Here is a 230,686-nt window from a genome sequence, read left to right as displayed (position 1 = left end):
TCGTGCCGGTCGGCCTGGACCCGCAGGATGCGCCCGATCCGCTCGGTGCGCCGCGCGCCCGGGTCCCACACCGTGTCTCCTCTCTCGATCGTGCCCGAATAGATCCGCAGATACGTCAGCCGCCCGGTGCCCGCCGCACTCACCTTGAACGCCAGCGCGGAGAACGGCAGTTGTGGATCGGCCGCCCGCTCCTGCTCACCGCCGTCGTACGTCCCCCGTACCGGCGGCACGTCCGACGGCGAGGGCAGATACGCCACCACGGCGTCCAGCAGCGGCTCGATGCCGCGGTTGCGGTAGGCCGAGCCGCACAGCACGACCAGACCGTCCCCGGTGCGCGTGAGGTCGCGCAACGCCACGCCCAACGTCTCGGCGGAGACGGTGGATTCGGCGTAGAACTCCTCCAGGGCGACCGGGTGCAGCTCCGCCACCGCTTCCTCCAGCAGCCGCCGGCGTCGCAGCGCCTCCTCCAACAGACCGTCCGGTACCGGGAGTTCGGCCGGCGTGTCGTTGCCGTCGGTCCACACCAGGGCGCGCAGCCGCAGCAGATCGACGACTCCGGTGAACCCGCCCTCCGTGCCGATCGGCAACTGCACCACCAGCGGCGCCGGATGGAGCCGTTCGCGGATGGACGCGACGGCCGTGTCGAGGTCGGCGCCCGCGCGGTCCAGCTTGTTGACGAAGGCGATGCGCGGCACGCCGTAGCGGTCGGCCTGGCGCCACACCGACTCGCTCTGCGGCTCCACGCCCGCGACCGCGTCGAAGACCGCGATCGCGCCGTCGAGGACACGCAGCGAACGCTCCACCTCGTCGGCGAAGTCGACATGGCCCGGGGTGTCGATCAGGTTGACGCGGTGACCGGCCCAGGCGCAGGTGACGGCCGCGGCGAAGATGGTGATCCCACGGTCGCGCTCCTGGGGGTCGAAGTCGGTGACGGTCGTGCCGTCGTGGACCTCACCGCGCTTGTGGGTCGTCCCGGTGAGGTAGAGGAACCGCTCGGTGACGGTGGTCTTGCCGGCGTCGACGTGGGCGAGGATGCCCAGGTTGCGGACGGCGGAGAGCGGGGTGGTGGGAGGGCGTTCGGTGCGCACGGCCCGTGGCCTTTCGAGAGTGATTCCGTGCAGGGCGGCGCGATTCCCGTACGAGGGCGAGCAGTTGACGTCGTGTCAGATCGCTGTCACGTCACGGGTGTCCGGTACCGGCCGCGCGGCGGGCACCGGAGGGACGAGGACAGGAGGATCACGGCGGTGTGGTCACGCACGGCGGGCTCCCCTCACTCGTCAACGGATGTGGCGAGTGTAGGGAAGCCCGGGGTGGTGGGGCACCGGATTTTCCGGTGGACGGGTCAGGAGCAGGTGGGTACGCCGTCGAGCCAGGCCGGTCCCTGGATGTAGATGTTGGTCACCCAGGCCTTGTAGTCGGGCAGGTAGGACCAGGCGTCGTTGGTGTAGCCGTCGGAGGTGACGAGCTCCGCGTGCTTCTGGCACTCGACGCGGACGGAGGTCGGGCCGGGGAACGCGTAGACGCGACCCGCGCTGACGGAGGGTGCCGTCTTCGTCCAGACGCCGGTGCCCCAGGTCCGGAAGACATGCCCGGTCACCGCACCGGTGTTGACGCGGACGGCCCCGAAGTAGTCGGGGCTCAGGCGGACATCACTGACCATCAGACGCGTGCCGGACTGCTTGGCCTCGACCATCTTGCCCGCGCCGAGGTAGATCGCGATGTGGTGCAGGTCCGCGGAGTCGCCGTAGGCGAGCAGGTCGCCGGGAAGCAGCGGGGCGAGGCCCTGCGCGGCGGTGAAGCGGGCGGCGGCGCGGGTCGTGTAGTACTGCTGGCTCGCGTCGCCGTTGAGGATGTCGGAGCCGGCGGCCTGCGCGTAGGCGTAGCGGACGAGGCCCGAGCAGTCGAAGCCGAGCCGCTCGGGGTCGTGTTCGCTGGCCGGGTCGGTGGGGTCGACCTGGCCGTAGGTGGCGCCGGGCTGCGCGCCGTGGCCGCCGCCCCACGTGTACCAGGTGCCCGCGTCGACCTGGGCGCAGGCCGCGGCGATCGCGCTCTGCGCGGCGGCCGAGGCGCCCGGTGCGAGGACCCCGCAACTGCTCGCCGCCGGTGCGGCCGGGGCCGCGACGGCCGCGGGTGCCCAGAGGAGGAGGGCGAAGAGCCCGATGAGTGTGCCGATGATTCCGGTCCGCCGGAGCATGCCGGGACCCCCGTCTGCTGTGGTCCGAAGTGGTCGGGCACCAGCCTGCCGACCCCGGCCCCGGCGGGTCGAGGACCCGGCGTCACCCCACCCCGAGAGGCAACGGGAAACCCTCGGGAAACCCGCTCCCACCAGGGGAGTTCGGCTCCGCGCGGTCAGGGCTTCGCGCACCCGGTGGTGAAGGACACGGGCAGTCCCGGCAGCAGCGTCCCGCGCGCCTCGGGGCCGATCGCCGTGCGCAGCCGGCAGATCCGGGTGAGCTGCGCGCCGAGGTCGAGGTCCCACAGCCGCACGGTCCCGTCGTTGCTGCTGCTGGCGAGGGTCCGGCCGTCGGGCGCGAACGCGACGCCCCACACCGCGTTCGTGTGCCCGGTGAGCGTGGCCCACGGCCGCCGCCCGGACACATCCCAGAGCCGTACCGTACGGTCGCTGCCGCTGCTCGCGAGGAGCCGGCCGTCCGGCGAGAAGGCGAGGCCGCGCACGGATCCGGTGTGGCCGGTGAGGGAGGACTCGAAGCGGCGGTGGCGGACGTCCCACAGGCGGACGGTGCCGTCGTTGCTGCTGCTCGCCAGGGTCCGCCCGTCGGGGCTGAAGGCCACGCCCCGGACGGCACCGGTGTGGCCGCTGAGGGTGGCGAGCGGGCGGTGGGTCGCCGTGTCCCACAGACGGACGGTCAGGTCGTCGCCGGCGCTGGCGAGGACGCGGCCGTCCGGGCTGTACGTGACATCGTTGGCAGAGTCCGAGTGGCCTTTGAGGACGGCGAGTTGACGGTGGCTCGCGAGGTCCCACACGCGGACCGTGCGGTCGGCGCCCGCGGAGGCGAGGGAGCGGCCGTCGGGCGCGAACGCGACGGAGAAGACGTCCCCGGTGTGGCCGGTGAGGGTCGCCAGCGCGCGGTGCGTGCGGACGTCCCACAGCCGGATCGTGCCGTCCGAGCCCGCCGAGGCGAGGGTGCGACCGCCCGGGGCGAACGCCACCGAGAAGACGCTCTCGCGGTGACCCGTGAACGTCGTCACGACCCGGTGCCGGGCCACGTCCCACAGCCGTACGGTGTGGTCCGCGTCGGCGGTCGCCAGGAGGGTCCCGTCCGGGCTGTAGACGGCCTGCGATACCTCGGTGAACGGACGGGCGCTCAGCACCGGGCCGCGCAGGTCCCACAGGACCACCGACTGGTCGAAGCCGCCGGTGGCCAGGGTCGTCCCGGTGGAGTCCACGGCGACGGACATCACATAGTCGGTGTGCCCGGCGAGGATCGCGGCCGGCCGGCCGGTGCGCACGTCCCACAGCCGGGTCGTGCCGTCGCCGCCCGCGCTGACGACCGTGGTGCCGTCGGGTGTGTAGGCGACCGCGTTGACGTCGTCGCTGTGTCCGGTCAGGGTCGCCGTGGCCCGGTGCGTGGCCAGGTCCCACAGGCGTACGGTCCGGTCGACGCCCCCGGAGGCCACGCTCCGCCCGTCCGGCCCGAACGCCACCCCGAGCACTTCGTCGGTGTGCCCCCTGAGCACGGCGAGGGCGCGGCCCCGGTCGGTGTCCCACAGCCGTACGGTCCGGTCGGCGCCGCCCGTGGCCAGGGTCCGTCCGTCCGGGGCGTAGGCCAGCGAGTTGACCCGGCCGGTGTGTCCGACGAGCCGCACCACGGAGGGGTGGCCCGCGCCGAGGTCCCACAGTCGGACCGTTCCGTCCTCGCCGGCGACCGCGAGGGTACGGCCGCGGGGGTCGAAGGCGAGCGTGCGCGCGCCCGCGGTGCTCGCGGGCAGCAGGGTCCGCAGCCTGTGGTCGGCGGTGCCCCAGATCCGTACCGGCCCGTCCGAGGACGTCGCCGCGACGGTGGCGCCGTCGGGGCTGAAGCCGACCGAGCGGACCCGTCCGGGGAGGCTGAGCGTGGCGGTGGTGCGGTGGTCGGCGGTGCGGCGCAGTTGTACGGTGCCGTACGCGTCGGCCGTCGCGAGGAGGCTGCCGTCGGGGGCGAAGGCGACCGCGTTGACCGGCCCGTGCCGGCCGGCGAGGCGGGCGGAGAAGGCCTGGGCCTGGGTGCTGAGGAGGGCGCCGCGCGCCTCGGGGGTGCGGTCGGCGCGGTAGGCCTCCTCGGCGAGCAGCATCGAGGCCTCGGGCTGGCTGCCGGCCAGCGAGGTGGACTGCACGGCGAGGGCCTGGGAGCGGGCGGCGCGCTCCTGGTCGAGGGCGCCGGCGCGCTGCTGCAACGCGAGGCCGCCGGCCGTCACGGCCAGGCCGAGGAGGACGGCTAGGGTCGCGAACAGGGCCTGGCGCAACCGGATCTGACGTCTCGCCAGATGTCGGCGCGTGTCCTCTTCGGCCTGGCTGGCCCGGAGGAAGGCCTCCTCGCGGGGGCCGAGGCGGGCGCGGCCGTCGAGTTCGTCGGCCCAGGAGCGGACCGTGTCGAGGCGGGTGCCGCGGTAGAGGGCGGACGGGTCGCGGTGCTCGCGCTCCCATTCGGCGGCGGCGTGGGCGAGTTGCTGGTGGATGAGGAGTCCGGCGCGGTCGGCGTGGATCCAGTCGCGCAGCCGGGGCCAGGCGTGCAGCAGGGCCTCGTGGGTGATCTCGACGGTGTCGCTGTCCACGGTGATCAGCCGGGCCCGGACGAAGACGTCGAGGGCGGCCGACGCGGCGTCCGCGTCGGCGAGTTGTTCCATCAGGGCGCTGCGCCCGGCGCGGCGGCGGGTCGCGACGGTCCCCTCGTCGGACACGTGCACGAGCCGGGACAGGACGCGCCGGATGGTCTTCTGCTCGGCCGGGTACAGCTGGGCGAACACGGTCTCGGCGGTGCGGGCGACGGCGCCCTGGATGCCGCCGGTGCGTTCGTACCCGGCCACGGTGAGGGTGGTGTTCTCGCGTTGCTGCCAGGTGGCGAGGAGGGCGTGGGAGACGAGGGGCAGGGCGCCGGACGGGGTGTCGTCGGGGGTGGCGGCGGGGTGGGCGGTGCCGGGCTCGTCGCGCAGTCCGGCGTCGCGCAGCAGGAGGGGGACCAGGCCGGGTTCGAGGGTGACGCCGGCGAGTTCGGCGGGGCGGGTGATGGATTCCCGCAGTTCGGCCACGGACATGGGGAGCAGGACGAACAGTCCGTCGGTGAACACCGGGGCGAGTTCCGGGAGTTCGAGGCAGCGGCCGGTGAAGTCGGCGCGGACGCCGAGCACGACGACGGCGGGGTCCGGGCCGGTGGACAGCGACCGCAGGACCCGGACGAAGGCGCGTCTCTCGCTCTCGTCGGAGCAGAGGGTGAACAGTTCCTCGAACTGGTCGACCAGCAGCACCGGCAGGACCGGGGGCGGGCGGCGGCCGTCGGGGCCGGGCGGGGCACCTTCCGAGCGGGTGCGGACCGCTTCCAGCAGGGCCTCGGGGCGGTCGGCCACCTGCCGCGCGGTGAGGTCGAGATCGCTGCCGAGGACCTTCGCCGTACGTTCGAGGAGTTCGTCCAGCGGATGGGCGGTGGGGGTGACGGCGACCACCGGCCAGCGCTCGGCGCCGGGCATCGGGAAGCCGCCGGGGCGCCGTAACGCGGGGATGAGACCGGCGTTCAGGAGCGAGGACTTGCCGGCGCCGGACGGGGCGACCAGTAACAGCGGTCCGCCGCCGACGCGTTGGAAGACCCGCTCGACGAGCGCGGCCGTGGCCCGCTCCCGGCCGAAGAACCAGGCCGCGTCCCGCGGGGTGAACGCCGCCAGTCCGCGATACGGACAGGCGGGCTCGGTGCCGTCGGCGGCGGGTCCCCCGGCGCGCTCCGCCGGGCCGGCTTCGCGCACCAGCTTGAGCAACTCGCCCTCGGCGCCCAGGATGTGGTCGCACTGGCGGGCCACGTCGAGGGTCGCCCGCTTGACGCCGGTCTCGATCTTGCTGAGATAGCCCTTGCTGTAGTGCGTCCGGCGCGCCAGGTCGGCCAGCGACAGTCCGCGCTCCCGGCGCAGCCGTCTGAGCTGCGCCGGAAAGGTCGACGTGACCTGCGCGGTGCTCTCCGGCTGGTCGGACCGGTCGGTTGCCGCGTGCTGGTACTGCTGGTCCCCCAAGGCGTCCCCCCTGGCACTGCCTGCCCGCATCGTGAGACGGCGGATGCCCAGGCTACTGCGGGGGTCCGACAGGGGGCCAAGCGATTCACCCGGAGTGGCGAAAAACGGGACTGCCGGGACCGTCGTGGGCCGGTCCCGGCAGTGCTCCCCCGCGGTGAGGAGTCCCGCTACGGGCGGTTGAGGACGATGGAGTTGATGGGGGTGAAGTTGCGGAGGAGGCCGTTGTTCTCGGCGATCGTGTCGGTGCAGTTCGTACCGTTGTAGCCGTTGCACAGGCTCACGGACGCGCCGCCGTACTGGTTGTTCAGGATCCAGTGCTGGCCGACCTGGTTGCTGAGGTTGTGGGCGCCGTAGCTGTAGTACACGTCGGTCGGGTGCGGGTTGTCCTTCGGGACCACGCCCTCGCCGTAGATGCAGACCGCCCCGGACGGGCAGCCGTCCCAGGGGACCGTGCCGGCGGGCTTCGCCTGGGCTGCCCCGCTCATCGCCACCAGTGCGGTGGCCGCGGTGGCGAATACGGCGGCGGCGCTGAACATCTTGCGCATGTTTCCCCCTAATGGGTCTCCTGCGGTGTCGCAGGCCGTGCTCGGTGCTGTCGGAAATCAGCCTGACCCGAGGGACTCCCGGGGTCGACGGGTTTCCTGTTGCCCGTCCGGGGGACGACCGGGAAACCCGGTCCGAGCAGGGGTGTTGTACGGCGGAGGTCAACCGGCGCGGCGCTCGTTCGGCCGCCGCGGGCTCAGTCCCAGCCGCTTCGGCGCGTACTTGTCCAGCCAGGTCAGCAGCCCGTTCAGGATCAGGGTCGTCACCACCAGGACGATCAGTCCGGCGAACTCGGTCACGGCGTCGAGGTTCATGGCCGAGGTGAACAGTTCGTGGCCGACGCCTTCGGAGGAGGCGATGAACTCGCCGCCGATGACGCCGAGGATCGCCGGCGGGCCGCCGGTCCTGAGGGCGGCGAAGAAGGGGGCGGCAAGGGTGGGGATCGTGACGTGGCCGAGGACGTGACGGCGGCGGCCGCCCATCACCTGGACGATCTCGACGAGTTCGCGTTCGCGCGGGCGCAGCCCGAGACAGACGTTGCAGAAGACGACGAACGGCACGCCCGTCACGGCGATGTTGATCTTCGACCAGGGGCCGATGCCGAAGAACAGCGGGAAGAGCGGGGCGAGGGCGATCTTGGGGATGCCGTTGACGGCGGCCACCAGGACGCCACTGCGCGAAGACGGCGATCGAGTCGGGGTTCGGCAGGGGCAGGGAGGTCCCGGTGCCGGTCAGCAGCCCGGAGCGCGGGTCCACGGCGAACACGTCGACCGTGCTGCTCGCCTCGTTGGCGACCAGCAGCCAGCGCCCGCTCGGGTGCACGGTGAAGCTCCAGGGCTTCAGTCCTCCGCCGGGGACGCGCTGGAGAAGGGAGAGCAGCCCGGTGCGCCGCTCGGTCTCGTACACAACGAGGGTGTTCTCACCGCGACTTGAGACGTGGACGAAGCGGCCGTCGCGACTGATGGCCAGTTCGGCGCCGCTCTTGGTGCCGGTGAAGTCGGGCGAGTCGATCGCGAGGCTCCGACGGTGCGCCGATTCGCCCGATCTGCCGTCCCGGTCGAGGAGTTGGAGCTCCGCCGTCAGCTCGGTCAGCAGATACGCCTTCCGTCCGTCGGGGTGGAAGACGAGTCGGCGCGGGCCCGCGCCTGCGTCGGTGACGTAGGCGCCGGGTCCGCCCTCGCCCGGGGACAGCGCACCCGTCGTACCGTCGAAGCCGTAGACGAAGACGCGGTCGGCGCCGAAGTCCGCGACCAGGGCGTGGCGGCGGCCCGGGACCACGACGATCTCGTGCGGGTGCGGGCCCAACTGCCGTGGCCTGGGCCCCGATCCGGTGTCCACCACGACCGACACCGGTGCACCGAGGGTGCCGTCCCGGTGGATCGGGAGGGAAACGGCGAGCCCCGCCTCGAAGTTGGCGACCAGCAGCGTGCCCGAGGGCCGGTCGACGCGGAGGTGGAAGAGGCCGCCGCCGGCCGTGTCTCCGGCGTCCGTGCCGACCTGACCGGTCCGCGTCAGCGCGCCGGTCGAGCGGTCGACGGCGAGGACGGTGACGATTCCGCCGTTGAGCCGGCTGCCGACGTAGAGGACCGGGCGGTCCGGATGTGCCGTCACCCAGCCCGAACTCACCTGTGCCATCAGCCCGATGGACGTCAGGGTTCCGTGGACGGGGGCGAACCGGACGCCGTGGACCTGCCCGCCGTTCCAGGTGCCGACGTGGAGAAGATCGGGTCTCGCCCGTGGTGCGGCTTCGGCGCTCCGGCGGCTGGCGGCACGGTGGCCGCCATGGCACCCAACATCGTTCTGCGGGACACAGTCCCTGTGAACTCGACCATGGACAGCGACAGTTGTCCCGATGTGCCGCAGCGTCCACAGCGCGTACGAAGCTGTGCGTGCGGGCCGCGCAACCTGAGCCTTCACGAACAAATGACCCAACTGGGCTACTGCTCGGGCGAGTTGGGGCGGGCGAGGCCGAGGTCGTAGGCCAGGATCACCGCCTGGATGCGGTCGCGGGCGCCGACCTTCGCCAGGACGCGGCCGACGTGGGTCTTCACCGTGGACTCGGAGAGGAAGAGGCGTTCGGCGATCTCGCCGTTGGTCCAGCCTCTGCCCATGGCGACGAGGATCTCGCGTTCGCGTTCGGTGAGGGAGCGGATGCGGGGGTCGTCCGTCGCGGGCACCGCCTCGGGGCCTTCCGGTGAGAGTTTCGGCAGATGCTGGGCGTAGGCGTCCAGCAGCCGGCGGGTGAGGGCGGGGGCGATGACCGCGTCGCCGGAGGCCACCGCGCGGATGCCGGCGAGGAGTTCCTCGGGGTGGGCGTCCTTGAGGAGGAAGCCGCTGGCTCCCGCGCGCAGTGCCTCGTGGGCGTACTCGTCGAGGTCGAAGGTGGTCAGGATGAGGACGCGGGAGCGGTCGCCTGCCGCGACGACCCGGCGGGTGGCCTCGATGCCGTCCATGCCGGGCATGCGTACGTCCATCAGGATCACGTCGGGACGCAGTTCGGCCGCCATCCGGACCGCCTCGCCGCCGTGCCCGGCCTCGCCGACCACCTCGGTGTCGGGGTTGGCCTCCAACAGCATGCGGAAGCCCAGGCGTTGGAGGGGCTGGTCGTCCACGATGAGCACGGTCGTCATGCCGCTCCCCCGATCGCGTCGAGCGGGGTGAGGTCGAGGGTGGCCCGTACCGTCCAGCCACCGCCGGGAGCGGGGCCCGCGGTGACGGTGCCGTCGTAGAGGGCCGCGCGTTCTCTCATGCCGGCGAGTCCGTGTCCTTCGTCGTGGCTCGGTGCGGGTCCGGTGGCGGTGCCGGCCGGGCCGGTGTCGTGGCAGTCGATGCGCACCCGTGCGTCCTCGACGTTCACCGCCAGTTCGACGCGGGTGTCGTGGCCCGCGTGCTTGAGGGCGTTGGTGAGGGCCTCCTGCACGATGCGGTACACGGTCAGTTGGACCCCGCGGTCCAGGGCGGCCTGGTCGCCGCCGGTGCGGTAGACGACCTGGGGACCGGCCGCGCGGATCCGGGCGCAGAGGGCGTCGAGGTCGGCGATGCCGGGTTGCGGGCTGAGTTCGGGGGCGTCGGGTGTGGCGCTCTGCACCCTCAACACGCCCAGCATGCGGCGGAGTTCACCGAGCGCCTGGCGGCCGGTGTCGCCGATGAGGAGCAGGGCCTGCTTGCCGCGTTCGGGGGCGAGGTCGGTGGCGTAGGCGCCGCCGTCGGCGAGGGTGATGATGACGGAGAGGTTGTGGCCGATGATGTCGTGCATCTCCCGTGCCACGCGGGTGCGTTCGGCGGCGGCGGCCAGTCTGCTGCGCTGGTCGCGCTCGATCTCCAGCCGGGCCGCGCGGTCGCGCAGCACGGCGAGCTGGGCGCGCCGGATGCGGACGACGAAGCCGAGCGCGACGGCCGCGGTGATGGTGCTGAACAGGACGAACAGCGCGTCCAGGACCGGCACTTGGGACGGCAGCCGCAGCGCGAACAGGCCCAGGGCGGCGAGGGAGACCGCACAGGCGACGGGCAGGCGGCGCAACTGCCCGTGCAGGACCAGGCTGTAGAGGGAGATCAGCAGGGCGACGTCGGCGCGCAGCCAGACCCCCAGCCCCGCCTGGACGAAGAACACGGCGGCGATCAGCGCGAAGGCCAGGGTCGGCCTGCGGCGCCGCAGCAGCAGCGGCAGCACCAGTCCGGCCTGGAGGGCGACGGTCGCCGGCCAGGGCAGATGGATGAAGCTGTTGTCGAAGCCGCGCCGTCGGCCGTCGTCGTCGTCCAGCATGTCCGGCAGACAGAACACCAGCACGATGAGGACGACGAGGGCGGTGTCCAGCACCCACGGACGTCTCCGGTCGCCCTGTTTGATCCGCCGGCCGAACCGGGACAGGCCGCCGGCCACGGGGTGACTCCACGGGAGGTCCGTCTCCGCGAACAGCACGTGGGCGGGGTCGTCGAGGCTCATCGGTGTCACTGGTCCGGGTTCATGGAGGTCACCTGTTCATTGTGGGCCGGGTGCGCGACGTTCGGGCGTCGGACACCCGGCCCTGCCGGCCTCAGGCGTCCGTCCGCACCAGCCGGTACGCCGCCCCGGCCAGCGCGAGCGCCGTCCAGCCGAGGAAGACCAGGAGTCCGGCGCCGGGCGAGAGGGTCGTCGCGTCGTGGGTCAGCGCGAACATCGCCTGGCCCGCGTTGCTCGGCAGATAGGGGCTGATGTCGTCCTGCCAGGAGCTGGGCAGCAGCGTGATCAGGCCCGGCACCAGCATGAACGTGGCGACCAGGACCGAGATGCCGCCGGCGACCGAGCGCAGCAGCGCGCCCAGCGCGGTGCCGATCACACCGACCAGACCGAGGTAGAGACCGGCGCCGAGCAGGCTGCGGACGACTCCGGAGTGGGAGAACGCGAGGGCCGCGGGCGTGCCGGAGACGATGCCGCCGACGATCGGGAACGCGACGAACACCCCGACGAGGGAGACACCGAGCGCGACCACGCCGAACACCAGGGCCTTGGACCACAGCACCGGCAGACGGCGCGGTACGGCGGCCAGCGTGGAGCGGATCATGCCGGTCGAGTACTCGCCGGCGGTGACCAGGACACCCAGCACACCGAGCGCGAGCTGCGCGAAGTTCGTGCCGAACAGGGAGATGTCGAGCGCGGTGGAGTTGGCGTCGTCGGGCCTCAAGTTCCCTCCGTCGTAGGAGGACTTGTAGTGCGCGGCGGCGATCAGGCCGAACGCGATCAGGAACAGCAGGCCCAGGCCCAGGGTGATCCAGGTGGAGCGCAGGGACCACAGCTTGGCCCACTCGGAGCGCAGCACGCGGCGCCCGGTGACCTTGTACGGCGGACGGGCCGGTTTCACCGGCGCGGGTGCGGCGCTGTCGGTCGCGGTGATGGTGCTCACGCGGCCCTCCCGGGGGTCTCGACGGTGGTGGAGCCGTGGTACTCGACGGCGTCCCGGGTCAGATCCATGAACGCCTGCTCCAACGAGACGGTGCGCGCGCTGAGTTCGAAGAGCGGGATGCCGTGCTCGGCGGCCTTGCGGCCGATGGCCCGCGCGCTCACCCCGGTGACGTGCAGTTCCTCGGAGCCGACCTCGCCGGTGATCTCGACGCCGGGACCGGCGAGGACCTCGCGCAGTTTGGCCGGCTGCTCGGAGGCGACGGTGACGGTGTCGCCGCCCGCGTGCCGGACCAGGTCCTGAACGGTGGTGTCGGCCAGCAGCCGCCCCCGTCCGACGATGATCAAGTGGTCGGCGACCAGGGCCATTTCACTCATCAGGTGCGAGGAGACGAAGACGGTACGACCGTCCGCGGCGAGCCCGGTCAGCAGGTTGCGGATCCACAGCACGCCTTCGGGGTCGAGGCCGTTGACGGGTTCGTCGAGCATGACGGTCGCCGGGTCGCCGAGGAGCGCGGCGGCGATGCCGAGCCGCTGCCCCATGCCGAGGGAGAAGGCCCCGGCACGCTTCTTGGCCACGCTCTGGAGCCCGGTCAGTTCGATGACCTCGTCGACGCGGCGGCGCGGGATGCCGTGCGTGTGGGCCTGTGCCATCAGGTGGTCGAACGCGGAGCGGCCCGGGTGGATCGACTTGGCCTCCAGGAGCGCGCCGACCTCCTGGAGCGGGGCACCGTGGCCGGCGTAGGGCTTGCCGTTGACCGTGACGGTGCCGCTGGTGGGCGCGTCCAGGCCGACGATCATGCGCATCGTGGTGGACTTCCCGGCGCCGTTGGGGCCCAGGAAGCCGGTGACCGTGCCGGGCCGGACGACGAAGTCCAGCCGGTCGACCGCCGTCTTCTCGCCGTACCGCTTAGTCAGTTGATGTGCCTCGATCATCGGTTTCCCTCACGCTCACGTGCCGCCGCCCCCACTGGGCTTTTCCACCGGCAACGCTAGGAGCCGGAGGGGCTCGAACCCGTCGTACCGAGGGGCCGTTGCGGGGGCGGGCGTAGTACCGAGGTACCACTGCGTGCCGTGCGCCGCGCACGTGTGTTGTGTACGTTCCCACTCCATTCGCGCGAAGAATGCGCCCACCAACTGCGGGAAATACAACCGACACACATATTTACAGCGCCTGTTACCTCTCCTACTGTGAACGTTCTCAGAACCAACCCGCATGCGCATGTCAGTCGACCCAAGGAGGTCGGGTACCCCGTGAAAATCCCGGGCCGCATAGTGAAGGCCGCCTTGCTGCTGGCCGCAGTCGCCCTGCCGGCGGCGATGCTCACCCCCACCGACGCCGCCGCCGCGAACTCGCTCACCATGCTCGGCGCCGACGTCTCGTCCGCACAGCGCGCGATCGATCTCGGCGCCAAGTACTACGACTCCAGCGGGACCGCCAAGGACCCGCTGGACATCCTCAAGGGCGCCGGCGTCAACTACGTCCGCCTGCGGATCTGGAACAACCCCGCCAGCGGCTACAACAACAAGGCGAAGGTGCTGGCCTACGCGAAGCAGGTCAAGGCCAAGGGTCTCAAGCTGCTGATCGACTTCCACTACTCGGACACCTGGGCCGACCCGGGCAAGCAGTACAAGCCCGCGGCCTGGTCGAGCCACGGCATCAGCGCGCTCCAGACCGACGTCTACAACTACACCTACGACGTCTGCAACAGCCTCAAGTCCCAGGGCACCACCCCGGACAGCGTGCAGATCGGCAACGAGATCAACGTCGGCATGCTGTGGGACGACGGCAAGGTCGTCAACAACAGCTTCACCAACCTCGGTCTGCTGCTGAAGTCGGGCTACAACGCGACGAAGGCGTGCAACAGCTCCACCCAGGTGATCATCCACACGGCCGACGCGGACAGCGACTCCAACGCCCGGTGGTTCTACGACGGCATCAAGGCGCAGGGCGTCAACTGGGACATCACCGGGCTGTCGTACTACTGCATGTGGCACGGCACGCTGGCCAACATGGGCAGCGTCGTCTCGGACATGAAGTCGCGCTACGGCAAGGACGTCATCATCGCGGAGACGGCCTATCCGTTCACCTCGTCCGACGCGGACAGTACGGCGAACTCGGTGACGTCGGGGTGCTCGGGCTATGCGCTGACCTGGGCGGGCCAGGGCGCGGAGTTCACCGCCGTGCAGAACACGGCGCGCAGTGCGGGGGCGATCGGGGTCTTCTACTGGGAGCCGACCTGGTACGCGGTCACCGGCAACGGCTGGGACCCGGCCAACATCGCCACCAGCGGGGACGGTTGGGACAACATGGCGATCTTCAACTGGACCGGACAGGTGAACCCGAATGTGAAGTGGACGCCGTAGAAGAGTAGTTCCACGGGTTACGAGCGGCGCCGCCTTCTTCTCAGGGCGGTGCCGCGTTCCGTGTTCACGGCTGAATCACTGCTGATGGTCCGTCAAGGTTCTGTATACGGCCGCGGACTTGGGGTTGGAGCGGCAGCGCCAGACGCCGTGGGGACAGTAGTCGCTGATGGTCTGGTAGAGCGGGCGTTGGCCGGCCATCCAGGTGAGCATGCCGCGCATGTAGGCGGGGTTGTCGCCGTTCTCGTACAGGCCCCACTCGGGGTAGGCGACGGGTTTGCGGTGGGCGCGGGCGAAGTCGGCCTGGGCCAACAGGCCGTAGGGCTCGGTCAGTTGGCCGGTGAAGGACAGACCACGGGGCGCGTCGTAGGCGTCCATGCCGATGACGTCGACGTAGCGGTCGCCGGGGTAGCAGTCGGTCCAGGGGATCGCGTCGCGGCCGCGGTTGGGGGTGAAGTCGAAGCGGAAGCGCTGCCCGGGGACGGAGCGCATCGCGGTGACGATGCGCGTCCAGTACCGCTTCCAGGACTCCGGGTCGGGGGCGCAGCGGTGAGTGTAGGTGGTGCCGTTCATCTCCCAGCCGAGGACGATCTCGGTGTCGGGGACGCCGAGTTGGACCAGCCTTTGGGCGAGGACGCGGAAGTGGTCGTCGTAGCGTCCGTTCGCCCCCTCCCCCAGTTCGGCGCGGACCACGGAGTCGGGCAGGTGGTCCTCGTTGCGGTCCAGCATCGGCACGTTGAGCACGAGCAGCCGGTCCTGCTCCTTGTTGCGCCAGTCGGCCCACACGGCGAGGTCCTCGGAGGCGCCCTCGATGTCGCTCCAGTTGTCGCCGGCCAGATACGCGTGCCCGACCCGGGGTTCGGGCCGCCCCAGCCAGGCCCCGAACCCCGCGACCCGCCGCACGGCGTCGGCACCGTAGCCGACGTAGGCGCCGTAGGCCGTCGGCGGGCCGGGCCGGGGTGCGGTGGCCGCCTGCACGGGCGGGGGCGGGGACTCGACACCGGGTACGCAGGCGGGCCCGGCCAGCAGGACGAGCGCGAGGGCGACGGTGAACAGGGCCGACAGGTTGCGGCGCGTCCCGTGCGGGGGCACGGCTCTCCTTTTTCGTGGGTGCGGGGGCGACAGGGGCGGTGGGCTTCGCGGGGTGCGGTGGGCGTGACGTGCGGGGTTCGCGGAGTGCGGGGTTCGTGGTGTGCGGTGTGCGGGCGGCTTCGGCGGGGGCGGTGGGTGTTTGCGGGGTACGGGGGCGGCGGCGGATACCGCGCGGCAGCGGGGGCCGGGATGTGCGGGCTGCTCCCGGCGCCCGAGCAACGTATCAGCGCGGGGCGGAAGATGATGACGTAGCGCGCTATTGGGGATATGACCGGCGGGTGACACAGAGCGCCCGGCAGCGCGGGCCCGGAACCGCAGCGCCTGTTCCCGCCCACGCTCGGCCCGCACCCTGGCGACAGCACCGCACGCCTGGCACCGCCCCCACCCAGCGCGAGACCGCGAACCCGAACGGTACGAGGCTGCGCGACGCGGGCGCAGGGCCCGCTCGTCCTTCCGCCCGCGGACCCGTATCGCGTCCACGCGAAAGGACTGCGCGCCGGTGCGAAAGACGGCGGCGGGTGGCCTTGGAAGAGTCGGGGGCATGAACGCGGAACTGGTGAAGAACGTGGTGCTCGTGCACGGCGGGTTCGTGGACGGGTCCGGGTGGCGGGAGGTGTACCGGCTGCTGACGGGCGACGGGTTCCGGGTGCGCGTCGTACAGAATCCCGCCCTGTCCCTCGCGGGCGATGTCGCGGCGGTCGAGCGGACGCTGGACGCGCTGGACGGGCCGGCGATCCTCGTCGGGCACTCCTACGGCGGGGCCGTCATCACGGAGGCCGGCCATCACGAACGGGTCGCCGGTCTCGTGTACGTCGCGGCGTTCGCGCCCGACAAGGGCGAGTCCGTGAACGCGTTGATCGCCGACCCCGAGCCGGGCGCGCCGGTGCCGCCGATCCTGCCTCCGGTCGACGGGTTCCTGTTCCTCGACCGGGAGAAGTTCCACGCGTCCTTCGCCGCCGATCTCCCGTCCGCGGAGGCCGAGTTCATGGCCGACTCGCAGGTGGCGTGGGGGCTCGACGCGCTCGGCGGTGCGATCGGTGAACCGGCCTGGCGGCACAGGCCGAGCTGGTATCCGGTGGCGACCGACGACCGGATGATCCCGCCTCCCGCACAGCGGGCCATGGCCCGGCGGGCGGGCTGCACGGTCACCGGCACCGACGCCGGTCACTGCGTGTAAGTGTCCCGGCCGGACGCGGTGGCCCACCTCGTCCGGCCGGCCGCGGCCGACGCCGTCGACCTCTCCGACGTCTGACCTCCTCTGACCTCTGACGTCCGCGGCGGCTCCCGTCAACCGCTGCACCCCTCTCCCTCCCCCAACTCCCCGCCTACACTGGGCAAGCAACGAAGGATCAGCATGACGACCCCTCATATCCAGACCGTCCGCGGCCCCGTGGCCGTGAGCGACCTCGGTTCCGTCCTGATGCACGAGCACGTCTTCGTCGTCAGTGAGGAATTCCGGCAGAGCCTCCCGGAGTCCTGGGACGAGGCCGAGCGCGTCGCCGACGCCGTCTCCCGGCTGAAGGCCCTCGCCGCGACCGGTGTCTCCACGCTCGTCGACCCGACCGTCATCGGCCTCGGCCGCAACGTGGCGCGGGTCGCCGAGGTGAACGCGCAGGTCGACCTCAACATCGTTGCGGCGACCGGCGTTTACACGCTCGCCGACATCCCGGACTTCTTCCGCTACCACGGCCCGGGCACCCTGCTCGGCGGCCCCGAGGGCATGACCGACCTGTTCGTCCGCGAACTCACCGAGGGCATCGCCGACACCGGCATCAGGGCCGCGTTCCTGAAGTGCGCGATCGAGGGCGAACTCACCCCCGGCGTGGAGCGTGTGATGCGTGCCGTGGCGCAGGCACATGTGCGGACCGGCGCGCCGATCACCGTGCACACAAATCCCTTCGCCCGTACGGGACTTGTCGCACAGGAGGTGCTGCGCGGCGAGGGCGTGGATCTCGGCGCCGTGGTGATCGGGCACAGCGGCGACACCGCCGACCTGGACTATCTGCACGAGCTCATCGACAACGGCAGTTACGTCGGCATGGACCGCTTCGGGCTGGACGTGCTGCTGCCCGAGGACCAGCGGGTGGCGACCGTCGCGGCACTCGCGCGCGAGGGCTTCGCCGAGCGGATGGTCCTGTCGCACGACGCGCCCTGCCACATCGACTGGTTCCCGCCGGGCGTACGGGAGCAGATCGCCCCGAACTGGCACCACCTCCACCTGCACGAGCAGGTGCTCCCGGCCCTGCGCGCCGCCGGAGTCACCGAGGATCAGATCACGACCATGCTGGTCGACAACCCGCGGCGCTACTTCACCCCGGTCAACTCCTAGGAACCGCCCCGGGCTTCGCGCGGAGAGATGCCGAACTCCGCGCGGAACGCGGTGGCGAAGGAGGCGTGGCTGCCGAAGCCGCTGGCGTGGGCGATCTCCGCGATCGAGTACGTGGTCCAACCCTCGCTCGCCAGACAGGTCCTGGCGACGTTCAGCCGTTCGCGGCGGATCAGGTCGCGCGAGGTGGTGCCGGCGGCCTGGAGCACCTGCTGGACGTAGCGCGCGGACCAGCCGAGCGCCCGCGCGATGCCGAGGACGTCCAGGTCGCGGTCGCAGGCGTGCTCGCGGACGTAGCGCCTGATCGCGGCCTCGACGGTCGCCCGCTGTCCGGTGGGCGCCGAGTCGGTACCGCCCTCCGCCGCGAGGCACACCAGGTCGAGGAGCCGGTCGCAGGCGATGTCGAAGGTCGTCTCGGAGAGGTGCTCGCGCTCCTCGTGCAGGGTGGTGGTCAACTGCCGTACGACACGGCCGAGTCCGCGGTCACCGTCGAGGAGGTGCGGTCCCCGGGCCGCGAGCGCGCTGCGCGCCGCGAGGTGCCGGCCGGACACGATCAGGGAGATGCTGCGGAGGCCCGGTCCGTGCGCGAACCTCAGCGGCCGGTCGATGTCGCACAGCGCCATGACGCCGGGCCCGATCTCGCCGGACGCCACGCCCTGCTCCACCCAGGCCGATCCGGAGAGCGGGACGAGGAGTTCGTGGGTGCCCCGGGGGTCGGTGCGGATGTGCCGGGCGTCCCGGTCGACCACTTCCTCTCCGCCGGAGCACAGCGCGAGACTGTACGTCTTCGACCGCTGCCACTCCAGGTGCCCGACCCAGGGTGCGCGGCGGTCCGGCACCGTGATGCAGCTCGCGCCGTGGAGGCCGGTGAAGACCTCGTCCCAGGCGCTCGCGGAGGAGACGGTCAGAGCTTGGCTCCAGGAAGACACATCTCATCCTATCCACCCGAATCCGGCGATGCTCATGACAGACGGGCGCACCCTTTCCCCACTCCTGTGATCGAGTTCACGCCAATCGGGGCGAACTTTTGGACCGGTCCCGCATCGTGTACGCGTTGGAAGCACCCCGTCCGGAAGCGAGTTCTCCCTTGTCCGTGTCACGACGTTTTCGCGCCCCTGTGGTCCTCCCCGCCGACCCGTCCTGTTCCGTCCTGCGCGACGCCGTGGTCGACGTCGGCCCGGACGGCCGGATCACCCACTGCGGTACGGCCGCCACCGCTCCCCCGCTCCCGGCGGGCGTCCGGGTCACCTCGCTGTCCGGCATCCTCGCTCCCGGCCTGGTCAACACCCACGCGCACACCCCGATGACCCTCCTGCGGGGCCTCGGCGGCGACCTCCCGCTGTCGGCCTGGCTCCAGGACGCCGTCTGGCCCGCCGAAGGCCGCATGCGCCCCCGAGACGCCCACACGGGCATGCTGCTCGGCTGCGTCGAGATGCTGCGCTACGGCGTGACGACCAGCGCCGAGATGTACGCGCACGCCGAGCAGGTGGCCGACGCGGCGCTGGAGGCGGGCAGCCGGGTGCTGATCGCGCCCGCCTACTTCGACCGGCCCGGCGACGACTGGCGCACCGATCTCGCGGCCATCGGCAAGTGGATCGACGCGGACGGCCTGCGCTTCGGGCCGGGTGAGCGTGTCGAACTCTGCTACGGACCGCACTCCGCCTACACCCTGCCGCCGGAGGCACTGCGCGCCACGGCGGAGGAGGCGGCCCAGCGCGGCGCCCTGGTGCACATCCATGTCGCGGAGACCCTCGCCGAGGACGTCGCACAACGGGAGTCGCACGGTTCGGTTCCCCAACTGCTCCAGGAGACCGGGCTGTTGGACGGACGGCTGCTCGCGGCGCATGCCGTGCATCTCTCCGACGACGACATCCGGCTGCTGGCCCGGGCGGGTGCCGGTGTCGCGCACTGCCCGGGCTCCAACGCCAAACTCGCCTCCGGGACCGCCCGCCTGGCCGCGCTGCGCGCCGCGTCCGTCCCGGTGGGTCTGGGCACCGACGGGCCCGCGAGCAACGACGATCTCGACCTGTGGGAGGAGGCCCGCCTCGCGATGATGTTCTGCCGGCTCGCGACGGCCGACGCGATGGCCCTCACGGCCGCGGACGCCTTCCTCATGGCGACCTCGGCCGGAGCGGCGGCCCTGGGCCGGACCGACATCGGCTCGCTGCGCCCGGGCAGTTGGGCCGACCTGGTCCATCTCTCCGTGGACGGACCGCACTTCGCGACAGGGCTCGACGTCGAGGACGGCCGGCTGCTCGCCAACCTCATGTGGGCGGCCGGTTCCCGCGCGGTCCAGGACGTCTGGGTCGCGGGCGAGGCCGTCGTCGTGGCCGGTGAGACGGTCACGGTGGACCGCGTCGCCGCCCAGCACGCCGCCGCCGAGGCGGCCGCCCGTATCGCGTGAACCGACCTCGGACGTCGCGACCGTTCCCGTTTCCGCCCACCTCCACGGGAGGCGTCATGGCATCGGCATCCCTCACCCCGCCGGCTCTCATCGGACGATCGGCCGAACTGGCCGTTCTCGACGGGCACTTCGACACCGCCCGGGCACGAGGAGCCGGGCTGATGCTGACCGGGGAGGCCGGGGTGGGCAAGACCGCGCTGCTGGACGCCGCGGCGCTGCGCACGTCCGAGGCGGGCTTCCGGGTGCTGCGGATCTCCGGCTGCCCGTTCCAACGGGGCGTCGGCTTCTCGGCGTTGAACCAACTGCTGCACCCCCTGGCCGAGGAGATCCCCGCGCTGCCCGCACGGCAGGCGGCGACCCTCCAGGCGGTCCGCGGGCTGTCCGAGGAGCAGCCCTCGGAGCTGCTCGGCATCGCGAACGCCGTGCAGGCCCTGCTGACGCGGACCGCCACCGGGACCGGTCCGCTCGCGCTGCTCGTCGACGACGTGGCCTGGGTGGACCGGCCCAGCGCCACGGTTCTGGGCACCCTCGCCCGCTCCCCGCACACCGGCCCGATCGCCCTGCTGGGCGCGTCGCGGACCGGCGACGAGTCCCTGCTGAGCAATATCGGGATACCCGAGTACGAGGTCCGGCCGCTGGACGACGTCTCGGCGAACGAACTGGTGGCGGACCGGTTCCCCGCGATGGCGGCCAGGGTCCGCCGGCGGCTGGTCGCGGAGGCCCGGGGCAACCCCCTCGCCCTGCTCGAACTCCCGGTCCCGCTCAACGACTTGCAGCAGACGGAGCGGGGCGCCCTGCCCGCCGTACTGCCGTTGACGGAGCGCCTCAAGGGCATCTTCTCCACCCGGGTCGCCGCGCTCCCGGCCGCGACCCGCAAGCTGCTGCTGCTCGCCGTGCTGGAGGGCTCGGGTGAACTGCACATCCTCCAGCGGGCCTTGGGCGGACCGGGCAGTCTGGCCGGGCTGTCCCCCGCCGAGCGGGCCGGGCTCGTCCAGGTCGACGGGGTCACCGGCAGGCTGGAGTTCCGGCATCCGCTGACCCGTTCCGCGGTGCTGGACCTGTCGACCAGCGAGGAACGCCGGTCGGCGCACCGGGCGCTCGCCGCAGAACTCCCCGAGGGCTCCGAGCACCGGGCCCGGCACCTCGCCGACGCGGCCGTCGGCCTCGACGACCATGTGGCCGCCCTGTTGCACGAGGTGGCCTACAGCACCCTGCGGCGCGGTGACGCCGTCGGCGCCATCACGACCCTGCTGCGCGCCTCGGAGTTGAGCGGCACGGGCACCGCCAAGGCCCGGCGGCTGGCGGAGGCGGCCTGTCTCGGCGCCAACATCACCGGCGATCTGCGCAACGTCCGCGCGCTGCTGGACAACGCCGGCGACGCCGACCCGTCCGGCATGGACTCCCTCGCCGCCGCCACCGCCGCGGCCAGTCAACTCCTCAACGGCGAGGGCGATGTGGACACCGCGCACCGGCTGCTCGTCGGCGCCATCGACACCCATGTGTGGCCCGAGGACGGCGAGACGGTCGAGGACGTCTTCCGCGAGGCCCTCAACACCCTTCTCATGGTGTGCTTCTACGGCGGCCGACCGGAACTGTGGCACTCCTTCGAGGACCTCGTGGAGCGGCGGCGTCCACCCGCCTCGCGGCGCCTGCTGCCGGTGATCATGGGCACCTTCGGCGATCCGGCGTACGGCGCGCTGCCCTTCCTCGACCGGCTCGACCGCCTCGTCCTGGGCCTGCACCAACAGAGCGATCCCGTACGGGTCTTCGGCGTCGCGCTCTCCGCCTCGTACACCGACCGCCTCCCGGGCTGCCGGGGCGCGCTGCGCCGGGTCGTGGACGACGGCCGCGACGGCGGGGCCGTGGCCCTGGCCATCCAGGCGCAGTTCCTGCTGGCCAACGACGCCTACGCGGGCGGCCAGTGGGACGACGTGCTGGAGATGACCGAGGAGGGCCTCGGCTGGTGCGAGACGCACGACTATCGGCTGACGGCGTCAACAGGCCACTTCCAGCGGGGACTTGTGGCCGCCGCGCGCGGCGACGGCACCACCGCGCGGGGGATCGCGGACCGGCTGGTGTCCTGGGGCAATCCGCGCGGGCTGGGCGCGCTGCGGGTCTACGCCTCGCACATCCGGGCGCTGTCGGCGCTCGGCGGCGGGGACTTCGACACCGCCCACCGCCTGCTGCGGGCCATCGGTACGCCCGGCGAGGTGCCCCGGTTCATGCCGCACGCGCTGTGGCTCCTGCTGGACTTCACCGAGGCCGCGGTCCACACCGACCACCGCGAGGAGGCGGCCGCGCACGTGGCGGCGGTCCGCGGGACCGGCATCCCGTCGATCTCGCCCCGGCTGGCGATGGTGACGGACGCCGCCGAGGCGATGGCGAGCCCGGACTCGATCGAGCACGACCTCTTCGAGGCGGCGATCGCCACGCCGGGTGCCGAGCGCTGGCCGTTCGACTGGGCGCGGATCTGTCTGGCCTACGGCGAACGACTGCGCCGCGCGAAAGCGGGCGGCGCGGCGCGGGTGCACCTGGACGCGGCGCTCGGCACGTTCGAGCGCCTCGGCGCCGCCCCGTGGAGTGCGCGGGCGGCGGACGAACTGCGGGCGAGCGGCATCCCCGTCAAGCCCCTCAGGCCCGTCGCGCGCGACGGCCGGGACCGGCCCGCGCTGCTGACCCCGCAGGAGCGGGTGGCGGCCCAACTGGCCGCCACCGGGCTGACGAACAAGCAGATCGCCGCCCGGCTCTTCCTGTCCCCGCGCACGGTGGCGGCCCATCTCCGCAGTGTCTTCCGGAAGTTGAACGTCACCTCGCGGGGCGGCCTGCGCGACGCGCTGACCGGCCCGCTGCCGTGAGACCGCCCGCTCAGTCCGCGTCGGGCGCGAGGTGCCAGGTCCAGTTGGGGCGTTCGTAGGCCACCTCGAAGCCGAGGCGGAGCATGTTGTGCAGCGAGCTGTTGTGGGTGCCGGGCCGCTCGGCGCCGGTCTCGGCGACGAGGAAGCGGCACCCCGACTCCCGTGCGGTACGCGCCCGGGCGGCGAGCAGCGCGGTCTGTCCGCCGCGCGCACGCGCATGGGGCAGTACGGCGCCGGCGAACATCTGCGCCGTGTCGCCGCGCACGAGCATGGTGCCGGTGCCGACCAACTCCCCGTCCAGCCAGGCGCCGTAGGGATGCCAGCCCGGCCGGGTCACGGTCGCGGCGCCCATCTCGGCGTAGGGCTCGACCGGCATGCCGAAGGCCCGCATCATCACCGTGCCCCATTCCAGGGCGTGTTGGGCCTCCAGCGGGGCGACGGTGATGCCGTCGGGCTTCGTGTCCAGGGCGTCGGCGCGGGCGACGGCCTCCTCGGTCGCGCAGACGAGTTTCACCCAGGACGAGTCCTGGACGATGCCCTCCCGTGCGCAGATCTCCGGCCAGTCCTCGGGCAGGAACGCGGGCGCGATCTGGAAGACGGCCTGCGGGGTGCGCGCCGCCCGGTAGAAGTCGCAGACCTCTTGGACGAGTCGGGCGGTGACGGGCTCGGTGACACCGAAGCCGAGGGCCTTGCTCCAGAAGCGGGTGAGGTCCTCGCACATGGACAGCACCACGCCCCCGCCGATCCGGGTGGCGGTCATGCCCAGCGCGGTACGGACGGTCTCGGGGGTCTCCGTCTGGAAGCGGTAGAGGGCCTCCGCCTCGGACTGTTCGGCGACGGACGGTGGAACGACGGTCGTCATGGGTTTCTGTTTCCCTCTCGGGTTCGTCAGGAGGCGACGCGGACAGCCCGCCTGTGAACAGGCGGGCTGAAGCGGGGAGTTGACGTCATGGGGTCGATGGTCAGGCCTGGTGGTCCGCGGCCTGCTTGATCAGTTCCGCCACGGTGGCGGGCTGGGAGACGTAGACGGCGTGGCTGCCCGCGGCCTCGGCCACGGTGGCGCCGGCGCGCTCGGCCATCTGGTGCTGGACCGGCGGCGGGATCATGTGGTCGTCGGTCGCGACGAGGTAGAAGCTGGGCTTGGTCCGCCAGGCCGGCTCGGTGATCGTCCCACCGAGCGCGTCCAGGCCCCACGGGACCTGCGCGTCGGCCAGGAACGCGGCGTCCTCGGCCGGCAGGTCGCCCGCGAAGGCCGCGTGGAACTTGTCCCGGTCCAGGAAGAGGAAGCCGTCGACCGGCGGCAGGATCGGCGGCACGGGCGCGCCGGGCGCCGGGTCGGCGACGAGGGTGCCGACCGACTCGTCCTTGTCCGGGGCGAAGGCCGCGATGTAGGCGAGCGCGGCGACCTTGTCGTGGCGTCCGGCCTCGGTGATCACGGCACCGCCGTAGGAGTGGCCGACGAGGACCGCCGGGCCGTCCAGCGCGTCGAGGGCGCGGTGGGTGGCGGCGACGTCGCCTTCGAGGGACAGGGTCGGGTTCTGCACGACGCTGACACGGAAACCGTCCTGGGTGAGCAGGCGGTGCACGGACTGCCAGCCGGAACCGTCGACGAATCCGCCATGTACGAGAACGATGTTCTTGACGGCGCTCATGCCGTTGCTCCTTGGTTGGGTCGGAAACGTTGTGTCGGAAACCCTCCGGACGACTCCACGCTAGAGCGGACCGCACGGCCGGGCTTCGACCAAATGACCTAGTTGCCGGTACGGCCTACTCGCCGGCGCGGTCCTCGACGAACGCGGTCACGGCCTTCGCGAAGGCCTCCGGCTCCTCCAGGTGCCCGAAGTGCCCGCTGTCCTCCAGGACCACCAGCTCGGAACCGGGGATCAGTTCGTGCAGCTCCTCGGCCCAGCGCACCCCGCAGATGACGTCGTGGCGGCCGACGAGGACGAGGGTCGGCACGGTGAGCGAGCCGAGGGCGGCGCGGTCGTCGATGACGTCCGGGGTGAGGTCCTCGTCGAGGCCGGAGATGTACGTGGCGGTCACCGCGGCCCGCGCGGGCCCGAACTCCGCCTCCCGGCCCCAGAAGTCGGCGAAGTACGCGGGGAAGATCCCCCTCGCGACGGCGGTCATCTGCGCGTCGTCGGAGATGGTCGGGATGCTCCGGAACGCCTCGACGACCTCGGGGAGCCCCGGATTGTCCGCGTGCCGGGCGGCGAACTCCTGCACCAGACGCGTCGCCTCGGCGCCGTGCTCGGGGCCGGTCACCGGGGCGCTCTCGTAGAGGATCACGCCGGCGACGCGGTCGGGGTGGTGGAGGGCGTGGTACTGGGCGACGAAACCGCCGTGCGAGTGCCCGAGGAGGTGCACCTCGGGGGCACCGAGGTGCTCGATCAGCGCCGTGAGGAAGCGGCTGTGGCGGGCCCGGGTGTAGCCGTGCGGGTGGGCGGGCAGCCGGCCGGAGGCGCCGGTGCCGACGGGCTCCGGGTAGACGACCGTGAGCTGCTCCTCCAGCGTGAGCATGCGGAGGTACTCCCAGAAGATGCCCGGTCCGCCGGAGTGCGCGATGCACACGGGTCCGCTGCCGTGGACGTGGTAGCTCTGCGTGATCCCGTCGATCTCGACGGTGTGGGTCCCGGTGGCGAGCGGGTCGGTCGAGGCGCTGCTGGTCATGGGCTCTCCCTGTTCGGCATACGGCGATGGCACGGACAGGACGCGGGAGAAGGGGCGAAGTTCGAAACGGGTCGCGTGACGCCGGTCACACCAGGGGGGAGTGCGGGACGGACACCGGCCGGGGATGGACGAGCCGCAGCCGGTGCACCCGCCCGACGCCGTCCAGACTCATCAGCCAGGCCACGGCGGGCGGACAGTGGTCGGGGTCGTCGGCGGGGTTGGTGATGTCCATCTCCCAGACGACGAGCGATGCTCCCGCCACGGCGTGCGCGAGATGCTGCCGTACGCCGGCCTCCAGGTCGCACTCCATCGCGCGCACCAACAGGCCCTGGTCGCCCACCGGTTGGTTCCCCCGCACCAGTGCGGCCTCGGGCGACCAGCGCTCGGTGAGCAGCTTGCCGAAGTGTCCGTTCTCGGCGGCCTCCAGCGTCTCGCGCGCCTCGGCACGGCTGGCGCGGGTGCGCCGTCCGACATCGCCGTGCGGGGCGTCGGCCGTGGCGGCGAGGGCCTGCGCGAGCTTGGCCCGCCCCTGGCTGAGCCGACTGCGGACGGTGCCGACCGGGACCCCGCAGGCCTCGGCGATCCGCTCGTAGGACGTGACGCCGACGCTGAAGTGCCGCAGCACGAGCGGCAGTCGCAGCGCGGGGGACAGTTCGTCGACGGCCGCCCAGATCCGTCCCGCAGGGCGTGCCGCTCCAGCCACCGCTCCGGACCGGACTCCGTGGCGGTCACGTGCAGATCGTCGAGGGGCCGGAGGTCGACGGACGCCCGCAGCAGCGAACGGGCGTGATTGCGCACGATCATCCGCAACCAAGCTCCTACGGCCTCCGGGTCCCGCACGTCACCCACGCGCCGGAGCGCGGTCAGCGCCGCGTCCTGGACGACGTCGTCGACATCGGGCCCCGGCCCCAGCACACTCACCGCGACCGCCCGCATCCCGGCCCGGTGCCGCTCCAGCAGCAGCCCCAGGGAGGCGATGTCCCCGGCCTGCGCGGCCAGGGTGAGCGTCGCGTCCTCGACACGCGTGATCTCACCCATGTTCCGGCTGCCCATGCTGCCCCTCCGGCGTCCCAGTCGTCCGTACGACCGTAATGGGCGCGTGGCGTGACGTCACATCGCCTGGGCGGGCGGCCCCGTCGTCCCCCGCACCTCAAGGCGCGGCACCGAAAGCACCGTCTCCGCCGCCCGGCCCGGGTCCGCCATCCGCTCGACGAGGAGGTGGGCGGCGCGGCGGCCGAGGTCGTGGCTGGCGTTGTCGACGGTGGTGAGCCAGAGGTGTCGCAGGCGCGCCAGGTAGGTGTTGTCGTAGCCGACGAGGGAGAGGTCGCGGGGGACCTGGAGGCCCGATTCCTCGGCCGCCGACAGGGCGCCGACGCACGCGATGTCGTTGAAGGCGAAGACGGCCGTGGGACGCCGCGGGGCGGCGAGCAGACGGACCATGGCGCGGTAGCCGCCCTCCTCGGTCAGGTCGCCCTGTTCGACCGTCGTGAGGTCGGTCAGGCCGTGCTCCTCCATGACCGACTCGAAGGCGGTGCGGCGCAGTTCGCCGACCACGCCCTGTCCGGCGATGTGGGCGATGCGGCGGTGGCCGAGGTCGATGAGGTGCTCGGTGGCGAGGCGCGCGCCGTGCGAGTCGTCGCCGGCCACGACGTCGACGTGCGGCAGCACCGGCTCGCGGGCGCCCGCGACCACGGTGGGGATGTGGGTCGCGGCGGCGCGCAGTTCGTCCGTGGCGGGCAGGGTGCCGACCGCGATCAGGCCGTCGACCCGCAGTTCGGTGAAGGTGCGGGTGAGGTCCTCGCCGAGGCGCCGGCCCAGGCGGCCGTCGGCCAGCAGCATGTGCAGACCGCTGTCGTGGAGGCGGGAGCCCAGACCGTCGAGGAGCTCCACGAACCAGGGGTTGCGCAGGTCGTTCAGCAGCACGCCGACCGAGCGGGTGCGGCGCTCGCTGAGGCTGCGGGCGGCGGCGTTCGGCCGGTAGCCGAGTTCCTCCACTGCGGCCAGCACGGCCTGCCGCTTCTCCGGTCGCACCTGCTCGGAGCCGCGCAGCACCAGGGAGACCAGGGATTTCGACACACCAGCGCGTTCGGCGACATCACGGATGGTCGGCGCTCTCATGGTTGGACCGTTCCATGCCGTCGCGGCGCCTGTCAAAGACATGGGCAGGTATTGACATAAGGACGAACGGGTTCCAGGGTGGCTGGGACAGCGTATGGACCGGTCCAAAGAAGGGCAGTCATGGTGACCTCGCTCGGTGTTGCCGTCGTGGGCTTCGGATGGATGGGGCGCGTGCACACGCAGGCGTACGCCCGTGTCCCGCACCACTTTCCGCAGCTGACCCTGCGGCCGCAGCTGGTGACGGTCGCCGAGGAGGTGCCGGGGCGGGCCGAGCAGGCCGCCGAGCAGTTCGGCTTCGCCTCCACCACCCGTGACTGGCGCGAGGTGGTCGCCGACCCGCGCGTGCGGGCGGTGAGCATCACGGCGCCGAACTTCCTGCACCGCGAGATCGGTGTCGCGATGGCCGAGGCCGGCAAGCACATCTGGATCGAGAAGCCGGTGGGCCTGTCGACGGCGGACGCCTCCGCCGTGTCCGACGCAGTCGCCAAGGCCGGCGTCCAGGGGGCGGTCGGCTTCAACTACCGCAACGCGCCCGCCGTGGAGGCCGCCCGCGACCTGATCGCCTCCGGCGAGCTGGGCACGGTCACCCATATCCGCGTCCGCCTCTTCAGCGACTACGCGGCCCACCCGGACGGCGCCCTGACCTGGCGCTACGAGCTGGAGCGCGGCGGCCACGGAGTCCTCGGCGACCTCGCCTCGCACGGCGCCGACCTCGCCCGTTACCTCCTCGGCGACATCACGTCCCTGGCCGCCGACACCGCGATCTTCCTGCCGCAGCGGGCCCGCCCCACCGGCGCGACCGCGGGCCACGCGCTCGCCACCGGGGGCGAGTTGGGCCCGGTCGAGAACGAGGACTACGTCAACTGCCTGCTGCGGTTCGCGTCCGGCGCCCGGGGTGTCCTGGAGGCCTGCCGGGTCTCGGTCGGCGAGCAGAACAACTACGGCTTCGAGGTGCACGGCACCAAGGGCGCGGTGTTCTGGGACTTCCGCCGGATGAACGAACTGGCGGTCAGCCGCGGCACGACGTACCAGGACCAGCCCGTCACCACGGTGTATGTCGGCCCGGGCGACGGGGAGTTCGGCGCGTTCCAGCCGGGCGCGGCGAACGCGATGGGCTACGACGACCTCAAGGTCATCGAGGCCTACCGCTTCCTGCGATCGATCGCCGAGGGCGTACCGCACGGCGCCACCCTCCCGGACGCGGTGCGCAGCGCGGCGGTGCTGGACGCGATGGTGCGTTCCGTGGAGAGCGGCGGCTGGGCGAGCCCGGCGTGAGCGACACCTGGACCGGTCCGGCGTGAAGCGCTCCTGAGCCGGTCGGGCGCAATGTCCGCCCGGGCCGGCCGACGTGAGCAACAACCTGGTCCGGTCCGGCGTGGTGTCGGCCCGGGCCGACCGGCGTGAAGCGCACTCGCACCGACCCGGCCTGAGCGGCACCTGGACCGGTCCGGCGTGAAGGCCGCCTGCGCCGACCCGGCGCCCGGGGCGCACGCGCCCGCCGGCCTGCGCGCCCCCGCACTGAGCCACCGGCGCGATCTCGCGCCCACCCGCCGGACTCGACTACCGTTCACGCTCGGGAGTCACTCGCCTACTCTGTGGTGACCGGTTGGCGGACGGGTATGGGGGCGGCATGGGACACGGCTTCGGACAGCGGCGGGGCGGTCAACTCCCCGTGGAGTTGACCAGCTTCGTCGGACGTACCGGCGAACTCGCGGTGCTGCACGCCGAGTTGGCGCGCTCGCGGCTGGTCACGCTGGTCGGTCCGGGCGGTGTCGGCAAGAGCCGTACGGCACTGCGGGCGGCCCGCGCGGTCGCCGACCGGTTCGCCGACGGGGTGCGGCTGGTGGAGCTGTCGGCCCTGCACGACCCGGAGTTGGTGCCGCCGATGCTCGCGGGCGTGCTGGAGCTGCCCGAGCAGTCCGGCATGACGCCCTTGGACGCGATCGTGGAACATCTGCGCGGCCGGCGGATGTTGATCGTCCTCGACACCTGTGAGCACCTGGTCGACGCGTGCGCGATGCTCTGCGACATCCTGCTGCGCGAGGCCCCGGGGCTGAGCGTGCTCGCCACCAGCAGGCAGCCGCTGGACGTGCCCGGTGAGCGCTGCCTGCCGATCGCCCCGCTGCCCCGCGCCGACGCCGTCGACCTGTTCGTGCAGCGCGCCGCCGCCGTCACCGGCGGGCCCGCGCTCGACGGCACCGACCGGGAGAGCACCCTCGCCCTCGTCGACCGCCTGGACGGCATCCCGCTCGCGCTCGAACTCGCGGCCGTACGCCTGCGGGCCGTACCCCTCGCGGAACTCGTCGCCCGGCTGGACCGCCACTGCGAGGTCCTGACCGGCGGCCGGCGCACGGCACTCACCCGCCACCAGACCCTGCGCGCGGCCATCGACTGGTCCTACGACCTGTGCACACCCCAGGAGCAACTCCTGTGGGCACGGCTGTCGGTGTTCGCCGGTTCCTTCGAACTGTCCGCGGCCGAGCAGGTGTGCGCGGACGCCGGACTCGACGGCGAGCAGGCCGTCGAGGCGCTCATCGGGCTCGTCGACAAGTCGGTCGTCCAGCGCATCGGGGAGGACGGCAACCGCTACCGGCTGCTGGACACGATCCGCGAGTACGGCGCCGCGCGGCTGGCCGGTTCCGAGGACGAAGAGGCCGTACGGCGACGGCACTTCGCCCACTACGAGCAACTCGTGGACCGCTTCTGGAACGGTCTGATGGGCCGGTCCCAGGTCCGGCTGCACCACGCCGTGCGCGCGGAGATCGCCGATGTGCGGGCCGCGTTGAAGTACGGCTGCGCGACCGAGGGACGGGCGGGCGACGCGCTGTGGCTGGCGACGCGGCTCGGGGCGTACTGGCGGGCGGCGGGGACGCTGTCCGAGGGCCGGTACTGGATCGACAAGGGGCTCGCTCTCGCCCCGCAGGACTCCGCGGCGCGGGCCTGGGGGCTGTTCATGACCGGGGTGTTCGGGATCTGGACGGCCGATCTGGAGACGGCCCTTGACCGGTTCCCGCAGGCGCGGGAGGTGGCGCGGCGGGTCGGCGAGAGCCGCGTGGAGCTGTTCAGCGAGGGCTACTTGGGCGCGCTGGCGGTGCTCGGCGGGGCCGTGGAGGAGGGGTCCGCGGCCCTCGAAGGGGTTCGCGGGCGGATGATCGCGGCGGACGACGCGCTGGGCATCGGCGTCGTCCACTACGAAGGGGCCCTGCTGTACGCGGCGTTGGGCTACACCGACCGGGCGCTGGAGTGGTGCGAGACCGGGCTGGCGTATCTGGAGGGCCGGGGCGAGCGCCAGTTGTACGGCTCCACGCTCACCGTGCAGGGCGTCATCCTGTGGCTCGTCGGGCGGCCCGAGGAGAGCGCGACGGCGTTGCGCCGGGGGCTGGAGGCGGCGAGCGAGATCGGTGAGGTGCTGGTGGCGGCGCTCGCGTCCCTGGGGCTGGCCTGGCACGCGGCCGGGCAGGGCCGGTACGTCAGGGCGTGCTGGCTGCTGGGGTACGCGGAGCACGCGCGCCGGCTGGGCGGCGACCCGGTCGGCATGCTGCCCCGGCTGCTGGAGGAACAGGAGGCCCAACAACGGGCGGTGCGGGCCGCGTTGGGCGACGGACCGTACGAGCGATGGCGGGAGGCCGGAGCCCGGATGTCGGGCCGTGAACTCCTGGACGCCGTACGGGCCGACGCGGACGAACCGCCCGGCCTCCCCGCGGCCCGCCCCGCCCCCACGGACACCCGCCCCGCCGACCCGCTCACCCGCCGCGAGCGGGAGGTCGCCGCGCTCGTCACGCAGGGCCTGTCCAACCGGGAGATCGCGGAACGGCTCGTCATCTCCAAGCGCACCGTGGACGCCCATGTCGAGCACATCCTCGCCAAGTTGGGCATCACCTCCCGTACCGAGATCCTGGCCGCGGCCCAGCCCGAGGGCACCAAGTAGGCGTAGGTACCGGGTACCTACGTACTCCCCCGGACCCCGCGCCGACGCCTACGTGCACCCATATCGCCACCGATCTACGGGAGTTCACGCCCTCCGCACCCGCCCGGTACCCCAGGCTGTTCCCACCGCCAGGGGAACGGAACGTCCCGGGTGCCGGCAGTGTTGGTCAACCCCACGGCTGTCATGGCAAGGCACCTGTGACCGCACCTCCCCTGGCGGTACTCGCACGGGGCTGCCCCTGTCGGCGGGGGCAGCCCTCGCGCCAGCGCGGTCGGCTCGACGCGGTACGGCCTACCAGGAGATGGCGTCCTGGGGATCGTCCAGCCAGTAGGTGGTGCGCAGCGAACTGTCGATGTACACGCCCTTGGCGGGCAGCGGGACCTTGACGCCCGAGCCCACGAAGTCGAGGGCGCGGTTCTGGAAGATCACCGAGAGCGTCTTCGCGGTGTAGCCGTCCGAGCCCTCGGCACTGGAGAGGCTGACACCCGCGTAGCCCGACTGTCCGGGGCGAAGGGTAGTGACCGCCTGCGGCTGGGAGTCCTCGACGACCGGGGGGACGACCTGAGCGTCCGTGAAGCGGAGGGCCGGGTAGCCGTACAGGTGGCAGGTCTTGGAGCCGGTGTTCTTCACGGTCAGCAGCAGGTGGTTCACCGGACGGGTCACGGTCTGCGCGGTGACCTTGGTGTTGGCACCGGTGCAGGTGGTGCTGCCCGCCTTCGCGGCGGTGGCGGCCGAGCCGGTCCCGGAGGCGGCCAGGGCGAGCGCGGCGGCCGCGGCGAGGGTCGCGGTGAGAAGTGTCGTACGGCGGCGGAAGATGCTGTCGGACATGATCGGGTTCCCCTGGGTGCGGTGGTGGAAGGCGAGCCACCGGGTCGTGGTGGGTCGCGCTGTCGAACAACCGCAGCTTGCGGGGAGATCCGTCCCGGCGGCCACAACAGCCGGGGGTTACGGGAAGCTGGAACACTCACATAGGGGTTGACCTGCGGGAACGTACCGTCCCTGGAACGTGCGGACGGGACGGGCACCGGCCCTTGGAACGGTCCGGCCGGTGCCAGTGCCGCACGCTCAGCAGTAGAGGTTGCTGCCGGGGCTGACGCCGAGGATGGAGGTGAAGCGGTTGTAGGCGTCGACGCGGCTCTGGACCTGCGCGGGGTTGCGTCCGTCGCATTCGAGGGAGCCGTTGATGGAGCGGATGGTCTGGCCGAAGCCGGCGCCGTTGACCATGGCGTTGTGCGGGGTCATCGTGCCCGGACCGGACTGGGTGTTCCAGTACCAGAGGCCGGTCTTCCAGGCGACGGCCGAGTCGTTCTGCACCAGCCAGGGGTTGTTGAGCAGATCGATGCCCAACGCGTCACCGGCGGCCTTGTAGTTGAAGTTCCAGCTGAGCTGTATCGGGCCGCGCCCGTAGTAGGCGGCCTGACCCGCCGGGCAGCCGTACGACTGGCTCCAGTCGCAGTACGTCGGGTAGTTGGCGGTGTTCTGCTCGACGATGTACACCAACCCCCCTGTCTCGTGGCTGACGTTGGCGAGGAAGGCGGCGGCCTCCTGCTTCTTCGTGGTGTCGCTGCCGGTGGTCGAGAACCCCGGGTAGGCGCTGAGGGCGGCGGTGAGACCGCTGTAGGAGTAGAACGAGTTCCGGCTCGGGAACATCTGGTTGAACTGCGCCTCGCTGACGACGAAGGTGCCGACCGGCGTGGTCGAGCCGCCGTCACAGGCGTACGGCTCCCAGAACCAGGTGCTGATGACCGGGTCGTAGCCCGGGTTGTCGTGCTCGGCGATGTACGCCTTGCCGTCGGTGTAGCGGACGATGTTGCCGGTGACGTACGACTGGCCGGCCACCCAGTTGGGATAGCTGGAGCAGGAGGCGGCGGACGCGCCGGCGGCGGGGAGGACCACGGGCGTAAGGCTACCGAGGACGAGTGCGGTCAGTACTGCGGCGATGCGGCGTCTCGACACAGGGTTCAACTCCTCTGCGGAGCACGGCCGTACCCCGCCGAGGGCAGGGCGAAGCGGAGCCTCTGTGCGCACGGGCCGGTCGGACCGGTCACGGCGTGGGGGGCGGCCGTGGTGGGGGGATGACGTCCCTCACTGAACCGCATTGGTCTGTACCAGTCAAGGGTATAGACCAGTCAACCTCACGCCCGGGCCGCCGAGTTACGACCGGCCCGTGCCGCGTCGCCCCGCGTCACCTGCGCAGGGTCGTCACCGCCAGCCCCGGGGCGACGGCGATCTCGGCCTGCGTGAATCGTTCGGTGACCCACTGCTTGCGCGAGAAGAGGCGGGTCTGGTCCGAGAAGTGGGGCGAGGCCGGGTTCGCGGACTCGCCGTAGGTGAGGAGGGTGTGGGCGCGGGGCCCGTCCCGGGTCAGTTCGACGGTCATCAGGAAGCTGCTGCCGAAGGCTCCGGCGGTCGGGGTGCCGGTGCCCGAGTCGGGGCCCGCCTCCACGACGTCGAAGCAGCCCGCGTCGCAGCCGGGCAGCGGGATGCCTGCCCACTTCTGTACGGCACCGAGTGCGACGTCGACCGGGAGGTCACGGGCCGCGAAGTCCTGGACGGCGTCGGCCAGGGCGTGTTGGACGCGGATGTCGTCGCCGTTGAATCCCCTTGGTGTGGTGAGGGGTTGGGCGGGGTCGTAGGGGACGCGGCGCCAGGTGTCGGGCGGGCCGCCGTCGAGGAGGCGGTCGTAGAACGTGCTCCAGAGCACGATGCCCCGGCTGGTGGTGTCGGCGCGGGTGTCCCAGCGGGCGAGGGTGGTGCAGGCCTGCGTGACGTCGACCTGTGTGCCGTCCGTGGCCGTGAGGCTCGGGTGGGCGCGGCACATCGCGACGATGTCGTCGCGTCCCGTCTCGGCCGACATGACGCGGTTGCCGAACATCGACGCGCGCAGGGTCGCCTCGGTGAAGCCCGGGACGCCCAACCCGTCCGTGCCGTCCCGGCGTTCGGCGATCATCCGGAGCCCGAGCTGGGACCGCCCGTCGAGGTGGGGATCGGTGTCGTACACGCCCGGCAGACCCGTGATCGGCGCCTCCGGATTGACGTACTGGGGGCCGTTGTTGGAGTTGGCGACGTAGTCGGTGCGGGTCGACTCGGGCTGGTGGGAGGGTCCGTAGAGGCCGGGCACGAGCGCGTCGGGGTCACTCCCCCAGACGCAGGCCGACGTCGAACCGTCCAGAGCGGTGGGCCCCTCGTCGTTCGGGACGGTGCAGTGGGCGAGTTGTGCGTCGGTGAGGTGCGGGACGGCCGAGGAGTCGGTGAAGTACGTGCCGCCACCGGTGTCGGCCGCGAGGGTGTAGGTCCAGGGGATGCCCTGGAACGTGTCCTGGGCGGCGCGGAGTCGACCGATGTTCCGCGCCTTGCCCATGGCCAGCCAGGTGTTCATGGAGCGCAGGTTGCCGGTGTTGGCGTCCCGGATCGCGTAGGCGGTCGTCGTGGTCCAGCCGGAGGACAGGACGGGTCCGAAGCGCGAGGAGTACAGGGTCCGGTCGACGGTCGACAGCTTGCCGTCCGCGCCCCGGACGGTGACCTGGACCGTACGGCGGTCCATCGGTACGGTCCTGCCGTCGAGCACGTAGCTGGTCGGGTCGCCGGGCGCGAGCTTCAGCGCGTAGACGGAGGCGTGCTCGGCGTCGGTCGCGGTGTGCGTCCAGGCGAGGGTGCGGTTGTGGCCGATCTCGACCAACGGGGTGCCGTAGAGGCCGGCGCCGGACACGTCCAGGGTGCCGGGGATCGTCAACTGCACCTGGTAGAAGCGGAAGTGGCCGACGGCCCAGGGCAGATGCGGGTTGGCGAGGACCATCGCGTTGCCGGTACGGGTGGCGTCCCGGCCGAGGGCCCAGCCGTTGCTCCCGAAGCCCGGGACGACGGCCTTCGCGGACGGCACGCCGGACCCGGTGACGGTCGTAGAGCCGGTTGCGGTGCCGGTCGTAGCGCGGGATGTGGTACCGGTCGTAGTGCCGTATGCGGTGCCGGAGTCAGCGGCGGCCGTCGGGGGCTTCGCGGCGCCGATGTCCGGGACCAGCGGGACCGTCGCGGTCACCCGGGCGACGTCGTAGACCACGCTCCACAGGTCGAGCGCGGTGATCGGCCGCACCCAGGGCTTGCCCTTGCAGGTCGGGTCCGGCAGGTGGTCGACGCCGGTGTCCCGGAGATAGCGGTTGTACCCGGCGGCGTATCCCTCGACCATCCGGCGCAGCTCCGCCGTCGGCCCCAACGGCGCCTTCCGCGCGAGCAGTTGACGGACGGTGCCCGCGCGCAGTTGCCCGCCGTAGTAGGTGTCGCCGGCGAGGTTGGAGCCCTGGACCTCGCCCTCGCCGGACTGTCCGTCGGCCCCGAAGAACCGGGACCGCTCCCCCCTCAAGGTCACCACGTGGTCGGCGAGTTCACACAGGTTGTCCTGCGCGAACGCGTATCCGTAGCCGTATCCGAGCCCGTCGAAGTCCTGGGCCAGGATGTGCGGTACGCCGTACTCGGTCCTGCTGATCCGGACCGAGTGCCCGCCCCCGGTCAGCGTCTCACCGCCCGGTCCCGTCGCTGCGGACGAGGACGCGGGAAGCAGCGCGAGCGTGGCCGAGGTCAGGCAGAGGACGGCCGTCACCGCCGCCAACCGGCTTGCCAAGGAACGTCTGTGACGCTTCGTCAGTTCTCTGGGTTCACCCATGGCCGCCACCTTGCAGGCAGGACGGCGAGAGCGTCATCGGGCCTCCGGCGGATATCCGGGCGACGTGTCAGCCTCGGGATGTACGCCTTGAGACGCTGTCGGCCGGCTACGGCTCGCGGAGCGCTCTCGCATACGCTGCGACCGTACGACGAGCCCCCGGAGGCGATGGCCCTGATCACCCTCGATCTGCACCCCTACTTCCGCAGCGACCGCGACATCGACACCGCCCTGCGGCAGACCCTCTTCAAGGCCGCCGCCACCGGGGTCGACGTCGTCCAGATCATCCCGGGCAAGGGGACGGGCCGGCTGAAGAAGCGGGTGCTGGCCGTGCTCGCGCAGAAGCACATCAGGAAGCTCTACGCCCGGGTGGAGCAGGATCCGGCCAACGCGGGCCGGATCCTGGTCCACCTTCGCTGACGTCGCCGGTAGGGACCGCGTCAGAACGCCGACAGTCCGTTCGGGGTGCTGTTGCCGGTGGGGCCGTCGTAGCCCGGTACCGCGGTGCAGAGGTAGTCGCCGTCGCAGGTGCCGTTCGAGCCGTCGGTCACGTCGTTGAGGCCCGTCGCCGGGGCGGAGTAGAGGCGGGACGCGTCGGGGAAGGCCTCCGGGTCGCCGGCGAGCGCGATCACTCCCGCGACGTACGGCGGCCCGAGGGGGTGCGTGCGGGGCAGCCCGTCACGGCTGCTCCGCCCACGCCCCCTCGGGCCGGTTCTGCTTCAACTGGCAATTGCCCGCTGATTGTTGATCTTCGGCTACTGACCGAAGCCGTAGGAGAAGAGGTGGTCGGTGCCCGTCGAGCCCGTCACCGGGAGGGTGATCGACGCGACCTGCTTGGACCGGTCCAGGGGAACCTTCGTGGCGAAGACATAGGTCTTCACGTTGTCCCGGCCTCCGCTCCCGGTGTTCCGGTAGGCGGTGGTGGCGGCCGTCGTGGTGCCCGGAAGCGGGCTGCGGGCACCGCCGTTGAGGGTCCAGTCCGGGAAGGCGACCGTCGCCTGTGCGGTGCTGCCGTCGGTGTAGGTGACGGTCACCGTGCCCGAGACCCCGCTGCCGTCGGTCGGCGCGTTGGTCGCCGTGCCGAGCAGGCCCAGCGACGTGCCCGACGTGCCGGCCGGTATCGAGATGGTCTGGCCGGCCATCTCCAGGTTGTCCAACTGTCCGGAGGACACCGTCGGCCAGGTGTACGTGACGCCGTCGACCGTGAGGGGCGAACCGCTCGTGACGCCCGCCGCCGACAGCGCGTTCTGCGAGAAGGCCCAACCGCCGCCGTCGAAGCCGCCCGAGAAGGTGGCGCCGTCGGCATAGACACCTTCGTTCGTGGCGTACGGCCACAGCGCGCCGGCCTTGGCCACGGCCACCCGGAGGGTCGCCCCGGCCAGTGCCGCACCGGTGCTGTGGTCGGTCAGCGCGAACGTGACCGGGAACAGCCCCTCGTCCGCGCCCGCCGTCACCCGGATCTTCGCCTCGGCACTGCCCGAAGCGGGCACCGTCAGGGAGCCGGACACCGTGTCCGGCGTGACGCCGGCGGGGGCCGTCGCCTTCCAATCGACCGTGACCGCCGCGCTGTTGAGGTTGGTCAGGTCGAGCGTGCTGTCACCGGCCGTGCCCGGCTGGAGCACCAGGCCGTTTGAAGGACCGGTCGCGGCCAGTACCCGGCCGCCGCCCGTGGTGTCCGACGGCGGTGCCGCCGACGGGTCGGACGCCCAGGAGGTGTTGGGCTGCGTACCGAGCGTGAAGTCGATCGTGCCCGCGCCCTGGAACTTCTGGTACGTCAGCCAAGGGGCGTTCCACGCCTTGGCGTTGACGGCGAGCGACTGCACGTACGGCGCGTCGGGCGCGGCCTGTGGCGCGTTGATCCGCACCGTCTTTCCGCTGCCGAAGGTCACCTTGGCCGCCGGGAACACCGGGCTGCCGAGCGCCAGGGTGTCGGTGCCCGGGGTCTCCGGGTACATGCCGAGCTCGGACCAGACGTACCAGGAACTCATCGCGCCGAGGTCGTCGTTGCCGAACGAGCCGACCGGAGCGTTGAAGTACAGCTTCTGCTGCGCCTCGCGGACGGCCGCCTGTGTCTTCCATGGCTGCCCCGTGTAGTCGTACTCCCAAGGGATCTCCACACTGGGCTCGTTGCTCAGGTCGGCGTCGGTGCTGCCGGGGGCGGTGATGTCGTCGAGCAGGCTGTCCAGGTAGGACGAGTACGCCTGGGCGCCGCCGCGGGCCTGGATGAGCTGGCGCAGGTTGAAGGGGACCATGGGCGTGTACTGGGCGGAGGTGCCCTCCACGAACCCGTTGGAGGTGCCGGGGGTGAAGCCGCCGACGAACTGGCCGTCCTTGTTCCTGCCCTGCATGTAGCCGGTCTGCGGGTTGAAGACGTTCATCCAGTCCTGGGCGCGGGTGGCGAACTTCTCGTAGACGGACGTCTTTCCGAGCGACTTCGCGAAGGCGGCGATGGCGTAGTCGGCGGAGTCGTACTCGAGTTGGGTGGAGACGGGACCGTAGAAGTTGCAGCAGTTGTAGTCGTTCTCGTCCAGCGGGAGGTAGCCCTTCGCGTCCCGGACCGCCTCGCCCGGGCGGTCGTTGTTGGGGACTGTGGCCTCGTGCTGGAGGGCCGCGAGGGCCTTGGCCGTGTCGAAGCCGGTCGCGCCGAAGGCGTACGCGTCGGCGATGATGCCGGCGGCCGGGTCACCGACCATGACATAGCTCTCGCCGTTGTTCGAGGCCCACTTGGGCAACAGGCCCGTCTGGTCGTAGCCGTTGAGCATCGAGGTGACGACGTCGGTGGCGACCTTGGGTTCGACCATCGCCATGAGCTGGGTCTGGGAGCGGTAGGTGTCCCAGCCCGAGTAGGTGGCGTACTGGGCCTGTTGGCCCTTGGCCAGTGTGTGGACCTGGTTGTCCATGCCCATGTACTGGCCGTTGTCGTCGGAGAAGACGTTCGGGTGCAGCAGCGCGTGGTAGAGCGCGGTGTAGAACTGCGTCTGCCGGTCGGCCGATCCGCCGCCCACCTGGATCTTGTTCAGTACGGTGTTCCAGGCGTCGTGGTTGGCCTTCTCGACCGTGCCGAGGTTCCAGTTCTTGATCTCGGTGGCGAGGTTGTTCGCCGCGCCCGCGTCGCTGGTGTAGGAGACGCCGACCTTCGCGCTCACTTTGGGGTTCGTGGTGGTGTCGAAGCTGAGGTACATGCCGTTGGCGCCGGTGGTCGGGGGTTGGGCGGCGGACGTCGCCGTCGACGAACGGGAGGCCTTCGTCCTGGCCCCGCTCCCGTGGATCGTCGGGGCCGGTTTCGCCGGGACGGTGAAGTGCTTCTCCTTCAGCGGCGCCGACTCGGTTGCCCGCGGGGCGAGTTGGACCTTGCCCGCCTTCAGCGAGGTCGCGTCGGGGGTGATGGCGGAGCCGACCCAGGTGCCGCTCGCGGTGAACGGCCGGTCGAACTTGACGTCGAAGTGCAGGGTGTATCTGTTGCTCGCGCCGCAGAAGTGACCGCTGTCGACCGCGCCGATGATCTCCTTGTCGTTCACCACCTGGACGCGGGTGCCGTCGATCTGGGTGGCGCCACCGCTCAACTTGAAGAGCAGGTTGGCCTGTTGACCCGTGGGGAAGGTGAAGGTGCCGAGGCCGGCGCGGGTGGTGTCGGTCAGTTCGGTCTTCACGCCGTTCGCGTCGGTGACCTTGTACTGCCCGATGCCGGCCTGCTCGTCGGCGTGGCCGAAACCGACGGATGTACTACCGAGATCGCCCGACAGCGAACCGGTCACCGGCAGGATCGGCAGGTCGCCCGCGACGGGACAGCCGGGTCCCGAGACATGGGTGAGGCTGAACCCGGAGAGCTTGGTGTCGCCGTACTCGTAACCGCCGCCGTCGGGACGGTCGGGCGTCGTGTCGGGACCCCACTGCACCATTCCGGCCGGCATGTCGGGGCCGGGGAAGGTGTCCACGGCGCCGGAGGTGCCGATGAGCGGATTGACGAGGGACGCGGGGTCGGTCACCAGTGGCGGCGTCGCGGTGCTCGCGGCCTGGGCACTGCCGATCGCCGTGAGCGGAAGGGCGGCCAGGCCCAACACGCAGAGCACGGCGAGGCGTTGACGGAATCTGTCGGAGAACCTGCCGGGGAACTTGTCAGCAAATCCGTCAGGGAATCTGTCGGGGACTCTGTTTCGGTCGCGTAGCGCGGCTGGACGTCGGGGTCTCACCATCGTTGCCTCCGCAGCGGTTCGTGCTTCGCACATCAGGTGGCGGCACACCGGAGAACACCGGCACACCGGCGACAGGCAACAGTTCCTGGTCGCTCCCACGGCCTGACAACGTTGCCATGCACGAGTGTCGAGTGAAACGCGTGCGCGGACGGTGTGTCAACGAGGCCAACGGGACTTTCTGGGGGCGGAGTTCGGGGGTGGGTGGGATTGGTGCGGGGACCTCGGGGGTGGAGGGTGCAGTTGTGCGGGGGCGTGTGGCGGGGGTGGCCTGGGGTTTGGGGGTCGGGGGTGGGCCGGGGTTCAAGTGCCTTAGGGGTGCAGGGCGTTGGGCATCGGCGGCCCGGGGTTCACGTGTTGTCGACGGACGGGCGCGCACAACAACGGGGCTGGGGGCGAGTGCCACGGCTGGGAGCGGGGGCAGTTCGTGACCCGGCGGGCGGGTCCGGCAGCCTCGGCCCCTCTGGCGGGATGGACACATCCGGCGCAGCCGAGTCGTCCGGCGCAGCCCGCAGCTCTGACCCGTCGGCCGGGTTCGGTGGCTCCGGCGAGTCCGGCGCATCCGACCTCGATCGCCCCCATCGGCGCGGCCCCGCCATGGACTACTACGCCGGCACCGGCACCGAGATGGGCCAGGGCGCGATCTCCGCGGCCAGGGCCACGCTGGCGCAGATGCAGTCCGTCGACTCCGGTTACACCTACGCCAACCTCGGCATCACGCCGATGATCGGCAAGAACGACGACGGCTCCACCTTCACCCTGGCGGATGCCCAGACCGTGGAGAACTTCGCCGCGCAGAACAGTGTCGGCCGACTCGCGTTCTGGGCGATCACCCGCGACCAGGCGTGCGGCGGAAGCGCCAACTCCCTTCCCACGTGCAGTCAGATCAGCCAGAACAGCCTCGCGTTCACCGACGCGTTCGTGCCCTACGAGGGCAGCTCGGGAGGCGGAGGCACCGGCACCGACTTCTCGCTGGCGCTGTCGCCGGGCTCGGCCTCGGTCGTGCAGGGCGGTTCGGCGACCGCGGCCGTCTCCACCGCCGTCACCTCCGGCAGCGCCGAGTCCGTCGGCCTCGCCGCCTCCGGCGCACCGTCCGGCCTCAGCGTCTCCTTCAGCCCCAACTCCGTTAACTCCGGCGGCAGTTCGACCTTGACGGCGACGGTCGGTTCGTCGGTCGCCGCCGGTACCTACCCGATCACCGTCACCGGCACCGCCGCGAGCGGCAGCCACAGCACGACGTACACCCTCACGGTCACCACCACTGGCGGCGGAGGCGGCGGGGGCGCACTGACCAACGCGGGCTTCGAGACCGGCAGTTCGAGCCCCTGGACCTGCACGGGCGGCAGCGCGGTGGTCTCCACCCCGGTGCACAGCGGCAGCCACAGCCTCCAGGTCACCCCGAGCGCCGGCGGCACCGGCGAGTGCGACCAGAACGTCACCCTGTCCCCCAACACCGCCTACACGCTGACCGCCTGGGTGCAGGGACCGTACGCCTACATCGGAGTGACCGGTGGCGCCTCCGCCAACACCTGGTCGAACAGCGCGAGTTGGAACCAGCTCAAGGTGAGCTTCACCACCGGCGGCAGCGGAGCGGTCACCGTCTACGTCCATGGCTGGTACGGCCAGTCCAACGTCGTCGCCGACGACTTCACCCTCGGCTGAGGTCACGGACCACGGACCGCGCACACCGGAGGCAGCGCGGAAAGATCCGGCGCAATCGGTCACAGCACAGCCCCGGAACGCAAGAAACCCCACACGAAGTGGGGTCTCAACCGGTAATCGAAACCGGTACTGGTGTCCGAGGGGGGACTTGAACCCCCACGCCCGTTAAAGGGCACTAGCACCTCAAGCTAGCGCGTCTGCCATTCCGCCACCCGGACCAGGTGTCTGCCGCCTGGCCGGGGGTGTTCCCCGCGGCGACATGGACAACAATACCAAGCTTTCGGAGTGCCTTTCACCTGCATATCCGCCCCCACGGAGCGCCGGATTGCGGCGTTTACTCCCGCTCCGCGAGCAGCAGCGTCCGCAGCGCCCGTACGAGTGACGCCGCCGTTTCCTCGTCCAGCGGGGCGAGGAAACGGCGCTCCGCCGCACGGCGGGCCTTCTCGCCCTGGCGCAGGCAGTCCCGGCCCGCCGCCGTCAGGTCGACGATGTTCTTCCGGCGGTCCTGCGGACTGCGGCGCCGCTCCACCAGCCCGTGGTCCTCCAGGCCGTCGATCAGCGACACCATCGTGGTGCGGTCGACCCCCAGCCGCCCGGCCGCCTCGACCTGCGACAAGGGCTCGCCCGCCGAGAGCACCACCAGGACGGCCAACTCGTGACCGTCCACGCCCTGCGGCGCCAACGCCTCGGCCGAGGCCCTGGCCAGTCCGGCCTGAGCGTGCTTGAGGAGATAGCCGAGCCGGGACTCCAGGGGCACGGGCTGCTGATCGTCGACCATCCGTCGACTGTATCCCCACTGAATCCCCGATCTGATCGTCAGCGTATCTGATGATTTACTAGACTGACGGTCATGACAGCCACCGTAGACATGCCCACTGTTCGTTTCGGGATCAAGACCACCCCCATGCATGTGTCGTACGAGGACATCCGGCGGGTCTGGCTGGAAGCGGACGCCGTGCCGGAGATCACGGACGCCTGGCTGTGGGACCACCTGCTGCCGGTCGCCGGACCGAAGGACGGACAGATACACGAGGGCTGGACACTGCTCGGCGCACTCGCCGCGCAGACGGAGCGGCTGCGGCTCGGCCTCCTCGTCACCAGCAATCGCGTCCGCCCGCCGGCCCTGCTCGGCAAGATGGCGGCCACGGTGGACGTGATCTCCGGCGGACGCCTCGTCCTCGGGCTGGGGGTCGGCGGCACGCATCAGCCGCCGGGAGCCGGGGGCGGCGAGGGCGCGAATCCGGCGATCGCCGAATACCAGGCGTACGGCCTCACCCTCGTCCCGCCGGGCGAGGGCCTCGCCCGGCTCGCGGAGACCGTCGAGATCCTCCGGCGCATGTGGACGCGGAACGTCTTCGACTTCGAGGGCCGGCACTACCGGCTGCTCGGCACACGCTGCGAGCCCAAGCCGGTGCAGCGGCCCGGTCCCCCGCTGCTCATCGGCGGCTGGGGCACCCGGCTGCTGCGGCTGGTCGCCGAGCACGCCGACATCTGGAACGTTCCAGGGCCGCCGCACAACACCGTCGAGTACGTCGCCGAGCGCGCCCGCGTCCTTGACGCGCACTGCGGCGACCTGGGACGCGCTCCGGGCACGATCACTCGATCGGTGCAGGTCCTGGTGTCGTACGACCATCCGGCGGCGACTCGCGAGACGGTCCGCCGACTCGTCGACGCCGGGATGAACCACATCGTGCTGAGTCTGCCGCGCCCGTATCCGCAGGGCGTGGCCCGCTGGCTCGCCGACGAGATCATCGCCGGGCGGTACTGGACGAATCCGAGCACCGCCCGGCCACCGGTCACGGCATGAGCTGGTACTCCGGGAAGTTGCCCGGCAGCCGCTCCCCCACCGGCCCGTGCGTCACCGCGCGGACGAGGAGTTCGCCACCGACGAAGGCACCGCGCCAGGACGCGCCGAACCCGCCGAACAGTTCGTCGCGGTCGCCGCGGGAGCGTGGCGCGCCGTGGCCGACCTTGAACGCGCGGATCTGCGGTGCCAGCCGATCATAGGTCGCGCGGTCGTCGGTGGAGAGGGTGGCGACCAGCGCGCCGTTGGACGCGTTCATCGCCGCCAGCAGCTCCGCCTCCGTGTCGACCAGGACGATGGTGTCGACCGGGCCGAACGGTTCCGCGTGGTGCAGCGGGGACGACGGCGGCGGGTTGAGGAGCGTGACGGGGCGGACGTACGCCGAAGTGTCCTGCCCGGGAAGGAAGTTGTCCTCGGACAGCTTGCCGCGATGCAGCGGTACGGCGCCCCGGTCGATCGCCTCGGCCACCTGGTCATGAAGTTCCTTGGCCTTGGCCGCGTTGATCACCGGGCCGAAGTCCAGTACGGGGTAGGGGTCTTGGGCTTGCTGGACCGCAAGAGGGTGGCCGACGCGGAGAGTTCGGACCGCGGGGAGGTAGGCGGCGAGGAAATCGTCGAACAGCTCGCGCTGGACGACGAAGCGCGGGTACGCCGTGCAGCGCTGTTTGCCGTAGTCGAAGAGTTTGGGGACGACCGCGGTGAGCGCGTCCCAGTCCGTGTGGTTCCAGATGCCCCAGGTGTTGAGTCCTTCCTGCTCCAGGATGTGGCGCTTGCCGAGGTCCGCCACGGCCGTGGCCACGGCCGCTCCGGTGTCGCGGCCCCCGACGAAGGAGACGCAGCCGATCTCGGGGGCGCGGACCAGCGCCTCCGACAGTTCGCTGCCGCTGCCGCTGACGAGGGTGACGGGAATTCCCTCGCGCGCGGCGAGCGCCGCGGCCAGGGTGAGGCAGGCGACACCGCCGTCGGTCGGGGTCTTGGCGATGACCGCGTTGCCCGCCAACGCCTGGACCAGCAGGGCGTGGACGAGCACGCTCATCGGGTAGTTCCAGCTCGCGATGTTGGACACCGGGCCGTCCAGCGGGGTGCGGCGGGCGAGCATCGGCTCGATGCCGTCGACGTACCAGCGGACGCCGTCGATGGACCGGTCCACGTCCGCCTGCGCGAGCCGCCAGGGCTTGCCGATCTCCCAGACCAGCAGCAGCGCGAGGAGTTCGCGGTGTTCGGTGAGGGCGTCCAGCGTGGCGGCGACACGGGCCCGCCGTTCGTGGAGCGGGACGTGACGCCAGGCGCGGTGCTGGTCGAGGGAGGCGCGTACGGCCTGGTGGGCTGTGGACCGGTCCAGGCGGGGCGGACCGGCGATGGGGCTGCCGTCGACGGGGGTGGTGGCGGGCAGGGCCCGGCCGTCCCGCTGCCAGGCGGCGTTCCAGAGGTTGAGGACGCGGTCGTCCTGGAACGCCTCGGGCGCGACGGCGAGACAACGCCGCCACGCGTCATTCCAGGACGTGCCCGCTTTGAGGGTTGATGCCATGCTTCTGCTCCGCTCTCGGTGCACAGTCGGGGCGGGGTGAGGCAGGAACTGTCGTACGGATGGGGCTAGTTGCAGACGGACCTAGTTGCGCTCCAGTCGGTCCAGCACCAGCCGGGCGGTCTCCGTCGGCGTCCGTCCGACCCCGACTCCTACGGCCTCCAGCGCCTCCCGCTTCGCCGCCGCCGTGCCGGAGGAGCCGGACACGATGGCGCCCGCGTGGCCCATCGTTCGGCCCTCGGGTGCGGTGAAGCCGGCGATGTAGCCGACGACGGGTTTGCTGACGTGGTCGCGGATGTACGCGGCTGCCCGTTCCTCCGCGTCGCCGCCGATCTCCCCGATGAGGACGACGAGTTCGGTGTCGGGGTCGTCCTGGAACGCGGCGAGGCAGTCGATGTGGCTCGTCCCGACGACGGGGTCCCCGCCGATGCCGACGCAGGTGGAGAAGCCGATGTCCCGTAGTTCGTACATGAGTTGATAGGTGAGCGTGCCCGACTTGGACACCAGACCGATGCGGCCCGGCTTGGTGATGTCGGCGGGGATGATGCCCGCGTTCGCCTGGCCGGGGGTGATCAGGCCGGGGCAGTTGGGGCCGATGATCCGGGTGCCCTTCGAGCGCGCGTGGGCGGTGAAGGCGACCGAGTCGTGGACGGGGATGCCTTCGGTGATGACGACCGCGAGGCCGATGCCCGCGTCGGCGGCCTCGATCACGGCCGTCTTGGCGAAGGCGGGCGGCACGAACACGACGGTGACATCGGCTCCCGTCGACCGCATACCGTCGGCGACCGACCCGAAGACGGGGACGGCACGGTCGTCGAAGTCGACGGTGCGGCCGGCCTTGCGCGGGTTGACGCCGCCGACGATGTCCGTGCCGGCCGCGAGCATCCGGCGGGTGTGCCGCATGCCCTCGCCGCCGGTCATGCCCTGGACGAGGACCTTGCTCTCCTTGGTGAGGTAGATCGCCATGTCCCGGCTCCTTAGCGTGCGTCGGCGAGGTCGGCGGCGCGGCGGGCGGCGCCGTCCATGGTGGTGGCCTGCTGAACCAGCGGATGCGCGTACCCGTCGAGGACGGCCCGGCCGCGGGCCGCGTTGTTGCCGTCGAGGCGGACGACCAGCGGTTTGGTCAACTCCACTGATTCCAGGGCCCGTACGATGCCGTCGGCCACCGCGTCGCACGCGGTGATCCCGCCGAAGACGTTGACGAACACCGACTTCACGGCCGGGTCGGAGAGGATGACGGACAGCCCGTCGGCCATGATCTGGGCGGATGCCCCGCCGCCGATGTCGAGGAAGTTGGCGGGGCGGGCGCCGCAGCCGGCGACCACGTCGAGCGTCGACATGACCAGGCCTGCGCCGTTGCCGATGATGCCGACCTCGCCGTCGAGCTTGACGTAGTTGAGCCCCTTCGCGGCGGCCGCGGCCTCCAGCGGATCGTCGTGCGCCACCCCCTCCGAGCCCCAACGGGCCTGTCGGAAGCGGGCGTTGTCGTCAAGGGTGACCTTGCCGTCGAGGGCGATGATCTGTCCCTGCCGGGTGCGCACCAGCGGGTTGACCTCGACGAGGACGGCATCCTCGCGGACCAGTACCTCCCACAGCCTTACGAGGACGTCGACGGCCTGCGGCGGCAGTCCGGCCGCCTCGGCGATCTCGCCCGCCTTCGCCGAGGTGACACCCACGGCCGGGTCGATGTGTATACGGGCGACCGCATCCGGTCGACGGGCGGCGATCTCCTCGATCTCCGTACCGCCCTCGGCGGACGCGATCGCGAGGAAGCGGCCCGCCGCGCGGTCGAGGACGTAGGAGACGTAGTACTCGCTCTCGATGTCGACGGGTTGGGCCACCATCACGGTGCCGACCGCGTGGCCCTTGATGTCCATGCCGAGGATCTGGCGTGCGGTCAGCTCGGCGGCGGCCGGGTCCGCGGCGAACTTCACTCCCCCCGCCTTACCGCGCCCGCCAGTCTTGACCTGCGCCTTCACCACTGCCCGTCCGCCCAGTCTGCGGGCGATCTCGCGTGCCTCCTTGGACGAGGCGGTGACCTCGGCCCGGGGCACCAAGATGCCGTGTTCCTCGAAGAGTTCCCTTGCCTGGTGCTCGTACAGGTCCATCTCGGCTCCTGTTCCTGAAAGTGCCGCACGCCCCCTGGACACCACCCACCGGATGCGGGATAACAAGTTTCATACAGTATTCGTCGACTGTATGCAATGTACCGCGAGAGCATTCCCACCCCCTACGAAGGGACAGGACTCCGCCATGCCCGACGACACCCAGGACGTGATTTCCGGTGGTCATCTCGTCGCCAAAGCCCTGAAGGCCGAGGGGGTCGACCGCATCTACACCCTGTGCGGCGGCCACATCATCGACATCTACGACGGCTGCGTCGACGAGGGCATAGAAGTCGTCGACGTACGCCACGAGCAGGTGGCAGCCCACGCGGCGGACGGTTACGCACGTATCACCGGCAGGCCCGGGTGCGCGGTCGTCACCGCGGGTCCCGGTACGACCGACGCCGTCACCGGTGTCGCCAACGCCTTCCGCGCGGAGTCTCCGATGCTGCTGATCGGCGGCCAAGGGGCCCTCACCCAGCACAAGATGGGGTCCCTCCAGGACCTGCCGCACGTCGACATGATGACGCCGATCACCAAGTTCGCGGCGACCGTCCCGGACACGGCACGCGCCGCCGACATGGTGTCGATGGCGTTCCGCGAGTGCTACCACGGCGCCCCCGGCCCCTCCTTCCTGGAGATTCCGCGCGATGTCCTCGACGCCAAGGTGCCGGTGAGCAAGGCACGGGTGCCGCAACCCGGCGCCTACCGCGCCTCGACCCGCTCGGCCGGCGACCCCGAGGCGATCGAGAAGCTCGCCGACCTGCTCGTGCACGCCGAGAAGCCGGCGATCCTGTTGGGCAGCCAGGTGTGGACAACTCGCGGTACCGAGGCGGCCATTGACCTCGTCCGCACCCTCAACATCCCCGCCTACATGAACGGCGCGGGACGCGGCACCCTCCCGCCCGGCGACCCGCACCACTTCCAGCTCTCGCGCCGGTACGCCTTCTCCCACGCCGACGTCATCGTCATCGTCGGCACGCCCTTCGACTTCCGCATGGGCTACGGCAAGCGACTCTCCCCCGACGCGACCGTCGTGCAGATCGACCTCGACTACCGCACCGTCGGCAAGAACCGCGACATCGACCTCGGCATCGTCGGGGACGCGGGACTCGTCCTGAAGTCGGTCACCGAGGCCGCTTCCGGACGCCTCAACGGCGGTGCGTCCAGGCGCAAGGAGTGGCTCGACGAGCTGCGCGCCGTCGAACAGGCCGCGATCGAGAAGCGGTTGCCGAGTCTGCGGTCGGACGCCGCGCCGATCCACCCGTACCGCCTGGTCGGCGAGATCAACGAGTTCCTCACCGAGGACTCGATCTACATCGGCGACGGCGGCGACATCGTCACCTTCTCCGGGCAGGTCGTACAGCCCAAGTCGCCGGGCCACTGGATGGATCCGGGCCCGCTGGGCACCCTCGGCGTCGGCATCCCCTTCGTCCTCGCGGCGAAGCAGGCGCGGCCGGACAAGGAGGTCGTCGCGCTGTTCGGCGACGGCGCGTTCTCCCTCACCGGCTGGGACTTCGAGACCCTCGTCCGCTACGACCTCCCCTTCGTAGGCATCGTCGGCAACAACTCCTCGATGAACCAGATCCGTTACGGCCAGGCCGCCAAGTACGGCACGGAGCGTGAGCGGGTCGGCAACACCCTCGGCGACGTCCACTACGACAAGTTCGCCCAGATGCTGGGCGGTTACGGCGAGGAGGTCCGCGATCCCGCCGACATCGGCCCGGCGCTGCGACGCGCCCGCGAGTCGGGCAAGCCGTCGCTGATCAACGTCTGGGTCGACCCGGACGCGTACGCCCCCGGAACCATGAACCAGACGATGTACAAGTGAGGTGAACGGCCATGACCGCCAGGGCACTTGAAGGCATCCGCGTCCTCGACATGACGCACGTCCAGTCCGGCCCCTCCGCCACCCAGCTCCTCGCCTGGCTCGGCGCCGACGTCGTCAAGCTGGAGGCGCCGACCGGCGACATCACACGCAAGCAGCTGCGCGACCTCCCGGACGTCGACTCCCTCTACTTCACGATGCTCAACTGCAACAAGCGCAGCATCACCCTCAACACCAAGACCGAGCGCGGCAAGGAGATCCTGACCGAGCTGATCCGGCGCTCCGACGTCATGGTCGAGAACTTCGGGCCGGGCGCGGTCGACCGTATGGGGTTCACCTGGGATCGCGTACAGGAGATCAATCCCCGCATCGTGTATGCGTCCATCAAGGGCTTCGGCGACGGCCCGTACACCAACTTCAAGGCGTACGAGGTCGTCGCGCAGGCGATGGGCGGGTCGATGTCGACCACCGGCTTCGAGGACGGGCCGCCGCTGGCCACGGGCGCTCAGATCGGCGACTCGGGCACAGGGGTGCATACAGTAGCCGGGATACTGGCGGCACTCTTCCAGCGGGAGAGCACCGGCCGCGGCCAGCGGGTCAACGTGGCCATGCAGCACGCCGTGCTGAACCTGTGCCGGGTGAAGCTGCGCGACCAGCAGCGCCTGGCGCACGGGCCGCTCGCCGAGTACCCGAACGACGATTTCGGCGACGAGGTGCCCCGCTCGGGCAACGCGTCCGGCGGCGGCCAGCCCGGCTGGGCGGTCAAGTGCGCGCCGGGCGGCCCCAACGACTACGTCTACGTCATCGTGCAGCCCGTCGGCTGGCGCCCGCTCACCGAGCTGATCGGCCGGCCCGAGCTGGCCGAGGACCCCGAGTGGGCGACGCCGGAGGCTCGGCTCCCGCAGCTCGCCAAGATGTTCCAGCTGATCGAGGAGTGGTCGTCCACCCTGCCCAAGTGGGAGGTGCTGGAGAAGCTCAACGCCCACAACATCCCGTGCGGACCGATCCTGTCGACCAGGGAGATCATCGAGGACGAGTCCCTGGTCGCCAACGAGATGGTCGTGACGGTGCCGCACCCCGAGCGCGGCGAGTTCGTCACCGTCGGCAGCCCGCTGAAACTCTCCGACTCCCCCGTGGACGTGACCAGTTCACCGCTGCTCGGCGAGCACAACGAAGAGGTCTACATCGGCGAACTCGGTCTCGGCGACGAAGAGTTGCGCCTCCTCAAGTCGAGCGGGGTGATCTGACGTGATGACAGAGGACCGGGTCCTGAGGGTGCGCGCACTGCTCGACTCCGTGCGGACCGAGGGGCGGTTCGCGCTGACCGCGCCCGAGGGCAAGGTGATCGCCGACGCGTACGGGATCGCCGTACCGGGCGAGGAGTTGGCGACGGACGTCGACGAGGCCGTGGCGTACGCGGCACGGTTCGGCGGGCCCGTGGTGATGAAGATCGTCTCCCCCCACATCCTGCACAAGACCGACGCGGGCGGCGTGATCGTCGGGGTGGAGGGCGCGGCGGATGTACGGGCCGCGTTCCACAAGATCGTCGACAACGCCCGGGCGTACGACGCCGAGGCCCGCATCGACGGCGTCCAGGTACAGGAGTTGCTGCCGCGGGGGCAGGAGGTCATCGTCGGCGCGGTCACCGACCCGACGTTCGGGAAGGTGGTCGCGTTCGGGCTCGGCGGCGTGTTGGTCGAGGTACTGAAGGACGTGACGTTCCGGCTCGCGCCGGTCAGCCCCGACGAGGCGTTGTCGATGCTGGACTCGATCCGGGCGGCGGAGATCCTGCGCGGGGTGCGCGGCGCACCGGCCGTCGACCGGTGGGCGATCGCGGAGCAGATCCGCCGGGTGTCCCAACTGGTCGCGGACTTTCCGGAGATCGCCGAGGTGGACCTCAACCCGGTGATCGCGACTCCGGACGGCGCGGTCGCGGCCGACATCCGCGTCATCCTCGCCGAGTCGCGGCCGGTACCCCGTCGACGGTATACACGCGACGAGATCCTGAGGACCATGCGCCGCCTGATGGAGCCGACCTCGGTCGCCGTGATCGGCGCGTCCAACGAGCAGGGCAAGATCGGCAATTCGGTGATGCGCAACCTCGTCGACGGCGGCTTCGCCGGCGAGATCCACCCGGTGAACCCCCGGGCCGATGACATCCTCGGCCGCAAGGCGTACAAGAGTGTCACGGACGTTCCCGGTGAGGTGGATGTGGCCGTCTTCGCCATTCCCGCCAAGTTCGTGGCAGGGGCGCTGGAGGAGGTGGGTCGCAAGAACATCCCCAACGCCGTCCTCATCCCCTCCGGGTTCGCGGAGACCGGCGAGGTCCAACTCCAGGAGGAGATAGTCGAGATCGCCGAGCGTCACGGCGTCCGTCTCCTCGGACCGAACATCTACGGCTACTACTCGACCTGGCAGGACCTGTGCGCCACGTTCTGCACGCCGTACGACGTGAAGGGCGGGGTGGCGCTGACCTCACAGTCCGGTGGCATCGGCATGGCCATCCTGGGGTTCGCGCGGACCACGAAGACGGGGGTGTCGGCGATCGTCGGGCTCGGCAACAAGTCGGACCTGGACGAGGACGACCTGCTGACCTGGTTCGGCGAGGACCCGCACACCGAGTGCATCGCGATGCACCTGGAGGATCTCAAGGACGGGCGCGCGTTCGTCGAGGCGGCCCGAAAGACCGTGCCCCGTAAGCCGGTTGTGGTGCTGAAGGCGGGCCGTACGGCGGCGGGCGCGAAGGCCGCCGGTTCGCACACGGGCGCGCTGGCCGGCGACGACGCCGTGTACGAGGACATCCTCAAGCAGGCCGGGGTCATCCGCGCCCCCGGGCTCAACGACATGCTGGAGTACGCGCGTGGACTGCCGGTGCTGCCAACTCCCCGAGGCGACAACATAGTTATCATCACCGGCGCGGGCGGCAGTGGCGTGCTGCTCTCCGACGCGGTGACCGACAACGGTCTTTCCCTGATGGAGATTCCGCCGGATCTCGACGCGTCCTTCAGGGAGTTCATCCCGCCCTTCGGGGCCGCGGGCAACCCGGTCGACATCACCGGGGGCGAGCCGCCGTCGACGTACGAGGCGACGATCCGGCTCGGTCTGGAGGATCCGCGCATCCACGCGCTGGTCCTCGGCTACTGGCACACGACCGTCACTCCCCCGATGGTCTTCGCGGAGCTCACCGCGCGCGTGGTCGCCGAGTTCAAGCAACGCGGCATCGAGAAGCCGGTGGTGGCGTCGCTCGCGGGTGACGTGGAGGTCGAGGAGGCCTGCCAGTACCTGTACGAGCGCGGGGTCGTGGCGTACCCGTACACGACCGAGAAGCCGGTGGCGGTGCTGGGCGCGAAGTACCGATGGGCGCGCGCGGCAGGGCTGTTGGGCGGTGGTTCATGACGTGAGCCGACGCGGGGCCGGCCGACAGTGCGGTCGGTCGGCCCCGGGGACCCGTGCGCACACGAAAGGCATTGGACAGGGGGCGCTGGCCAGAACTTTCGACGCAAGGGGCACTGAGCGATGGCAACAACGGACTACCAAACGTCTGTCCCCTACTGGGAGGTGACGGACCGTCACGGCCGTGTGTACCGCATCGGTGAATCCGATGTCGACATCATGGGCCGGACGCGCAAGTGGATGGTCGTCCTGCCCTGGGTGGGCATGATGGGCATCAGCTCCGCCGAGTACGCGTTCACGTCGGCGGAGGACACGCTCCACGACGCGCATCTGTGGAGCAGTGGGCACATCTTCTGGCTGATGGGCGTCTGGGTGTTCTTCCAGGCGGCCGTGGCCTTCCCCGCCGGGCAGTTGCGCGAGAGCGGCAGACTGCCCGCCCGTACGGCCATGTTGCTCGGCGCGCTCGGCACACTGCTGGGCTATCTGGCGCTGGCGTTCGCGCCGAACGTGTTCGTCGCGCACCTGGGATTCGGTATGTGCAGCGGTATCGGCGCCGGTCTTGTGTATGCGACCTGCGTGAACATGGTCGGCAAGTGGTATCCGGAGCGCAAGGGCGGCAAGACGGGCTTCGTGAACGGCGGATTCGCCTACGGGTCCGTGCCGTTCGTGTTCCTGTTCACCTCGGTGCTGGACCTGGGCAACTACAAGGTCCTGTTCAGTCTGGTCGGTGTCGGACTGTGTCTGGTGGTGGCCTCGGCGGGCTGGTTCTTCCGTGATCCGCCGAAGAACTGGTGGCCCGCGCACGTCGATCCGCTGAAGGCGGCCCAAGACCCCAGAATCCGGCGGGCGTTGGAGAAGAACCCGCCGGCGGTCAAGCAGTACACACCCAAGGAGGCCGCCCGTACCCCCGTGCTCTGGATGATGTGGTTCTGTCTGCTGTGCACGGCCGGCATCAACATCTTCGGCATCGCCTTCCAGGTGCCGTTCGGCAAGGACATGGGCTTCGCCGGCGGGATCGTGGCCACGGCGATGTCCCTGAAGGCGATCGTGAACGGCACCGGGCGCGGGGTCATCGGCTGGATCTCCGACCGCTACGGCCGCCGCCACACGCTGATCATCGTGTGTCTCGTGCTCGGCACCGCGCAGTTCGGGGTGCTGGTCTCGGGCCAGATGGGCAGCATGCCGTTCTTCCTGTTCTGCTCCATGGTCTCGGGTTTCGGCGGCGGGGCGATCTTCCCGCTGTTCGCGGCCATGACGGCCGACTACTTCGGTGAGAACAACAACGCCAGCAACTACGGGATGGTCTACAGCTCGAAGCTGATCTCGGGGCTCGTCGGCTCGGGTCTGGGCGCGGTCGTCGTCGGTGAGTGGGACTACCACGGCGCGTTCGTCCTGGCCGGTTCGGTGGGCCTGGCCTCCGCGGTGCTGGCGCTCTTCCTCAAGGCTCCGGGCAGGCCCAGTGCCCGGCGTATCGCCCCCAACCCGCACCCGCTCGGCGAGGAGATGGCGTGACATGACCGCAGATCCCATCACCACGAACGAATCCGGCGCCGCGAACCGTCCCTACCGTGAAGTGACCGACGCCAACGGCCGCGTCTACCGCGTCGGCGAGACCGACCGCGACATCCTCGGCCACTCGCGCAAGATCATGATCTATCTGCCGTGGATCGCCATGATGGCGATCAGTGTCTTCGAGTACGCGTACGGCTCCGCGGAGGACACGCTGTCCAGCGCGCACGGCTGGACGCACAGCAACACCTTCTGGATCCTGAGCATTTGGGTCTTCTTCCAGGCCGGCATCGCCTTCCCGGCGGGCTGGATGCGGGAGAGGGGCATCCTGTCGGCCCGCAAGGCGATGTACATCGGCTCGGTGCTCTGCGTGATCGGTTTCCTCGCGCTGTCCCACCTGGACGACGTGTGGCTGGCGATCGTCGGCTTCGGCGTTATCGGCGGTGTCGGCGCCGGTCTGGTCTACGCGACCTGCATCAACATGGTCGGCAAGTGGTTCCCCGAACGGCGGGGCGCCCGCACCGGGTTCGTCAACGGCGGCTTCGCGTACGGCTCGCTGCCGTTCATCTTCATCTTCAACTACGCCTTCGACACCGGGAATTACCACCGGGTGCTGGATCTGATCGGCTGTTACATCCTGATCGTGGTGTTCGGGTGCGCGTTCTTCTTCAAGGACCCGCCGAAGAACTGGTGGCCCGCGGACATCGACCCGCTGACCTACGGCGGCAACGACAAGAGCGCGACGAGCCTCGCCAAGAACCCGCCCGCCGTACGGCAGTTCACCCCGAAGGAGGCCATCCGCACCGGCATGCTGCCGCTGATGTGGCTGTCGATCGTGCTGACCGCCGGGGTGTCGATCTTCGGGATCTCCTTCCAGGTCGACTTCGCCAAGGACGTGGGCTTCGGCCCGCTGGTGGCGGCCTCGTCGATGGGCGTCATGGCCGTCATCAACGGCGTCGGCCGCGCGGTGGTGGGCTGGCTGTCCGACCTGTGGGGCCGCAAACTCACCCTGGTCTTCGTCATCCTGGTGCTGGGCCTCGCCCAGTTCGGGGTGATCTTCGCCGGGCATCTGCGCAGCGAGTGGCTGTTCCTGTTCTTCGCCTTCCTCTCCGGCTTCGGCGGCGGCGCCTTCTACCCGATGTTCGCCGCCCTGACCCCGGACTACTTCGGCGAGAACTTCAACGCCACCAACTACGGCCTGGTGTACAGCGGAAAGCTGATCAGCGGCCTGTTCGGCGGCGGCCTCGGCTCGATGGTGGTGGCGGCCTGGGGCTACAACGGCGCGTACGCACTGGCCGGCGGTGTCTCGATGGTGGCGGCGGCGATCGCGTTGCTGCTGCGCCAACCGGGGCGCGGGGACAGGGAGTTGTCCCCCGTTCCTCAACCACAGCCCGCGACCTGACAGTTCGCCCCACGGCACCGGGGCGGACATCCCTGGACCTACCCGATGGCCCTCCCCGACGCGGGAGGGCCATCGCCCGGCTCAGGACTTCTCGCGCTCGTGGTACGACCGCCTGGTGTGCTCGGTGTGTTCACGCATCAGCAGGCCGGCGCGCAGTTCGTCGCGGGCCGCGATCGCGTCGATCAGGTGCCGGTGCTCGATCCAGGACGACAGGCCGCGCTGACGGGCCACCGGCGTGTAGTACCAGCGGACCCGGCGGTCGACCTGTGCGGCGAGTTCGGCGAGGACGGCGTTGCCGGCCAGCTCCATGACCTTCGCGTGGAAGCGGGCGTTCATCGCGACGGCGGCGTCCACGTCGTCGGCGTCGACGGCGCGCTCACCCTCGGCGCACAGCTCCTCCAGGACCGCGATCCCGGCGCTGCCCGCGGTGGCGGCGGCGAGCCGGGCGGCCTCGGCCTCCAACAGCGTGCGTACGGTGAGGAGTTGGTCGGCCTCCTCCTCCGTCGGCTCGTGCACGAACGCGCCCTGGGCGGGCCGCAGATCGACCCAGCCCTCGGTGTTGAGCCGCTGCAAGGCCTCCCGCACCGGCTGCCGGGACACTCCGAGGTGCCCGGCCAGTTCGCTCTCGACGAGATGCTGACCGGGCCGCAGCGCGCGCGTGGTGATGAGTTCGAGCAGCGCCTCGTAGACACGGTCGCGCAGCGGGCCCGGGCGTTCGAGCTTGGGCACCGCCCCCTGCGGCAGTCCTGCGGACAACATCGCGGTCCCCTCCTGGGCAGCACCGGCATTTTGCACACAGCGGACAGTAGACAGTAGTCAGTGGCCGTACGACCAAGTATCGATTGTCTTTCGTCTACAGTCTACGGCGCACAGTGGCCAGGGGGTGCGGGAGTCGGCCTCGTCACATCCGACGGCGCGGCCGAGGGTGTGCGCAGGTCACGGGCACCGGACGACCTGGCCGGCGTAGGAGAGGTTCCCGCCGAAGCCGAACAGCAGGACCGGGTCGCCGGTGCGGACGGCGCCCTGTTCGACGAGTTTCGAGAAGGCGAGGGGGATGCTGGCGGCCGAGGTGTTGCCCGATTGGATGACGTCGCGGGCGACGACCGCGTTGACGGCGCCGATCTTCTCGGCGAGGGGCTCGATGATGCGCAGGTTCGCCTGGTGGAGGACGACACCGGCCAGGTCGGCGGGGGTGAGACCGGCCTTCTCGCAGGCCTTGCGGGCGATGGGCGGGAGCTGGGTGGTGGCCCAGCGGTAGACGCTCTGGCCCTCCTGCGCGAACCGCGGGGGCGTGCCTTCGATCCGTACCGCGTGCCCCATCTCGGGCACGGAGCCCCACAGCACCGGTCCGATGCCGGGTTCGTCGGCGGCCTCGACGACGGCGGCCCCCGCTCCGTCGCCGACGAGGACACAGGTCGTACGGTCGCTCCAGTCGGTGACCTCGGACATCTTGTCGGCGCCGATGACCAGGGCGCGTACGGCCGCTCCCGCGCGGACGGCGTGGTCGGCGGTGGCCAGGGCGTGGGTGAAGCCGGCGCACACGACGTTGATGTCCATGGCGGCGGGCGACGGGATGCCGAGGCGGGCGGCGACGCGGGCGGCCATGTTCGGGGAGCGGTCGATGGCCGTGGAGGTGGCGACGAGGACCAGGTCGATGTCCCCGGGCGTCAGGCCCGCGGCGGCGAGGGCCTTGGCGGCGGCGTGCGCGGCCAGCTCGTCGACGGGTTCGTCGGGTCCGGCGATGTGGCGGGTCTTGATGCCGACCCGGGAGGTGATCCACTCGTGGCTGGTGTCGACCATGCCCGCCAGGTCCTCGTTGGTGAGTACCTTGGCGGGCTGGTAGTGGCCGACGGCGGCGATCCGCGTGCCGTTCATTGGGTGGTCCCCCTCGTTGCCTTGGGTAGCGGGATCAACCAGTCTTGCCAGTGACTCGCGGGTACGGCGGCAGGTGATGCCACAGGAAACAGCCGTCCGGGTTGTCGGCTTCCGTCATCCGTCCTGCGGTCGACGGTATGCACCGAACATTCAGCCGGTGAACAGCTGCTTCGCCTTGAGGATCAGTTCGTACAGGCCGTACACCAGTGGCGCGCCCACCCAGAGCCAGGCGAACGCGATCAGTGGCCGTCGGTCAGGCGGACTCTGACTGCTGTCGTTCGACATCGGAGGCCTCCCTCTGGGCGGGGATGTGGTGGCGGGCGTCGACGGGCCGGACGAGTTCGTTGGCGACGAACCCGATGACGAGCAGCCCGATCATGATGAGGAAGGAGGTGTCGTAGAGGGAGGCGCCGTGTTTGCCGGCGTCCTTCTGGTGGTCGGCGATCCAGTTCACGATCAGCGGGCCGAGGACACCGGCCAGGGACCAGGCGGTGAGCAGCCGGCCGTGGATCGCGCCGACCTGGTAGGTCCCGAAGAGGTCCTTCAGGTAGGCGGGCACGGTCGCGAATCCGCCGCCGTAGAAGGAGAGGATCACCAGGGCGCACAGGATGAACAGCGGTTTCGAGGAGTCGCCGAACAGCGCGATGAGCGCGTACATGACCGCGCCGACGCCGAGGTAGACGCGGTAGATGTTCTTGCGGCCGATCAGGTCGGAGGTCGACGACCAGCCGATACGGCCCGCCATGTTGGCCGCGGAGAGCAGCGCGACGAAGCCGGCGGCGGCCGACACCGTGACCGGTGTGGAGGTGTCGGCGAAGAAGTCCGTGATCATCGGGGCGGCCTTCTCCAGGATGCCGATACCCGCGGTCACGTTCATGCACAGGACGACCCAGAGGCACCAGAACTGCGGTGTGCGTACGGCGCTGTTGGCGGAGACCTGCACGCCGGACAGGACGCCGGTCGTGCTCGGCGTGTGGGTCGCGTCCTTGAGGTCCTCGGTGCGTGGCACCCGGACGAGCAGCACGCCGAGTGTCATGAATACCGCATACGAAAGACCGAGTACGAGGAACGATTGCGCGATGCCGGTGTTGTCGGAGCCGAAGGACTTCAGCATCTGGGCCGTCCACGGGGAGGCGATGAGCGCGCCGCCGCCGAAGCCCATGATGGCGATGCCGGTGGCCATGCCGGGCCGGTCCGGGAACCACTTGATCAGGGTCGAGACCGGTGAGATGTAGCCGATGCCGAGGCCGATCCCGCCGACGAAGCCGTAGCCGAGGACGATCAGCCAGAACTGCTTCGTCTCCGCTCCGAGCGCGGAGATCAGGAACCCGGAGGAGAAGCAGACGAGGGCGACGGTCATCGCCCAGCGCGGGCCGTTGCGTTCGACGAGGGTGCCGCCGAACGCGGCCGACAGGCCGAGCATGACGATCGCGAGCTGGAAGGGCAGCGCGCTCTGCGTGCCGCTGAGGTTCAGTGAGGATTCGAGCGGCGGCTTGAAGACGCTCCAGGCGTAGGCCTGGCCGATGGAGAGGTGCACCGAGAGGGCGGCGGGCGGAACCAGCCAACGGCTCCACGCCGGGGGTGCGACTGGGGGACTCATGATCCCGGACGGTAGGGAGTGGCAAGGGAGTTGAGAAGGCGGCGCGTCGACCGTATGCGATGAGCGGTATGCAGAGTGCGCCGAACGGTCGGCGCGGGGTTCCGGCGCCGGTGCCCCGCCGCCCTCCGCTGTTTCGTGGCGGGTGAGCCGGGCCGGGCTCGGTGTCGGTGACCAAGTGCCGTACGGGAAAGGCGTGTTGGCGGAAACAGGCCCGGATCCCGCGGCTTCAGACGGATCCGGGCGCGCTGACGCCGACCGTTCCCGGCGGCGCCGTGCCGCCCCCGCCGGAGGTGTGGGTCCAACTGGCCAGGATGTCAAGGGCTTCGGCGGAGGGTGAGGCGGGTTCGGGGGTGAGGACGGTGAGGTTCTGGTCGGGGTCGCCCTCGACGGCCAGGACGACATAGTCGAGGGTGAGGTCGCCGACCAGCGGGTGGTGGAGGCGTTTGGTGCCGGTGGTGTGGGCGAGGACGTCGTGGTCGGCCCACATACGGCGGAAGACCTCGCTGTGCACGGACAACTCCCCGATCAGTTCGGTGAGTTGAGGATCGTCGGGATGGCGTCCGGCGTACAGGTGCAGGGTGGCCACGCAGTCACCTGCGGCCGTCTCCCAGTAGTCGGCGTACAGGGCGCGGGCGGCCTCGTCGAGGAAGACGTAGCGGGCGAAGTTGCGCTCGCGGTGGGGCCGGTCCTGGAAGTCGGTGAAGAGGGCGTATCCGAGCCGGTTGGCGGCCAGGACGTCCATGCGTCGCCCCAGGACGATCGCGGGAGCGGCGAGTGAGTCCAGCGCCCGGTACACGACCGGGCGCACCCGCTGTGGGCTGAGCGGTCGGCCGCGGCGGGAGCGGGCCGTGGTGGGCTGGGCCAGGTCGAAGAGGTGGGCGCGTTCGGTCTCGTCGAGCCGCAGGGCGCGAGCGACGGCCTCCAGTACGGCGTCGGAGACGCCCTGGGTCCGGCCGCGTTCCAGGCGGACGTAGTAGTCGACGCTCACGCCGGCGAGCTGGGCGACCTCCTCGCGGCGCAGCCCCGGGACCCGGCGGACGCCCGGGTGCGGGGCGAGTCCGGCCTGCTCGGGGGTGACGCGGGCCCGGCGGGTGCGCAGGAACTCGCGGATCTCGGTGCTGCGGTCCATGAATCCACCGTACGGCCGACCCGACCCCTGGGCCGCGCGGAAAGGGGTACTGCCGGACCCCCGGTGGAGGGGTGCCCGTTATGGCGGCCCGGACGGGGTCGGCGGGTGGTTGCCTGAATTACGGGCCCACCGCACCGCATGTCCAGCCCACCGCACCGCATGTCCAGCCCACCGCACCGCATGTCCAGCCCAGAGAAATCGCTTGTCCAGCTCAGAGAACAGGACACCCCCCATGAGTTCCCCGACCGCATCGAAACTGACCGGCACCGTCGCGCTCGTCACCGGCGCGAGCAGCGGTATCGGCGCCGCCACCGCCCGCCGACTGGCCGAGCACGGCGCGTCCGTCACCCTCGTGGCCCGCCGCAAGGACCGGCTGGACGAGCTCGCCGCCGAGATCGAGAAGGCGGGCGGCACCGCGCTGGCGGTGGGAGCCGACATCACCGACCGCGCCCAGGCCGAGGCCGCCGTCCAGCGGTCCGTCGAGCGCTTCGGACGACTGGACACCCTCGTCAACAACGCCGGCCTGATGCTCCTGGGCCCGGTCGTCGGCGCGGATGCCGAGGAGTGGGACCGGATGATCGCCGTCAACATCCGGGGCCTGCTCCACACCACCCACGCCGCCCTCCCGCATCTGATCGAGGCGGCCGACGAGGGTCCGCGACGGGTCGCCGACATCGTCAACATCAGCTCGATCGCCGGCCGCGTGGCGTGGAACGGGTACGGCGTCTACAACCTCACCAAGTTCGGCGTGAACGGGTTCACCGAGTCCCTGCGCCAGGAGGTCACACGGCGGCACGTCCGCGTCGGCGTCCTCGAACCGGGCGGTGTGGACACCGAGTTGGGCTCGCACAACGACCACAAGCCCGCGGTCCGCGAAGCGATCGGCGCCTTCTACGAGCAGACCGAGGTCCTCGCCCCCGACGACATCGCCGACGGTGTCGCCTACATGGTCACCCGGCCCCGCCACGCCTCCGTCGGCGAGCTGTGGATCATGCCCACCGACCAGGCCTGACCCCTCCCCCTCACCCTCACCCCGACCCGGTCACCCGCCGGGACACCACACGGCATCGCCGCACATCACCGGGTGCTTGATCACGGCACCTGAAAGGAACCCGTCATGAGCAAGGTCATTCTCGTCACCGGCGCCGGACGCGGTCTGGGCACGGACATCGTCCGCGAGGCCCTCGCCGCCGGTCACCAGGTCGTCGCCACCGGCCGCCGCCCCGATCAGGTCGAGCAGGCGCTGGGCGGACCTCAGGACAATCTGCTGGTCACCAAGCTGGACGTCACCAGCCCGGAGGACGCCGAGGCCGCCGCGCAGGCCGCCGTCGACCGCTTCGGCCGCATCGACGTCCTCGTCAACAACGCCGGCAACTTCTTCGCCGGATACTTCGAAGAGATCACTCCCGACCAGATGCGCCAGCAGTTCGAGACCAACCTCTTCGGCCCGATGAACGTCACCCGCGCGGTGCTGCCCGTCCTGCGCAGGCAGCGTGCCGGGCACGTCATCACGCTCTCCTCCTCCGCCGGCCTGATCGGCCAGGAGTTCTGCGTCGCGTACGCCGCCTCCAAGTTCGGCGTGGAGGGCTGGATGGAGTCGCTGCGCTACGACGTCGAGCCCTACGGCATCCACACCACGGTCGTGGAACCCGGCTTCTTCCGCACCGAACTCCTCGTGGACGCCTCCACCACCTGGCCCGAGCCGACCATCGACGACTACGCCGAGCGCACCGCGGCCACCGTCGCGGCCTGGAAGAGCATGAACGGCCAGCAGACCGGCGACCCCACCAAGCTCGCCCGCGCCCTGCTGGCCATCGCCGACCAGGAGAAGCCGCTGCTGCGCTTCGTCGCCGGGGCCGACGCCATCGAGGGCGTCGAGGCGAAGGCCAGGGAACTCCTCGCCCAGGCCCAGGAATCCCGCCACCTCGGCAGCGACCTGGCGTACGACGACACCGACGGCTGAACACCGCCCACGCAAGAGACGCAGAAGACACAGAAGACACAGGAGGCCCAGGAGACACACATCTGGCGGGCCTCGCCCGCCCGATGGCCGCTGAGCGTCAGTTACACCTGTATGCAGTCTCCGCTCAGATATGCAGTCTCTGCTCAGACCCTTGCCGACCCATCTTCCATACTGTAGACAATATTTCGTCGACACTGTTCGGCAGCCGCATGTGGGATCCGCATATGGCATCCACGCTCGGCAACCCTCTCGCAGCCACCTCCGCGGTACTCCCTCGACCGAACGGAGAGTCTCCGGTGAAAGTCGCAGTTCTCGGCGCCGGTGCGATCGGCGCCTATGTCGGTGCCTCGCTCCACCGTGCGGGCGCCGATGTGCATCTCGTCGCCCGTGGACCGCATCTCGCGGCCATGAGGCAGCACGGCGTCCACGTACTCAGCCCGCGCGGCGACTTCACCGCCCGCGCCCATGCCACCGACGACCCGGCCGAGATCGGCCCGGTCGACTTCGTCCTCCTCGGTCTGAAGGCCAACTCGTACGCGGCGTGCGGGCCGTTGATCGAGCCCCTGCTGCACGACACCACGGCGGTCGTGGCCGCCCAGAACGGCATCCCCTGGTGGTACTTCCACGCGCACGGCGGCCCCTACGACGGGCAGCGCATCGAGAGTGTGGATCCGGACGGCGCCGTCAGTGCGGTGCTCGCGCCCGAACGGGCCGTCGGCTGTGTCGTCTACGCGGCAACCGAGCTGGCGGGACCGGGAGTTGTCCGCCATCTCGAAGGCACCCGGTTCTCGATCGGGGAGCCCGACCGGAGCGTCTCGACACGGTGTCTTGCGCTGAGCGAGGCCATGCGGGCGGGCGGCTTGAAGTGCCCGGTGGAGCCGGATCTGCGCAATGACATCTGGCTCAAGCTGCTCGGCAACATCTCCTTCAACCCGATCAGCGCGCTGGCCCGCGCGACGATGCGGCAGATGTGTCTGCACGGCGGCACCCGCAAGGTCATCGAGATCATGATGACCGAGACGCTGTCCGTCGCCGAGGCCCTGGGCTGCGAGGTCGGTGTCTCCATCGAGCGTCGGCTCGCGGGCGCGGAACGTGTCGGCGACCACCGCACCTCGACCCTCCAGGATCTGGAGCGCGGCAAGCCGCTCGAACTCGACGTACTCCTCGCGGCGGTGGTCGAGTTGGCGGAGATCACCGGCGTGGACGTGCCCACCCTGCGCACCGTGCACGCCATCTCCGACCTGCTCGCGCTGAGAAGTGCTGCGTGAGGGGTGCCGCATGAGAGATGCGGCATGAGGAGTGCCGCATGAGGAGTGCCGTGCGAGTCGCCGTACGAACAGACGCGGGCGGGCCGCCGGCTCACTCCGCACGTGCAGGACAATGAAGACGTGAGGGGCACCTCCGCAGCAAGGGCCGTTTCGGCTGCCAGTACGTACAGAACCGGGGCTGATCAGGACATGGGACGAGTCACGGAACGACGCAAGGTGATCCGGATCCGGGACGGCGCGGTCTCCAGCCGACCGGACACGCTCGTCGCCGAGGAACCCCTGGAGATCCGGCTCAACGGCAAGCCGCTCGCGATCACCATGCGCACGCCCGGCGACGACTTCGCGCTCGCGGCCGGGTTCCTGGTCAGCGAGGGTGTACTGGCGAACGCATACGATCTGCAGAACATCGTGTACTGCGCGGGGGCGACAGTGGACGGTTCGAACTCGTACAACGTGGTGGACGTACGGACCTCCCCGGACGTGGTGATGCCGGACATCACGTTGGAGCGGAACGTGTATACGACGTCCTCGTGCGGTCTGTGCGGCAAGGCGAGCCTGGACGCGGTCCGTACGACGGCACGCTGGCCCATCGCCGACACTCCCCGGGTCCGTGTCGAACCCGCGCTCCTCGCGAGCCTCCCCGACCGGCTGCGCGCGGCCCAGCGGGTCTTCGACCGGACCGGGGGTCTGCACGCGGCGGCCCTGTTCAGCGAGGAGGGCGAGCTGCTGGACATACGGGAGGACGTGGGCCGGCACAACGCGGTCGACAAGCTGGTCGGCCGGGCCCTGCAGAACGGTGACCTGCCGCTGTCCCGGGTGATCCTGCTGGTGTCGGGCCGGGCCTCCTTCGAGCTGGCGCAGAAGGCCGTGATGGCGGGCATCCCGCTGCTGGCGGCGGTGTCGGCGCCCTCGTCGCTGGCCGTGGACCTCGCGGCGGAGACGGGTCTGACCCTGGTGGGCTTCCTGCGGGGCAGCAACATGAACGTGTACGCGGGCGAGGACCGTGTCGCCCTGCGGGCCGCGGCCGCCCAGGGCTGAGCGCCCGTCCCGCGTCACGGCGGCGGGGCCCCGGCCGGCGGGGAGCGCCCCCTGCGCCGCAGGGGCCCCGCCTCAGTCGTGCGACCCCGCGAAGACCGTCCCCTGCCTGAGCCCGGCGGGCCCTGCGATCCGGTGCACGGGCCTCGGCCTTGAACGCCCTGCGAAACCGTGCCTGCGCCTCAGTGCTGAGCGCCCTGCAAGACCCATGCCCCCACGTCAGTCGTGCTGACCCCGGCAAGACTCGCGCCTCAGAGCCGCTCTGCGAGCCCCGCGAAGACCGCTCCCCGACCCATCTGCGCGCGCCCCAACGAGGATCGCGCCCCACCTCACCCCCGCTCCCCCTGCGCAGTCCCCACGAACGCCGCGATCAAAGGTGACCGCCGAGCCGCCTCCCAGGCCAGGATCACCTCGTCGGGTTCGGCGTCGGGGACGGGGACGTAGGTGATGTCGGGGCGGGAGTACTGCTCGGCGACGGAGACGGGGACGAGGGTGATGCCCGCGCCGGAGGCCACCGCCTCGAACTTCTCCTCGATGCTGCGGATCGGTACGTCGTCCGGGCCGGGGTCGGCGTACCGCAGCCAGGTCTCGCCGGCGAGGTCGGCCAGCGCGAGGTCCTGCTTGCCGGCGAGGCGGTGGTCGGCGGGCAGCATCGCCACCCGGGCCTCGGTGAACAGGGGCAGCAGCGTGAGGCCCTGCTCGCGGATCGGGCGGCGCAGATAGGCGAGGTCGACGGTGCCGTCGAGGATGAGTTGCTCCTGGTCGTCCCATTCGACCCGGCGGGCCTTGACCTCGATGCCGGGGTGGGCGGCGCCGTAGGCACGCAGGGTGTGGGTGATCACGACGCCCGCGCGGAAGCCGACGACGAGGCGGTGCGGGCCGCGCGCGGACCGTTGCACCCGGCGGCGCGTGGCGTTCGCCGAGGCGAGCAACGCGTGCCCGTCGTCAAGGAGTTGGTGACCGGCCGGGGTCAACGTCACGCCGTGGCTGTCGCGTTCGAAGAGTGTGGCGTCCAAGTCCTTTTCCAGGGCCCGGATCTGACGGCTCAACACCGGCTGCGCGATGTGCAGTTGTTCGGCCGCGCGACCGAAGTGCAGCAGTTCGGCCACCGCCACGAAGTAGCGGACCTTCCGCAGGTCGAGGTCCATAACCGTCACCCTTCCGTCCCGCCGTCGGCGATGCCTTCAGGGTATCGCCATCGCCGAAAGAGGTCTTGGACGGCGAGGTGGTGGCGGACGCAGGCTGGATCGCGTGACAGCGATGAAGGACACGACAGCAGGGCGAAAGGGGCAGGTCATGGCAGTGCGAGGACAGCGGGTCGTCGTCATCGGCGGTACGGCGGGAATCGGGCTGGCGGTCGCGGAGGCAGCCGCACGGGAGGGCGCCCGCGTGGTGGTCGCCTCGCGTCGGCAGGCGAGCGTGGACGCGGCGTTGAAACGGCTCCCGGAGGACGCCGAGGGACGGGTGCTCGACGCGAGCGACGAGGAGGCGGTACGGGACTTCTTCGCGGGGCTCGGCGGCTACGACCACCTGGTCTACACGGCGGGTGAGGCGCTGTTGATGGAGAGCCTCGCCGAGTCCGACCTCGGGCGGGCCCGCGCCTTCCTGGACACCCGGTTGTGGGGTGCGTACACCGCCGTGAAGTACGGCGCTCCGTCGATCCGGGAGGGCGGTTCCGTGGTCCTGACCACGGGTACCGCCGGACGCAGGCCGCTGCCGGGCACGACCGTCGCCGCGGCGCTGTGCGGGGCGATGGAGTCGCTGACCCGGGCGCTGGCCCTGGAGTTGGCCCCGCTGCGGGTCAACGTGGTCGCCCCGGGTGTGGTCCGCACCGAACTGTGGCGGGAGATCGGGGAGGAGAACCGGGACGGACTGTTCGAGTCCGTCGCCGGGTCGCTGCCGGTCGGCCGGATCGGCGAGCCGGAGGACATCGCCGAGGCGTATCTGTATCTGATGCGCGGCGGCTACAGCACCGGTTCGACGGTGGTCGTGGACGGCGGCACGGTCCTCGTCTGACCGCTCCGCCGCCCGAGTCGGACACCCGGCGCGAAGCCCGCCTCGGGCGCCTGGCGTGAAACCCGGCCCAGCCTCCGGGGGTGAAGTCCGCCTCAACCATCCGCGGGGACAAAAGCGTCGGAGCCACCCGGCGTGACCCGCGCCTCAGCCGTCCGGTACGAAGCCCGGCTCAACCGGGACGGCGTGAGCCCGCCTCAGTCACCCGACCCGAAGCGCACCTCCGCCGCCGTCACCACCGAGCCCAGTCGCGGGAAGTCGAGCCTGACCGACGCCTGGTGCTCGGCCGCGGTGAGTGCGCTCAGGGCGTCCTCGACGAAGACGAGTTGATAGCCGAGGTCGCCGGCGGCGCGGGCGGTGGACTCTACACCGAGGTTGGTGGCGATCCCGCCGAACACCAGGGTGTCGACGCCCCGTTCACGCAGGCGTTCGTCAAGTCCCGTGCCCTGGAAGCCGCCGATCGTCCGTTTCACGATCTCCACGTCCCCTTCCCGGAGCAGCCCGTCGGCGAGACCACTGCCGGCGGGCTGCTCGGCGATGCCGGGACGTTCGACCCGGATCAGCACGACGAGCGCGCCGACGGAGCGGAACCCCGCGGCCAACTCCTCGGCGACGGCGAGGACTTCGGTGCCCTTGTACGGTTCGAGCGGCAGCGCGACGATGCGGTCCATCAGGTCGACGAGGACCAGGGCGGTGCGCTCGGGGTCGAGGGCGAGCCGGGGTTCGGGAGTCTGCGGTGGGGTCATGACGGAACGTTAGCCGCCGTCAGCCCTCCGTACCGGAGATCCGGATCAACAGGCCCATGAACCGGTCCCGTTCGGCCGCCGACAGGGGAGCGAGGAGCTGCTCGTTGGCCTCGCGGGCCGCCTTCTCGCAGCGTTTCAGCAGCCGTGCGCCCTCGGTCGTGAGCGACACCGCGTTCTTGCGGCGGTCCTTCGGGTCCGGCTCCCGTACGACCAGGTGCGCGGCCTGGAGGTCGTTGAGGACGCCTACCAGGTCCTTGGGATCAAGCCCGACGCCACGGCCGAGGTCGGCCTGTGCGACGGGCGCGAGGTCGCGGACGGCGGAGAGCACCACGTGGTGCCACATCTTCAGTCCTTCGGCGGCCAGGGCATCGGCGACGAGGGCCCGGCCGCGGGCGGCGGCCCGGCCGAGGAGCCAGCTGGGGAGGGAGCGGATCGCGGCGAGGGGTGCGGGGTGCGGTGCTTCGGCCATGCGGACAGCCTAGCGAAAAGTCATTGGACTTCCCAACGAAACCGTGAATACCATGGGGACTCCCAACGATTCCCGACACTCCCCATCTCCCCCTTCCCTCCATCTCCCCTCTCCCTGGTTCCCCTCTCCCTGGTTCCCACCTGCTACCACCACTCCCTGGAGGTGCGATGCGTCGCGTCCGGTACGAGTCCACCGGCGGCCCGCTGTTCCTGGAGGAGACCCCCGTCCCCGCACCGGGCCCCGGCGAACTCCTCGTCCGTACCGAGGCGATCGGGGTCACTCTGCCCGTCGTCCGCAAGGTCACCGAGGCGGCCGAGCCGATCCCGCTCGGTGGCGAGATCGCGGGCGAGGTGGCCGCCGTAGGACAGGGGGTGACCCGCTTCCGGGTGGGCGAGCGGGTGACCGGGCTCTGCTTCGGGCACGGGTACGCCGACTTCGCCGTCCTGCACGAGGCCATGGCCTCCTCTGTACCCGACGCCGCCTCGGCCGTCGACGCGGTCGCGCTCGTCCGCAGCGGACTGGTGGCTCTGGGCGCCCTGGACGCGGCCCGCCCCGAACCGGGCGAGGCCGCGCTGATCACGGCCGCGGCGAGCGGAGTCGGCCATCTCGCCGTGCAGTTGGCGAAGACGCGCGGCGCGGGACGGGTCGTGGGCGCGGTCTCCGATCCGGCGAAGACGGACTTCGTGCGCGCGCTGGGCGCCGACGAGGTGATCGCCTACGGCAGCCCGGGCTGCCCGCACCGGCCGGACTGGGGCGACCCCGTCGACTACGTACTGGACGCGGTGGGCGGCGAGTTGCTGACCCCGGCTGTGGCGGCGCTCGTCCCGGGCGGGCGGCTCGTGGCGTACAGCTCGGGCGGCGGGACGATCCAGGCGTACGACCTCCTCGTGGGCGCCAAGTCCGTGATCGGGTTCCAGATGGCGCGGATCGCGCGCGGGCAGCCGGAGTTGTACGAACGGTGGCGGCGGGAGCTGTGGCGGCTGTTCGCGGAGGGCACGCTGAAACCGGCCGTGCACGGGGAGTTCGGGCTGGCGGACGCGGCGAAGGCGCACGAGGTGATCGAGTCGCGGAGCAATCTCGGCAAGGTCGTCCTGCGACCCTGACAAGTCCCGCCGGCCCTGACACTCCGTCACCGTCGCTGCACGCTTCTTGTGAGGCACGGGAGGCCCCAACTAACGTCTGTGACGCGCCCGTTGGACGTGGGATGTCCGAATGTCCGGATTAATGAAGGGCAGGTCGCTCCATGCCGTCAAGGCTTCGCACACGTCTGAGATCCACCTTCACCGCAGCACTCACCCTGGCCGCACTGCTCATGCTCCCGAGCCCGGCGCACGCCACCGCCCCAACCGCGTCCGCCTCCACCGCCACCTCGACAGCCCAAACCACCACCCGCACACCCGAGTTCGACCAGCGGGTCCTCTTCAAGGCTCCCCAGGACGCGGGGTACGCCTGCTTCCGTATCCCGGCCGTCGTGAGGACCAGGGACGGCACCCTGCTCGCGTTCGCCGAGGGCCGGATCCTCAACTGCGGTGACGCCGGGGACATCGACATCGTCGTCAAGCGCTCCACGGACGAGGGCCTCACCTGGAGCCCGTTGCAGGTCGTCAACCACGGCGACGGCGACACCCACGGCAACCCGGCGCCCATCGTGGACCGTCGGACGGGCCGCATCCTGCTCGCCGAGACGTACAACACTGGCCGTACGGACGGCGCCGGTTGCTCCGTCCCCTGCGACCGCACCCCCCACCTCCAGTACAGCGACGACGACGGTCTCACCTGGTCGCAGCCGCGTGACCTGAGCAACGAGATCCGGCCCCCGAACTGGAACTCCTGGTACGCCACCGGCCCCGTGCACGGCATCCAGCTGACCCGCGGCAAGCACCGGGGCCGGCTCGTGTTCGGGGTCAACACCGAGACCTGGGAGGGCGAGCGAAGCGAGATGGGGGTCCCCCCGGCCGGAGGCTGGGGGAGGGTCACCGCGAACAACGCGGCGCTGATCGTGAGCGACGACGGCGGCGACCACTGGAAGGTCGGCGCCACCGACTCGTACCCGATCGCGGCCGACGGGACCTGGCGGCAGAAGCCGTCCGAGGTGACGCTCACCGAGCGTACCGACGGTTCGGTCCTGGTGAGCGGCCGTGAGCAGGACGGCACCGACCTCGGGCATCGCACCCAGGCGGTCAGCCGCGACGGCGGCGACAGTTTCACCGCGCCCTTCCGCGACCTGCCCGACCTGTACACGCCGCAGGTCCAGTGCTCGACGCTCGGCGTCAACTCCCGCATCCTGCTGGCCTGCGACGCCGACCCGGACCGCCGCCGGACGATGATGATCCGTTCCTCCTACGACGGCGGCCGCACCTGGGACAGCGTGGACCGCGGCACGGTCGTGACGAAGGACTGGTCGGGCTACTCCGACATGGCCCGGATCGACGGGGACACGGTGGGACTGCTCTACGAGGGCGGCGCCGTGACCGCGACCGACGAGATCCGCTTCGCCCGCTTCAACGAGGCCTGGCTGCAACCGCGTCGGGGCCCGGACCCGACGACCACCGACCTCGCCCCGGGCGCCAGGCGCGCGGTCGTGCTCGGCGGCGCCCAGGAGACGGACGGCGTGTCCGGCGGCGCCCTCTCCTTCGACGGTGTCGACGACGCCGTACGCCTGCCGTACAGCGACCGACTGCCGCTGGGGACAAAGGACTTCACGGTGTCCCTCTGGTTCCGGTATACGGCGACGACGGGTGATCAGCCGTTCCTGTGGATGGGCGGGGTCGGCACCACCCAGCCGCAGGTCTGGCTGCGCGGCGAGCCCGCGGGCAATCACGTCCGGGCGCTGATCACCACGCGGGTCGGCGCGACGACCGTCCACACCACCTCGGTGGTCACCGCCGGCGCCTACAACGACGGCCAGTGGCACCGGGCCGTACTGCGGCGCGGCGGTGGGCAGTTGAGCCTGTCCGTGGACGGTACGGCGGTGAGCACGGCGGACATCGTGGGCTCCGTCAGCCGCAACTCGCCGTTCGGCGTGCACATCGGCCAACGCATGGACAGCATGCAGTACTTGACCGGGTCGATCGACGACGTCCGAGTCTGGGAACGCCTGTTGACGGACGACGAGCTGGCCGCGCCGGAGCCCGCCACCGCCGGGACCGTCCTGTGGCTGCCCATGGACCGGGTGCGCGCCGGCCACTAACGTCCCGGGCGTGCCCGAGGACCGACGAGCACGACGGCGGAGGGGAGCCGGGGTCGGCCTGCTGCTGACCCTGGTTCTCGCGGCCGTGCTGCTCACCGCCCTCCCGAAGGACCACGACCGGGAGGGCGTCGGCGCGTGCACGGCCACCGCGGTGCGCTCCTGGTCGCCGGACACGCGGCTCACCGACTCCTTTGCCGCGTACGGCGACGACGCGTCCCGCGCCGACGACTGGACCGGCGGCGACGGCACCCACTCGGTGCGGCTGCCGGACGGGCGGGTGCTGTGGCTGTTCTCCGACACCTATCTCGGCCAGGTGCACGGCCCGCCCAACCCGGTCGGCGAGTCGTACGCCTGGCGCGACACCACCGCGCCGCTGGTGCGGAACTCGGCGGTGGTGATGCGCGACGGACGCCCCCAACTCACGCTCCCCTCACCGCTGTTCCCCGATCCCGCCCCGAACGAGTGGCGTTGGCCGGTCGCGGCCCGCGTAGAGCCCCGCTCCCCCGGTTCGGCCGAGTCGGTCGTACGGGTGCTGCTGTGGACGCGGACGGCCGGACCGTACCCGTGGATCTACGGTGTGCCGACCGCGACCGAGGTGGCCACGCTGTCGTTGCCGGAGCTGCGGGTGGAGTCGATCGTGAAGGTCTTCGACCAGCGGCTCGTCCAAGACCCGTCCCGGCGGGTGCAGTTCGGGACGACGGCGATCGCGGTGGGCGGCTGGACGTACGTCTTCGGCGGGAACGACGCGCAGGCCGCGGCCCGGCCGACCTCCTCGGCGTATGTGGCGCGGGTGCCGGAGGGGCGGCTCGGGGAGCCGGGTGCCTGGGAGTACTGGGACGGCTCGGCTTGGACGGCTCGGGCAGGCCCGCGGGCGGTGCTCGGGGACGGTCGACGCACCGGCGTGGGGAGCGCGTTCTCGGTGGTGCGGCACGGGAGGACGTACGTCCTGTTCACGATGGCGGCGGGCAGCCGGGGGCTGACCACCGTGACCTCGTACTGGGCCTGTTCGCCCGTCGGGCCGTGGCACGGGCCGACCCGGGGCTTCAGTCCGCCGCTGCCGCCGGGGCAGGTCGCCGCGTACAACCCGCAGACCCATCCCGCGCTCGGCGACGGCGGCCGGATCGTGCTGAGCTACGACGTCAACTGGCTGGACGCGACGGCCACTTCGGCCGCCTGGAACCTCAGCCGGAACGTGTCGCTGTACCGACCGCGGTTCGTGACCCTGAGGTTGGGCCCGCCGTCCCGATGACCTCGGGCTGCGGATCGCGGGCGCGGCGCTTGGCGATGACCGCGCACACCATCAGCTGCATCTGGTGGAAGAGCATCAGCGGCAGCACCGCGAGGGAGGCGTGGGCGCCGAACAGGACGCTGGCCATGGGCAGTCCGGAGGCGAGGGACTTCTTCGAGCCGGCGAACTGGATGGCGATCCGGTCCTCCCGGTCGAAACGCAGCGCCTTGCCGCCGTACCAGGTCAGGGTGAGCATCACGGCGAGGATGACGGCCTCGACGGCGAGCAGTGCGCCGAGGCGGGCCGCGCTGACCTGGTGCCAGATGCCCTGGACCATGCCCTCGCTGAACGCGGTGTAGACGACGAGGAGGATCGAGGCGCGGTCGACGTAGCCGAGGATCTTCTTGTGCCGGGTGATGAGACCGCCGACCCAGCGCCGCAGCACCTGCCCGGCCAGGAACGGCACCAGGAGTTGCAGCACGATCTTGACGACGGAGTCGGCGGAGAAGCCGCCCGCGTTGCCGCCGAGGAGGGCGGCGGCGAGCAGCGGGGTGATGACGATGCCGGCGAGGGAGGAGAAGGAGCCGGCGCAGATCGCGGCGGGCACGTTGCCGCGCGCGATCGAGGTGAACGCGATCGACGACTGGACGGTCGACGGGACGAGGGTGAGGAACAGCAGCCCCTGGTAGAGGGGGTGGGTCAGGAGCACCGGGACGAGGCCCCGGGCGGCCAGGCCCAGCAGCGGGAAGACGAGGAAGGTGCAGGCCAGGACGGTGGTGTGCAGCCGCCAGTGCTTGAGCCCGTCCAGTGCCTCGCGAGTCGAGAGGCGGGCGCCGTAGAGGAAGAAGAGGAAGGCGATCGCCGCCGTGGAGGCGCCGGAGGCGACGTCGGCGCCCGCGCCTCTGGCGGGGAGGAGTGCGGCGACGCCCACCGTCCCGAGGAGCAGCAGGATGTAGGGGTCGATCGGCATCCGACTCGGCCATCGCAGGCGTTTCACTGTGCTCCACTACTTCGCTGTACGTCCGGTCCGTCGTCCGGCGCGGACTCGTGCCCTCCCCATCTTGCTCCCCCGCTTCTTGATCGGGAATCCGTCATACCGCTCTGACTGTCATCACGTTTCGTGATGACCGGATACGGTGTATGCCATGGTGTATGCCATGTACGACCTCTCTCACCTGCGGACCTTTCTCGCGGTGTCCCAGACGCTGAGTTTCACGCAGGCCGCCCGGCGGCTCGGGCTGCGCCAGTCCACGGTGAGCCAGCATGTGCGGCGGCTGGAGGACGCGACGGGACGGCACCTGTTCACCCGGGACACGCACTCGGTGGAGCTGACGGAGGACGGCGAGGCGATGCTCGGGTTCGCGCGCCGCATCCTGGAGGTGCAGGAGCAGGCGTCGGCGTTCTTCACCGGCACCCGGTTGCGCGGCCGGCTGCGCTTCGGCGCGTCCGAGGACTTCGTCCTGACCCGGCTGCCGGAGATCCTGGAGGGCTTCCGCTACGACCATCCCGAGGTCGACCTGGAGCTGACGGTCGAGCTGTCCGGCACGCTGCACGAGCAACTGGCCGCCGGGAAGCTGGACCTGGTGCTGGCGAAGCGGCGGGCCGAGGATCCTCGGGGCGAACTGGTCTGGCACGACAAGCTGGTGTGGATCGGCGCGGAACGGCTCCGGCTGGACGCCGATCGCCCGGTGCCGTTGATCGTCTATCCACCGCCGGGGATCACCCGCGCCCTCGCCATGGAGGCGCTGGAGCGGCAGGGGCGGGCCTGGCGGATCGCCTGCACGAGCGGCAGCCTGAACGGGCTGATCGCCGCCGCCCGGGCGGGACTCGGGGTGATGGCGCACTCGAAGGGGCTGGTGCCGCCGGGACTTGTGCGGGTGCCGGAGCGGGCGGGGCTGCCGGAGCTGGGCGAGGTCGACTTCGTGCTGGTCCACGGGCGGCGGCGGGTTTCGGCGCAGGGGGCGGCGGACGCGCTGGCGGCGGCGATTCTGGCGGGTGGGGATCGGCTGCATCGGCGTGGTCCGTAGTTCCGGGATTTCCCTTGCGGAAAACACCGGCGGCGGCTTTTTCTCACAGCCCGGAAATAGCTGGTGAATCATGTGGGCGGCACCGGCATGAATACCGGCCGCGATGAATTCCTCGGCCGGCCGTAAAGAAATGCGCGACAGCGGGCGGCGCTGCCGGGAGCAGCGCCGCCCGTCATTCCGGCAGGCGGATCAGGTTCAGGAGAAGGAGAACTCTCCTCCGTAGTCGGTTTCGTGGTCGCGGTAGACGCTGCTGTAGTTGAGCCGGCTGGTGTCCACCACGCCGTCCTGGACCGAGAACTCGATCCAGACACCGGGTCCGTCGATGCGGACGTAGTCGCCCGCGGTGTCCAGTGCGCTCGTGCCGGAGTAGGAGATGTAGGTGTCGTCGAGCTCCGACTTGTAGGTGCTCAGGGTGGACGCGGCGGTGGTGTCGTCCGCGGCCTCGACCCAGGGTTCGATGGCGTCGAGGATCAACTGCTGCTGGTCGTCGGTGAGTTCGCCGGCCGCGATGCCTTCCTTGGTGTCGGGGAAGTCGCCGTCCTCGTCCGGGCCGAGCACCACGTCGGTGGTGGTGTCGGAGAGCTTGGCCTCCGTCAGCTCGTCGTCGGTCAGGCCTTCGAGCATCGACACCAGCCCGTCGTGCATCCCGGACAGGGGTGCGTAGGTGGTGCCGTCGTCGGTCCAGGTGGTGGGTTCGACGCCGGCGAAGTACGGGGTGGTCCCCACGACCTCGCCGTCCTTGTAGGTGAGGTTCACGGCCAACTGGTCGCCGCCGAAGTGCAGTTGCCAGGTGCCGGTGGTGCTCGGGGTGCCCAGGAAGGCGAGATAGTAGTTGCCGCTGCCGTAGCTGCTGTCGGTCTCGCCGAGGACGTCGTCGGCCGCCAGGATCTGGGAGATCTGGGAGTAGCCGCTGTCGTCGCCGGTGCCGGTGGCGGCCTCGACGACCGCCTTGGCCGCGGCGAGCTGGGTGTCGCTGAGGGAGCTGAGTTCGATGCCGACCCGGCAGGTCGCACCGCACGAGAGGTTCGACCAGGCGATGGCGTTTGCCTGGGTGAAGTCGAGAAGTACATCGGCCTGTTGGTCGTCGTCCAGGGTGTCCAGGAAGGTCGTGGCGGCGTCGACCACGTCCGAGACGTCCGTGCCCGTGCCGGTCGATCCCGTGGGCTTGGGCACGGGGGCGGACGCGGACGCGGGGCTGGAGGGGGACGTGGAGCCGGGGTCGGACGGGGAGGTCGATCCGGGGTTCGACGGGGAGGCGCTGCTGGTCGGATCGGACGGAGAGGAGGCGGCGTTGGCGTTGGCGTACAGCGCGCCGCCGAGCAGGGTCGTCGCTGCCGCCAGGGCCACGACCACCTTCCGGTGACGACCCAGCGACCGGCGATGAGAGTTTTTCGTCTTCAACTCAGTATTCCCTTCGGGGCACGCCGGAAGGACTTCCGAAGATTATTTCCAGAAGATCTTTCGGGAAATCCCCGCGGCATCGGTTTGGACGAGCCACATTCGATCGCCGAACACTGTGGTTCCCATCTCCGGGTGCTGGGTTTTGAGCATGATTTATCTTGAACTTACTTTGAGGGAGGGCGAGTTGAGGACGAGTTGAGGGGGAGCGTCCGGTACGTGAGTTGTTTGACCCGGCGCAGGAACGGGCTCGCCTCCACCTGTCGTACCCCGTCGAGCTGGCCCAGGGGTCCGCTGAGGTAGTCGTAGAGCCCCGCGGTGTCCTTCACGACGGCCGTCACGACGATGTTGGACGTGCCCGCCGTCGCCGACGCGTAGGCGATCTCGTCGTGGGTGGCCAGCGCCTCGCCGACCGAGTGCAGTGCCGCGGGGGTCGCCGTGATCCACAGGACGGCCGCACGCGGGTATCCGAACACCTCGGAGTCGTACTCGATGTCGATGTACACCGCTCCGGAGCCGATCAGCGCGGCGAGCCGGCGTTTGACGGCGGACTCGGAGCGGCCGGTGGCGCGCTGGAGTTCGGGGTATCCGGCGCGTCCGTCCCGTTCGAGTACGGCGATCAGGGCCTCGTCCTCGGGGTGGATGCGGGCGGGGCCCGACGGTGGCGCCGGTTCGGGGAGCAGGGCGGCGATCTGGTCGTCGGCGAGCACCTTGAAGCGGCGCAGCCAGCCCGTGGGGCCGCCGTAGAAGCGGTGGAGCATCTGGTGGGCGCGGATGTCCAGGACGCTGGGGGTGCGCGGGAGTTTGCCGAGCAGGAGGTCGTCGTAGTCGCCGGGGCTGCGCGGGCGGGTCAGGCAGATGATCTCGGTGCCGCCGGAGGCGAGGCCGATCCAGGCGGTGTCGGGGCGTCTGGCGAGGGCGTCGGCGATGGTGAGGGCGTTGTCGGGGGCGCAGCGCAGCCGGAGCATCCACTGGTCCTGGCCCAGGCGTTCGGCGTCCCGGATGGCGACGACGCGGAGGCCGGCCTCGGCGGTGAGGCGGCGGTAGCGGCGGGCGATGGTCTGGTCGGAGGCGCCGAGGACCGTGCCGAGGCGGCTGAAGGAGGCCCGGCCGTTGAGTTCCAGGGCGGTGAGCAGTTGCATGTCGAGCCGGTCGAGGGTGTCGGATTCCATCTCCAGCACGGCCGCTCCTGTCGGATTCCGGCGGTGCGATGACCGACACGGAGTTGATCGTCCGGTTGGTGCCCATCGTACGGAGAACTGCACAACCCGGACAGGGGAGTTGAGGGCATGCGTACATGGGGGCCGCTGACGGCGGTGTGCCTGGGCACGTTCATGTTGTTGCTGGATGTGACGATCGTGGTGGTCGCGCTGCCGGACGTGGCGCGGTCGTTGCACGCGTCGTTGAGTGATCTGCAGTGGGTGGTCGACGGGTACGCGCTGGCGTTGGCCGCGCTGCTGCTGGGGTTCGGGGCGGCGGCCGACATTCTGGGGCACCGGCGGGTGCATGTGGTGGGCGTGGTGCTGTTCGCGGTGGCGTCGCTCGCGTGCGGGCTCGCGGACGGGCCGGGCGCGCTGGTGGCCGCGCGGGCCGTGCAGGGGGTGGGGGCGGCGGCGATGTTCGCCACGACGCTGCCGCTGCTGGCCTCGGTGTATCAGGGGCGGCGGCGGTCGGTGGCGCTCGGGGTGTGGGGCGCGGTCAGCGGCGGTGCCGCGGCGGTCGGGCCGGTGCTGGGCGGGGCACTCACCGAGGGGCCGGGCTGGCGGTGGATCTTCTTCGTGAACCTGCCGGTGAGCGTGGCCGCGGTGTGGATGACGCTGCGGGTGGTGCCGGAGTCGAGGGGGACGCGCGGGATGCGTATCGACTGGCTCGGGACGGTGGCGTTCGCGGGGTTCGCGGGCGGGGTGACATACGCGGTGGTGCGGGCCGGTGAGGACGGCTGGGGTGCGACGCCCACCCTCGTCTCCTTCGTGGTCGCGGCACTCGCGCTGGTCTGTTTCGTGCTGGTGGAACGGCGGGTGGCGCATCCGCTGCTGGATATGGCGCTGCTGCGCAAGCCTGCCTTCGTGGGGGTGATGGCGGGGGCGCTCGCCTTCAACGGGGTGGCGTTCGGCGGGATGCCGTATCTGTCGATCTGGCTCCAGACGGTGCTGGGGATGAGCCCGGTGCGCGGTGGGCTGACGCTGCTGCCGCTGACGGGGGCGGCGGTCGTGGTGTCGGTGCTCGCCGGGAAGCTGCTGCACGGGGTGCCGGCGCGGCTGACCATCGGCGGCGGGCTGCTGCTGATCGGTACGGGCTGTTTCTGTCAGGCCGTCCTGGGCGCCGGTTCGGACTGGACGACGCTGGTGCCGGGGCTCGTCCTGGTCGGTGTCGGTACGGGGCTGGTGGCGCCGGGGATCGCCGGGGCGGCCCTCGCGGCGGTGCCGGCGGAGCGGGCGGGCATGGCGGGCGGCGCGGTCAACACCGTGCGGCAGTTGGGGTTCGCGCTCGGCGTCGCCGTGTCCGGGACCGTCCTCACCTCGCGGATGCGGGACACCCTCCCGCACGACGCGGCGCACACGCTCGCGGGCGGCGGGGCCGGGGCGCTGCGCGGGACGTTCTCCGAACACGCACTGCGGGCCGCGTTCGCCTCGGGGCTCGACGCGGCGCTCGTGACGGCCGGCCTCGTCGGGACGGTGGCGGGCGCGCTGGTGCTCGCCCTGGTCAGGGCGCGTAGCGCGGAGCGGACGAGTGGCACGGCGGGAGTGACGGAATCCGCCCCGCGGACGCTGAGCGGGGAGGAGACGGCGTCGCACGGGTGACGTCCGGCGACCGGGACGCGGGGGGTAATCGGGTCGTACAGATTCAGTGGAGATTACGGGGCCGAAACCTACGGAACCGTAAGGATTTCTGTCCGACCCTTCCCCTTGTGAGGGCATTTTCCGCCGCTGACCAGCGCGGACGTGAGGATCGCTCGTTTTCGCGCCCCCTCCCGCCCTTCCGTCCGGTGGGGTAGCTTTCACGGCGCCGTCAGGGGAGTGCCGACAGGAGCGGGGAGCGGGGTTTGCGCGAGTTCAACAACCCTCCGTTGGCGTTGGCACCGCCGGTGGGCGGTCTGGCCGACGTCGTGTTCGAGCGTGCCCGGAACGACCCCCTCCATGTCTCCCTCGGCCGCAAGGACGAGCAGGGCGAGTGGCGGGACGTGACCGCCGCCGAGTTCCGCGACGAGGTCCTCGCGCTCGCCAAGGGCCTGCTCGCGCAGGGCGTCCGCTTCGGCGACCGGGTCGCGATCATGTCCCGCACCCGCTACGAGTGGACGCTGTTCGACTTCGCGCTGTGGACGATCGGCGCCCAGGTGGTGCCGGTCTATCCCACGTCGTCGGCCGAGCAGTGCTTCTGGATGCTGCACGACGCGCAGGTCTCGGCGGCCATGGTCGAGCACGAGGACCACGCGATGACCATCGCCACCGTCATCGACCGGCTTCCCGCGCTGCACCAACTGTGGCAGTTGGACACGGGCGCCGTGCAGGAGTTGTACGACGCGGGCGCGCACATCGAGGACGAGGTGGTGCACCGGCACCGCCAGGCCGTCACCCCGGACTCGACCGCGACGATCATCTACACGTCGGGCACCACCGGACGCCCCAAGGGCTGTGTCATCTCGCACGGCAACTTCATGTACGAGGCGGACACGGTCATCGACCGCTGGGAGTCCGTCTTCCACTCGAAGAAGGGCGACGAGGCGGCGACCCTGCTGTTCCTGCCGCTGGCGCACGTCTTCGGGCGGATGGTGCAGGTCGCGGCGATCCGCGGCGGGGTGCGTTTCGGCCACCAGCCGCAGCTCAACGCCGCCGCGCTGCTGCCCGACCTGGTCGCGTTCCGGCCGACGTTCATCCTGGCCGTGCCGTACATCTTCGAGAAGGTCTTCAACGCGGCCCGCCGCAAGGCCGAGAAGGACGGCAAGGCCGGGCCGTTCGAGAAGGCCGTCGAGATCGCGGTGAAGTACGCGGACGCGGTCGAGGAGAAGGCCTGGGGCATCGGCCCCGGCCCGTCCGCCGGGCTGCGGATGCAGCACCAGCTCTTCGACAAACTCGTCTACTCCAAGGTGCGGGCCGCGATGGGCGGCCGGATCCGCAACGCCATGTCCGGCGGGTCGGCCATGGATCGCCGCCTCGGACTGTTCTTCGCCGGGGCGGGCGTGCAGATCTACGAGGGCTACGGCCTCACCGAGTCGACGGCCGCCGCGACCGCCAACCCGCCCGGGCGCACCCGCTACGGCACGGTCGGCCAGGCCGTCCCGGGGGTCACCGTGCACATCGCGGACGACGGTGAGATCTGGCTGAACGGCCCCAACGTCTTCCAGGGTTATCTCAACAACCAGAAGGCGACCGACGAGACCCTGCACGACGGCTGGCTCGCCACCGGTGACCTGGGCTCCCTCGACGAGGACGGCTATCTGACCATCACCGGGCGCAAGAAGGAGATCCTGGTGACCTCCGGCGGCAAGAGCGTCGCGCCCGGGCTCCTGGAGGAGCGGGTGCGGGACCATCCGCTGGTCTCGCAGTGCATCGTCGTCGGCAACGACCGCCCCTACATCGCGGCGCTCGTCACCCTCGACCACGAGGCCGTCGAGCACTGGCTCACCATGCGCGGCAAGCCGCAGATGTCCCCGGCCCAGTTGGTGCGGGACTCCGACCTGGAGGCCGAGGTGCGGCGCGCGGTGGTGGCCGCCAACACCCTGGTCTCACAGGCCGAGTCGATCCGCACCTTCCGGATACTGGCCCAGCCGTTCACCGAGGAACACGGTCTGCTGACCCCGTCCCTGAAGCTGAAGCGCAAGGCCATCGAGAACACGTACGCGAACGAGGTCGAGGCGCTGTACCGGGCCTGAACCCCCCTTCCCCCAACCGATGTCGACCCCTAACCGATGTCGACGCGGAGGATCTTGTCGGAGCCGTCCGCCTGGTTGCCGTTGTTGTCGCAGTTGGTGGTCGAGAGCCACAACTGGTCGGCACCCGGGACCTTGGTGACCGTGCGCAGACGTCCGTACGTTCCGACGTAGTACGCCGTCGGGGTGCCGACGCTCTCGTTGTCGCCGTTGATCGGGACCCGCCACAGGCGTTCGCCGCGCAGGGATGCCATGTAGACGACGTTGCGGACGATCGCGATTCCGCTGGGCGAGGCCTCGTTGACGTTCCAGGTGGCCTTCGGGTTGGTCATGCCGGCGACGCTGCACGTCCCTTCGCAGGTGGGCCAGCCGTAGTTGGCGCCCGGTTTGATGAGGTTGAGTTCGTCCTTGGAGCTGTTGCCGAACTCCGCTTCCCACAGGCGGCCGTTGCGGTCGAAGGCGAGGCCCTGCGGGTTGCGATGGCCGTACGAGTAGACGTAGTTGCCGAACGGGTTGCCGGGGGCCGCCTTGCCGTCCGTCGTCATGCGCAGGATCTTGCCGTTGAGGGAGGTCTTGTCCTGGGCGAGGTCGGGCGTCTGGGCCTCGCCGGTGGAGACGTAGAGGTAGCCGTCGGGGCCGAAGGCGAGGCGGCCGCCGTTGTGGTAGCGGTTCTTCTTGATGCCCTGGAGGAGGACCGTGTAGCCGGTGAGGGTGGTGCCGTTGTACGTCATGCGGACGACGCGGTTGCCCTCGGACGCGGTGTGCATGAAGTAGACGTAGTGGTTCGTGGCCCACTTCGGGTCGACCGCGACGCCGAGCAGACCGCCCTCGCCGTTGGTGGTGACGGCGTTGGGCACGGTGCCGACCTGGGTCCGGGTGCCGTCCTTGGTCGTCTTCCAGACCCGGAAGTCGTCCCGCTCGGTGACGAGGGCGCTCTGGCCGTCGGGCATCCAGTAGGTGCCCCACGGGATGGTCCAGCCGGTGGAGAGGGTGGCGACGGACGACGGGACTCCGCCGTCGGTCGCGCAGGCCTTCGTGCTGAAGGTGACGGTGTTGCTCTGCTCGGAGAGGTTGCCGGCCGCGTCCCGGGCCACGACGTTCAGCGTGTACGGGCTGTCGCAGGCCAGGCCGGTAAGGGTGGTCGAGGTGCCGGTGGTGACCGTCTTGTAGACGGTGTCCCCGCTGCGGATGTCGTATGCGATAACCGATCGGTCGTCGGTGGACGCGCCCCAGGCGAGGTCGACCGTATTCGATGTGATGTCGGCGGTCGACAAAGTACCGGGCCGGGTGGGCGGGGTGGTGTCGGAGCTGGGTTTCGTCGTGCAGTCGACCACCGGGCTGGCGGGCGAGGTGTTTCCGGCCGCGTCCCGGGCGATGACGGTGAGGTCGTAGGTGGTGTTCGGGGTGAGCCCGGTGAGGGCCTTGCCGGTCGAACTCCCGGGCGCCTCACCGATCTTGTTGCCGTGCTCGTAGAGGTCGTACGCCGTGACGCCCACGTTGTCGGTCGACGCGCCCCAGGTCAGTGTGAGGCCGTCCTCGCCGATGTCCGAGCAACTGGGCTGCCCGGGACGGGTGGGGGCCTGTGCGTCGGTCGCGGTGCCGACGCTGATCCGGTCGAGGTTGGGGCCGCCGTTCGCGGTGGTCGCGGTCGCCCGGATCCTGTCGGTGCCGGCCGTCAGCGGGACGTTCACGGTCTTCGTCGCCCAGGTGTTCCAGTCGGCGGTGGCCGGGAAGGAGACGGCGGACGCGACGACCGTACCGTTGACGGAGATGTCCAACGGGCGGTCCACAGCGGTGCCGTTGGCGTATCGAAGGGCGACCGACGCGGTGCCGGCGGCGGTGGCGCTCACCGTGAACTCCACATACGAGCCGGTGACGTTGGTGTAGTCGACGAAGCCCGTGCCCGTGTAGCCGGTGTGGTTGGTGGCCACGGTGCCCTGGACGACGGTGGCGTCCTCGGCCTGGTAGTCGGTGGTCGCCGCCTGCGCGGCGGGGCCGGCGAGACCGGCGAGCGGCACGGCGAGGGCCAGGCTGAGGGCGAGGGAGACGGCCGGGGAGAGGCGCCGTGTGCCCCGGCCCCGCGCCGGTGTTCTGCCGCGTGTCATGAGTGCCCCCTCAGGGTGGTGTTGACCGGGTTCACACGGATCAGGCGGGTCTCGCCCGGCCGTAGCGTCGCGCTGTACGAGTCCGCGATCGTGCCCTTGTGGGAGCCGGACCAGAGGTCGGTGACGTCGCCTGAGCCGGTGAAGCCGACCTGCGACCAGTTCACGGAGATCGTCGCACTGCCGGACGTACCGGTGTTGAACAGCGCGACCACATAGGCGCCGCTGCTCTCGCGCTTGCTCCAGACCTGCTTCACGCCGCTGTTCACCACGCGTTTCGCGGCGACGCCGTCCTGATCGACGCCGATGAGACGGTCGTTGGTGAGCATCGCCTTGTCGACGGGGTCGAGGTGGGTGACGTCGGTGCCGAGCAGCAGGGGTGATCCCGCCATCGCCCACAGGGTGAAGTGCGCGCGCCGCTGGTCGGCCGTCAGACCCACCTGGTCGCCGTTGCCCACCTCCAGCGAGTCCAGGTCGTTCCAGCCGCCCGGCCCGGCGTACGGCTGCCAGGACGCGGCGGTGTTGAAGCGCGCGGAGACGTGCGACCAGTCGGTGAGCGGATAGCCGCTGCCGTTGGCGCCGGGTCCGCAGTAGCACTCGACGTCGCCCTGGGTGCGCCAACTGTTCGCGTACTGACGCCAGGTGGCGGCGTCCGCGATCGGAAGGTTGTTGGAGAGCGCGAAGTTGACGGGCCGTCCGCTCGCCCGCAGCGCCTTGTCCCAGGCCTGGACGTCGGAGATGTCGGCGCTGCCCACGCCGTCGATCTTCAGGTAGTCGACGCCCCACGAAGCGAACTGTTTCGCCCACGAGTTGACGAACTCCTGCGCGCCCGGCTTCCCGTAGTCGATGTAGTACATGTTCTTGCAGTTGTAGTTCTTCTCGGTCCTGGTCGTGTCCGCGATGTCCTTCGCGTGGTACGAGGTGCCCTCGATCGGCGTGTTCGCGGTGACCGCGTTCTTGGCGATGCCCGGCGTGACGTAGAAGCCGAACTTGAGTCCCTTGGAGTGGATGTAGTCGGCCAACGCCTTGATCCCGGAAGGGAACTTGGCCGTGTCGACGGCCCAACGGCCGTAGGAGTCCACGGTGAAGCCGCCCGCGTCGCACTTCTGCCAGAAGTCGTCGAGGTTGACGTACACGAAGCCGTGGTCCTTGAGGCCGCTCGCCACCAGGGCGTCGGCCTGGGCCTTGATCTTGGCCTCGGTGGGGGTGCGGCGGACGTAGCTCCAACTGCTCCAGCCCATGGCCGGCCGGGCGGACTGGCCGTTGTCGGAGGCCGCGGCCGGGGTCGGGCCGCTCAGGAGGGGAAGCGCGGAGGCGGCCAGCAGCCCGGCGAGCGCCGCCACGAACGGTCTGGGTCCGATGTGTGTCATGACGATCCTCCGGGGGTCGCGTAGGAGGTGCCGATCCAGGCCTCGTCGATCCGCAGCCGCTTGTAGCGGGTGGTGTCGGTGGCGGCGGCCCAGGTGGAGTCGACTTCGAGGCGGACGTAGCGAGCTCCGGCGGCGGTGAGGTCAATGCCCTGGATTCCGCGCCGACTTGGGAGCTCGCCGGTCTTGACCGCGCTCCCCCAGGTGGTGCCGTCGCTGCTCAGGAACACCTTGTACGCCTTGATCCGCGCCGACTGCTCGGTGTCGGAGCGGGCGTAGGCCACGGAGTCCTCGCGCTGGTTGAGGCCGATGTACTGCACCTTCTTCGAACTGCCCAGGTCGAAGGTGAGGTTGACGGGCAGCGTCTTGTTGTTGTCCCAGTAGGTGAGGTAACTCCCGTCCCCCGCGGCCGAACCCGCGTGTCCGCTCGCCGAGGCGCTCGCGCTCACGGTGACGCCGGACAGGATGCCCTGGCGGCCGACGGCCGTGACCTTGAAGACGGTGTCGTACGGGTCCCAGCCGCCGAGGCCGCTGAGCGTGAGCACTCCGCCGGACTGGGACCACGAAATTGCCGCTCCGGTACGGAGGTTGGTGACGGAGGCGATGCGGTAGCCGTTGTCGCGGATGCGCAGGGTGCTGGTACTGGGCGGGGTCAGAACGTGGATGTACTGGAGGTTCGGGTCGCTGCGGTTGATCGTGGTGACGCCGTGGGCGCCGTCGTTCCAGAAGCCGGGTTTGAGGCCGCCGTACATGTAGCCGCCGCCCTCGGTGCCGTGCAGGGACTCCCAGATGGGGTCGAGGTAGGAGTTCGCGAAGGTGTTGAAGGCGGCCTGGTTGGCCGGGAACTTGCCGTTGACCTGGGCGGTCTCCGCCATCAGCGCCTTCACCGAGGAACCGGCGTTGGTGACCAGCCGGCCGAGGGTGAGGGCCCGGTCCACGGCCGGGTCGGAGCCGTCGTACCACCAGGCGCCGGTCGACGGGAGCTTGAAGTCGGCTTCCGTCAGGCGGGGTTGTGCGGTGTATACAGCCTGCGGGTAATCGTATGCGGGCGACATTCCCGTCTTCTGCTCGTTGCTGATCATGTCCATGATCGGGGTGTCTTCGTTGTTGTTGCTGAGCGTGTAGTTCGGACGCTTCTGGTAGATCTGCTGGTAGAGGTCGTGGCTCTCCCAGTACGCGTTGTCGTTGTCGATCCAGAAGCCGCCGAGGTCGGGGTAACGGTCCATGACCTCGAAGAAGTTGTCGTAGCTGAACTGCCCGAAGCCGTCGCGGGTGGTCAGGTCGACGCTCTGGCCCTTGTACGCGGAGTAGGCGGCCGAGTCGAGCCACTCGTGACCGCCGTCGGCGTGCCACTGGGGGTCGTCGGTCATGTAGAGGATGACCTTCATGCCCTTCGCCTTCGCGGCGGTGATCAGCTCACCGACGAAGTCCCGCTTGGTGGAGCAGGAGCCGGGGATCTTCGAGGGCCAGGGGCGGGCGTAGCCCAGGCGGCTGTGGAAGGTCGCCAGTACGAGGTATTGCGTATGCAGTTTCTGCGCCTCGTTCACCCAGTAGTCGGGGGTCCAGCCGCCATTGGTGACGTCACTCTCCCAGGTACTGCAACTCGTGTGGCCGGGCGCGGTACGCAGGCCCCAGTGCAGGAAGAGGCCGCCGACGGAGCCTCGGAGGAAGGCCTGGCGGGGGTTCTCCAGGTCCAGGGGGCGTGCGGCGGCACCGGGCGAGCGGGTGTTCGTGGGCGCGCAGTTCTCGCTGGAGCCGGTGCTCGACACGCGCGGCGCACCGGCGCCGCTCACGCAGTAGCCGTTCACGTCCTGGAAGCCCAGGTCGTAGGGCGAGCCGGTGCCGCGCTGGGCGGTGAAGCCGGTGAACCGGATGCCGCTCGCCGCGTTGGCGACGACCGCCGGTCGGCCGTCGTTCGCCGCGAACTTCACTGCGCTGTCGGTGAATTGGACGTTGTCGGCGTTGTGCAGATACCAGCCGTAGGCCGGCCGGGTGCCGATGGCCTTCGGGTTGTAGTCCTTGGGGTCGTTGCCCGGCACGCCGGTGGACATGGTGCCGTTGCCACCGGGGACCGTGATGTCGACGTTCGTGAACGTGATCCCGCTGATCCGGTGACCGGTCTCGCCCCACAGAGTCGGGCTGAAGGAGGGGCTGGTGCCGGTGGCCGTGATGTTGTCGTAGGTGACATCACTGATCGAACCGACGCCCGGACTGTTGCCGCAGCGCTTTCGGGTGCCGATCTTCTCCATGATCGGCGAGTGGACGCCGGTCATGGTGATGTCTCGGTAGTGGACGTCGGAGATCTTCGCGCCGTCCATGGAGACCATGCCGAGGCCGGACTTGTCGGCGCCCTCGATCCGGATCTTCTGGAACTGGTAGTCCGAGAAGTCGCCACAGGTCTCGGAGCCGAACATCAGGGCGTTGCAGCACTTGGCCGACAGATACGAATCGCTCACCCGGACATGGCCGTTGGGGAGTTTGGCGCCGAGTGCGTAGTCGCTCTTGAAGACGAGCGCGTCGTCGTTGGCCTTGATGCTGGCATCGGTGACGGTGACGTTCGTCGTCGAGATGATGTTCCAGCCGTCGCGGTCGCTCGCGGTGTCGATGGTCAGACGGTCCGAGGTGACGTTCGTGCAGCCGTTGATCAGCGCGGCGAAGTGGCCGCCCCGGCGCAGGGTGAGTCCGTCGCCGATCCGGAGTCCGTCGCAGCGTGTCAGCGAGAGGATCTTGTCGGCCTCGCCGGACTTGGGGTTGCCGGTGATCAGGTTGCCGAGCCCGTCGATGACTCCGCCGCCGACGAAGCCGATGTTCGTGAGCCGGTCGCCGTAGATCATCGCGTTGTGGAAGTGGCTGTGGCCGTAGTCCTGGTACTGGTCGTACGGGTTGGCCTCGGGGGCGTCGTAGGTGTCCGCGGACGAGCCCTGGATCGTGGCGCCGGTGTCGACCTGGAGCGTCACGTTGCTCTTCATGTGGATGGTGTTCTTGGACTTGTAGGTGCCGACGGGGAAGCGGACCGTGCCGCCGCCGGCCGAACTGGCCGCCGTGATGGCCTTGTTGACGGCCGGGGTGTCGTTGGCGGAACCGTCGCCCTTGGCGCCGTAGTCGCGTACGTCGTACACGGCGGCGTGCGGTGCGGGAGGTGCCGCGGCGAGGGCCGAGGGGTGGGCGAGGCCGAGGACGACGGCGAACGCGAAGAACACGCTCGCCGCCCAACTGCGTTCGTACATGGGTGGTTTCAGGCGGGACTTCATGCGGGACTTCGTGGGGGGTTTCACGGAACGGGCTCCTCACACGAGTTGGTAGCCGCGGAGATCGGTGAGCAGGAGGTAGGTGTTCTGAAGGGACCCGGAGGTGTCGCCGAGGGAGCGGTAGATGCCCCACTTGGGGCGCACGCGGTCGGCGAGGAAGGTGTCGACGCCGGTCCGCGACTTGTCGATCACGGTCGTGGAGCCGGACTTGAGGATCCAGCGGACCGAACCGGCCGTGCCGTCGCCGACCTTGATCTGGAAGTCGACGTCGGTCCAGCGGTCGTGCAGCGGATCGAGGTCGGTGCGGCCGACCAGGACACCGGCGATCGGCAGGTTCAACTCGATGGTCTGCACGCCGTTCACACGCCGCAGGGACTGCACGACGATCGGCGAGGTCCCGCTGCCGGGCTGCTTCATCTGCATGATGTGCGTGAAGGTCGTGGTCGCCTTCAGGGAGCTGGGGATGTACATCGAGTACGTGATCCGCCAGGTCTGCCCCTGGGTCCACTTGAGGTAGCTGCTGCTGCCGGTGCGCAGACCGGTGACCTCCTGGCGCTGCCGGTCGGTCGACGTGTCGCGGTCGACCGTATGGATGTTGAAGCGCCAGTTGTCTCCGGTGGCGTAGATGTGCGGGTGCCCGGCTGGGTGCGAGTCGGCGCGGTCGTCCTCGACGGTCTCGAAGGCTCCGAGGCCGTCGCCGGTCGCGGTCGGCGCCCACTTCTGCTGCCAGGAAGCCGCGTACGCGGGGGTGACGGCCGACAGGCCGACCGCCGCGCCGGCGGCTCCGCCGAGAGCGGCTCCGAGAACCGCCCTTCTGGACGCGCTCATGACACTAATCACCTCGCAGCTGTTCGTTCATGATCAGGAAGGCGCCCAGGCCGTGGAAGTCGTTCACGGCCCTGGTGCGGGCGGCGTAGTACGCGTAGTCGCCGACGTTCGTGCCGACGGAGATGTCGGTGAGGTCGGTGCGACCGTCGGATCCGACCGAGAGCTTCGCGAGGACGCCCTCGTAGCCGCGCCGGGCGACGTCGGCGAAGTGCCGGTCCAGGTAGCCCTGTTGGGCGCCGCGTGAGAGGGCGTAGGTGAACATGCTGGAGCAGGAGGTCTCGGTCCAGTTGTCGCTGCGGGCGCCCTTGTCCATGACCTGGAACCAGCGGCCGGTCGCCGGGTCCTGGTACTTCTCCAGTCCGGCCGCCAACCGGCGGAAGACGGCGAGGAGTTGGGGCCGTCGCGGGTGGTCGGCGGGGAGTGCGTCGAGGACGTTCGTGATGGCCATCGCGTACCAGCCGACCGCCCTGCACCAGTGTTCCGGCGCGAGTCCGGTGCCCGGATCGGCCCAGCTCGCGGTGCGCGACTCGTCGTAGGCGTGCTTCAACAGGCCGTTCGCGACCTGGAGATGACTGCCGTAGACGTAGAGTTGCTTGGACGCCTCGTCGTTCGTGTACGCGCTGTCGCCGAACTCCTTGCCGTACTCGACGAGGAACGGGTTCACCATGTAGACGCCGTCCGCCCAGAGTTGATGGGCGCGGCTGCTGCTGTCGGCGTGCCAGAAGCCGCCGTCGCTCGTGCGCGGGTAGGTGTCGAGGCGGTCGCGGATCTTCTTGGCGGCCTTGCGGTAGCGGTCCTGGCCGGTCTCGTGGTGCAGGATCACCAGGAGGCGGCCGGCCTGCATGCTGTCGAGGCTGTCGAAGGACTGGGCGATGGAGCCGTCGCTCTTCACGAAACGGTCGACGTAGCTCTTGATGTAGGTCAGGTAGCGGGCGTCGTGGGTGCGCTGGTAGGTGAGGTACTGGCCGTAGAGGTAGAGGCCGACCGGGTACGACCAGCCGCCGATGGTGCTCGGTGTGTAGCGGGCCGTCGTGGAGTCGACCACGGCCGCGGACCAGTCGGGCGCGGCGGCCGGGCGGCTCGTCGCCGGCGCCGTCGCGAGCGGTGGGGCCGCTCCGGTCAGGGTGGCCGTGGCGGCGGTGAGGGCCACCGCGGTCAAGGCTGTTCGGAGGCGTCGGCGTCTCATGTTCCTCCCTTTCGGGCTCGGTCGGTTCGGGCGGACCGTGCGGGTTCGCGGGCTCCGGCTCGGGCCCGGTGCGCGGGACCGCCGCGTCGGCCGTCCCCGCTATTGACCGACCGATCAGTCGGTCGGAACGAGGAAGCACCTGCCCGGTGTCGCCGGTCCGTTCGGTGTGCGGGCCCGTGGTCAGCGAGGCCTTCACCACACCTTTTCATCCGATGTTTCCTGCATACGATGTGCCGTCCACAAGATCCCGGACAGCACCCTGCTCGTGTGCGCATACCTGCTCTCCTGAGGGGTGGGGGGTCTCAGAGCACAGACAGGAGCGGGTGTTCACATGGGCGTATCGCGTTCACGGACACGTCCCGCGGCGTGATTCAGGGTTGCGGCATGACGGTCCGCGGTCAATGGTCCGGACCGAATAAGGTCGGATGCATTTCTCGCCGATCTTCGACCGACGGCACCTGTCCGCCGATCGGTCCGGCCGGATCTCGCGGTCAGGAATGCGGCGCGGCCCGTGATCGTTGACGATGTGAGTACCAACCGACGACTGAAGGATCGAGAGCTCGTGAGCAGCAAGGTCCCCCCGATCATCCTCAACAACGGTGTCGAGATGCCCCAGCTGGGCTTCGGCGTCTGGCAGGTGCCGGACGACGAGGCGGAGCGGGCGGTGGCCACCGCGCTCGAGGCCGGGTACCGCAGCATCGACACCGCTGCGATCTACGGCAACGAAGAGGGCACCGGAAAGGCCATCGCCGCGTCCGGCGTCCCGCGCGAGGACCTCTTCGTCACCACCAAGCTCTGGAACGCCGACCAGGGGTACGACGCCACCCTGCGCGCGTTCGACGTGTCGCTGGCGAAGCTCGGCCTGGAGTACCTGGATCTGTATCTGATCCACTGGCCCACCCCGGCCCGGGACAAGTACGTCGACAGCTACAAGGCGTTCGAGAAGCTGCACGCGGACGGCCGCGTGCGCGCCATCGGCGTCTCCAACTTCGAGCCCGACCACCTGGCCCGGCTGATCGCGGAGACCTCGGTCATCCCGGCGGTCGACCAGATCGAGCTGCACCCGCAGCTCCAGCAGCGGGCGGGGCGCGAGTACCAGGCGGAGCAGGGCATCGCGACCGAGGCCTGGTCGCCGCTCGGCTCGGGCAAGGGCCTCCTGGAGGTCCCGGCGATCGTCGCCATCGCCCAGAAGCACGGCCGCACCCCGGCCCAGGTGGTGCTGCGCTGGCACATCCAGCTCGGCAACGTGGTGATCCCCAAGTCCGTGACGCCGTCGCGGATCAAGGAGAACATCGAGGTCTTCGACTTCAGCCTGGACACCGAGGACCTCGCGGCGATCAGCGCGCTGAACGAGGACCGCCGGCTGGGTCCCGACCCGTCGACGTTCAACGCGGCCTGAATCCAGGGCACTTGGCCCGAACCCCAGGTAGAGCGAGCGCCCCGGAGCCTTGTGGCTCCGGGGCGCGTCGTTTTCCCGTCCTCGCGGCCCACTTGGTTCGTACCAGGGTCTTGACGCGGGCATGCTGACGGGGCACCTTGTTGCGCACCCGGTAAGGAAACTTTCCTAACAGAAGGGTCCCCCACAGTGCGCATGCGAACACTGACCCTCGCCGCGGCCTCAGGCGCCGCCCTCCTCGCCGCCGGAGTGCTCCCCGCGAGTGCCTCCGGCGCCACCCCCAAGTCGGCTCAGGAGGGCACGGTCAGCGCGGCCAGCCTGCTCTCCAAGGTGACGTCCTGCTCGCAGATATCGAACGGCAAGTACCGCACCGACGACGAGACTTCGGCCACGATCCCGGTCTGCGGCAAGAACGGCGCCGTCTTCTGGAAGGCCGACCTGGACATCGACTGCGACGGCCAGCGCACCTCGAAGTGCAACGAGAACGCCGACCCGTGGTACCAGGACGACACCGCGTTCCACCAGTCCAACGGCCAGCCCCTGAAGGCGGATTCACTGCCCTACATCGTGGTGCCCAGCTCCAGCAGCATCTGGAAGTACTCCAGCTACGGCATCAAGGGCGGCGGTGTGGTCGCCGTCATCTACAACAACAAGGTCGAGTACGCGGTCGTCGGCGACACCGGCCCCACCAACATCATCGGCGAGGCCTCCTACGCCACCGCCAGCGCCCTCGGCATCGACCCCGACCCGGCGACCGGCGGCGCCGACTCCGGCGTGACGTACATCCTGTTCAAGAACTCGACGGTCTCCCCCATCGAGAGCCACAGCGCGGCGGTCTCGCTGGGCGACCAGCTCGCGAAGCAGTTCCTGCAGAACAACTGACGCCTTCCGTAAGGGAGTTGGCCCGTTGTCGCGACTGATCGCGGCAACGGGCCTTTCCTGTCGGCGAGTTGCGCGGCTACGTCAGTTGGGCTGTCCGATCGGTCGTACGACGACGGTGTTGATGTCGACGCCGGCGGGCTGCCTGATCGACCACAGGATCGTGTCGGCGATCTGGTCGGCGGTGAGGAGATGACCGGCCGGCAGACTGCCGTTGCCGTCCCAGAACGGGGTCTCCACCCGGCCCGGGGCGACCAGGGTCACCCCGATGCCGAACTCCGTGACCTGGCGCCGGGTGTTCTCGGCGAGACCGGTCATCGCCCACTTGGTCGCGCCGTAGATGTTCCCCGGCGTGTGCACGAAGCCGGCGACGCTGCCGATCAGCACGATCCGGCCGTGTGTCTGCTTCAGCGCGTCGACGGACGCCCGGATGAGCAGGGCGGGACCGAGGACGTTGGTCAGCACCATCTCGGTCCACCCCTCCGGGTCGCCGTCGGCCACCGCGTCGTGGGTGGCGACCCCGGCGTTGGCGACGACCGCGTCCAGCCGCCCGAACCGTTTGAGTGTCGTCTCCACGGCGGCCTGCACCTCGACGTACTCGGCGGCACTGCCGGGGATCGTCAACAGGCCCTCGGGGTGGCCAAGTTGGGCGGAGAAGGCGAACAGCCGCTGCTCGCTGCGGCCGGTGACGGCCACCCGGCCCCCGGCACCGAGGAGTTGGCGGGCGACGGCGGCGCCGATCCCGCTGCCGCCGCCGGTTATGAGCGCGACGTGAGAGTTGTCGTTCATGATGATGGGCCCCCGTGGGTCGGTGAACTCCGCACAATTGGAGGTGCAGTTCATCATCTCGAGCACTCTCGAAGTCAAGCCGCCGAGATCACAGGCCCTTGTCGCCCGTCCGCACCGCCCTGTGCACGGTGTGCGCGGCGAGCACGAACACATCGGCGCGCCGGTGCACACTCGCCGCGTCGTCGGGGTCGACGAGCCGGTCGAGGGTGGCCCGGTCGTCGGCGTCCAGGGCCTCGCCGTAGATGTCACGGACGCGGGTCAGCCAGGTCGCGACATAGGCGCGGACGCGGTCCGGGGCCGGAGCGGGCAGGTCGAGGAGGAAGCTGCGGCTGCCGGTGTGCTTCAGGCCGGCCGAGGTCAGGAGGGCGGGCCAGTCCTCGGTCTCGGTGACGGCGCCGGGGAGGTCGGCGCGCATCTGCGCGAACCACTCGGCCTCGATCGCGTCGATCCGCGCCTCGAGGCCCGGGCGGCCGATACCGAAGTCGCGCGGCAGGAACCGGTACGGCAGTCCGCCCTCCATGATGGCGAGGGTGCCGCCGGGCGCGAGCCGCTCCGCGAACGCGGCGAGACCGGCGCGCTGGTCACCGAGGTGGTGCAGGCTGCGGCTGGCCCACAGCAGGTCGGCCGGGTACTCCAACTCGGCCAGCACCTCGGGCAGTTCACCGGCCAGCGTGCCGAACCGGTCACCGAAGCCCTGTCGGTCGGCACGGGCGCGGGCCCGCTCCAGGAGCGGCCGGGAACCGTCCACCGCGACGACCCGGGCACCCGGGAACGTCTCCGCGAACAGACAGGCGACCACACCGGGCCCGCTGCCCACGTCGACGATCAGCCCCGGATCGGTCCGCTCCTTCGCGAGCCACGCCATCGCCCGCTCGTACAGCGGCGCGAACAGCTCCGCCTGGGTCTCCAGCAGCGGGCCCATGACGGCCCAGTCGATGTCGGTGTGGTCGTGGTGGTGGGCGGGCTTCCCGTCGTGATGAGTGTGCTTCGCATCGTGGTGGGCGTGCTTCTCGTCGTGCTCGTGCGCCATGGTGGTCAGCCTCTCGTCCGCGTGCGGCCAGCCTGCGCCGACGCACCGTTCGACGGCCACTCACCTTGCCGAAGCGGCAAAAAATGAGGTGCGGCGAAGGGCGTCGGTCGCCGACCATGCCCGCATGGACGACGTGATGGTGGAACGCTTTCTCGAAGACGGGTTCGTGAAGATCGAGGACGCCTTCCCGCCGCGCGTCGCCGCGGACTGCGCGCGGCTGTTGTGGCGGGAGACGGGCTACGACGCGGAGGACCCCGGCACGTGGAAGGATCCCGTGGTGTGGGTGCCGGGCATGGGACAGGGCCCGTTCGCCGCGGCCGCCAACTCCCCCGCACTGCACGACGCGTTCGACCTCCTGGTCGGCGAGGGGCGCTGGGCGACCCGCTACGGCCTGGGCGCCTTCCCGCTGCGCTTCCCGCACGAGGACGAACCCGACGACGCGGGCTGGCACATCGACGGGAGCTACACCCCCGAGGGCGAGACCTGGCCGTTCGCCAATCTCCGCTCGCGGGACCGGGCGCTGTTGATGCTGTTCCTGTTCACCGAGGTGACCGAGGAGAACGCCCCGACCCGCATCCGCGTCGGCTCCCACCTCGATGTGCCGCCGCTCCTGGAGCCGTACGGCGAGGCGGGGGTGTCCGGTCTGGAGATCGGCCCTCACTTGGCCAAGGCCACCGCCCACCGCCCGCTCGCGTACGCCACCGGCAGCCCCGGTGACGTGTACCTGTGCCACCCCTTCCTGGTCCACGCGGCCCAGCCGAACCACGGCACGAGGCCCCGCTTCCTGGCGCAGCCGCCGCTGGATCCGGCGGTCCCGTTCGAGCTGGACCGCCCCGACGGCGACTACTCGGCGGTGGAGTTCGCGATCCGCCGGGGTCTGTCCGGCGAGGGCTGACCCCCACGCCCTCAAGGGGGCGCGGGGGCGCGGGAGGCGTATGCCATGTGCGATGCGGTATCCGATTACTGTCGGCGCTTTCTGTAGACGCCTTCTGGATCCGATCTACAGCGGCGGGTACGCGTTCGCCATCAGTTGCTGGAACTGTGCCGAGAACCAGTGCCCGGACAGCGGGGCGTTCGCCAAGGCACCCGACATGTTGTTGCCGTTGCGCGCGTTGCCCGTGTACGTCGGGTCGCACATGCGGTCGAAGCCCTTGCCCTCGTCGTTGGCGATGGCGGTGCTGGAGCCGTCGGACTCACCCGGCGGCTTCATCCACACGTAGGCGTCGATCCCGGTCGCGGGTGCGGCCTGCGGGCGCTCGCCCAGGCCGGCTCCGGACTGGTTGCACCAGTTGCCGACCTGGATACGACGGTCGTAGCGGCCACCGTCGACATACGTGTCCACACTGGTGGTCGCGCCCGGACCGGTGGGCCGGGCCGACCCGCCCCAGCCGTTCCTCGACGTGTCGATCAGCATGCCGATACCGGAGTTGAAGCCCACCGACACCAACTGGCTGCGGAACGCCTGGGCGTACGACAGCTCGTCGACGTAGCGGTTCCAGTCGACCCACTTGGACTGGCGCACGGAGACACCGTTCACGCTGTCGTTGATGGTGAAGTTGTTCTCCTTCAGGGCGCTGTAGTTGGCGGTGTTGGTGATGAAGCCGGCCACGTCGTTGACGGTCGCGCCCTCGGCGTTGGCGGCCTGGTAGAAGAGGTTCGCGGAGGGGGCGAAGTTGTCGTCCCAGCCGAGCCAGCCGTGGTGTCCGGCGTCGATGTAGTTGTAGACGTTGGGGATCGCGCCGAGCTTGTTCAGCGCGTAGCCGACGCCCTTCACGTAGTTGCCGTTGGCGAGCATCGTGTCGCACTGCGGGGTGGCGGTGGCCTTGCTGCCGGTGTTGGTCACGAGGTTGGGCAGCGAGTCGATCTCGATCGTGGTGACGATCCGCAGCGAGCTGTACTTGGTGTCGGCGAGGATCGCGGCGATCGGGTCGATGAACTCGGTCTCGTAGCGCCCGATTTCGGTCGGGCCGAGCTCTCCGTTCGAGGCGAGGGCCGCGCAGTCGCGTCCGGGCAGGTCGTAGACAACGAGTTGGACGACCTCCTGGCCGGTGCCCTTCTGGGCGAGCGCCGCGTCGAGGTGGGCACGCAGGCCCATCCCGCCGTTCACGCCGTTGATGGCGGCGATGCGGTCGAGCCAGACGCCGGTGGGCTGACTGGAGATCCGGCTGCCACCGGTCTCGGCGGCGGCCTTCGCGGACCACTCCGGGTTCACGTACACCTTGGCGCCCGCGTACGGGTTGTCGACCCGCGTACCGGGATCGGTGCCGCCACCGCCTCCCCCGCCGCTGCCGTCGTCGACGTTGCAGGTCACGCCGTCGAGGGTGAAGGTCGTCGGGAGCGCGTTGGTGCCGCTGTAGGAGGCGTTGAAGCCGAAGCTGACCGAACTCCCGGTCGCCAGGCTCCCGTTGTAGGTCTCGTTGGCCGCCGTGACGGCGGTCCCGCTCTGACTGATCTTCGCGTTCCAGCCGCTGGTGACCTTCTGATTGCCGGCGTACGACCACTTCACGGCCCAACTCGACTTGGCGGCCGAGTTGTTGGTGACCGTGACGGCGGCGGTGAAGCCGGTGTCCCACTGGTTCTGCACCTTGTAGTCGACGCTGCACGGGATAGCGGCGATGCCGACGTCCGCCGAGGGAGCGGCGGCGACCGCCGTCCCCGAGGCCCCGGCGACGAGCACCAAGGCAGCGAGCAACGCTGTTCTGGTACGGCTCATGAGTACGGGTTTCCTTGTCTGCTCAGGCAGTTGGATGCGGGTGCTGCGGTGTGCGCTGTTCGATGTGTGATGCGCGATGTGCGCAGTCGGTGTGCGGGGCGCCTATCCGTTGAGGGCGCGCAGATGGTCGCGCAGCCCGATGCCGTACGCCGTGGGCGTACCGGCGTAGTCGGAGATCAGTGACGGACCCGCGGAACAGTCCCAGGTGTTCCAGGTCCAGCCGAGATACGAGAGCCCGCGGTCGTCGAACCACTTCATGACCTGGTCGACGAAGGCGTGCGAGCAGGTGTTCTCGCCGATCTCCCCTGCCACCAGCGGCACTTGGGCCGCGACGGGGGCGAGTGTGGAGTTCCAGCAGCTCTCGCTCGCGCAGGTGTTGAAGTTGTACACGTGGTACGCGGCGACGAGATTGCCGGTCGGGTCGGTGGGCCTGTAGGCCAGCCACTGGCTCAGGTCGTTCGAGTAGGCGAGCCCGCCGGTAATAATCACGTTCGTGGCGCCGGTCGACCGTACGGCGTCGACGAGATCCTGCATACCGGCGACTTCGTACCCGATGCCGGGACAGGTGCCGCCGTCGCGCCAGCACTGCCACGCCTGGGTGGTCGTGGAGGTGGCACGGTCCGGATACGGCTCGTTGAACAGGTCGAACGCGACGGCCTGGTCGCCCTTGAAGGTGCTGGCGACCGAGGACCAGAACGACGGGGTGTACTGCGCGTCGGGCATCGGTTTCTGGCAGGTGGCGTGCACGTCGGAGCAGCCCGCCGAGTTGCCGGTGTACTGGCCGTAGGTCCAGTGCAGTTCGACGATCGGTGTCATGCCGTGCGCCTCGACCTTCGCCACCAGGTCCTTGACGGCGGCGATGTAGTTGGCGCCCGCGTACTCGGGCTTGATGTTCGAAAGGCCCAGCCAGCACTCCTCGTTGAGCGGAATGCGGACCACGTTCGCCTTCCAGTCGGCGATCGCCGCGACCGCCGCGTCGTCCACCGGACCGTCCCAGATGCCGTAGCCCTGCACGCACATGAACTCGCCGCCGGACCGATTGACGCCGAGCAGACGGCGGTTGGTGCCGCCGGCGTCCACGAGCTTGTTCCCGGAGACGTGCAGTGCGGGCGCGGTGCCGCTCGGCGGCGGTGAGGTCGGAGGCGGCGACGTCGGCGGTGTCGGCTCCGCATCGACGTTGCAGGTCGTGCCGTTGAGCTTGAACGCGGACGGTACGGCGTTGCTCCCCGACCAGGTGGCGAGGAATCCGGCGCTCACGCTCGCGCCGGTGCCGAGCGAGCCGTTCCAGCTCTCGTTGGCCGCGGTGACCGTGGTGGCGGACTGGGACCACTTGGCGTTCCAGCCCTGGGTGACCTTCTGGCCGCTGGCGAAGTCGAAGCTCAGGCTCCAACTGCTCACCGGAGCCGTGTTGTTGGTGATCTGCACTGCGCCTTGGAATCCGGTGTCCCACTGGCTGGTGACCGAGTACGTCACCGTGCACGCGGGGGTGGCACCGGACGCCGTGACCACCGGTACGACCATCGCCCCGACAAGGGCGGTCGCGCCGGCCACGGCTAAAAGGATTGAACGCGGGGGGTGTCGCATGAGCGACTCCTTGCAGTTCGGGCGCCTTCACGGACGCATCGACTGACGGAATCGCTCCCACTGGTGTCCAGGAAGGTAGCGCCAAGTGACGGTAAAGGACAGGGGAGTCACAGAGTTTCGCTGACTTTCCCTCAACCCACGCCTGTCGAATCTTTTCGACTGCGTAAGCACCTTGACGGCTCCCACCCCCGTCCTCACGATGGGAGCGCTCCCACTGGTTCAAGGCTTGTTGCTGCTCCGCCCCCACCCCTCCGAGCCGCAAGGAGGAACCAGCACATGCACCCCAGAAGGAGACGCCGTTTGACACGGCGACTGTGGACCGCTGTCGTGGCGGCCCTCGCACTTCCCGTCTCGATGCTCGCGACGGGTACAACTCCCGCTCAGGCGGCGACAGTTCAGTGCAGCGTGGACTACAAGACCAACGACTGGGGCTCCGGCTTCACCGCGGATCTGACCCTCACCAACCGGGGTACGGACGCGATCAACGGCTGGACCCTGACCTATGCCTACACGGGCAACCAGAAGCTCAGCAACGGCTGGAACGGCACCTGGTCGCAGTCCGGCAGCGCCGTCACGGTGACGAACGCGTCCTACAACGGGACGATCGCCGCGGGCGCCGCCGTCTCGACCGGCGCGCAGTTCGGCTACAGCGGTACGAACACCGCGCCCACCTCGTTCGCGATCAACGGCACCACCTGCGTCGGCGCGCATCAGCCGCCGATCACCGTGCTGACCAGCCCGAGCGCGGGCGCGATCTACACGCAGGGGGCCGCGGTCCCGCTCGCGGCGACCGCGGCGGCGGCCGACAACGCGACGATCGGCAAAGTCGAGTTCTACGACGACACCACACTGCTCGGCACGGACACGACCTCGCCGTACTCGCTCTCGACTTCCAGCTTGCCCGTGGGCAGTCATTCGCTGGTCGCGAAGGCGTACGACAGCCTGGGCGCCTCCGGTACGTCCACACCGGTCGGCATCACGGTCGCCTCGGGACCGGCGATCGTTGCCTCGCCGACCCAACTGGGTGTCCAGCAGGGGAAGTCGGGCACCTACGCGGTGTCGCTGTCCTCGCAACCGGCGTCGAACGTGACCGTGACGACAGCTCGCGCGAGCGGCAACACGGGGTTGTCGGTCACCGGCGGCGCGTCGCTCACCTTCACGCCGTCGAACTGGAACACCCCGCAGACGGTGACCCTCACAGCCGACGCGTCCGGTACCGGTTCGGCGTCCTTCGAGTCGACGGCGACGGGGTTCACCAAGGCGACGGTCACCGTGACGGAGCTGGCGGCGGCGAACGCGTACGACGCCCGCTTCCTGGATCTCTACGGGAAGATCACCAACCCGGCGAACGGCTACTTCTCACCCCAGGGTGTCCCCTACCACTCGGTGGAAACCTTGATCGTCGAGGCGCCGGACCAGGGGCACGAGACGACGTCGGAGGCGTACAGCTATCTGCTGTGGCTCCAGGCGATGTACGGCAAGGTGACGGGCGAGTGGTCGAAGTTCAACGGCGCCTGGGCTCTCATGGAGAAGTACATGATCCCGACCCACGCCGACCAGCCGACCAACTCCTTCTACAACGCCTCGAAGCCGGCGACGTACGCGCCCGAGCTGGACACCCCGAACGAGTATCCGGCGAAGCTCGACACCTCGGTGCCGGTGGGATCGGATCCGATCGCCGCTGAACTGAAGACCGCGTACGGTACGGACGATGTCTACGGTATGCACTGGCTGGAGGACGTCGACAACACCTACGGCTACGGCGACACGCCGGGCGGCGGGTGCGAGGCGGGGCCGACGGCGAGCGGGCCGTCGTACATCAACACCTTCCAGCGCGGACCGCAGGAGTCGGTCTGGGAGACGGTGCCGCAGCCGACCTGCGACGCCTTCAAGTACGGCGGAACGAACGGGTACTTGGATCTCTTCACCGGTGACTCCTCGTACGCCAAGCAGTGGAAGTACACCGATGCTCCGGACGCCGACGCGCGGGCCGTACAGGCCGCGTACTGGGCCGACGTGTGGGCCAAGGGGCAGGGCAAGGGCGGTGACGTCTCCACGACCGTCGGCAAGGCGGCCAAGATGGGCGACTATCTGCGCTACGCCATGTACGACAAGTACTTCAAGAAGATCGGCAACTGCGTCGGACCGTCCACCTGCCCGGCCGGGACCGGCAAGGACGCCTCGGACTATCTGCTGTCCTGGTACTACGCGTGGGGCGGCGCGAACGACACCAGCGCGGGCTGGGCGTGGCGCATCGGGTCCAGCCATGTGCACGGGGGCTACCAAAACCCCTTGGCCGCCTACGCGTTGAGCTCGTACGCCGATCTGAAGCCCAAGTCCACGACGGGCGCGGCGGATTGGGGTACCTCGCTGTCCCGGCAGTTGGAGTTCTACCGGTGGCTGCAGTCGAGCGAGGGTGCCATCGCCGGTGGGGCGACGAACAGTTGGCAGGGGCGGTACGCGAGCCCGCCGGCCGGGACGTCGACGTTCTACGGCATGTACTACGACCAGCAGCCCGTCTACCACGACCCGCCGTCCAACCAGTGGTTCGGCTTCCAGGCGTGGTCGATGGAGCGGGTGGCCGAGTACTACCAGCAGACGGGGAACGCGAGCGCGAAGGCGGTTCTCGACAAGTGGGTGGCGTGGGCGCTGTCCAAGACCACGGTCAATCCGGACGGCACGTATCTGATCCCCTCGACGCTGCAGTGGTCGGGGCAGCCCGACACCTGGAACGCGTCAAGTCCCGGTGCAAATACGGGACTTCATGTCACCGTCGCCGACTACACCAATGATGTGGGTGTGGCCGCCGCGTATGCCAAGACGTTGACGTACTACGCCGCGAAGTCCGGTTCCGCTGCGGCGAAGACGACGGCGAAGGCTCTGCTCGACGGTATGTGGGACCACTACCAGGACAGTCTGGGCATCGCTGTTCCGGAGACCCGCGCGGACTACAACCGGTTCGACGACAGTGTGTACGTGCCGAGTGGGTGGAGCGGAACGATGCCGAACGGGGACGCGGTCAACTCCGCTTCTACGTTCGCCTCGTTGAGGTCCTTCTACAAGAACGATCCGGCGTGGTCGAAGATCCAGAGCTATCTGGCGGGCGGGGCCGCGCCTGTCTTCACGTATCACCGGTTCTGGGCCCAGGCGGACATCGCCTTGGCCATGGGGTCGTACGCGGAGCTTCTCGAATAGCCCCCGCGAGGCGCTCCGTGGGTCGGGCGGATTTCTGGCTGCCGGTCCGTTGTGGCTGGTCGCGCAGTTCCCCGCGCCCCTGAAGGGGCGCTGCGGCCGCCCGAGTTCCCACGGAACCGCTTCGAAGCTCCGCGTGCGTGGCTCCGTCACCTGACGGCGGGGCCTACCCGCCGGGCGGCCCCCACCCGCACTGGGGGTCGCCCGGCACTCGTGCCTTGCTCCTCCCTCGGAGAGGAACCCACTGTGCGAAGAACCCGAATTCTCCTGGCCGTTCTGGCACTCGCGGCCGGCTTGCTTGCGGGCGCACCGTCCGCTCTCGCCGCCGACACCCCAAGCGTCGCTCTCGCGGCCGACACCTACACCTGGCACAACGCCCGGATCGACGGCGGCGGGTTCGTGCCCGGCATCGTCTTCAACCGGAAGGAGAAGAACCTCGCCTACGCCCGTACCGACATCGGCGGTGCCTACCGGTGGCAGGAGGCGACGAAGACGTGGACGCCGTTGCTGGACTCGGTCGGGTGGGACGAGTGGGGGCACACCGGGGTGGTGAGTCTCGCGTCCGACTCAGTCGATCCGAACAAGGTGTACGCGGCTGTCGGTACGTACACGAACAGTTGGGATCCCACGAACGGGGCCGTGCTCAGGTCGGGTGACCGGGGCGCGAGTTGGCAGAAGACCGATCTGCCGTTCAAGCTCGGCGGGAACATGCCGGGGCGCGGCATGGGCGAGCGGCTGGCCGTCGATCCCAACAAGGACAGCGTGCTGTATCTGGGCGCGCCCAGCGGCAAGGGGCTGTGGCGGTCCACGGACTCCGGGGTCACCTGGGCGCAGGTGACGAACTTCCCCAACGTCGGGAACTACGTGCAGGATCCGACCGACACGAGCGGCTACGGCAACGACAACCAGGGCATCGTGTGGGTCACCTTCGACGAGTCGACGGGGACGTCCGGCAGCGCGACGAAGACGATCTATGTCGGTGTCGCCGACCAGGCCAACGCCGTGTACCGGTCGACGGACGCGGGCGCGACCTGGAGCCGGGTGGCCGGGCAGCCGACCGGGTATCTGGCGCACAAGGGTGTACTGGATGCGGTCAACGGTTATCTGTACATCGCATACAGCGACAAGGGCGGGCCGTACGACGGCGGCAAGGGGCAGGTGTGGCGGTACGCGACCGCGACCGGCACATGGACGAACATCAGCCCGGTCGCGGAGGCCGACACCTACTACGGCTTCAGCGGGCTGACCGTCGACCGGCAGCATCCCGGGACCGTGATGGCGACGGCCTACAGCTCCTGGTGGCCGGACACGCAGATCTTCCGCTCCACGGACAGCGGCGGCACCTGGACGAAGTCCTGGGACTACACGTCGTATCCCAACCGGTCGAACCGCTACACGATCGACGTGTCCTCGTCGCCCTGGTTGACCTTCGGGGCGAATCCGTCGCCGCCCGAACAGGCCCCGAAACTCGGCTGGATGACCGAGTCGCTGGAGATCGACCCGTTCGACTCGAACCGCATGATGTACGGGACCGGAGCGACGCTGTACGGCACGGAGAACCTGACCAACTGGGACAGTGGCGGCCAGTTCACCGTGAAGCCGATGGTGCAGGGGCTGGAGGAGACGGCCGTCAACGACCTCGCCGCTCCCCCGTCCGGCGGGGCCCAACTCCTCAGCGCGCTCGGCGACATCGGCGGGTTCCGGCACACGGATCTGACCAAGGTCCCGTCGATGATGTTCACTTCGCCGAACTTCACGACGACCACGAGCCTCGACTTCGCGGAGACCAACCCGAACACGGTGGTGCGGGTCGGCAATGTGGACTCGGGGCCGCACATCGCGTTCTCGACGGACAACGGCGCCAACTGGTTCGCCGGGACCGACCCTTCGGGTGTGAGCGGTGGGGGGACTGTGGCCGCGGCGGCCGACGGGAGTCGGTTCGTGTGGAGTCCGGCCGGTGCCGGAGTGCAGTACACGACGGGCTTCGGCTCGTCCTGGTCGGCGGCCGGCGGTATCCCGGCGGGTGCGATCGTCGAGGCGGACCGGGTCGACGCGAAGACCTTCTACGGCTTCAAGTCGGGGAAGTTCTACGTCAGTTCGGACGGCGGGGCGACCTTCACGGCGTCGGCGGCGACCGGACTGCCCAGCGGTGACAGCGTGCGCTTCAAGGCCCTGCCCGGCGCGAAGGGGGACGTCTGGCTGGCGGGCGGAGCGAGCGACGGGGCGTACGGGCTGTGGCATTCCACAGACGGCGGCGCCGGCTTCACCAGGCTCGCGAACGTCGACCAGGCCGACACCATCGGCTTCGGCAAGGCGGCGACCGGTGCCTCGTACCAGACGCTCTACACCAGCGCGAAGATCGGCGGCGTACGCGGCATCTTCCGCTCGACCGACAAGGGCGCGAGCTGGACGCGGATCAACGACGGTGCGCACCAGTGGGGTTGGACCGGTGCGGCGATCACCGGGGACCCGCGGGTGTACGGCCGGGTGTATGTGTCGACCAACGGGCGTGGCGTCGTCTACGGCGACTCGTCCGACGCCGGTGACGGTGGGGGCGGGGGTGGAGGCGGTACCGATCCGACGCCGCCCACGGGTGCCTGCACGGTCACGTACAGAATCACGAACCAGTGGACCGGTGGCTTCCAGGCCGACGTGCAACTGACGAACACCGGCTCAACCGCCTGGAGCGGGTGGGCACTTGGCTGGTCCTTCGCGGACGGGCAGCAGATCGGCCAGTTGTGGAACGCCGACTGGACCCAGTCGGGTGCGGCGGTGACGGCGAAGAACGTGAGCTGGAACGGGACGGTGGCGGCGGGTTCGTCGGTGGGGTTCGGGTTCACGGGGAGCTGGTCGGGGGTGAACACGAAGCCTGGCGCGTTCAAGGTCGGCGATCAGAGCTGCACGGTGGCCTGAGCGGAGCGGGTGGCTGCGCGCACCACGGCGCGCAGCCACCTGTCTCAAGGGAGGTGCTGTCAGGGGGTGTAGACAGTCGGCCGCGGTGCGGACGGCATACCGTCGCCGATGTAGAAGCTCGGGTGGGGCGGTTGGTTGTATGCAGTGTTCTGCCAGGCCAGAGCCGTGCGGTACTGGGGGTCGTGGAGCAGGGTCGTGATCCTGGTCGTCGTCTCGTACGGGGTCGAGTAGATCCGTAGCGCCGTGTTGTCCGTGGTGGGCCAGACGGCCTCCTCGCGCCAGTCGCCGAGGATGTCGCCGGACAGGGTCGGGGTCGCCTTGGTGCTGTTGTTGGAGTGGACGCCGGAGGCGGTCAGCAGGCGGGTGTCGGCGGTCGTGCCGTATTTGACGATGTGGGTGGCGTCGAGGAGTTCGCGCACCGGGTCGCCGTCCCACCAGGACAGGAAGTTGGTGCTGGAGGGCTTGCGGGTCGACACCACCGTGCCCTTGGGGTCGCGGACACCGCTCTCCGACGCCGACCAGGACTCGGCGCCGGCGCTGCCCGCCCAGATGTCCCCGGAGACGCCCCGGCCGTTGTCGCCGTTGGCCGGTGTGGACCAGATGATCGCGCCGGTCCTCGCGTCGGCCATCCACGAGGACGGTTTCGAGGAGTCCTCGTCGACCTTGAACTCCTCCAGGCCCGGGCGGGACGGGTCGAGGTCGCCGACGTGCAGGGCGTCACCGTGGCCGTTCTTGGTGGTCCACAGCCCGGAGCCGTTGTCGTCGACGGCCATCGAGCCGTAGACGATCTCGTCCTTGCCGTCCGCGTCGACGTCCGCGATGGCCAACTGGTGGTTGCCCTGGGCGTCGTAGCCCTTGCCGGTGTTGGTCGAGGAGTTGGTGTCGAAGATCCAGCGGCGGGTGAAGGCGCCGCCGCGCCAGTCCCAGGCGGCGATCACCGTGCGCGTGTAGTAGCCGCGCGCCATGACCAGGGAGGGACGGGAGCCGTCCAGGTAGGCGGTGCCGGCGAGGAATCGGTCGACGCGGTTGCCGTACGAGTCGCCCCAGGAGGAGACCGTGCCGCGTGCGGGGACGTAGTCGACGGTGCCCATCGCCTTGCCGGACTGGCCGTTGAACATGGTCAGGTACTCGGGGCCGGACAGTACGTAGCCGCTCGAATTGCGGTAGTCCGCCGCCGAGTTGCCGATGACCGTGCCGGTTCCGTCGACCGTGCCGTCGGCCGTCTTCATGGCGACCTCGGCCTTGCCGTCGCCGTCGTAGTCGTAGACCTGGAACTGTGTGTAGTGCGCGCCGGAGCGGATGTTGCGGCCCAGGTCGACGCGCCACAGGCGGGTGCCGTCGAGGGTGATGCCGTCGAGGATCGTGTCGCCCGTGTAGCCGGACTGGGAGTTGTCCTTGGCGTTCGTGGGCTGCCACTTGAGGACGAAGTCGAGCCGGCCGTCGCCGTCGAGGTCGCCCACGGAGGCGTCGTTGGCCTCGTAGGTGTAGGCGACTCCGTCGGGGGTCGTGCCGCCGGCGGGCGGGGTGATCGGGACGTCCTTGTAGCCGGTGCGGAACTGGATCGCGTGGACGGAGTCGGCCTGTTCGACGCCGCCGACGATCGCGCGGACCGTGTAGTCGGCCTGGGCGGGCGCGCCGGCGTGGAAATAGTTCGTGGAGCCGGTGATCGGGGCCGAGTTGACCTTCGTACCGGCGCGGTAGACGTTGAAGGAGACGGTGTCGGGATCGGTGCCGAGCCAGCGCCAGCCGACCAGGTTGCCGGTGTCCGTGTGGACGCTGACGACGCCCCGGTCGAGGGCCTCGACCTGGCGGGCGGTGGCCGCCTCGGCGGTCCCGCCGGTGGTGAGTCCGGCGAGGACCAGGGCGGCGACGGTGGTGAGGGCGGAGAGTACGGCCCTTCGTCTGCGGGGGTGGTGGTGGGGCGGGTTCGCCGACGCGGTCGCGTGGGGGTGGGGGTGGGGATGCGGGTGGGTGTGCCGGTGGGTGTGCGGGTGCGGGTAGCTCACGTGACGTACCTCCTGGGAGGACGGACGGGTTCCGTGCCCTCAGTCGCCGCTGTCCCTGAGCAAGTTGCCGTATCTTTCGGCCAGTTCGGCCACGGTGTGTGCGATGCGGTCGCGCAGTTCGGGCGGTGACAGGACCTCGATGTCCGTGCCGAGGCGCAGGAACTCGCCGTGCGCGTGCTCGACGGACTCGATCGGGACGGACATCAGGGTCCAACCGTCCCGCTCCGTCCGGCCGTTGACGGGCACCGCCCGGGCGAGCGTCGCGCCGGGTGCCAGCCGGACCAGCGCCTCGCCCCGGTACAGGCGGTCGTGGAAGTCGCGTTGGTGGGCGGTCCAGTACGCGGCGAGGTCGAAGCCGTCCGGACGCGTGAACTCCTCGGCGGAGTCGGAGTCACAGTCGGAGGTGGTGAGTTCGAGGATCTGGTCGACGCGGAAGGTACGCGGCCCGGGACCGGCGACGACATACCAGCGGCCCGCCTTCAGGACGAGCCCGTACGGCTCCAGCCGGCGCCGCACGTCCGTCGGCTCCCGCCAGCGGCGGTACATGGCATACAGCACACGGTTGTTCCATACCGCGTCGGCGACTGTATGCAGGAACGGTGTCTCGTCGGCGTCCGCGTACCAGCCCGGCGCGTCCAGGTGGAACCGGCCGCTGATCCGGTCCGCGTGCTCACGAAGCTCGGCCGGCAGGGCGGCGCGCACCTTCAGCTGGGCCGCGGCGAGGAACGGGCCGAGGCCCAGCTCGGCGGCCGGTCCGGGCACGCCGGCGAGGAACAGGGCCTCGGCCTCGTCCGTGGTGAGGCCGGTCAGGCGGGTCCGGTAGCCGTCGAGCAGGCGGTACCCGCCGGCGTGCCCCGCGTCGCCGTACAGCGGGACACCTGCCGTGCTCAGTGCTTCGACGTCCCGGTAGACCGTGCGGACCGAGACCTCCAGTGCCTCGGCGAGCTGGGCCGCGGTCATCCGGCCGCGGGTCTGGAGCAGAAGCAGGATCGAGACGAGTCGGCTGGACTTCACTGACACAGGATGTCAGTGAAGTGGTCCTAGCGTCCTGCCATGCCCTTCAAGGAAAAGCTGCTGACCGTGCCACCGCCGATCGAGGTGGCCGGACGGCACATCAAGCGCTACCACGTCACCGCCGACCCCGCCGGGATCGCGCCGGAGGTGGAGGCGGCGGCGTACGCGATCCTGCCGAAGCTGCTGCCGGAACCGGACGGTACTCCGCAGGCCACCTTCATCGTCCTGCACCGGGGCGGTGACGACGGCGCCTATCTCAACGCGTACAGCTGGGTGTGGGACAACGTCCTGCACTTCCGGGGCGCTTCGGCGGGCCAGCCCGTGCTCGGTTGCCCGGACCTGGACCCGACTCACTTCGTCACTCCCGACCTGCCGTGGATCGGCTGTGTCTGGGAGCTGCCGCCGATCCTGCACGAACGGGACGCCTGGGTACGGCATCTGCTCGCGCCCGAAGTGCCGGACCTGGACGCCTACTTGGCCGACTCCCTGCCCGCCGGAACCACTGGCGACCGCTCATGAGCAGCCCGCGCGACTTCGACTTCCTCCACGGCGAGTGGAAGGTCGTGAACCGTCGTCTCACCGACTTCCTCCGGCCCGACAGCGGCTGGGAGGAGTTCGAGGGCGCCAACCGCTGCCGGCCGCTCTTCGACGGTGCCGCGAACGTCGACGAGATCGACATGCCCCGACTGGGGTCGAAGGGGCTGACCCTGCGGCTCTTCGACCGGGAGACCGAACAGTGGTCCCTGCACTGGTCGTCGAGCCGCAGCGGAAAGCTGTTCCCGCCGGTGAGAGGCCGGTTCGAGGGTGACCGGGGCGAGTTCTACGGCGACGACACGCACGACGGGAAGGAGGTGCGGGTGCGGTACGTGTGGTCGGTGTTCACGGGGACCGGCGCCCGTTGGGAGCAGGCGTTCTCGGTGGACGACGGGGAGACCTGGGTGACCAACTGGACGATGGACTTCACCCGGCCGGCTTCCGCAACGCCAGGAGAGTGAACTCCGGGTCGGGGCGCCGGACTTCCTGGTCCGGCAGGGTGCCCAGTCGCTCGGCGAAGCTCTCGCTCAGCGTTTCGCCGGGCGGTAGTTGGGTGAACCAGCCACGGCGCAGGTCCGCGATCGTGCTGCGGGGGCTGCGGCCCTGGCCGTGACCCCGGAAGCGGGTCGTACCGGCCGGGTGGAGGCCGAACTCGGCTGCGTACGCGCGGACTTGGTCGGGGCTGTCCTGCGCCGGGCGGCGTGGACGGGGCGCGAGGACGGCGTCGATGTCGCTGCCCACGTCGTGGGCGGCGGCCTTGTCGACGGTGGTGATGTACACGCCGCCGGGTCGCAGTACCCGCGCGCACTCCGCGATGATCGCCCTGACGACCTCGGGGCCCTCGGCCAGGTGCAGCAGCCACACGGTGGTGACCGCGTCGAACACGCCGTCGGGGAAGGGGAGTCGACGGCTGTCCGCGAGGAGTACGGCGCCCGGCAGCCGCGCCGCCGCCCTGCGGGCCATGGCCGGTGCGGCGTCGAGGCCCGTCACGCGCAGACCGGGGCGGGCGGCTGCCAGGCGGCGGGTGACGATGCCCGTGCCGCAGGCCACGTCCAGCAGGCCGTGGGCGTCCGGCGGGACGAAGCCGAGTACCGCTTCGGCGGCTGCGGCGGCACGGGGCTCGCCGCCGCGTGTCGCGTCGTAGGCGTCGGCTTCCTTGTCGTAGTCGAGCACGCGCTGTCGTCCGGTCCCTTCTCTACGGGTCTCTACGGGTCTCTCTCCGCGGGTCTCTACCGATCCGGTCAGGACGCGCCATGTCCCGGTGCCAAGTCCTCGACTCTGTGGGCGAGTTGGAAGTCCAGCTCGGTGATCGCGCCGCCGACGCTGTGGGTGTTCACGGTGAGGGAGACGGTGTTGTAGCCGAGGGCCAGGTCGGAGTGGTGGTCGAGTTCCTCCTGGACCTGGGCGATGTGGACGACCATCGCGGTGGCCGCGAAGTGGGAACCGAGCCGGTAGGAACGGGCGAGACGGTCGGCGTCGACGGACCAGCCCGGGAGTTCCGTGAGGCGGTCCTCGATCTCCTGCTGCGACAGCGGTGCGACGGGCATGGCCTCGCTCCTTACTCGGGATCGGACTTGGGTGGGGCTTCGGTCGGACTTCGACAGGGCTTCGGTCGGGTCCTCTTCAGCGTGCCACAGGCAGGTGGTCGCGTTCCTGGTCAGACGGGTGCCCGGAGATCAGCCCCGGACACATTCGGCGGCCAGGTCGTCGGCGAGGGCGGCGATCACAGCGCGGCCCTCGACCCTCCGCACCCAACTGTGCGGCAGGCCGTGGTCGCCGTATCGCGCGCCCAGGAGGTTGCCGCAGATGGAGCCGGTGGAGTCGCTGTCACCGGAGTGGTTGACGGCGAGGAGCAGGGCGCCCTTCACGTCGCTCGCGGCGAGCGCGCTGTACACGCCGATCGCGAGGGCTTCCTCCGCGACCCAGCCCGCGCCGAGCGACTCGACCTTCTCGGCGGTGGGCGAGCCTTCGGCGGCCAGGTCGAGGGCCTCGCGCAGGGCGGCCGAGGTCTCCTCGTGGGCGGGGTGGCGCTCCAGGAGTCGTAGCGCACGCAGGACGGAACCCTCCAGGGACTCCCCGGCGACGAGATGCGCGACGATCGCGGCGAGGGCGCCCGCCGCGTAGTAGCCGGTGGGGTGGCCGTGGGTGATCCGGGCGCCGCGAGCCGCCATCTCGAAGGCCCCCTCGGCCGTGTTGACCAGGCCGAAGGGGGCCGAGCGCATCACCGTGCCGCAGCCCTTGGAGTCGGGGTTCACGGGGCCGGGCGTGCCGTCGAGAACGAGCCACGGGTCGGGCGCGTGCATCTGGGCGACCCCGGAGAGGCAGGCGTTGCCGGGGGCGCGGCGGGCGTACAGCCAGGGCTCGGCGAGCAGGCCGCCCGGGACGCCGTCGCCCGATGCGGCACCCGCGCCCGCCCCAGCGCCCTCGCTCGCGACAGCGCCCTCGCCCGGCGCGGGTTCCGACTGCGTCCGGAGCCACCGCTCGTACGCGCGCCGCAGCAGCAGGGACCAGGCGCCGCCGATTCCCTTCGCCCGTTCGCGCGCCTGGGCCTGGATGAGGGCCTCGACGGTGAAGAGGGTCATCTGGGTGTCGTCGCTGATCAGACCCATCGCGCCGTGCGGGCCGGGCACGAACCCGGTGACCCCGCCCGGGCCGCGGGTCTCGCGGATGCGGTCGAGGGAGGTGAACTCGATCGGGTAGCCGAGGGCGTCGCCGACCGCGCCACCCAGGAGGCAGCCGCGGACCCTGGCCCGGTACATCGCGGTGGCTTCCGCCAGGGACTGCCGCCTGGCCTCCCCGGACGGGTTCCTCAACTCGTTCACGTGCGCGCTCCTTCGACTACGGTCGTGCGTATGACCATTGTCCCGACCCGCACCGACATCGCTGCCGCCGCCCCGGCCGGCCAGGGTGTCGGCCCGTTGCTGCGTGCCTGGCGGGAGCGGCGGCGGGTCAGCCAACTGGAGCTGGCGTTGCGGGCCGACTCCTCGGCGCGGCACATCAGCTTCGTCGAGACGGGGCGGTCCCGGCCGAGCGAGGAGATGGTGCTGCGCCTCGCCGAGCACCTGGACGTGCCCGTGCGCGAACGCAACTCCCTTCTGCTGGCGGCGGGTTACGCCCCGCACTATCCGGAGACCCCGCTGGACGACCCGGCGTTGGACGCGTTGCGCGAGGGTCTGGAGCGGCTGCTCCAGGGCTACGAGCCGTATCCGGCGCTGGTGGTCGACGCCGTGTACACCGTGGTCGCCGCGAACCGGGGCATCACCATGCTCCTGGACGGCGTACCGGAGTCCCTGCTCCAACCCCCGCTCAACGCCATGCGGTTGACGCTGCACCCCGAGGGCATGGCACCGCGCATCCGCAATCTGGGTGAATGGCGCGGGCATCTGCTCGCGCAGATGGAGCGGCAGATCGCCCTGCACCGGTCGGAGCCGCTGCGGGCGCTGTACGAGGAGGTCGCCGCGTACCCGGTGCCCGAGACGGTCGACCATGCCGAACCAGCCACACCCGTCCCGTACTTCGCGCTCCCGATGCGGATCGAGCACGACGGGCGGGTGCTGTCCTTCGTCTCCTCGATCTCCACGTTCAACACACCCATGGACGTCACGGTCTCGGAGTTGGCGATCGAGACGTTCCTGCCCGCCGACCCGGCGACGGCGAAGTACCTGAATTCGTTGGGAGGCTGACGGATGATCACCTCCGAACCGCTGAGCCCGATGGCCGGAACATGGCACACTGCCCCCAGACTTCGGCGCGTATGGGGAGGCGTGGCGTGAGTGAACGGCGGCCCGCGCCCACAGTGGGCCAAGTGGTGCTGGGCAGAAGGCTGCAGGAGTTGCGTGAGGCGGCCGGCATCAAGCGCGAGGAGGCCGCGCAGGTCCTTCGGGTGGCCCCGGCGACCGTACGGCGGATGGAGATGGCCGAGGTCGCGTTGAAAGTGCCGTATGTCCAGGTGCTGTTGACGACGTACGGCGTGCCCGAGGAGGAGACGGACGCGTTCGTCGCGCTCACCGAGGAGGCGAACCAGCCGGGTTGGTGGCAGCGGTTCCACGATGTGCTGCCGGAGTGGTTCAGCCTGTACGTGAGCCTGGAGGGCGCGGCCGGGCTGATCCGTTCGTACGAACCGCACTTCGTGCCCGGCCTGTTGCAGACCGAGGACTACGCGCGTGCCGTGCTGGAGGCCGGGACGATCGGGCAGAACGGTCCGGAGACCATCGAGCGGCATGTGTCGCTGCGGATGGCGCGGCAGGGGCTGCTGGAGCGCGACAATCCGCCGCACCTGTGGGTGATCATGGACGAGACGGTGCTGCGGCGTCCGGTGAGCATCCGCGGCGAGGTGATGCGCGAACAGCTCGACAGACTCCTGGAGTTCGGCGAGCGCGACCGGGTCACGCTCCAGGTCGCGGAGTTCGAGAGCGGCCCGCACCCGGGGACGTACGCGCCCTTCTCGCTGTTCCGTTTCACCGAACCGGAGCTGCCCGACATGGTGTTCACCGAGTATCTGACGGGCGCCCTGTATCTGGACTCCCGTGCGGAGGTGTCCGCGCATTTGGAGGTCCTCGACCACATGACGGCGCACGCCGCGTCCGCACAGCGCACCAAGAAGATCCTGCGGGACTGTCGCGAGACCTTCTGAGCACGGCCCCGCACAGCACGGTTCCCGGCACACAGACGACCCGAACTCCCGAGGAGACGACACCGCATGACCGGATCCGAAGCCGCGCCCACCCGTATCGACACCAGCCGGCCGCATCCGGCGCGGGTGTACGACTGGTGGCTCGGCGGCAAGGACAACTACCCGGTGGACGAGGAGCTGGCGCGCAAGATCCTCGCCTCGGACGGCACGGCGGTGCGCGGCGCGCGGGCCAACCGCCGGTTCATGCACCGGGCGACGCGGACCGCGGCCGAGGCCGGGATACGCCAGTTCCTGGACATCGGCACCGGCATCCCCACCGAGCCGAACCTGCACCAGGTGGCGCAGAGCGTCGCCCCGGACGCCAAGGTCGTGTACGCGGACAACGACCCGATCGTGCTGCGGCACGCGGAGGCGCTGCTGCACGGTTCGGCCGAGGGCAGCACCGAGTACGTGCACGCGGATGTCCGCGACCCCGACACGATTCTGCGGCTGGCCGGCGAGACCCTCGACTTCACGCAGCCGATCGCGCTGTCGCTGGTCGCGCTCACCCACTACCTGGGCGACGACCCCGACGGGGACGACGTGTACGGCCTGCTCAAGCGATACGTCGATGTCCTCGCTCCGCGCAGCTACCTGGTGCTGTCGCAGGTCACCCCGGACCTCATCCCCGAGGCCATCGCGAAGGCCGCCGAGCACTTCCGGCGCAGCGGCACCCCGTTCTACCCGCGCTCCCTGCCCGAGTTCTCGCGCTTCTTCGACGGCCTTGAACTGCTGGGCCCGGGTGTCATCTCCGTCTACGGCTGGCGGCCGGAGCCGGAGGACGTGGCCGCCCAGGCGGAGGGCGTCGTCCCGGTCTACGGCGGGGTCGCCCTCAAGCACTGACACCTACGTCCACGCGCACTGACCCGTACGCCCACGGGCCCTGACCCGTACGGCTGCCGTGAACGGGTGCGCTCCCCTGCCCCGCCCTAGGTTCGACACCACGGGCGAGCAAGGGAGCGCAGGTGACGGACACGCGGACACCGCCCGCCGAGCCGGGAGCGGCGCCGCTGCGGGCCGGACGGTTCTTCCGCCCGGGTACGACGGCGCCGGACCTGCACAGCATCGGGCCGGCGGGCGGCCGGGAGGCGGACGCCTTCTACCGGGACCGCTGGAGCCACGACAAGGTCGTGAACGGCATCATCACCTGGGAGACCCAGCAGACGGACTACCCGCCGGTAGGCCCGGACCGCCCCGCGTACGAGCTCCGCGGCCGCCCGCGCGGCGCCGCCTTCTCCTGGTACACCTACTCCCCCACACGCGTGCGCCACCCGTACATCCGGGGTGTGCCCCGACCGCATCGCCGGCTTCTCCCCCATCCCGGCGACGGCGGCGGTCGGCGACGCGCGCCGCCTTGGGGAGTCCGCGCTGCCCGACGAGTGCAGTGTCGGCCACCAGGACGGTCCCGGCACGGTCGGCGACGGGCCGTTCGGCCGGGACTCGGGACGGAAACTGCTGCCGATCGTGTCCGTGGAGAACTTCCACGCGCTGCGCGACCGGCAGACCGCGGACCACCCGGATCAGCCGGACCACGACGCGAAGGAGGCCTGATGCCCTCGGACGCTGTGCTGTACCAGGCGGCCGCGCTCTGCCTGACGTACCCCGACAACGACTTCCGCGCCCGGCTCCCCCTGCTGCGCGAAGCCGCCCCGCAGCTACGGGAGTTCGTCGACCACGCGGCCCTCACCCCGCCCCAGGACCTGGCCGCGCACTACGTCCAGGTCTTCGACTTCAAGAACCGGCACAGCCTGTACCTGAGTTGGTGGCACGACGGCGACACCCGTCGGCGCGGCATGTCCCTGGTCCGCTTCAAAGAGCTGTACCGCGCGCACGAGTTGGAGTTCACCGGCGAGGAACTTCCCGACTTCCTCCCCGCCGTCCTGGAGTTCACGTCCCGTACCGGCAACCTCGAACTCCTCACCGAGTACCGCGCCGCCCTGGACCAACTCCGGTCCCGGCTGGCCGACTTCGGCACGCCGTACGCCTCCGTCCTGGACGCCGTATGCGCCACGCTGCCGCCCGCACCCACCGAGGCCCGCCGATGATCTACGAGTCGACACTCCTCGACGTCGCCTCCCCCGCCTTCCGTTACGGCATCCTCTTCGTCCTCGCCGGCCATCTGGTGGGCCTGTTCGTCCCGAGTCATGGACGCGCTCGGCCGGCATCAGCGAGCACGTCTACCACCTGTTCTCCCTCTACGGCGGCACCGCGGCCGGTGTCCTCACGGTCGCCGGCATCGTCCTCCTGCTCTACCGCCGCCGTACGAACGCACCCGTGTTCCGGTCGGCCACGGTCAACGACAAGCTGATGTACGTCGTGCTTCTCGCGGCGATCGCGATGGGCATGGTGGCCAAGCTGACCCACGCCTCCGGCGACGGCTACAACTACCGCCGGTCCATCGCCCCGTGGGCCCGCGGCCTCCTCACCCTCCGGCCGGACACAGGGGTGATGGCGGGCGTGCCGGTGTTCCACCAGGTCCACGCCGTGATCGGCATGGTGCTGATCGCGCTGGTGCCGTACACCCGCCTGGTGCACATGTTCAGCGCGCCGGTGCAGTACCTGTTCCGTCCGTGCGTGGTGTACCGCAGCCGCGCCCCCAAGGGGCTGGGGCCGCGGCCGGAGCGGCGGGGGTGGGAGCGGACCGGGAGCTAGGCCGCACCTCCCTTGGCCTCGCGTTCGTCGTCGACGATCTCTGCGTCGACGACTCCTTCCTCCTCCTGGGGCGAGGTGTGTTCCGTGGCGGGCTCCGCCTGTTCGGCGGGTGTCTGCTGGGCGGCCTGGGCGTACATCGCCTGGCCCATGCGCTGGCTGACGGTGGCGAGTTTCTCCACGGCCGCACGCAACTCCGCGGTATCCGCCTCGTGTTCCAGCAGCGCCTTCACCTCCGCAGCGGCCGCCTCCACCTCCGGCCTGATGTCGACCGGCACGCGCTCCTCGTTCTCACGGATGAACTTCTCGGTCTGGTAGACGAGTTGCTCGGCCTGGTTGCGGGTCTCGGCCGTCTCCCGGCGCCGACGGTCCTCGTCCGCGTACTGCTCGGCCTCCCGCATCATGCGGTCGATGTCCTCCTTGCCGAGGGCCGAGCCGCCGGTGACGGTCATCTTCTGCTCGCGGGAGGTCGCCAGGTCCTTCGCGGAGACGTGCATGATCCCGTTGGCGTCGATGTCGAAGGCGACCTCGATCTGCGGGACCCCGCGCGGCGCGGGCGGCAGGCCGGTCAGGTCGAAGACGCCCAACTTCTTGTTGTACGCGGCGATTTCACGTTCGCCCTGGTAGACCTGGATGCCGACCGAGGGCTGGTTGTCGGTGGCGGTGGTGAAGATCTCCGAACGCCGCGTCGGGATGGTCGTGTTGCGTTCGATGAGCGTCGTCATGATGCCGCCCTTGGTCTCGATGCCCAGGGACAGCGGGGTGACGTCGAGGAGGAGGACGTCCTTGACGTCGCCGCGGATGACGCCGGCCTGGAGGGCGGCGCCGACCGCCACGACCTCGTCGGGGTTGACGCCCTTGTGCGGGTCCTTGCCGGTGAGTTCCTTGACGAGGTCGGTGACGGCCGGCATCCGGGTCGAGCCGCCGACGAGGATGACGTGGTCGACGGCGGCGAGTTTGATGCCCGCGTCCTTGACCGCCTGGTGGAAGGGGGTCTTGCAGCGGTCGAGGAGATCGGCGGTGAGTTCCTGGAAGGCGGCGCGGGTCAGCTTCTCGTCGAGGTGCAGCGGGCCTTCGGCGGAGGCGGTGATGTAGGGCAGGTTGATCGTCGTCTCGGAGGACGAGGACAGCTCGATCTTCGCCTTCTCGGCGCCCTCGCGCAGGCGTTGGAGCGCCATCTTGTCCTTGCCGAGGTCGATGCCGTACTGCCCCTTGAACTTCTTGGCCAGGTACTCCATGACCCGCTGGTCCCAGTCGTCGCCGCCGAGACGGGTGTCGCCGTTGGTGGCCTTGACCTCGATGACGCCGTCGCCGATCTCCAGGAGGGAGACGTCGAAGGTGCCGCCGCCGAGGTCGAAGACGAGGACGGTCTGCTCCTCGCCGCGGTCGAGGCCGTAGGCGAGGGCGGCGGCCGTCGGTTCGTTGATGATCCGCAGCACCTTGAGGCCCGCGATCTCCCCGGCCTCCTTGGTGGCCTGGCGCTGGGAGTCGTCGAAGTAGGCGGGGACGGTGATCACGGCGTCGGTGACGTCCTCGCCGAGATAGGCCTCCGCGTCGCGTTTCAGTTTCTGCAGCACGCGCGCGGACAACTCCTGGGCGCGGTACCGCGTTCCGTCGATGGCGCCCGTGTCCGGGAACCGCCACTCGGTCTCGCCCATGTGCCGTTTCACCGAGCGCGCGGTGCGCTCGATGTTCGTCACGGCCTGCCGTTTGGCGACCTCGCCGACGAGCACCTCGCCGTTCTTCGCGAAGGCCACGACCGAGGGCGTGGTCCTCGCGCCCTCGGCGTTGACCACCACTGTGGCCTCGCCGCCCTCCAACACCGCGACCACCGAGTTCGTGGTCCCGAGATCGATACCGACCGCACGTCCCATCGCCGTCCCCTTCCGCCAGGCGCTGCCCGATCTCCAGCTCAAAACTTGAGTGCGGGAATGTCAATGCCGCACCCGTTTTTCCGGGCGCGGCATCGAGAAGGAAGGGGGAGCGGGATCAGGCGGATTCGACCGTCAGCGTGATCGTCGTACCCGTGAGCGCCTGGCTGACCGGGCAGTTCTTCTTGGCGTCCTCGGCGGCGGCCGCGAAGCCGGCCGCGTCCAGGCCGGGGACCTCGCCGCGGACGGTGAGGTGGATGCCGGTGATGCCCTCGCCGGGCTGGAAGGTGACGTCGGCCTTGGTCTCCAGGCGGGTGGGCGGGGTGCCCGCGCCGGTCAGACCGTGCGACAGCGCCATCGAGAAGCAGCTCGAGTGGGCGGCGGCGATGAGTTCCTCGGGGCTGGTCTTGCCGTTGGCCTGCTCGGCGCGCGACGCCCACGTCACCGGCTGGACACCGATGCCTGACGAGTCGAAGGTGACCTCGCCGCTGCCCTTGATGAGTTCGCCTTCCCAGACGGTGTGTGCGGTGCGCGTGGTTGCCACGGTGTTTCCTTTCGAAGCGGATGTCTTTCGGAACCATCCGATCACATTCCGGTTCAGCTCACCCGGAAGACCGGCCCACGCGGGGTGAACGGCAGGCGAGCACCCTGTGGAATCAGATAGGCGTGCTCGCGCCGCACCCGCAACACGTCGCACCAGCCGTCGGTGATGACGAGGACGGGCGCCCCCGGCGGGAAGTCGTCGGCGCGGTGCAACAGGTCGATCCCGGGCTGAAGGACGGTGCCGCCGCGGCCGTGCACGCGTACCCGGCCCGCGATGTCGGTGACCGCGACATAGCCCGCGTCGTGCGGGGCCGCGTCGCAGAACACGACCCTGGCGGCCGGTACGTCACGGGCCTCGGCGTACGACGCGATCGCGCCCAGCGCCTTGCCGAGGAGGGCGCGGTCCATGGAGCCGGAGGTGTCGAGGACGACGCCGAAGGTGCAGCGGGGGATCTCCTCCGGCGGGAACCAGTGGCCGGCGCGCGGGATGTCGGGGGTGGAGGACTGGCGGCGCGAAGGGCGGGCGTACGACCGTACGGGCTCGCGGCGGGGCACGAACTCGTCGAACCAGCGGGCGAGTCGGGCGTCCCACGGCAGCGGTGGATGGCTGAGTGTGCGGATCTCCTCGACCAACCCGCCGGGCAGGAAGCCGCGTTGGTGCTGGTCGTGCAGGTCGAGGCCGTGGGCGAGGCCGCGCCGGTAGAACTCGTCGAGGTCCACGTAGTCGCGCGGGCTGCCGAGCGGGCCGCCGAGGATGTCGCCGACGCCCTTGCCGCGCAGGGTGGCCAGGCGGCGCATCCGGCGCAGGTCGCCGGCGATCCGGTCGTAGACCTCCTCGGCGGAGAGGTCCTTCAACTCCGGGTCGTAGAGCAGGCCTTCGGGCATCCGGCCGACGTCCATCTCGGACAGCCAGCCGTTGATGACGTAGTCGGCGGCGATGTTGAAGAGGAAGGGGTCGCGGACCCCGCAGCGGTCGCCGTGCCGCAGGGCGGCGTGCAGCATCTCGTGGGCGAGGACGAACCGCCATTCCTCGTCGTCGAGTTGGCGCAGCGGGTTGATGTAGATCTCGGCGACGGAGGTGTCTACGGCGGCGACGGAGATGCCGTGGGCGTGGGCGAGTTCGGCGTCGGCGACGAGGGTGATGCCGGCCGCGATGCCGCCGAGGAGCGGGTAGGAGGAGACGAACCAGCTCAACGCCCGTTCCCAGGGCTGGAGTCGGGTGGGGCCGCCGCGCATCGAGGCGCGTCGGCCGCCCGCCACGTCCATCGCCATGGCGACGGTGCGGGTGAGGGCGCCTGCGAAGTTGAGCTGCCAGTCGGGGGCCTTGCCGCCCTGCCAGGTGTCCCAGGGCACGAGCGACTGGTCCGCTTCGCCGCCCGCCGTACCGCAGCGTTCGTAGAGGGGCGGGATGCCGTCGCGGCGCCAGCGGGCGGCGAGTTGGTCCTCGTCGCCGCCGGGGTAGGCGGCGGGCAGGTCCTCGGGGGTGATGCCGATGGGGAAGCCGAGGAGGAAGCGGTTGACGACGGCGCAGCGGGCGGCGAGGGCGGGACCGTCGGGCTGGTCGCGTGGTTTCGCCGCGGCCGGGACATGGCCGAAGCCGAGGTGGATGATGCAGTGCGCGATCGCCCAGGCCCATTCTGCGGGTTCGGCCCGGCGGGTGGGGTGGACGTGCAGCACGCCGTTGGAGTCGACGCGGACGAGACCGGTGGCGGACGCGTGGGGGCAGTCCTCCTTGCGGCAGACGCTGAACCCAATGGCGGCGAGTGCGCGGTTGGCGCGCACCAGCCGCAGTCCCTCCGCGAAGGCCTCGGCTGCGGGATCCTTCTTCGGCTTCCCCTTGTCGCCCCGGGTGCGGCTCACTGCCGGGCCTCGACCAGCCGGGGCATGTCACGGGCCGCCTCGACCAGGAACCAGGCGGGCAGCAGTGGATTGCCGTCGGTGTCCGGGGCGATGACGCTCTGCGCGACCTCGACGGAGATCTCGGCGAGTTGCACGAGCAGCGACTTGGCGCGGTAGGCGGTCTGGAGTCCGTTGGCCGACAAGTGCTCCTTGCTGGCCGGGAGTTCCTTGACGAGCCGGCCCCGGAAGGACTCGGCGAGGTAGTACAACAGGTCGCGGTCGGCGGGGCGGTGCGGCCAGCGGGCGTCGCCCTTGATGATCGCCTCGATGCCGAAGCGGCTGCGCACGATCTTGACGTAGCCGCAGAACGCGACGGCGTGCGCGGGCGTCAGCGTGCCGTGCGCGATCACCTTCAGGGTGTCCTCGTCGAGGTCGGTCCCGAAGGAGCCCAGCGCGTCGGAGAGCATGTGCCAGGAGCGGGGTGTGGAGAAGGCTTCCTCGGTCTTCGGCGGCTTGGACCACAGGTGGTCGGGGCGGTCGGTGAGGTGGTCCAGGATCCAGGGGTGAATGCCGTTGGCGGCGGCCCAGTCGAGCCAGTCCTTGGGGGACGCCTCCAGGTGGACATGGGTGAGCCGGTTGATCAGCGCGGACGAGATCGGCCGGGCCAGCGCGTTGTCCGTAGCCCGGTTGCCGGCGCCGATCACGATGGAGCCCTTGGGCAGTTCGTAGTTGCCGATACGGCGGTCCAGGATCAGCGAGTAGAACGCCTTCTGCACATCCGGTGTGGCCGCGTTGAGTTCGTCGAGGAACAGGCAGTACGGCTCGTCCCGCGCGATCGCCTCCGGCGGGCAGAACACGGACCGTCCGTCCCGGATCTGCGGTACGCCGATCAGGTCCTCGGGCGCGAGCTGCGTACCGAGCAGACTCACGCACTCCAGGCCCAGCGACTCGGCGAACTCCCTTACCAGGGACGACTTTCCGATGCCGGGCGCACCCCAGATGAACACGGGCCGGACGGTCGCGAGTCCGAGCAGCAGCTCGGGTATACGGGCGGGCGTGACAGTGACCGCAGCCTGCAAAAGAGGCTCTCCTCAAGGGGGTTCGACAAGGGCGCGAACGCGCTCCGATGTCCCCAGTGTGTGCCTACGTCCCACTCGGCGCAGCCGATTTTCAGGCGGCGCGTTCCTCCGGCTCGGCCGGCAGCGGGACCTGAGGCCCGTTGCACTCGCGCAGCCAGCGCCGCAGGACCCGGTGCACCTGCTCCGCGCCGACGAGGTCGTCGCCGTCGTCGACCGGTGCGGAGAAGGTGTGCGGCGACAGCAGGAACGGCTTGCCCTGGGAGCCGCCGAGGCCGCCGTGGGAACCGATCTGCTCCTCGAAGGCGAGGACTTCGCCCTCTGCGGGGTCGTACCAGGAGTTGACCATGATGTCGGCGGTGTGCGGGAAGGAGTGGGTGCGCCGGACGGCGTCCGCGACGCCGGGGCCGAAGTCCGCCAACGGGCCCTGTTTGTCGTCGAGTTCGGCCACCGGCAGCTCCGCGCCGTGGGCGCCGAGGACGACTCCGCCGTGCTCCTCGCTGCGCACCAGGACGAAGCCGACGCCGGGGTGGTTGGCGAGGGTGGTGAGGAGGGCGGGGTGGCGGGCGTCGATCTCCTCCTTGGTCATGCGGTGCGGCACGTCGGGGAAGGAGACCAGGCCGAGGTTGCCGGAGGCCAGCACGATCGGCTCCGAGTGACGGCCGGAGTGAGCCTGCCGCTCGTCGCCGTCCTTGGCCGGCCTGCGCAGCGCGGCGCGGACGGCCGCGCGGGCCTCGGCGCCGCTGTGGGTGCGGCGGGCCCGGCGCGGCACGGGCAGCCCGCAGCCGGCCCGCACGAGGTCGCCGAGGGTGAGGCCGTAGCGGCCCTGGAAGGTCTCGCCGGGGCTCTGCCCGTGGTCGGAGAGGACGACGATGCGGTACGGCCGCGGGGCGTGCTCGGCGACGTTCTCGATCAACGCGAGGGAACGGTCCAGGCGTTGGAGGACCTTGGCGGCGTCGCGGCTGCGCGGGCCGGAGTGGTGGGCGACCTCGTCGTAGGCAACGAGGTCGGCGTAGACGGCGGTGCGGCCGCCGAGCATGTCACCCATGACCGCGGCGACGACGACGTCCCGTTCCACGACGGTCGCGAAGGCGCGGACGACGGGGTACAGGCCGCCGCGTTTGATCCGGGGGCGCTGCTTGGTGAGCCGGGAACGCGTCGACTGGCCGAGCTCGCGGCCGACCTCGGCGACGAAGGACATCGCGGTGCGGACGGCGTTGGCGGGGTCGGAGAAGTAGGCGAAGTAGCCCGCGCGGGAACGGTTCTCCCGGCCCCGGCGGCGGGTGGCGATGGACAGCACGAGGGCCTGTTCGTCGGCGCCGCCGCTGAACAGGTTGCCCCGGCTGGCGCCGTCCACGGTGAGGAGGCCGCCGTCGCCCGTGTACGCGACGGCGCGGTTCTGGAGTTCGACGGCGCTGGTCGGGCGGTTGCAGACCATCACCTCGCCGCTGTCCTTCTCGTACCAGCGGAACGCGGGGATGTCGTGGTTGGAGCCGTGCAGGATGCCGAGCTGGCTGGCGCCGGTCTGGCTGGACCAGTCGGTGCGCCAGGGGGTGAGGCGATGGGTGGGGCGGTCGCCGCCGAGGAGCTTGGCGACGGTCGGCATCAACCCCTTGGCCATGGCGTCGAGGAGGACGTCGTGGCCGACGCCGTCGAGTTGCAGGAAGACGGTGCCGGGCGAGGACGGGCCCGGCGGGAGAGCTCTGCGGCGGCGGTCGGCGAGGCGGTAGAGGCGGCGGCGGTAGGCGTCGTCGTCGCGCACGGCCAGGGCACCGCCGGTGGCGGAGGCGACGGCGGACATCACGGCGGCCACGACGACGGCGGTCTCGGGGGCGACCTGGCCGCGCAGCCCGCCGTCGGGATTGATGCGCAGGGCGATCAGCAGGAGCGACCCGTTGAGCACGAAGACGAGGAGGCCGAGGACGAGTGCGGGCACCAGCAGCAACAGCCGTACCAGCAGCGGCCAGACGAGGGCCGACAGCAGACCGAAGGCGCCGGCGCCGAGCGCGGCCGTGACCGCGATACGGGTGGCGCTGTCGCCGTCCGCCGACTGGAGCTGGAAGTCCGGCAGTATCCCGGCGAGCACCAGCATGGTGACCGTGGAGACGGCCCACACCGCGATGCTCCGCCCGACCTGACTGGCGAGCCGCCGCCAACGCCCTCCACGCACGCCCCGTACACCTCACGTCCCGGGCCCGTCGACCTGGCGGGCCTGTCCCCAGCCTGTCATACGGGACGCGGGGACCCCTGGGCTAGCGGCCGTCGTAGCCGGCCGTCGGCATCGACAGCCGCCGGTGCACACAGGCCTTGGCCTGGGCGTCGTACGACGGTTCCGCGCTGCCGACCGTCTCGATCCGCACCCCGCGTCGCGCGCACTCGTCGGTGAACTCCTCGACGGAGGACAGCGCGCTCTCCAGGACCCGGCGGCTGGGGGCGACGAACAGGTCGAGGCCGGGGCGGACGCCGTCCCACAGGGCGTTGTGGTCGGGGCGCAGGGCGCGTACGAGGAGTTCGCGGGCGATCACATAGCCGTGGTCGGCGGCCCAGCGGGCGCACATCGCGTGCTGGCTGCGGGAGTCGACCAGGAAGGGGTCCTCGTCCAACTCCTCCAGCGGCGTCAGGCTGGCGATCGCCGTGACCCGAAGCCGCGAGGGCATACCCGAGGCACCGCGTACCTGTCCCATGGCGTCCCCCTCACCTCCGGGTTTCGCCGCCGACCCTACTCCTGCCCGTAGGCTTCGGGGGAGTCGCGCGAAGGAGGCAAAGAAGGTGCCGGTGGAGATCACCTGGTGGGGTCACGCCACCTGCACGATCGAGGACTCGGACGTACGCGTCCTCACCGATCCCCTGTTCGCGCGCCGACTCGCACATCTACGACGCCGCCGGGGCGCCGTGCCGCCGCCCGAGGCCCGGCGCGCGGACCTGGCGCTCGTCTCCCATCTGCACGCCGACCACCTGCACCTTCCCTCGCTCGGCGCCCTCGCCCCGGGCACGCGCCTGCTCGTGCCCCGGGGCGCGCTCCGGGCGGTGCCCGGGCTGCGCCGGCTCCGGCAGCTGCGGATCGACGAGGTGTCCCCCGGCGACCGGACGATGGTCGGTGACCTGGTCGTACGGGCCGTTCCCGCGCGGCACGACGGGCGGCGGCTGCCGGTCGGACCGCACCGCTCCCCCGCACTGGGCTACGTCGTCGAGGGCGAGGCCCGGACCTACTTCGCCGGGGACACCGGGCTGTTCGACGACATGGCCAAGGAGGTCGGGCCGGTCGACGTGGCACTGCTGCCGGTGGGCGGCTGGGGTCCGTATCTCGGCGAGGGGCATCTGGACGCGGGGCGCGCGGCCCAGGCGCTGGCGCGGCTCTCGCCGCGCAGTGCGGTGCCGGTGCACTACGGCACGTACTGGCCGATCGGGATGGACGCGGTGCGCCCGCACGAATTCCACACGCCGGGCGAGGAGTTCGTGCGGATCGCGGCACAGCTCGCGCCCTCGGTGGCGGTGCACCGGCTGGGGCACGGGGAGAGCGTGCGTCCGGAGGTCGCCCGGTGAGCTGGATGGCGGAGGCGGTGTCCGCGACCGCCACGACGTCGCCCGAGTCGGCCCAACAGGCCATCGGCTACCCGACGTTGTTCCTGCTGGTGCTGTTCGGGGCGCTGGTGCCGGTGATTCCGACGGGGGCGCTGGTGAGTTCGGCGGCCGTGGTCGCGTTCCACCAGACGGCGCCGTTCGCGCTGGCGCTGGTGTTCGTGACGGCGTCGCTGGCCGCGTTCCTGGGTGACATGGCCCTGTACTGGCTGGGGCGGCGCGGGATGGGGTCGAAGAACGGCTCGCGCTGGCTGGAGGCGATCCGGTCGCGGGCGCCGGAGGACCGTCTTGAGCAGGCGCAGAAGAAGCTTGCCGATCATGGGGTGACGGTGCTGGTGCTGTCCCGGATGGTGCCGGCGGGGCGTATTCCGGTGATGCTGGCGTGTCTGATCGCCGAGTGGCCGATCCGCCGGTTCGCCCGCGGGAACGCGCCCGCGTGTCTGGCGTGGGCTGTGACGTACCAGTTGATCGGCATTCTCGGTGGGTCGCTGTTTCCGGAGCCGTGGGAGGGTGTGGTGGCGGCGGTTGTACTGACCGTTTTGATCAGTGTGGCGCCCAGTTTATGGAAGCGGGTTCGAGCTGCCGGGTGACGGTTCGTTGCGGGGTGCGGGTCCGTTGTGGCTGGTCGCGCAGTTGCCCGCGCCCCTAGGGGGTCTCGTCCAGCACTCTTGAAGCTCCCACCGGTAGATCCCACAGGTCCTGCCTCGCCAGGCCCGCCTGCTCCCAGGCCGTCCGCACCCGCGTCAGTGGTTCCAGGACCGGCTCCGCCGACAGGACGAACGTTCCCCAGTGCATCGGGGCCATCCGCCGCGCCCCCAGGTCCTGGGCCGCGCGCACCGCTTCCTCCGGGTCGCAGTGGACGTCCCTCAGCCACCAGCGCGGGTCGTAGGCGCCGATGGGGAGGAGGGCCAGGTCAATTCCCGGATAGCGGCGGCCGATTCGGGCGAACCAGTGGCCGTAGCCCGTGTCGCCCGCGAAGTAGACGCGCCGGCCGTCCGGTGCTGTCATCACCCAACCGCCCCACAGGGAACGGCAGGTGTCGGTGAGGCTGCGCTTGGACCAGTGGTGGGCGGGTACGAAGTCGAGCCGTACGCCGTCGAGTTGGGCCGCCTCCCACCAGTCCAGTTCGGTGACGCGGGTGAATCTGCGGCGCCGGAACCAGCTGCCGAGGCCGGCCGGCGCGAACACCGGGGTGTGGCGCGGGAGTCGGCGGAGGGTGGGGGCGTCGAGGTGGTCGTAGTGGTTGTGGCTGATGACGACGGCGTCGATCGGCGGGAGTGCTTCCCAGGCCACGCCCACGGGGGTGATCCGGGCCGGGGTGCCGAGGATGCGGCGGGACCAGACGGGGTCGGTGAGGATGGTCAGCCCGCCGATCCGCACCACCCAACTGGCGTGCCCTGCCCAGGTGACGGCGACGGTCAGGGAGTCGACCCGGGGCAACGGCTCGGGGGCGAAAGGGAGTCGGGGGATGTCGGTGAGGCCTTCGGGGCGGGGTCGTACGGAGCCCTCGCGGGCGAAGCGGGCGAGGGCTCCCAGGCCGGGCAGCGGGGCGGTGAGCCGGTCGTGGAAGGCGCGGGGCCACACGCGCCGTTCGCCTAGGGGGCGGGGCTCGGCGAGCGGCGGGGACGAGGGGGCGAACGGGGACGGGGAGACGGCCGTTTCGTGCGTGATCGCCGTGCCGGTTGTCGCCGTGCTTGTGGTGGTCGTACCGGTGGTGGGCGTGCCGGTGGTGGTCGACTCGGACTGCTGCGTCATCGAGGAGGCTCCCATCGCTGAGCGTCGTCGCGGAGATCGTCGAAGATCGACCTCAAGGACATCAACGCGCGTTGCACGTGTGGCAGTTCCAACGGCGCGGGTGACGTGAGGCATTCCGCGCGTTCCCTGTCGGTTCCGCCCAGCAGTGCCCCGGTGGACAGCCGGACCCGCAGCGCGCCCAGGTCGTCGCCGAAGCGGTGCCCTCCCGGGGCGGGCATGCCGAGCCGGGCGGTGAGGAACTCCTCCAGGTCCTGCGCGTCGCCCACCCCCTGCGGGGTGAGCGCGTGGCGCAACGGCCCGAGATCGACGTACAGATGACGTCCCGCCTGCGGCGGCCGGGAGAACGCGCCCGCTCCGGTGACGGCGGCGTGCGCGGCGGCGGCCACGCGCGCGTGCAGGCGTACGGCGCTGTCGCGGCGGGCGATGACGGGCGCGGGTTCGCCGAGCGCGTGGCCGGCCGCTGCGGCGACGGGGGCGGCGACGCGGGCGCCGAGTGCGGTGAGGACGTCGAGCACGCGCGCGTGGAGGGCGTTCCCGGCGTGGCCGGCGGGGAAGCGGGCGACGGCGGCGGGCCAGCCGGACGGGAGGAGCGCGCCGGCGAGGTCGGTGACGACGGTGACCTTGTCGGGCAGCATCTCGGCGGGGCTGAGCAGCATGGTGCCCCGGGGTGCGTGCAGGGTGTCGCGCCAGGTCTCGTCGCTGACCAGGTGCAGTCCCTCGCCGGCGGCGGCCTCGACGGTCTCGTGCATGACCTCGGGCGGTGCGACGGTGGCGGTCGGGTCGTCGGCGACGGACAGCACGAGCAGCCGCGGGTCACCGCCCTCGTTCCGGACCCGGCGCACGGTCTCCAGCAGGGCGTACGGATCGGGCACCCCGCCGCACTCGGCCGGGGTGCCCACATGGAACACGGGTCTGCCGAGCAGTCGGGCGTACGGCGCCCACCAGGCGGCGCAGGGTCGGGGCACCAGGACGTCACCGCCGAGGGCGGCGGTGAGCGCGACCAGCAGGGCGGGGGCGCCCGGGGCGGCGGCCACGCGGGAGAGGCCGGCGGGCAGGCCCCGGCGTTCGAAGTAGCCGCTCGCGGCGTCGAGCAGGGCGGGGGCGCCGCCGACGGGCTGTTCCTCGGTGCGGGACGCGGCGGCGGCGAGCACGGCGGCCAGTTCGGGCAGTACGGGCAGTACGTCGTCGGGGAACACCGGCCCGTACCGCACGGGCCCCTGGCCTACCGCGTCCGCCTGCCGCATGGTGCCTCCGCGCAGTCCCTGGTGCAGTGCCGTGCCGTGTCCCGATCGCGCGCTCAGTGTCCCGGCGTCCGCCTGCGCAGCCGGTACACGGCGCCACCGAGGGCACCGGCGATCAGTACACCACCGGCCACCAGAGCCGGAATGGAGTCGGTGAAGGTCCCGCCCTCCCCGGCCCGCACCCCGCGCTGGATCACGGCGACATCACCACAGGACTCCCCCCGGGGCTCCTGGCAAGGCGGCTGCTCACCCCCGCGCTCCACGCTGAAGGTCGCGCTCCACGGCCTGCCCTGTCCCCCGGGCGCCGCCGGACAGGTCCCGTCGACGGTCCACGCGGGATCCCGCCCGTCCCCCTGCCCGTCGGAGACGCGCGCGGTCCCCCGATAGGCGACTCCGGCGGCCCGTTCGTCGTTGCCGGGCACCTTCCGCAGTTCCACCGTCCCGTCGTCGAACCCCCGGGACGTGCCCTCGATGCGGTCGGGCGCGGTCCCCCCGAGCACCTCGCACGACACGTCCACGGTCACACTCCCACCCGCCTGAACGCTGCTCGGACTGACCGCGGCGCCCGATTCGACGGCCACAGCGGGCCCGCCGACACCGACCAGCGCGACAACAGACAGAGCAAGCGCGGTGCGACGCATGAGGGGCTCTCCTTCGACCAAGGACGACAACACCCCCATCGAAGCCCGGTCGGAGAAGACCCGCGCGCGGCGAGACCCGAGCGAGTGAACACGGCGAGCCGAGTCGCCCTCTGTCTTTCAGGGGCGCGAGGAACCGCGCGCCCAGCCCCCACCGACCGGCAGCCGACACACAGCCGCCGGATCTTTAGGCAGCATCCTCGAGAACCTGCTCCCGGATCCGCCGACAACACCGACTGATCAACCGGGACACATGCATCTGCGAGATCCCGAACCGCTCAGCGATCCGACTCTGCGTCATGTCCCCGAAGAACCGCAGATACAGAATCTCCCGCTCCCGCTGAGGCAGCGCGGCCAACCGGGGCTTCACAGCCTCCCGGTCGACCACGACATCCAACGCCGGATCAGCGGAACCCAGTACCTCCCCCAACACCCACCCGTCCCCACCGCCGGAGGCACCCGCGTCCAGGGACAGCGCGCTGAAACTCTCCAACGCCTCAAGCCCCACCCGCACCTCCTCCTCGGACAGCGCCGCCCGCACGGCGAGCTCCGCCACGGTGGCCCGCCGCCCCGGCACGGTCTGGGCGAGCTCCTGCCCGGCCACCCGCACCCGGTTCCGCAGATCCTGCACCCGCCGAGGGACGTGCACCGTCCACATGTGGTCCCGGAAGTGCCGTTTGATCTCGCCGGTGATCGTCGGCACGGCATAGCTCTCGAACGCGTTGCCCCGCTCGGGGTCGTACCGGTCGACGGCCTTGACCAGCCCGAGGGCGGCGACCTGGCGTAAGTCCTCGTTGTTCTCGCCCCGGTTGCGGAACCGCCCGGCGAGCCGGTCGGCCATGGGCAGCCAGGCCTCGACGATGCGTTCGCGGACGGTGTCGCGGCGCGGGCCGGGCGGCAGCGCGGCCAGGGTGCGGAACGCCTCGGCGGTGTCGGGGGCGTCATGGTGGGAATGGCGTGTGGTGCTCGTGCGAGTAGGCCCTGTAGGCATGGTGCGTCACAACTCCCTTGAGCATGCTCCGGGTTGGACGGTCACCGTCGGTGGGAACGCGTTTGCGGTCCAGCGCTGCACATTCGCCTGCCCCCGACCTCGGGGCACAAACCCGCGCCTCGGCCCACGAACCCGCACCGCTCAGTCCCGCTCGCGTGCCCCCTGCCGGGTACGGCCGGGGGCCACGAGGCGGCGCGGGTGGCGGCACAGGTACTCGCCCTCCAGCCGGGCCATCCGGTCGTTGTGGGCGCGCAGCGCGTCGTTCGAGCCGTACAGCAGGGTGTCGTGGCGCGTGCGGTGGATGGTCTCCAGCTCCTTCATGAGCTGGGCGTCGTCCAGGCGCGCAGGGTCGACTCCGGTCATGGTGTGCCCCGCTCGTCGAGTCTCACCGGTCCGGGGCCACCGGTCCTCGGACCACCGGCCCCGCATCCACTCTACGAACATTCGGGCCCCGCGGCCTCCGCACCGCACGGACCTACCGCGCGCGCTCCACCCGCCGCTCGTCCCACACCGGCTCGCTGGTCTCGCGGACCCTGCCGTCGGTGCCGAAGACCAGGTACCGGTCGAAGGAGCGCGCGAACCAGCGGTCGTGCGTGACGGAGAGCACCGTCCCGTCGAACGCCTCAAGGCCTTCCTGGAGGGCTTCCGCGGATTCCAGGTCGAGGTTGTCGGTGGGCTCGTCGAGGAGGAGCGCGGTGACTCCCTGGAGTTCCAGGAGCAGGATCTGGAAGCGGGCCTGCTGGCCGCCGGAGAGCCGGTCGAAGCTCTGCTCGGCCTGGCCGGTGAGCTCGTAGCGGCGCAGTCGGGACATGGCGGGTCCCTGGGCCTGCGCGTGCTCCTTCCACAGGATGTCGAGGAGGGTGCGGCCCTGGAGTTCGGGGTGGGCGTGGGTCTGCGCGAAGTGGCCGGCCACGACGCGCGCGCCGAGCTTCCACTCCCCCGTGTGCTTCACGTCGTCGCCGGCGAGGAGGCGCAGGAAGTGCGACTTGCCCGAGCCGTTCGAGCCGAGGACGGCGACGCGTTCGCCGTAGAAGACCTCCAGGTCGAAGGGTTTCATCAGGCCCGTCAGTTCAAGTCCCTTGCAGGTGACGGCCCTTACTCCGGTGCGGCCGCCCTTGATGCGCATGGTGATGTCCTGCTCGCGCGGCGGCTCGGGGGGCGGTCCCGCCTCCTCGAACTTGCGCAGGCGGGTCTGGGCCGCCGCGTAGCGGGACGCCAACTCGTGGGAGATGGAGGCCGCCTGACGGAGGTTCAGGACGAGCTTCTTCAGCTGGGCGTGCTTCTCGTCCCAGCGGCGGCGCAACTCCTCGAAGCGGGCGAAGCGTTCGCGCCGGGCCTCGTGGTAGGTGGCGAAGCCGGCGCCGTGCACCCAGGCGTCGGCGCCGGTCGGCGAGGGCTCCACGGAGACGATCTTCTCGGCGGCGCGGGCGAGGAGTTCACGGTCGTGGGAGACGAAGAGGACCGTCTTGCGGGTCTCCTTCAGCCGCTCCTCCAGCCAGCGCTTGCCGGGCACGTCGAGGTAGTTGTCCGGCTCGTCGAGCAGCAGCACCTCCTCGCTCCCGCGCAGCAGCGCCTCCAGCACGAGCCGCTTCTGCTCACCGCCGGAGAGGGTGCCGACCTGCCGGAACTGCGCCTTGTCGTACGGCACTCCGAGCGCGGCCATGGTGCACATGTCCCACAGCGTCTCGAACTCGTAGCCGTGCACCTCGGCCCAGTCGGACAGGGCCTGCGCGTAGGCGAGTTGGGCCGCCTCGTCGTCGACGGTCATGATGCCGTGCTCGGCCCGGTCGACCTCGGCCGCGACCTCACGGATCCGGGTCGGAGCGACCGACACGAGCAGGTCCCGTACGGTCGTCTCGTCGCGTACGGAGCCCACGAACTGACGCATCACACCCAGGCCGCCGCTCACGGTGACCGTGCCGCCGTGCGGCTTCAGCTCACCGGAGATCAGGCGCAGGAGAGTCGTCTTGCCGGCGCCGTTGGGCCCGACCAGGGCGACCACGGCTCCTTCGCCGACCCGGAAGGACACATCGCCGAGGAGCGGCCTCCCGTCGGGGAGGTAGTACTCGAGGTGTGCGGCTTCCAGATGTCCCATGACCACGCATTCTGTGGGGCGGCCTCGCGGCCGGGCAAACTCTTATTGTGCCCGTCAGGGCCTCGTTACGGCTTCTGGTCCTCGTCGAGCGGCTGTCCGGTCGGGCCGCCGTCGGTGTCCGGTCCGGCCGTCTCCACCAGGGCGCCCTCCCAGGACAGGGCCTTCCAGCCGTCGGCCGGGGAGCCGTCCAGGATCACGATGCCGGTGTTGTCGAGGGGGCGGGCGGCGGCGAAGGTCACGTCGATGTTGGCGGCGCGGGCGCAGGTCCACATGCGGATCGCGGCGCCGTGGCTGATCACGGCGACGGTGTCGGCGCCGCTCCTGGCGGCCTCGGCGATCACGCTGTCGTAGCGGGCGAGGGCCTCGGTGCCGCTCTCGCCGCCCGGCATCCGCAGCTCCGTGTCACCGGCGGCCCACGCGAACACGATCCGCATGTACTCGTGGCCGGGCTCGGAGTCGCCGGGCAGCATCTCCAGGTCACCGGCGGTGAGCTCGCGGATGCCGTCGCGGACGCGTACGTCGAGGCCGCGGGCGGCGGCCAACGGGGCCGCGGTCTGCTGGGTGCGGATCAGGGTGGAGGCGTAGAGGGCGTCGATGTCCTCGTCGGCGAGGGCCTCGGGGAGGGCGGCGGCCTGGCCGCGGCCCAGGTCGGTCAGGTCCGCGCCGGGGACGGCCGTGTCGAGGAGAAAGGCCACGTTGGCCGTCGTCTGGCCATGGCGTATGAGGAGCAGGCGCATACGGGGGTCCTTTGGTGAAACGGTCCGCCGACGGTCGAATCGGGTCGTCCGCGGTCGGGACGGAACGGCCGCCGATGGTCGAAACGGTTCGCCGACGGTCCGCCGGGCAGCAAACGGCCATTTCAGGGTACCCGGCACCGCATGAGCCCCGACGTCGACCTCACGGTCCCCCTGCCCGGCCGGCACGCCCTGCGCGACTGGCTGCTCTCCCTCGACAGCCGTCTCTTCGAGGCCGCGGCCGAACGGAGCTGGCCCGCCGGCGAGCCCGTGCTGCCCCGGCTGAGCCGGAGCGCCAACCACGGTGTGCTGTGGTTCGCGACGGCCGCCGCGGTGGCCGCGAGCCGTACTCCGCGCGCCCGCCGGGCCGCCGCCCGGGGCATCGCCTCGCTGAGCCTGGCCTCCTTCGCCATCAACACGATCGGCAAGCGGTCCGTGCGCCGCCACCGGCCGTCCCTGGACCCCGTCCCTCTCGTACGGCAGCTGAAGCGGCAGCCGATCACCACGTCGTTCCCGTCCGGTCACGCGGCGTCGGCGGCGGCCTTCGCGACCGGGGGGGCCCTGGAGTCGCCCGCCTGGGGTGCCGTGGTCGCCCCGGTCGCGTTCTCGGTCGCCCTGTCCCGTGTGTACACCGGTGTCCACTTCCCGAGCGATGTGCTGGCGGGCGCCGCCCTGGGCGCGTGCGCGGCGTTCGCGGTGCGCGGCATGGTGCCGACCCGGGGGCAGATCGTGCCGCCGGTCCGCGCCCGTGCCGAGGTCCCGGCGCTGGCGGACGGCGCGGGCCTGGTCATGGTGGTCAACGCGGCGTCGGGCACCTCGGACCGGGCGGTCGCGCTGATGGATCTCCTGCCCGGCGCGGAGCTCGTCGTCTGCGAACCGGCCGACATACGGCCCGAGTTGGAGAAGGCGGCGGCCCGCGCCCGGGTGCTCGGGGTGTGCGGCGGCGACGGCACGGTGAACGCGGCGGCCGAGGTCGCCCTGCGCCACGACCTGCCCCTCGCGGTCCTCCCGGGCGGCACCCTCAACCACTTCGCCTACGACCTCGGTGTGGAGGGCCCGCGTGATCTGAGCCGGGCGCTCCGGCAGGGCGACGCCGTCCGCGTGGACGTCGGCCGGTTCAGGTCCGGCGCCACCCGGGGCATCTTCCTCAACACCCTGAGCCTGGGCGTCTATCCGGAGCTGGTGCGCGAGCGGGAGCACTGGGCGCCCCGGATCGGCGGCTGGCCGGCCGGGGTGCTCGCGGCGCTGCGGGTGCTGCGCGCGGACCGGCATCCACTGGAGGCCGAACTCGGCGGCCGTACCCGCCCGTTGTGGCTGCTGTTCGCCGGCAACGGGACCTATCACCGGATGGGCGTCGCGTCCGGCCGCCGGGTGGACCTGGCGGACGGGCGGCTCGACATCCGGATCGTGCACGGCGGCCGCAGGCCCGCGCTGCGCCTGCTCGCCGCGGCCCTCGCGGGCCCGTTCACCCGCTCCCCCGTCCACGCGGCGGCCCAGGTGCACCGACTGCGGCTGAGCGGCCTCGCCCCCGGCACGCTGCTCGCCTACGACGGTGAAGTCACGGACGTGGCAGACGAGTTGACGCTGGAGGAGCAGCCCGAGGCGCTGACGGTGTATCGCCCCCTGACCGAGTCCCTGATCACCCGTCAGTCCACATCGTAAAACGCAGGTCTCATCATTCGACATGCGCGCGTACCGTTCCGTCTACGAGGAAGAAGACGCGAAGGGGTAGGTAGAGCCATGCCGAAACCACAGGAGACCGCCGTCTACACGCACGGGCACCACGAGTCCGTACTGCGTTCACACACCCAGCGAACCGCCGTCAACTCGGCCTCCTACCTGCTCGGTTCGCTGAAGCCGCACATGAAGATCCTGGACATCGGCTGCGGTCCCGGCACCATCACCGCCGACCTGGCGGCGCTGGTCCCGGACGGTTCCGTCACCGGGGTCGACCGCGAGCCGGGCATCCTGGACCAGGCCCGCGCCACCGCCGGGCAACGCGCCCTGACCAACGTCGACTTCGCGGTCGCCGACGTCCACGCCCTGGACTACCCGGACGACACGTTCTGCGTGGTCCACGCCCATCAGGTGCTCCAGCACGTGGGCGATCCGGTGCAGGCGCTGCGGGAGATGGTGCGGGTGACCAAGCCGGGCGGGTTCATCGCCGCCCGCGACGGGGACTACGCGGTGATGACCTGGTACCCGGAGGTGCCGGGGCTGGACGACTGGCTGGACCTGTACCGGCGGGTGGCCCGCGCCAACGGGGGCGAACCGGATGCCGGACGCCGTCTCAAATCGTGGGCGCTGCGGGCGGGGCTGAGCGACATCACGGCCACGTCGAGCACCTGGACGTTCCACACTCCGGACGAGCGGGCCTGGTGGAGCGGTCTGTGGGCGGACCGCACGGTCGCGTCCTCGTACGCGGCGGTCGCGACCGAGGGCGGCCACGCGACCCCCGAGGAGCTGCGCGCGATCGCCGACGCCTGGCGGGAGTGGGGGAAGCAGGAGGACGGCTGGTTCGCCGTGCTGCACGGCGAGATCCTGTGCCGCAAGGCCGTCTGAGTACGCCGGCAGCGCTGCCGGGCCGGAATCGTCCGAAAGGATCACCTCGGCCCGGCCGTCCCAACTAGGCTCGTCCGTATGGACATTCTGGGAGCCACGCTGCGTATCTGCGTCGACGACCTGGAGACCGCCGTCCCCTTCTACGAACGCCTCACGGGCGCCTCGGCGCTCCGGTTCGAGCGCGGCGGGGTGTCGGTGGCCGCGGTCGGCTTCTTCCTGCTGATGACCGGGCCCGCGGCGGAGTTGGAGGTGTTGCGCAAGGTCGCGGCGACGATCGCCGTCAAGGACGTCGACGAGGCGCACACGCTCCTCACCGACCTGGGCGCCCGCATCATCGCGGGCCCGCTGGCGACACCGGTGGGGCGCAATCTGATCGCGATGCATCCGGACGGTTCGGTCTACGAGTACGTGGACCGGCGGGGCTGACGGCCGGCCGCCGGTCCACGTCCCACCTCAACTCACCGCGTCTCAGGGCCTTCCGGCCGCATCCGGAAGTCGTAGCGGATGGGCAGTGGTTCGTCGGTGAGGCGGGCCCAGAGGCGGCCGATCGACTCGGCGCCCTCGCGCAGGTCGGCGACCTCGAAGCCGTCGGCGAAGACGGCCCAGGCGTCGTCGCGCCGCCCTTCCGCGAGCAGCAACTCGGCCTGGAGCAACTGAAATCGGCCACGTTCGCGGGTGGCGGGGTACAGCATCTCCCACACGGCGCGGGCGTCCGCCGCGCGCCGTACCCGCAGCAGTGCCTCGACGGCCTCGCGGCCGAGCGCGGCGGTGGCGGCGGTCCAGCGCTCCCCGGCGTCGCGCCGCTCGTGGCACAGGTCGGCGAAGGCCTCGTTGTACCGGTCGGCGGCCCGCTCGTGGTTGCCCGACTCCTGATCGGCCACGGCGAGACAGCGGAGCAACGGCCAGAGGGACGGGGCGAGTTCGAGGGCCCGCTCCCAACTGCGCACCGCCTGCGCCCGATCGCCGGCGTGCCACTGCGCTATGCCGAGGTGGTACTCGGTGAGCGGGGTGGCGGGCGCGGTCTCCAGCATGTCCCGCCAGTGCGGGGCGACCAGCGACTCGCCGGGCGGCCGGACCCGGCGCGGCTCGGGCAGGGCACCGCTGCGCAGCAGTTCCGCCCAGGGCGCCTGGGCCTCGCCGAGCGTGGACTCCTCGAAGGGTGTGCCGGGCAACTTCCAGTCCGTGCGCAGGACTTCGAGGGCTCCCCAGCCGGAGCCGGTGGCGAGGATCTCACCGGGTTCGGTGTCGGCGTGCGGCTTCCAGGCGACGTAGGCGGCGTCGAAATCGGCGCGGGGTAGGGCGACTTCGAGCCGCGCCTCAGCACCGTCCACGACGGTGGACCACTCCCCGTCCGCCCGGGCGTCGAGCGGGCCGTACGCCTCCAGCCAGGACACCTCGCTCTCCGGGTCGAGCCGTACGTGCTCCAACTGGGTGCGGGCCAGGCCCGCTTGGATCTCGCAGTAGCCGCCGGTGCCCGGCTCGGTGAGCCACTCCTGCCAGCGCCGGCCACCGCTGCCGTTGCCCCACACGAAGAGTTTGCGGCCCCGCAGCGCGTCGGTGGAGGTCTGCACGAGCCCGTGCCCGTCCGCGTCGAGCGCGGCGATCCAGCGGCGCCGTCCGTCCGGCATCTCGTAGAAGTAGTCTGCGGCGTAGGGGCTGTTGAGGGGATACGTCCGGTCCACTCCGTCGTACGACGGCACGGGCACCCGGCGCAGTCGCCGCTCGTACCCGAAGTGCCAGGCCTCCGACGCCGGTGCGAGGACCCGGCGTTCCTCCGGTACCGCGATGTTGGACCACCAGTAGGTGGGCGCCGGCTTCTCGTGGGGATTGCGGACGCGGACGCCGACGTAGAGGAAGTCGGAGCCGTCCGGGAGCCAGAGGTCGATCTGGAAGGGGAGGTCGCGGAGCCGTTCCCACTCCCACAGGCGGAGCATCTCACCGCCGTCGGGGGCCGGGACGCGGGCGGCGTGCAGGGGTGCGCAGGAGAGGGTGGTGTGGCCGGTGGCGCCGATGTTCCACTCGATGCCGCCGGAGAACCAGGCGCCGTTGAGGGCGAAGTTCGCGGGCTGCACCACCGGGTTGCGGTACAGGAGTTCACGGTCGGTGGGCTTGTGGACGAGGGAGGCGATGCGGCCGCCGAGGGCGGGGAGGACGGTGGCGCGCAGCCGGTCGTTCTCGATCACGAGGGCGTCGACCCGACGGGGTGCGCGCTGTCGGTCGTAGCCGTCCCGGACGCGGGTAGGCAGCAGGCTGCGGAGCGGTTCGTAGCCGACCTGGCGGGCCATGTCACGCGGGAGATCCTCCCGGTCCCGGCCGTCGATACGGTGTGTTTCGTCGAGGGGACGCAGTGGGGGCAGCGGGTTGTCCGGACCCAACTCGGCGGTGGGCAGGGTCAGTACCTCACGTCGGATCGTCGTCACGATCACCATGGAACCCGGCAACGGGTGCGGTGGCCAGGGGCGCCGCACGTCAGGATTCCGCAAAGGCGGAAGCACCGGGAAATTCCGCGTGCGGTGCGTCCGCGCCGACGTAGAGTCGGGCGATCGACGGCACGGAGCAAGGGGTGGAACGGCGGATGGGCGAGCAGCACACGTACCGGGTGATCGTCCGGGGCACCTGGGACGCGCTGACGGACGAGGCGCGGCAGCGGCTGCTGGGCGAGGCGGCGGAGCACGGGATGCTCAGCATGCGGTTCACCGAGGAGGGCTCGCTCAGTTACGAACCGTCGCCGCTCAAGCACTTCTCGTGGCGGTATGTGGTGGTGTCGGACGCGGCCGACGGCACGGAGATGGCGGCGGCGCTCGCGGAGGACCGCGCCGAGACCGCGCTGAAGGACCTCGGCTACGCCTTCCGCGACCTGAAGTCGACGGTGACGGACCTGGACACGATGAAGGTCAACCGGAAGTCCGCATCTCGGCGGTGATCGCCCAGCGCTCGTGGTCGCGCCAGGCGCCGTCGATGTAGATCATGTCCGGCGAGAAGCCTTCGAGCCGGAAACCGCAGGTGCGGGCGAGGGCGATCGAGGCGGCGTTGGTGGGCTGCACATTGATCTCCAGCCGGTGCAGCCGCATCGGCCCGAAGGCGTGCCCCACCACGAGGTTCATCCCCTCGCGCATCAGCCCGCGCCCGGCCGCGTGCGCGAAGGCGCCGTATCCGAGCGCGCCGCACTGGAAGCCGCCCTCGACGATGTTGTTGATGTTGATGAACCCGGCGATGCCCCCGCCGTCCATCTCGCACACCAGGAACCCGGCCTTGGTCGGATCCTGGATCAGCCGCCGCGCGTAGGCGGTGTACGCGTCCGCGCCGGCCGGCGGGAACAGCCACGGCTGGTGCAGATCCTTGCTCTCCCGGACCCTCGCGGTGAACTCGGCGGCGTCCGCGTAGGTGAAGGGGCGGATGCCCACGCGGGGGCCCTCGGCGAGATAGCGGGATGCGGTGTGCGGCATCCGGTCACCCTAGTGCCGGCTACCGGCGCCGTCGCATGAAATACCACCCGCACAGGGCGCCGATGACCGCCGTGCCGAGCAGTGCCATCCACAAGGGCATGGTGACCTCGGGGATCAGCAGACGGATCTTCGTGGCGCGGGTGTTCTCGAAGATGAAGATCAGGGCCAGGACGGCGAGCAGCAGAACGGAGATCCGGGCGGGGGTCAGCACGCGTTCCCGCCGGCCGGTCCCGCCGGCGCTCTCGGTGGTCTTCGGGCTCATGTGTCCAGGGTGAGCCCGAATCGGCCATCACGCACGGTGAGGCTCAGTCCGCGACGACCGGCAGCTCCAGCACGCCCGTGTCCTGCGGCGAGCTGACCACCGTGACCGGTTTGATCCCCCGGTTCCCGGTGTACGCGTCGTCGCTCGCCGCGATCACGAACCGCAGCCGGTGCCCCTGCGCGAACCGGTGCACGATCCCCGGCAGACCGACCGTGAAGCTCTTCGTGACGTCCGGCACGCGGACAGGGGCGACCAACCTGTGGACAAGGGTCTGGGTGCCGTCGGGCGCGAGGTCGTAGAGCTTGGCGAAGAGGACGAGCCTGTCGGCGGCGTCGCCGGAGTTCTGGGTGCGCCGCGCCTCCGGGGAGACGACCTTCAGCGTCGCCCTCGGGGCGCCCACGACGTCCGTCGCGCGGGTCAGGGGTGCGCCGGTCCAGCCGAGGCAGGTGCCACGGGTGTCGTACGGTGCCGGGTCCGCCAGGCCGGTCATCGCGCTCAGCGAGTTCTCCGAATGGCTCGTGGGAACAGGCCGGTTGACGTACTCACGGCTGCCCCGCGCCACCTTCGCCCGGTCGTCCACGAGCTTGCCGTCGCCGGAGAGGTACAGCTTCTCGTCCGGCGCGGGGAGTCGGCCCGCCGTTGCGTAGGCGCGGGCCGAGTCCTTGATCCAGTCGCGGTAGTACGCGAAGGCCGGTCCGGTGTCCACGTCCGTCCGTCCGCGCAGATAGCGGTCGAACCAGGCCGCGATCCGCCGCCCGACGTAGCTCGACGCCAAGTCGCCCCGGCCGAGGTCGAGTTCACCGGCGGTCGCCCCGCCACTGTGCCCCGACGACTGCCAGATCATCTTCGCCGTGGTCCCCCGCGCCGTCAGGGTCCTGTACGTCGCCGTCGCCTCGTCGAGGTTGAACAGGCTGTCGGCCTGCCCCTGGACCAGGAGCGTCGGCGCCGCGACCCGCTTCAGATACGAGACCGGTGAGACGCTGTGCGCGTACCCGAGCACGTCCGCCGTCACCTTCGCCGGATAGCTCCCCGAGTTCAGTGTGCGGATCAGGGCGCAGGCCTTGCTGACGAAGTGCACGCAGGCGAGCGAGTTGATCCGGGTCGGGTCGAGGCCCGGCACGGTCAGGGGCTGGGTCTCGCCCATGAGGTAGAAGCCGTTGGTCCACTGCCACTTGAAGACTCCGGGCACGCTCCCGCCGTTGTTGGGGGCGAGGGAGTACGCCAGGTCGTGCCAGGTGACCATGGGGACGAGCGCGTCCACCCGGTGGTCCACGGCGGCCGTCGCCAACTGGACGGCTCCGCCGTACGATCCGCCGATCATCCCGACCCGGGGGTTCCCCTTCGCGTCGAGGGTCACGAAGTCCGCTCTGGTCCCGTCGTCCGCGGCGCGGGTGCCCGCGAGGAAGTCGACCAGTCCCGACGCGGCCGCCGCGTCGATGTCCGGGTCGTCGAGCGAGATGAGACAGCCCGACTTCCCGAAGCCCAGCCCGGAGTAGACGAGTCCGACGTAGCCGCGCCGCGCGAAGGTCCTGCCGATGGCGTCCGTGGACCCGTCGGACTTGCTGCCGCCGAAGCCGTTGGTCGCCAGTACGGCGGGCGCCGGGTGGGCGCGGTCCACACCCGCGGGCCGGTACAGGTCGGCGTCGACCGCGCAGTCCCGGCCGCCCGCGGGGACGGTGAACCTCAGTGCGGTGACGGTGTACCGGTCCGTCGCGGCGGCACGGTCGGCGAGCGCGAACGGTGCGGAGAGGGTGAGCGGTGCGGTGAGCGCGAGAGCCAGCGCGGCACGGATTCCGGGCACACGACGGAACAAAAGGGGACCTCCACACTGAGGACAACCCGACGGAGAGCAAGGGGAGTTCGCCGGCAGCGGCACGACAGGCGGGCGGGGCGGCTACCGCAGCGCGGGCTCGTCCAGCGTCAACGTGCCCGCGTCCGCGTCCAGTTCGGCCGCCACGCCGAGCGGTATCGTCAACGCCCCCTCGCAGTGCCCGAACCCGAACTCCTCCACCACGGGCACCCCGAGCCCGCCGAGCCGGTCGAGCAGCACCGGGCGCAGTTTCTCGTACGGTCCGCAGCCGGCCCAGGAGCCGAGCGCGATCCCGGCGACGCCGTCCAGCCAGCCGGCGCGCAGGAGTTGGGTCAGCATCCGGTCGATGCGGTACGGCTGTTCGCCGACGTCCTCGATCAGCAGCAGCCCGCCGCGCGCACCGGCCCGCGCGTGCGGGGTGCCGAGGTCGGTGGCGAGCAGGGCCAGGCATCCGCCGAGGGTGACGCCCCGGGCCCGTCCCGGCACCAGCACCCCGCCCCCGGTCGGGACCGCCCGGATGGTCCGCACGGACTCCGGGTCGAAGAGGGTGGCCCTCAACTGCTCCTGTGCGCGGGTGCTCTTGACGAAGTCGGCGCCGGCCGCGGCGGGCCCGTACAGGGTGACCAGGCCGAGCCGGGTGGCGAAGGCCTGGTGCAGCACGGTCGGGTCGCTGAAGCCGACGAACACCTTCGGTCCGGCGGCGCGCATCGCCTCCCAGTCGAGGAGGTCGACGATGCGCTGCACGCCGTAGCCGCCGCGGGCGCACAGGACGGCGGCGACGGACGGGTCGCACCAGGCGTTCTGCAGATCGGCGGCGCGGTCGGTGTCCGTGCCCGCCAGATAGCCCAACTCGCCGTGCCGGTCGCGGACATGGGGTGCCACGACCGGGTCGAGGTCCCAGCCGCGCAGGATGTCGAGGCCCGCCTCCAGCCGTTCCTCGGACACCGGACCGCTGGGCGCGACCACGGCCACGCGGGCGCCGGGGGCGAGTCGGAACGGCCGGACGAGTGCGGTCACTTGGTGAGCTCCAGGGTGCGGATGCCGGGCGGTGCGAGGCCGAAGACCTGTGCGTACAGGGAGAGTTCGGCCTCCAGGGCGCGGATCACGGTGTCGGCGCGGCGGAATCCGTGGCCCTCGCCCTCGAACGCGAGGTAGGCGTGCGGCACTTGGCGTCCGCGCATCCGTTCCAGGAGGCGTTCGCACTGGACGGGCGGGCAGATCACGTCGGCGAGGCCCTGGAGGAGCAGGAAGGGCGCGGTGATGCGGTCGGCGTGCTCGACGGGTGAGCGCTCGGTGTACCGGGCCGGCACCTCGGCGAGGGGTCCGACCAGGGTCTCCAGGTAGCGCGACTCGAAGTCGTGGGTCTCGCCCGAGGCCCAGTTGGCCAGGTCGAGGACGGGGTACTTGATGGTTCCGCAGGCGTAGACGTCGGTCGTCACGAGGGACGCGGCGCTGGTCCAGCCGCCCGCGCTGCCGCCCCGGACGGCGAGCCGGGCGCGGTCGGCGGTGCCCTCGGCGGCGAGGGCGAGGGCGACGGCGGCGCAGTCCTCGACGTCGACGACACCCCACTGTTCGCGCAGCCGGTTGCGGTACTCCCGGCCGTGCCCCGTGGAGCCGCCGTAGTTGACCTCGGCGACGCCGATGCCGCGTGAGGTGAAGTAGGCGATCTCCAGGTCGAGGACGAGCGCGGCTCTGCTGGTGGGTCCGCCGTGCGCCCAGATGACGTACGGCGGGAGTTCGTCGCCCGGTGCGGCGCAACTCGGGCTGTGGGGCGGGTAGATGTGGGCGTGGATCTCGCGTCCGTCGGGGCCGGTGAAGGTGCGGATCTGGGGTTCCGGGTAGTGGGCGGGGTCCACGGGGTCGTCGTGGGCGGCGCCGACGACGCGTGCCCTGCCGGTGCGGGTGTCGAGTTCGACGACCTCGTAGGCGCTTCGCGGGCTGGCCCCGACGCCGACGATCCGCTCGCCGTGCACCGCGAGGGTGGCGGCGAACTCGGTCCAGGGGCCGGCCGCGTCGACGACCTCACCGGTCTCCGGGTCCAGTACGCCGAGCGCGGTGGCGCCCCGGCCGTGCACGACGGCGATCAGGCCGCACTCCAGGGGCGCGAACCAGCGCTGGCCGAGCTTCCACAGCGGTCCGCCGAACTCCTCCTCGCGCGGACACAGCGGCCGGTGGTCGCGGTAGAGGTTCCACCAGCCGGTACGGTCGCTGGCGTAGAGCAGCGAGCCGTCGAATCCCCAGTCGACCTGCGCGATCGACTCCTCGGGCCCGCCGGCGACGATCCGCGGCTCCCCGAACGTGCCGTCGTCCGCCACATCCGCGACCACCAACTCCGTGCCGTCCCACGGCATCCGGGGATGATCCCAGGCGAGCCAGGCCGCCGTCCGCCCGTCGGGCGAGACGCGCGGCCCGGACACGAACCGGTGCCGGTCGTCGGTGAGTTCGCGTACGGCGCCCCGGTCCTCGGCGGCGGATCCGTCCAGCGGTACGGCGGCCAGGACGCGCCGTACGTCACCGGGTCCTTCGCCGGTGAACTCCTCCAGCACGCACCACACTTCGCCCAGGTCCGGGCGCAACTGCGGTTCCGCCCAGCGGAGTCCGCCGCCCACCCGCGACACGGGGGTGAGCGGGCGCGGCTCGCTTCCGGGGTCGTAGCGGTAGAGGCGCTGGTCGGTGAAGTTCACGAACACCACGAGGGGTTGGCCGTCCTGGACGGCTCCGGTCCAGGGCCGGCCGCCGTACTCGATGACCCTGGTGCGGACGTTCCAGGGCGCGGGCAGCACCGATTCCTCGGAGCCGTCCGTGCGGCGGCGCACCAGGGTGCGGCGGCCGCTCTCGGTGGGCCGTGGTTCGGTCCACCAGGCCTCGTCGCCGACGAAGCCGACGTACTCGGGGTGTCCGCCGTGCGCGGCGGCGAGCGCCGCGTCGATGGGCGAGGGCCACGAGCCGTACGCCGAAGTCCGCATGTTCTCCCCCACTTGCTAGGCCGTCCTCAGGAAGCGGTCCAGGACCCGCACGCCGAAGTGGAGTGCCTCGACGGGGACCCGTTCGTCGACTCCGTGGAACAGCGCCTGGTAGTCGAAGCCCTCGGGGAGCTTCAGCGGTGCGAAGCCGTAGCCGGTGATGCCGAGGCGCGAGAACTGCTTGGCGTCGGTGCCGCCGGACATGCAGTACGGCACCACATGCCCCTCGGGCGCGAACTCCTCGACGGCGGCCCGCATCCGAGCGTAGGTCAGCGAGTCGACCGGTGCCTGGAGGGCGACCTCGCGGTGGTGGAACTCCCAGTCGACGTCGGGTCCGGTGAGCCGGTCCAGGGTGGTGCGGAACTCGTCCTCGCCGCCCGGCAGATAGCGTCCGTCGACGTGGGCCACGGCCTCGCCCGGGATCACGTTGACCTTGTAACCGGCGTTCAGCATGGTCGGGTTGGCGCTGTTGCGGACGACGGGCTCGACGAGTCTCGCCGCCGGGCCGAGCTTGGCGAGGAGCAGGTCGATGCCGTCGGGGTCGTCGAGGTCGGGGTCGATGCCGTACAGGGCGGCGAGTTCGGTGAGGGCCGCGCGGACGGTCGGGGTGAGCCGTAGCGGCCAGGTGTGTTCGCCGATGCGGGTGATCGCGGCGGCGAGCCGGGTCACCGCGTTCTCGTGGTTGACCTTGGAGCCGTGGCCCGCCCGGCCGTGCGCGGTCAACTTCAGCCAGGCGGTGCCGCGTTCGCCGGCGGCGATGGGGTAGAGCTCCCGGCCGTAGCCGTCGTGGAAGGTGAACGCCCCTGATTCGCCGATGCCTTCGGTGCAGCCCTCGAAGAGCGCGGCGTGCCGGTCGGCGAGGAAGCCGGAGCCGTCCTCGGCGCTCGCCTCCTCGTCGGCGGTGAACGCGATGACGAGGTCGCGCCGGGGTCGTACGCCCTGTCTGGCCCAGGCGCGGACGACGGCGAGGATCATCGCGTCCATGTTCTTCATGTCGACCGCGCCGCGCCCCCAGACGACCCCGTCGCGGATCTCCCCGGAGAACGGGTGCACGCTCCACTCCTCGGCCTGCGCGGGCACGACGTCGAGGTGACCGTGCACGAGGAGCGCGTCCGCCGAGGGGTCGGTGCCCTCGATGCGGGCGACGACGTTGGTGCGGCCCTCGGTGCGTTCGAGGAGGGCGGGTTCGAGACCGGCGCCGGCCAGTCGCTCGGCGGCGTACTCGGCGGCGGGCCGCTCCCGGCAGTCGCCGCCGCCGCGGTTGGTCGTGTCGATGCGGATGAGCTCCGAGGTGAACGTGACGACCTCGTCCAGGGCCCGCTCGTCGATGTCAGCCATACTGCTCCTCCACCGCGGCCGAGACGATCGTCGTGACCGCCTTGAAGGTCCGGATGCCCTCGTACATGGTGTCGCTGGTGTAGGCGACCTTCCGCTCCCCGACCCTGCCGACACCGGGCACGACGGTCGCGGCCAGCGCGAGGTGCTCGGCGTCGAATTCCAGGGCGACGGTGAACGGCCCGCCCCTGACCGGTTCCTGACGGACCGCCAGCTTCGCCGCCTCCCTCGCCGCCGCGCGGATGTCGGCGGCCGTCCTGGCCGGTGTCCGGCACACGGCCGCATACCGCGACACATGGTCCTTGACGGCCACCTTCAGTGCCTCGGGCGCGTACCCGAGGGCGTCCTCGCAGGCCACGTCGTCACCCGTGACCAGGACCACCGGTACCCCGTACTCGGCGACGACATGCGCGTTGAGCAGACCCTCGCTCGCGCGGACGTCGTTCAGCCAGACGCCGGTGATCGAGTTCGCGAGGTAGGTGTGGGCGAGGACGCCCTCCATGCCGGCGCCCGCGTGGTAGCCGACGAACGCGATGCCGTCGATGTCGCCGTGCTGCACGCCCTCCACCATGGAGAGGGACTTGTGGCGTCCGGTGAGCATCTCGGTGCGCTCGTCCAGTTGCTCCAGGAGCAGGTTGCGCATGGTCCAGTGGGCCTCGTTGACGAGGACCTCGTCGGCGCCGCCGTCGTGGAAACCGAGGACGGCGGCGTTCACGTCCGAGGTGAACATCGACCGGCACCGCTCCCACTGCGGGGTTCCCGGCAGCACGTCGGCCGGCCAGGTGACGCCGGTGGCACCCTCCATGTCGGCGCTGATGAGGATCTTCATGCGGGCCCGTCCTCTCGCAGGTCGGAGAACCGTCGTCCTTGTGGTGACAGCAGTTTCCGACAGCATGCGGCGGTGGCGGGGATCTTCATGGTGCGTCACGTTACGCGTCGGCGAGGAATCTTCCTACGGGGCGGAATCGTGGGGCACCCGGGGCGGATCTCAGGGCGGCGATGCTCGATGAACCAGACCTCCGTCCGAGCACCGTCACCCATCGGCAGGGCAAGCCGTATCAGCGCGAGACCGCCCGTGTCAGGGCCGATGTGCTCACCGAGTCCGGACTCAGCGTCGCCCGACGTGCCGTAGCTCACCGACCGAGGCTGGGACAGGGAGTTGTACTGGTAGGTCAGGGTCGTACCGGTCGACGCGTCCGTGTCGGTGTTCAGCCGCCCGTCGGTGTCGTAGGTGTAGCTGCCGGTGCCGGCGGCGTCGGTGCGGGTGGCCGGGTTCTCGTCGGCGTTGTAGGTGAAGGCGGAGCTGCCCGCCTGGCCCGAGGTGGTGAGGAGGTCACCGAGGGCGTTGGTGGCGTAGTACTCCCAGGTGCCGCCGACCGCCGAGGCCACCAGCTGACCGTCGAGGGAGTAGGCGAAGTGGCGGTCGGCCGTGGTCGCTTCGGCGCCCGTGGCGCTCTGTGCGGTCAGGTCGTCGAGGGCGTCGTAGGTGTTGGTGGTCGTCACGCCGCCGGGGTCGGTCCGGGTGACGAGCCGGCCACGCTCGTCGTAGGTGGTAGGAGCTGGTCGCCGAAGTGAACACGGACAGGCCGTAGTTGCTGGTCTGCCCCAGGGCGATCTTCTGGAAGTAGTCGGTGTCCAGGTCGGTGGTCTGCCACTGGCCGGTGCCGGTGGACACCGAGGTGTTGCCGCACACCGTGTCGGAGACCGTGCCCGCCCAGGTGCCTATCGCGGCGGCGGTGCCCGGCCGGTCCGACCAGGACTTCTGGCCTGTCACCCACCACTGCTCCGTGATCGGGTACACGCTGTACGAGGTGGACGAACTGCACGTGTACGCCCACACGTTGAAGAGGTGCAGGTCGGCATCGGTGATGTGGTAGCCGTCGGTGTCCGGCAGCCCGAGGAACTTCATGAACGCCTGGCCGATGTACGCGCCGCCGTCCGGGGTGCCGACCCGCAGGATCGTGTCCGACGAGTAGTCGGCGGTGTTCGGGTAGTACACGTACGTCGTGAGGTTCTGCCCGGCGGTCGACACCGTCATCGTCGGGTCGACGGTCACCGGGAAGGTGATGTCGGAGCCGGCGAGCCAGGAGGGGTCCAGCGACATCTTCACCGCCGGGGTGCCGTCGACATCGGTGACGCTGTACGTCATCGCCCAGTTGTCGTGGGACTCGCCGGTGGTCGGGTCGACGTAGGCGTCGCGGGCGAAGGGCTGCGGCAGGGTCGCCATGACCGTGCCGTCGGCGTCCACCAGTTCCACCGTGCCGTCGGACGCGGTGGTCAGCGTGAGGCCCTCGAGGGACATCGGGAAGACCCAACTGGTCGGCGCATTGGCCGAGTTCAGGACCAGGGACTCCTTCACACCGTTCGGGGTCGGCGCGAGGACGAGATTCGTGTCGGTGAGGACACCGACTCCGAGTCGGCGATGGTCAGGGTCGCCAGGTCGCCCTGGGCGGAGGTGCCGGAGCTGACGGTGGGGCTGGGGGTGGGAGTCGCCGTCGGGTCGTCGGTGTCGTCGGCCTGGAGGGCGGAGGCGGTCTTGGCCTTGGTCTTCCAGGTCAGGGCCGCGGGTACGACCGAGCCCGCACCGCTCCCCCGCAGCGCGGACTCCTGTACGGAGCCGTCCGTCGCCGTGGAGGACGCGAAGGACACCCCGAGGGAGTTCGCCTTCTCGCGCCAGCGTCCATCGGCGCCCTTCGCGACCCTGGGGTCGATGGGCTTCCAAGTACCAGAGGAATCCCGGTAGTTGATCCTGGACTGCGACATCTTCCGGGTGAAGGACCCGTCGGCGTTCTGGAAGTAGTCGAACTGTGCGCCGGACTTCGCGGCGATGCGCTTGCTCGTCCTCGCGTCGAAGCCCACGGACGCGTCGCCGGAACGTTCCTTCTCGGCCTGGGTGCTCGGCGCCTTCCAGGCGGCCAACTGCCCTTTGCCCTTGCCCGGCGACTTCCCGGACGGCCGCCCCTTGCCGGCCTTCGCGGCACGTACGTCATGCGCGGAACCGGTCTTGGATCGGGGCCCCGAACCGTCCGCGCCCGACAGCCACTTCCACACCTGGTTCAGCCCGGCACCCAGCGAGGCCGACGGACGCGTCGCCGCGTGGGCCGCGCCGCCCTCCTGCGCCCAGAAGGACACCAGCAACGGCATCACGGCCAGCCACACACGCCACCGCGAGAGCGGACGCACCCCACCCACCAACCCTTTACGCATCGCACCCCGACAGGAGCAGCCGATGCGCCAGGTCGACCCCCGTGATCACGTGGGCTGCGGCAGCAAGTTGTCAGCGCAGCGTGAAGGCACGGACAAGATCCCTTGTGCGAATCGAACGCATCCCTTTACCAAGGCACGAGACGATCCACAGGGCCGCGGCCTTCCGTTCGCCGTTCCGTCACCCCGCAGCCATGTGCGCAGCCGGCAGCCCCACGACCTTCCCGCGCCCCACCACACATCGCGTCGGGGCCTCGGCGAGGTGATTCCCCTCTTCCGGCAGGACTGCTCAGAAGCACGGAGCGTCACGCCGGAGACGAAGGAAGGGCCGGAGAGCGATGCCGCCCGACCGGCGCACGCTCCGACGGATGGAGCCGAGTTGAGGCATCGCCTCTAACGCAGACACCCGCCGCTGGACGCCCCCCCCCCCAGAGGAGTTCACGGGGCACGCAGAACGGCTCCACACGTCGATACAGGTCGCGACAGGAAGCAGCCACGACATACACATCACGCAAGAATTTGCGTGACTTGCGTTCACTTTCACACCTCCGCCGCAAGTGAACGCAAGCGCGTCTCGCCGCTACCAGCAGGCAGTGAGCGCTTCTGGTGAATATTGCGCCGTTCCAGAGGTAGACCCGCCCTCATGCCTCTGCAATATTTCGATGAAACAACGCAAAATTCTGCCTCTCAGGGACATCACGGTCCGCTCCACCCCGCACCTTTCTGCTCCTGCACCACTCCCCAGGAACGAGCCGCCCTCGCCGCCCCCACCGGCGCGCGAGCCTCCGCAGGAAGTGATCCCGTATGACGCGACCGACCAGACCGACTCGACACAAGCAGAGATCTCCAAGGCGGCGCGCGGCGATCGCCGCGCTCGCGTCCGCCGTCATGGTGCTGGGCCTGCCCGCCGTCGGCGCGCACGCGGCCGGTGGCCCCAACACCGCCGCGGACAAGGCGACTTCGGCCGGCAGCAGCCGCGGCAGCCACAAGGCCGCCAACGTCACCGACGGCGACACCGACACCTATTGGCAGGCCGGGAAGAAGTCGGCCCAGTGGGTGCAGACCGACCTCGGCAAGAGCGAGCGCGTCCGCCAGGTCGTGCTGCGGCTGCCCGAAGGCTGGGCGACCCGCAAGCAGACGCTCGCACTCCAGGGCAGCGCCGACGGCAAGAGCTTCGCCACGCTCAAGACGTCGGCGCAGTACGTCTTCGGCCCCGGTGACGACAACACGGTGAAGATCTCGATCCCCGCGACCCTCGCCCGGTACGTGCGGGCCGACTTCAGCGCCAACTCGGTCGCCGGTACCGCCCAGTTGGGAGAGATGGAGGTCCTCACGGCCGCCGCCGCGACCCCCAACCTCGCCCTGGGCAAGCCCTTCAGCGAGAGCGGGCACGCCGATGTGTACGGCGCGGCCAACGCCGGTGACGGCAACCGCAACACCTACTGGGAGAGCACCAACAACGCCTTCCCGCAGTGGCTCCAGGTCGACCTCGGCTCGTCGGTCAGGGTCAACCAGGTGACGTTGCGGCTGCCCAGCGGCTGGCCGAGCCGCAGCCAGACCCTCAAGGTCCAGGGCTCGACCGACAACGCGAACTTCACCGACCTGACGGCCTCGAAGGCGTACACCTTCGACAGCACGAACGACCAGTCGGCGACCATCGGTTTCGACGCGACGACGACGCGGTACGTGCGCGCGCTGTTCACCGCCAACACCGGCTGGCCCGCCGGGCAGGCGTCCGAGCTGGAGGTCTACGGACCGGCGACCGGCGACACCCAGGCACCCACCGCGCCGGGCAGTCTGAGCTACACCGAACCGGCCACCGGGCAGATCGAGCTGAACTGGACCGCGGCCACCGACGACACCGCCGTGACGGGCTACGACGTGTACGCCAACGGCCAGTTGAGGTCGAGCGTCGCCGGGAACGTCCTGACCTACACGGACACCCAGCCGGCCGGCAGCGACATCACGTACTTCGTGCGGGCCAAGGACGCGGCGGGCAACGTCTCCGCCAACAGCAACAGCGTGACCCGCAAGGGGTCGACCGGCGACACCCAGGCCCCCACCGCGCCCGGCAACCTCGCCTACACGCAGTCGGGCAGCGACGTGAAGCTCACCTGGCAGGCGTCGAACGACAACGTCCAGGTCACCGGCTACGACGTCTACGCCAACAACCAGGTGATCAAGTCCGTTGCCGGTGACGTGACTTCGTACACCGACACCCCGTCGGCGACGGCCACGGTCACCTACTACGTGAAGGCGAAGGACGCCGCCGGGAACGTGTCGGTGGCGAGCAACAGCGTCACCCGGGCCGGCAACGGCGCCGGTTCCGACCTCGCGCAGGGCAAGCCCATCGAGGCCTCCTCGTACACGTTCACCTATGTCGCCGCGAACGCCAACGACGGCCAGATCGCGACCTATTGGGAGAGCGGGGGCGGCGCCTACCCGGCGACCCTCACCACCAAGCTGGGTGCCAACGCCGACCTCAGCCAGGTCGTCGTCAAGCTCAACCCGGACGCCGCCTGGTCCACTCGTACCCAGAACATCCAGGTGCTCGGCCGGGACCAGGACGCGACCGCGTTCACGAGTCTCGTCGCGGCGAAGGACTACGTCTTCAACCCGGCGAGCGGCAACACGGTGACCATCCCGGTCTCCGGCGCGGCAGCCGACGTCCAGCTCAAGTTCGCCTCCAACACCGGTGCCCCGGGCGGGCAGGTCGCCGAGTTCCAGGTGATCGGCACCCCGGCCGCCAACCCGGACCTCAAGGTCACCGGCGTCACCCACACCCCCGCGGCCCCGGTCGAGTCGGACGCCATCAGTCTGACGGCGACGGTCACCAACAGCGGCAGCAAGGCGTCCAAGGCCACCGACCTGAACTTCACGCTCGGCGGCACGAAGGCCGCCACGGCGGACGTCCCGGTCCTCGCGGCCGGCGCCTCGACGACGGTCACCGCGAGCATCGGCACCCGGGACGCGGGCAGTTACCCGGTCGGCGCCGAGGTGGACCCGTCGAACAAGGTGATCGAGCAGAACGAGGGCAACAACGTCTTCACCGCCCCGGATGCCCTCGTCGTCAAGCCGGTCTCCAGCTCCGACCTGGTCGCCTCGCCGGTCGCCTGGACCCCGTCCAGCGCCTCGGCGGGCGACAACGTCACGTTCACCGTGGCGATCAAGAACCAGGGTTCGGTCGACTCGGCCTCCGGCGCCCACGGCGTCACGCTGACGGTCCTCGACGCCAACGGCGCCACGGTCAAGACGCTCACGGGTTCCTACAACGGCACCATCGCCGCGGGCCAGACGACCGCACCCATAAGCCTCGGCTCGTGGACGGCCGTCAACGGCAAGTTCTCCGTCAAGACGGTCATCGCCGACGACGCCAACGAACTGCCGGTCAAACGGACCAACAACACCACCGCACAAGCCCTGTTCGTCGGCCGCGGCGCCGACATGCCGTACGACATGTACGAGGCGGAGGACGGCACCGTCGGCGGCGGCGCCACGGTCGTCGGCCCCAACCGCACGATCGGCGACATCGCGGGCGAGGCGAGCGGCCGCAAGGCGGTCACCCTCAACTCCACCGGCCAGTACGTCGAGTGGACCACCCGCGCGGCCACCAACACCCTGGTGACCCGCTTCGAGATCCCGGACGGCACGACCACGACGCTCGACGTCTACGTCGACGGCCAGTTCCTCAAGGCGATCGACCTGACCTCCAAGTACGCCTGGCTGTACGGCAACGAGACCGCGCCCGGCAACTCGCCGAGTGCCGGTGCCCCGCGCCACATCTACGACGAGGCGAATCTCCTGCTGGGCAGGACGGTTCCGGCAGGCTCCAGGATCCGGCTGCAGAAGGACGCGGCCAACTCCTCCACCTACGCCATCGACTTCATCAACCTCGAACAGGCGACGGCCGTCCCGAACCCGGACCCGGCCGCCTACGCGGTCCCGGCCGGCTTCTCCCAGCAGGACGTGCAGAACGCGCTCGACACCGTCCGGATGGACACCACGGGCAAGCTCGTCGGCGTCTATCTCCCGGCCGGCGACTACGAGACCTCCAGCAAGCTCCAGGTCTACGGCAAGGCGGTCAAGGTCGTAGGAGCCGGTTCGTGGTTCACCCGCTTCCGCGCTCCCGCCTCGCAGGAGAACACCGACGTCGGGATCCGGGCGGAGGCCACCGCGAACGGCTCGTCGTTCACCGGCTTCGCCTACTTCGGGAACTACACCTCCCGAATCGACGGTCCGGGCAAGGTGTTCGACTTCTCCAACGTCTCCAACATCACCATCGACGACATCTGGGTCGAGCACATGGTGTGCATGTACTGGGGCGCCAACACCGACAAGATGACCATCAAGAACTCCCGCATCCGTGACACGTTCGCCGACGGCATCAACATGACGAACGGCTCCACGGACAACCATGTCGTCAACAACGACGCCCGCGCCACGGGCGACGACAGCTTCGCGCTCTTCTCGGCGATCGACGCGGGCGGCGCCGACGAGAAGAACAACCTCTACGAGAACCTGACCTCGACGCTCACCTGGCGTGCGGCCGGTATCGCCGTCTACGGCGGCTACAACAACACCTTCCGCAACATCAGGGTCGCCGACACCCTGGTCTACTCCGGCATCACGATCTCCTCGCTGGACTTCGGCTACCCGATGAACGGCTTCGGGACCGATCCGACGACGATCGAGAACGTCTCCCTGGACAGAACGGGCGGCCACTTCTGGGGCTCACAGGTCTTCCCGGCCATCTGGGCGTTCTCGGCCTCGAAGGTCTTCCAGGGCATCCGGGTCAACGACGTCGACATCGACAACTCCACCTACGGCGGAGTGATGTTCCAGACCAACTACGTGGGCGGACAGGCCCAGTTCCCGGTGAAGGACACGATCTTCACCGACATCTCCATCACCAACTCCAAGAAGAGCGGAGACGCGTTCGACGCGAAGTCCGGGTGGGGCATCTGGGCCAACGAGCTGCCCGAGCCCGGCCAGGGACCGGCCGTCGGTTCGGCCACCTTCGTCAACCTGCGGATGAGCGGCAACGCCCAGGACATCCGCAACACCACGTCCACCTTCACGATCAACGTCCAGTAACTCCGACCACCACCCCATGACGCGGGGCCGCCCTTCCTGACAAGGGCGGCCCCGTTTGGCGCAGTCGACGCGCCTACCACCCGACAGCGACCAGCAGCCACTGCGGGTTGGCGTGCGAGATGAAGGAGGACTGGCCCGCGACATCGTCGTAAGGGAAGCCGTAGGCAAGCTGGTTGATGGCGTTGTCGTGCCAGAACTTGGCGTAGTAGTTCGCGGGCGCCGCCTTGTAGAACTGCGCCGGGTCGGACTGCTGCGCCGCCGGCAGGGTCGCCACATGGCGGTTGAGGGCGGCGCACATGTTGGGGTCGGCGGCCAGCGAGCCCGCGCAGCCGAAGATGTCGGAGGTGGCCGCGTTCACGCCCACCGACTGCGCGTACGACGTGAAGTAGTTGGCGTTGGCGCCGCCCGCGCGGAAGCTCGGGTCGCTGCCGGGCGCGATGATCCGGTACGGCGCCTGGGTCTGGGCCAGCACCTTGAACTGGGTCGGCACCGCGTCCACGAAGCGCTGGAAGGTGGTCGCACGGTCCTCGGCGAAGGTCGCCCGGTTCTCGCCGACCTCCGTGTCGTAACCGTCCTTGCCGTGCAGGCGCATGGCGAGCTTGAGGCCGAAGGCGTCGACGCGGGTGGTGTTGCCGTTGAAGACGTCGCCGCCGACCGTGAACTCGATGAAGTCGTAGTACGAGCTGGTGGGCGAGCCCAGGTAGAAGTACATCCGGCCGGCGGAGTTGGCGGGCATGTCGAGGTAGGGCTGTTCGGCGATGGAGTGCGTCTGCCCGTTGAAGCTCCAATACACCTGGCTGTCCGGGTACTTGCCGTTGGTGCGGTTGAGGATCTTCACCTCCACGGCGTTGTTGGCCGCCGGTATGTCACTGGTACTGCCCCAGAAGTCGTCGGGCGGGGTGGTGCTTCCGGGGCCGTAGACCTGGAACTCCCAGAGGGAGTAGCCCCATTGGGTGGCGCGGGCGGTGCCGTACACGCGGACGTAGCGTCCGCTGCCGGTGACGGTGAGGTTCTGGGTGCCGCCGGTGGCGGTCGTGGTGGAGTAGATCGTGGTCCAGGTGTTCGCGTCGGTCGAGGTCTGGATCTGGTAGCCGGTGGCGTAGGCGGTCTCCCAATTGAGGGAGACGCGGGTGATCTGCTGGACGGAGCCGAGGTCCACGGACAGCCACTGCGGATCGGCGAAGGCGGAGGACCAGCGGGTGCCGGTGTTCCCGTCGACGGCCGCGCTCGCGGGGAAGGACGCGTTCTCGGTCGAGGACGCGGTGGCGGGCCGTCCCTGGGACAGCAACGGGTCGGCGGCGCGGGCGGGCGAGGGTGACAGGGCGGCGAAGAAGGCGACGATCAGGACGACGACCAGACCGAGAGCCGTACGGGAGCGTACGGCCGCGGTCGGAGGTCTGGTGGCTGTCTGCATGGGGGGTCTCCTCAGTGGGGTTGGGAGCGCTCTCCCCGGGTTGTAGTCCCGCGCTTGCCCGCCGTCAACAACTGAAGCCGAATCAGCGGCGGTTCGTCGATGTGGGCGCTCCTGGCGAGGCATCTGTTCAGGACCCGACCACAGACCTCGCCCCAACCGGCCCTGCCCGTCCATCACTTGACGCGTCCGGTATGGACCTTTCCGCAGGTGGCAGAGTGGTCAGCGGAACATCGCACGTACGGCGAGAACAGCTTTGGGAGAGAAATCCGTTGAACACCGGAACCCCGGTCCCCGACAGCTACTACGAGCGCGTCGACGAGCACCGCTACAAGCCCACCGCCCACGCGGGCGGCGCCTGGGACCCCGCCGAGCTGCACTTCAGTCCGCTCGGCGGCCTCGTCGTCCACGCCATCGAGCACGCGCGGGTCAGCCGGCCGGAGAGCGGTCTCGTGCTGTCGCGGATCAGTTACGACATCCTCGGCAGGCTCGCCCTCGACGAGTGCGAGATCCGGGTGGAGACCGTCCGTCCCGGCCGCACGATCGAGCTGGTCGAGGCCGTGGTGCTGGTCGCCGACCGGCCGGTGGTGCGGGCCCGGGCCTGGTTCCTCGCCACGGTGGACACCTCCGCCGTCGCGGGCGGCCCCGGCCAACTGCTCACCCCTCCGGAGCAGTTGGCCTCCTGGGAGATGAGCGCGCTGTGGCCCGGCGGCTACATCGCCTCCGTGGACGTACGCCCGCTCGCACCACCTCTGCCGGGCCGCACGACCGCCTGGATCTCCACCCGGCACGCCCTCGTCGCCGGTGAGCCCGCCAGTCCGCTCGCGTCCTACCTCGCGCTGGTCGACACCGCGAACGGCATCGCCGTACGACAGCCGCCGACCGCCTGGATCTACCCGAACGTCGACCTGACCGTCCACCTGCACCGCCAACCCGTGGGCGACTGGACGGGGTTGGACACGACGGTCACCTTCGGACCCACCGGGCAGGGCCTGACGAGCACCGTGCTGCACGACGTCGACGGCCCGGTGGGACACGCGCTCCAGATGCTCACCGTGCGGCCCGTGCCGGACCAGTGAGCGCGGGAGCTATCGCGCGGTCCAGCCGCCGTCCACCGTGAGGGTCGTACCGGTGACGAAGCGGGAGGCGTCGGAGGCGAGGAAGACGGCGGCGCCACCCAGCTCCGCCACGTCACCGACGCGGCCCAACGGCGTGCTGTCGACGATGCGTTCGCCCCAGCGGCTGGCCAGCAGGCCGGAGCTGAGGTCGGTGTGGAAGTAGCCGGGCGCGAGGGCGTTGACCCGCACCCCGCGGTCGGCCCACTCGACGGCGAGGGACTTGGTCAGCGCCTCGACCCCGCCCTTGCTGGCCGCGTAGGCGGCGATCCGCTCGAAGCCGGTGCGGGCGTGCACCGAGGAGACGTTGACGATCGAGCCCGAGCGCTGCTCCAGCATCACCTTGCCCGCCTCGCGGCAGCAGTAGAAGGTGCCTTGGAGGTTGACGTCGATCACCTGCTGCCAGTCCTCGTCGGTGACGCGCTCGCTGCGGGTGAAGTGGGGACTCGTACCGGCGCAGTTGACGACCGCGTCGAGACGGCCGGTGCCGTCGGTGATGCGCTCGACGATGCTCCGTACGACGGCGGAGTCGGCGACCGAGCCGGGCAGCACCAGCACCTTGCCGCCGTGCGCGGCGAGTTCGGCCTCCAGGCTCTCAAGGTCCGCCGCGGTACGGGCCGTTGCCGCCACGGTGGCGCCCGCCTGGGACAGGGCGACGGCGACCGCCCGGCCCAGCCCCTTCCCCGCGCCCGTCACCCACACCGTCCGCCCGTCGAGCCGGAGTTGGGCGTTCACGTCTTTCAGGTCGCTCACGTCGGTCATGGCTCAGCCCTCCGCGGGGATGTCGCGCAGGGTCCGCTTGAGGACCTTGCCGGACGGGGTGCGGGGCAGCTCGTCGACGATGTCGAAGCGGGCCGGCACCTTGAACTTGGCGAGCCGGGCCCGGCAGAACTCCCGCAGTTCCTCCGCGCCGGCGTCCTCGCCGGGCCTGAACACCACGAAGGCGCGCGGGACTTCACCCCACCGGGGATGGTTGAGCCCGACCACGGCGGCCTCCAGGACGGCCGGGTGCTCGTACAGCACACGCTCCACCTCGGGCGTGGCGATGTTCTCGCCGCCCGAGACGATCATGTCCTTCTTCCGGTCGTCGATGTAGAGGAAGCCGTCCTCGTCGACGTGTCCGATGTCGCCGGTGTGGAACCAGCCGTCCCTCAGTGCCGCCGCCGTGGCCTTCTCGTCCCGCCAGTACCCGGCGAAGACCTTCGGCCCGCGCAGGGTGATCTCGCCCAGCTCACCGGCCGGAACCTCGACGCCCGTGTCGTCGACGATCCGCACGCGCGTGTGCGGCACGGGCCGCCCGACCGAGCCCAGCTTGGACAGCGCGTGCTCGCGGTCGAGGAAGGTGTCGCCGGAGACGGTCTCGGTCAGGCCGTAGGCGTCGGCGAACCAGGCGTTGGGGAACGCGGTCATGATGCGCCGCAGCACCGGTTCGGGAGTCTTCTCGCCGCCCCCGAGGATGAAGCGCACCGAGCTGGTGTCGTACTCCTCGCGGTCCGGGACCTCAAGCACCGCGTTGACCATGGCGGGCGCCAGCCACACATTGGTGACCCGGTGCTTCTCGATCGCGTCGAGAACACCCTGCGGATCGAACTTCCGCTGGAGCACGACACTTCCGCCCGCGTGCAGCACCCCAAGGGCAGGCATGTCCAGACCGCCCACGTGATAGAGCGGGCCGCACACGAGCGTGGTGTCCGCAGCCGTCAGACCGAAGTGGACGATGTGCGCGAGGTTCTTGGCCTCGAGGTTTCCGTAGGTGATGCGGACACCCTTGGGACGTGACGTGGTCCCGGAGGTGTACATGAGCCGCTGAAGATCGTCGAGTTCGACGTCCACGGGCTCCACCCGCTCCCCTTTGTGCCGGGCGAGCAACTCCTCGTAGTCGGTCCACGGCTCCTCGGACGGCTCGCCCCCGCCGATCAGCACCCGGTGCTCCAGATCGGTCAGACACCCGGCGCTGCGCTCCACCGCCCGCGCGAACTCCGGCTCGGTGACGATCACCTTGGCCTGGGCGTGTCCCAGGATGTACTGCCACTCCTCTTCGGAGAGGCGGTAGTTGAGCGGCAGGAAGACCGCGCCGAGCCGGTTGGTGGCCAGCACCAGCTCCAGGAATTCGGGCTGGTTGTAGAGCAGCAGTCCTACGACATCGCCGCGCCCGACCCCCAGCTCGGCCAGGCCTGCCGCCAACTGATTCACGCGCTCGTGCAGTTGACGGACGGTCAGAGAACGCTCGTCCTGGACGACGGCCACGGCGTCGGGCCGCTGCGCCAGGTGGTAATCGAGGATGCTCGCGAAATTGTGCACGGCTCACTCTCGCTCTGTGGTGTTCGGCGCTGAACACGGCTCGACCACGGCTCATGGGGCAAACCGGATCCCGACCGGTCGGTTGCCCACTCACATAATTTAGTGTACCCCTTGGTCTATAAAACCTTATGAGCCGCACTTTACGACGGCACGTGCGCATCGACAACCACCCGGGCGCAGGTGCCGCCGCTTCCGCCGCTCCCGCTGACGAGGAGGGTTCCCACGTGCCACGCATCCGGCTGGACACCGAAGGACCGGTGGTCACGCTCCGCCTCGACAACCCGCCGATGAACGCCTTCGACTCCTTGCAGAGAGAGGAGCTGTCCGCCCGCGTACGCGAGCTGGCCGACTCCCCCTCCGTACGGGCCGTGGTCCTCTACGGAGGCGAGCGCCTCTTCGCCGCAGGCGCCGACATCAAGGCCCTGGCCGCGATGGGCCCGGAGGAGATACGTGGCTGGAACCGAGCCTTGCAGCGCACCTTCGACGAGGTGGCCCGCCTCCCGATGCCGGTGATCGCCGCGGTCACCGGCTACGCACTCGGCGGCGGCATGGAACTGGCCCTGGCCGCCGACTACCGGGTGGCAGCGGAGGACGCGATCTTCGCCCAGCCGGAGGTCCAGCTGGGCATCATGCCGGGTTCGGGCGGCACGCAACGCCTGTCCCGCCTGATCGGCCCGTCCCGCGCGAAGAACCTCCTGATGACCGGCCGCAGGGTGAAGGCGGACGAGGCGCTACGGCTGGGGTTGGTGGACGAGGTGGTCCCGGCAGGTTCCGTTTGGGAAGCCGCCCTGACCTACGCCCGCCAACTCTCCGAGGGCCCACCGGCAGCCCTGGAAGCGATCAAGGAAGCGGTGGACCACGGCACGGACGCGGGCATGGCGGCAGGGCTTGCGCTCGAACGGTCCCTGTTCACAGGGGTGTTCGGCACGCAGGACGCGACAACGGGACTCCACAACTTCCTGAGCCGCAGCACACCCAAGGGGCGCGGGGCTGTATCACATAGCGGCTCCGCCGCGGGGCGCGACCAGCCCCCACCGACCGGCAGCCAGAACACAACATGAAAGGGGCGGAAAACATGCAGGCACTCGTCTGGCACGGTGCACAAGATCTGCGTTTCGAAGAGGTCGCCGAACCCCCTGAACCCGCCCCACACGAGGCCGTCGTAGAAGTGACGTGGTGCGGAGTCTGCGGCACAGACCTGCACGAGTACATAGAAGGCCCCCACATGATCCGAGAGGGCCCCCACCCCCTCACCGGAACCAAGCCACCCCTCGCCCTGGGCCACGAACTCAGCGGCACAGTAGTCGCGTTGGGAGCGGACGCGCCCGGCATCGAGATCGGCGACCGCGTCACCGCAGACCCCGTCTGGCGCTGCGGCACCTGCTTCTGGTGCAAGCGGGGCGAGTACCACATCTGCCCCAAGAGCGGCTCGGTAGGCCTCGCCTCCCCCGGCGGCTTCGCGGAACGCGTCACCGTCCCCCTGGCCGGCCTGACCCGCCTCCCGGACAACGTCAGCGACGAACTGGCCGCCGTAGCGGAGCCGTTGGCGGTCGGCCTGCACGCGGTGACCCGCGCCGGAGTCAAACCGGGCGACAACGTTCTCGTCGTCGGCGGCGGCCCGATCGGCGTGGCAGTCGTCCTGGCCGCCCAAATCGCGGGCGCGGCAGGCCTGTTCGTGAGCGAACCCCTGGCCGGGCGGCGCGAGATGCTGCTCGGCATCGGCGTCACCGAGGCCTTCGACCCGCGCGCGAGCGACGTACGGCGCGAGGTGTTCGTGCGGACGAACCGCATCGGCCCGGACGTCGTCATCGACGCGACCGGCGTACCCGCGCTCGCGGGCCAGGCCGTGTCGATCGTGCGGCGCGGCGGACGGGTCGTGCTGGCCGGGGTCGGACACGGCAGCGTCGAGTTCGACATGGGCCAACTCGTGTTCTACGAGCGGTCGGTGGTCGGCACGCTCGGCTACAACTTCGACATCCCCCGGGTGATCGATCTGATGAGCACCGGACGGCTGGACGCCTCCGCCCTGATCACCGGCCGTTTTCCGCTCTCGGGAGGAGCCGGTGTCTTCGAGGACCTGGCAGCCGACCGCGCCAAGCACCTGAAGGTGCTGCTGACCCCGAAGGGACTGTGACATGGACTTCGACCTGCCCGAGGAGACCCTCGCTCTCCAGGACATGGTCCGCGAGTTCGCGGCCAACGAGATCACGCCCCACGCGGCCGCGTGGTCCGAGAACGAGATCTTCCCCACCAAGATCTTCACCAAGCTGGGCGAACTCGGCCTGATGGGCATGCTGGTGCCGGAGGAGTACGGCGGCGCGGGCTCGGACACGGTCACCTATGTCGCGGTGATGGAGGAACTCGGCGCCGCCGACCAGTCGGTGGCCTCCTCGTGGAACGCGCACTCGACGATCGGCACGCTACCGCTGCTCGCGTACGGCACCGAGGAGCAGAAGCGGCGCTGGCTGACCCCGCTGGCGAAGGGCGAGGCGATCGGCGCGTTCGGGCTGACCGAGCCGGACGCCGGCTCCGACGCGGCCGGTATCGCGACCACCGCCCGCCGGGCGGACGGGGGTTGGGTGATCAACGGCACCAAGATGTTCATCACCAACGCGGGCACCGACATCAGCCAGGGCGTCACCCTGCTGGCCACGACCGGCAAGGGCGCGGACGGCCGTAAGGGCTACGCGACCTTCTACGTGCCGACGGGCACGCCCGGTTACACGGTCGGCGCCAAGCTGAAGAAGCTCGGCTGGCACGCCATGGACACACGGGAGTTGGTCTTCACCGACTGCTGGGTCTCCGACGACCATCTGATCGGCGAGGAGGGCAACGGCCTCAAGCAGTTCCTGTCCGTGCTCGACGGCGGCCGGATCAGCGTGGCGGCGCTGGGGCTCTCGCTGGCCAAGGCGGCGCTGGGCCTCGCGGTCAAACACGCCAAGGAACGGCACCAGTTCGGGCGTCCGCTCTCCGACTTCCAGGCCGTGGCGCACAAGATCGCCGACATCGGTACGGAGTATCAGGCGGCCCGTTGGATGGTGTACCGCGCGGCGTGGCTGGCCGACCAGAAGCGCCCGCACAGCACGGAGGCCGCGATGGCCAAGCTGTACGCCTCCGAGGTCGCCAACCGGGCCGCGTCGCAGGCACTTCAGATCCACGGCGGCTACGGGTACGTACGCGAGTCGGAGATCTCCCGTTTCTACGCCGACGCCAAGATCCTGGAGATCGGCGAGGGCACCAACGAGATCCAGCGCAATGTCATCGCCAAGGCCCTCGTCAAGGGCGCGTGAGGCGACGGGTCCCGCGGTGCGCCGAAGCGGCGGCGCACCGCGGATCCGGTCAGCTCGCGACGGAGACCGACTCCGACTCCCACAACGCCTCGGGATCCAGGAGCAGTTCGGGCCGGGCCCGCTTGAACTCGGCGGCCAGCGCCTCGACATCGGGCAGCTCGCCGACGGACGCGGCGAAACCGCGGAACAGGGTCGAGCAGTACTCGCCCGACAGGAACGCGGCGTCCCAACTGCCGCCGGGACGCACCCACTGATAGGTGTGGTTGTGCAGGTTGAGGAACTGCAGGGTGGCCAGGTGCGGTTCGACCGCGCGGAAGCTCCCCTCCTCGACGGCCTCCGTGAGCAGGCCGGTGATCAGGTGCTCGAAGTCGGCACGCTGCCGCAGCACGATCTCCAGCTCCTTGCCGCTGAGGCTGCGGTAGTCGTGCTCGTAGACCCAGATGTGGTCGAGCCGGCGGAAGATGATCGTCAGCAGCGACTCGGACAGCAGCCGCAGCCGCAGCAGCGGCACCTCGTCGAGGGCCGCGATCTCCTTGGCGCGGGCCAGCAGCGGGCCGAGCACCCGCGACTGGATCTCGATCAGCAGGTTCTCCTTGGAGCCGATGTAGTAGTACAGGGCACCCTTGGCGAGCCCGACCGCGCGGCCCAGGTCGTTGATGGAGGTCGCCGCGTAGCCCTGTTGCGCGAACAGGGACGCCGCGGTGTCGATGATCTTCTGGCGTCTGACTTCGAAGCCCGGCCCATGACCCGGCGGTCGTGGCATGTCTTCTCTCCCCTGGCTGTGACGACGTGCGTGCTGTCCCGGGCCCGCACAGGCGCCGCGCTGCGGCACGCCTGGGGGAAGCGGCCCCGGGGACGTCGCTCTAGTTTGCTAGACCAAACGGTACATTAAAGCGAGGACCGTATGACTCAGGCATCGCACCACATCGGAACCGGCACCGGCACCGCACAGACGGACCAGCTCCTGGAGATGTACCGGCGGATGCGCCGTATCCGCCGCTTCGAGGAGCGCGCCTCCGACCTCTACAAGGCGACGGAGATCCCGGGCTTCCTGCATCTGTCGATCGGCCAGGAGGCGAGTGCCGTCGGCGCCTGCTGGCCGCTGGGCGCGCGCGACGGCATCACCTCCACGCACCGCGGCCACGGCCACGTCCTGGCGAAGGGCCTGGACTCGGCGTCGATGATGGCCGAGCTGATGGGCAAGGACGCGGGCACCTGTCACGGCCGCGGCGGCTCGATGCACATCGCGGACCCCGGTCTCGGGATCTACGGCGCGAACGGCATCGTCGGCGCGGGCCTCCCGATCGCCGCCGGGGTCGCCACCGCCGCGAAACTCCGCGCGGCCGGTGACGTGGTGGTGGCGTTCTTCGGGGACGGGGCGGTGGCCCAGGGCATGTTCCACGAGGCCGTGAACCTGGCCGCCGTATGGGATCTGCCGGTGGTCTTCCTCTGTGAGAACAACCACTACTCCGAGTTCTCCCCCGAGTCCGAGCAGCACCGCGCCCCGTTCTCCGCGCGCGCCGCCGGATACGGCATCGAGTACCAACACGTCGACGGCAACGACGTGTTGGCGGTGGCGCAGACCATGACAGGGCTGGTCGCGCGGCTGCGCGCGGGCGGCGGTCCGGTCCTGCTCGAAGCCGAGACCTACCGCTGGCACGGCCACTACGAGGGCGACCCCGAGCGCTACCGCCCCGCCGAGGAGGTCGCCGCCGCCAAGGAGCGCGACCCGCTGCTGATCGCCCGCCGGCAGCTCGACGCGGCGGCGGCCGACGCCGTGGACGAGGAGATCGACAAGGAGATCGAGGCGGCGATCGACTGGGCGAGGAGCCTGCCGGAGCCCGCCCCGGAGACCCTGCACGACTACGTCTCCGCGCCCCGCCTCGCCGTCGCCGAGCCCGCGCCACTCCCGGCCGACGCGGAGATCTTCCGGTCCATGGACGCCGTACGACTGGCCCTTGAGCATGAACTGACCGCCGATCCAAGCGTGTTCGTGGCCGGCATCGACGTCGGCGCGGGCGGCAACGTCTTCGGGCTCACCCGCGGACTCGCGCAGGCCTTCCCCGGCCGGGTGCGGGACACGCCGATCAGCGAGAGCGCCATCGTCGGTACGGCGGTGGGGGCGGCCATGGCCGGCATGAAGCCGGTGGTGGAGATCATGTACATGGACTTCATCGGGGTCTGCCTCGACATGCTCCTCAACCAGGCGGCCAAACTCCGCTTCATGACCGGCGGCCGGGCCTCCATGCCGCTGGTCGTCCGCACCCAGTTCGGCGCGGGCCGCTCCTCGGGCAGCCAGCACTCGCAGAGCCTGGAGGCCATCCTCGCGCACATCCCCGGCCTGACGGTGGTCATGCCGTCCAACCCCGCCGACACCTATGGCCTGTTGCGCGCCGCGATCCAGGACCCCAACCCGGTGGTCTTCGTGGAGAACCGGCTCCAGTACGGCCTCAAGGGCCCCAAGCCCCCGGCCGATCACCTGATCCCGCTGGGCAAGGCGAAGGTGATCCGCGAGGGCACCGACATCACCCTGGTCTCCTGGTCGCGGATGGTCCAGGACGGCCTGGCCGCCGCCGAGTTGCTCGCCGGGGAGGGCATCAGCGTCGAGGTGATCGACCTGCGCACGATCGCCCCGCTGGACCGCGAGACCGTCCTCGCCTCCCTCGCCAAGACCAACCGCCTGGTCATCGCGCACGAGGCGGTACGGGACTTCGGCGTCGGCGCCGAACTCTCCGCGATGGCCGTCGACGAGGGCTTCTGGCACCTGGACGCCCCGGTCACCCGCGTCGCCCCACCGTCCGTCCCGGCGCCGTACGCCCCCTCCTTGGAGCACGTCTGGCTGCCCTCACGGGACACGATCGCGGACACGCTGCGCAGGATCGCCGCGGTCTGATCCAGGTAGTCCTACGACGGGAAGGGCCCCCAGAGATTCTGGGGGCCCTTCCCGTCGTAGCGGCTGTCAGGCGGTCAGACGGTCGCGACCGGTGTCAGCGGACTGCCCTGCGTGCCCGGCAGGTTGAGCGGGGGCGCGGTGAGCAGGAAGCGGCTGCGGTCGTGCTCGCGCAGCCAGGCCGCCAGCTTCTCCAGGTACCACAACTCGCCGAGCGGGACGCCCAGTTTGAAGAGGCAGAGGTTGTGGATCGGGAGGAGCGAGTGCGGGGTGTTGTCCTCGGGGCCGACGCCCACGCCCTCGACGGCGTAGTTGTCCGAGATCAGCGCCGAGATCTGCGAGTCGGCGATCCACTCCAGCAGCGCCGGGTCGAACGCGTCGAGGTAGGAGGCCGTGGTGTGGATGCCCACCGGGTCCGGGTTCTTGCCCCAGCCCAGCACCGCGGTGTCGAAACCGGTGTGCAGGAGGAGCATGTCACCGGGCTCGACGACGATGTTGTCCGCCGCCATGATCTCCTGAAGGGTCTTCAGGTTGACCGGCTGCCAGGTGTTGCCCAGGTGGTGGGCGAGGTCGACCAGGACGCCCCGGCCCTGGACCCCGTGCTCCGCCATGTGCTCCAGGCCCAGGTGGCGGGCGAAGCCGAGGGTGCCGCTGCCGTCGCCCTTGGCGTCCTCCTGCGGTCCGACGATGTCGGTGTCGGCGCGGTAGCCGTTGTAGTAGACCGCCTCCTCGACGCCGTCACCGTCGGCGTCGAACTCCTGGCCCTGGTGGGCGAGTGCGTCCCACTGGGTCGAGTACTGGAGCCAGAGGGTCACCACGTCGTCGGACCAGACGTCCCTGAGGTGCGGCGAGAAGTGCTCCCGCGCCTTGATGTTGTAGAAGACGTCCTGCTTGTGCTCCAGGTCCTCGGTGGGCCGCAGGATCGGCGGGTAGCGCCGCTGGTTCAGCTCGCTCCCGCCCGGATAGTCGAGCGGCAGGCTCAGTGCGAAGCTGATCCCGTGCTCGACCTCGCGGACCCCCTGCAGAACCTTCTCGGGGGTGAGCAGGTTGATGCGGCCCAGTTCGTCGTCCTCGCCCCAATCGCCCCACGTAGAGCCCGGCGGACGCTGCTTCCAACGCTTCGTCATGATCACGCCTCCTTCGGCGACAGTCCCCGTTGACCAGCCGCCCGCATGTTATTTGTGATTGTACCGATCGGTCAACGAATCCGACGCACCCCCCTCCCTTTATCTTCGACTCATCAATAGACTGAGTGGTCGAAACACCCTGACCTTGGAGCGAAGAATGAGCGAATCCACACAGGCGTGGGTCGTGGCGGGCGTACGGGCCGTACTGGGCGCGCACACCCAGGCCCAGGACGCCGGCCGCACCGACGAGATCGCCGCGCTGTACACGCCCGACGCCGTCCTGGAGATACCGGGCATGGACCCGGTCGAGGGGCGCGACGGGATCCACGCGGCCTTCAAGGGATGGGAGCCGGTCCAGCCGCAGCTCCACCTGGTGACCAACACCGTCGTGACGTCCACGGGCGAGGACGAGGCGCGCTCCCTGAGCGACGTGGCCTTCCTCCAGCGCGGCGAGGCGGGCTGGGCGATCGGCGTGGTCGGGCACTACGACGACACCCTGCGCCGCCAGCCGGACGGCAGCTGGCTGCTGCACCGCAGGAAGACGACGTTCCAGGCGTAACAGCCGCCGACAGCAAGCCAGTTGACCTTCCTGACCTCGACCTTGGAGTGAGATGACCACCTCGATCGAACCGTCCGTCACGGCGGCCGTGCAGACCGCGATCGCCGCCTATGCCCAGGCCCTGGACGGCGACCGCCCCGACGACATCGCCGCCCTGTTCACCCCCGACGGCGTCGCCGAGATCACCGGCATGGCCAAGTTCGAGGGCCGGGAGGCGATCCGGCAGGGCTTCGCCGGCTTCGCGCCCCAGCGGCCACAACTGCACCTGGTGGCCAACACCGTCGTCACCTCCGCGACCGAGGACGAGGTGACCGCGACCAGCAACCTCGCGTTCTTCGGACGCGGCGAGGCCGGCTGGTCCGTGGAGCTGGTCGGGCGCTACGACGACGTCCTGCGCCGGCACGAGGGCGAGTGGCGCTTCCAGCAGCGCACCACGACCTTCCTGCCGTAGGCCATAGGCGCCGCAGACCATGGGCCGGTCGGCCGTGGAGACCCGGACGCCCGTGCCGCCCACGTCCAGGGCGGCACGGGCGTCCGGGCGTTCAGGCGTCCGGGCTCTCGGCCTTGGTGAGCACGAAGGTCGGGAACTCGTTCTGCTTGACGGTGTTGATGGCCTCCTGGAGCGCCCACCGGCCCGTCGGGTTGAGGAGCTGCTTGACCGGCTTGCCGGGGATGTTGCCGCCGTAGAAGTAGCTGCTCTCCAGGAAGGAGGACATCTTGCTGTTGTTCATGCTGTCCGTCCACTCCTCCTCGGCCGCCTCGGTGACCTCGACGATGTCGTAGCCGTGGTCGCGCGCGTGGACGATGGCGTCGTTGATGATCTCCACCTGGTCGCCGGCGTAGCGCGGGTTGTTGCCGGTCGCGCCGTGCGGGCCGCCGGGGAAGAAGAAGTTGGGGAAGCCGGCCGTCGCGACACCGAGGTAGGTGCGCGGGCCGTCCGACCAGTACTCCTTCAGCGACAGGCCCTGACGGCCCTGCACACCAAGCCTGTTGAGGGCGCCGGTGCCGAAGTCGTAGCCGGTGGCCCAGATGATGATGTCGAACTCCTCGACACCGTCGGCGGTTTCGATGCCGTCCTCGGTGATGCGGGTGATCGGCGTCGTGTTGATGTCGACGAGCGAGACGTTCGGCTTGTTGTACGTCTCGTAGTAGCCGGTGCCGAAGGGGGGCCGACGGCCGCCGTAGCCATGCCCCTTGGGGATCAACTTGTCGGCGGTCTCGGGGTCCTTGACGATGCTGCGGATCTTGTCGGCCATGAACGCGCACCACTCCGCGTTGACGGTCTCGTTCGACAGCATGTCCATGTAGTGCTCGGTGAGCTTGGTGAAGCCCGGGCCGTTCCACCGCTCCTCGTAGAACGCCTGACGGTCCTCCGGGCTGTCGTCGAGGCCGGAGCGCATGACGATCTGGTGCAGGAAGCCGCTGGGTGACGTGTTCAACGTGTCGCGGATGGACTCGTAGTTGGCCTTGAGCTCGGCCTGTTCCTCGGACGTGATCGGCGCGTTGTTGAGCGGCGTGAGCCAGTCCGCGTCCTTCTGATACACCGTCAACTGTGCTACGTCGTCGGCGATCGCGGAGATGATCTGCACCCCGCTGGAGCCGGTGCCGATCTGGGCGACCCGCTTGCCGGTGAAGTCGATGGGCGTCTTCGGCCAGCGCGAGGTGTGGTGCTGCTCGCCGCGGAAGTCCTCGCGGCCGGGGATGCCGGGGATGAACGGCACCGAGAGGTTGCCGGTGGCCGCGACGACGTAGCGGGCCCTGACCTCGGTGCCGTCACTGCCCCGGACGGTCCAGGTGCCGGAGGGCTCGTCGAAGACGGCCGAGGTCACCTTGACGCCGGTGCGGATGTCGCGCCGCAGGTCGAACCTGTCGACGACGTGGTTGAAGTAGCGCTCGATCTCGGGCTGGCCCGCGAACCGCTCCGACCACTCCCACTCCTCCCACAGCTCCTTGGAGAACAGGTAGCCGTAGGTGTAGCTCTCGGAGTCGAAGCGCGCCTCGGGGTAGCGGTTCCAGTACCAGGTGCCGCCCACACCCGTGCCCGCTTCGAGGAGCCGCACCGAGAAGCCCGCCTCGCGGGCGGTGTACAGCTGGTAGATGCCGGTGACGCCGGCCCCGATGACGAGGACGTCGACCCGGTCCTGGACCGCCGGCTTCGAAGTTTCGCTCATTTGCGCTCCATGGTGACTGGGGCTGCGGCTCCCACATGAGCCTGGTTTGATAGTTCGACCAGTCGGTCGAATATTCAGACCGAGACTAGATGAGGGACTTGGCCCGATCAATGGCGATGACGGAGAGAGCTTGGACCAGCCATATCCGCGACAGGCATTGATTGTACCGACCGTTTGATCTAACTTTCGTTTGGGACGAATGCAATCGCCTGCACCGGGAGTCGCGCATGAGCGCCGAAGACGTCAAGGAAACCACCGATCTGCGCGTCGCGGGGCTGAAGGCCCTCCGTGCCGCGCTGCCCGGGGTGGTTCCCGCGGAGGGCGACCTCGACATGCGGGACGGCAAGTTCGGCGAGGATCTCGTCGAGATCGGCCTCTCCACCGTGTGGGGCGCGCTGTGGGGCCGCGAGGGCCTGGCCCCGCGCGACCGCAGTCTGGTCACCGTCGGGATCCTCATCGCGCTCGGCGCCGAGACCGAGCTGAAGACCCATGTCCGGGTCGCCCTGACCAACGGGGTGACCAGGGACGAGCTGGCCGAGGTCATCTACCACTCCGCCGGGTACACCGGCTTCCCCAAGGCCGTGGCCGCCCGTACCGCGGCCCGCGAGGCCCTGGGCGAATAGCCGGACGAACCACCGGTGTCCGTACTTCGGCACCGCGCACGAGCGCAAGGGAGCGCACATGTCACTGCAGGGAAAGGTCGCAGTCGTCACCGGCGGCGGCCGGGGCATCGGCCAGGCGATCGCGAAGGTGCTCGCGGCCAGGGGCGCCGCGGTCGCGGTGTGGGACCTGAACAGCGAGGGCGCCGAGAAGACCGCGGCGGCCATCCAGGAGGCGGGCGGCACGGCGATCGCCGTCTCCGGCGACGCGGCCGAGGCCGGCGCCGTGGCCCGGGCCGCGGCCCGCACCCGTGAGGAACTCGGCCCCGTCACGGTCCTCGTCAACAACGCGGGCATCACCGCCTACGAGCCGTTCACGAACATCTCCGAGGCGTCCTGGGACCGCATGATCGCGATCAACCTCAAGGGTCCCTTCCTGGTGACCCAGGAGATCGTGCCCGACATGGTCGCGGCCGGCTGGGGCCGGATCGTCAACATCTCCTCGTCCTCCGCGCAGACCGGGGCGCCCGCGATGGCCCACTACGCGTCCTCCAAGGGCGGTGTCATCGGCCTCACCCGCGCCCTCGCGATCGAGTACATCGACAAGGGCATCACGGTGAACCACGTGCCGCCCGGTTTCATCGACACCCCCCTGGTCCGGCAGGGCCCCGTCGACGTGGACGCGGTCGCCGCGACCATGCCGATGAAGCGCGCCGGACAGCCGGAGGACGTCGCCTACGCGGTGGCCTACCTCGCCTCCGAAGAGGCCTCCTACGTCACTGGCCAGACCCTCAGCACCAACGGCGGACGCTACCTCGTGTGAGCACCCGCAAAGTACATCGCAACGACGCTGCAACGGAGCCGCACATGAGCATCGAGGACGACACCGGGGCCATGGCCCACGTGCTGGTGGTGGGCGCCTCCGCGTCCGGGCTGACCACGGTGGAGGCCCTCCGGCGCAAGGGGTACACGGGCCGGATCACGGTGCTCGGCGCCGAGCCGCACGCCCCGTACGACCGTCCGCCGCTGTCCAAGCAGATCCTCTCCGGCGCCTGGGACCCCGACCGGGCCGCGCTGCGCACCGAGGAGACGCTGACCGGCCTGGACACCGAGTTCGTGTACGGCGACCCGGCCGTCGCCCTCGACACGGGGTCCCGGACCGTGCGCACCGGGTCGGGACGCGAGTTGAGCGCCGACGCGATCGTGATCGCCACCGGGGTACGGCCCCGAGTGCTGCCCGGGCAGGGCGAGTTGGCCGGTGTGCATGTGCTGCGCACCCTCGACGACGCGCTCGCTCTGCGCACCGATCTGCTCGCCGGGTCACGCCTGGTCGTGGTCGGCGAAGGGGTCCTCGGCTCCGAAATCGCCGCCACGGCAAGGACGTTGGGCCTGGACGTCACCCTCGCCGGGCCGCTCACCGGACCGCTGGCCCTTCAGGTGGGCCCGCTGGTTTCGGGGCTGCTGGCGGAGCTGCACACCGAGCGGGGCGTGCGACTCCGGCTCGGGAACGGTGTCACAGGGTTCACCAGTGCCCAAGGCCGCGTCTCCGGCGTCGAGTTGAACACCGGTGAGGTGCTGCCCGCCGATGTGGTGGTGGTCGCGATCGGGGCCATTCCGGCGACGGAGTGGCTGGCCGACAGCGGGCTGGAACTCGACAACGGCGTGGTGTGCGACTCGCGTTGCCAGGCCGCGCCCGGGATCTACGCCGTCGGTGACGTGGCCCGCTGGCACCACGAGCAACTCGGCCGGCTGATCCGGCTGGAGAACCGGACGAACGCCACCGAGCAGGCCATGGCGGTCGCCGGCGCGATCCTCGGGGAGGACCGGCCCTACGAACCGGTGCCGTACTTCTGGACCGACCAGTTCGACGCCAAGCTCCAGGTGCACGGGTTCCTGCCGACCGATGCCGAAGTGGACGTCGTGGAGGGTGAGTTGACGGCCCGCCGGTTCGTCGCGCGCTACCGCAGCGGCGGCCGGGTCACCGGGATCCTCGGCTGGAACATGCCCAAGCAGGCCAGGCAGCGCCGTCAGGAGATCGTCGACTCGGTCTCCTCCCCCGCCCCCGTCTCCTCCCCGGCCCACTGAACGATCAGGAGAGTTGTCATGAAGGTTGTCGTCCACGAGGACAAATGCGTGGCCGCGGGACAGTGCGTGTCCGCCGCCATGGACGTGTTCGACCAGCGTGACGAGGACGGCATCGTCGTCCTGCTGAACGAGAACCCGCCCGCGGAACTGGCCGACGACGTGCGCAACGCCGCCGCGGTGTGCCCCGCGCTTGCCATCCGTATCGAGGAATAGAACGCCGCATCCTCCCCCCGTGCATCCCCCCACCCGAGGAGAACCCATGACTGAGGCCGAGACCCCCCTCGCTCCCGACGAGCAGGTGTACTTCTATCAGGACGACCGGGACGCGAAGTGCCCCTTCGCACCGCCTCCCGGGCTGCGTGCCCTGAACGAAAAGGCCCCGGTCACCCGGGCCCGCATCTGGGACGACAGCACCCCGTGGCTCGTCACCGGCCATGCCGCGCAGCGCGCGATCCTGTCCGACCCCCGGGCCAGCTCGGACGACAAGCAGCCCGGGTTCCCGTACCCGAACCACGTCATGTCGGTGTCCGCGCCCCACCACCCGCTCACGATCTTCAACGCGGACGGCGCCGACCACACACGCATCCGTCGCATGATGACCCGCCCGTTCACCCGCCCCCGGATGGAGGCACTCCGGCCGAAGATCCAGCAGTTCACCGACGAGCTCATCGACGAGATGCTCGCGGGCCCGAAGCCGGCGAACCTGGTGACCGCGCTGTCGCTGCCGCTGCCCTCGCTGATGATCTGCGCGCTGCTCGGTGTGCCGTACTCGGACCACGACTTCTTCCAGGAACACGCCCAGTGGGCCACCCGGAGCGACAAGACGGTCGAGCAGCAGGAGACGGCGAACGCGGCGCTGGGCGGCTATCTGGCCAAGCTCCTCCAGCAGAAGATGGAGGCGCCGGAGGAGGACGTGCTCTCGGACTTCGCCGCACGGATCAAGGACGGTGACCTCACCCTTCCCGAGGCCATCATGCTGTCCATGATCCTGCTGATCGCGGGTCACGAGACCAGCTCCAGCATGATCACGCTGGGTACCGCCCTGTTGCTGGAGAACCCCGAGCAGCTGGCGGCCCTGCGCGAGATCGACGACACGAAGGCCGTCGCGAACGCGGTCGACGAGATCCTGCGCTATCTGACCGTCCCGCAGCTCGGGCAGCGCCGGATCGCCTCCGAGGACTTCGAGTTCGAGGGTGTGCAGATCAAGGCGGGCGACGGCATCATCGCCGCGCTGCCCGCCGGGAACTGGGACCCGGAGGCCTTCCCCGAGCCGGAGAAGCTCGACCTCTCCCGCAAGGCGAACCACCATGTCGCCTTCGGCTGGGGCATCCACCAGTGCCTCGGCCAGCAGCTCGCCCGGATCGAGCTCCAGGTCGTCTACGGCACGCTCTTCCGGCGTGTCCCGACCCTGAGCCTCACCGTCGGCCTTGACGAGCTCGACTTCCGACCGGCCGACGCCCTCGCCTTCGGTATCAGCGAGCTGCCGGTCACCTGGTAGCACCCGCCGGACGGCGGCCGTCTCACACCCGCAGCACAACAGGAGTCACTCATGAGCGAGTTCAGCTTCGAAGGACGCGTCGCCGTCGTCACCGGCGCGGGCCGCGGCCTCGGCCGCGCCTACGCCCGTCTGCTGGCGGAGCGCGGGGCGAAGGTCGTCGTCAACGACCTGGGCGGGTCGATGGAGGGCGAGGGCTCCGACGCCGGACCCGCGCAGAAGGTCGTCGACGGGATCGCCGCCGCGGGCGGCCAGGCCGTCGCCGACACCCACGACGTGTCCACGCAGGCGGGCGGCGAGGCCATCATCGCCACCGCGATCGAGAACTTCGGCCGGATCGACGTCCTCGTCAACAACGCCGGGATCATCCGCTACGCGGGCCTGCCGGAAGTCGAACTCGACAACCTGGAACGGCACTTGTCCGTCCACCTCCTCGGTTCCTTCAACACGATGCGGGCCGCCTGGCCGCACTTCGTGGAGCAGGGCTACGGCCGGGTCGTACTGACCACCTCCAGCGGCATGTTCGGCATGGACAACAACCTGTCCTACGCCGCCGCGAAGGCGGGCACGGTCGGCATGGCGCGCAGCGCGAAGCTGGCCGGCGAGCCGCACAACATCAAGGTCAACCTGATCGCGCCGGCCGCGATGACCCGGATGGGCGGCGGCCCGGAGGAGGAGCCCGCCGAGACGCCGGAGGGCATGCCGTACATGCCGTCGTCCGCGGTCGCGCCGATGGTGGCCTACCTCGCGCACGAGAACTGCCCGGTCAACGGGGAGATCTACACGGCCGGCGCGGGCCGGTTCGCGCGGGTCTTCCTGGCCTCGACGGAGGGCTACGCGCACGAGGGGGGCGCGGCCTCCGTCGAGGACGTCGCGAAGAACTGGGACGCGATCAACGACGAGAAGGGGTACTACGTGCCCTCGGACACGATGGCGTGGTCCGGCTCGTTCCTGAAGCACCAGTTCGGCTAGAACGGGCCGGGAAGGCCCGTTCGGTTGATCCAGGCGGGGGGAGGCGGTGAGCCGCCCTGCCTCCCCCCGTCGACTCACGTCATCTCATGTCGTACGGCCCACGATCTGCCACTTCGACGGCAGCTCGATGCGGGCGCCGTCTTCCCTGAACTCGGTGGTGATCAGCGGCAGTTCGCCGCTCGCGACGACCGTGAGGCCGGCCGCGCGCAGGAGTTCGGGCACCTCGTCGTCGGCCACCTCGCCGGGGGCGATGCCGTGCCGGAGGACCGGGGCGAGTTTCGCGGGCGGTCCGGCCGGGTCCTGGGCCAGTTCGCCCAGGATCGGGCGGGCGGCCTCGGCGAGTTCGACGAGGAAGGCCTGGCCGCGCTCTCCGATCAGCGTGGCGATCCCGTCGACCAGCGGCTGCCGGTCGTCGGGCTCGACCTGGTGCAGTACGCCCCTCATGTAGACGTTGGCGTCGCCGAGTTCGGCGTGCAGGGCCTCGACCTCGGTCTTGTCGGCGGCGTCCAGCAGCCGGTAGGTGGCCTGCCCCGCCGGGTCCGCGAGCCGGGCGTGGTCGAGGGCCGCGGCGGACAGGTCGACGCCGACGACATGCGTGAACCGGTCGGCGAGGAACCGGGTCTGTGTGCCGTTGCCGCAGCCGAGGTCCACCATCCGGAGGCCGGGGTCGCGCAACTTCGGTTCGAACAGGGCGAGATGGAGGCCGACGGTCTGTGCCGCCGCCGCGTCCCAGAAGACGGCTCCCTGTCCGTCGGGCGCCTCGCGCCAGAAACCTTCCCAGGCCTCCCGGTACCGACTGGTCACGCTCATGCCCAACTCCCCAGGACGCAAGGCCGTTCCGCCGTAAGTGACGGTCCAGTACGGTCTATCGCGCCCCGGTCCCGCTCACAAGCACACGGCGCATTCCTTCACCGCTCATTCGACACGTGTACGCCGTTGTGCGCCCCTTGCGCCCCCTCGGTCGCGTGCGGTCGCGTGCGCTTCAGCGGCGGGGCAGGGTGAGTTCGAACCAGACGGTCTTGCCCGCGGTCGTACGGCTGGCGCCCCATTCGCGGGCGAGCGCGCCGACCACGTGCAGTCCGCGTCCGTACTCGTCGTCGGGGCCCGCGCTGAGCAGGGACGGCAGGGTGGGGTCGTCGTCGTCCACCTCGCACAGCAGGGTGTCGCCGCGCACCAGGCGCAGTTCGATCCGGCGGCCGTGGGAGTGCCGTACGGCGTTGGTGACCAGTTCGTCGGCCAACAGGGCGGCGGTGTCGGCGAGTTGGGCGAGGCCCCACTCGTGGAGCTGTTCGGTGACCGCCGCGCGGGCCCGGCCGGCCTGGGCCGGGTCGAGGGCGAGGCGCCACTCGGCGACGTCGTCCGGCTCGATGCCGTTGAGACGGGCCATCAGGAGCGCGACGTCGTCCTTGCGGCCACCGCGGGTGTTGAGGGTGCGGATGATGGTGTCGCAGGCGTCGTCCATGGACGCGGCCGGGTGCGCGGCCGACTCGCTCAGGGTCGCGAGTCCCACGCCGATGTCCTCGCCGCGTACCTCGACGAGTCCGTCGGTGCACATCACCAGCCGGTCGCCGGGCGCCACACGCACGCGGACCGCCTCGAAGGGCACCCCGCCGACGCCGATGGGCGCGCCGGTGGGCAGGTCGAGCAGTTCGCTGCGGCCGTCGTCGGCCCGCACGATCACCGGCGGGATGTGGCCCGCGTTGGCGATGTGGAGTTCGCCGGCGATCGGGTCGTAGATCACGTAGAGGCAGGTCGCGAGGTACGAGTCGCCGAGGCGCTGGGCCAGGTCGTCGAGGTTGCGCAGGAGTTGGGCGGGCGGCAGGTCCATGGCGGCCATCGTCTGCACGGCGGTGCGCAACTGGCCCATCATCGCCGCCGAGTTGAGGCCGTGGCCCATGACGTCGCCGACGACGAGCGCGGTGCGGGCGCCGGGCAGTTTCACCGAGTCGAACCAGTCGCCGCCGACGCGTCCCAGCAGCGTGCCGGGCAGATACCGGGTGGCGATGTCGCAGCCCGCCATGCGCGCCGGTATGTGCGGCAGCATGCTGTCCTGGAGGGTCTCGGCGACGGACTCCTGGTAGGTGTACATGCGCGCGTTGTCGAGCACGAGGCCTGCGCGCGCGGCGAGTTCGGCGCCGGTGACGCGGTCCATGTCGTTGAACTCGACGCGCTCCGGATGCCGCAGCAGGATCATGAAGCCGAGGACGACATTGCGTGCCTTGAGCGGGACGACCAGCATCGAGCGGCCGGTGATCAGCGGCCGGATGTCGCGCTTCTCGAACTGCGAGGCGATCATGTGCCCCATCTGTTCGCTGATGCGCGGCACGAGGACGGGTTCGCCGGTGGTCATGCACTGGAAGAACGGGGTGTGCGCCGGGAACGGCATGGCCTCGCCGACGGGTACGACGTCGTCCCAGCGGCCGGGTTCGTCGGTGTGCTCCAGGGCGACCCGGTGCCACATGGTGGTGGTGTCGGGCACACCGTCCGGGAACCCCTCGCCTGCGACGACCTGTTCGCGCAGATAGGTGCCGGCGACGTCGGTGAACTTGGGGACGACGGCCTTGCTGACCTCGACGATGGTCTGCGAGAGGTCGAGCGAGGTGCCGATGCGGCCGCTGACCTCGTTGAGGAACTCCAACCGCTCGCGTACAGCGACGAATTCGAGGTCCTCGCCCTCGTCGTCGGCCTCCTGGGGCACGGGCAGGCCCTCGGCGACCGCGAGGGCGGCCCGCTCGCGGCGCGCCTTGCGCTCGGCGCGGCGGGCGACGCCCCAGTCGGGGGTCACGGGCACCCGCTCGTTCTGGCTGAACTCCAGGACGGGATAGCCCAGTTCGAGGACCTGGGCGACGATGCGGGCGCTCTCGTCGACGCTCATGCTGGGCAGGATCTCGGGGAGCCTGCGGGCGAGTTCGTCGGCGCCGGGGAAGTCGGTGTGCAGGGCGAAGCCCGGGGCTATGCGCTCGAAGGCGACGTCCCCTTCGGGGAGGTCCTGGCGCAGACCGCCCGCGTCGGCGGCGAGCACGAGCAGCCGCTCCTGTCCGGGGCCGACCAGGGGGTACGCCCACCACAGGACGTCCACGCGATCGCTCTCCAGGACGGTGAGGCGGGCGCGGCCGGCGGCCGGGTAGGACAGCCGTCCGTCGAGGGAGGACTCCAGGTCGGGGCCGAGTCCGTCGTAGGCGGCGAACGCGCCGTAGGGGCTGGTCTCGTCCTCGTCGGGCAGGGCGCCGGAGACGGGGAGCAGGTCGAGGGCGGGCTGGCCGATCGCCTCTTCCCTGGTGGCGCCGAACAGGCGTCGGGCGCCGCGGCTCCAGTGCGAGACGAGGCCCTCGCGGTCGATGAGGATCACGGCGAGGGGGATACGGCCCGCCGCGGTATGTTCGGCCACGACGTCGTCCCCGGCCCCGCGGCCGGGAGGTGTCTCCCGCTCGGTGCCACGGTCCATGGCCCAGGCCCTCTCTCCCCACGGCTCCGCAAGATCTGTTCCGCCACTCACCACGCTACGGGGGCGGCCGGTGGCGATGTGTGGCATTCCTGGAATTGGTTCCGGCCGATCCGCACCGGCGTGCGCCTGCGCGCCCCTGGGGCGGGGGTTCAGTCCTCGTGGCCGAGTTGCAGATCGCGCTCGGTGCGTCCCCCGCCCGCCACTTGGAGCACGGTGGCCACGGGCGGGTACCCGGCGGCGATCACCGTGTACTCGCCGGAGGACAGGTCGATGAACCGGAAGGTGCCGTCGGGTCCGGTGGTGAGGGTGTCGACGACGTTGCCCGCCGCGTCGAGGAGCGTCACGCGCGCGTCCTCGACGGGGCTCCCCCACCCTCCGGGCGGGGGGACCCCCATCTCGCTACGCTCACCGCTCGCCCGGACGGTGCCGCGCAGCACGGCGCCGCCGGCGAGTTCGACGTCCTGGCGGGTCTCGCGGGACGCCTGGACGCTGACGGGGAGCGCGGCCGGGCGGAACGCGGGCGCGCTGGCGGCGAGGGTGTACTCGCCGGCCACCAACTCGCTGATCACATAGGTGCCTTCGCGTCCGCTGCGGGTGCTCGCGACGACCTCGCCGTGCACGTTGGTGAGCGTCACGGCGGCCTCCCGCACCGGGGTGCCGTCCGCGGTCAGCACGCTTCCGGTAAGGCGTCCGGCGCCGCCGAGGACGACGTCCAGTTCGACGGGCCGCTCCCCCACGGTCACGGACACCGCCTGCGGCTGGTGCCCGCCCGCCGCCGCGATCAGGACGTACGCCCCGGAGCCGGGCGTCGACAGCGCGTACCGCCCGTCCGCGCCGCTGGCGCCGCGCCCGATCTGCTGCCCGGAGACGTCGATGAGGGTGAGCGCGGCCCGGGGGACGACGGTCCCGTCCGGGTGCTGCACCGTGCCGCAGACGGGGATTCCGGCGGCGTACGACGAGCGAAGCGAGATGGGGGTCCCCCCGGCCGGAGGTCGGGGGAGGGCCTGCGGGATCGGGTGGTTGAGGGGCGCGGTCTCCGAGGTCTCGGCGGGGGCGTTGTGGGACACCAGTGGTCTCTCCTTGAGGAAGAAGGCGATGAGGAGGCCGAGGGCGAGCACCGGCACCAGGTAGAGGAAGATCCGGGGCATGGCGTCGGCGTAGGCCCGGATGTAGCTGTCGCGCAGCGCCGGGGGCAGCGTGTGGACGAGCTGCGGGGTGATGGACTCGGGGTCCGGAAGACCTGCACCCGCGCGCGTGGGGAGGCGTTCGCGCAGGGCGTCGGTGAGCCGGTCGGCGAAGAGGGTGCCGAAGATCGCGGCGCCGACGCTGCCGCCGATCTGCCGGAAGTAGTTGTTGGCGCTGGTGGCGGTGCCGAGGTCGGCGGGGCGTACGGAGTTCTGCACGGCGAGGACGAGGACGGGCATCACCATGCCGATGCCGGCGCCGAGGACGGCCATCCAGACGCTGTACTGGAGCCGGGAGGTGTCGACTTCGAGCCGGGACAGCAGCCACATGCCGAGGGTGGCCAGCGCGCTGCCGAGGACGGGGTAGATCTTGTAGCGGCCGGTGTGGCTGATGAGTTGGCCGGAGATGATCGACGCGCCGACGATGCCGCCCATCATGGGCAGCATCAGCAGTCCCGACTCGGTGGCGCTGGCCCCGTCGACCATCTGGAGGAAGGTCGGCAGATAGCTGGCGGCCCCGAACAGCGCGACGCCGATCACCAGGCCCACCAGGGCGGTGACGTTGAAGACGGCGTCCTTGAACAGCCGCAGCGGGATGAGGGGTTCGGGCGCGAAGCGCTCGGCGACGAGGAAGAGGACCGCGGCGGCCACGGCTCCCGCCCCGAGTCCGAGGATGACGTGCGAGCCCCAGGCGTACTCGGTCCCGCCCCAACTGGTCAGCAGCACCAGGCACGTTGACGCGGCGGCGAGCAGCAGCGCGCCGAGAAGGTCGAGACGCGCCTTCGCGGTCGGCTTCGGCAGTTTCAGTACGACGGTCACGACGGCGAACGTCACCACGCCGAAGGGCACGTTGACGTAGAAGCACCACCTCCAGGAGAGGTGGTCCGTGAAGTAGCCGCCGAGCAACGGGCCCGCGACCGAGGCGAGTCCGAAGGTGGCGCCGATCAGGCCCATGAAGCGGCCGCGCTCCCGGGGCGGCACGATGTCCGCGATGATCGCCTGCACGCCGATCATGAGTCCGCCGGCGCCGATGCCCTGCACCGCGCGGAACGCGATGAGTTGGTCCATGGACTGGGCGCGGCCCGCGAGCGCGGAGCCGATGACGAAGACGCCGATCGCGAACTGGAACACGCTCTTGCGGCCGAGGAGGTCGCCGAGTTTGCCGTAGACCGGCAGGCCGACCGTGGAGGTGAGGAGGTAGGCGGTGATCGCCCAGGACATCTTCTCCAGGCCGTGCAGTTCGCCGACGATCCTGGGGAGCGCGGTGGCGACGATCATCTGGTCGAGCGCGGCGAGGAGCAGGGCGAGCATCAGCCCGAGGAAGACCAACCGCACTCGGCGCGGGCTGAGTTCGGCCTTGTCGACGGGTGCGGGAACGGGTGTCTCCGGGGGTGCCGGGGCCTGTTCGTCCTGCACCAGAGTCGTCCCGCCCACGTACCGCTCCCCTCGTCGCGCCTGCCGCACAATTGCCGCTTTGAGCGACAACTGCGAGCAAGCGTGACGAGTTACGGCGTACGCCCGGCTCGAACGGAGATCCACCCGAACCGGTGAGGGACGCTGTCAGGGCGTCAACGCGCCCTGGGGGCTTGGCCCTTGGGGTCTACTTCTCGACCTCTGCGGCGAGCCTGTCGAGCACCAGGTCGTAGATCCGGCCGAGGCCCTTGGGGGCGAAGGTCCGCTCGAAGAAGCCGCCGATGCCGGTGGCACCGTTCCAGGTGCTGGTCACGACGACGCGGGACTTGCCCTCGCCGGCCGGGGTGACCCGCCAGGTGGTGACCATGGTGGAGTTGCGGTCCTTCTCGACCAGTTCGCCGTCGGTGGGCTCGCTGACCTCCAGGAGGCAGTCGCGGACGCGCTTGCTGGTGACCTGGAGCTTCCAGTGGACGAGGGTGCCCTCGCCGTCGCCGCCCTCGCGCACCTCGTACTCGCTGAACTGCTCGGGCAGCACCTTCGCGCGCGTGCCGCTGTAGTCGGCGAGGGCGTCGAAGACAGCCTCCGCGTCGGCTGCGACGACCCGCTCGGTAGTCGCCTCGACCTGCGCCATTGGGGTTCCTCCAGGACATGAGTTCTCGGGGTCGGGGCAAGCCAACCACCCTCGCCCACGGCCACCCAAATCGGGGTGCCCCAGGACGTCCGAAGCGATCGGAAGCAGCCCTTGCACAGTAATTCGAACAGATGTTTCAATCACGGGGCAGGACTACCGAGGAGGGACCATGCGCTGGGAGAACCTCACAGTGGAGTCCGACGGCCACAGCCGGACGGCCGACGTCGCGCTGTTCGGCGCGGACGCGGTGACCACCCGTACCTTCGACACACCCGAGTTCCGCGGGATCACCTTCCACGAGGTGCGGGCCCGCTCGATCGTCAACCGGGTGCCCGGGGCCTCCCGCATGCCCTTCGAGTGGACGGTCAACCCGTACCGGGGCTGCTCGCACGCGTGCGTGTACTGCTTCGCCCGCAAGTCGCACAGCTATCTGGACCTCGACACCGGCCTCGGCTTCGACTCGCAGATCGTGGTCAAGGTGAACGCGCCGGAGCTGCTGCGCCGCCACCTCGGCTCCCGGCGCTGGCTCGGCGAGCACATAGCGATGGGCACGAACGTCGACTGCTACCAGCGCGCGGAGGGCCGCTACCGGCTGATGCCGGGCATCCTGGGCGCCCTGCGCGACCACGCGAACCCCTTCTCGATCCTGACGAAGGGCACGCTGATCCTGCGCGACCTGGACCTCCTGGTGCAGGCCTCCGAGGTCACCGACGTCGGCATCTCCGTCTCGGTCGGCTTCACAGACCCCGCGCTGTGGCGCACGGTGGAGCCCGGCACGCCCTCCCCGGAGCGGCGCCTGGACGCCGTGCGGACCCTGACCGAGCACGGCATCGACGTCGGTGTCCTGATGGCCCCGGTGATCCCCTTCCTGAGCGACGACCCGGCCCAACTGCGCGCCACCGTAAGGGCGATTGCGGCCTCCGGGGCGACTTCGGTGACTCCCCTGGTGCTGCATCTGCGGCCCGGTGCCCGGGAGTGGTTCATGGCCTGGCTCGGGCAGCACCACCCGCATCTGGTGCGCCGTTACGAGCGGCTGTACGCGGAGGGCGCGTACGCCCCGAAGTGGTACCAGCGCCGGATCACCCGTCAGGTGCACGACCTGGCGCAGGAGTACGGCATCGGTCCCGCGCGCGCGGGCATGCCGCGCCGGATTCCCGAGCCGGCGGAGCCGGTCGATCAGCCGGTGAGCGAGCCGACGCAGCTCTCGTTCATCTGACGGCGTTCGAGCGCATCCGGCGGCCCAATTGGGTCAAGTATCGGCCGAACAGGTTCCTCCGCCCCGGCTTTTCGGGACTATGCGGCGAGGACCGACCGCGAGAACCGCGGTCCGCCGCCTCTCCGTCCTGGGAGGACACATGAGAAAACGCGCAGCCGTACTGTGCGGTGCCGCCGTCGTCGTGGCCGGGACGGTCACCGCTCTCCCCGCCGACGCGAGCACCGCGCATCCGACGACCGCCGTCCAGGCCGCGAAGCTCACCTGGAAGAGCTGCGCCACCACCGACTATCCGACGCTCCAGTGCGCGAGCGTCAAGGTGCCGCTCGACCACGCGAACCCGCACGGCAAGCAGATCTCGCTCGCCCTGTCCCGGGTCCCGCACACCGCGACGACGTACCAGGGCCCGCTGCTGGTCAACCCCGGCGGTCCCGGCGGCAGCGGACTGACCCTCGCGGGCTTCGTCGCGTCCTCGCTGCCCAAGGCGGTGGCGTCCCAGTACGACGTCATCGGCTTCGACCCGCGCGGCGTCGGCAAGAGCACCCCCGCCCTCGACTGCGAGCCCGGGTACTTCAACCCGGTGCGCCCCGACTCCGTACCGAGCACCCCGGCGCTGGAAAAGGCCAACCTCACGCGCGTGAAGGCCTTCGCGACCGCCTGCGGCAAGAAGTACGCGAGCGTGCTGCCGTACATCGACACCATCAGCGCCGTGCGGGACATGGACTCGATCCGGGCGGCGCTCGGCGCGAAGAAGATCAACTACTTCGGCTACTCGTACGGCACCTACCTGGGCGCCGTGTACGCCAAGCTCTACCCGGAGCACGTGCGCCGTCTGGTCCTCGACTCCATCGTCGATCCCACGGGCGTCTGGTACGACGACAACCTCGGCCAGGACTACGCCTTCAACGACCGCCAGCGGGCGCTCATGACGTGGATCGCGAAGTACGACTCGACGTACAAGCTCGGCACCGACCCGGCCAGGATCGAGGCCAAGTGGTACGCGATGCGGAAGGCGCTGGCCAAGAAGCCGGCCGGCGGGAAGGTGGGCGCCTCCGAGCTGGAGGACACCTTCATCCCGGGCGGGTACTACAACGGCTACTGGCCCTATCTCGCCGAGGCGTTCGCGGCGTACGTGAACGACAAGAACGCCGATCCGCTGGTCGAGGCGTACGACAACTTCGCCGCGATCGACGCCTCCGGGGACAACGGGTACAGCGTCTACACGTCGGTGCAGTGCCGTGACGCGTCCTGGCCGCGCGACTGGAACCAGTGGCGCAAGGACAACTGGGCGGTCTACGAGAAGGCGCCCTTCATGGCCTGGAACAACGCCTGGTACAACGCGCCGTGCGCGTACTGGCCGACGAAGTCCGAGCAGCCGATCAACATCGCCAACGGCAAGCTGCCGCCGGTGCTGCTCTTCCAGGCGACGAACGACGCGGCGACCCCGTACCAGGGCGGCGCGACGGTCCACCAACTCCTGGCCGACTCCAGCTTCGTGGTCGAGGAGGGCGGCGGGAACCACGGCATCACGCTGAGCGGGAACGCCTGCCTGGACAAGTACCTGGCGACGTATCTGACCAACGGCAAGGTGCCGCGCGGTCACGGCGAGGTCGACGCGGTGTGCCAGAAGACGCCGGACCCGAAGCCGCTGACCACGGCGAAGTCGGCGACGAGCACGGCGCACGGTTCGACGCTGCACGGCCTGCTGGGCTTCCGCGGCTGAGCCCCGCCCGACGGTCCCTCGGGGGCGGGAATCCTCGTTGTCAGACCCATGGTCCACCATGGACGCATGAGTGAGCTGACGAGGATTCCCGCCCCCGAGGGCGTCGCCCCCGCGACGGCCTACACGCACGTCGTCATGGGCACCGGCCGCTTCGTCGCGATCTCCGGTCAGCTCGCCCTGGACGAGAACGGCAAGCTCGTGGGCGAGGACGATCCGGCCGCGCAGGCCCATCAGGTCTTCGAGAACCTCCGCCGCTGCCTCGCCTCCGCGGGCGCCACTTTCGACGACGTGGTCAAACTGACCTACTTCGTCACGGACATGGCCCACATGCCGGCGATCCGCGCGGCCCGCGCCGCCCACATACCCGACGACCGGCTCCCCGCCGCCTCCGCCGTACAGGTCGCCGCGCTGGTGCGACCGGAGTTCCTGATGGAGATCGAGGGGTTCGCGGTGATCGGCGAATAGTCGAGGGGTGGTTTGGCAGGCGTATCCCTAGGGTGCCGCCATGAACGACGACGATCCCCTCCCGATCACCATCCGCCCGATGACCCTCGCCGACTGCGATCGCGTCTCCGAAATCAGCGTCCTCGGCTGGCAGTTCGCGTACCGGGGCCTCATGCCGCAGCCCTTCCTCGACGCCCTCGGCGCGAAGGACGACGCCGAGCGCCGCCGGGCCCGCCTCGCGCGGGGCGACGGCAGCGTGGTGAACCTGGTGGCCACGCGGGGCGGGGAGACCGTCGGCTGGGCGGCGTTCGGTCTCTACCGGGACGGCGAAGTCCGCGCCGAGGACGTCGAGTTGTACGCCCTCTACCTCGACCCGCGACACCTGGGCACGGGCGCCGGCCGGGCCCTGATGCGGGAGGCGCTACGGCGGTGCGCGGCCCTCGGCCACGATCGCGTGCTCCTCTGGGTCGTCCGGGGCAACTCCCGCGCCCGCCGCTTCTACGAGCGGGCGGGCTTCCGGGCGGACGGCCTGGAGGAACCGTACGAGGTGGCGGGGGTACTGGTGCCCGAGCTCCGGTACGCCAGGGAGCTGACGCGTTGAGGGGGGGTCGGGCGAGCGGGGTGGACGGGTGACATCTTGAACTGCTCACCGCTGCCGCGGAATCCGCCCCAGCGCGTGCACCGCCGCCTCCGCCAGTGCCGGGTGGGCGAGCGCGTCGTTCAGTACGGGTCTGGCGCGGGGGTCGCCCAGTTCGCCGAGGCCCTGTACGCAGGCGAGGGCCACCCGGCGGTACGGGTCGTGGGGGCGCAGTCGGCGCTCCAGGGTGGTGATGAGGGCGGGGACGGACTCGGGGGCGTGCAGGTCGGCCAGGAGCCGGACGGGGTGCAGGGCGTAGGCGACGCGGAGTTCGTTGGTGGCGAGGGCGGCTGCCGCGCGGGCGGTGCGGGGGTCGTCGAGGCGGGCCAGGGCGTACGCGGCGGAGGCGCAGCGCGGTGGGTCGCGGTGGTTGAGGAACAGGACGAGCGACTCGAAGGCGCGCGGATCGCCCGCGAGGCCCAGCCGGAACGCGGCCAACTCCCTTGCCCACAGCGGATGGCCGGGGGCGGTGAGCACCTCGGCCAGTGCGTCGAGATCGCCGGTCGACACGAGTTCCTCGTACGGCACCGCCCCTCGCGACTCCTGCCGTAAGCGCTCCGTGACCGATCGCAACTCTTCGTCCATGAAACCGAGCCTATGGGTGTCGTCGGACAGCCGGGACCTACATCACAAACTCGGGGGCTGGCGCGCTCGTTACTCACCGGTTAAGCTCAGGTGAGCGAGTTACCCACTCGTGTATCTCCTTGCGGTGGCCTGGTGACGCAGCCACCGCGAGTGCAGTCGGTTCGGTACCTCGTGTACCGCGGTACGACACGGCCTGGGACAGGGCTAGTCGGAACTCTCAACTCGCCGGGCGTGTGCGCTCGTTGCCCGGCACCACCCGCACTCCTTCTCGCACCCCGTGCGCCCCTCGGCGTACGGCGCGCGCTCCCAGTCGTCACCCTCATTCCAGGAGTCCCGCGATGGCAGCTCCCCTGTCCGACGCTCCCCTGTCCCCGTTCAAGACCATTGCCGTCGTCGGTCTCGGCACGATGGGCACCGGTATCACCGAGGTCCTCGCCCGGGCCGGCCGCGAGGTCGTCGGCATCGACGTCAGCGAGGCAGCGACCGCGCACGCCGTCGCCGCCCTGGAGACCGCGACCGCCCACGCCGTGCGGCGCGGCCGGCTGACCGAGCAGGAGCGCGCCGACGCCCTGGCCCGCGTCCGCACCTCCACCGACCTGAGCGCGGCGGCCGACGCCGACCTGGTCATCGAGGTGGTCCCGGAGTCGTACGAGATCAAGCACCAGATCTTCCGCGAGCTGGACGGGATCGTGCGCCCCGAGACGATTCTCGCGACCGGCACGAACGCCCTGTCCGTCACCCGGCTCGCCGCCGACTCGGCGCGGCCGGAGCGAGTGCTCGGGCTGCACTTCTTCAACCCGGCGCCCGCGATGAAACTGGTCGAGGTCGTCTCCTCGGTGCTGACCGCGCCCACCGCCGTCACCGCCGTCACCGACCTCGCGATCGAGCTGGGCAAGGAGCCGGTCGCGGTCGGCGACCGGCCCGGGTTCGTCGCGGACGGGCTGCTGTTCGGCTACCTCAACCAGGCGGCCGCGATGTACGAGGCGAAGTACGCCTCCCGCGAGGACATCGACGCGGCGATGCGGCTCGGCTGCGGTCTCCCCATGGGCCCGCTCGCGCTGCTCGACCTGATCGGCGTCGACACCGCGCGCACGGTCCTGGAGGCCATGTACTCCGAGTCCCACGACCGCCTGCACGCCCCCGCGCCGATCCTCAAGCAGCTCAGCGAGGCGGGCCTGACCGGCCGTAAGACGGGGCGCGGCTTCTACTCCTACGAGACCGAGGGCAGCGCGACCGTCGTGCGGGACGCGCTGACCCCGCCGGAGGGGGCGCGGCTCGCCCCGGGCCGTACGGTCCGCTCGGTCGGGGTCGCCGGTTCCGGGACCATGGCGTCCGGTATCGCCGAGGTCTTCGCCAAGGCCGGGTACGACGTGGTGCTCGCCGCCCGCAGCGAGGAGAAGGCGCAGTTCGCCAAGTCCCGTATCGGCAAGTCGCTTTCGCGCTCCGTCGACCGGGGGCGGATGACCGCCGAGGCCGCCGCGGAGACCCTGGAGCGGATCACTCCGGCGGGCTCCTACGACGCGTTCGCCGACGTCGATCTGGCCGTCGAGGCGGTCGCCGAGGACCTGGAGATCAAGCAGCAGCTCTTCGCGACGCTGGACAAGGTCTGCAAGCCGGGCGCGGTCCTGGCCACCACGACCTCGTCGCTGCCGGTCGTCGCGTGCGCCCGCGCCACCTCGCGTCCGCAGGACGTGATCGGCATGCACTTCTTCAACCCCGCGCCGGCGATGAAGCTGGTCGAGGTCGTCCGCACGGTGCTGACGGACGCCGACGTCCACTCGACGGTCCACGAGGTCTGCGTCAGGATCAAGAAGCACGCCGTCGACTGCGGCGACCGGGCCGGATTCATCGTGAACGCCCTGCTGTTCCCGTACCTCAACAACGCGATCAAGATGGTGCAGGAGCACTACGCGACCCTCGACGACATCGACGCGGCGATGAAGCTGGGCGGCGGCTATCCGATGGGCCCCTTCGAGCTGTTGGACGTCGTCGGGCTCGATGTGTCGCTGGCGATCGAGAAGGTCCTGCACCGCGAGTTCCGCGACCCGGGCCTGGCTCCGGCACCGCTCCTGGAGCACCTGGTGGCCGCGGGCTGCCTCGGCCGCAAGACGGGCCGCGGCTTCCGCGAATATGCCCGCCACTGATCGTCCCGGCGACTGGTTCGGGGGCGGCGAGGACGGCGACGGGGACTGGGGCGGGCTGCTCGACCCCACCGGAGGACCCCTGCCCATGGCGGGCGGGGGAAACCCCCGACGTGCGCGGCAGGCTGCGCACATGCAGTACGTTCGGGTCATGCCCCAGCCCGCCAAGCCCGCCCGTACAGCAGCCACGCCCGACGCACCGGAGAGTGCCGCGGGCAGTCGCGCCGCCGCCCAACGCCTCAAGATGCGGCGCGAACTGGCGGCGGCCGCGATGGAGCTGTTCGCGACCAAGGGGTACGAGGCGACCACCGTCGACGAGATCGCGGCGGCGGCCGGGGTCGCGCGCCGGACGTTCTTCCGCCACTTCCGCTCCAAGGAAGAGGCGATCTTCCCCGACCACGACGACACCCTGATCCGGGCCGAGGCGGTACTCAATGCCGCCCCCGCGCACGAGCACCCGCTCGACACGGTGTGCCGGGGCATCAAGGAAGTCATGCGCATGTACGCGGCGCAGCCGGAGATCTCGGTCGCCCGCTACAAGCTGACGCGCGAGGTGCCCACCCTGCGCGAGGCCGAGATCGCGTCGGTGGCCCGCTACGAGCGGCTGTTCACCCGCTATCTGCTGGGCCACTTCGACGAGCACGCGCACGACGACGACGCCAACGACGACCCGCTGCTCGCCGAGGTCGCCGCCTCGGCCGTGGTCACCGCCCACAACCACGTGCTGCGGCGCTGGCTGCGGGCCGGCGGCCAGGGCGACGTCGAGGCACAGCTCGACCACGCCTTCGGGATCGTACGGAAGACGTTCGGCAGCGGCATCGGCGCCGGCCGCACCACGACCCCCAAGCCGGCCACGGCGATGGTCCACCAGCAGGGTGAGGTCCTGGTGACCGTCGCCCGCACCGACGCCCCGCTGGACGAGGTCATGCGGACCATCGAAGAGGCACTCAGGGACCGCTGAGCCCCACAGCACCATGTGATGACGGCCACCCCACGGGGTGGCCGTTTTGGCATGTCAGAGCCCCTTTTCACGCACCTTTCAAGCCCCGTTCGATCGATCATCGCTCATTTGTTACGTAAAGATTTCACCTGAGAGCGATTCATGGCACTCGGTGCCTTGCGGGGTGACACGCAGTGTCATACGTTGAAGGTGTCCGGGCGGCCGGCGTGCAGAGATCTCTCGTACGTCGGCTGTCCCCGCAACCCACTACCGGGCTGCGCGCCCGGACGCCTGCGTCACAGGCACCCTCCCGCGCCACAAAGCGCTGCCGAAGCACCACCCGCCGAACCGACGGCACTTCTCCACCCACCCTCAGCAGCAGCACCGACGTAACCATCGGCGCCCCTCCCTCAGGGCGCACTTCGCCGGAGGCAACACCGTGACCGTGAAGGACATCCTCGCCGCGATCCAGTCGCCGGACTCGACTCCGGCCGATTTCGCCGCCATGCCGCTCCCCGATTCGTACCGCGCGATCACCGTGCACAAGGACGAGACGGACATGTTCGCGGGCCTCGCCACCCGCGACAAGGACCCCCGCAAGTCGATCCACCTGGAGGACGTCCCGGTGCCCGAACTCGGCCCGGGCGAGGCCCTGGTGGCCGTGATGGCGTCGAGCGTCAACTACAACTCCGTGTGGACCTCGATCTTCGAGCCGCTGTCGACCTTCGGCTTCCTGGAGCGCTACGGCAAGCTCAGCGAGCTGACCAAGCGGCACGACCTGCCGTACCACGTCATCGGCTCCGACCTCGCGGGCGTCGTCCTGCGCACCGGCCCCGGCGTCAACGCCTGGAAGCCCGGTGACGAGGTCGTCGCGCACTGCCTCTCCGTCGAGTTGGAGTCGAGCGACGGGCACAACGACACGATGCTCGACCCCGAGCAGCGCATCTGGGGCTTCGAGACCAACTTCGGCGGGCTCGCCGAGATCGCGCTCGTCAAGTCCAACCAGCTGATGCCGAAGCCGGACCACCTCTCCTGGGAGGAGGCCGCCGCCCCGGGCCTCGTGAACTCCACCGCCTACCGGCAGTTGGTCTCCCGCAACGGCGCCGGCATGAAGCAGGGCGACAACGTCCTCATCTGGGGCGCGAGCGGCGGACTCGGCTCGTACGCCACGCAGTTCGCGCTCGCGGGCGGCGCCAACCCGATCTGTGTCGTGTCCTCGCCCCAGAAGGCGGACATCTGCCGGGCGATGGGCGCGGAGGCGATCATCGACCGCAACGCCGAGGACTACCGGTTCTGGAAGGACGAGCACAACCAGGACCCGCGCGAGTGGAAGCGGTTCGGCAAGCGCATCCGTGAACTCACCGGCGGCGAGGACGTCGACATCGTCTTCGAGCACCCGGGCCGCGAGACCTTCGGCGCGAGCGTCTACGTCACCCGCAAGGGCGGCACGATCGTCACCTGCGCCTCGACCTCCGGGTTCAACCACGAGTACGACAACCGCTACCTGTGGATGTCCCTGAAGCGGATCATCGGCTCGCACTTCGCCAACTACCGCGAGGCCTGGGAGGCCAACCGGCTGGTCGCCAAGGGCAAGATCCACCCGACGCTCTCCAAGGTGTACTCCCTGGAGGAGACCGGCCAGGCCGCCTACGACGTCCACCGCAACCTCCACCAGGGCAAGGTCGGCGTCCTGTGCCTCGCCCCCGAGGAAGGCCTCGGTGTGCGCGACGAGGAGAAGCGCGCCCAGCACATCGACGCGATCAACCGCTTCCGGAACATCTGAGGTCACTGATGACTGAGCGTCAGAAGGACCGGCCGTGGCTGATGCGCACGTACGCCGGTCACTCCACGGCCGAGGCGTCCAACGAGCTGTACCGGCGCAACCTCGACAAGGGCCAGACCGGTCTGTCGGTCGCGTTCGACCTGCCGACGCAGACCGGCTACGACTCCGACCACATCCTCGCCCGCGGCGAGGTCGGCCGGGTCGGCGTGCCGGTGGCCCACGTCGGTGACATGCGCCGCCTTTTCCAGGACATCCCCCTGGACCAGATGAACACCTCGATGACGATCAACGCCACCGCCATGTGGATGCTGGCGCTCTATCAGGTCGTCGCCGAGGAGCAGGGCGTCGACATCACCCAGCTCCAGGGGACGACCCAGAACGACATCGTCAAGGAGTACCTGTCGCGGGGCACGCACGTGTTCCCGCCGGTTCCCTCGCTCCGGCTGACGACCGACATGATCTGCTACACGGTCAACCACATCCCCAAGTGGAACCCGATCAACATCTGCAGCTACCACCTCCAGGAGGCCGGGGCCACCCCGGTCCAGGAGATCGCGTACGCCATGTCCACCGCGATCGCCGTCCTGGACGCGGTGTTCGCGTCCGGCCAGATCCCCGAGGACCGCAGGGGCGATGTCGTCGCCCGCATCTCCTTCTTCGTGAACGCGGGCGTCCGCTTCATCGAGGAGATGTGCAAGATGCGCGCCTTCGGCCGCATCTGGGACCAGATCACACGCGAGCGCTACGGCGTCGAGAACCCGAAGCAGCGCCGCTTCCGCTACGGCGTCCAGGTCAACTCCCTGGGCCTGACGGAGGCGCAGCCGGAGAACAACGTCCAGCGGATCGTGCTGGAGATGCTGGCCGTGACGCTGTCGAAGGACGCACGCGCGCGTGCCGTCCAACTCCCGGCGTGGAACGAGGCGTTGGGGCTCCCCCGCCCCTGGGACCAGCAGTGGTCGCTGCGTATCCAGCAGGTACTGGCGCACGAGAGCGACCTGCTGGAGTACGCGGACATCTTCGACGGCTCGCACGTCATCGAGGCGAAGGTGGCCTCGCTGGTCGAGGAGTCCCTCGCGGAGATCGACCGCATCGAGGAGATGGGCGGCGCGATGGCCGCCGTCGAGTCGGGCTACCTGAAGTCGCAGCTCGTGTCCTCGCACGCGGAGCGCAGGGGCCGTATCGAGTCCGGTCAGGAGAAGATCGTCGGCGTCAACATCTTCAACACGACCGAGCCCAACCCACTGACCGCCGACCTCGACACGGCGATCCAGACGGTCGACCCGGCCGTCGAGGCGCGGGTCATCGAGTCGTTGCAGCGCTGGCGGGACACGCGCTACCAGCCGCCGTTCAACCACCCGCGCCCGTGCAAGGCGCTGGAGCGGCTGAAGGAGGCCGCCAAGGGCACGGACAACCTCATGGACGCCACCCTGGAGTGCGCACGCGCCGGTGTCACGACCGGTGAGTGGGCCGGGGCCCTGCGGGAGGTGTTCGGCGAGTTCCGGGCGCCCACGGGCGTCTCGTCGGCGCCGGTGGCGGTGCCCGCCGAGGAGGGCTCGGCGATGGCCGGGGTCCGCCGCAAGGTGGATGTGACGGCGCGCGAGATGGGCGTCGGCAAGCTGCGCTTCCTGGTCGGCAAGCCGGGCCTGGACGGGCACTCCAACGGCGCCGAGCAGATCGCCGTACGCGCGCGTGACGCCGGCTTCGAGGTGGTGTACCAGGGCATCCGGCTCACCCCGGAGCAGATCGTGGACGCGGCCCTCGCCGAGGACGTGCACGCGGTGGGCCTGTCCATCCTGTCCGGCTCGCACGCCCAACTGGTGCCGGACGTCCTCGAACGGCTCCGTGTGGCCGGTGCCACAGACATACCTGTCATCGCCGGTGGGATCATCCCCAATGGCGACGCCGAGCAGCTTCGGGCTGCGGGAGTGGCCGCGGTCTTCACCCCGAAGGACTTCGACATCACCGGAATCATCGGCCGCATCGTCGACGAGATCCGGAAGGCGAACAAGCTCGACCCCCTGGAGGTCCCCGCATGACCACGCCCGCCCCCGTCAACCGGCTCCGCCCGCGACGCTCCTGTCTCGCGGTCCCCGGAAGCAACCCGCGCTTCCTGGAGAAGGCGCAGGGCCTCCCGGCCGACCAGGTCTTCCTGGACCTGGAGGACGCGTGCGCGCCGCTCGCCAAGCCCGAGGCGCGGCACACCATCGTCAAGTTCCTCAACGAGGGCGACTGGACGGGCAAGACGCGGGTCGTGCGCGTCAACGACTGGACGACCGAGTGGACGTACCGCGATGTCGTCACGGTCGTCGAGGGCGCCGGCCAGAACCTCGACTGCATCATGCTGCCGAAGGTGCAGACGGCCCAGCAGGTCGTCGCCCTGGACCTGCTGCTGACACAGATCGAGAAGACGATGGGCTTCGAGGTCGGCAAGATCGGCATCGAGGCGCAGATCGAGAACGCGCAAGGGCTCAACAACGTCAACGAGATCGCGACGGCCTCCCAGCGCGTCGAGACGATCATCTTCGGCCCGGCCGACTTCATGGCGTCGATCAACATGAAGTCCCTTGTCGTGGGCGAGCAGCCGCCCGGCTACCCGGCGGACGCCTACCACTACATCCTGATGAAGATCCTGATGGCCGCCCGCGCCAACAACCTCCAGGCGATCGACGGCCCTTACCTCCAGATCCGCAACCTCGACGGCTACCGCGCGGTCGCGCAGCGCGCCGCGGCGCTCGGCTTCGACGGCAAGTGGGTGCTGCACCCGGGCCAGGTCGAGGCGTCCAACGAGATCTTCTCGCCGTCCCAGGAGGACTTCGACCACGCCGAGTTGATCCTGGACGCGTACGACTTCTACACGTCCGAGGCCGGCGGTAAGAAGGGCTCGGCGATGCTCGGCGACGAGATGATCGACGAGGCCAGCCGCAAGATGGCGCTCGTCATCTCGGGCAAGGGCCGGGCCGCCGGCATGGAGCGCACGTCCAAGTTCGAAGCCCCGGAGGCCTGAGCATCATGCAATTCGGGCGCACCTATGAGGAGTTCGAGGTCGGCGCGGTCTACAAGCACTGGCCAGGGAAGACGGTCACGGAGTACGACGACCACCTCTTCTGTCTCCTGACCATGAACCACCACCCGCTCCACCTGGACAGCAACTACGCCGAGAACACGACGGACTTCGGCAAGAACGTCGTGGTCGGCAACTACATCTACTCGCTGCTGCTGGGCATGTCCGTGCCGGACGTGTCGGGCAAGGCGATCGCCAACCTGGAGATCGAGTCGCTCAAGCACGTGGCGCCGACCTTCCACGGGGACACGATCTACGGCGAGACGACGGTCCTCGACAAGACGCCCTCCAGGTCGAAGAACGACCGCGGGATCGTGTACGTCGAGACCAAGGGCTACAAGCAGGACGGCACGCTGGTCTGCGTTTTCCGCCGCAAGGTGATGGTGCCGACCGAGACGTACATCAAGGAGCGCGGCGGCGAGCAGCCCGGCCGCCCCCGGCTCAAGGAGCAGGAGAAGTAGCCATGGCGCGACTCGCCCAGACCGCCGGTCTCACCGACATCCAGCGCGAAATCCTGTCCACCGTGCGGGACTTCGTGGACAAGGAGATCCTCCCGGTCGCCACCGAGCTGGAGCACCGCGACGAGTATCCGCAGCAGATCGTCGACGGGCTCAAGGAGTTGGGCCTCTTCGGCCTGATGATCCCGGAGGAGTACGGCGGCCTGGGCGAGTCCCTGTTGACGTACGCCCTGTGTGTGGAGGAGATCGCGCGCGGGTGGATGTCGGTGTCCGGCATCATCAACACCCACTTCATCGTGGCCTACATGCTCAAGCAGCACGGCACCCAGGAGCAGAAGGACCACTTCCTGCCGCGCATGGCGGCCGGTGACATCCGGGGCGCGTTCTCCATGTCGGAGCCGGCGCTGGGCTCGGACGTCTCGGCCATCACCTCGAAGGCGGTCAAGGACGGTGACGAGTACGTCCTGACCGGCCAGAAGATGTGGCTGACGAACGGCGGAACGTCGTCACTCGTCGCCGTACTCGTGCGAAGTGACGAAGGACACCCGGAGGGCACCGCGCCCCACAAGTCGATGACGACCTTCCTGGTCGAGAAGGAGCCCGGCTTCGGTGAGGTCCGGCCCGGTCTCACCATCCCCGGGAAGATCGACAAGATGGGCTACAAGGGCGTCGACACCACCGAGTTGATCATGGACGGCCTGCGGATTCCGGCCGACCGCGTGCTCGGCGGCGGGACCGGCCGAGGTTTTTACCAAATGATGGACGGAGTCGAGGTCGGCCGCGTCAACGTGGCGGCGCGTGGCTGCGGTGTCGCTCAGCGTGCCTTCGAGCTGGGCGTCTCGTACGCGCAGCAGCGGCACACCTTCGGCAAGCCCATCGCCCAGCACCAGGCGATCCAGTTCAAGCTCGCAGAGATGGCTACCAAGGTCGAGGCCGCCCATGCGATGATGGTCAATGCGGCACGCAAAAAGGACTCCGGGGAACGAAACGACCTTGAGGCAGGGATGGCGAAGTACCTCGCCTCCGAGTACTGCAAGGAGGTCGTCGAGGACGCCTTCCGGATCCACGGCGGGTACGGCTTCTCCAAGGAGTACGAGATCGAACGCCTTTACCGCGAGGCGCCGATGCTGTTGATCGGCGAAGGTACCGCCGAAATCCAGAAAATGATCATCGGGCGCAGGTTGCTCGAAGAGTATCGATTCCAGGGCTGATTGTCCGTTTCGGGGTGTTTTCTTCGAGAAGAAGATCACACCCCGTCAACGCTCTTCAGCCGCCGACTCGGCTTCCTGGCTTGCCCAGTTGTGGCCCGCGACCGGTACGATCCCGGGAAAGCCGCCGTCCCCCGTTACAGCGCGGCATCATCCGCTACGAAGGTCATCCATGCCCCACAGCCAAACCTCTGCACCACGCGACAGCCTGGCAGGCGTACGCCTCGCGCGCGGAGCATCGCCGTGGCTCCTGCCGACCGTCGCCACCGCAGCCCTCAGCCTGGTACGTGCGCGCAAGTCCGGCGCCGCCAAGGTCGTGGCCGTACCCGCCACCGCGCTCGCGGCGGGCATGCTGTGGTTCTTCCGCGACCCCGAGCGCGAGATCACCCAGGGCCGGGTCATCTCGCCCGCCGACGGTGTGGTGCAGAGCATCATGCCGTGGAAGGACGGTCGCACCCGCGTCGCCATCTTCATGAGCCCGCTGAACGTCCACGTCAACCGCGCGCCGCTCTCCGGCACGGTGACGTCGGTCGAGCACATCCCGGGTGGATTCGTTCCCGCGTTCAACAAGGAGAGCGAGAACAACGAGCGGGTCGTCTGGCACTTCGACACCGAGCTCGGTGACATCGAGATGATCCAGATCGCCGGCGCCGTCGCCCGCCGCATCGTCCCCTACGTCCCGCAGGGCACGAAGGTCGAGCAGGGCGAGCGCATCGGACTGATCCGCTTCGGTTCGCGTGTCGACATCTACCTCCCCGAGGGTGTCGAGGTGGACCTGGAGGTCGGTCAGAAGACGGTGGCTGGGGTGACTCGCATTGACCGTGGTTGATCCGGAGACACAGACGGGCTGGGTGCCCGCGGCCGACGAGGTGGACGACGAGGAGGAGATGCCTCTTTCTCTCCGCCTCTCAATAGCGGACACCCTCACCCTCGGCAACGCCACGTGCGGCTTCATGGCGGTGTACTTCACCACCACCGGCATCCTGATCCCGCACCTGACGGGCAACGACGAGTCGACCGGCATGGCCCGCCACAGCGCGGCCACCGCGGTCATCCTGATGCTGTGCGCGGCGGTCTTCGACCTCTTCGACGGCCTCGTCGCCCGCAAGCTGCGCTCCTCCCCCATGGGCGCGGAGCTGGACAACCTCTCGGACCTGATCAGCTTCGGCCTCGCGCCGGCGTACTTCGTCCTCGTCTACGGCATGGTCGCGGACGACGCGCACCAGAGAGTGGCCGCGGTCGGTGCGATCGTGGTGCTGCTGGCGGTGGTGCTGAGACTGGCCCGCTTCTCGTGCGTGACACCGCCGAACGGCATGTTCCAGGGCATGCCCTCCCCGTTCGGTGCGCTGACGGTGGTCTCGATCGTGCTCCTGGAGCTGCCCTTCGTGGCGACGCTCCTGGCGATCCTGGGCACCGCCTGGCTGATGGTGAGCCGGGTCGAGTACCCGAAGCCGCGCGGTCGCCTCGCGGTGGCGATGCTGTCCTGGATCGTGCTCGGGGTGGGCCTCCTGGCGGCCTGGGCCTTCGACGCCCCGGGCGGCCAGCTGCTCCTCCAGACCGGCTGCGCACTGCAGTTGGTGACAGGCGCGGTCATTCCGCTGTTCGCGACGGCCCGCCGCGTGAACAACTTCCGCGACAACCGGCGTGAGGCGCGAGCCGCACAGCTGCCGTAGTCGTAGCGGTCGTACCAGACGAAACGAAGGGCCCCGAGCCACTTGGCTCGGGGCCCTTCGCCGTACCTTGCGCGCGTCGGACTCAGACCAGGAAGTCCCGCGCGATGTTCTCCGCGACCCGTTCCAGGAGGGGTCCCGCGTCCGCGATGCACTTCACGAGGTCCGGTTCCACGGCCGTGAGCGGGTAGGCGCGGCGGATGCCGGCGTGGCCGAGGGACTGCGGGGGCAGGGCGAGGCGGCCGCAGACGGCGACGACCTCCTTGCCCTCGGCGCGGGCCGCGGCGGCGACGCCTGCGGGGGCCTTGCCGTGCAGGGTCTGTTCGTCGAGGGAGCCCTCGCCGGTGATGACGAGGGTGGCGCCCTCCAGGGCGGAGGCGAAGCCCAGCACGTCGAGCATGACCTCGATGCCGGGGCGGAAGTGGGCCCCGAGGAGGAGCGCGCCGTAGCCGATGCCGCCCGCCGCGCCGGCGCCGGGTGCGGAGGCGTACTCGGCGGCCTTGGCGCCGATCGACTCCTCCAGGATCTTCGCGTAGTGGATCAGGGCCTCGTCGAGGGCGTCCACGTCGTCCGGGGCGGCGCCCTTCTGGGGGCCGTAGACCGCGGGGGCGCCCTTGGGGCCGGTGAGCGGGTTGTCGACGTCGCTCGCGAGGACCAGGGCGACGGAGGCGAGGCGCGGGTCGAGGCCGGTGAGATCGGCCGAGGCGAGGTCGATCAGGCCGCCACCGCCCGGGGACACCGGTTCGCCGTCCGCGTCCAGGAAGCGGGCGCCGAGCGCGGAGAGCATGCCCGCGCCGCCGTCCGTCGTGGCACTGCCGCCGACGCCGAACACGATCGTCCGGGCGCCCGCGTCGAGGGCGGCCCGCAGCAGTTCGCCGGAGCCGTACGTCGAGGAGGTGAGCGGGGCGAAGACGCCCTTGGGGAGTCTCTGCAACCCGCTCGCCTCGGCCATCTCCACGACGGCCGTGTCGCCGCGCACCGCGAAGGCCGCGGTGATCTCGTCGCCGATGGGCCCTGCCACCCGTATCTCGCGCCGCTCGAAGCCCGCCGCGACGGCCGCGTCCACCGTGCCGTCACCGCCGTCGGCGACCGGCATCGCCGCGACCTCCAGATCGGGTACGACCCTGCGCAGCCCGGCCGTCACCCGCTCGGCGACCTGCACGGCCGTCAGCGACCCCTTGAACTTGTCCGCGGCGATGAGCACCCTGTGGGTGCCCCTCTGTGCAGCGTTCGCCACCTTGCGATCCCCTTGCTCTACGGGCCCCCGCGCGTTCCGGGGCCAGTCGCGCCGCTTGCGACCTTAACCGGCGGACGCCCCCGCCGTCATGCCCCGCCCGAACGCTGGGACCGGGCTGAGCGCCCCCTGTGCCGGCCCCGTGCCGCTGCCGGGTCCGGAATCGGGTACACCGGAGGTATGACCCCTGTGGACACTGAGCCAGAGCTCGCGGACCGCATCCTCGGGGGCTGGCTCGGCCGGATCGCGGGCAACATGCTCGGCAAGCCGGTCGAGCAGGGCGACCTGTGGACGCGCGACCGCATCGACCGCTATCTCCGGCGGGCCGGCGCCCTGCCGCTGACCGACTATCTGCCGGAGCCGCCCGGCGGGGACGACGGCTTCGAGCTGCGCCCCGAGTGGCAGCACTGCGTGCGCGGCCGGATCCACGGCAGCTGCCGTGACGACGACATCGACTACGCCGTCCTCGGCCTCGACCTGCTGGAGACCCACGGCTTCGGCTTCAGCACCGAGCAGGTCGGCGACCTGTGGCTGCGGAGACTGCCGTATCTCCAGACGTACACGGCCGAGCGGGTCGCCTACCGCAACCTCGCGAGCGGCCTCAAGCCACCGCTGACGGCGACGCACGACAACCCGTACCAGGAGTGGATCGGCGCCCTGATCCGCGCCGACATCCACGGCTGGACGAGCCCGGGCGCCCCGCGCCGCGCGGCCCAACTGGCGCGCCGGGACGCGGTGTTGTCGCACTCCGGGAACGGTGTCTACGGCGCGATGTGGGCCGCCGCGCTGATCTCGGCGGCGTTCACCGCGCCGACCGTCCGGCACGCGCTGGACACGGCGCTGACCGTGATCCCGCCGGGCTGCCGCCTCGCGCGCACCGTGCGCCGGGTGCTCACGCTGCACGAGACCCGGATGACCTGGGAGGACACGCTCACCACCCTGTCCGAGGAGACGGCGGGCCTCGGCTGGATCCACACGGTCCCGAACGCGGCCGTCCTCACCGCCGGACTCCTGTACGGCGACGGCGACTTCACCCGCACCATCACGCTCACCGTCCGCGGCGGTCTGGACACCGACTCGAACGGAGCGACCGCCGGTTCGGTCGCCGGGGTGCTGAACGGCGCGGACGCGATCCCGAGCCGGTGGAAGGATCCGCTGGAGGACACCGTGCGCAGTGCGGTGTTCGGTTTCGACGGGGTGCGGATCAGTGAACTGGCCGAGCGCACCGTGCAGTTGGCGGGAGCCTCCGCTGCCTAGACGGCCCCTTGTGCGATCAGGCTCCGAGCACAGTCGAGGACGGCCTCCCTCGCCGGGCGCGGCTCCCAGCCGAGGACGCGGCGCGCCTTCTCGGTGCTGTGGCGGTTGCGGCGGCCGAGCGCGGGGGTGATCTCGCGCAGGGACGGGTCCCGGAAGCGGGCCGCGAGGCGCACCGCGAAGTCCGGGAGGCGGCGCGTGGAGACGGTACGGCCGTGCTCGCCGAGGCCCTCGCGCAGGGTGCGGGCGATGTCCTCCATCCACACGAACTCCCCGGTGGCCAGGAAGCGTTGACCCGCGGCCTCCGGTGAGGTCATCGCCCGGAGGTGTACGTCGACCAGGTCCCGGACGTCCACGACTTCGAGGCCGATGCGCGGGACGCCCGGCATCTTCCCGCTCACCATGCGCGCGATGATGCCGACGGAACCCATGTTCGCGGTGGTGAGGACCGGCCCGAAGACGGCGCCGGGGAGCACGGTCGTCAGCTCGGTGGGACCGTCGTAGCCGCTCATGAAGTCCCAGGCGGCCCGCTCGGCGAGGGTCTTCGAGCGGCGGTAGGGGATCAGGGTCGGGTCGTCCGGATCGGTCCACAACTCCTCGTCGGTGACACCTTCGGAGGCGTACGACGAGGGGCTCGCGGCGTTCGCGGCCGAGGTCAGCACCACGCGTCGTACGCCCGCGTCGGTGGCCGCGCGCAGCACGCGCAGGGCGCCGTCGCGGGCCGCCGCGATCAGGGCGTCCGGGTCGTCCGAGGCGGCGCCGAGCGGGGAGGCGACGTGCAGGACGAAGTCGACGCCCTTGAGCGCGGCGTCCCAGCCCTCGTCGGCGGTGAGGTCGGCGACGGCGAAGCTCAGCCGCCCGGCGGGGTCGACGACGGTCGCGACAGCGTCGGTGACCGTGCGCTCCTTGCCCGGGGCGCGGACGGTCGTACGGACGTCGTAGCCGCGGCGCAGCAGTTCGGCGATGCACCAGCCGGCGATGTAGCCGCTGCCTCCGGTGACCAGGACGAGTTCGGGCATGACGGTGCTCCCTGCGGTGTCGGACGGGGATGTGCCAGAATGGAGAGCGAAACGGAGGGCCCTCCGGTACATCCACCAACGTACCGGAGGGCCCTCCGCTTAGCAATCCGACACCGGACGGACGACCTGCACCCGTGAACCCGAAACCGACCCGCCGCGACGCCCTCGACAACCGGGAGCGCATCCTGGCCGTCGCCCGCGAGGCGATCGCGGAGTCGAGCGCTGCCTCCCTCACCGCGATCGCCAAGCAGGCGGGCGTCGGCATCGGAACGCTGTACCGGCACTTCCCCACCCGGGAGGCGCTGATCCTGGAGCTGTACCGGCACGACATACAGCACCTGATCGACCGCGCGCCCGTGCTCCTCGCGGAGCATCCGCCGCTGATGGCGCTACGGCGCTGGTTCGACGAGGTCGCCCACTACGGGCGGCTCAAGTACGGCGTGGCCGAGGTGATCCACGCGGCGACCGACGGGGGCGCGGACGACGAGTACTTCGCGCCCTTCCTGGCCGCGATCGACGTCCTCCTGAAGGCCGGGGCCGCCGACGGTTCACTGAAGCCGGACGTCGACCCGGAGGACGTGCTGCTCCAGCTCAGCGTGCTGTGGCGGATCGATCCGGCGCGGCCGGGCGCGGAGGCGCGGGCCGGGCGGATCCTCGACCTCATCGTGGACGGGCTGCGGGCGGCTCCCTAGCGGTCGTGGCGGCGAACGCCTCCGCCGTCACGCCGGTCGAGCGGTCCCTCCAAGTGCCGGACGCCGTACGGGCGTTCCTGGACACGCTGATGTCCAACCCGCCTTCGTCATCGACCCCTGCTTCGACGTCCTGGCCCGGAACCGGGCCCAGGAGGTCGTCCTCGGCCCCGGCATCCGCGCCCTGCTGCCGGAATGGGAGGCGGAGGCGGAGTGGAGGGCGGGTCTGCTGCGGCAACAGGCGGCGTACGAACTGGACAACCCGCGCTGCAGGGAGCTGATCGACGAACTGACCACCACCAGCCCGCACTTCGCGCGGCTGTGGGAGGCACACGAGGTGGTGGAGTTCCGTTCCTCCGTACGCCGCTACCGCCACCCCCGCGCGGGTGACATCGAGGTGCCGTTCGTACGGCTCGCGGTGCGGGAGGCGCCCTGGCTGAGCCTGATCTGTCACTTCCCGGAGCCGGGCAGCGAGTCGGCGAGGCGGGTGCGCGGGCTGGTTACCCTTCCAGAATGACCACCACGCCAGACTTCGCCACCTACCTCGCGGGTCTCCCCCGCATCCTCGCCGGGGCCGCCACGCTCTTCCGCGACACCGAGGGCCGGGTCCTGCTCGTCGAGCCCAACTACCGCGAGGGCTGGGCCCTTCCGGGCGGCACGATCGAGTCGGACGACGGCGAGACCCCACGTCAGGGCGCCCGCCGCGAGACCTTGGAGGAGATCGGCCTCGACATCGAACTCGGCCCCCTTCTCGCCGTCGACTGGGTCTACCACGGCCCGGAATACCCCCCGTTGGTGGCCTACCTCTACGACGGCGGAATCCTCACCCCGAACGACCTCAAGTCGATCCGCCTCCAGGAGGAGGAACTCCTGTCCTGGCGCCTTGTCGCCCGCGAGGACATCACGGAGTACCTCCACGGTTCGCTGGGACTCCGGGTGCTGGTCGCGCTCGATGTGCTGGAGGAGGGGGCGGGGCCGGCGGAGTTGGAGAACGGGCGGCGGGTCGGCTGACAGGGAGGACCGGCCGGAGGGCTGGGGCGGCGCGCCGACGCCGAGCGAGACGGGCGCCTTGGCCGTGCGCGGACGCCCACACCCGGTGCCGGGCCCGCGATATCCATTCGCCGCCCCGACCCCGCCCACCTACCCTCGGCTGCATGAGCAAGCCCCTTGTCGCCCTCCTCAGCGGGGCCGGCATCTCCACCGACTCCGGCATCCCCGACTACCGCGGCCCCAACGGTCTCTGGCGGCGCGACCCCGAGGCCGAGAAGCTCGTGACCTACGAGTACTACATGGGCGACCCGGAGATCCGCCGCCGGTCCTGGCAGATGCGGCGCGAGAACCGCACGCTCCAGGCCGAGCCCAACACCGCGCACCGGGCCGTCGTCGACCTGGAGAAGTCCGGCGTACCCGTGCGGGTCATCACGCAGAACGTGGACGGGCTGCACCAGCTCGCCGGTCTCCCCACCCGTAAGGTCGTCGAACTGCACGGCACCGCCCGGGAGTTCAGGTGCACCGGATGCCATGTGCGGGGGCCGATGGCGGACGCCCTGGCCCGGGTCGACGCCGGTGAGGAGGACCCCGCCTGCCTGGAGTGCGGCGGGATCCTGAAGTCGGCGACCGTCTTCTTCGGCGAACGGCTCGACCCCGTCGTCCTCGGCGAGGCCGTCGCCATCACCAAGGCCTGTCAGGTGTTCATCGCCGTCGGGAGCAGTCTCCAGGTGCACCCCGCCGCCGGGCTCGCCGGTGTCGCCGCCGACCACGGGGCACGGCTGGTCATCGTCAACGCCGAGCCGACCCCGTACGACGACCGCGCCGACGAGGTCGTACGGGAGCCGATCGGGACGGCCCTGCCGGAACTTCTGCGCACCCTGCGGAACAGCTAGAGCGGCGGCGCCTCGGGCGGGATGTCCAGAAGAGCCCCGCCCGCCAGGGCTCTAGAACAACGCCGACCCGCTCTCGAAGTCCAGCAGCCGCTGCTTGCGGTCCAGGCCGCCGCCGTACCCCGTGAGGCTGCCGTTCGCCCCGACGACCCGGTGGCAGGGGACGATGATCCCGATGGGGTTCTTGCCGTTGGCGAGGCCCACCGCTCGGGAGGCGCCCGGGTTGCCGAGGGCGTCGGCGAGGTCGCCGTAGGAGCGGGTCTCGCCGTAGGGGATGCGGCGGAGCTGGTCCCAGACCGTGCGTTGGAACGGGGTTCCGTGCAGGCGCAGTTCGAGGGTGAACTCCTTCAACTCGCCCGCGAAATAGGCCTGTAGCTCGTCGAGCGCGGAAGAGAAGGGTGTGTCGTCCCGGGTGCCGAAGTTCTCCTCCGGGGGACGGTGGCGTTGGTCGACCATGTAGAGGCCGCAGAGGGCGCCGTCCTCGTCGGCGACGAGGGTCAGCGGGCCGTACGGGCTGTCGATCACCGTGTGGTGCCTGTGGTGCTGCATGTCGTCCGCGATTCCTCTTCTGCGATTCCCTTATACGGGAAGGAAGTTGATCGGGTGGCTGTCCGTCGCCCACAGGTACTGGACCGCGTACGCCCGCCACGGCCGCCACGCCGCCGCACGCGCCGTCAGGGCGGCCGGGGTCGACGGGAGGCCCAACTCCTGGGCGGCGCGGCGGATTCCGAGGTCGGTGGGGAGGAACGCGTCGGGGTCGCCGAGGGCGCGCATGGCGATGACGTCGGCCGTCCAGGGGCCGAAGCCGGGGAGGTCGAGGAGTCGGGCCCGCGTCTCCGACCAGTCGCTCTCCACGCCCAAGTGGAGTGTGCCGTCGGCGAGTTGGGACACGAGTGTGGTGAACGTGGTGCGGCGGGTGTTCGGCATCGCCAGGGTTTCCGGGTTCACCGCCGCCAGTGACTCCGGGGCCGGGAAGAGGTGGGTCAGGCCGCCCTCGGGGTCGTCGACCGGTTCGCCGTGCGCGGTGACCAGACGGGCCGCGTGGGTGCGGGCCGCCGCCGTGGAGACCTGCTGGCCGAGGACGGCCCGTACGGCGAACTCCGCCTCGTCGACCGTGCGCGGCACGCGTCGGCCCGGCGCCTTGTCCACCAGCGGCGCGAGGACCGGATCCGTACGCAACTGGTCGTCCACCGCAACCGGATCGGCGTCCAGGTCGAGCATCCGGCGGCACCGGCTGATCGCCACCGGCAGGTCGCGCAGGTCGCTGAGGGTGAGGCGGCAGGCGATGTGGTCGGACTTGGGAGTGAGAGACGCGATCCCGTGGCCGTAGGGGAGGCGGAGGGTGCGGCGGTACGCGCCGGCCCGCCACTCCTCCACACCCGGTACGGCGGTCGCCGCCAGGTGGCCGAAGAGGTTGTCGGGGTTGAGGGGGGCGCGGAACGGCAGCCGGAGGGTGAGGGTGCCGGGGGTCAACACGGTTGTCTTCGGGCGCCTGTTGCGCAGCTCGCTCGGGGACAGGGCGAAGACGTCGCGCACGGTGTCGTTGAAGGAGCGGATCGAGGAGAAGCCCGCGGCGAAGGCGATCTCCGCCATCGGAAGGGCGGTCGTCTCGATCAACAGCCTTGCCGTCTGGGCGCGTTGGGCGCGGGCCAACGCGAGGGGCCCGGCGCCGAGTTCGGCGAGGAGCTGGCGTTCGATCTGCCGGGTGCTGTAGCCGAGGCGGGCGGCGAGGCCGGGGACGCCCTCGCGGTCCACCGTTCCGTCGGCGATCAGGCGCATCGCGCGGGCCACCAGGTCGGCCCGCTGGTTCCACTCCGGGGAGCCGGGGCTGGTGTCCGGGCGGCAGCGCTTGCAGGCCCGGAAACCCGCCTGCTGGCAGGCCGCCGCGCTCGGGTAGAACGTCATGTTCTCCGGCTTGGGCGGTACGACCGGACAGCTCGGCCGGCAGTAGATTCGGGTGGTGAGGACGGCCGTGAAGAACCAGCCGTCGAAGCGCGCGTCCTTCGACTGGACCGCGCGCACACAACGCTCCGTGTCGGTGTGCATCCCGTTCTGCATACGTCCAGCATCCGGCACCTGGCGGGCCGGGGCTGGCGGGAATCCGACATCAGCCTTGCGTGGCCTGGTCGGGCACGGATCACCGTACGTCTGCGCGAAGCGTCGCGAAGCGTAAGGGGCGCCTGCGGTTATGCGTTTGTGGTGCGACGCCCGGCTTTGTAGCGTCGACCTCCGTGACCTCTCCCGCACCCGCGCACAGCGCCGACTCCCTCCCGGCCCGCCTCGACACGGCCCGGAGCGACTACGAAGCCCTCCTCGCGAAGAAGCTGTCGCTCGACCTGACCCGCGGCAAGCCCTCCGCCCGGCAGCTCGACCTGTCGTCCGAACTGCTCACGCTGCCCGCCGGCCGCCACACCTCCGCCGACGGCACGGACTGCCGCAACTACGGTGGCGCGGACGGGCTGTCGGAGCTCCGGCAGATCTTCGCCGGGTTCCTCCAGGTGCCGGCCGAGCAGCTGCTCGCCGTGGGCAACTCCAGCCTGGAGCTGATGCACGACTCTCTGGTGCACGCGCTGCTCGGCACGCTGCCCGGGGCGGCGCGCCGCTGGGCGGACGAGGAGCGGGTCGCGTTCCTGTGCCCGGTCCCCGGCTACGACCGGCACTTCGCGCTGTGCGAGCGCTTCGGCATCGAGATGATCCCCGTGCCGATGACCGCCGAGGGCCCCGACATGGACGTGGTGGAGCGGCTGGTCTCCGAGGACCCGGCCGTCAAGGGCATCTGGTGCGTGCCCAAGTACAGCAATCCTGACGGGACTTGCTACAGCGACGAGGTCGTACGACGGCTCGCCGCCATGCCGGCCGCGGCGCCCGACTTCCGGATCTTCTGGGACAACGCCTACGCCGTGCACCACCTCACCGACGAAGAGGTGGAGATCGCCGACCTGTTGGCCGCCTGCGCCGACAGCGGGCACCCGGACCGGGCCTTCGTCTTCGGGTCCACCTCGAAGATCACGCTGGCCGGTGCGGGCGTGGGTTTCTTCGGTTCGTCGGCGGCCAACGTGGCCTGGCTGCGCGGTTGCAGCGCGAAGCGCTCGATCGGCCCCGACAAGATCAACCAGCTGCGGCACGCGCTGTTCCTGCGCGACGCCGACGGGGTGCGGGCCCATATGCGCAAGCACCGTGAGCTGCTGCGGCCGAAGTTCGACACCGTGCTGCGCATCCTCACCGAGCGGCTCGGCGACACCGGCCTCGCGACCTGGTCCACGCCCAAGGGCGGCTACTTCATCACCCTCGACGTGCTCGACGGGTGCGCCCGCGAGGTGGTGCGCCGCGCGGCCGACGCGGGTCTCGCGCTGACACCGGCGGGCGCCACGCATCCGTACGGCGACGACCCGAAGGACCGGACGATCCGGATCGCCCCCTCCTTCCCGGACGCCTCGGAGATCGAGGAGATCATCGAGGGCGTGGCGACCTGCGTGCGGTTGGTGGGGTACGAAAAGCTTGTGGCCGACGGGAGTTGACCCGTCCCGCGCACCGCACACCTGACGCTCCCAAGGTGTGCGGTACCTCACGCCCCGGTTACAAATCGCTCAACCTCTGGTTGCGAAGCGGTGAGCAGTCCACGATAGGGACATGACCCTGGCCGAGCGAGCCATGCAGCGACTGGAAGGCTGGCGCGACCTCAGCGCGGTCCCGGCCAGTTGTGGCACGGGGCGGGCGCTGCGGTCCGCCCACAGCGAGATCGTGCACTTCCACTCCGACCACGATGTGGACCTGCATCTCACGGTCGGGGCCATCCTCCGGTTCCACCACGATCTCAGCGAGTCGACCGCGATCCGGATCATCCCGGGCTCCCGCTGGGTGACGGTCCACCTGGACTGCGAGACGGACGTCGACCTGCTGCTGAGCCTGGTGAGCGTCGCCCTCAAGGCACATGGGGGCGGGCCCCCGCCAGGAGGCCCGCCCACGACCGGCTGCAACTTCCACCGGGTCACACTCGTGCCGCGCGACGGCGACTAGGACTCGACCCGAAGGACCGCGCCCCTAGAACACCGCCGCCGTGTCGTCCTCGCCCGCCTCCAGCAGCGTGGCCGCCTCCCCCACGATGCGCGGATCGGGGCTGCCGACGACCTCGTCGTCCTTGTCGGCGTAGTCGAAGCGGGCCAGCACGCTGCGCATGGCCTCGACGCGGGCCCGCTTCTTGTCGTTGCTCTTCACCACGGTCCAGGGCGCGTGCTCCGTGTCGGTCTCCCGGAACATGGCGACCTTGGCGGCCGTGTAGTCGTCCCAGCGGTCCAGCGAGGCCAGATCCATCGGGCTGAGCTTCCACTGCCGTACGGGATCCACCTGGCGGATCGTGAAACGGGTGCGCTGTTCACCTTGCGAGACGGAGAACCAGAACTTGATCAGGTCGACGCCGTCGTCCGCCAGCATCCGCTCGAACAGCGGGGCCTGGCGCATGAACCGGCGGTACTCGTCGTCCGAGCAGAACCCCATCACGCGCTCCACGCCCGCCCGGTTGTACCAGGACCGGTCGAACAGCACGATCTCGCCGGCGGTCGGCAGATGCTGGACGTAGCGCTGGAAGTACCACTGACCGCTCTCGCGCTCGCTCGGCTTCTCCAGGGCGACCACGCGGGCGCCACGCGGGTTCAGATGCTCGGTGAACCGTTTGATCGTGCCGCCCTTGCCGGCCGCGTCCCGCCCCTCGCAGACGATGACGAGCCGACGCCCGGTCTCCTTGATCCAGCGTTGCAGCTTCAGCAGTTCTATCTGCTGGAGCCGCTTGTGCCAGTCGTACTCCTTGCGCTCCATGCGCTGTTCGTACGGGTAGTTCTCCCGCCAGGTGTCCACCGTGCTGCCGTCGGGCCGCACCAGCACCGGGTCGTCGGCGTCGGTGTAGTCGACCCGCAGCCCGGTCAGCAGTTCAGTCATCCCGGCCTCCTCTCAAGGGGGTTCAGTTGCTCAGAGGTGATCGGCGGTGATCCCTGGTGATAGGTCGCGCTCAGTGGAACTGCGGCACGATCAGATAGATTCCGTACGCCACGACAGCCGCGCACGCGAGAAAGCACAACCCCGCCTGCGCGAAGCCGAGGGCGTGCGTACCGCCGTCCTGTTCACGGGCGGCCTCTACCTGGGCGAGGCCCAGGATGCCCAGCGCGAAGACGGCGACCACACCGACGGTCACGCCGATGCTCACCGCGGCGACCTCGCCGAGGGCGTTCCAGTCCAGGCTCATCAGTCAACTCCCTTGGCTCAGGCGGCCGTACGGACGTCCGAGGACGCCTCGCTGCGGATGGTGACCTCGTGGGTCTCGTTCACGTTGTCCGCGTGCACGGGGTTGCGGCGCGAGGCGATCACGATGAATCCGGCCACGGCGGCGGCGATCAGCGCGATCAGGGCCGTACCGAGGTTGCCGCCGTGCTTGACGACGGTCGCGGACAGACCGCCGACCGCGGCGGCGGCCGGGAGGGTGACCAGCCAGGCGATGACCATGCGGCCGGCCGTGCCCCAGCGCACCTCGGCCAGTCGCCTGCCCAGACCCGCGCCGAGGATGCCGCCGGAGCAGACCTGGGTGGTGGAGAGCGCGAAGCCCAGGTGCGCGGAGGTGAGGATGACGGTCGTGGAGGCGGCCTCGGCCGCGAAGCCCTGCGGGGACTGGATGTCGGTGAGGCCCTTGCCCATCGTGCGGATGATGCGCCAGCCGCCGATGTAGGTGCCGAGGCCGATCGCGAGCCCCGCCGAGGCGATGACCCAGACCGGCGGACCGGCGTCGTGACCGAGCGCGCCCACCGAGATCAGGGTCAGGGTGATGACGCCCATCGTCTTCTGGGCGTCGTTCGTGCCGTGCGCCAGCGAGACCAGCGAGGCCGAGGCGATCTGGCCGAGCCGGAAGCCCTTGGTGACCGAGTCCTTGCGGGCCCGGGCGGTGATCTTGTAGGCGAGGTAGGTGGCGATGAGAGCGGCGATCCCGGCCACGAGCGGGGAGGCGACCGCGGGGATCAGGATCTTCTCCACGACCTTGTCGAAGTGGACCCCGTTGGAGCCCGCGCCGACCCAGACGGCTCCGATCAGGCCACCGAACAGCGCGTGCGAGGAGCTGGACGGCAGGCCCAGCAGCCAGGTCAGCAGGTTCCAGAGGATCGCGCCGACGAGCCCCGCGAAGATCATCCCCGGCGTGACCAGGGTGTCGTCGACGATGCCGCCGGAGATCGTCTTGGCGACTTCCGTGGAGAGGAAGGCGCCGACGATATTGAGAGCTCCACTGATCAGAACCGCCGTTTTGGGCTTCAGCGCCCCGGTGGCGATGGATGTCGCCATCGCGTTGGCGGTGTCGTGGAATCCGTTGGTGAAGTCGAAGGCCAAGGCCGTGACGATGACGACCGCCACGAGGAACGTGATGTGGTCCATCGCTCGATGGAAGCAACCGAAGGCGTACATTCGGCCAACCGGAGGCCAAATCCAGGCATGGCCCGGTCAACGTAGGCGTATGAACGGCACTCTCCGGCTCCCGTTCGCACCTTCCTGCACTCCATGCGCACACTTCCTTCTTTTTATGGCATGCCCCGGTCAAATCTGCGAAGCTTCCTCCGCGATCACGCAACAGCTACGCGCGTTCCCGAGGCCACCCACCGGCACACCCAGTCCGGCCGGGCGGCCACCGAGCAGGCCGGGATCCCGGCCGCCGTATAAGGAGTTCCGTGTGAGACCGACCCCCCACAAGGCTCTCGCAGCCGGCGTCTTCGCCGTCGCCGCGGTGGCCGCCCTCTCGCTGCCCGTCATCCCGGCCGCCGCCTCCGTGCCGGCCGCGGCTCCCGTGGCCGCCGCCTGCGCCCCGGCGCAGGTGGTCGCCAACGGCGGCTTCGAGAGCGGCACCACGTCCTGGACCCAGTCCTCGACGACCGTCATCACCAGCCGCACCGGGCAGAGCGCCCACGGCGGCACCAGCTTCGCCTGGCTGGACGGCACCGGCGGCACGCACACCGACACGCTCTCCCAGAGCGTGACGATCCCCTCCGGCTGCGCCAGTGCCACGCTCACCTTCTGGCTGCACATCGATACCGCCGAGACGACCTCGTCCACCGCGTACGACAAGCTCACGGCGAAGATCGGCAGCACGACCCTCGCGACGTACTCGAACCTGAACAAGGCCACCGGCTACGTCCAGAAGTCGTTCGACGTGTCGTCGTTCGCGGGCCAGACCGTGAGCCTCGCCTTCAGCGGTGTCGAGGACTCCAGCCTCCAGACGAGCTTCGTCGTGGACGACATCGCCCTCAACACCTCGGGCGACACGGCCCCGCCGGCCGACTCGGCGCGCACGCCGGCCGCCCCGGCGTACACCGTGAGTCTCAGCAGCAACACCGCCGGCACGGTCTGGACCGGCCACGAGAGCACGACCTTCACCAACGCCTCGGCCACCCCGCTGACCGAGGTGTACCTGCGGCTGTGGGACAACTACCACGGCACCTGCACCGCGCCGCCGATCACGGTCACCAATGTCACCGGCGGCACCGCGGGCGCCCTCTCGGTCGCCTGCACGGCGCTCCAGATCGCGCTGCCGACCCCGCTCGCGCAGGGCCAATCGACCACGATCGGCTTCGACTTGGGGATCACCGTCCCGAGCGGCGCGGACCGGTTCGGCTACGACGGCGCGTTCAGCATGATCGGCAACGCGCTGCCGGTCCTCGCGATCAAGGACGGCTCGGGCTGGCACCTGGACCCGTACACGAACAACGGCGAGTCCTTCTACTCCCTGGCCGCCGACTTCAAGGTGACCCTGGACCACCCGACCACCCTGCTGGTCCCGGCCACCGGCGCCTCGGTCGACGCCGCGGGCACCAGCGGTCGCACGATCACCACGGCCACCGCGTCCAAGGTCCGCGACTTCGCGTGGGCGGCGGGCCCATTCACCAAGATCTCCGGTACGTCCACCGCGGGCACCCCGATCAACATCTACTCGGTCACAGGCATCAGTTCGGCCAACGCCCAGTCGATGCTCACCACCGCCAAGTCGGCGGTCGACGCCCACGCCGGCCGCTTCGGCGCCTACCCGTACGGCGAGTTGGACGCCGTCATCGACAACAACTTCTGGTTCGGCGGCATGGAGTACCCCGGCTTCGTCCTCGACCTGGTCAGCACCACGGCACTCACCCATGAGATCGGCCACCAGTGGTTCTACGGCATCGTCGGCGACGACGAGTACAACAGCCCCTGGCTGGACGAGGCGTTCACCGACTACGCCACCGACCTGGCCCAGGGCCTGACCGGCACCAGCTGCTGGAACAACGTCTCCTGGGCCTCGACGGCGGAGAACATCACCAACTCGATGGCCTACTGGGACGCCCACTCGTCCCGCTACTCCACCGTCGTCTACGGCTACGGAAAGTGCGCCCTGCACGATCTGCGCCGCACCCTCGGTGACACCGTGATGGCCAAACTCCTGAAGGACTACGCCACTTCACACTGGTACGGCGTCTCGACCACCGCCGAGTTCAAGGCGGCGGCACAGGCCGCGACGACTACGGACCTGACCTCGTTCTGGACGACCCACCGCATCATCGGCTGACGGAAGGGGAGTTGGCGGTGCGGTTGGTAATCGCACCGCCAACTCCCCTTCGCCGTCAGGCCCGTCGCGTCGGTGCCGCCGCGGTCGGCGGTACGGCGGTCCCGCCGACCTCCGTGCGCCAGGCGTCGGCGAGTTCGGCGGGGAAACGCCGCCCGCTGCGGGTGAGGACCACACCGGGAGCGAGTTCGACCTCGTCGCCGGGGCGGAAGGACCGGTCGGCCCCCGGCGGCAGCGTCTCCCAGGGGCCGGGCACCCCTCGACGGCCGGCTCCGCGCATCCGCGTCCCGTACGTGCTGACATCGCGGACCAGGACCGTCCCGCCCCGCGCGGAGAGAGCCACGTGCCGGCGGCTGACCTGCGCGGCGACCTCCGGCGACAGCAGACTGTGCAGGGCGATGCCCTCGCGTCCCGGCAGCCGCCCGACATGCGCCTCGGAACCCTCGTCGAGGGTGTAACGGGCCACGCAGACACGGTTGATGACGACCTTGAGCTGGGCGGCGGCAGGTCTCGGACCCTCGTCGGCCAGCGGGGCGCCGTGCAGTTCGCAGGTGGGGACCCCGCGCCGCATGCGCGGCAGCAGGACGCGGTCACCCCGGTGGACGTCGTAGAGCGTGCAACGGGGTTCCGGGCAGCGCCAGTTGCGCATGATGACCTCGGTCAGCGGGGTGCGGGCCGGGCCGAGCAGGCCCTGCTTCTTGAGGGCCGCGAGTTCCATCCGGTAGGAGATCTCGGCCTCCGTGCGCACCCCCATGTCCATGGCCACGAGGGCGACCGAGCCGTCGGGGCGGGGCTCGGGGCGGAGGAACTGCCAGGTGTTGCCCTGGATCCACGGGTGTTCGACGCGATGGTCGACGTACTGGTCCCCGGTGACGACCCGGGTACCGGTCATCCGCGCCAGGTCCAGGACGCGCTCGTCGGCGTCGTCCACCTCCTCGACCAGCCCCTCGGCCACCCACCGGCGCAGCCGCCGGACCTCGGCCGGATCGCCGAACTCCCGGTGCCCGCCCAGCAGACTGGTGTCGGCGACGAGGTAGACGGAGACGTCGGGGTCCCCGGTGAGTTCCGTCAACGCCCGCAGGACGAGCCCGAGTCGGCGCAGCGAGCGCGGTCCTCGGGGGCCGATGGAGGTCTGACGTACGACGTTGGAGAGTTCCAGCAGATAGTCGGCACCCTCCGCCGAAGGGGCCAGGTGGTGTTCCATGCGCGCCTCACCGTCCGACGGGACCGTCAACTTTCCTGATTCTCCCCGAACTTCGCCTTGATTCCTTGATCTCCTCGGACCCTTCCGGATGACCGGGTTGCGCCGGTACGATCACTCGCCTGGCGAGGGGGGCCGATCATCTTGAACGACGCTGGAAACGCCGGTCACTTGAGACCGTTGGGTCCCGACGACCCGCAGGACGTGGCCGGTTACCGGCTGCTCGCCCGGATCGGCGAGGGCGGCATGGGTTCCGTCTACCTCTCGCGCACGCGCGGCAACCAGCCGGTCGCCCTGAAGGTGATCCGCCAGGAGTACGCCGAGGACGAGGAGTTCCGCCGCCGCTTCGAACAGGAGGCGGCCGCCGCCCGCCGGGTGCAGGGCTACCACATCGTCCCGGTCGTCGACCACGACACCAGCGGCCCACAGCCCTGGCTCGCCACCGTCTACGTCCCCGGCCCCGCCCTGGACCGGGTCCTCGCCCGGTACGGGACGCTCCCGCTGCCCACGGTGCTCCAGTTGACGGGCTGTGCGGCGGAGGCGCTGCAAGCCGTGCACAAGGCCGGTGTGATCCACCGGGACATGAAGCCGAGCAACATCCTCGTCGGTTCCGACGGCCCCTGGATCATCGACTTCGGCATCGCGCGGGCCGCCGACGCCACTCAACTCACCCGCAGCGGCGGGCTCATCGGCACCCCGCAGTTCATGTCGCCGGAGCACGCGAACGGCCAGGAGCAGACCCCGGCCGCCGATGTCTTCTCCCTCGGCCTGATCGCCGCCGTGGCCGCGACCGGCCGCCACCCGTACGGCGACTCGGGGGCCATCACCCTGGCCACGAAGATCGCCAACACCGAGTTCCGCCCACCGGACCTGTCCTCGTACCCCGAGCCGCTGCGCACGGTCCTGGAACGCACCCTGACCGCAGACCCGGCCGCCCGTCCGACCCCGGCCGAACTGGCCGCCCTGTGCCAGGAGTTGGCGGAGCGCCCGTTGCGGGACTTCACCGACTGGCTGCCTGCGGCGGTCGCGGAGGACATCGCCCGGCAGGAGCAACTCGCGCGCGAACAGGGCGAGTCGGGTGGCGACGTGAGCCTCGCGGGTGCCCCGACGGGAGCGGGTGCGGGTGCGGCCGGGGCGACGACCGTGCCGCCCGGTGGCGGGGCTCGGAGTGACGGGGCTGGAAGCGGAGGGTCTGGAAGCAGTGAGTCTGGAAGCGGTGGGGCCGATGGTGCCGTGGGGCCCAACTCCCCGACGCCCGGCGGGTATACGCCCACCCATGTAACGGGGTCGGGGTCCGGCGAACCGACACAGCACGCCCCGACACGGCCGCCACGGCCCCCGTCCGACCCGGCGCCCCCGGCTGCGGCACCGACCCGCAAGCGGACCCCGCTGGTCGTCGGCGCCGCCGCGCTCGCCGTGGTGGTCGTAGCCGCGGCGGCCTGGGTCCTCACCCGCGACGACGACAGGGGCAAGGACACCGCCGCACAGGGAGGCGGCGGAAAGACCACCTCGTCCCCCAGCGCGAGCACAAGCAAGAGCACGACCGCCACGCCGAACGGCTACACCACGGTCTTCAAGGCCAAACCGCTCACCCTGCGCGCCCAGTTCACGACCGGCCGCAGCTCCTACACGAACGTCGACCTGGACGCACCGCAGATCGACACCCACGCCTCCAGCTCGACGACCGGGGCCGAGTTGCAGTACGCGGAGTGGGGCACCGCCCACACGCTGAACCTCGTGACGACCACGGGAAAGAGCGCGGGCCCCACGCCGGAACAGTGTGCCGAGGGCGCGGCGGCGAACGCGCTGCCCTCCCAACTCGCCGACGCGGACCAGGGCAAGGAACTGACCAAGGGCACGCTGCTGTGCACCGTCACCGACGAGAAGAATCTGGCGCTGCTCGAAATCAAGGACGTCGTCGTCCAGAAGGACTCCTCCGGCGTCGAGGCCCGCGACTACGTCACGGAGCTGACCCTCTGGAAGACGCCCTGACGGGCGGCGTGTTGAGCGCGGCGGGCTCCCCGCACCCGCCCCCGGATCGCCCTCAACCGACCTGCCGGCCGAACGCCTCGTACGCCGCCTCGTCGAACAGCACGAACGTGACCTCCTCGACCGCCGACGGCGTCTCCCGCACCGTCTCGACGGCGATCCGCGCCGCGTCGTCCATCGGCCAGCCGTAGATACCGGCGGACACGGCGGGGAACGCGACCGTACGGGCGCCGAGTTCGTCGGCGACGCGCAGCGACTCCCGGTAGCAGGAGGCGAGTTGGTCCGAGCGGTCCTCCTCGCGGGAGTGAACGGGGCCGACAGTGTGGATCACCCACTGGGCGTCCAGTTCGCCTGCCGTCGTCGCGACCGCCTGGCCGGTGCGCAGGCCCTTGCCAAAGTGCGATGCGCGGAGTTTTCGGCAAGCCTCCAGGATCGCGGGGCCGCCCCGGCGGTGGATCGCGCCGTCGACTCCTCCGCCGCCGAGGAGGGAGGAGTTGGCCGCGTTGACGATCGCGTCGGCGCTCTGGCGGGTGATGTCGCCCCGGACGAGGGTGATGGTGGTCATGACGGCCTCGGTCTCATGACTGCCTCAGTTTTCGCCAGACGGCCTTCGCCGCGTTGTGTCCCGACATGCCGTGCACGCCGGGCCCCGGCGGGGTCGCCGAGGAGCAGATGAACACGGCCGGGTGCGGGGTGCCGTACGGGGAGAGGGAGAGTTTGGGGCGCAGCAGGATCTGGAGTCCGGAGACCGCGCCGGAGCCGATGTCACCGCCCACGTAGTTGGCGTTGCGGGCGGCCAGTTCGGGTGGGCCCGCGGTCGCGCGGGCCAGGACGCGGTCGCGGAAACCCGGGGCGAAGCGCTCCAGTTGGCGTTCCAGGGCGTCCGTGAGGTCGCCGGTCCAGCCGCTGGGGACATGGCCGTAGGCCCAGAAGACCTGTTTGCCGGCCGGGGCCCGGGTGGAGTCGACGATGCTGGGCTGCACGGTGATCATGAACGGCTTGTCGGGGGCGCGGTTCTCGCGGGACGCGGCGCGCAGGGCGGTGCCGATCTCCGTGCTGTCGGCGCCGATCTGCACCGTGCCGGCGGTGCGGGCTTCCTTGGCGGTCCAGGGCACCGGACCGTCCAGGGCGTAGTCGATCTTGAAGACTCCGGCGCCGTAGCGGTAGTTCTCGTAGTAGTTGCCGAAGCCGGCGATCTTCGCCAGGGCGGTGGGCGAGGTGTCGAAGACGTAGGCGCGGGCCGGGGGGAGGTCGTCGAGGCGCTTGACCTCGTAGTCGGTGTGGATCTCGCCGCCGAGGTCCGTCAGGTAGGCGGCCAGGGCGTCCGAGATGGACTGGGAGCCGCCGCGGGCCACCGGCCAGCCACGCGCGTGTGCCGACAGGGCGAAGACCAGGCCGATCGCGCCGGTCGCGAAGCCGCTGAGCGGGGCCATGACGTGGCCGACCAGTCCGGCGAACAGGGTCTTGGCGCGTTCGTCCCGGAACCGGCTGGTCAGCCAGGTCGACGGGGGCAGGCCGGCCAGGCCGAAGCGGGCGAGGGTGACCGGGTCGCGCGGCAGCGCGGTGCGCGGCAGGGACATGAAGTCGCGGACCAGGGTGTCCCACTTGGGCAGGAAGGGCTCGACCAGCCTCCGGTACGTCCCCGCGTCGCGCGGCCCGAAGGAGGCGGCCGTCTCCGCGACCGAGCGCGACAGCACGGCCGCGCTGCCGTCGGTGAAGGGGTGCGCCATGGGCAGCTCGGGGTGCAGCCACTCCAGGCCGTAGCGCTCCAGGGGCAGCGCGCGGAACGCCGGTGAGTTCACGCCGAGCGGGTGCGCCGCCGCGCAGGGGTCGTGCCGGAAGCCGGGGAGGGTCAGCTCCTCGGTGCGGGCGCCGCCGCCCACGGTGTCCCTGGCCTCGAACACGGCCACGGAGAAGCCACGCCGGGCCAGCTCCACGGCGGCCGTCAGTCCGTTCGGCCCCGCACCCACCACGACCGCATCGAGCATCGACGGCACCTCGGACCCCTTCGTCAGCCGATGGCCACTCGGGGTCAGGATATGCCGCGGGACCGACAACCCCGGGGCCGGTCCGTCCAGTGTGCGGAACCCGTGACCCTACGACGCCCTCAGCAGGTCGATCACGCGCCGGGCCGTCGCCGCGTCCCGGGCCGCCGTGAACGGCAGCGTGTTGCCGCCCGTGACGCGGAAGGGCTCTCCGGTGAGGGTGAGGTGGGCGCCGCCCGCCTCCTCGACGAGGAGCAGGCCCGCCGCGTGGTCCCAGGCGGCCTCCCAGGAGAAGGCCGTGGCGTCCAACTCGCCCCGGGCGAGGGCGAGATACTCCAGTCCGGCCGAGCCGCACGGGCGCGTGTGCACCCCGTCCGCCCACAGGCCGAGCAGGGAGCGCTTCTGGGCGTCCGTCGTGTAGTCCGGGTGGGAGGTGGCCACCTCCAGGTCCCGGGCGGGGTCCGGGGCGCCGGAGCGCAGCCGTACGCCGTCGAGGAAGGCGCCGCCGCCCCTCACGGCCGTGGCCAGTTGGTCACGGGCGGGTGCGTAGGTCCAGGACGCGAGCAACTCGCCGTGCCGGGCGAGCGCGACCAGGGTGCAGAAGCCGGTCTCGCCGCGCACGAACTGCCGTGTCCCGTCGACCGGGTCGACGATCCAGACCGGGGCGTCGCCCTGTATCGCGTCGTAGGTCTCCGGGTCGGCGTGCACCGCTTCCTCGCCGACCACGACGGAGCCGGGCAGGAGGGAGCCGAGCACCTTCGTCAGGTACCGCTCGGCGTTGCGGTCGGCGTCCGTGACCAGGTCGTGCGGGCCGCTCTTCTGGTCTATCTCGTGCGCGGCGAGCTGCCGGAAGCGGGGCATGATCTCCGTGGCCGCCGCGGTACGGATCGCTTCTTCGATGTCGGCCGTGTGCTGTACGAGAAACTCGTCGATGGTTTCGGTGTCTTCGATCATGCCTCCATGAGAGCACGCGTCACTGACAATCCCCACCCGCCCAGTACACACCGGGTGGAATCACCGTGAACACCCGGGTTCGGGATCACCGCCCCACGGCATACCCCTGCATGCCCCGTGGATTCGCCGCCGCCGACAGGATCCCGGCCTCCGGGTCCCGGTAGACCGCGCACAGCCGCCCCTCCGACCAGGCGTCCCCGACGGTCACGTCATGGCCGCGCCGCCGCAGCTCCTCCACGACCTCCGTGTCCATGCGGGACTCGACGGTGACGCTCCCGGGTCGCATGCCGCGCGGGTAGAAGGATCCGGGGAAGCTGTCGTTGTGCCAGTTCGGGGTGTCGATCGCGCCCTGGAGGTCGAGACCGCCGCGCACCTTCGCGCGCGTGGCGACCGCCAGGAAGAAGTGCAGCTGCCACTGGTCCTGCTGATCCCCTCCCGGTGTGCCGAACGCCAGCACCGGCACTCCGTCGCGCAGGGCGATCGACGGCGTGAGCGTGGTGCGCGGACGGCGGCCGGGGGCAAGGGAGTTGGGCAGTCCGGGCTCCAGCCAGGCCATCTGGAGCCGGGTGCCCAGGGGGAAGCCCAACTCGGGCACCACCGGGTTGGACTGGAGCCAGCCGCCGCTGGGGGTGGCCGCGATCATGTTGCCCCAGCGGTCGACGACGTCGAGGTGACAGGTGTCGCCACGGGTGGTCCCGTCGGCGTCGACGTGCGCGACGGTCGGCTCCCCCGCCCCCATCGGGCCGAGGCCGGACTCCGCGGGCGCCACCACGCGCGCGTGCCCGCTCAGTCGCGGAGCGCGCCCTCCGGGGCCGCCCGGCCGCAGCTCGTACGACGCCTTCTCGCCGATCAGCTCCCGCCGCGCCGCGTTGTAGTCCGCCGACAACAGCTCTTCCATCGGTACGGCGTCCTCGCCCGCGTCGCCGTACCAGGCCTCCCGGTCGGCCATCGCGAGCTTGCAGCCCTCGATCAGGAGGTGGACGTAGTCGGCGGACCCGTAGGAGGGCAACTCGGGCGGCAGCAGTGCCAGTTGCTGAAGGAGGACCGGGCCCTGGCTCCAGGGTCCTGCCTTGCAGAGGGTCCAGCCGTTCCAGTCGTACGTCGCCGGTGCCTCGTAGGACGCGGACCAGGAGGCCAGGTCGGCGGCCGTGAGGGTGCCGGTGTGGCGCTCGCCGCCGGTGTCCATGGTGGGCCGCCCGGACTGCCGCAGGAGGGCCTCGGCGATGAACCCGGACCGCCACACCTCCCGCGCCGCCTCGATCTGGGCCTCCCGGTCCCCCGCCCCGGCGACCTCGGCGAGCAGCCGCCGCCAGGTGGCGGCGAGGGCGGGGTTGCGGAACAGCTCACCGGGCCGGGGCGCCTTCCCACCCGGCAGATACACGTCCGCCGACGAGGTCCACTCCGTCTCGAACAGCTCCCGTACGGCCTCGACGGTCGCCCCGACGTTCTCCACGCACGCGGACCCGTCCTCGGCGTACCCGATGGCGTACTTCAGGATGTCGGCCAGGGACTTCGTGCCGTGGTCGCGGAGGAGCAGCAGCCATGCGTCGAAGGCGCCGGGGACGGCCGCCGCGAGGGGTCCCGTACCGGGTACGAGATCGAGACCGAGTCCCCTGTAGTGCTCGATCGTCGCGCCGGCGGGTGCGACGCCCTGTCCGCACAGCACCCGCACCTCCCCGCCCGCCGGGGCGAGAAGGATGGGCACCTCCCCGGCGGGTCCGTTGAGGTGCGGTTCCACGACGTGCAGCACGAACGCCCCGGCGACGGCGGCGTCGTACGCGTTGCCGCCCTCCTCCAGGACGGCCATCGCCGACTGTGAGGCCAGCCAGTGGGTGGAGGACACCATGCCGAAGGTGCCCTGGAGGGTGGGGCGGGTGGTGAACATACGGAACATCTAACCAACCGGGGTGTCCGCGAACCCTGGGCGTTCGTGAACCGGCCCGGCCGGCTCCCCCAACACCACTCGCCCCACTAGGACATACGCCTGCCGGCGGTGAGCAGATGGCCGCTGGTGCCGAGCAGCGTGGGCTCGGACTCGATGTGGCGGGTGGCCGTCAGGACGGCCTCGCGGCGGTCCGGGTCGTCCAGCCAGTCCTCGATGCCGCCCATCAGCCAGGCGACGCCTTCGAGGCCGTACTGGCCCTCGACGGTCAGGCCCGTCTCCCTGAACTCCTCCGGGGCTTCGTGCGGTTGGGCGAAGTAGGCGGTCGTGAAGTGGCCGCCGTCCTCGGAGTCGTGGCGTCCCTCTTCCATCTCGCGGTCGATCCGCTCACGGTGCGGAGCGGTGAAGTACAGCTCCTGCCTGAGCATGTCGTGCAGTCCCGCGAACCGGTTGATCGTCACCGCGACGACCAGCCCACCCGGCCGCACCACCCGACGCGCCTCGCTCAACGCCCTTAGCCGGTCGGCCCGTTCGGGCAGGTGATACAGGGGCCCGAGCAGCAACACCACGTCGTACGAGGCGTCCTCGGCCGTCAGTGCCCTGGCGTCCCCGGCGCGGGCGGTGACCCCCGGCAGCCGGCCCGCCTGCTCCACGTGCAGCCTTACGGGGTCCACGAGTTCGACCTCGTACCCGTCCCGCGCGAGCCACTCGGCGTGGATCCCGCTGCCCCCGCCGACGTCCAGCACCTGTGCCGGGGCCGCCGGCAGCAGTCGCCGCAGCACGTCCTGGGTGCGCCAGAACTCCAGCCGGTCGGAGCCCTGTCTGAGGCGGTCGTCCTCCTTGCCCTGGGCGTAGTAGGCGAGGATCTCCTCGCGGACGTGGACGGCCGGGTCGTGCGCGCGTGTCGTCTCGGTCATCGCCCCAGGGTGCGATCCGGTGCGTCCGCCTCGCAACGGGATTCCGGTGCGCGGGCCGTCACCAGCCCCGACTCGTAGGCGAACACGACGAGTTGGGCCCGGTCCCGGGCGCCGAGTTTGGTCATCGCCCGGCTGATGTGGGTCTTCGCCGTGAACGGGCTGATGACCATGTGGGCGGCTATCTCCTCGTTGGTGAGGCCCCGGGCGGCCAGGGCCGTGACCTCGCGCTCGCGGCGGGTGAGGTGTTCCAGGCCGGTGGCCGTGGAGCGGTCGGGGGGCCGGGAGACGAACTCGCCGATGAGGGTGCGGGTGACGGCCGGGGAGAGCAGGGCCTCGCCGCCGGCGACGATCTCGATCGCCTGGAGCAGGTCCGCCGGGTCGGTGTCCTTGAGGAGGAAGCCGCTGGCGCCCGCGCGCAGCGCCTCGAAGACGTACTCGTCCAGGCCGTAGTTGGTGAGGATGACGACGCGGACCGCCGCGAGGGCCGGATCGGCGGCGATGCGGCGGGTCGCCTCGATGCCCGTCATCACCGGCATCTGTACGTCGATCAGCGCGATGTCGGGGAGCTGCGCGCGGACGAGGGCCACGCCCTGTTCACCGTCGGCCGCCTCGCCCACCACCTCGATGCCCTCCTCGGCGTCGAGCAGGGCGCGGAAGCCCGCGCGCATCAGCGCCTGGTCGTCGACGACCGCGACCCGGATCATCCCGCCTCCCCCAGCGGCAGTTCGGCCCGTACCGAGAAGCCGCCCTCCGCGCGCGGGGCGGTGTGCAGGGTGCCGCCCAAGGCGGTGACGCGCTCGCGCATGCCGGTGAGGCCGATGCCCGGCTTCGGCGGACAGTCGGGCTTGGCCGTGCCGTCGTCCTCCACGCGTATCGTCAAGTCCGCCTCGCCGTAGTCGAGTTGGACGCTGACCTTGGCCGGGCCCGCGTGCCGGGCCGCGTTGGTGAGGGCCTCCTGGACGATGCGGTACACCGCGCGGTCGACCGTCGCGGCCAGCGGGCGCTCCTCGCCGGTCACCGCGAGTTCGACGGCGAGGCCGGCCGCGCAGGCCCGCTCGACGAGCAGTTCGGGAGTGCCGGTGGGCTCCTCGGTGGTGCGCAGGATCTCCAGGGTGGCCCGCAGTTCCCGCATCGCCTCGCCGCCCGCCTCCTGGATGGCGAGCAGCGCGGGCGGCACCTCCTCGCCGCGCTTGCGGGCGAGGTGGACGGCGACGCCCGCCTGGAGCTTGACGATCGAGATGCTGTGCGTGAGGGAGTCGTGCAACTCCCTTGCTATGCGCAGCCGTTCCTCGCCCTCCCGTCGCAACGCGACCTCTTCGCGGGTGCGTTCGGCCTCCAGGGCGCGCTGTTCGGTCTGGCGCAGATACGCCTGCCAGTTGCGGTCGGCGAGGCCGGTGACCACCGCGCACAGGAACCAGCCGGCGATGAGCGCGGTCCGCTCGAGCACCTGCTGGGTCGTCGGCCCCGTCGCGAAGTACGCCACCAGGAACAGCGCGCCCGCCACCGCCGCCCAACTCCGGTGTCCCGCACGGGCCGCCGTGTGCATGGCGGCGAGGACGGGCAGACCGGCGACCGGCCCCGGGTGCGCGTGCAGGACGTAGGCCGCCTCCCCCAGCGTGGCCACGACGAGGACCGCACGCGGAGCCGTCTGGTAGAACGCCAGGGCCGCCGAGGCGAGGGCGACGAGCGCGTAGTCGACGGCGGTCGTGTCCGTGTCGAAGGCCGCGACGGTCATGACGAGGGCGCCGATCACGACCGCGAGGGACGCGTCGGCGAGGCGCCTGCGTGGGGTCACATCGACCGGATACCCGCTCATGACCGCACAGTAGACCGCCGCGCCGACACAGGCGTCAGCCCTGTGGACAACTCCTGGACTACTCCCCACGCAGTACTTCCGTGCCCCGTCCCGCCCGGCTGGGGCAGCCTCAACTCCCTTCGGCCGTACGACGACCGGGGGCACCCGAGCAGCGCACGCTGCTGCCATGTCCACACCCTTCCGGCACACTCAGCCGCCGTCGCCGAAGTCGGCCACCGGCCGCACCGCCGAGGTCTTCGAGCAGATCGCCGTCGACTTCGGGATCGAACGGCCCCCGACCTTCGTGGTCCTGTCCTCCGTGCCCGAACTCCTCGCCCCCGCCTGGGCGTTGATGCGCGAGTCGCTGATCGCGGGCGCCGGCAGCCGCACCGGCAAGGAGCTGGCGGCGCTCGGTGTCTCGCTCGCCAACAAGTGCCCGTTCTGCGCGGACGCGCACACCGTCCTGCTGCACGCCACCGGCGACCACGCCCTCGCCGAGCACCTGGCGCGCGGCGGCACACCGGAGAACGAGGAGCACGCGCGCGTACTCGACTGGGGCCGTCGGACGCGTGTCCCCGGCGCGGACCTCACCCCGTACCCGTTCCCGCGCGAGCAGGCGCCCGCCTACCTGGGCACCGCGCTCGCCTTCCACTTCATCAACCGCGTCGTGTCGGCCCTGCTGACCGAACAGCTCCTCCCGGGCAACGCCCAGCGGTTCCGGGCCGTACGCAGCCTCGCCGGTCGCAGCGTCGCCCGCACCGTGCGCCGTACCGCCGTCCCCGGAGCGGCGCTGCCCCTGCTCGACACACCGGGACCCGGCCCGGGCTGGGCGGCCGGAACGCCGGTGGGTTCGGCCTACGACGCGCTGCGCACGGCCGCGCGGGCGGGCGCGGACCTGCTCGACGAGGACGACCAGACCCTCGTACGGGAGACGCTGTGGGCCTGGGACGGTTCGCATCCGCCGGTCGTCCTGCGCGGCTTCCCGAACCGGCGGGAGCGGCCGGCGGCGCGCCTCGCGGTGCTGGCCGCGCTCGCGCCGTACCGGATCACGGAGGAGGACGTGGCCGCCTGGCGGGGACCGTCGGACAGTGACGCGCGTCTCGTGCGGCTCGTCGCGTACGGGGCGTTCGCGGCCGTCGAACGGATCGAGACGACGATGCGCGTGCCCGCCGTCCGGCGCTGAAGCGCACACGGGGGAGAGACATTTGGGGACACACAACGCGTCCACAGTCAGGCACTGTCACCGCACAGGCACGGAGCGAGTTCATACTTCCGCCTCACAGGGAGGCATGTGACACTGGCCGTCCCCGTCCGCAGTGCGGACCCGCTCCGCACCCTTCCCCCACGAGAAGTGCGACTTGCGTTCTCTTCCTCTGCCGCTCGCCCTCACCGCGCGTCTGTCGCCGGTCGTCGTGCTCGCCGCGATGGGCTGGGCCCTGACGTCCGGTCCGTTCGCCGCGACGACGACCGCCGATCACAAGGCGACGCCGGAGTCCGACTCCTCGTCCGGGACCTCGGCCCCGTCGACGGCGCCCGTGGCCAAGACGTACTCCACCTCCCCCGCTCCGTGCGGAAGTGTCTCGGTGGCGACGATCAAGTCACTGGTGCCGGGCGCGAAGACGGCCGGCAAGGAGATCCCGTCGACGGACACGAAGGTGCGCCGCACCTGCTCGTGGAACGCGCTCAAGGGGTACGACTACCGCTGGCTCGACGTGTCGTACGAGATCACGGAATCGGACGAAGCGGCGAAGAAGTCGTACACCGAGACGACTACGGAGAAGAGCGGCGGCGGCGCGGTCCCCGGGCTCGGTGACTCCGCCTACTCCATCGTGAACCTCACCACGGAGGACAAGCAGCAGACGCGCGAGGGCACGGTCGTCGTCCGCGCGGGCAACGCGCTGGTGACCATCACGTACAACGGCAGCGACTTCGAGAACAAGAAGGCGCCGAGCACGGACGTCATCAACAAGGGCGCGATCAAGGCCGCGAAGGAAGCGGTGACCGCGCTGGAGGGCGGCAGGGCCAGCTAGCCCGACCGCCCTCCGGGATCTACGCGTCGACGGGCTCCGTCACCGGCTCCGGTGCCGGCTCCCTTCCGGTGAGCACCGTCAGCAGCACGTAGAGCGCCATCGACGTGCCCAGGCCCACGGCCCAGCCGTAGTCGGCGAGTGAGGACAGCCACGGGATTGGCCGGCCGTCGATCAGCGGATGGAAGTCGGCGCCACCGACGGCGAGTACACCACCCACCAGGAAGGCGACGACGGCCCGCCAGTTCCAGCCGTTGTCGTACCAGTAGCGGCCGCCCGCGCGGTACAGGTCGGCGAGGTCGAGCTTGCCTCGGCGCAGTATCCAGTAGTCGGCGATGAGGATGCCGGCGACCGTGCCGAGCAGACCGCCGACCAGACCGAGCCAGGTGAAGATGTAGCCCTGCGGGTCGGAGTACAGCTTCCACGGGAAGATCAGCACACCGAGCACGCTGGTCACGAGGGCACCGGTACGGAAACTGATCTTCCGGGGCGCGATGTTGGAGAAGTCGAAGGCGGGCGACACCAGGTTGGCCGCGATGTTCACGGACAGGGTCGCGACCAGCACGGTCACCAACGCGTAGAGCAGGCCCACGACGTTGTCGGTCTTGGCCGCCAACTGCACCGGGTCCCAGATCGCCTTGCCGTACACGGCCTGCGAACCGGAGGTGACCAGCACCGACAGGAACGCGAACAGCGTCATGGTCGTGGGCAGGCCGAGCGCCTGGCCCCATGTCTGGGCCTTCTGGCTCTTGCCGTAGCGCGTGAAGTCGGGAATGTTCAGCGACAGCGTGGACCAGAAGCCGATCATGCCCATCAGGGAGGGCCAGAACAGCTTCCAGAAGCTGCCGCCCCAACCCAGCTTCGAGGGCTGGTCGAAGAGCGGACCGAAGCCGCCGGCTTTGTTGCTCATCCACCACAGCATCACGAACGCGCCGACGAGCACGAAGGGCGCGGCCCAGTTCTCGAAGCGGCGGATCGTCTCCATACCCCGGTAGATGATGGCCACTTGGAGCACCCAGAACAGCGCGAACGACAGCCACATCGTCCAGGCGTACCCGCCGATGTGCGAGGCGTTCGCCCAACTGCCCCCGATCAGCTTGCCGGCGAGGAAGAAGATCGCCTCACCGCCGATCCAGGTCTGGATGCCGAACCAGCCGCAGGCCACCAACGCCCTTACTACGGCAGGGAGGTTGGCGCCGCGCACACCGAACGAGGCACGCGCGAAGACCGGGAAGGGGATGCCGTACTTCGGTCCCGCGTGCCCGGTGAGCAGCATGGGCACGAGCACGATCAGGTTGGCCAGGGCGATGGTGAACACCGCCTGCTTCCAGTCCATGCCGACGGCGATGAGCCCGGAAGCCAGGGTCCAGGAGGCCGTGTTGTGGGCCATGCCGACCCACAGCGCGGAGAAGTTGTACGTGGTCCAGGTGCGCTTCTCGACGGGAACCGGAAGCAGGTCGTCGTTGGCGTACGGCCCGGCGGGCAGCGGCGACCCCGGGGCGAGTTCCACCCGCCCGTCGGCGAGGGTGACTTGAGCGGTCGGCTCTATGGCCGTGGGAGCGGTGTCGGTCATGGGCAGGCCAATCAAACGAGGGGCGGATCCGGAAAGGCCGTGCGGGGGCTCCGGCCCCCCTCCCCAGGACGGTGGGGAGGGGGAGAACTGGAGTGGGGGGACGGGGAGTTGAGCGGTGTTGTGCGCGTACGTCAGCCGTTGACGGCCGGGATCACCTTCGACCCGTAGGCGTCGATCGTGGCTTCCTGTGCGTCGTGCATGTCGTAGACGGCGAACTGGTCGACGCCCAACTCGCGCAGGGCGTTGAGCTTCTCGATCTGCTTCTCGGCCGATCCGATGATGCAGAACCGGTCGACGATCTCGTCGGGCACGAAGGCGGTGTCGGGGTTGTCGGCACGGCCGTGGTGCGAATAGTCGTACCCCTCACGGGCCTTGATGTAGTCCGTGAGTTCCTCGGGTACGGCGGCGGAGTGCTCGCCGTACTTGGAGACGAGGTCGGCGACGTGGTTGCCGACCATGCCGCCGAACCAGCGGCACTGGTCGCGGGCGTGGGCGAGTGCCTCGGGCGAGTCGTCCTCGGTGACGTAGGCGGGCGCGGCCACACAGATCTTGACCTCGGACGGGTCACGGCCCGCTGCCACGGCCGCGTCCTTCACCGCCTTGACCATGTACTCGGTGAGGTAGAGGTCCGAGAGCTGGAGGATGAAGCCGTCGGCCTCCTCGCCGGTCATCTTCAGGGCCTTGGGGCCGTACGCGGCCATCCAGACGGGGAGTTGGGCGTCCTCCTTGGCCCAGGGGAACTTGATGACCGTGCCACCGAGGTCCGCCTCCTGACCGGAGCCGAGCGCTCGGATGACCTTCATGGCCTCGCTGATCCGGGCCAGGGTGTTCGGGGCGCGGCCCGCGACGCGCATCGCGGAGTCGCCGCGGCCGATGCCACAGACCGTGCGGTTGCCGAACATGTCGTTCAGGGTGGCGAAGGTGGAGGCGGTGACCTCCCAGGTGCGGGTGCCCGGGTTGGTGACCATCGGGCCGACCGTCAACTTCGTGGTGTTGGCCAGGATCTGACTGTAGATCACGAACGGCTCCTGCCACAGCACGGCGGAGTCGAAGGTCCAGCCGTAGGTGAAGCCGTTGCGCTCGGCGCGCTTCATCAGGCTGATGACCCGCGAGGCGGGCGGGTCGGTCTGCAGGACGAGTCCGAAGTCCATTGACGCCACTCCTAGTTGAGGTACTGACTGGTGGAGCGCGGGGTGTAGACGCCGTGGCCCGCGTGCCCGGTGTACTCCCGCTCGGTGATGACGAGTTCGCCGCGCGAGAGGACGGTCTCGACGCGGCCGGTGAGGCGCTTGCCCTCGTAGGCCGAGTAGTCGACGTTCATGTGGTGGGTCTCGGCGGAGACGGTCTGCTCGGCGTGCGGGTCGTAGATGACGACGTCGGCGTCGGCGCCCGGGGCGATGGTGCCCTTCTTCGGGTAGAGGCCGAACATCCGCGCCGGGGAGGCGCAGGCGATCTCGATCCAGCGGCGGCGGCTGATGTGGCCGTCGACGACGCCCTGGTGAAGCAGGTCCATGCGGTTCTCGACGCCCGGCATGCCGTTGGGGATCTTCGAGAAGTCGCCCCGGCCCAGCTCCTTCTGGCCCACGAAGCAGAAGGGGCAGTGGTCGGTGGAGACCACCTGGAGGTCGTTGGTACGCAGGCCCTGCCAGAGCTTGGCCTGGTGCTCCTTGGGGCGAAGGGGCGTGCTGCACACGTACTTCGCGCCCTCGAAGTCGGGCTCGGCGAGGTTGTCGGTGGAGAGGAACAGGTACTGCGGACAGGTCTCGCCGAAGACGGGGAGGCCTTCGTCGCGCGCCTTGGCCAGCTCGGCGACCGCCTCCATCGCGGAGACGTGCACGACGTAGAGCGGGGCTCCGGCGACCTGCGCGAGCTTGATGGCGCGGTGGGTGGCCTCGGCTTCGAGGAGGGCCTTGCGGACCTCTCCGTGGTAGCGGGGGTCCCTCTCGCCGCGGGCCAGCGCCTGCTCCACGAGGACGTCGATCGCGATGCCGTTCTCGGCGTGCATCATGATCAACCCGCCGTTGTCGGCGGCGCGTTGCATGGCGCGCAGGATCTGGCCGTCGTCGCTGTAGAAGACGCCCGGGTAGGCCATGAACTGCTTGAAGGAGGTGACGCCCTCCTGCACCAGCAGGTCCATCTCCTTGAGGGTGTCCTCGTTGACGTCGGAGACGATCATGTGGAAGCCGTAGTCGATGGCGCAGTTGCCCTCGGCCTTGGCGTGCCAGGCGTCGAGGCCCTCGCGGAGGGCTCCGCCGACGCTCTGGATGGCGAAGTCGACGATGGTCGTCGTACCGCCCCAGGCGGCGGCCCTTGTGCCGGTCTCGAAGGTGTCGGCGGCCTTGGTGCCGCCGAACGGCATCTCCATGTGGGTGTGGGCGTCGACCCCGCCCGGGATGACGTACTTCCCAGTGGCGTCGATGACCCGCTCGGCGGTCCAGGCGTCGGCCGTCGGCGTGCCGGAGGTGGCCAGGGCCGCGATGCGGCCGTCCTCGATCAGTACGTCGGCGTGGAGTTCGTCGGACGCGGTGATGACTAGGCCGCCGCGGATGACGGTACGGGTGCTCATTGTTTTGACTCCGCTGGATTGTGGTCTGGTGCGGGTCTGTGGGGGCTGGGCGCGCCCCGCGGCGAAGCCGCTGATGGACGCTGCCCCGCGCCCCTGAAAGCGGGGCGCGGGAACCAAGGGTGTTTTACGGTGCCGTCAGCGGGCCGTACGCGTCCGGGCGGCGGTCGCGGTAGAACTGCCAGCGGTCGCGGACCTCTCGCAGTTTCGCCAGGTCCAGGTCGCGGACGACCAGTTCGGTCTCCTTGTCGCTGGCGACCTCGCCGACGAACTGGGCCTCCGGGTCGACGAAGTAGGTCGTACCGTAGAAGTCGTTGTCGCCCAGCTCCTCGACACCGACCCGGTTGATGGCGCCGACGAAGTACTCGTTGGCGGCAGCGGCGGCCGGCTGCTCCAGCTGCCAGAGGTAGGCGGACAGTCCGCGTGAGGTGGCCGACGGGTTGAAGACGATCTCGGCGCCCGCGAGGCCCAGGGCACGCCAGCCCTCCGGGAAGTGGCGGTCGTAGCAGATGTAGACACCGATCTTGCCGACCTTGGTGTCGAAGATCGGCCAGCCGCTGTTGCCCGGGCGGAAGTAGAACTTCTCCCAGAATCCGGGGACTTGGGGAATGTGGTGCTTGCGGTACTTGCCGAGGTACGAGCCGTCCGCGTCGATCACGGCGGCCGTGTTGTAGAGGACGCCGGGCTGCTCCTCCTCGTACATCGGCAGGACCAGCACGATGCCGTGCTCCTTGGCGAGCGCCTGGAAGCGCTTGACGATCGGGCCGTCCGGGATCGCCTCGGCGTACTCGTAGAACGCCTTGTCCTGGACCTGGCAGAAGTACGGCCCGTAGAACAGCTCCTGGAAGCACAGGACTTGAGCACCCTGCGCGGCCGCGTCGCGGACCGCCTGCTCGTGTACCTGGATCATGGACTCCTTCTCGCCCGTCCAGGCTGTCTGGAACAGGGCGGCACGAATCACGGTGCTCATCGGGACCTCCGGTCGCTAGGTGTGGGGCGAGCCTAGGAAGTCCTGAAGTCCGGTTTGAGTTGCACGGTGTCACGTCTGCGGACGCTCGGCGTTCCACGGTGTCACCCTGTCGTGGGCGCATGTTTCACCGCCGTTTTCCCAGGTAGTCCCATGTTTCACCCCTGTTGCGCATCGTGCGCGAGGAGCGCGATGTGCACCGAGGCGGCTTGTTCGAAGTCGTCGAGGTCCACCCCGAGCCGGCCCTCTATCGCCTCCAGCCGGCGGTACAGCGCGGGCCGCGAGACATGGTGGAGCTGCGCGGTGCGCGACTTGTTGCGGCCGGTGGCCAGATAGGTGCGCAGTACGGCGAGCAGGTCCTCGTCGGCCGCGCACAGCAGCCCGTCCAACTCCCGTTCGGCGAAGGACTGCACCTGCGGGTCGTCCCGCAACAGCCGGATCAGGCCGCGCAGATGGACGTCCTTGAGGCGTACGACGGTGGGGAGTTCGAGGGCGTCGCTGGAGTCGGCCACGGCGTCGGCGACGTGCTGCGCCTCGCGCAGTCCGGCGGGCACGTCGTCCCAGACGGTGCGCTGTCCGGCGGCTGCGACCACCGCCTTCAACGCCCCCGACTCGGTGCGCAGTCGGCTCGCGAAGTGGGCGGCGAGGGCGTCCGCGTCCTGGTCCCGGGGCAGGCTGAGCAGCACGGCGGTGGCACCGTCGGCCAGTTCGGCGACGAGTCCGGGCAGTCCCAACAGCCGTAGCACGCGGTCGAGTTGGGCCGTGTCGCCGTCGTGTACGACCATCGGCACGAAGGTTCGGCGGTTGACGGGGAGTCCGGCCGCGCGGGCGCGGGGCAGGAGTTGGCGGGCCGGTACGACTCCGCTCGCCAGGTCGGTCAGCAGGCTCTGCGCCGACTGTTCCTCCCAGGTGTGGGCGGAGCCGCCGAGCATGCGGTGCAGGACGAGGGCCTCGGCGGCGCGGTCGGCGAGGAGGCGTCCGGTGGCGGTGTCGCCGCGGTAGCCGCACAGCATGATCTGGCCCCAGCGCTCGCCGCGTCCGCCCAGTTCGGCGCGGATCCAGCCGTCGCCCTCGCTGCCGCCGGCCTGCCGGGAGATGCGCTCCCAGTCGCGCAGCACGTCGTCGACGGCCGACCGCTCCCCCGCCGTGGCGAGGACACGGTGGGCGAGGTTGGTGACGACGACGGGACAGGCGCTGTGCGTGGCGACCTCGTCGAGCAGGCTCTGGAGTGGGGCGCCGCCGGTGATGAGTCCGGTGAGCGCGGTCCGTACGGCCTCGGAGAGGCTGACGGCGGCGAACTTCCGCCGTACCAGCCGGGATTGGACCTCTTCCGTCAACTCCGCGAAGGGGAAGGGGCGGTGGAGCACCACCATGGGCAGGCCGCAGCGTTCGGCCGCGCGGCGCATCACGTCCGGCGGGGCGGGGAACGCGCGGCCGAGGCCCAGTACCACGGCTGATGCCTCCGCGCGGTGCAGGGACTGGATGTACTCGGCCTGGGCGCTCTCGTCACCGGCGAGCAGGACGCCGGTGGTGAGGATCATCTCGCCGCCGCTGAGCATCACGCCGACGTCGGCGGCCTCGGCGACGTGCACCCAGCGCACGGCGCGGTCGAGTTGGCTCGCGCCGGCCACCACCTCGGGTTCCCCGGCGAGGACCCGTTCCAGGCCGAGGACCTGCCGCACCGACAGGGCGGGCTCCAGGGTGTCCAGGGTGGTGGCCATAGCGCTTTTTCCCTTGCTCGTCCTGCTTCTACTGCGTGCTCCGCAGCGCCTGTTCGAGGATGGCGGCGCCCTCTTCGGCCTCCGCGACGGTCAGGGACAGCGGCGGGGCGATGCGCAGGGCGCTGGTGTTGTGCCCGCCGCCCTTGCCGAGCAACAGCCCGCCCTCGCGGGCCGTTTCGAGCACGGCGGAGGCCGCCTGCGGATCGGCTTCGTCGGTGCCCGGTTTCACCAGCTCGACGCCGATCATCAGTCCGCGCCCGCGCACTTCCCGTACGCCGGGATGCTGCGCGGCGACGGCCCGCAGCCGCTCGATGAGGAGGCCACCGACGCGGCGGGCGTTGCCCTGGAGGTCGTGCTCCAGCAGATAGGCGAGGTTGGCGAGGCCGGCCGCCATGGTGATCTGGGTGCCGCCGAAGGTCGAAATGCTGTTGGAGTCGAGGCAGTTCATGATGTCGGCGCGGGCGACGACACCGCCGATGGACATGCCGTTGCCGATGCCCTTGGCGAAGGTGAGGATGTCCGGCGGACCGTTCTGGGCGTGCGCCTGCCAGCCCCAGAAGTGGTCGCCGGTGCGGCCCCAGCCGGTCTGCACCTCGTCGGCGATCCACAACACGCCGTGCTCGTCGAGGACTTCACGGAAGGCCGCGTACAGACCGTCGGGCGGGGAGGTGAACCCGCCGACGCCCTGGACGGGTTCGGCGATCAGCGCGGCGGGCGGCCGCACATGACCGAGCAGGTCCCTCAGATCCTCCACGCAGGCCGCGATGAACTCGGCGTCGTTCAGGTGCGCGTAGGGTCCGCGCGTCCGGACACCCCCGTGGACGTACAGCGTCTGGAGCGGGGACAGCGAGGTCGGGGACCAGCCGCGGTTGCCGGTGATGCCGACCGAACTGAAGGAGCGGCCGTGGTAGCTGTTGCGCATGGCCAGGATCTGGTTGCTGCGCCGGTACGAGGTCGCGAGCATCAGGGCGGTGTCGTTGGCCTCGGTGCCCGAGGTGGTGAAGAAGACGCGGGCGTCGGGGATGCCGGACAACTGGGCGACGCGCTCGGCGAGTTCGACCATCGGGCGGTTGAGGTAGAGCGTGGACGAGTGGATGATCCGCCCGGCCTGCTCGCTGACCGCCTTGGTGACCTCGGGGAGCGCGTGCGCGGTCATGGTGGTGAGGATGCCGCCGAAGAAGTCGAGGTACTTGTTGCCCTCGGCGTCCCAGACGTGCCGGCCCTCGCCGTGCGTGATCTCCAGCGGGTCCTCGTAGTAGAGGGCGAGCCAGTCCGGGAGGACGGCCCTGTGCCGTCCCAGCAGGTCCTTGGTCACGGCTGCACCAGCCCTTCGTAGGCGTCGGGGCGGCGGTCGCGGTAGAACGCCCACTGCTGTCGTACTTCTTCGATGAGGCCGAAGTCGAGGTCGCGGACCACGAGTTCCTCGGCCTTGTCGCTGGCGACGTCGCCGACGAACTGGCCGCGCGGGTTCACGAAGTACGAGGTGCCGTAGAAGTCGTTGTCCCCGTACTCCTCCACTCCCACCCGGTTGATGGCGGCGATGAAGTACTCGTTGGCGACGGCCGCGGCGGGCTGCTCCAGTTGCCAGAGGTAGGCGGAGAGGCCGCGTGAGGTGGCGGACGGGTTGTAGACCAACTGGGCGCCGTTGAGCCCGAGTTGACGCCAGCCCTCGGGGAAGTGCCGGTCGTAGCAGATGTAGACGCCGATCTTGCCGACCGCGGTGTCGAAGACGGGCCAGCCGGCGTTGCCCGGCCTGAAGTAGTACTTCTCCCAGAAGCCCTTGACCTGGGGGATGTGGTGCTTGCGGTACTTGCCGAGGAAGGTGCCGTCGGCGTCGATCACGGCCGCGGTGTTGTAGTAGAAGCCGTCCTGCTCGATCTCGAAGACCGGGACGACGATCACCATGCCGGTCTCGCGCGCGAGCTGTTGCATACGACGCACGGTCGGCCCGTCGGGCACCGGCTCGGCCCAGTCGTAGTGCTCCGGTTCCTGGACCTGACAGAAGTAGGGGGCGTTGAACACTTCCTGGAACCCGATGACCTTGGCGCCCTGGCGGGCCGCCTCGCGGGCGTGTTCCTCGTGTTTCGCCACCATGGAGTCGGTGTCACCGGTCCAGGTGGCCTGGACCAGAGCGGCGCGTACGACGTTGGCCATGAGCTGCTCCTTCGACGGGGACGTCACAGCCTCTACGCCCGTAGACAAAGGCCGTAGAGGGATGAACGTAAGCCTCCGGAGGAGCCTTGCCAAGACCATCGTCGTTAACCCGCGGAGTCGATCCTGTTTCACACTCCGGTGGGCGAGTCGATGGGCCGGTCAGGCAGTGAAGCCCGCGACCCGCAGCGCGTGGACGAGGTCCCAGTGGCGTTCGTCCGAGACGCCCCGGGCCGCCTCCACCAGCAGCGGGACGAGTTGTTGCGGGTCGGCCGCGACGCTGCGGGCGGCCTCCTCGGGGGTGCGGACGCGGACATAGGCGTCGAGCAGGGCCATGATCTCGCGGCGGCGGCCCTCGGCGGCCA

General features: G+C 70.5%; 187 protein-coding genes, 1 tRNA gene and 6 pseudogenes (2 of these 194 running past the window's edge). 84 read left to right on the top strand and 110 right to left on the bottom strand.

Annotated elements, in window-relative coordinates; genetic code table 11:
• The 10 genes and pseudogenes from fusA to ACIRRY_RS01690 all read right to left on the bottom strand — a co-directional run.
• On the bottom strand, positions 1-1,088 hold the 5' portion of the coding sequence (fusA, locus tag ACIRRY_RS01735; RefSeq protein ID WP_403966623.1) for an elongation factor G. Its footprint begins 976 nt before the window's first position; 1,088 of the gene's 2,064 nt are visible here — the first part of the coding sequence; its start codon is at positions 1,086-1,088; its stop codon lies beyond the left edge, outside the window.
• A 254-nt stretch (positions 1,089-1,342) separates the two neighbouring features.
• Positions 1,343-2,194 carry an NlpC/P60 family protein gene (locus ACIRRY_RS01730; protein ID WP_403966621.1) on the bottom strand — a complete coding sequence of 284 codons (852 nt, stop codon included), beginning with the start codon at positions 2,192-2,194 and terminating at the stop codon, positions 1,343-1,345.
• A gap of 155 nt (positions 2,195-2,349) precedes the next feature.
• A complete protein-coding gene (locus tag ACIRRY_RS01725) occupies positions 2,350-6,243 on the bottom strand; it encodes a helix-turn-helix domain-containing protein (protein ID WP_403968302.1) in 3,894 nt (1,297 codons plus the stop codon).
• 137 nt (positions 6,244-6,380) lie between these two features.
• Positions 6,381-6,758 (bottom strand): hypothetical protein, encoded by a 378-nt coding sequence (locus ACIRRY_RS01720; RefSeq protein ID WP_403968300.1) that lies wholly within the window; start codon positions 6,756-6,758, stop codon positions 6,381-6,383.
• A gap of 159 nt (positions 6,759-6,917) precedes the next feature.
• Positions 6,918-7,418: an ABC transporter permease gene (locus tag ACIRRY_RS01715; RefSeq protein ID WP_403968298.1), complete on the bottom strand. Its 501-nt coding sequence runs from the start codon at positions 7,416-7,418 to the stop codon at positions 6,918-6,920.
• Between the two features lie 37 nt (positions 7,419-7,455).
• Positions 7,456-8,673: pseudogene (locus ACIRRY_RS01710) on the bottom strand (lactonase family protein); the annotation flags it as partial.
• A 20-nt stretch (positions 8,674-8,693) separates the two neighbouring features.
• Positions 8,694-9,386 carry a response regulator gene (locus tag ACIRRY_RS01705; protein WP_403966618.1) on the bottom strand — a complete coding sequence of 231 codons (693 nt, stop codon included), beginning with the start codon at positions 9,384-9,386 and terminating at the stop codon, positions 8,694-8,696.
• On the bottom strand, positions 9,383-10,699 hold the full coding sequence (locus ACIRRY_RS01700) for a sensor histidine kinase (protein WP_403966614.1): 1,317 nt from the start codon (positions 10,697-10,699) through the stop codon (positions 9,383-9,385). Before ACIRRY_RS01700 ends, ACIRRY_RS01705 begins: the two co-directional genes overlap by 4 nt.
• 91 nt (positions 10,700-10,790) lie before the next feature.
• Entirely contained in the window at positions 10,791-11,636 is an 846-nt protein-coding gene (locus ACIRRY_RS01695) for an ABC transporter permease (protein ID WP_403966611.1), read from the bottom strand.
• Positions 11,633-12,568, bottom strand: a complete 936-nt coding sequence (locus ACIRRY_RS01690) for an ABC transporter ATP-binding protein (protein WP_403966608.1) — start codon at positions 12,566-12,568, stop codon at positions 11,633-11,635. The genes ACIRRY_RS01695 and ACIRRY_RS01690 overlap by 4 nt, the downstream gene beginning before the upstream one ends.
• A 318-nt stretch (positions 12,569-12,886) precedes the next feature.
• Here ACIRRY_RS01690 and ACIRRY_RS01685 point away from each other — a divergent pair, with 318 nt between their 5' ends.
• Entirely contained in the window at positions 12,887-13,999 is a 1,113-nt protein-coding gene (locus tag ACIRRY_RS01685; RefSeq protein WP_403966605.1) for an arabinogalactan endo-beta-1,4-galactanase, read from the top strand.
• Between the two features lie 75 nt (positions 14,000-14,074).
• Here the strand turns inward: ACIRRY_RS01685 and ACIRRY_RS01680 are convergent, their stop codons facing one another.
• On the bottom strand, positions 14,075-15,088 hold the full coding sequence (locus ACIRRY_RS01680) for a glycoside hydrolase family 26 protein (protein WP_403966602.1): 1,014 nt from the start codon (positions 15,086-15,088) through the stop codon (positions 14,075-14,077).
• Between the two features lie 541 nt (positions 15,089-15,629).
• Here ACIRRY_RS01680 and ACIRRY_RS01675 point away from each other — a divergent pair.
• Both ACIRRY_RS01675 and ACIRRY_RS01670 read left to right on the top strand, forming a co-directional pair.
• Positions 15,630-16,265, top strand: coding sequence for an alpha/beta fold hydrolase (locus ACIRRY_RS01675; RefSeq protein ID WP_403966599.1), 636 nt, complete (start codon positions 15,630-15,632; stop codon positions 16,263-16,265).
• 177 nt (positions 16,266-16,442) lie between these two features.
• The gene (locus ACIRRY_RS01670) at positions 16,443-17,417 is read left to right on the top strand and encodes a phosphotriesterase (RefSeq protein ID WP_403966597.1); all 975 of its coding nucleotides are present in this window, start codon (positions 16,443-16,445) and stop codon (positions 17,415-17,417) included.
• On the opposite strand, the gene ACIRRY_RS01665 is transcribed toward ACIRRY_RS01670, so the two are convergent.
• Complete coding sequence (locus ACIRRY_RS01665; protein WP_403966595.1) at positions 17,414-18,343, bottom strand: AraC family transcriptional regulator; 930 nt, start codon at positions 18,341-18,343, stop codon at positions 17,414-17,416. The genes ACIRRY_RS01670 and ACIRRY_RS01665 overlap by 4 nt on opposite strands.
• A 164-nt stretch (positions 18,344-18,507) precedes the next feature.
• On the opposite strand from ACIRRY_RS01665, the gene ACIRRY_RS01660 reads away from it, so the two are divergent.
• Together ACIRRY_RS01660 and ACIRRY_RS01655 are read left to right on the top strand one after the other, a co-directional pair.
• Positions 18,508-19,818: an amidohydrolase family protein gene (locus ACIRRY_RS01660; protein ID WP_403966592.1), complete on the top strand. Its 1,311-nt coding sequence runs from the start codon at positions 18,508-18,510 to the stop codon at positions 19,816-19,818.
• A 56-nt stretch (positions 19,819-19,874) separates the two neighbouring features.
• Positions 19,875-22,673, top strand: a complete 2,799-nt coding sequence (locus tag ACIRRY_RS01655; protein ID WP_403966589.1) for an ATP-binding protein — start codon at positions 19,875-19,877, stop codon at positions 22,671-22,673.
• A 10-nt stretch (positions 22,674-22,683) separates the two neighbouring features.
• Here the strand turns inward: ACIRRY_RS01655 and ACIRRY_RS01650 are convergent, their stop codons facing one another.
• The 5 genes and pseudogenes from ACIRRY_RS01650 to ACIRRY_RS01630 form a co-directional block, all read right to left on the bottom strand.
• Positions 22,684-23,535, bottom strand: coding sequence for a GNAT family N-acetyltransferase (locus ACIRRY_RS01650; RefSeq protein WP_403966586.1), 852 nt, complete (start codon positions 23,533-23,535; stop codon positions 22,684-22,686).
• A gap of 100 nt (positions 23,536-23,635) precedes the next feature.
• On the bottom strand, positions 23,636-24,325 hold the full coding sequence (locus tag ACIRRY_RS01645; protein WP_403966583.1) for an alpha/beta fold hydrolase: 690 nt from the start codon (positions 24,323-24,325) through the stop codon (positions 23,636-23,638).
• Between the two features lie 115 nt (positions 24,326-24,440).
• Positions 24,441-25,343, bottom strand: coding sequence for an alpha/beta fold hydrolase (locus ACIRRY_RS01640; protein ID WP_403966580.1), 903 nt, complete (start codon positions 25,341-25,343; stop codon positions 24,441-24,443).
• Between the two features lie 85 nt (positions 25,344-25,428).
• A pseudogene (locus ACIRRY_RS01635) lies at positions 25,429-26,396 on the bottom strand (RNA polymerase sigma factor).
• A gap of 57 nt (positions 26,397-26,453) precedes the next feature.
• Positions 26,454-27,461, bottom strand: coding sequence for a LacI family DNA-binding transcriptional regulator (locus tag ACIRRY_RS01630; RefSeq protein WP_403966577.1), 1,008 nt, complete (start codon positions 27,459-27,461; stop codon positions 26,454-26,456).
• A 120-nt stretch (positions 27,462-27,581) separates the two neighbouring features.
• Here ACIRRY_RS01630 and ACIRRY_RS01625 point away from each other — a divergent pair, with 120 nt between their 5' ends.
• Both ACIRRY_RS01625 and ACIRRY_RS01620 read left to right on the top strand, forming a co-directional pair.
• Positions 27,582-28,736 carry a Gfo/Idh/MocA family protein gene (locus tag ACIRRY_RS01625; RefSeq protein ID WP_403966574.1) on the top strand — a complete coding sequence of 385 codons (1,155 nt, stop codon included), beginning with the start codon at positions 27,582-27,584 and terminating at the stop codon, positions 28,734-28,736.
• Between the two features lie 355 nt (positions 28,737-29,091).
• Positions 29,092-31,389 (top strand): LuxR C-terminal-related transcriptional regulator, encoded by a 2,298-nt coding sequence (locus ACIRRY_RS01620; protein ID WP_403966571.1) that lies wholly within the window; start codon positions 29,092-29,094, stop codon positions 31,387-31,389.
• A gap of 291 nt (positions 31,390-31,680) precedes the next feature.
• Here the strand turns inward: ACIRRY_RS01620 and ACIRRY_RS01615 are convergent, their stop codons facing one another.
• From ACIRRY_RS01615 to ACIRRY_RS01605, 3 genes are all read right to left on the bottom strand, one after another.
• Positions 31,681-32,217 carry a DUF4232 domain-containing protein gene (locus ACIRRY_RS01615; protein ID WP_403966568.1) on the bottom strand — a complete coding sequence of 179 codons (537 nt, stop codon included), beginning with the start codon at positions 32,215-32,217 and terminating at the stop codon, positions 31,681-31,683.
• A gap of 237 nt (positions 32,218-32,454) precedes the next feature.
• Positions 32,455-33,345 carry a glycoside hydrolase family 19 protein gene (locus ACIRRY_RS01610; protein WP_403966566.1) on the bottom strand — a complete coding sequence of 297 codons (891 nt, stop codon included), beginning with the start codon at positions 33,343-33,345 and terminating at the stop codon, positions 32,455-32,457.
• Between the two features lie 229 nt (positions 33,346-33,574).
• A complete protein-coding gene (locus ACIRRY_RS01605; RefSeq protein WP_403966564.1) occupies positions 33,575-36,046 on the bottom strand; it encodes a penicillin acylase family protein in 2,472 nt (823 codons plus the stop codon).
• Between the two features lie 165 nt (positions 36,047-36,211).
• Here ACIRRY_RS01605 and ACIRRY_RS01600 point away from each other — a divergent pair, with 165 nt between their 5' ends.
• Positions 36,212-36,463 (top strand): Smr/MutS family protein, encoded by a 252-nt coding sequence (locus ACIRRY_RS01600; RefSeq protein WP_403966561.1) that lies wholly within the window; start codon positions 36,212-36,214, stop codon positions 36,461-36,463.
• A gap of 20 nt (positions 36,464-36,483) precedes the next feature.
• Here ACIRRY_RS01600 and ACIRRY_RS01595 read toward each other — a convergent pair whose 3' ends face one another.
• Positions 36,484-36,675: a hypothetical protein gene (locus tag ACIRRY_RS01595; RefSeq protein ID WP_403966559.1), complete on the bottom strand. Its 192-nt coding sequence runs from the start codon at positions 36,673-36,675 to the stop codon at positions 36,484-36,486.
• 123 nt (positions 36,676-36,798) lie between these two features.
• Positions 36,799-40,113: a GH92 family glycosyl hydrolase gene (locus tag ACIRRY_RS01590; RefSeq protein WP_403966556.1), complete on the bottom strand. Its 3,315-nt coding sequence runs from the start codon at positions 40,111-40,113 to the stop codon at positions 36,799-36,801.
• A gap of 591 nt (positions 40,114-40,704) precedes the next feature.
• Between ACIRRY_RS01590 and ACIRRY_RS01585 the strand changes: the two genes are divergently transcribed.
• Entirely contained in the window at positions 40,705-41,895 is a 1,191-nt protein-coding gene (locus ACIRRY_RS01585; protein WP_403966553.1) for a carbohydrate binding domain-containing protein, read from the top strand.
• 130 nt (positions 41,896-42,025) lie between these two features.
• On the opposite strand, the gene ACIRRY_RS01580 is transcribed toward ACIRRY_RS01585, so the two are convergent.
• Together ACIRRY_RS01580 and ACIRRY_RS01575 are read right to left on the bottom strand one after the other, a co-directional pair.
• Positions 42,026-42,113 (bottom strand) — tRNA-Leu (locus ACIRRY_RS01580).
• Positions 42,114-42,229: 116 nt separating this feature from the next.
• Complete coding sequence (locus tag ACIRRY_RS01575) at positions 42,230-42,673, bottom strand: MarR family winged helix-turn-helix transcriptional regulator (protein WP_403966550.1); 444 nt, start codon at positions 42,671-42,673, stop codon at positions 42,230-42,232.
• Between the two features lie 72 nt (positions 42,674-42,745).
• Between ACIRRY_RS01575 and ACIRRY_RS01570 the strand changes: the two genes are divergently transcribed.
• Positions 42,746-43,702, top strand: a complete 957-nt coding sequence (locus ACIRRY_RS01570) for an LLM class flavin-dependent oxidoreductase (protein WP_403966547.1) — start codon at positions 42,746-42,748, stop codon at positions 43,700-43,702.
• Here the strand turns inward: ACIRRY_RS01570 and ACIRRY_RS01565 are convergent.
• The 3 genes from ACIRRY_RS01565 to sucC form a co-directional block, all read right to left on the bottom strand.
• On the bottom strand, positions 43,692-45,227 hold the full coding sequence (locus ACIRRY_RS01565) for an aldehyde dehydrogenase family protein (protein WP_403966544.1): 1,536 nt from the start codon (positions 45,225-45,227) through the stop codon (positions 43,692-43,694). The genes ACIRRY_RS01570 and ACIRRY_RS01565 overlap by 11 nt on opposite strands.
• An 81-nt stretch (positions 45,228-45,308) precedes the next feature.
• Positions 45,309-46,190, bottom strand: a complete 882-nt coding sequence (gene sucD, locus ACIRRY_RS01560; protein WP_403966541.1) for a succinate--CoA ligase subunit alpha — start codon at positions 46,188-46,190, stop codon at positions 45,309-45,311.
• An 11-nt stretch (positions 46,191-46,201) separates the two neighbouring features.
• Positions 46,202-47,332, bottom strand: coding sequence for an ADP-forming succinate--CoA ligase subunit beta (gene sucC / locus ACIRRY_RS01555; protein WP_403966538.1), 1,131 nt, complete (start codon positions 47,330-47,332; stop codon positions 46,202-46,204).
• Positions 47,333-47,477: 145 nt separating this feature from the next.
• Between sucC and ACIRRY_RS01550 the strand changes: the two genes are divergently transcribed.
• From ACIRRY_RS01550 to ACIRRY_RS01530, 5 genes are all read left to right on the top strand, one after another.
• Positions 47,478-49,160 carry a thiamine pyrophosphate-binding protein gene (locus ACIRRY_RS01550; protein WP_403966536.1) on the top strand — a complete coding sequence of 561 codons (1,683 nt, stop codon included), beginning with the start codon at positions 47,478-47,480 and terminating at the stop codon, positions 49,158-49,160.
• An 11-nt stretch (positions 49,161-49,171) separates the two neighbouring features.
• Positions 49,172-50,404: a formyl-CoA transferase gene (frc, locus tag ACIRRY_RS01545; RefSeq protein WP_403966533.1), complete on the top strand. Its 1,233-nt coding sequence runs from the start codon at positions 49,172-49,174 to the stop codon at positions 50,402-50,404.
• Positions 50,405-50,408: 4 nt separating this feature from the next.
• Entirely contained in the window at positions 50,409-52,553 is a 2,145-nt protein-coding gene (locus ACIRRY_RS01540; RefSeq protein WP_403966530.1) for an acetate--CoA ligase family protein, read from the top strand.
• A 120-nt stretch (positions 52,554-52,673) separates the two neighbouring features.
• The gene (locus ACIRRY_RS01535) at positions 52,674-54,062 is read left to right on the top strand and encodes an OFA family MFS transporter (RefSeq protein ID WP_403966527.1); all 1,389 of its coding nucleotides are present in this window, start codon (positions 52,674-52,676) and stop codon (positions 54,060-54,062) included.
• 1 nt (position 54,063) lies between these two features.
• Positions 54,064-55,461, top strand: coding sequence for an OFA family MFS transporter (locus ACIRRY_RS01530; protein ID WP_403966524.1), 1,398 nt, complete (start codon positions 54,064-54,066; stop codon positions 55,459-55,461).
• 81 nt (positions 55,462-55,542) lie between these two features.
• On the opposite strand, the gene ACIRRY_RS01525 is transcribed toward ACIRRY_RS01530, so the two are convergent.
• The 5 genes from ACIRRY_RS01525 to ACIRRY_RS01505 form a co-directional block, all read right to left on the bottom strand.
• Entirely contained in the window at positions 55,543-56,220 is a 678-nt protein-coding gene (locus tag ACIRRY_RS01525; RefSeq protein WP_403966521.1) for a GntR family transcriptional regulator, read from the bottom strand.
• 177 nt (positions 56,221-56,397) lie between these two features.
• Positions 56,398-57,336, bottom strand: coding sequence for a beta-ketoacyl-ACP synthase III (locus ACIRRY_RS01520; RefSeq protein WP_200683279.1), 939 nt, complete (start codon positions 57,334-57,336; stop codon positions 56,398-56,400).
• Positions 57,337-57,486: 150 nt separating this feature from the next.
• A complete protein-coding gene (locus ACIRRY_RS01515) occupies positions 57,487-57,621 on the bottom strand; it encodes a hypothetical protein (protein ID WP_019073074.1) in 135 nt (44 codons plus the stop codon).
• Complete coding sequence (locus tag ACIRRY_RS01510) at positions 57,590-58,936, bottom strand: OFA family MFS transporter (protein WP_403966516.1); 1,347 nt, start codon at positions 58,934-58,936, stop codon at positions 57,590-57,592. The genes ACIRRY_RS01515 and ACIRRY_RS01510 overlap by 32 nt, the downstream gene beginning before the upstream one ends.
• A 226-nt stretch (positions 58,937-59,162) precedes the next feature.
• Positions 59,163-60,065: a helix-turn-helix transcriptional regulator gene (locus ACIRRY_RS01505; RefSeq protein ID WP_403966513.1), complete on the bottom strand. Its 903-nt coding sequence runs from the start codon at positions 60,063-60,065 to the stop codon at positions 59,163-59,165.
• Between the two features lie 232 nt (positions 60,066-60,297).
• Here ACIRRY_RS01505 and ACIRRY_RS01500 point away from each other — a divergent pair, with 232 nt between their 5' ends.
• From ACIRRY_RS01500 to fdhD, 4 genes are all read left to right on the top strand, one after another.
• Complete coding sequence (locus ACIRRY_RS01500) at positions 60,298-61,077, top strand: SDR family NAD(P)-dependent oxidoreductase (protein WP_403966510.1); 780 nt, start codon at positions 60,298-60,300, stop codon at positions 61,075-61,077.
• A 105-nt stretch (positions 61,078-61,182) separates the two neighbouring features.
• Positions 61,183-62,028 (top strand): SDR family oxidoreductase, encoded by an 846-nt coding sequence (locus ACIRRY_RS01495; protein ID WP_403966507.1) that lies wholly within the window; start codon positions 61,183-61,185, stop codon positions 62,026-62,028.
• Positions 62,029-62,324: 296 nt separating this feature from the next.
• On the top strand, positions 62,325-63,296 hold the full coding sequence (locus tag ACIRRY_RS01490) for a 2-dehydropantoate 2-reductase (protein ID WP_403966504.1): 972 nt from the start codon (positions 62,325-62,327) through the stop codon (positions 63,294-63,296).
• 189 nt (positions 63,297-63,485) lie between these two features.
• On the top strand, positions 63,486-64,334 hold the full coding sequence (fdhD, locus tag ACIRRY_RS01485; RefSeq protein ID WP_403966501.1) for a formate dehydrogenase accessory sulfurtransferase FdhD: 849 nt from the start codon (positions 63,486-63,488) through the stop codon (positions 64,332-64,334).
• A 326-nt stretch (positions 64,335-64,660) separates the two neighbouring features.
• On the opposite strand, the gene ACIRRY_RS01480 is transcribed toward fdhD, so the two are convergent.
• Positions 64,661-65,479, bottom strand: coding sequence for a LysR family transcriptional regulator (locus tag ACIRRY_RS01480; protein ID WP_403966498.1), 819 nt, complete (start codon positions 65,477-65,479; stop codon positions 64,661-64,663).
• A 148-nt stretch (positions 65,480-65,627) separates the two neighbouring features.
• On the opposite strand from ACIRRY_RS01480, the gene ACIRRY_RS01475 reads away from it, so the two are divergent.
• Complete coding sequence (locus tag ACIRRY_RS01475) at positions 65,628-66,347, top strand: SDR family oxidoreductase (RefSeq protein WP_403966495.1); 720 nt, start codon at positions 65,628-65,630, stop codon at positions 66,345-66,347.
• A gap of 194 nt (positions 66,348-66,541) precedes the next feature.
• On the opposite strand, the gene ACIRRY_RS01470 is transcribed toward ACIRRY_RS01475, so the two are convergent.
• Both ACIRRY_RS01470 and ACIRRY_RS01465 read right to left on the bottom strand, forming a co-directional pair.
• On the bottom strand, positions 66,542-67,090 hold the full coding sequence (locus ACIRRY_RS01470; protein WP_403966492.1) for an isochorismatase family protein: 549 nt from the start codon (positions 67,088-67,090) through the stop codon (positions 66,542-66,544).
• 19 nt (positions 67,091-67,109) lie between these two features.
• Positions 67,110-67,559, bottom strand: coding sequence for a MarR family winged helix-turn-helix transcriptional regulator (locus tag ACIRRY_RS01465; protein WP_403966489.1), 450 nt, complete (start codon positions 67,557-67,559; stop codon positions 67,110-67,112).
• A gap of 167 nt (positions 67,560-67,726) precedes the next feature.
• Between ACIRRY_RS01465 and ACIRRY_RS01460 the strand changes: the two genes are divergently transcribed.
• The 3 genes from ACIRRY_RS01460 to ACIRRY_RS01450 all read left to right on the top strand — a co-directional run bounded on the left by ACIRRY_RS01460 (position 67,727) and on the right by ACIRRY_RS01450 (position 71,998).
• The gene (locus tag ACIRRY_RS01460; RefSeq protein WP_403966486.1) at positions 67,727-68,662 is read left to right on the top strand and encodes a zinc-binding alcohol dehydrogenase family protein; all 936 of its coding nucleotides are present in this window, start codon (positions 67,727-67,729) and stop codon (positions 68,660-68,662) included.
• Between the two features lie 140 nt (positions 68,663-68,802).
• Positions 68,803-70,749, top strand: coding sequence for an exo-alpha-sialidase (locus tag ACIRRY_RS01455; protein ID WP_403966483.1), 1,947 nt, complete (start codon positions 68,803-68,805; stop codon positions 70,747-70,749).
• Positions 70,750-70,759: 10 nt separating this feature from the next.
• Entirely contained in the window at positions 70,760-71,998 is a 1,239-nt protein-coding gene (locus tag ACIRRY_RS01450; protein ID WP_403966480.1) for a DUF4185 domain-containing protein, read from the top strand.
• Here ACIRRY_RS01450 and ACIRRY_RS01445 read toward each other — a convergent pair.
• Positions 71,931-72,947: a bile acid:sodium symporter family protein gene (locus ACIRRY_RS01445; RefSeq protein ID WP_403966477.1), complete on the bottom strand. Its 1,017-nt coding sequence runs from the start codon at positions 72,945-72,947 to the stop codon at positions 71,931-71,933. The genes ACIRRY_RS01450 and ACIRRY_RS01445 overlap by 68 nt on opposite strands.
• A gap of 187 nt (positions 72,948-73,134) precedes the next feature.
• On the opposite strand from ACIRRY_RS01445, the gene ACIRRY_RS01440 reads away from it, so the two are divergent.
• On the top strand, positions 73,135-74,004 hold the full coding sequence (locus ACIRRY_RS01440; protein WP_403968296.1) for a LysR substrate-binding domain-containing protein: 870 nt from the start codon (positions 73,135-73,137) through the stop codon (positions 74,002-74,004).
• Positions 74,005-74,199: 195 nt separating this feature from the next.
• Here ACIRRY_RS01440 and ACIRRY_RS01435 read toward each other — a convergent pair whose 3' ends face one another.
• Positions 74,200-75,351: a DUF3500 domain-containing protein gene (locus ACIRRY_RS01435; RefSeq protein WP_403966474.1), complete on the bottom strand. Its 1,152-nt coding sequence runs from the start codon at positions 75,349-75,351 to the stop codon at positions 74,200-74,202.
• A gap of 218 nt (positions 75,352-75,569) precedes the next feature.
• Positions 75,570-76,574 carry an Lrp/AsnC family transcriptional regulator gene (locus tag ACIRRY_RS01430; protein ID WP_403968294.1) on the bottom strand — a complete coding sequence of 335 codons (1,005 nt, stop codon included), beginning with the start codon at positions 76,572-76,574 and terminating at the stop codon, positions 75,570-75,572.
• A gap of 117 nt (positions 76,575-76,691) precedes the next feature.
• Here ACIRRY_RS01430 and ACIRRY_RS01425 point away from each other — a divergent pair, with 117 nt between their 5' ends.
• On the top strand, positions 76,692-78,203 hold the full coding sequence (locus ACIRRY_RS01425) for an MFS transporter (protein WP_403966472.1): 1,512 nt from the start codon (positions 76,692-76,694) through the stop codon (positions 78,201-78,203).
• 242 nt (positions 78,204-78,445) lie between these two features.
• Complete coding sequence (locus tag ACIRRY_RS01420) at positions 78,446-80,272, top strand: AMP-dependent synthetase/ligase (protein WP_403966469.1); 1,827 nt, start codon at positions 78,446-78,448, stop codon at positions 80,270-80,272.
• Between the two features lie 29 nt (positions 80,273-80,301).
• Here ACIRRY_RS01420 and ACIRRY_RS01415 read toward each other — a convergent pair whose 3' ends face one another.
• Genes ACIRRY_RS01415 through ACIRRY_RS01395 form a run of 5 tightly spaced genes read right to left on the bottom strand, consistent with a single transcriptional unit; the run spans position 80,302 to position 89,000 of the window.
• On the bottom strand, positions 80,302-82,374 hold the full coding sequence (locus tag ACIRRY_RS01415) for a PQQ-dependent sugar dehydrogenase (protein ID WP_403966467.1): 2,073 nt from the start codon (positions 82,372-82,374) through the stop codon (positions 80,302-80,304).
• Positions 82,371-83,741 (bottom strand): glycoside hydrolase family 27 protein, encoded by a 1,371-nt coding sequence (locus ACIRRY_RS01410; protein ID WP_403966465.1) that lies wholly within the window; start codon positions 83,739-83,741, stop codon positions 82,371-82,373. Before ACIRRY_RS01410 ends, ACIRRY_RS01415 begins: the two co-directional genes overlap by 4 nt.
• Positions 83,738-86,965, bottom strand: a complete 3,228-nt coding sequence (locus ACIRRY_RS01405) for a glycosyl hydrolase family 28 protein (protein ID WP_403968292.1) — start codon at positions 86,963-86,965, stop codon at positions 83,738-83,740. Before ACIRRY_RS01405 ends, ACIRRY_RS01410 begins: the two co-directional genes overlap by 4 nt.
• A gap of 60 nt (positions 86,966-87,025) precedes the next feature.
• Positions 87,026-87,814, bottom strand: a complete 789-nt coding sequence (locus tag ACIRRY_RS01400; RefSeq protein WP_403966463.1) for a Tat pathway signal sequence domain protein — start codon at positions 87,812-87,814, stop codon at positions 87,026-87,028.
• Positions 87,815-87,818: 4 nt separating this feature from the next.
• Positions 87,819-89,000 carry a glycoside hydrolase family 105 protein gene (locus tag ACIRRY_RS01395; protein ID WP_403966461.1) on the bottom strand — a complete coding sequence of 394 codons (1,182 nt, stop codon included), beginning with the start codon at positions 88,998-89,000 and terminating at the stop codon, positions 87,819-87,821.
• 562 nt (positions 89,001-89,562) lie between these two features.
• Between ACIRRY_RS01395 and ACIRRY_RS01390 the strand changes: the two genes are divergently transcribed.
• Positions 89,563-90,399 carry an aldo/keto reductase gene (locus ACIRRY_RS01390; protein WP_403966458.1) on the top strand — a complete coding sequence of 279 codons (837 nt, stop codon included), beginning with the start codon at positions 89,563-89,565 and terminating at the stop codon, positions 90,397-90,399.
• 186 nt (positions 90,400-90,585) lie between these two features.
• On the top strand, positions 90,586-91,278 hold the full coding sequence (locus ACIRRY_RS01385) for a glycoside hydrolase family 75 protein (RefSeq protein ID WP_403966456.1): 693 nt from the start codon (positions 90,586-90,588) through the stop codon (positions 91,276-91,278).
• Between the two features lie 81 nt (positions 91,279-91,359).
• On the opposite strand, the gene ACIRRY_RS01380 is transcribed toward ACIRRY_RS01385, so the two are convergent.
• Together ACIRRY_RS01380 and ACIRRY_RS01375 are read right to left on the bottom strand one after the other, a co-directional pair.
• Entirely contained in the window at positions 91,360-92,064 is a 705-nt protein-coding gene (locus ACIRRY_RS01380; protein ID WP_403966453.1) for an SDR family oxidoreductase, read from the bottom strand.
• Between the two features lie 88 nt (positions 92,065-92,152).
• Positions 92,153-93,094 carry a methyltransferase gene (locus ACIRRY_RS01375; RefSeq protein ID WP_403966450.1) on the bottom strand — a complete coding sequence of 314 codons (942 nt, stop codon included), beginning with the start codon at positions 93,092-93,094 and terminating at the stop codon, positions 92,153-92,155.
• A 124-nt stretch (positions 93,095-93,218) separates the two neighbouring features.
• Here ACIRRY_RS01375 and ACIRRY_RS01370 point away from each other — a divergent pair, with 124 nt between their 5' ends.
• Positions 93,219-93,989, top strand: coding sequence for a phytanoyl-CoA dioxygenase family protein (locus ACIRRY_RS01370; RefSeq protein ID WP_403966447.1), 771 nt, complete (start codon positions 93,219-93,221; stop codon positions 93,987-93,989).
• 105 nt (positions 93,990-94,094) lie between these two features.
• Here ACIRRY_RS01370 and ACIRRY_RS01365 read toward each other — a convergent pair whose 3' ends face one another.
• Both ACIRRY_RS01365 and ACIRRY_RS01360 read right to left on the bottom strand, forming a co-directional pair.
• The gene (locus tag ACIRRY_RS01365) at positions 94,095-95,807 is read right to left on the bottom strand and encodes a glycoside hydrolase family 6 protein (RefSeq protein WP_403966444.1); all 1,713 of its coding nucleotides are present in this window, start codon (positions 95,805-95,807) and stop codon (positions 94,095-94,097) included.
• Between the two features lie 102 nt (positions 95,808-95,909).
• Complete coding sequence (locus ACIRRY_RS01360) at positions 95,910-97,391, bottom strand: cellulase family glycosylhydrolase (RefSeq protein WP_403966441.1); 1,482 nt, start codon at positions 97,389-97,391, stop codon at positions 95,910-95,912.
• Positions 97,392-97,667: 276 nt separating this feature from the next.
• Between ACIRRY_RS01360 and ACIRRY_RS01355 the strand changes: the two genes are divergently transcribed.
• Together ACIRRY_RS01355 and ACIRRY_RS01350 are read left to right on the top strand one after the other, a co-directional pair.
• Positions 97,668-100,586: a glycoside hydrolase family 48 protein gene (locus tag ACIRRY_RS01355; protein ID WP_403966438.1), complete on the top strand. Its 2,919-nt coding sequence runs from the start codon at positions 97,668-97,670 to the stop codon at positions 100,584-100,586.
• A 243-nt stretch (positions 100,587-100,829) separates the two neighbouring features.
• On the top strand, positions 100,830-103,496 hold the full coding sequence (locus ACIRRY_RS01350) for a cellulose binding domain-containing protein (protein ID WP_403966435.1): 2,667 nt from the start codon (positions 100,830-100,832) through the stop codon (positions 103,494-103,496).
• A 59-nt stretch (positions 103,497-103,555) separates the two neighbouring features.
• On the opposite strand, the gene ACIRRY_RS01345 is transcribed toward ACIRRY_RS01350, so the two are convergent.
• The gene (locus tag ACIRRY_RS01345) at positions 103,556-105,502 is read right to left on the bottom strand and encodes a rhamnogalacturonan lyase (protein WP_403966432.1); all 1,947 of its coding nucleotides are present in this window, start codon (positions 105,500-105,502) and stop codon (positions 103,556-103,558) included.
• A 39-nt stretch (positions 105,503-105,541) separates the two neighbouring features.
• The gene (locus tag ACIRRY_RS01340) at positions 105,542-106,516 is read right to left on the bottom strand and encodes a helix-turn-helix transcriptional regulator (protein WP_403966429.1); all 975 of its coding nucleotides are present in this window, start codon (positions 106,514-106,516) and stop codon (positions 105,542-105,544) included.
• A 39-nt stretch (positions 106,517-106,555) separates the two neighbouring features.
• Between ACIRRY_RS01340 and ACIRRY_RS01335 the strand changes: the two genes are divergently transcribed.
• Together ACIRRY_RS01335 and ACIRRY_RS01330 are read left to right on the top strand one after the other, a co-directional pair.
• Complete coding sequence (locus tag ACIRRY_RS01335) at positions 106,556-107,035, top strand: hypothetical protein (RefSeq protein WP_403966426.1); 480 nt, start codon at positions 106,556-106,558, stop codon at positions 107,033-107,035.
• Entirely contained in the window at positions 107,032-107,511 is a 480-nt protein-coding gene (locus ACIRRY_RS01330; protein ID WP_403966423.1) for a hypothetical protein, read from the top strand. Before ACIRRY_RS01335 ends, ACIRRY_RS01330 begins: the two co-directional genes overlap by 4 nt.
• Here ACIRRY_RS01330 and ACIRRY_RS01325 read toward each other — a convergent pair.
• The 3 genes from ACIRRY_RS01325 to ACIRRY_RS01315 all read right to left on the bottom strand — a co-directional run bounded on the left by ACIRRY_RS01325 (position 107,477) and on the right by ACIRRY_RS01315 (position 109,872).
• The gene (locus ACIRRY_RS01325; protein ID WP_403966420.1) at positions 107,477-108,223 is read right to left on the bottom strand and encodes a class I SAM-dependent methyltransferase; all 747 of its coding nucleotides are present in this window, start codon (positions 108,221-108,223) and stop codon (positions 107,477-107,479) included. The genes ACIRRY_RS01330 and ACIRRY_RS01325 overlap by 35 nt on opposite strands.
• 68 nt (positions 108,224-108,291) lie before the next feature.
• Positions 108,292-108,597, bottom strand: a complete 306-nt coding sequence (locus ACIRRY_RS01320; RefSeq protein ID WP_403966417.1) for a 4a-hydroxytetrahydrobiopterin dehydratase — start codon at positions 108,595-108,597, stop codon at positions 108,292-108,294.
• A gap of 129 nt (positions 108,598-108,726) precedes the next feature.
• Positions 108,727-109,872 carry an ADP-ribosylglycohydrolase family protein gene (locus tag ACIRRY_RS01315; RefSeq protein WP_403966414.1) on the bottom strand — a complete coding sequence of 382 codons (1,146 nt, stop codon included), beginning with the start codon at positions 109,870-109,872 and terminating at the stop codon, positions 108,727-108,729.
• A 30-nt stretch (positions 109,873-109,902) separates the two neighbouring features.
• Between ACIRRY_RS01315 and ACIRRY_RS01310 the strand changes: the two genes are divergently transcribed.
• The 7 genes and pseudogenes from ACIRRY_RS01310 to narI all read left to right on the top strand — a co-directional run.
• The gene (locus ACIRRY_RS01310; protein ID WP_403966411.1) at positions 109,903-110,733 is read left to right on the top strand and encodes a helix-turn-helix domain-containing protein; all 831 of its coding nucleotides are present in this window, start codon (positions 109,903-109,905) and stop codon (positions 110,731-110,733) included.
• A gap of 86 nt (positions 110,734-110,819) precedes the next feature.
• Complete coding sequence (locus ACIRRY_RS01305; protein ID WP_403966408.1) at positions 110,820-111,683, top strand: helix-turn-helix domain-containing protein; 864 nt, start codon at positions 110,820-110,822, stop codon at positions 111,681-111,683.
• 66 nt (positions 111,684-111,749) lie between these two features.
• Complete coding sequence (locus tag ACIRRY_RS01300) at positions 111,750-112,565, top strand: SAM-dependent methyltransferase (RefSeq protein WP_403966405.1); 816 nt, start codon at positions 111,750-111,752, stop codon at positions 112,563-112,565.
• A 122-nt stretch (positions 112,566-112,687) separates the two neighbouring features.
• Positions 112,688-113,011: pseudogene (locus ACIRRY_RS01295) on the top strand (hypothetical protein); the annotation flags it as partial.
• Between the two features lie 37 nt (positions 113,012-113,048).
• Positions 113,049-113,273 (top strand): annotated as a pseudogene (narY, locus tag ACIRRY_RS01290) (nitrate reductase subunit beta); the annotation flags it as partial.
• Positions 113,273-113,767 (top strand): nitrate reductase molybdenum cofactor assembly chaperone, encoded by a 495-nt coding sequence (narJ, locus tag ACIRRY_RS01285; protein WP_403968290.1) that lies wholly within the window; start codon positions 113,273-113,275, stop codon positions 113,765-113,767. The pseudogene narY and the gene narJ, both read left to right, overlap by 1 nt.
• Positions 113,767-114,374, top strand: a pseudogene (gene narI, locus ACIRRY_RS01280) (respiratory nitrate reductase subunit gamma); the annotation flags it as partial. The gene narJ and the pseudogene narI, both read left to right, overlap by 1 nt.
• On the opposite strand, the gene dnaK reads toward narI, so the two are convergent.
• From dnaK to ACIRRY_RS01250, 6 genes are all read right to left on the bottom strand, one after another.
• Positions 114,371-116,245 carry a molecular chaperone DnaK gene (gene dnaK, locus ACIRRY_RS01275; protein ID WP_403966402.1) on the bottom strand — a complete coding sequence of 625 codons (1,875 nt, stop codon included), beginning with the start codon at positions 116,243-116,245 and terminating at the stop codon, positions 114,371-114,373. The pseudogene narI and the gene dnaK sit on opposite strands and share 4 nt — an antisense overlap.
• A gap of 115 nt (positions 116,246-116,360) precedes the next feature.
• On the bottom strand, positions 116,361-116,786 hold the full coding sequence (locus ACIRRY_RS01270; protein ID WP_403966399.1) for an OsmC family peroxiredoxin: 426 nt from the start codon (positions 116,784-116,786) through the stop codon (positions 116,361-116,363).
• A 53-nt stretch (positions 116,787-116,839) separates the two neighbouring features.
• Positions 116,840-118,645: a hypothetical protein gene (locus tag ACIRRY_RS01265; protein ID WP_403966397.1), complete on the bottom strand. Its 1,806-nt coding sequence runs from the start codon at positions 118,643-118,645 to the stop codon at positions 116,840-116,842.
• On the bottom strand, positions 118,642-119,703 hold the full coding sequence (locus ACIRRY_RS01260) for an ATP-binding protein (RefSeq protein ID WP_403966394.1): 1,062 nt from the start codon (positions 119,701-119,703) through the stop codon (positions 118,642-118,644). Before ACIRRY_RS01260 ends, ACIRRY_RS01265 begins: the two co-directional genes overlap by 4 nt.
• Positions 119,704-119,794: 91 nt before the next feature.
• On the bottom strand, positions 119,795-121,870 hold the full coding sequence (locus ACIRRY_RS01255; protein ID WP_403966392.1) for a phage holin family protein: 2,076 nt from the start codon (positions 121,868-121,870) through the stop codon (positions 119,795-119,797).
• Positions 121,871-121,952: 82 nt separating this feature from the next.
• On the bottom strand, positions 121,953-122,384 hold the full coding sequence (locus ACIRRY_RS01250; protein WP_403966389.1) for a hypothetical protein: 432 nt from the start codon (positions 122,382-122,384) through the stop codon (positions 121,953-121,955).
• An 85-nt stretch (positions 122,385-122,469) separates the two neighbouring features.
• Here ACIRRY_RS01250 and ACIRRY_RS01245 point away from each other — a divergent pair, with 85 nt between their 5' ends.
• Together ACIRRY_RS01245 and ACIRRY_RS01240 are read left to right on the top strand one after the other, a co-directional pair.
• The gene (locus tag ACIRRY_RS01245) at positions 122,470-123,243 is read left to right on the top strand and encodes an MBL fold metallo-hydrolase (RefSeq protein ID WP_403966386.1); all 774 of its coding nucleotides are present in this window, start codon (positions 122,470-122,472) and stop codon (positions 123,241-123,243) included.
• A 5-nt stretch (positions 123,244-123,248) separates the two neighbouring features.
• The gene (locus ACIRRY_RS01240) at positions 123,249-123,869 is read left to right on the top strand and encodes a DedA family protein (protein ID WP_403968288.1); all 621 of its coding nucleotides are present in this window, start codon (positions 123,249-123,251) and stop codon (positions 123,867-123,869) included.
• A 55-nt stretch (positions 123,870-123,924) separates the two neighbouring features.
• Here the strand turns inward: ACIRRY_RS01240 and ACIRRY_RS01235 are convergent, their stop codons facing one another.
• The 7 genes from ACIRRY_RS01235 to ACIRRY_RS01205 all read right to left on the bottom strand — a co-directional run bounded on the left by ACIRRY_RS01235 (position 123,925) and on the right by ACIRRY_RS01205 (position 130,736).
• Positions 123,925-125,034 (bottom strand): MBL fold metallo-hydrolase, encoded by a 1,110-nt coding sequence (locus ACIRRY_RS01235; RefSeq protein ID WP_403966383.1) that lies wholly within the window; start codon positions 125,032-125,034, stop codon positions 123,925-123,927.
• Positions 125,031-126,278 (bottom strand): aminotransferase class I/II-fold pyridoxal phosphate-dependent enzyme, encoded by a 1,248-nt coding sequence (locus ACIRRY_RS01230; protein WP_403966380.1) that lies wholly within the window; start codon positions 126,276-126,278, stop codon positions 125,031-125,033. The genes ACIRRY_RS01235 and ACIRRY_RS01230 overlap by 4 nt, the downstream gene beginning before the upstream one ends.
• 53 nt (positions 126,279-126,331) lie before the next feature.
• A complete protein-coding gene (locus ACIRRY_RS01225; RefSeq protein ID WP_403966377.1) occupies positions 126,332-126,916 on the bottom strand; it encodes a hypothetical protein in 585 nt (194 codons plus the stop codon).
• A 184-nt stretch (positions 126,917-127,100) separates the two neighbouring features.
• Positions 127,101-127,904 (bottom strand): SigB/SigF/SigG family RNA polymerase sigma factor, encoded by an 804-nt coding sequence (locus tag ACIRRY_RS01220; RefSeq protein ID WP_403966374.1) that lies wholly within the window; start codon positions 127,902-127,904, stop codon positions 127,101-127,103.
• Between the two features lie 141 nt (positions 127,905-128,045).
• Positions 128,046-128,267 carry a DUF6158 family protein gene (locus ACIRRY_RS01215; RefSeq protein WP_403966371.1) on the bottom strand — a complete coding sequence of 74 codons (222 nt, stop codon included), beginning with the start codon at positions 128,265-128,267 and terminating at the stop codon, positions 128,046-128,048.
• Positions 128,268-128,379: 112 nt separating this feature from the next.
• Positions 128,380-129,999 (bottom strand): ABC-F family ATP-binding cassette domain-containing protein, encoded by a 1,620-nt coding sequence (locus tag ACIRRY_RS01210; protein WP_403966368.1) that lies wholly within the window; start codon positions 129,997-129,999, stop codon positions 128,380-128,382.
• 65 nt (positions 130,000-130,064) lie between these two features.
• Positions 130,065-130,736, bottom strand: a complete 672-nt coding sequence (locus tag ACIRRY_RS01205; RefSeq protein WP_403966365.1) for a histidine phosphatase family protein — start codon at positions 130,734-130,736, stop codon at positions 130,065-130,067.
• 141 nt (positions 130,737-130,877) lie between these two features.
• Here ACIRRY_RS01205 and ACIRRY_RS01200 point away from each other — a divergent pair, with 141 nt between their 5' ends.
• The 3 genes from ACIRRY_RS01200 (at position 130,878) to ACIRRY_RS01190 (ending at position 133,721) form a co-directional block, all read left to right on the top strand.
• A complete protein-coding gene (locus ACIRRY_RS01200; RefSeq protein WP_403966362.1) occupies positions 130,878-132,395 on the top strand; it encodes a bifunctional phosphatase PAP2/diacylglycerol kinase family protein in 1,518 nt (505 codons plus the stop codon).
• A gap of 78 nt (positions 132,396-132,473) precedes the next feature.
• Positions 132,474-133,295 carry a methyltransferase domain-containing protein gene (locus tag ACIRRY_RS01195; RefSeq protein ID WP_403966359.1) on the top strand — a complete coding sequence of 274 codons (822 nt, stop codon included), beginning with the start codon at positions 132,474-132,476 and terminating at the stop codon, positions 133,293-133,295.
• A 78-nt stretch (positions 133,296-133,373) separates the two neighbouring features.
• Entirely contained in the window at positions 133,374-133,721 is a 348-nt protein-coding gene (locus tag ACIRRY_RS01190) for a VOC family protein (protein WP_403966356.1), read from the top strand.
• A gap of 32 nt (positions 133,722-133,753) precedes the next feature.
• On the opposite strand, the gene ACIRRY_RS01185 is transcribed toward ACIRRY_RS01190, so the two are convergent.
• Positions 133,754-135,724 carry a DUF5107 domain-containing protein gene (locus ACIRRY_RS01185; RefSeq protein ID WP_403966353.1) on the bottom strand — a complete coding sequence of 657 codons (1,971 nt, stop codon included), beginning with the start codon at positions 135,722-135,724 and terminating at the stop codon, positions 133,754-133,756.
• A gap of 146 nt (positions 135,725-135,870) precedes the next feature.
• On the opposite strand from ACIRRY_RS01185, the gene ACIRRY_RS01180 reads away from it, so the two are divergent.
• Complete coding sequence (locus ACIRRY_RS01180) at positions 135,871-136,218, top strand: DUF6204 family protein (protein ID WP_403966350.1); 348 nt, start codon at positions 135,871-135,873, stop codon at positions 136,216-136,218.
• Here ACIRRY_RS01180 and ACIRRY_RS01175 read toward each other — a convergent pair.
• The 10 genes and pseudogenes from ACIRRY_RS01175 to ACIRRY_RS01130 all read right to left on the bottom strand — a co-directional run bounded on the left by ACIRRY_RS01175 (position 136,190) and on the right by ACIRRY_RS01130 (position 146,294).
• Positions 136,190-136,741: a GNAT family N-acetyltransferase gene (locus ACIRRY_RS01175; protein ID WP_403966347.1), complete on the bottom strand. Its 552-nt coding sequence runs from the start codon at positions 136,739-136,741 to the stop codon at positions 136,190-136,192. The genes ACIRRY_RS01180 and ACIRRY_RS01175 overlap by 29 nt on opposite strands.
• A 19-nt stretch (positions 136,742-136,760) precedes the next feature.
• On the bottom strand, positions 136,761-137,003 hold the full coding sequence (locus ACIRRY_RS01170) for a LapA family protein (protein ID WP_403966345.1): 243 nt from the start codon (positions 137,001-137,003) through the stop codon (positions 136,761-136,763).
• 43 nt (positions 137,004-137,046) lie between these two features.
• The gene (locus tag ACIRRY_RS01165) at positions 137,047-138,816 is read right to left on the bottom strand and encodes a CocE/NonD family hydrolase (RefSeq protein WP_403966342.1); all 1,770 of its coding nucleotides are present in this window, start codon (positions 138,814-138,816) and stop codon (positions 137,047-137,049) included.
• Positions 138,817-138,897: 81 nt separating this feature from the next.
• Entirely contained in the window at positions 138,898-139,830 is a 933-nt protein-coding gene (locus tag ACIRRY_RS01160; RefSeq protein ID WP_403966339.1) for an LD-carboxypeptidase, read from the bottom strand.
• Positions 139,827-141,779 carry a prolyl oligopeptidase family serine peptidase gene (locus ACIRRY_RS01155; protein WP_403966336.1) on the bottom strand — a complete coding sequence of 651 codons (1,953 nt, stop codon included), beginning with the start codon at positions 141,777-141,779 and terminating at the stop codon, positions 139,827-139,829. The genes ACIRRY_RS01160 and ACIRRY_RS01155 overlap by 4 nt, the downstream gene beginning before the upstream one ends.
• A 15-nt stretch (positions 141,780-141,794) precedes the next feature.
• Positions 141,795-143,114 carry a M20/M25/M40 family metallo-hydrolase gene (locus ACIRRY_RS01150; protein ID WP_403966333.1) on the bottom strand — a complete coding sequence of 440 codons (1,320 nt, stop codon included), beginning with the start codon at positions 143,112-143,114 and terminating at the stop codon, positions 141,795-141,797.
• Positions 143,107-143,940, bottom strand: coding sequence for a M55 family metallopeptidase (locus tag ACIRRY_RS01145; RefSeq protein ID WP_403966331.1), 834 nt, complete (start codon positions 143,938-143,940; stop codon positions 143,107-143,109). Before ACIRRY_RS01145 ends, ACIRRY_RS01150 begins: the two co-directional genes overlap by 8 nt.
• Before the next feature lie 95 nt (positions 143,941-144,035).
• Entirely contained in the window at positions 144,036-144,500 is a 465-nt protein-coding gene (locus tag ACIRRY_RS01140; protein ID WP_403968286.1) for a hypothetical protein, read from the bottom strand.
• Positions 144,501-144,681: 181 nt separating this feature from the next.
• Positions 144,682-145,149, bottom strand: a pseudogene (locus tag ACIRRY_RS01135) (DNRLRE domain-containing protein); the annotation flags it as partial.
• Positions 145,150-145,466: 317 nt separating this feature from the next.
• A complete protein-coding gene (locus tag ACIRRY_RS01130) occupies positions 145,467-146,294 on the bottom strand; it encodes a hypothetical protein (protein WP_403966328.1) in 828 nt (275 codons plus the stop codon).
• Positions 146,295-147,203: 909 nt separating this feature from the next.
• Between ACIRRY_RS01130 and ACIRRY_RS01125 the strand changes: the two genes are divergently transcribed.
• Positions 147,204-151,409: a discoidin domain-containing protein gene (locus tag ACIRRY_RS01125; RefSeq protein WP_403968284.1), complete on the top strand. Its 4,206-nt coding sequence runs from the start codon at positions 147,204-147,206 to the stop codon at positions 151,407-151,409.
• Between the two features lie 73 nt (positions 151,410-151,482).
• Here ACIRRY_RS01125 and ACIRRY_RS01120 read toward each other — a convergent pair whose 3' ends face one another.
• On the bottom strand, positions 151,483-152,823 hold the full coding sequence (locus tag ACIRRY_RS01120) for a beta-1,3-glucanase family protein (RefSeq protein WP_403966325.1): 1,341 nt from the start codon (positions 152,821-152,823) through the stop codon (positions 151,483-151,485).
• A gap of 269 nt (positions 152,824-153,092) precedes the next feature.
• Between ACIRRY_RS01120 and ACIRRY_RS01115 the strand changes: the two genes are divergently transcribed.
• Positions 153,093-153,899 (top strand): thioesterase family protein, encoded by an 807-nt coding sequence (locus ACIRRY_RS01115; protein ID WP_403966322.1) that lies wholly within the window; start codon positions 153,093-153,095, stop codon positions 153,897-153,899.
• Positions 153,900-153,908: 9 nt separating this feature from the next.
• Here the strand turns inward: ACIRRY_RS01115 and ACIRRY_RS01110 are convergent, their stop codons facing one another.
• A complete protein-coding gene (locus ACIRRY_RS01110) occupies positions 153,909-154,697 on the bottom strand; it encodes an SDR family NAD(P)-dependent oxidoreductase (protein WP_403966319.1) in 789 nt (262 codons plus the stop codon).
• Positions 154,698-154,700: 3 nt separating this feature from the next.
• Positions 154,701-156,236, bottom strand: a complete 1,536-nt coding sequence (locus ACIRRY_RS01105) for a long-chain fatty acid--CoA ligase (RefSeq protein ID WP_403966316.1) — start codon at positions 156,234-156,236, stop codon at positions 154,701-154,703.
• A 224-nt stretch (positions 156,237-156,460) separates the two neighbouring features.
• Between ACIRRY_RS01105 and ACIRRY_RS01100 the strand changes: the two genes are divergently transcribed.
• Genes ACIRRY_RS01100 through ACIRRY_RS01090 form a run of 3 tightly spaced genes read left to right on the top strand, consistent with a single transcriptional unit; the run spans position 156,461 to position 159,526 of the window.
• Positions 156,461-157,297: an enoyl-CoA hydratase/isomerase family protein gene (locus tag ACIRRY_RS01100; RefSeq protein ID WP_403966313.1), complete on the top strand. Its 837-nt coding sequence runs from the start codon at positions 156,461-156,463 to the stop codon at positions 157,295-157,297.
• A 14-nt stretch (positions 157,298-157,311) separates the two neighbouring features.
• Positions 157,312-158,370 (top strand): 2,3-butanediol dehydrogenase, encoded by a 1,059-nt coding sequence (locus tag ACIRRY_RS01095; protein ID WP_403966311.1) that lies wholly within the window; start codon positions 157,312-157,314, stop codon positions 158,368-158,370.
• A 1-nt stretch (position 158,371) separates the two neighbouring features.
• On the top strand, positions 158,372-159,526 hold the full coding sequence (locus tag ACIRRY_RS01090; protein ID WP_403966308.1) for an acyl-CoA dehydrogenase family protein: 1,155 nt from the start codon (positions 158,372-158,374) through the stop codon (positions 159,524-159,526).
• Between the two features lie 49 nt (positions 159,527-159,575).
• On the opposite strand, the gene ACIRRY_RS01085 is transcribed toward ACIRRY_RS01090, so the two are convergent.
• Entirely contained in the window at positions 159,576-160,289 is a 714-nt protein-coding gene (locus ACIRRY_RS01085) for a TetR/AcrR family transcriptional regulator (RefSeq protein WP_403966305.1), read from the bottom strand.
• Positions 160,290-160,430: 141 nt separating this feature from the next.
• Between ACIRRY_RS01085 and ACIRRY_RS01080 the strand changes: the two genes are divergently transcribed.
• Complete coding sequence (locus ACIRRY_RS01080) at positions 160,431-162,419, top strand: pyruvate dehydrogenase complex E1 component subunit beta (RefSeq protein ID WP_403966302.1); 1,989 nt, start codon at positions 160,431-160,433, stop codon at positions 162,417-162,419.
• 74 nt (positions 162,420-162,493) lie between these two features.
• Here ACIRRY_RS01080 and ACIRRY_RS01075 read toward each other — a convergent pair whose 3' ends face one another.
• Complete coding sequence (locus ACIRRY_RS01075) at positions 162,494-163,543, bottom strand: cyclase family protein (RefSeq protein ID WP_403966300.1); 1,050 nt, start codon at positions 163,541-163,543, stop codon at positions 162,494-162,496.
• Between the two features lie 157 nt (positions 163,544-163,700).
• Between ACIRRY_RS01075 and ACIRRY_RS01070 the strand changes: the two genes are divergently transcribed.
• Positions 163,701-164,102 carry a YybH family protein gene (locus ACIRRY_RS01070; protein ID WP_403966297.1) on the top strand — a complete coding sequence of 134 codons (402 nt, stop codon included), beginning with the start codon at positions 163,701-163,703 and terminating at the stop codon, positions 164,100-164,102.
• Positions 164,103-164,154: 52 nt separating this feature from the next.
• Positions 164,155-164,553 carry a nuclear transport factor 2 family protein gene (locus ACIRRY_RS01065; protein WP_403966294.1) on the top strand — a complete coding sequence of 133 codons (399 nt, stop codon included), beginning with the start codon at positions 164,155-164,157 and terminating at the stop codon, positions 164,551-164,553.
• A gap of 91 nt (positions 164,554-164,644) precedes the next feature.
• Here ACIRRY_RS01065 and ACIRRY_RS01060 read toward each other — a convergent pair whose 3' ends face one another.
• Positions 164,645-166,273: a flavin-containing monooxygenase gene (locus tag ACIRRY_RS01060; RefSeq protein ID WP_403966291.1), complete on the bottom strand. Its 1,629-nt coding sequence runs from the start codon at positions 166,271-166,273 to the stop codon at positions 164,645-164,647.
• 227 nt (positions 166,274-166,500) lie between these two features.
• Here ACIRRY_RS01060 and ACIRRY_RS01055 point away from each other — a divergent pair, with 227 nt between their 5' ends.
• From ACIRRY_RS01055 to ACIRRY_RS01030, 6 genes are read left to right on the top strand one after another with little or no spacing between them, the layout of a single operon-like run.
• Positions 166,501-166,896: a carboxymuconolactone decarboxylase family protein gene (locus tag ACIRRY_RS01055; protein ID WP_403966288.1), complete on the top strand. Its 396-nt coding sequence runs from the start codon at positions 166,501-166,503 to the stop codon at positions 166,894-166,896.
• A gap of 58 nt (positions 166,897-166,954) precedes the next feature.
• Positions 166,955-167,695, top strand: a complete 741-nt coding sequence (locus ACIRRY_RS01050; protein WP_403966285.1) for an SDR family NAD(P)-dependent oxidoreductase — start codon at positions 166,955-166,957, stop codon at positions 167,693-167,695.
• Positions 167,696-167,739: 44 nt separating this feature from the next.
• Positions 167,740-168,957, top strand: a complete 1,218-nt coding sequence (locus ACIRRY_RS01045; protein WP_403966282.1) for an NAD(P)/FAD-dependent oxidoreductase — start codon at positions 167,740-167,742, stop codon at positions 168,955-168,957.
• Positions 168,958-168,975: 18 nt separating this feature from the next.
• Positions 168,976-169,170, top strand: a complete 195-nt coding sequence (locus tag ACIRRY_RS01040; protein WP_403966279.1) for a ferredoxin — start codon at positions 168,976-168,978, stop codon at positions 169,168-169,170.
• Positions 169,171-169,216: 46 nt separating this feature from the next.
• The gene (locus tag ACIRRY_RS01035) at positions 169,217-170,455 is read left to right on the top strand and encodes a cytochrome P450 (protein WP_403966276.1); all 1,239 of its coding nucleotides are present in this window, start codon (positions 169,217-169,219) and stop codon (positions 170,453-170,455) included.
• A gap of 51 nt (positions 170,456-170,506) precedes the next feature.
• Entirely contained in the window at positions 170,507-171,424 is a 918-nt protein-coding gene (locus ACIRRY_RS01030; protein ID WP_403966273.1) for an SDR family NAD(P)-dependent oxidoreductase, read from the top strand.
• 84 nt (positions 171,425-171,508) lie between these two features.
• Here the strand turns inward: ACIRRY_RS01030 and ACIRRY_RS01025 are convergent, their stop codons facing one another.
• From ACIRRY_RS01025 to ACIRRY_RS01010, 4 genes are all read right to left on the bottom strand, one after another.
• Positions 171,509-172,234: a class I SAM-dependent methyltransferase gene (locus tag ACIRRY_RS01025; RefSeq protein ID WP_403966270.1), complete on the bottom strand. Its 726-nt coding sequence runs from the start codon at positions 172,232-172,234 to the stop codon at positions 171,509-171,511.
• Between the two features lie 172 nt (positions 172,235-172,406).
• Positions 172,407-174,869 (bottom strand): SpoIIE family protein phosphatase, encoded by a 2,463-nt coding sequence (locus tag ACIRRY_RS01020; protein ID WP_403966266.1) that lies wholly within the window; start codon positions 174,867-174,869, stop codon positions 172,407-172,409.
• Between the two features lie 149 nt (positions 174,870-175,018).
• Positions 175,019-177,487 (bottom strand): MFS transporter, encoded by a 2,469-nt coding sequence (locus tag ACIRRY_RS01015; RefSeq protein WP_403966263.1) that lies wholly within the window; start codon positions 177,485-177,487, stop codon positions 175,019-175,021.
• A gap of 166 nt (positions 177,488-177,653) precedes the next feature.
• The gene (locus ACIRRY_RS01010) at positions 177,654-178,097 is read right to left on the bottom strand and encodes an SRPBCC family protein (protein WP_403966261.1); all 444 of its coding nucleotides are present in this window, start codon (positions 178,095-178,097) and stop codon (positions 177,654-177,656) included.
• A gap of 169 nt (positions 178,098-178,266) precedes the next feature.
• On the opposite strand from ACIRRY_RS01010, the gene ACIRRY_RS01005 reads away from it, so the two are divergent.
• The 4 genes from ACIRRY_RS01005 (at position 178,267) to ACIRRY_RS00990 (ending at position 182,078) form a co-directional block, all read left to right on the top strand.
• Positions 178,267-179,313 (top strand): Rv2578c family radical SAM protein, encoded by a 1,047-nt coding sequence (locus tag ACIRRY_RS01005; RefSeq protein WP_403966258.1) that lies wholly within the window; start codon positions 178,267-178,269, stop codon positions 179,311-179,313.
• Positions 179,314-179,452: 139 nt separating this feature from the next.
• Positions 179,453-181,033 carry an alpha/beta hydrolase gene (locus ACIRRY_RS01000; RefSeq protein ID WP_403966255.1) on the top strand — a complete coding sequence of 527 codons (1,581 nt, stop codon included), beginning with the start codon at positions 179,453-179,455 and terminating at the stop codon, positions 181,031-181,033.
• Positions 181,034-181,099: 66 nt separating this feature from the next.
• The gene (locus ACIRRY_RS00995; protein WP_403966253.1) at positions 181,100-181,498 is read left to right on the top strand and encodes a RidA family protein; all 399 of its coding nucleotides are present in this window, start codon (positions 181,100-181,102) and stop codon (positions 181,496-181,498) included.
• A 40-nt stretch (positions 181,499-181,538) separates the two neighbouring features.
• Entirely contained in the window at positions 181,539-182,078 is a 540-nt protein-coding gene (locus ACIRRY_RS00990; RefSeq protein ID WP_403966250.1) for a GNAT family N-acetyltransferase, read from the top strand.
• Between the two features lie 45 nt (positions 182,079-182,123).
• On the opposite strand, the gene ACIRRY_RS00985 is transcribed toward ACIRRY_RS00990, so the two are convergent.
• Positions 182,124-182,699 carry an adenylosuccinate lyase gene (locus ACIRRY_RS00985; RefSeq protein WP_403966247.1) on the bottom strand — a complete coding sequence of 192 codons (576 nt, stop codon included), beginning with the start codon at positions 182,697-182,699 and terminating at the stop codon, positions 182,124-182,126.
• Between the two features lie 338 nt (positions 182,700-183,037).
• On the opposite strand from ACIRRY_RS00985, the gene ACIRRY_RS00980 reads away from it, so the two are divergent.
• From ACIRRY_RS00980 to pssA, 9 genes are all read left to right on the top strand, one after another.
• Positions 183,038-184,843, top strand: a complete 1,806-nt coding sequence (locus ACIRRY_RS00980) for a 3-hydroxyacyl-CoA dehydrogenase family protein (RefSeq protein ID WP_403966244.1) — start codon at positions 183,038-183,040, stop codon at positions 184,841-184,843.
• Between the two features lie 148 nt (positions 184,844-184,991).
• On the top strand, positions 184,992-185,801 hold the full coding sequence (locus tag ACIRRY_RS00975; RefSeq protein WP_329260872.1) for a TetR family transcriptional regulator: 810 nt from the start codon (positions 184,992-184,994) through the stop codon (positions 185,799-185,801).
• Between the two features lie 424 nt (positions 185,802-186,225).
• Positions 186,226-187,563 (top strand): crotonyl-CoA carboxylase/reductase, encoded by a 1,338-nt coding sequence (ccrA, locus tag ACIRRY_RS00970; RefSeq protein WP_403968282.1) that lies wholly within the window; start codon positions 186,226-186,228, stop codon positions 187,561-187,563.
• Between the two features lie 8 nt (positions 187,564-187,571).
• Positions 187,572-189,599: a protein meaA gene (locus tag ACIRRY_RS00965; protein ID WP_403966240.1), complete on the top strand. Its 2,028-nt coding sequence runs from the start codon at positions 187,572-187,574 to the stop codon at positions 189,597-189,599.
• Positions 189,596-190,567, top strand: a complete 972-nt coding sequence (locus ACIRRY_RS00960) for an HpcH/HpaI aldolase/citrate lyase family protein (protein WP_403966237.1) — start codon at positions 189,596-189,598, stop codon at positions 190,565-190,567. The genes ACIRRY_RS00965 and ACIRRY_RS00960 overlap by 4 nt, the downstream gene beginning before the upstream one ends.
• A gap of 5 nt (positions 190,568-190,572) precedes the next feature.
• Entirely contained in the window at positions 190,573-191,085 is a 513-nt protein-coding gene (locus ACIRRY_RS00955; protein ID WP_403966234.1) for a MaoC family dehydratase, read from the top strand.
• A gap of 2 nt (positions 191,086-191,087) precedes the next feature.
• The gene (locus ACIRRY_RS00950; RefSeq protein WP_365307088.1) at positions 191,088-192,293 is read left to right on the top strand and encodes an acyl-CoA dehydrogenase family protein; all 1,206 of its coding nucleotides are present in this window, start codon (positions 191,088-191,090) and stop codon (positions 192,291-192,293) included.
• 169 nt (positions 192,294-192,462) lie between these two features.
• Positions 192,463-193,119: a phosphatidylserine decarboxylase gene (locus tag ACIRRY_RS00945; protein ID WP_403966231.1), complete on the top strand. Its 657-nt coding sequence runs from the start codon at positions 192,463-192,465 to the stop codon at positions 193,117-193,119.
• A gap of 22 nt (positions 193,120-193,141) precedes the next feature.
• Positions 193,142-193,963 (top strand): CDP-diacylglycerol--serine O-phosphatidyltransferase, encoded by an 822-nt coding sequence (pssA, locus tag ACIRRY_RS00940; protein WP_403968280.1) that lies wholly within the window; start codon positions 193,142-193,144, stop codon positions 193,961-193,963.
• An 82-nt stretch (positions 193,964-194,045) separates the two neighbouring features.
• Here pssA and ACIRRY_RS00935 read toward each other — a convergent pair whose 3' ends face one another.
• Complete coding sequence (locus ACIRRY_RS00935) at positions 194,046-195,164, bottom strand: glycerate kinase (protein ID WP_403968278.1); 1,119 nt, start codon at positions 195,162-195,164, stop codon at positions 194,046-194,048.
• 210 nt (positions 195,165-195,374) lie between these two features.
• Here ACIRRY_RS00935 and ACIRRY_RS00930 point away from each other — a divergent pair, with 210 nt between their 5' ends.
• Complete coding sequence (locus tag ACIRRY_RS00930) at positions 195,375-196,451, top strand: ADP-ribosylglycohydrolase family protein (RefSeq protein ID WP_403966228.1); 1,077 nt, start codon at positions 195,375-195,377, stop codon at positions 196,449-196,451.
• On the opposite strand, the gene ACIRRY_RS00925 is transcribed toward ACIRRY_RS00930, so the two are convergent.
• Positions 196,448-197,467 (bottom strand): NAD-dependent epimerase/dehydratase family protein, encoded by a 1,020-nt coding sequence (locus tag ACIRRY_RS00925; protein WP_403966225.1) that lies wholly within the window; start codon positions 197,465-197,467, stop codon positions 196,448-196,450. The two genes, ACIRRY_RS00930 and ACIRRY_RS00925, sit on opposite strands and share 4 nt — an antisense overlap.
• A 134-nt stretch (positions 197,468-197,601) precedes the next feature.
• Here ACIRRY_RS00925 and ACIRRY_RS00920 point away from each other — a divergent pair, with 134 nt between their 5' ends.
• The 4 genes from ACIRRY_RS00920 (at position 197,602) to ACIRRY_RS00905 (ending at position 200,039) form a co-directional block, all read left to right on the top strand.
• Positions 197,602-198,159 carry a TetR/AcrR family transcriptional regulator gene (locus tag ACIRRY_RS00920; protein WP_403966222.1) on the top strand — a complete coding sequence of 186 codons (558 nt, stop codon included), beginning with the start codon at positions 197,602-197,604 and terminating at the stop codon, positions 198,157-198,159.
• Positions 198,080-198,673 carry a hypothetical protein gene (locus tag ACIRRY_RS00915; RefSeq protein ID WP_403968276.1) on the top strand — a complete coding sequence of 198 codons (594 nt, stop codon included), beginning with the start codon at positions 198,080-198,082 and terminating at the stop codon, positions 198,671-198,673. The genes ACIRRY_RS00920 and ACIRRY_RS00915 overlap by 80 nt, the downstream gene beginning before the upstream one ends.
• Positions 198,670-199,167, top strand: coding sequence for an NUDIX domain-containing protein (locus tag ACIRRY_RS00910; RefSeq protein WP_403966219.1), 498 nt, complete (start codon positions 198,670-198,672; stop codon positions 199,165-199,167). Before ACIRRY_RS00915 ends, ACIRRY_RS00910 begins: the two co-directional genes overlap by 4 nt.
• A 143-nt stretch (positions 199,168-199,310) precedes the next feature.
• On the top strand, positions 199,311-200,039 hold the full coding sequence (locus tag ACIRRY_RS00905; protein WP_403966216.1) for an SIR2 family NAD-dependent protein deacylase: 729 nt from the start codon (positions 199,311-199,313) through the stop codon (positions 200,037-200,039).
• Between the two features lie 51 nt (positions 200,040-200,090).
• On the opposite strand, the gene ACIRRY_RS00900 is transcribed toward ACIRRY_RS00905, so the two are convergent.
• Positions 200,091-200,585 carry a methylated-DNA--[protein]-cysteine S-methyltransferase gene (locus tag ACIRRY_RS00900; protein WP_403966213.1) on the bottom strand — a complete coding sequence of 165 codons (495 nt, stop codon included), beginning with the start codon at positions 200,583-200,585 and terminating at the stop codon, positions 200,091-200,093.
• A gap of 30 nt (positions 200,586-200,615) precedes the next feature.
• The gene (locus ACIRRY_RS00895; protein ID WP_403966210.1) at positions 200,616-202,094 is read right to left on the bottom strand and encodes an AlkA N-terminal domain-containing protein; all 1,479 of its coding nucleotides are present in this window, start codon (positions 202,092-202,094) and stop codon (positions 200,616-200,618) included.
• Between the two features lie 173 nt (positions 202,095-202,267).
• Between ACIRRY_RS00895 and ACIRRY_RS00890 the strand changes: the two genes are divergently transcribed.
• Complete coding sequence (locus ACIRRY_RS00890; protein WP_403966207.1) at positions 202,268-203,554, top strand: aminotransferase class I/II-fold pyridoxal phosphate-dependent enzyme; 1,287 nt, start codon at positions 202,268-202,270, stop codon at positions 203,552-203,554.
• A gap of 112 nt (positions 203,555-203,666) precedes the next feature.
• Positions 203,667-204,053: a luciferase family protein gene (locus ACIRRY_RS00885; protein WP_403966204.1), complete on the top strand. Its 387-nt coding sequence runs from the start codon at positions 203,667-203,669 to the stop codon at positions 204,051-204,053.
• A 24-nt stretch (positions 204,054-204,077) separates the two neighbouring features.
• On the opposite strand, the gene ppk2 is transcribed toward ACIRRY_RS00885, so the two are convergent.
• The 3 genes from ppk2 to ACIRRY_RS00870 form a co-directional block, all read right to left on the bottom strand.
• Entirely contained in the window at positions 204,078-204,968 is an 891-nt protein-coding gene (gene ppk2, locus ACIRRY_RS00880; RefSeq protein WP_403966201.1) for a polyphosphate kinase 2, read from the bottom strand.
• A 70-nt stretch (positions 204,969-205,038) separates the two neighbouring features.
• On the bottom strand, positions 205,039-205,272 hold the full coding sequence (locus tag ACIRRY_RS00875; protein ID WP_200681771.1) for a hypothetical protein: 234 nt from the start codon (positions 205,270-205,272) through the stop codon (positions 205,039-205,041).
• Between the two features lie 17 nt (positions 205,273-205,289).
• Positions 205,290-206,444, bottom strand: coding sequence for an anion permease (locus tag ACIRRY_RS00870; RefSeq protein ID WP_403966198.1), 1,155 nt, complete (start codon positions 206,442-206,444; stop codon positions 205,290-205,292).
• Between the two features lie 292 nt (positions 206,445-206,736).
• Between ACIRRY_RS00870 and ACIRRY_RS00865 the strand changes: the two genes are divergently transcribed.
• Positions 206,737-208,599, top strand: coding sequence for a M1 family aminopeptidase (locus ACIRRY_RS00865; RefSeq protein WP_403966195.1), 1,863 nt, complete (start codon positions 206,737-206,739; stop codon positions 208,597-208,599).
• Positions 208,600-208,654: 55 nt separating this feature from the next.
• On the opposite strand, the gene ACIRRY_RS00860 is transcribed toward ACIRRY_RS00865, so the two are convergent.
• Positions 208,655-209,800 (bottom strand): FHA domain-containing protein, encoded by a 1,146-nt coding sequence (locus tag ACIRRY_RS00860; protein ID WP_403966192.1) that lies wholly within the window; start codon positions 209,798-209,800, stop codon positions 208,655-208,657.
• Between the two features lie 168 nt (positions 209,801-209,968).
• On the opposite strand from ACIRRY_RS00860, the gene ACIRRY_RS00855 reads away from it, so the two are divergent.
• Positions 209,969-211,789, top strand: a complete 1,821-nt coding sequence (locus ACIRRY_RS00855) for a serine/threonine-protein kinase (protein WP_403966189.1) — start codon at positions 209,969-209,971, stop codon at positions 211,787-211,789.
• A 52-nt stretch (positions 211,790-211,841) separates the two neighbouring features.
• Here the strand turns inward: ACIRRY_RS00855 and ACIRRY_RS00850 are convergent, their stop codons facing one another.
• From ACIRRY_RS00850 to ACIRRY_RS00820, 7 genes are all read right to left on the bottom strand, one after another.
• A complete protein-coding gene (locus ACIRRY_RS00850; RefSeq protein ID WP_403966186.1) occupies positions 211,842-212,351 on the bottom strand; it encodes an O-acetyl-ADP-ribose deacetylase in 510 nt (169 codons plus the stop codon).
• 13 nt (positions 212,352-212,364) lie between these two features.
• Positions 212,365-213,774 (bottom strand): phytoene desaturase family protein, encoded by a 1,410-nt coding sequence (locus tag ACIRRY_RS00845; RefSeq protein WP_403966183.1) that lies wholly within the window; start codon positions 213,772-213,774, stop codon positions 212,365-212,367.
• A 108-nt stretch (positions 213,775-213,882) separates the two neighbouring features.
• Positions 213,883-214,725, bottom strand: a complete 843-nt coding sequence (locus ACIRRY_RS00840; RefSeq protein WP_403966180.1) for an inositol monophosphatase family protein — start codon at positions 214,723-214,725, stop codon at positions 213,883-213,885.
• An 85-nt stretch (positions 214,726-214,810) separates the two neighbouring features.
• The gene (locus tag ACIRRY_RS00835; protein WP_403966177.1) at positions 214,811-216,610 is read right to left on the bottom strand and encodes a gamma-glutamyltransferase family protein; all 1,800 of its coding nucleotides are present in this window, start codon (positions 216,608-216,610) and stop codon (positions 214,811-214,813) included.
• Positions 216,611-216,696: 86 nt separating this feature from the next.
• On the bottom strand, positions 216,697-217,524 hold the full coding sequence (locus tag ACIRRY_RS00830) for a class I SAM-dependent methyltransferase (protein ID WP_403966174.1): 828 nt from the start codon (positions 217,522-217,524) through the stop codon (positions 216,697-216,699).
• Positions 217,521-218,228 (bottom strand): response regulator, encoded by a 708-nt coding sequence (locus ACIRRY_RS00825; RefSeq protein WP_403966171.1) that lies wholly within the window; start codon positions 218,226-218,228, stop codon positions 217,521-217,523. The genes ACIRRY_RS00830 and ACIRRY_RS00825 overlap by 4 nt, the downstream gene beginning before the upstream one ends.
• Entirely contained in the window at positions 218,225-219,340 is a 1,116-nt protein-coding gene (locus ACIRRY_RS00820) for a sensor histidine kinase (RefSeq protein ID WP_403966168.1), read from the bottom strand. The genes ACIRRY_RS00825 and ACIRRY_RS00820 overlap by 4 nt, the downstream gene beginning before the upstream one ends.
• 166 nt (positions 219,341-219,506) lie before the next feature.
• On the opposite strand from ACIRRY_RS00820, the gene ACIRRY_RS00815 reads away from it, so the two are divergent.
• Positions 219,507-220,502, top strand: coding sequence for a carboxymuconolactone decarboxylase family protein (locus tag ACIRRY_RS00815; RefSeq protein ID WP_403966165.1), 996 nt, complete (start codon positions 219,507-219,509; stop codon positions 220,500-220,502).
• Positions 220,503-220,677: 175 nt separating this feature from the next.
• Complete coding sequence (locus ACIRRY_RS00810) at positions 220,678-221,349, top strand: hypothetical protein (protein WP_403966162.1); 672 nt, start codon at positions 220,678-220,680, stop codon at positions 221,347-221,349.
• Positions 221,350-221,368: 19 nt separating this feature from the next.
• Here the strand turns inward: ACIRRY_RS00810 and ACIRRY_RS00805 are convergent, their stop codons facing one another.
• From ACIRRY_RS00805 to ACIRRY_RS00770, 8 genes are all read right to left on the bottom strand, one after another.
• The gene (locus tag ACIRRY_RS00805) at positions 221,369-222,919 is read right to left on the bottom strand and encodes an NCS1 family nucleobase:cation symporter-1 (protein WP_403966159.1); all 1,551 of its coding nucleotides are present in this window, start codon (positions 222,917-222,919) and stop codon (positions 221,369-221,371) included.
• A 131-nt stretch (positions 222,920-223,050) separates the two neighbouring features.
• Positions 223,051-224,070, bottom strand: a complete 1,020-nt coding sequence (locus ACIRRY_RS00800) for a TIGR03842 family LLM class F420-dependent oxidoreductase (protein WP_317885526.1) — start codon at positions 224,068-224,070, stop codon at positions 223,051-223,053.
• 11 nt (positions 224,071-224,081) lie between these two features.
• Positions 224,082-225,485 carry a dihydropyrimidinase gene (gene hydA, locus ACIRRY_RS00795; protein ID WP_317885525.1) on the bottom strand — a complete coding sequence of 468 codons (1,404 nt, stop codon included), beginning with the start codon at positions 225,483-225,485 and terminating at the stop codon, positions 224,082-224,084.
• Between the two features lie 124 nt (positions 225,486-225,609).
• Positions 225,610-226,452, bottom strand: a complete 843-nt coding sequence (locus ACIRRY_RS00790) for a nitrilase-related carbon-nitrogen hydrolase (protein ID WP_403966156.1) — start codon at positions 226,450-226,452, stop codon at positions 225,610-225,612.
• A 155-nt stretch (positions 226,453-226,607) separates the two neighbouring features.
• Entirely contained in the window at positions 226,608-228,170 is a 1,563-nt protein-coding gene (locus ACIRRY_RS00785) for a PucR family transcriptional regulator (protein ID WP_403966153.1), read from the bottom strand.
• Positions 228,171-228,198: 28 nt separating this feature from the next.
• Positions 228,199-229,485: an aspartate aminotransferase family protein gene (locus tag ACIRRY_RS00780; RefSeq protein ID WP_403966150.1), complete on the bottom strand. Its 1,287-nt coding sequence runs from the start codon at positions 229,483-229,485 to the stop codon at positions 228,199-228,201.
• The gene (locus tag ACIRRY_RS00775; RefSeq protein ID WP_200681748.1) at positions 229,482-230,324 is read right to left on the bottom strand and encodes a nitrilase-related carbon-nitrogen hydrolase; all 843 of its coding nucleotides are present in this window, start codon (positions 230,322-230,324) and stop codon (positions 229,482-229,484) included. Before ACIRRY_RS00775 ends, ACIRRY_RS00780 begins: the two co-directional genes overlap by 4 nt.
• 159 nt (positions 230,325-230,483) lie before the next feature.
• A protein-coding gene (locus tag ACIRRY_RS00770) for a hypothetical protein (protein ID WP_403966147.1) crosses the window boundary here: on the bottom strand, positions 230,484-230,686 show its 3' portion. 1,477 nt of this gene lie beyond the right edge of the window; 203 of the gene's 1,680 nt are visible here — the last part of the coding sequence; the start codon falls outside the window, past its right edge — the gene reads right to left on this strand; it ends in the stop codon at positions 230,484-230,486.

Origin of the sequence: Streptomyces sp. NPDC101776 (genome assembly GCF_044766845.1) — a bacterium.
Lineage (GTDB): Bacteria > Actinomycetota > Actinomycetes > Streptomycetales > Streptomycetaceae > Streptomyces.
The sequence above is the reverse complement of the archived record's forward strand: the minus strand, read 5'-3'. Positions and strand labels throughout refer to the sequence as shown.

Bases quoted from the DNA above. Each gene is read 5' to 3' on its own strand.
- ACIRRY_RS01730 (WP_403966621.1), bottom strand. From the start codon at position 2,194: ATGCTCCGGCGGACCGGAATCATCGGCACACTCATCGGGCTCTTCGCC.
- ACIRRY_RS01725 (WP_403968302.1), bottom strand. From the start codon at position 6,243: ATGCGGGCAGGCAGTGCCAGGGGGGACGCCTTGGGGGACCAGCAGTAC.
- ACIRRY_RS01720 (WP_403968300.1), bottom strand. From the start codon at position 6,758: ATGCGCAAGATGTTCAGCGCCGCCGCCGTATTCGCCACCGCGGCCACC.
- ACIRRY_RS01705 (WP_403966618.1), bottom strand. From the start codon at position 9,386: ATGACGACCGTGCTCATCGTGGACGACCAGCCCCTCCAACGCCTGGGC.
- ACIRRY_RS01700 (WP_403966614.1), bottom strand. From the start codon at position 10,699: ATGAGCCTCGACGACCCCGCCCACGTGCTGTTCGCGGAGACGGACCTC.
- ACIRRY_RS01690 (WP_403966608.1), bottom strand. From the start codon at position 12,568: ATGATCGAGGCACATCAACTGACTAAGCGGTACGGCGAGAAGACGGCG.
- ACIRRY_RS01675 (WP_403966599.1), top strand. From the start codon at position 15,630: ATGAACGCGGAACTGGTGAAGAACGTGGTGCTCGTGCACGGCGGGTTC.
- ACIRRY_RS01670 (WP_403966597.1), top strand. From the start codon at position 16,443: ATGACGACCCCTCATATCCAGACCGTCCGCGGCCCCGTGGCCGTGAGC.
- ACIRRY_RS01655 (WP_403966589.1), top strand. From the start codon at position 19,875: ATGGCATCGGCATCCCTCACCCCGCCGGCTCTCATCGGACGATCGGCC.
- ACIRRY_RS01650 (WP_403966586.1), bottom strand. From the start codon at position 23,535: ATGACGACCGTCGTTCCACCGTCCGTCGCCGAACAGTCCGAGGCGGAG.
- ACIRRY_RS01645 (WP_403966583.1), bottom strand. From the start codon at position 24,325: ATGAGCGCCGTCAAGAACATCGTTCTCGTACATGGCGGATTCGTCGAC.
- ACIRRY_RS01640 (WP_403966580.1), bottom strand. From the start codon at position 25,343: ATGACCAGCAGCGCCTCGACCGACCCGCTCGCCACCGGGACCCACACC.
- ACIRRY_RS01630 (WP_403966577.1), bottom strand. From the start codon at position 27,461: ATGAGAGCGCCGACCATCCGTGATGTCGCCGAACGCGCTGGTGTGTCG.
- ACIRRY_RS01625 (WP_403966574.1), top strand. From the start codon at position 27,582: ATGGTGACCTCGCTCGGTGTTGCCGTCGTGGGCTTCGGATGGATGGGG.
- ACIRRY_RS01620 (WP_403966571.1), top strand. From the start codon at position 29,092: ATGGGACACGGCTTCGGACAGCGGCGGGGCGGTCAACTCCCCGTGGAG.
- ACIRRY_RS01615 (WP_403966568.1), bottom strand. From the start codon at position 32,217: ATGTCCGACAGCATCTTCCGCCGCCGTACGACACTTCTCACCGCGACC.
- ACIRRY_RS01605 (WP_403966564.1), bottom strand. From the start codon at position 36,046: ATGGGTGAACCCAGAGAACTGACGAAGCGTCACAGACGTTCCTTGGCA.
- ACIRRY_RS01600 (WP_403966561.1), top strand. From the start codon at position 36,212: ATGGCCCTGATCACCCTCGATCTGCACCCCTACTTCCGCAGCGACCGC.
- ACIRRY_RS01585 (WP_403966553.1), top strand. From the start codon at position 40,705: ATGGACACATCCGGCGCAGCCGAGTCGTCCGGCGCAGCCCGCAGCTCT.
- ACIRRY_RS01575 (WP_403966550.1), bottom strand. From the start codon at position 42,673: ATGGTCGACGATCAGCAGCCCGTGCCCCTGGAGTCCCGGCTCGGCTAT.
- ACIRRY_RS01570 (WP_403966547.1), top strand. From the start codon at position 42,746: ATGACAGCCACCGTAGACATGCCCACTGTTCGTTTCGGGATCAAGACC.
- ACIRRY_RS01565 (WP_403966544.1), bottom strand. From the start codon at position 45,227: ATGGCATCAACCCTCAAAGCGGGCACGTCCTGGAATGACGCGTGGCGG.
- sucD (WP_403966541.1), bottom strand. From the start codon at position 46,190: ATGGCGATCTACCTCACCAAGGAGAGCAAGGTCCTCGTCCAGGGCATG.
- sucC (WP_403966538.1), bottom strand. From the start codon at position 47,332: ATGGACCTGTACGAGCACCAGGCAAGGGAACTCTTCGAGGAACACGGC.
- ACIRRY_RS01550 (WP_403966536.1), top strand. From the start codon at position 47,478: ATGCCCGACGACACCCAGGACGTGATTTCCGGTGGTCATCTCGTCGCC.
- frc (WP_403966533.1), top strand. From the start codon at position 49,172: ATGACCGCCAGGGCACTTGAAGGCATCCGCGTCCTCGACATGACGCAC.
- ACIRRY_RS01540 (WP_403966530.1), top strand. From the start codon at position 50,409: ATGACAGAGGACCGGGTCCTGAGGGTGCGCGCACTGCTCGACTCCGTG.
- ACIRRY_RS01535 (WP_403966527.1), top strand. From the start codon at position 52,674: ATGGCAACAACGGACTACCAAACGTCTGTCCCCTACTGGGAGGTGACG.
- ACIRRY_RS01530 (WP_403966524.1), top strand. From the start codon at position 54,064: ATGACCGCAGATCCCATCACCACGAACGAATCCGGCGCCGCGAACCGT.
- ACIRRY_RS01525 (WP_403966521.1), bottom strand. From the start codon at position 56,220: ATGTTGTCCGCAGGACTGCCGCAGGGGGCGGTGCCCAAGCTCGAACGC.
- ACIRRY_RS01520 (WP_200683279.1), bottom strand. From the start codon at position 57,336: ATGAACGGCACGCGGATCGCCGCCGTCGGCCACTACCAGCCCGCCAAG.
- ACIRRY_RS01515 (WP_019073074.1), bottom strand. From the start codon at position 57,621: ATGTCGAACGACAGCAGTCAGAGTCCGCCTGACCGACGGCCACTGATC.
- ACIRRY_RS01510 (WP_403966516.1), bottom strand. From the start codon at position 58,936: ATGAGTCCCCCAGTCGCACCCCCGGCGTGGAGCCGTTGGCTGGTTCCG.
- ACIRRY_RS01505 (WP_403966513.1), bottom strand. From the start codon at position 60,065: ATGGACCGCAGCACCGAGATCCGCGAGTTCCTGCGCACCCGCCGGGCC.
- ACIRRY_RS01500 (WP_403966510.1), top strand. From the start codon at position 60,298: ATGAGTTCCCCGACCGCATCGAAACTGACCGGCACCGTCGCGCTCGTC.
- ACIRRY_RS01495 (WP_403966507.1), top strand. From the start codon at position 61,183: ATGAGCAAGGTCATTCTCGTCACCGGCGCCGGACGCGGTCTGGGCACG.
- fdhD (WP_403966501.1), top strand. From the start codon at position 63,486: ATGGGACGAGTCACGGAACGACGCAAGGTGATCCGGATCCGGGACGGC.
- ACIRRY_RS01480 (WP_403966498.1), bottom strand. From the start codon at position 65,479: ATGGACCTCGACCTGCGGAAGGTCCGCTACTTCGTGGCGGTGGCCGAA.
- ACIRRY_RS01475 (WP_403966495.1), top strand. From the start codon at position 65,628: ATGGCAGTGCGAGGACAGCGGGTCGTCGTCATCGGCGGTACGGCGGGA.
- ACIRRY_RS01470 (WP_403966492.1), bottom strand. From the start codon at position 67,090: ATGACCCCACCGCAGACTCCCGAACCCCGGCTCGCCCTCGACCCCGAG.
- ACIRRY_RS01465 (WP_403966489.1), bottom strand. From the start codon at position 67,559: ATGGCCGAAGCACCGCACCCCGCACCCCTCGCCGCGATCCGCTCCCTC.
- ACIRRY_RS01460 (WP_403966486.1), top strand. From the start codon at position 67,727: ATGCGTCGCGTCCGGTACGAGTCCACCGGCGGCCCGCTGTTCCTGGAG.
- ACIRRY_RS01455 (WP_403966483.1), top strand. From the start codon at position 68,803: ATGCCGTCAAGGCTTCGCACACGTCTGAGATCCACCTTCACCGCAGCA.
- ACIRRY_RS01445 (WP_403966477.1), bottom strand. From the start codon at position 72,947: ATGCCGATCGACCCCTACATCCTGCTGCTCCTCGGGACGGTGGGCGTC.
- ACIRRY_RS01440 (WP_403968296.1), top strand. From the start codon at position 73,135: ATGTACGACCTCTCTCACCTGCGGACCTTTCTCGCGGTGTCCCAGACG.
- ACIRRY_RS01430 (WP_403968294.1), bottom strand. From the start codon at position 76,574: ATGGAATCCGACACCCTCGACCGGCTCGACATGCAACTGCTCACCGCC.
- ACIRRY_RS01425 (WP_403966472.1), top strand. From the start codon at position 76,692: ATGCGTACATGGGGGCCGCTGACGGCGGTGTGCCTGGGCACGTTCATG.
- ACIRRY_RS01415 (WP_403966467.1), bottom strand. From the start codon at position 82,374: ATGACACGCGGCAGAACACCGGCGCGGGGCCGGGGCACACGGCGCCTC.
- ACIRRY_RS01410 (WP_403966465.1), bottom strand. From the start codon at position 83,741: ATGACACACATCGGACCCAGACCGTTCGTGGCGGCGCTCGCCGGGCTG.
- ACIRRY_RS01405 (WP_403968292.1), bottom strand. From the start codon at position 86,965: ATGTACGAACGCAGTTGGGCGGCGAGCGTGTTCTTCGCGTTCGCCGTC.
- ACIRRY_RS01400 (WP_403966463.1), bottom strand. From the start codon at position 87,814: ATGAGCGCGTCCAGAAGGGCGGTTCTCGGAGCCGCTCTCGGCGGAGCC.
- ACIRRY_RS01395 (WP_403966461.1), bottom strand. From the start codon at position 89,000: ATGAGACGCCGACGCCTCCGAACAGCCTTGACCGCGGTGGCCCTCACC.
- ACIRRY_RS01380 (WP_403966453.1), bottom strand. From the start codon at position 92,064: ATGAACGACAACTCTCACGTCGCGCTCATAACCGGCGGCGGCAGCGGG.
- ACIRRY_RS01375 (WP_403966450.1), bottom strand. From the start codon at position 93,094: ATGGCGCACGAGCACGACGAGAAGCACGCCCACCACGATGCGAAGCAC.
- ACIRRY_RS01370 (WP_403966447.1), top strand. From the start codon at position 93,219: ATGGACGACGTGATGGTGGAACGCTTTCTCGAAGACGGGTTCGTGAAG.
- ACIRRY_RS01365 (WP_403966444.1), bottom strand. From the start codon at position 95,807: ATGAGCCGTACCAGAACAGCGTTGCTCGCTGCCTTGGTGCTCGTCGCC.
- ACIRRY_RS01360 (WP_403966441.1), bottom strand. From the start codon at position 97,391: ATGCGACACCCCCCGCGTTCAATCCTTTTAGCCGTGGCCGGCGCGACC.
- ACIRRY_RS01355 (WP_403966438.1), top strand. From the start codon at position 97,668: ATGCACCCCAGAAGGAGACGCCGTTTGACACGGCGACTGTGGACCGCT.
- ACIRRY_RS01335 (WP_403966426.1), top strand. From the start codon at position 106,556: ATGCCCTTCAAGGAAAAGCTGCTGACCGTGCCACCGCCGATCGAGGTG.
- ACIRRY_RS01330 (WP_403966423.1), top strand. From the start codon at position 107,032: ATGAGCAGCCCGCGCGACTTCGACTTCCTCCACGGCGAGTGGAAGGTC.
- ACIRRY_RS01320 (WP_403966417.1), bottom strand. From the start codon at position 108,597: ATGCCCGTCGCACCGCTGTCGCAGCAGGAGATCGAGGACCGCCTCACG.
- ACIRRY_RS01310 (WP_403966411.1), top strand. From the start codon at position 109,903: ATGACCATTGTCCCGACCCGCACCGACATCGCTGCCGCCGCCCCGGCC.
- ACIRRY_RS01300 (WP_403966405.1), top strand. From the start codon at position 111,750: ATGACCGGATCCGAAGCCGCGCCCACCCGTATCGACACCAGCCGGCCG.
- narJ (WP_403968290.1), top strand. From the start codon at position 113,273: ATGCCCTCGGACGCTGTGCTGTACCAGGCGGCCGCGCTCTGCCTGACG.
- dnaK (WP_403966402.1), bottom strand. From the start codon at position 116,245: ATGGGACGTGCGGTCGGTATCGATCTCGGGACCACGAACTCGGTGGTC.
- ACIRRY_RS01250 (WP_403966389.1), bottom strand. From the start codon at position 122,384: ATGGGACAGGTACGCGGTGCCTCGGGTATGCCCTCGCGGCTTCGGGTC.
- ACIRRY_RS01240 (WP_403968288.1), top strand. From the start codon at position 123,249: ATGGCGGAGGCGGTGTCCGCGACCGCCACGACGTCGCCCGAGTCGGCC.
- ACIRRY_RS01235 (WP_403966383.1), bottom strand. From the start codon at position 125,034: ATGACGCAGCAGTCCGAGTCGACCACCACCGGCACGCCCACCACCGGT.
- ACIRRY_RS01230 (WP_403966380.1), bottom strand. From the start codon at position 126,278: ATGCGGCAGGCGGACGCGGTAGGCCAGGGGCCCGTGCGGTACGGGCCG.
- ACIRRY_RS01225 (WP_403966377.1), bottom strand. From the start codon at position 126,916: ATGCGTCGCACCGCGCTTGCTCTGTCTGTTGTCGCGCTGGTCGGTGTC.
- ACIRRY_RS01220 (WP_403966374.1), bottom strand. From the start codon at position 127,904: ATGCCTACAGGGCCTACTCGCACGAGCACCACACGCCATTCCCACCAT.
- ACIRRY_RS01215 (WP_403966371.1), bottom strand. From the start codon at position 128,267: ATGACCGGAGTCGACCCTGCGCGCCTGGACGACGCCCAGCTCATGAAG.
- ACIRRY_RS01210 (WP_403966368.1), bottom strand. From the start codon at position 129,999: ATGGGACATCTGGAAGCCGCACACCTCGAGTACTACCTCCCCGACGGG.
- ACIRRY_RS01205 (WP_403966365.1), bottom strand. From the start codon at position 130,736: ATGCGCCTGCTCCTCATACGCCATGGCCAGACGACGGCCAACGTGGCC.
- ACIRRY_RS01200 (WP_403966362.1), top strand. From the start codon at position 130,878: ATGAGCCCCGACGTCGACCTCACGGTCCCCCTGCCCGGCCGGCACGCC.
- ACIRRY_RS01195 (WP_403966359.1), top strand. From the start codon at position 132,474: ATGCCGAAACCACAGGAGACCGCCGTCTACACGCACGGGCACCACGAG.
- ACIRRY_RS01190 (WP_403966356.1), top strand. From the start codon at position 133,374: ATGGACATTCTGGGAGCCACGCTGCGTATCTGCGTCGACGACCTGGAG.
- ACIRRY_RS01185 (WP_403966353.1), bottom strand. From the start codon at position 135,724: ATGGTGATCGTGACGACGATCCGACGTGAGGTACTGACCCTGCCCACC.
- ACIRRY_RS01180 (WP_403966350.1), top strand. From the start codon at position 135,871: ATGGGCGAGCAGCACACGTACCGGGTGATCGTCCGGGGCACCTGGGAC.
- ACIRRY_RS01175 (WP_403966347.1), bottom strand. From the start codon at position 136,741: ATGCCGCACACCGCATCCCGCTATCTCGCCGAGGGCCCCCGCGTGGGC.
- ACIRRY_RS01170 (WP_403966345.1), bottom strand. From the start codon at position 137,003: ATGAGCCCGAAGACCACCGAGAGCGCCGGCGGGACCGGCCGGCGGGAA.
- ACIRRY_RS01155 (WP_403966336.1), bottom strand. From the start codon at position 141,779: ATGCGGACTTCGGCGTACGGCTCGTGGCCCTCGCCCATCGACGCGGCG.
- ACIRRY_RS01150 (WP_403966333.1), bottom strand. From the start codon at position 143,114: ATGGCTGACATCGACGAGCGGGCCCTGGACGAGGTCGTCACGTTCACC.
- ACIRRY_RS01145 (WP_403966331.1), bottom strand. From the start codon at position 143,940: ATGAAGATCCTCATCAGCGCCGACATGGAGGGTGCCACCGGCGTCACC.
- ACIRRY_RS01125 (WP_403968284.1), top strand. From the start codon at position 147,204: ATGGTGCTGGGCCTGCCCGCCGTCGGCGCGCACGCGGCCGGTGGCCCC.
- ACIRRY_RS01120 (WP_403966325.1), bottom strand. From the start codon at position 152,823: ATGCAGACAGCCACCAGACCTCCGACCGCGGCCGTACGCTCCCGTACG.
- ACIRRY_RS01110 (WP_403966319.1), bottom strand. From the start codon at position 154,697: ATGACCGACGTGAGCGACCTGAAAGACGTGAACGCCCAACTCCGGCTC.
- ACIRRY_RS01095 (WP_403966311.1), top strand. From the start codon at position 157,312: ATGCAGGCACTCGTCTGGCACGGTGCACAAGATCTGCGTTTCGAAGAG.
- ACIRRY_RS01090 (WP_403966308.1), top strand. From the start codon at position 158,372: ATGGACTTCGACCTGCCCGAGGAGACCCTCGCTCTCCAGGACATGGTC.
- ACIRRY_RS01085 (WP_403966305.1), bottom strand. From the start codon at position 160,289: ATGCCACGACCGCCGGGTCATGGGCCGGGCTTCGAAGTCAGACGCCAG.
- ACIRRY_RS01080 (WP_403966302.1), top strand. From the start codon at position 160,431: ATGACTCAGGCATCGCACCACATCGGAACCGGCACCGGCACCGCACAG.
- ACIRRY_RS01075 (WP_403966300.1), bottom strand. From the start codon at position 163,543: ATGACGAAGCGTTGGAAGCAGCGTCCGCCGGGCTCTACGTGGGGCGAT.
- ACIRRY_RS01070 (WP_403966297.1), top strand. From the start codon at position 163,701: ATGAGCGAATCCACACAGGCGTGGGTCGTGGCGGGCGTACGGGCCGTA.
- ACIRRY_RS01065 (WP_403966294.1), top strand. From the start codon at position 164,155: ATGACCACCTCGATCGAACCGTCCGTCACGGCGGCCGTGCAGACCGCG.
- ACIRRY_RS01060 (WP_403966291.1), bottom strand. From the start codon at position 166,273: ATGAGCGAAACTTCGAAGCCGGCGGTCCAGGACCGGGTCGACGTCCTC.
- ACIRRY_RS01055 (WP_403966288.1), top strand. From the start codon at position 166,501: ATGAGCGCCGAAGACGTCAAGGAAACCACCGATCTGCGCGTCGCGGGG.
- ACIRRY_RS01050 (WP_403966285.1), top strand. From the start codon at position 166,955: ATGTCACTGCAGGGAAAGGTCGCAGTCGTCACCGGCGGCGGCCGGGGC.
- ACIRRY_RS01045 (WP_403966282.1), top strand. From the start codon at position 167,740: ATGAGCATCGAGGACGACACCGGGGCCATGGCCCACGTGCTGGTGGTG.
- ACIRRY_RS01040 (WP_403966279.1), top strand. From the start codon at position 168,976: ATGAAGGTTGTCGTCCACGAGGACAAATGCGTGGCCGCGGGACAGTGC.
- ACIRRY_RS01035 (WP_403966276.1), top strand. From the start codon at position 169,217: ATGACTGAGGCCGAGACCCCCCTCGCTCCCGACGAGCAGGTGTACTTC.
- ACIRRY_RS01030 (WP_403966273.1), top strand. From the start codon at position 170,507: ATGAGCGAGTTCAGCTTCGAAGGACGCGTCGCCGTCGTCACCGGCGCG.
- ACIRRY_RS01025 (WP_403966270.1), bottom strand. From the start codon at position 172,234: ATGAGCGTGACCAGTCGGTACCGGGAGGCCTGGGAAGGTTTCTGGCGC.
- ACIRRY_RS01020 (WP_403966266.1), bottom strand. From the start codon at position 174,869: ATGGACCGTGGCACCGAGCGGGAGACACCTCCCGGCCGCGGGGCCGGG.
- ACIRRY_RS01010 (WP_403966261.1), bottom strand. From the start codon at position 178,097: ATGGCGCAGGTCGAGGCGACTACCGAGCGGGTCGTCGCAGCCGACGCG.
- ACIRRY_RS01005 (WP_403966258.1), top strand. From the start codon at position 178,267: ATGCGCTGGGAGAACCTCACAGTGGAGTCCGACGGCCACAGCCGGACG.
- ACIRRY_RS01000 (WP_403966255.1), top strand. From the start codon at position 179,453: ATGAGAAAACGCGCAGCCGTACTGTGCGGTGCCGCCGTCGTCGTGGCC.
- ACIRRY_RS00995 (WP_403966253.1), top strand. From the start codon at position 181,100: ATGAGTGAGCTGACGAGGATTCCCGCCCCCGAGGGCGTCGCCCCCGCG.
- ACIRRY_RS00990 (WP_403966250.1), top strand. From the start codon at position 181,539: ATGAACGACGACGATCCCCTCCCGATCACCATCCGCCCGATGACCCTC.
- ACIRRY_RS00985 (WP_403966247.1), bottom strand. From the start codon at position 182,699: ATGGACGAAGAGTTGCGATCGGTCACGGAGCGCTTACGGCAGGAGTCG.
- ACIRRY_RS00980 (WP_403966244.1), top strand. From the start codon at position 183,038: ATGGCAGCTCCCCTGTCCGACGCTCCCCTGTCCCCGTTCAAGACCATT.
- ACIRRY_RS00975 (WP_329260872.1), top strand. From the start codon at position 184,992: ATGCCCCAGCCCGCCAAGCCCGCCCGTACAGCAGCCACGCCCGACGCA.
- ACIRRY_RS00965 (WP_403966240.1), top strand. From the start codon at position 187,572: ATGACTGAGCGTCAGAAGGACCGGCCGTGGCTGATGCGCACGTACGCC.
- ACIRRY_RS00960 (WP_403966237.1), top strand. From the start codon at position 189,596: ATGACCACGCCCGCCCCCGTCAACCGGCTCCGCCCGCGACGCTCCTGT.
- ACIRRY_RS00955 (WP_403966234.1), top strand. From the start codon at position 190,573: ATGCAATTCGGGCGCACCTATGAGGAGTTCGAGGTCGGCGCGGTCTAC.
- ACIRRY_RS00950 (WP_365307088.1), top strand. From the start codon at position 191,088: ATGGCGCGACTCGCCCAGACCGCCGGTCTCACCGACATCCAGCGCGAA.
- ACIRRY_RS00945 (WP_403966231.1), top strand. From the start codon at position 192,463: ATGCCCCACAGCCAAACCTCTGCACCACGCGACAGCCTGGCAGGCGTA.
- ACIRRY_RS00930 (WP_403966228.1), top strand. From the start codon at position 195,375: ATGACCCCTGTGGACACTGAGCCAGAGCTCGCGGACCGCATCCTCGGG.
- ACIRRY_RS00925 (WP_403966225.1), bottom strand. From the start codon at position 197,467: ATGCCCGAACTCGTCCTGGTCACCGGAGGCAGCGGCTACATCGCCGGC.
- ACIRRY_RS00910 (WP_403966219.1), top strand. From the start codon at position 198,670: ATGACCACCACGCCAGACTTCGCCACCTACCTCGCGGGTCTCCCCCGC.
- ACIRRY_RS00905 (WP_403966216.1), top strand. From the start codon at position 199,311: ATGAGCAAGCCCCTTGTCGCCCTCCTCAGCGGGGCCGGCATCTCCACC.
- ACIRRY_RS00900 (WP_403966213.1), bottom strand. From the start codon at position 200,585: ATGCAGCACCACAGGCACCACACGGTGATCGACAGCCCGTACGGCCCG.
- ACIRRY_RS00895 (WP_403966210.1), bottom strand. From the start codon at position 202,094: ATGCAGAACGGGATGCACACCGACACGGAGCGTTGTGTGCGCGCGGTC.
- ACIRRY_RS00885 (WP_403966204.1), top strand. From the start codon at position 203,667: ATGACCCTGGCCGAGCGAGCCATGCAGCGACTGGAAGGCTGGCGCGAC.
- ppk2 (WP_403966201.1), bottom strand. From the start codon at position 204,968: ATGACTGAACTGCTGACCGGGCTGCGGGTCGACTACACCGACGCCGAC.
- ACIRRY_RS00875 (WP_200681771.1), bottom strand. From the start codon at position 205,272: ATGAGCCTGGACTGGAACGCCCTCGGCGAGGTCGCCGCGGTGAGCATC.
- ACIRRY_RS00870 (WP_403966198.1), bottom strand. From the start codon at position 206,444: ATGGACCACATCACGTTCCTCGTGGCGGTCGTCATCGTCACGGCCTTG.
- ACIRRY_RS00860 (WP_403966192.1), bottom strand. From the start codon at position 209,800: ATGGAACACCACCTGGCCCCTTCGGCGGAGGGTGCCGACTATCTGCTG.
- ACIRRY_RS00850 (WP_403966186.1), bottom strand. From the start codon at position 212,351: ATGACCACCATCACCCTCGTCCGGGGCGACATCACCCGCCAGAGCGCC.
- ACIRRY_RS00845 (WP_403966183.1), bottom strand. From the start codon at position 213,774: ATGCTCGATGCGGTCGTGGTGGGTGCGGGGCCGAACGGACTGACGGCC.
- ACIRRY_RS00840 (WP_403966180.1), bottom strand. From the start codon at position 214,725: ATGATCGAAGACACCGAAACCATCGACGAGTTTCTCGTACAGCACACG.
- ACIRRY_RS00835 (WP_403966177.1), bottom strand. From the start codon at position 216,610: ATGTTCACCACCCGCCCCACCCTCCAGGGCACCTTCGGCATGGTGTCC.
- ACIRRY_RS00830 (WP_403966174.1), bottom strand. From the start codon at position 217,524: ATGACCGAGACGACACGCGCGCACGACCCGGCCGTCCACGTCCGCGAG.
- ACIRRY_RS00825 (WP_403966171.1), bottom strand. From the start codon at position 218,228: ATGATCCGGGTCGCGGTCGTCGACGACCAGGCGCTGATGCGCGCGGGC.
- ACIRRY_RS00820 (WP_403966168.1), bottom strand. From the start codon at position 219,340: ATGAGCGGGTATCCGGTCGATGTGACCCCACGCAGGCGCCTCGCCGAC.
- ACIRRY_RS00815 (WP_403966165.1), top strand. From the start codon at position 219,507: ATGTCCACACCCTTCCGGCACACTCAGCCGCCGTCGCCGAAGTCGGCC.
- ACIRRY_RS00805 (WP_403966159.1), bottom strand. From the start codon at position 222,919: ATGACCGACACCGCTCCCACGGCCATAGAGCCGACCGCTCAAGTCACC.
- ACIRRY_RS00800 (WP_317885526.1), bottom strand. From the start codon at position 224,070: ATGGACTTCGGACTCGTCCTGCAGACCGACCCGCCCGCCTCGCGGGTC.
- hydA (WP_317885525.1), bottom strand. From the start codon at position 225,485: ATGAGCACCCGTACCGTCATCCGCGGCGGCCTAGTCATCACCGCGTCC.
- ACIRRY_RS00790 (WP_403966156.1), bottom strand. From the start codon at position 226,452: ATGAGCACCGTGATTCGTGCCGCCCTGTTCCAGACAGCCTGGACGGGC.
- ACIRRY_RS00785 (WP_403966153.1), bottom strand. From the start codon at position 228,170: ATGGCCACCACCCTGGACACCCTGGAGCCCGCCCTGTCGGTGCGGCAG.
- ACIRRY_RS00775 (WP_200681748.1), bottom strand. From the start codon at position 230,324: ATGGCCAACGTCGTACGCGCCGCTCTGGTCCAGGCCACCTGGACCGGT.